Source organism: Rhodothermales bacterium (genome assembly GCA_040221055.1).
Taxonomy (GTDB): domain Bacteria; phylum Bacteroidota; class Rhodothermia; order Rhodothermales; family UBA10348; genus 1-14-0-65-60-17.
In genome coordinates this window covers 57,672-234,618 of record JAVJVN010000011.1, presented here as the reverse complement: position 1 = coordinate 234,618, position 176,947 = coordinate 57,672, and the positions used below count along the sequence as shown (strand labels likewise).

General features: G+C 62.7%; 143 protein-coding genes and 3 tRNA genes (1 of these 146 running past the window's edge). 60 read left to right on the top strand and 86 right to left on the bottom strand.

Annotated features, from left to right (window positions below; genetic code table 11):
• From RIE53_05665 to pyk, 7 genes are all read right to left on the bottom strand, one after another.
• The coding region (locus RIE53_05665) for a GTP-binding protein (protein ID MEQ9104165.1) at positions 1-141 on the bottom strand (141 nt) is incomplete at its 3' end.
• Positions 142-167: 26 nt separating this feature from the next.
• A complete protein-coding gene (gene fusA / locus RIE53_05660; protein MEQ9104164.1) occupies positions 168-2,270 on the bottom strand; it encodes an elongation factor G in 2,103 nt (700 codons plus the stop codon).
• 6 nt (positions 2,271-2,276) lie between these two features.
• Positions 2,277-2,744 carry a 30S ribosomal protein S7 gene (rpsG, locus tag RIE53_05655; protein MEQ9104163.1) on the bottom strand — a complete coding sequence of 156 codons (468 nt, stop codon included), beginning with the start codon at positions 2,742-2,744 and terminating at the stop codon, positions 2,277-2,279.
• A 39-nt stretch (positions 2,745-2,783) separates the two neighbouring features.
• The gene (gene rpsL / locus RIE53_05650; GenBank protein ID MEQ9104162.1) at positions 2,784-3,158 is read right to left on the bottom strand and encodes a 30S ribosomal protein S12; all 375 of its coding nucleotides are present in this window, start codon (positions 3,156-3,158) and stop codon (positions 2,784-2,786) included.
• A 208-nt stretch (positions 3,159-3,366) separates the two neighbouring features.
• Positions 3,367-5,409, bottom strand: coding sequence for an ATP-dependent zinc metalloprotease FtsH (ftsH, locus tag RIE53_05645; GenBank protein MEQ9104161.1), 2,043 nt, complete (start codon positions 5,407-5,409; stop codon positions 3,367-3,369).
• A gap of 108 nt (positions 5,410-5,517) precedes the next feature.
• Positions 5,518-8,577 (bottom strand): tetratricopeptide repeat protein, encoded by a 3,060-nt coding sequence (locus RIE53_05640; protein MEQ9104160.1) that lies wholly within the window; start codon positions 8,575-8,577, stop codon positions 5,518-5,520.
• A 35-nt stretch (positions 8,578-8,612) separates the two neighbouring features.
• Complete coding sequence (gene pyk / locus RIE53_05635; GenBank protein MEQ9104159.1) at positions 8,613-10,025, bottom strand: pyruvate kinase; 1,413 nt, start codon at positions 10,023-10,025, stop codon at positions 8,613-8,615.
• A 62-nt stretch (positions 10,026-10,087) separates the two neighbouring features.
• Between pyk and RIE53_05630 the strand changes: the two genes are divergently transcribed.
• Complete coding sequence (locus tag RIE53_05630) at positions 10,088-10,483, top strand: hypothetical protein (protein ID MEQ9104158.1); 396 nt, start codon at positions 10,088-10,090, stop codon at positions 10,481-10,483.
• Here the strand turns inward: RIE53_05630 and RIE53_05625 are convergent.
• The 5 genes from RIE53_05625 to RIE53_05605 all read right to left on the bottom strand — a co-directional run bounded on the left by RIE53_05625 (position 10,453) and on the right by RIE53_05605 (position 18,901).
• Entirely contained in the window at positions 10,453-12,453 is a 2,001-nt protein-coding gene (locus RIE53_05625; protein ID MEQ9104157.1) for a tetratricopeptide repeat protein, read from the bottom strand. The genes RIE53_05630 and RIE53_05625 overlap by 31 nt on opposite strands.
• A 37-nt stretch (positions 12,454-12,490) precedes the next feature.
• The gene (locus RIE53_05620) at positions 12,491-14,869 is read right to left on the bottom strand and encodes a choice-of-anchor B family protein (GenBank protein MEQ9104156.1); all 2,379 of its coding nucleotides are present in this window, start codon (positions 14,867-14,869) and stop codon (positions 12,491-12,493) included.
• 96 nt (positions 14,870-14,965) lie between these two features.
• Positions 14,966-16,204, bottom strand: a complete 1,239-nt coding sequence (locus tag RIE53_05615) for a cysteate synthase (protein MEQ9104155.1) — start codon at positions 16,202-16,204, stop codon at positions 14,966-14,968.
• A gap of 198 nt (positions 16,205-16,402) precedes the next feature.
• Positions 16,403-18,154, bottom strand: coding sequence for a hypothetical protein (locus tag RIE53_05610; GenBank protein ID MEQ9104154.1), 1,752 nt, complete (start codon positions 18,152-18,154; stop codon positions 16,403-16,405).
• 63 nt (positions 18,155-18,217) lie between these two features.
• Entirely contained in the window at positions 18,218-18,901 is a 684-nt protein-coding gene (locus RIE53_05605; GenBank protein ID MEQ9104153.1) for a hypothetical protein, read from the bottom strand.
• A 259-nt stretch (positions 18,902-19,160) separates the two neighbouring features.
• On the opposite strand from RIE53_05605, the gene RIE53_05600 reads away from it, so the two are divergent.
• The 6 genes from RIE53_05600 (at position 19,161) to RIE53_05575 (ending at position 27,233) form a co-directional block, all read left to right on the top strand.
• The gene (locus tag RIE53_05600; GenBank protein MEQ9104152.1) at positions 19,161-19,898 is read left to right on the top strand and encodes an SDR family NAD(P)-dependent oxidoreductase; all 738 of its coding nucleotides are present in this window, start codon (positions 19,161-19,163) and stop codon (positions 19,896-19,898) included.
• A gap of 42 nt (positions 19,899-19,940) precedes the next feature.
• Entirely contained in the window at positions 19,941-20,360 is a 420-nt protein-coding gene (locus RIE53_05595) for a hypothetical protein (protein ID MEQ9104151.1), read from the top strand.
• Between the two features lie 101 nt (positions 20,361-20,461).
• A complete protein-coding gene (locus RIE53_05590) occupies positions 20,462-21,736 on the top strand; it encodes a TolC family protein (protein MEQ9104150.1) in 1,275 nt (424 codons plus the stop codon).
• A complete protein-coding gene (locus RIE53_05585) occupies positions 21,733-22,857 on the top strand; it encodes an efflux RND transporter periplasmic adaptor subunit (protein ID MEQ9104149.1) in 1,125 nt (374 codons plus the stop codon). The genes RIE53_05590 and RIE53_05585 overlap by 4 nt, the downstream gene beginning before the upstream one ends.
• Before the next feature lie 8 nt (positions 22,858-22,865).
• Positions 22,866-25,970, top strand: coding sequence for a CusA/CzcA family heavy metal efflux RND transporter (locus RIE53_05580; GenBank protein ID MEQ9104148.1), 3,105 nt, complete (start codon positions 22,866-22,868; stop codon positions 25,968-25,970).
• A 33-nt stretch (positions 25,971-26,003) separates the two neighbouring features.
• Positions 26,004-27,233, top strand: coding sequence for an MFS transporter (locus RIE53_05575; GenBank protein ID MEQ9104147.1), 1,230 nt, complete (start codon positions 26,004-26,006; stop codon positions 27,231-27,233).
• 80 nt (positions 27,234-27,313) lie between these two features.
• On the opposite strand, the gene RIE53_05570 is transcribed toward RIE53_05575, so the two are convergent.
• From RIE53_05570 to RIE53_05555, 4 genes are all read right to left on the bottom strand, one after another.
• On the bottom strand, positions 27,314-27,790 hold the full coding sequence (locus RIE53_05570) for a DUF4399 domain-containing protein (protein MEQ9104146.1): 477 nt from the start codon (positions 27,788-27,790) through the stop codon (positions 27,314-27,316).
• Positions 27,791-27,874: 84 nt separating this feature from the next.
• A complete protein-coding gene (locus tag RIE53_05565) occupies positions 27,875-28,210 on the bottom strand; it encodes a DinB family protein (GenBank protein MEQ9104145.1) in 336 nt (111 codons plus the stop codon).
• Positions 28,207-29,661 carry a HAMP domain-containing sensor histidine kinase gene (locus RIE53_05560; protein MEQ9104144.1) on the bottom strand — a complete coding sequence of 485 codons (1,455 nt, stop codon included), beginning with the start codon at positions 29,659-29,661 and terminating at the stop codon, positions 28,207-28,209. The genes RIE53_05565 and RIE53_05560 overlap by 4 nt, the downstream gene beginning before the upstream one ends.
• A complete protein-coding gene (locus RIE53_05555) occupies positions 29,658-30,335 on the bottom strand; it encodes a response regulator transcription factor (GenBank protein ID MEQ9104143.1) in 678 nt (225 codons plus the stop codon). Before RIE53_05555 ends, RIE53_05560 begins: the two co-directional genes overlap by 4 nt.
• 141 nt (positions 30,336-30,476) lie before the next feature.
• On the opposite strand from RIE53_05555, the gene RIE53_05550 reads away from it, so the two are divergent.
• From RIE53_05550 to RIE53_05530, 5 genes are all read left to right on the top strand, one after another.
• Complete coding sequence (locus tag RIE53_05550) at positions 30,477-31,664, top strand: efflux RND transporter periplasmic adaptor subunit (GenBank protein ID MEQ9104142.1); 1,188 nt, start codon at positions 30,477-30,479, stop codon at positions 31,662-31,664.
• A gap of 11 nt (positions 31,665-31,675) precedes the next feature.
• Positions 31,676-34,747 (top strand): CusA/CzcA family heavy metal efflux RND transporter, encoded by a 3,072-nt coding sequence (locus tag RIE53_05545; GenBank protein ID MEQ9104141.1) that lies wholly within the window; start codon positions 31,676-31,678, stop codon positions 34,745-34,747.
• Positions 34,744-36,018, top strand: a complete 1,275-nt coding sequence (locus RIE53_05540; GenBank protein ID MEQ9104140.1) for a TolC family protein — start codon at positions 34,744-34,746, stop codon at positions 36,016-36,018. Before RIE53_05545 ends, RIE53_05540 begins: the two co-directional genes overlap by 4 nt.
• A 95-nt stretch (positions 36,019-36,113) precedes the next feature.
• Positions 36,114-36,187, top strand: a tRNA-Arg gene (locus RIE53_05535).
• Positions 36,188-36,470: 283 nt separating this feature from the next.
• On the top strand, positions 36,471-36,962 hold the full coding sequence (locus RIE53_05530; protein ID MEQ9104139.1) for a hypothetical protein: 492 nt from the start codon (positions 36,471-36,473) through the stop codon (positions 36,960-36,962).
• A 7-nt stretch (positions 36,963-36,969) separates the two neighbouring features.
• Here RIE53_05530 and RIE53_05525 read toward each other — a convergent pair whose 3' ends face one another.
• Complete coding sequence (locus tag RIE53_05525) at positions 36,970-39,414, bottom strand: prolyl oligopeptidase family serine peptidase (GenBank protein ID MEQ9104138.1); 2,445 nt, start codon at positions 39,412-39,414, stop codon at positions 36,970-36,972.
• A gap of 110 nt (positions 39,415-39,524) precedes the next feature.
• On the opposite strand from RIE53_05525, the gene RIE53_05520 reads away from it, so the two are divergent.
• Genes RIE53_05520 through RIE53_05510 form a run of 3 tightly spaced genes read left to right on the top strand, consistent with a single transcriptional unit; the run spans position 39,525 to position 40,911 of the window.
• On the top strand, positions 39,525-39,785 hold the full coding sequence (locus tag RIE53_05520; protein ID MEQ9104137.1) for a hypothetical protein: 261 nt from the start codon (positions 39,525-39,527) through the stop codon (positions 39,783-39,785).
• Positions 39,786-39,796: 11 nt separating this feature from the next.
• Positions 39,797-40,276, top strand: a complete 480-nt coding sequence (locus RIE53_05515) for an FKBP-type peptidyl-prolyl cis-trans isomerase (GenBank protein ID MEQ9104136.1) — start codon at positions 39,797-39,799, stop codon at positions 40,274-40,276.
• Entirely contained in the window at positions 40,273-40,911 is a 639-nt protein-coding gene (locus tag RIE53_05510) for a methyltransferase domain-containing protein (GenBank protein MEQ9104135.1), read from the top strand. The genes RIE53_05515 and RIE53_05510 overlap by 4 nt, the downstream gene beginning before the upstream one ends.
• Here the strand turns inward: RIE53_05510 and RIE53_05505 are convergent.
• The 5 genes from RIE53_05505 to RIE53_05485 form a co-directional block, all read right to left on the bottom strand.
• Entirely contained in the window at positions 40,860-41,075 is a 216-nt protein-coding gene (locus RIE53_05505) for a DUF2892 domain-containing protein (GenBank protein ID MEQ9104134.1), read from the bottom strand. The two genes, RIE53_05510 and RIE53_05505, sit on opposite strands and share 52 nt — an antisense overlap.
• 107 nt (positions 41,076-41,182) lie before the next feature.
• The gene (locus tag RIE53_05500) at positions 41,183-41,536 is read right to left on the bottom strand and encodes a response regulator (protein MEQ9104133.1); all 354 of its coding nucleotides are present in this window, start codon (positions 41,534-41,536) and stop codon (positions 41,183-41,185) included.
• 104 nt (positions 41,537-41,640) lie between these two features.
• Complete coding sequence (locus tag RIE53_05495) at positions 41,641-43,014, bottom strand: T9SS type A sorting domain-containing protein (protein ID MEQ9104132.1); 1,374 nt, start codon at positions 43,012-43,014, stop codon at positions 41,641-41,643.
• 256 nt (positions 43,015-43,270) lie between these two features.
• Positions 43,271-44,830 (bottom strand): PKD domain-containing protein, encoded by a 1,560-nt coding sequence (locus RIE53_05490; protein ID MEQ9104131.1) that lies wholly within the window; start codon positions 44,828-44,830, stop codon positions 43,271-43,273.
• A 143-nt stretch (positions 44,831-44,973) separates the two neighbouring features.
• Positions 44,974-48,930, bottom strand: a complete 3,957-nt coding sequence (locus tag RIE53_05485) for a response regulator (GenBank protein MEQ9104130.1) — start codon at positions 48,928-48,930, stop codon at positions 44,974-44,976.
• A gap of 131 nt (positions 48,931-49,061) precedes the next feature.
• On the opposite strand from RIE53_05485, the gene RIE53_05480 reads away from it, so the two are divergent.
• The 6 genes from RIE53_05480 to RIE53_05455 all read left to right on the top strand — a co-directional run bounded on the left by RIE53_05480 (position 49,062) and on the right by RIE53_05455 (position 54,993).
• Entirely contained in the window at positions 49,062-50,390 is a 1,329-nt protein-coding gene (locus RIE53_05480) for an amidohydrolase family protein (protein MEQ9104129.1), read from the top strand.
• A gap of 31 nt (positions 50,391-50,421) precedes the next feature.
• On the top strand, positions 50,422-51,111 hold the full coding sequence (locus tag RIE53_05475; protein MEQ9104128.1) for a hypothetical protein: 690 nt from the start codon (positions 50,422-50,424) through the stop codon (positions 51,109-51,111).
• Positions 51,108-51,536, top strand: coding sequence for a CBS domain-containing protein (locus RIE53_05470; protein MEQ9104127.1), 429 nt, complete (start codon positions 51,108-51,110; stop codon positions 51,534-51,536). Before RIE53_05475 ends, RIE53_05470 begins: the two co-directional genes overlap by 4 nt.
• Before the next feature lie 5 nt (positions 51,537-51,541).
• Positions 51,542-52,012 (top strand): hypothetical protein, encoded by a 471-nt coding sequence (locus RIE53_05465; GenBank protein MEQ9104126.1) that lies wholly within the window; start codon positions 51,542-51,544, stop codon positions 52,010-52,012.
• A gap of 81 nt (positions 52,013-52,093) precedes the next feature.
• Positions 52,094-52,420, top strand: a complete 327-nt coding sequence (locus tag RIE53_05460; protein ID MEQ9104125.1) for a PadR family transcriptional regulator — start codon at positions 52,094-52,096, stop codon at positions 52,418-52,420.
• A complete protein-coding gene (locus tag RIE53_05455; protein MEQ9104124.1) occupies positions 52,417-54,993 on the top strand; it encodes an ABC transporter permease in 2,577 nt (858 codons plus the stop codon). The genes RIE53_05460 and RIE53_05455 overlap by 4 nt, the downstream gene beginning before the upstream one ends.
• Here the strand turns inward: RIE53_05455 and RIE53_05450 are convergent, their stop codons facing one another.
• The 10 genes from RIE53_05450 to RIE53_05405 form a co-directional block, all read right to left on the bottom strand.
• Entirely contained in the window at positions 54,994-56,109 is a 1,116-nt protein-coding gene (locus tag RIE53_05450; GenBank protein ID MEQ9104123.1) for a hypothetical protein, read from the bottom strand.
• A gap of 1 nt (position 56,110) precedes the next feature.
• Positions 56,111-56,806, bottom strand: coding sequence for an ABC transporter ATP-binding protein (locus tag RIE53_05445; GenBank protein ID MEQ9104122.1), 696 nt, complete (start codon positions 56,804-56,806; stop codon positions 56,111-56,113).
• Positions 56,799-58,007, bottom strand: a complete 1,209-nt coding sequence (locus tag RIE53_05440; GenBank protein MEQ9104121.1) for an FtsX-like permease family protein — start codon at positions 58,005-58,007, stop codon at positions 56,799-56,801. The genes RIE53_05445 and RIE53_05440 overlap by 8 nt, the downstream gene beginning before the upstream one ends.
• Entirely contained in the window at positions 58,004-59,170 is a 1,167-nt protein-coding gene (locus tag RIE53_05435; protein MEQ9104120.1) for an FtsX-like permease family protein, read from the bottom strand. Before RIE53_05435 ends, RIE53_05440 begins: the two co-directional genes overlap by 4 nt.
• 61 nt (positions 59,171-59,231) lie before the next feature.
• The gene (locus RIE53_05430; protein MEQ9104119.1) at positions 59,232-60,002 is read right to left on the bottom strand and encodes an outer membrane lipoprotein-sorting protein; all 771 of its coding nucleotides are present in this window, start codon (positions 60,000-60,002) and stop codon (positions 59,232-59,234) included.
• Positions 59,989-62,739, bottom strand: coding sequence for an HAD-IC family P-type ATPase (locus RIE53_05425; protein ID MEQ9104118.1), 2,751 nt, complete (start codon positions 62,737-62,739; stop codon positions 59,989-59,991). The genes RIE53_05430 and RIE53_05425 overlap by 14 nt, the downstream gene beginning before the upstream one ends.
• Positions 62,740-62,786: 47 nt before the next feature.
• Positions 62,787-64,970, bottom strand: a complete 2,184-nt coding sequence (locus tag RIE53_05420) for a DUF5916 domain-containing protein (protein ID MEQ9104117.1) — start codon at positions 64,968-64,970, stop codon at positions 62,787-62,789.
• Positions 64,971-65,033: 63 nt separating this feature from the next.
• Positions 65,034-67,775 carry a protein kinase gene (locus RIE53_05415; GenBank protein ID MEQ9104116.1) on the bottom strand — a complete coding sequence of 914 codons (2,742 nt, stop codon included), beginning with the start codon at positions 67,773-67,775 and terminating at the stop codon, positions 65,034-65,036.
• A gap of 75 nt (positions 67,776-67,850) precedes the next feature.
• Entirely contained in the window at positions 67,851-68,528 is a 678-nt protein-coding gene (gene ric / locus RIE53_05410) for an iron-sulfur cluster repair di-iron protein (GenBank protein ID MEQ9104115.1), read from the bottom strand.
• 86 nt (positions 68,529-68,614) lie between these two features.
• The gene (locus RIE53_05405; GenBank protein MEQ9104114.1) at positions 68,615-69,466 is read right to left on the bottom strand and encodes a hypothetical protein; all 852 of its coding nucleotides are present in this window, start codon (positions 69,464-69,466) and stop codon (positions 68,615-68,617) included.
• A gap of 228 nt (positions 69,467-69,694) precedes the next feature.
• Between RIE53_05405 and RIE53_05400 the strand changes: the two genes are divergently transcribed.
• The 4 genes from RIE53_05400 (at position 69,695) to RIE53_05385 (ending at position 72,947) form a co-directional block, all read left to right on the top strand.
• Entirely contained in the window at positions 69,695-70,060 is a 366-nt protein-coding gene (locus tag RIE53_05400) for a hypothetical protein (protein MEQ9104113.1), read from the top strand.
• A complete protein-coding gene (locus RIE53_05395; protein ID MEQ9104112.1) occupies positions 70,057-70,953 on the top strand; it encodes a hypothetical protein in 897 nt (298 codons plus the stop codon). Before RIE53_05400 ends, RIE53_05395 begins: the two co-directional genes overlap by 4 nt.
• On the top strand, positions 70,953-72,128 hold the full coding sequence (locus RIE53_05390) for a glycosyltransferase family 4 protein (GenBank protein MEQ9104111.1): 1,176 nt from the start codon (positions 70,953-70,955) through the stop codon (positions 72,126-72,128). Before RIE53_05395 ends, RIE53_05390 begins: the two co-directional genes overlap by 1 nt.
• A 90-nt stretch (positions 72,129-72,218) precedes the next feature.
• Positions 72,219-72,947: a M15 family metallopeptidase gene (locus tag RIE53_05385; protein MEQ9104110.1), complete on the top strand. Its 729-nt coding sequence runs from the start codon at positions 72,219-72,221 to the stop codon at positions 72,945-72,947.
• A 3-nt stretch (positions 72,948-72,950) separates the two neighbouring features.
• Here RIE53_05385 and RIE53_05380 read toward each other — a convergent pair whose 3' ends face one another.
• The 10 genes from RIE53_05380 to thiO are packed head-to-tail and all read right to left on the bottom strand — an operon-like array spanning position 72,951 to position 84,417.
• The gene (locus RIE53_05380; protein MEQ9104109.1) at positions 72,951-73,742 is read right to left on the bottom strand and encodes an SDR family oxidoreductase; all 792 of its coding nucleotides are present in this window, start codon (positions 73,740-73,742) and stop codon (positions 72,951-72,953) included.
• Positions 73,727-77,233, bottom strand: a complete 3,507-nt coding sequence (locus tag RIE53_05375) for an AAA family ATPase (protein ID MEQ9104108.1) — start codon at positions 77,231-77,233, stop codon at positions 73,727-73,729. Before RIE53_05375 ends, RIE53_05380 begins: the two co-directional genes overlap by 16 nt.
• On the bottom strand, positions 77,230-78,447 hold the full coding sequence (locus RIE53_05370; GenBank protein ID MEQ9104107.1) for a DNA repair exonuclease: 1,218 nt from the start codon (positions 78,445-78,447) through the stop codon (positions 77,230-77,232). Before RIE53_05370 ends, RIE53_05375 begins: the two co-directional genes overlap by 4 nt.
• A complete protein-coding gene (locus tag RIE53_05365) occupies positions 78,444-79,349 on the bottom strand; it encodes an aminotransferase class IV (GenBank protein MEQ9104106.1) in 906 nt (301 codons plus the stop codon). The genes RIE53_05370 and RIE53_05365 overlap by 4 nt, the downstream gene beginning before the upstream one ends.
• A complete protein-coding gene (locus tag RIE53_05360) occupies positions 79,324-80,676 on the bottom strand; it encodes an APC family permease (protein MEQ9104105.1) in 1,353 nt (450 codons plus the stop codon). Before RIE53_05360 ends, RIE53_05365 begins: the two co-directional genes overlap by 26 nt.
• The gene (gene thiD / locus RIE53_05355) at positions 80,673-81,503 is read right to left on the bottom strand and encodes a bifunctional hydroxymethylpyrimidine kinase/phosphomethylpyrimidine kinase (GenBank protein MEQ9104104.1); all 831 of its coding nucleotides are present in this window, start codon (positions 81,501-81,503) and stop codon (positions 80,673-80,675) included. The genes RIE53_05360 and thiD overlap by 4 nt, the downstream gene beginning before the upstream one ends.
• 31 nt (positions 81,504-81,534) lie before the next feature.
• Positions 81,535-82,152: a thiamine phosphate synthase gene (locus RIE53_05350; GenBank protein MEQ9104103.1), complete on the bottom strand. Its 618-nt coding sequence runs from the start codon at positions 82,150-82,152 to the stop codon at positions 81,535-81,537.
• A gap of 12 nt (positions 82,153-82,164) precedes the next feature.
• Entirely contained in the window at positions 82,165-82,971 is an 807-nt protein-coding gene (locus RIE53_05345) for a thiazole synthase (GenBank protein ID MEQ9104102.1), read from the bottom strand.
• A gap of 5 nt (positions 82,972-82,976) precedes the next feature.
• Positions 82,977-83,183 carry a sulfur carrier protein ThiS gene (gene thiS, locus RIE53_05340; protein ID MEQ9104101.1) on the bottom strand — a complete coding sequence of 69 codons (207 nt, stop codon included), beginning with the start codon at positions 83,181-83,183 and terminating at the stop codon, positions 82,977-82,979.
• A 10-nt stretch (positions 83,184-83,193) separates the two neighbouring features.
• On the bottom strand, positions 83,194-84,417 hold the full coding sequence (gene thiO, locus RIE53_05335) for a glycine oxidase ThiO (GenBank protein ID MEQ9104100.1): 1,224 nt from the start codon (positions 84,415-84,417) through the stop codon (positions 83,194-83,196).
• Here thiO and RIE53_05330 point away from each other — a divergent pair.
• The 7 genes from RIE53_05330 to RIE53_05300 are packed head-to-tail and all read left to right on the top strand — an operon-like array spanning position 84,416 to position 92,904.
• Positions 84,416-85,564, top strand: a complete 1,149-nt coding sequence (locus RIE53_05330) for an FAD-binding oxidoreductase (GenBank protein ID MEQ9104099.1) — start codon at positions 84,416-84,418, stop codon at positions 85,562-85,564. The two genes, thiO and RIE53_05330, sit on opposite strands and share 2 nt — an antisense overlap.
• Positions 85,565-85,610: 46 nt before the next feature.
• Positions 85,611-86,681 carry a class I fructose-bisphosphate aldolase gene (locus RIE53_05325; protein ID MEQ9104098.1) on the top strand — a complete coding sequence of 357 codons (1,071 nt, stop codon included), beginning with the start codon at positions 85,611-85,613 and terminating at the stop codon, positions 86,679-86,681.
• Positions 86,659-88,479 (top strand): AAA family ATPase, encoded by a 1,821-nt coding sequence (locus tag RIE53_05320; GenBank protein MEQ9104097.1) that lies wholly within the window; start codon positions 86,659-86,661, stop codon positions 88,477-88,479. Before RIE53_05325 ends, RIE53_05320 begins: the two co-directional genes overlap by 23 nt.
• 15 nt (positions 88,480-88,494) lie before the next feature.
• Positions 88,495-88,773: a EutN/CcmL family microcompartment protein gene (locus RIE53_05315; protein MEQ9104096.1), complete on the top strand. Its 279-nt coding sequence runs from the start codon at positions 88,495-88,497 to the stop codon at positions 88,771-88,773.
• 50 nt (positions 88,774-88,823) lie between these two features.
• A complete protein-coding gene (locus RIE53_05310; GenBank protein MEQ9104095.1) occupies positions 88,824-90,179 on the top strand; it encodes an amidohydrolase family protein in 1,356 nt (451 codons plus the stop codon).
• Positions 90,180-90,190: 11 nt separating this feature from the next.
• Complete coding sequence (locus RIE53_05305) at positions 90,191-91,573, top strand: amidohydrolase family protein (GenBank protein ID MEQ9104094.1); 1,383 nt, start codon at positions 90,191-90,193, stop codon at positions 91,571-91,573.
• Positions 91,570-92,904: an amidohydrolase family protein gene (locus RIE53_05300; protein MEQ9104093.1), complete on the top strand. Its 1,335-nt coding sequence runs from the start codon at positions 91,570-91,572 to the stop codon at positions 92,902-92,904. Before RIE53_05305 ends, RIE53_05300 begins: the two co-directional genes overlap by 4 nt.
• 11 nt (positions 92,905-92,915) lie before the next feature.
• Here RIE53_05300 and mazG read toward each other — a convergent pair whose 3' ends face one another.
• Positions 92,916-93,725 (bottom strand): nucleoside triphosphate pyrophosphohydrolase, encoded by an 810-nt coding sequence (mazG, locus tag RIE53_05295; GenBank protein MEQ9104092.1) that lies wholly within the window; start codon positions 93,723-93,725, stop codon positions 92,916-92,918.
• A gap of 265 nt (positions 93,726-93,990) precedes the next feature.
• On the opposite strand from mazG, the gene RIE53_05290 reads away from it, so the two are divergent.
• The 6 genes from RIE53_05290 (at position 93,991) to RIE53_05265 (ending at position 100,866) form a co-directional block, all read left to right on the top strand.
• Positions 93,991-94,497 carry a single-stranded DNA-binding protein gene (locus RIE53_05290; protein ID MEQ9104091.1) on the top strand — a complete coding sequence of 169 codons (507 nt, stop codon included), beginning with the start codon at positions 93,991-93,993 and terminating at the stop codon, positions 94,495-94,497.
• 128 nt (positions 94,498-94,625) lie between these two features.
• A complete protein-coding gene (locus tag RIE53_05285; protein ID MEQ9104090.1) occupies positions 94,626-95,993 on the top strand; it encodes a sodium-dependent transporter in 1,368 nt (455 codons plus the stop codon).
• Positions 95,994-96,070: 77 nt separating this feature from the next.
• Positions 96,071-97,372 (top strand): hemolysin family protein, encoded by a 1,302-nt coding sequence (locus RIE53_05280; GenBank protein MEQ9104089.1) that lies wholly within the window; start codon positions 96,071-96,073, stop codon positions 97,370-97,372.
• 7 nt (positions 97,373-97,379) lie between these two features.
• The gene (gene purF / locus RIE53_05275; protein ID MEQ9104088.1) at positions 97,380-98,882 is read left to right on the top strand and encodes an amidophosphoribosyltransferase; all 1,503 of its coding nucleotides are present in this window, start codon (positions 97,380-97,382) and stop codon (positions 98,880-98,882) included.
• Between the two features lie 349 nt (positions 98,883-99,231).
• Positions 99,232-100,428 carry a glycosyltransferase gene (locus tag RIE53_05270; protein ID MEQ9104087.1) on the top strand — a complete coding sequence of 399 codons (1,197 nt, stop codon included), beginning with the start codon at positions 99,232-99,234 and terminating at the stop codon, positions 100,426-100,428.
• A 60-nt stretch (positions 100,429-100,488) separates the two neighbouring features.
• A complete protein-coding gene (locus RIE53_05265) occupies positions 100,489-100,866 on the top strand; it encodes a co-chaperone GroES family protein (GenBank protein ID MEQ9104086.1) in 378 nt (125 codons plus the stop codon).
• Here RIE53_05265 and holB read toward each other — a convergent pair.
• On the bottom strand, positions 100,856-102,013 hold the full coding sequence (gene holB, locus RIE53_05260; protein ID MEQ9104085.1) for a DNA polymerase III subunit delta': 1,158 nt from the start codon (positions 102,011-102,013) through the stop codon (positions 100,856-100,858). The two genes, RIE53_05265 and holB, sit on opposite strands and share 11 nt — an antisense overlap.
• A 131-nt stretch (positions 102,014-102,144) precedes the next feature.
• Here holB and RIE53_05255 point away from each other — a divergent pair.
• Positions 102,145-102,218, top strand: a tRNA-Met gene (locus RIE53_05255).
• Between the two features lie 81 nt (positions 102,219-102,299).
• On the opposite strand, the gene mamK is transcribed toward RIE53_05255, so the two are convergent.
• From mamK to RIE53_05240, 3 genes are read right to left on the bottom strand one after another with little or no spacing between them, the layout of a single operon-like run.
• Positions 102,300-103,331 carry a MamK family actin-like protein gene (mamK, locus tag RIE53_05250; GenBank protein ID MEQ9104084.1) on the bottom strand — a complete coding sequence of 344 codons (1,032 nt, stop codon included), beginning with the start codon at positions 103,329-103,331 and terminating at the stop codon, positions 102,300-102,302.
• A gap of 13 nt (positions 103,332-103,344) precedes the next feature.
• Positions 103,345-104,388, bottom strand: coding sequence for an N-acetylmuramoyl-L-alanine amidase (locus tag RIE53_05245; protein MEQ9104083.1), 1,044 nt, complete (start codon positions 104,386-104,388; stop codon positions 103,345-103,347).
• 31 nt (positions 104,389-104,419) lie between these two features.
• On the bottom strand, positions 104,420-106,537 hold the full coding sequence (locus tag RIE53_05240) for an elongation factor G (GenBank protein MEQ9104082.1): 2,118 nt from the start codon (positions 106,535-106,537) through the stop codon (positions 104,420-104,422).
• A gap of 109 nt (positions 106,538-106,646) precedes the next feature.
• Between RIE53_05240 and tsaB the strand changes: the two genes are divergently transcribed.
• The 3 genes from tsaB (at position 106,647) to RIE53_05225 (ending at position 109,873) form a co-directional block, all read left to right on the top strand.
• Positions 106,647-107,312: a tRNA (adenosine(37)-N6)-threonylcarbamoyltransferase complex dimerization subunit type 1 TsaB gene (tsaB, locus tag RIE53_05235; GenBank protein MEQ9104081.1), complete on the top strand. Its 666-nt coding sequence runs from the start codon at positions 106,647-106,649 to the stop codon at positions 107,310-107,312.
• Positions 107,313-107,336: 24 nt separating this feature from the next.
• Positions 107,337-108,179 carry an acetyl-CoA carboxylase, carboxyltransferase subunit beta gene (gene accD / locus RIE53_05230; GenBank protein MEQ9104080.1) on the top strand — a complete coding sequence of 281 codons (843 nt, stop codon included), beginning with the start codon at positions 107,337-107,339 and terminating at the stop codon, positions 108,177-108,179.
• A 266-nt stretch (positions 108,180-108,445) separates the two neighbouring features.
• Positions 108,446-109,873, top strand: coding sequence for a SpoIID/LytB domain-containing protein (locus RIE53_05225; GenBank protein ID MEQ9104079.1), 1,428 nt, complete (start codon positions 108,446-108,448; stop codon positions 109,871-109,873).
• An 18-nt stretch (positions 109,874-109,891) separates the two neighbouring features.
• On the opposite strand, the gene RIE53_05220 is transcribed toward RIE53_05225, so the two are convergent.
• Genes RIE53_05220 through RIE53_05200 form a run of 5 tightly spaced genes read right to left on the bottom strand, consistent with a single transcriptional unit; the run spans position 109,892 to position 117,144 of the window.
• The gene (locus RIE53_05220; protein MEQ9104078.1) at positions 109,892-110,752 is read right to left on the bottom strand and encodes a GNAT family N-acetyltransferase; all 861 of its coding nucleotides are present in this window, start codon (positions 110,750-110,752) and stop codon (positions 109,892-109,894) included.
• A 32-nt stretch (positions 110,753-110,784) separates the two neighbouring features.
• The gene (locus tag RIE53_05215) at positions 110,785-112,077 is read right to left on the bottom strand and encodes an MFS transporter (GenBank protein MEQ9104077.1); all 1,293 of its coding nucleotides are present in this window, start codon (positions 112,075-112,077) and stop codon (positions 110,785-110,787) included.
• Complete coding sequence (locus tag RIE53_05210) at positions 112,074-115,121, bottom strand: hypothetical protein (GenBank protein MEQ9104076.1); 3,048 nt, start codon at positions 115,119-115,121, stop codon at positions 112,074-112,076. Before RIE53_05210 ends, RIE53_05215 begins: the two co-directional genes overlap by 4 nt.
• A 41-nt stretch (positions 115,122-115,162) precedes the next feature.
• A complete protein-coding gene (locus RIE53_05205) occupies positions 115,163-116,653 on the bottom strand; it encodes a family 10 glycosylhydrolase (GenBank protein ID MEQ9104075.1) in 1,491 nt (496 codons plus the stop codon).
• The gene (locus RIE53_05200) at positions 116,650-117,144 is read right to left on the bottom strand and encodes a GNAT family N-acetyltransferase (GenBank protein ID MEQ9104074.1); all 495 of its coding nucleotides are present in this window, start codon (positions 117,142-117,144) and stop codon (positions 116,650-116,652) included. The genes RIE53_05205 and RIE53_05200 overlap by 4 nt, the downstream gene beginning before the upstream one ends.
• Positions 117,145-117,213: 69 nt before the next feature.
• Here RIE53_05200 and RIE53_05195 point away from each other — a divergent pair, with 69 nt between their 5' ends.
• Positions 117,214-117,996, top strand: coding sequence for a phosphatase PAP2 family protein (locus tag RIE53_05195; GenBank protein ID MEQ9104073.1), 783 nt, complete (start codon positions 117,214-117,216; stop codon positions 117,994-117,996).
• Positions 117,997-118,060: 64 nt separating this feature from the next.
• On the opposite strand, the gene RIE53_05190 is transcribed toward RIE53_05195, so the two are convergent.
• A complete protein-coding gene (locus tag RIE53_05190) occupies positions 118,061-119,056 on the bottom strand; it encodes an L-threonylcarbamoyladenylate synthase (GenBank protein ID MEQ9104072.1) in 996 nt (331 codons plus the stop codon).
• A complete protein-coding gene (locus tag RIE53_05185) occupies positions 119,047-120,486 on the bottom strand; it encodes a polysaccharide deacetylase family protein (GenBank protein MEQ9104071.1) in 1,440 nt (479 codons plus the stop codon). Before RIE53_05185 ends, RIE53_05190 begins: the two co-directional genes overlap by 10 nt.
• Before the next feature lie 127 nt (positions 120,487-120,613).
• Here RIE53_05185 and RIE53_05180 point away from each other — a divergent pair, with 127 nt between their 5' ends.
• From RIE53_05180 to RIE53_05145, 8 genes are read left to right on the top strand one after another with little or no spacing between them, the layout of a single operon-like run.
• Positions 120,614-121,840: an HD domain-containing protein gene (locus tag RIE53_05180; protein ID MEQ9104070.1), complete on the top strand. Its 1,227-nt coding sequence runs from the start codon at positions 120,614-120,616 to the stop codon at positions 121,838-121,840.
• 16 nt (positions 121,841-121,856) lie between these two features.
• Positions 121,857-123,341: an aldehyde dehydrogenase gene (locus tag RIE53_05175; GenBank protein MEQ9104069.1), complete on the top strand. Its 1,485-nt coding sequence runs from the start codon at positions 121,857-121,859 to the stop codon at positions 123,339-123,341.
• Entirely contained in the window at positions 123,334-123,759 is a 426-nt protein-coding gene (locus tag RIE53_05170; GenBank protein ID MEQ9104068.1) for a Rid family hydrolase, read from the top strand. The genes RIE53_05175 and RIE53_05170 overlap by 8 nt, the downstream gene beginning before the upstream one ends.
• 5 nt (positions 123,760-123,764) lie before the next feature.
• Positions 123,765-124,271 carry a 3-hydroxyanthranilate 3,4-dioxygenase gene (locus RIE53_05165; protein ID MEQ9104067.1) on the top strand — a complete coding sequence of 169 codons (507 nt, stop codon included), beginning with the start codon at positions 123,765-123,767 and terminating at the stop codon, positions 124,269-124,271.
• A gap of 26 nt (positions 124,272-124,297) precedes the next feature.
• The gene (locus RIE53_05160; protein MEQ9104066.1) at positions 124,298-125,338 is read left to right on the top strand and encodes an amidohydrolase family protein; all 1,041 of its coding nucleotides are present in this window, start codon (positions 124,298-124,300) and stop codon (positions 125,336-125,338) included.
• Positions 125,335-126,198, top strand: a complete 864-nt coding sequence (locus tag RIE53_05155) for a cyclase family protein (GenBank protein MEQ9104065.1) — start codon at positions 125,335-125,337, stop codon at positions 126,196-126,198. The genes RIE53_05160 and RIE53_05155 overlap by 4 nt, the downstream gene beginning before the upstream one ends.
• Positions 126,199-127,434, top strand: a complete 1,236-nt coding sequence (kynU, locus tag RIE53_05150) for a kynureninase (protein ID MEQ9104064.1) — start codon at positions 126,199-126,201, stop codon at positions 127,432-127,434.
• Between the two features lie 28 nt (positions 127,435-127,462).
• Positions 127,463-128,833 carry an NAD(P)/FAD-dependent oxidoreductase gene (locus RIE53_05145; protein ID MEQ9104063.1) on the top strand — a complete coding sequence of 457 codons (1,371 nt, stop codon included), beginning with the start codon at positions 127,463-127,465 and terminating at the stop codon, positions 128,831-128,833.
• A 62-nt stretch (positions 128,834-128,895) separates the two neighbouring features.
• Here the strand turns inward: RIE53_05145 and RIE53_05140 are convergent, their stop codons facing one another.
• The 10 genes from RIE53_05140 to RIE53_05095 all read right to left on the bottom strand — a co-directional run bounded on the left by RIE53_05140 (position 128,896) and on the right by RIE53_05095 (position 138,202).
• Positions 128,896-129,834: a hypothetical protein gene (locus tag RIE53_05140; GenBank protein ID MEQ9104062.1), complete on the bottom strand. Its 939-nt coding sequence runs from the start codon at positions 129,832-129,834 to the stop codon at positions 128,896-128,898.
• A gap of 347 nt (positions 129,835-130,181) precedes the next feature.
• Positions 130,182-131,264, bottom strand: coding sequence for a tryptophan 2,3-dioxygenase family protein (locus tag RIE53_05135; GenBank protein ID MEQ9104061.1), 1,083 nt, complete (start codon positions 131,262-131,264; stop codon positions 130,182-130,184).
• An 8-nt stretch (positions 131,265-131,272) separates the two neighbouring features.
• Positions 131,273-131,842, bottom strand: coding sequence for a hypoxanthine phosphoribosyltransferase (gene hpt / locus RIE53_05130; protein MEQ9104060.1), 570 nt, complete (start codon positions 131,840-131,842; stop codon positions 131,273-131,275).
• On the bottom strand, positions 131,839-133,197 hold the full coding sequence (tilS, locus tag RIE53_05125) for a tRNA lysidine(34) synthetase TilS (protein MEQ9104059.1): 1,359 nt from the start codon (positions 133,195-133,197) through the stop codon (positions 131,839-131,841). Before tilS ends, hpt begins: the two co-directional genes overlap by 4 nt.
• Complete coding sequence (gene mutL, locus RIE53_05120) at positions 133,194-135,080, bottom strand: DNA mismatch repair endonuclease MutL (GenBank protein MEQ9104058.1); 1,887 nt, start codon at positions 135,078-135,080, stop codon at positions 133,194-133,196. Before mutL ends, tilS begins: the two co-directional genes overlap by 4 nt.
• A gap of 4 nt (positions 135,081-135,084) precedes the next feature.
• The gene (locus tag RIE53_05115; GenBank protein ID MEQ9104057.1) at positions 135,085-135,288 is read right to left on the bottom strand and encodes a hypothetical protein; all 204 of its coding nucleotides are present in this window, start codon (positions 135,286-135,288) and stop codon (positions 135,085-135,087) included.
• Between the two features lie 68 nt (positions 135,289-135,356).
• A complete protein-coding gene (locus tag RIE53_05110; GenBank protein MEQ9104056.1) occupies positions 135,357-136,154 on the bottom strand; it encodes a phosphatidate cytidylyltransferase in 798 nt (265 codons plus the stop codon).
• Entirely contained in the window at positions 136,151-136,450 is a 300-nt protein-coding gene (locus RIE53_05105) for a DUF2007 domain-containing protein (GenBank protein ID MEQ9104055.1), read from the bottom strand. The genes RIE53_05110 and RIE53_05105 overlap by 4 nt, the downstream gene beginning before the upstream one ends.
• Entirely contained in the window at positions 136,425-137,357 is a 933-nt protein-coding gene (locus RIE53_05100; GenBank protein ID MEQ9104054.1) for a CPBP family intramembrane glutamic endopeptidase, read from the bottom strand. The genes RIE53_05105 and RIE53_05100 overlap by 26 nt, the downstream gene beginning before the upstream one ends.
• 53 nt (positions 137,358-137,410) lie before the next feature.
• On the bottom strand, positions 137,411-138,202 hold the full coding sequence (locus tag RIE53_05095) for a sigma-70 family RNA polymerase sigma factor (protein MEQ9104053.1): 792 nt from the start codon (positions 138,200-138,202) through the stop codon (positions 137,411-137,413).
• Positions 138,203-138,290: 88 nt separating this feature from the next.
• Between RIE53_05095 and RIE53_05090 the strand changes: the two genes are divergently transcribed.
• A tRNA-Arg gene (locus tag RIE53_05090) sits at positions 138,291-138,364 on the top strand.
• Positions 138,365-138,640: 276 nt separating this feature from the next.
• Here the strand turns inward: RIE53_05090 and RIE53_05085 are convergent.
• From RIE53_05085 to RIE53_05040, 10 genes are all read right to left on the bottom strand, one after another.
• Positions 138,641-139,936 carry a dicarboxylate/amino acid:cation symporter gene (locus RIE53_05085; protein ID MEQ9104052.1) on the bottom strand — a complete coding sequence of 432 codons (1,296 nt, stop codon included), beginning with the start codon at positions 139,934-139,936 and terminating at the stop codon, positions 138,641-138,643.
• A gap of 104 nt (positions 139,937-140,040) precedes the next feature.
• Complete coding sequence (locus tag RIE53_05080) at positions 140,041-141,003, bottom strand: hypothetical protein (GenBank protein MEQ9104051.1); 963 nt, start codon at positions 141,001-141,003, stop codon at positions 140,041-140,043.
• A complete protein-coding gene (locus RIE53_05075) occupies positions 141,000-141,665 on the bottom strand; it encodes a TlpA disulfide reductase family protein (protein ID MEQ9104050.1) in 666 nt (221 codons plus the stop codon). Before RIE53_05075 ends, RIE53_05080 begins: the two co-directional genes overlap by 4 nt.
• Positions 141,666-141,673: 8 nt before the next feature.
• Positions 141,674-144,985, bottom strand: coding sequence for a hypothetical protein (locus RIE53_05070; protein ID MEQ9104049.1), 3,312 nt, complete (start codon positions 144,983-144,985; stop codon positions 141,674-141,676).
• Complete coding sequence (locus RIE53_05065) at positions 144,982-148,041, bottom strand: T9SS type A sorting domain-containing protein (protein MEQ9104048.1); 3,060 nt, start codon at positions 148,039-148,041, stop codon at positions 144,982-144,984. The genes RIE53_05070 and RIE53_05065 overlap by 4 nt, the downstream gene beginning before the upstream one ends.
• Entirely contained in the window at positions 148,022-149,170 is a 1,149-nt protein-coding gene (porV, locus tag RIE53_05060; protein MEQ9104047.1) for a type IX secretion system outer membrane channel protein PorV, read from the bottom strand. Before porV ends, RIE53_05065 begins: the two co-directional genes overlap by 20 nt.
• Positions 149,171-149,229: 59 nt before the next feature.
• Positions 149,230-153,213: a type IX secretion system sortase PorU gene (gene porU, locus RIE53_05055; GenBank protein MEQ9104046.1), complete on the bottom strand. Its 3,984-nt coding sequence runs from the start codon at positions 153,211-153,213 to the stop codon at positions 149,230-149,232.
• Positions 153,214-153,220: 7 nt separating this feature from the next.
• Positions 153,221-153,493 (bottom strand): hypothetical protein, encoded by a 273-nt coding sequence (locus tag RIE53_05050; GenBank protein ID MEQ9104045.1) that lies wholly within the window; start codon positions 153,491-153,493, stop codon positions 153,221-153,223.
• Positions 153,494-153,509: 16 nt separating this feature from the next.
• On the bottom strand, positions 153,510-154,952 hold the full coding sequence (locus RIE53_05045) for a PDC sensor domain-containing protein (GenBank protein ID MEQ9104044.1): 1,443 nt from the start codon (positions 154,950-154,952) through the stop codon (positions 153,510-153,512).
• A 45-nt stretch (positions 154,953-154,997) separates the two neighbouring features.
• On the bottom strand, positions 154,998-155,627 hold the full coding sequence (locus tag RIE53_05040; GenBank protein ID MEQ9104043.1) for an LON peptidase substrate-binding domain-containing protein: 630 nt from the start codon (positions 155,625-155,627) through the stop codon (positions 154,998-155,000).
• Positions 155,628-155,728: 101 nt separating this feature from the next.
• Between RIE53_05040 and RIE53_05035 the strand changes: the two genes are divergently transcribed.
• Complete coding sequence (locus RIE53_05035) at positions 155,729-157,045, top strand: hypothetical protein (GenBank protein MEQ9104042.1); 1,317 nt, start codon at positions 155,729-155,731, stop codon at positions 157,043-157,045.
• Between the two features lie 17 nt (positions 157,046-157,062).
• On the opposite strand, the gene nadA is transcribed toward RIE53_05035, so the two are convergent.
• The 4 genes from nadA to rho form a co-directional block, all read right to left on the bottom strand.
• Positions 157,063-158,046: a quinolinate synthase NadA gene (gene nadA / locus RIE53_05030; protein ID MEQ9104041.1), complete on the bottom strand. Its 984-nt coding sequence runs from the start codon at positions 158,044-158,046 to the stop codon at positions 157,063-157,065.
• Entirely contained in the window at positions 158,043-159,482 is a 1,440-nt protein-coding gene (locus tag RIE53_05025) for a glycine--tRNA ligase (protein ID MEQ9104040.1), read from the bottom strand. Before RIE53_05025 ends, nadA begins: the two co-directional genes overlap by 4 nt.
• Positions 159,483-159,560: 78 nt before the next feature.
• Positions 159,561-160,271: a DNA repair protein RadC gene (gene radC, locus RIE53_05020; GenBank protein MEQ9104039.1), complete on the bottom strand. Its 711-nt coding sequence runs from the start codon at positions 160,269-160,271 to the stop codon at positions 159,561-159,563.
• Between the two features lie 65 nt (positions 160,272-160,336).
• Positions 160,337-161,614, bottom strand: coding sequence for a transcription termination factor Rho (rho, locus tag RIE53_05015; protein MEQ9104038.1), 1,278 nt, complete (start codon positions 161,612-161,614; stop codon positions 160,337-160,339).
• Between rho and RIE53_05010 the strand changes: the two genes are divergently transcribed.
• Genes RIE53_05010 through RIE53_04995 form a run of 4 tightly spaced genes read left to right on the top strand, consistent with a single transcriptional unit; the run spans position 161,594 to position 165,712 of the window.
• A complete protein-coding gene (locus RIE53_05010) occupies positions 161,594-162,379 on the top strand; it encodes an alpha/beta hydrolase (GenBank protein MEQ9104037.1) in 786 nt (261 codons plus the stop codon). The two genes, rho and RIE53_05010, sit on opposite strands and share 21 nt — an antisense overlap.
• Positions 162,376-164,028, top strand: a complete 1,653-nt coding sequence (murF, locus tag RIE53_05005; protein ID MEQ9104036.1) for a UDP-N-acetylmuramoyl-tripeptide--D-alanyl-D-alanine ligase — start codon at positions 162,376-162,378, stop codon at positions 164,026-164,028. Before RIE53_05010 ends, murF begins: the two co-directional genes overlap by 4 nt.
• Positions 164,029-164,060: 32 nt before the next feature.
• Positions 164,061-164,639 (top strand): ribonuclease HII, encoded by a 579-nt coding sequence (locus tag RIE53_05000; protein MEQ9104035.1) that lies wholly within the window; start codon positions 164,061-164,063, stop codon positions 164,637-164,639.
• The gene (locus tag RIE53_04995) at positions 164,636-165,712 is read left to right on the top strand and encodes a glycosyltransferase family 2 protein (GenBank protein MEQ9104034.1); all 1,077 of its coding nucleotides are present in this window, start codon (positions 164,636-164,638) and stop codon (positions 165,710-165,712) included. The genes RIE53_05000 and RIE53_04995 overlap by 4 nt, the downstream gene beginning before the upstream one ends.
• On the opposite strand, the gene RIE53_04990 is transcribed toward RIE53_04995, so the two are convergent.
• The 7 genes from RIE53_04990 to RIE53_04960 all read right to left on the bottom strand — a co-directional run bounded on the left by RIE53_04990 (position 165,679) and on the right by RIE53_04960 (position 171,211).
• Positions 165,679-166,575 (bottom strand): EamA family transporter, encoded by an 897-nt coding sequence (locus tag RIE53_04990; GenBank protein MEQ9104033.1) that lies wholly within the window; start codon positions 166,573-166,575, stop codon positions 165,679-165,681. The two genes, RIE53_04995 and RIE53_04990, sit on opposite strands and share 34 nt — an antisense overlap.
• The gene (locus RIE53_04985) at positions 166,575-167,000 is read right to left on the bottom strand and encodes a DUF4293 family protein (protein MEQ9104032.1); all 426 of its coding nucleotides are present in this window, start codon (positions 166,998-167,000) and stop codon (positions 166,575-166,577) included. Before RIE53_04985 ends, RIE53_04990 begins: the two co-directional genes overlap by 1 nt.
• Positions 167,001-167,342: 342 nt before the next feature.
• A complete protein-coding gene (locus tag RIE53_04980; protein ID MEQ9104031.1) occupies positions 167,343-167,795 on the bottom strand; it encodes a biopolymer transporter ExbD in 453 nt (150 codons plus the stop codon).
• Between the two features lie 6 nt (positions 167,796-167,801).
• Positions 167,802-168,362: a biopolymer transporter ExbD gene (locus tag RIE53_04975; protein ID MEQ9104030.1), complete on the bottom strand. Its 561-nt coding sequence runs from the start codon at positions 168,360-168,362 to the stop codon at positions 167,802-167,804.
• Positions 168,363-168,372: 10 nt separating this feature from the next.
• Complete coding sequence (locus tag RIE53_04970) at positions 168,373-168,645, bottom strand: hypothetical protein (protein MEQ9104029.1); 273 nt, start codon at positions 168,643-168,645, stop codon at positions 168,373-168,375.
• A gap of 21 nt (positions 168,646-168,666) precedes the next feature.
• Positions 168,667-169,362, bottom strand: coding sequence for a MotA/TolQ/ExbB proton channel family protein (locus RIE53_04965; protein ID MEQ9104028.1), 696 nt, complete (start codon positions 169,360-169,362; stop codon positions 168,667-168,669).
• Positions 169,363-169,534: 172 nt separating this feature from the next.
• Positions 169,535-171,211, bottom strand: a complete 1,677-nt coding sequence (locus RIE53_04960) for a S41 family peptidase (protein MEQ9104027.1) — start codon at positions 171,209-171,211, stop codon at positions 169,535-169,537.
• A 75-nt stretch (positions 171,212-171,286) separates the two neighbouring features.
• Between RIE53_04960 and RIE53_04955 the strand changes: the two genes are divergently transcribed.
• From RIE53_04955 to RIE53_04945, 3 genes are read left to right on the top strand one after another with little or no spacing between them, the layout of a single operon-like run.
• A complete protein-coding gene (locus RIE53_04955) occupies positions 171,287-172,951 on the top strand; it encodes a helix-hairpin-helix domain-containing protein (GenBank protein ID MEQ9104026.1) in 1,665 nt (554 codons plus the stop codon).
• A gap of 16 nt (positions 172,952-172,967) precedes the next feature.
• On the top strand, positions 172,968-174,680 hold the full coding sequence (locus RIE53_04950) for a penicillin acylase family protein (protein ID MEQ9104025.1): 1,713 nt from the start codon (positions 172,968-172,970) through the stop codon (positions 174,678-174,680).
• Positions 174,677-175,618 carry a BadF/BadG/BcrA/BcrD ATPase family protein gene (locus RIE53_04945; GenBank protein MEQ9104024.1) on the top strand — a complete coding sequence of 314 codons (942 nt, stop codon included), beginning with the start codon at positions 174,677-174,679 and terminating at the stop codon, positions 175,616-175,618. Before RIE53_04950 ends, RIE53_04945 begins: the two co-directional genes overlap by 4 nt.
• A 25-nt stretch (positions 175,619-175,643) precedes the next feature.
• On the opposite strand, the gene pckA is transcribed toward RIE53_04945, so the two are convergent.
• Positions 175,644-176,947 carry the 3' portion of a phosphoenolpyruvate carboxykinase (ATP) gene (pckA, locus tag RIE53_04940; protein ID MEQ9104023.1) on the bottom strand. Its footprint extends 274 nt past the window's final position, so 1,304 of the gene's 1,578 nt are visible here — the last part of the coding sequence; the start codon falls outside the window, past its right edge; its stop codon occupies positions 175,644-175,646.

Sequence of the window (176,947 nt, the reverse complement as noted above, 5' to 3'; positions counted from 1 at the left end):
TGAACGAAGGGTGTTCCCTTCAACACGCTTCGCAAGCACCGTCGTGATTGCTGCCGTCAGCGTCGTCTTGCCATGGTCGACGTGACCGATCGTGCCCACGTTCACGTGGGGCTTGTTCCGCTTGAATTGTTCTTTTGCCATGACTGTTGTTCGTCTGGTATTGCTTGTTAATCGACGGAGACTGCGCCAGAGGCGGCAGCAATGACTTCTTCCGCAACGCTCTTCGGTACTTCCGCGTAGTGATCGAACTGCATCGTATAGATGGCACGACCCTGCGTGAGCGAACGCATGTCGGTGGAATAACCGAACATGCTGGAAAGAGGCACGAAGGACTTGATGACGTGCACGTCGTTGCGCTGGCCCATGCTCTCAATCCGCCCACGGCGGCTGTTGAGGTCTCCAATGACGTCACCCATGTACTCTTCAGGTGTTACCACCTCAACAGACATGATGGGCTCCATCAACTTCGGATCGGCCTTGCGGGACATTTCGCGGAAGGCCATGCGACCGGCGATTTCAAAGGACAGCTGATCGGAGTCCACGTTGTGGAACTTGCCATCATACAGCCGCGCGCGGATGCCTTCCACCGGATAGCCGGCGAGCGGCCCCTGGCTCATGGCTTCGCGAATGCCCTTCTCCACGGAAGGAATGAATTCACGCGGGATGGATCCACCCTTGATGTCGTCAACGAAATCGAGGCCAACCTTGCCCTCTTCGGCCGGACCCAGCTCGAGCCAGACTTCAGCGAACTGACCGCGGCCACCTGACTGCTTCTTGTGCGTGTAGCGGCTGTCGACGGTCTTGAGAATGGCTTCCCGGTACGACACCTGCGGCTTGCCGACGTTCGCTTCCACCTTGAACTCGCGCTTCAGACGGTCCACAATGATTTCCAGGTGCAACTCGCCCATACCGGCAATGATGGTCTGCCCGGTTTCGTGATCGACCGACACCTTGAACGTGGGATCTTCTTCAGCAAGCTTCTGGAGGCCCGCACCGAGCTTGTCGCTGTCCGCCTTGGACTTGGGCTCGATGGCAATACGGATGACCGGCTCCGGAAACTCCATCTTCTCGAGGATGACCTCGTGGTCGGCATCGCAAAGCGTGTCGCCCGTACGGACGTTCTTGAGACCCACGGCGGCACCGATATCCCCCGCGCTGACCATTTCAACGTCTTCACGGTGATTCGAGTGCATGAACAGCAACCGACCCACACGCTCCTTGGTACGGCTCGTGGCATTCAGCACGGCTGATCCCTTCGCAAGCGTACCGGAATAGACCCGGAAGAACGTCAGCTTTCCAACGTACGGATCGGTCATGATCTTGAATGCGATGGCGCTGAACGGACCCTTCGGATCCGGCTCACGCGTAACCGATGCATTCGTGATCGGGTCGATGCCGGAGATCGGCGGAATATCCAACGGGCTGGGGAGGTAATCGATGATACCATCCAGAAGACGCTGCACGCCCTTGTTCTTGAAGGCTGACCCGCAGAATACCGGAGTAATGTCCATGCTGAGGGCGGCCTTGCGGACAACAGCCTTGAGCTCTTCGACGGTGATTTCCTCACCTTCGAGGTACTTCATGAGCAGCTCGTCGTTGTGCTCCGCAACGGCTTCCAGAAGGTTGATGCGCCAGTGACGGGCATCCTTCTTCAGGTCGTCCGGGATTTCAATGTCGTCAAACGTGGCGCCCTGCGTCTCGTCGTGCCAGATGATGGCCCGGTTCCGGATGAGGTCGATGACTCCGCGGAACATCTCACCTTCACCGATCGGCACCTGTACCGGCACCGGGTTGGCCTTCAGGCGATCCCGCATGGCGTTGATGGCGGCCTCGAAGTCTGCACCCGTACGATCCATCTTGTTCACGAACGCAATGCGCGGTACGTGATACTTGTCTGCCTGACGCCAGACGGTTTCGGACTGGGGCTCTACGCCACCGACGGCACAGAAAAGGGCGACAGCTCCGTCAAGAACACGGAGGGAACGCTCTACTTCCACCGTGAAGTCAACGTGACCCGGTGTGTCGATGATGTTGATGCGATGGCCATCCCATTCGGCCGTGGTTGCCGCGGACGTAATCGTGATGCCGCGCTCTTTTTCCTGTTCCATCCAGTCCATGGTAGCGCCGCCGTCATGGACTTCACCCATGCGGTGCAGCTTGCCCGTGTAGAACAGGATGCGCTCGGTCGTCGTCGTCTTGCCGGCGTCAATATGGGCCATGATGCCGATATTGCGCGTCCGGGACAGCACGTTTTTGTTTGGAGTACTCATGTCAGACTAGAATCGGAAATGGGCAAAGGCCTTGTTGGACTCGGCCATGCGGTGCGTATCGTCCTTCTTCTTGATGGCGCCACCCTCACCCTTGGCCGCGGCCATGAGTTCGGCTGCCAATCGGTTGGCCATGCTCTTGTCGTTGCGCCCACGGGCATACTGGATGAGCCAGCGGAACGCCAGGGCAACGCGGCGGTCCGGACGGACTTCAACCGGCACCTGGTACGTAGCACCACCGACACGGCGGCTACGGACTTCCACCAGCGGAGCCACATTGTTTACCGCCTTGTGGAACACTTCCACACCGGATTCCTTCGTGCGCTCTTCGACAACGTCGAAAGCCTGGTATACCAGGCCACGGGCTACGTTCTTCTTGCCGGATTCCATGACGGCGTTCACGAACTGGGAGACGAGAACATCTCCGAATACAGGGTCGGCAACGGGCTGCCGGCGTTCTGCTTTTTTTCTACGCATAATCTCGCTTTGGAAAAAACGGGTTGATCAGCGGGGCAATCAGCCGCGCGGACGCTTGGTTCCGTACTTGGAACGGCTCTGACGGCGATCGTCGACACCGGAAGTGTCCAGCGCGCCGCGAACAATGTGGTACTTCACACCGGGAAGGTCCTTCACACGACCACCGCGGACCAGCACGATCGAGTGCTCCTGCAGGTTGTGTCCTTCTCCAGGGATGTATGCAATCACCTCGACACCATTCGTGAGGCGAACCTTGGCCACTTTCCGAAGCGCTGAGTTCGGCTTCTTCGGTGTGGTCGTGTACACACGGGTACACACACCGCGACGCTGCGGGCACTGGGAAAGAGCCGGCGACTTTGTGTTCTTTACCTTGTCGTGTCGACCTTTTCTGACCAACTGCTGAATAGTAGGCACGTCTGCTGACCGGTTATCTGTTGTAAACGCGAGTAGGTGTTTCTGGAGGCAATTCGTAATTGCTCCAGTCTCTCAATATACGAACAGCCGTCAGCTGGCAACCACTACTTCCGTGAAGAAAGCTTGAGATGATACCCTTCGGACGAAAAACAGCCCCGGAATCGCTTCTGGACTCGACCTGAAGAAGTAGGTGATCTATATCAATAGATCAGTTTTCTTCAGGCGATACGACAACGCCGGGCGTCTCACCGGCGGTCGCGACCGGTGTTTCACTGCCTTCGTACTGTACATACTCCCCGTGCGGGCGGGTACCCAGGATTTCGACGAGGTCTTTCGGGCCAAGGACTTCCTTGACCAACAGGGCCTGGGCCATCTCCTCCAGCTTGCTGGCATGGGTTTCCAGCAGTCCGCGCGCCGTGGCACGCACCGAGTCGATGATGCTCTTCACCTCCTCGTCAATCACCCGGGCCGTCTCATCCGAATACGGCTTGGAGAAGACCGGAGAATCCTGCCCCTCCCTGCCCTGATTGAACGATACGTATCCAATGCGCTCCGACATGCCGTAGTCGACCACCATGGCATAGCTCATTTTTGTAATGCGCTCCAGGTCGTTCTGTGCACCGGTGGATATCTGACCGAAAATGATTTCCTCCGCTACGCGTCCTCCCATGGCCATGACCATCCGGTCCATGAGGGCTTCCTTCGTATACAGGTAGCGCTCTTCCGGCAAGTACTGGGCGTATCCCAGGGCGGCGAGTCCACGCGGCACGATGGATACCTTGACCACCGGATCGGTGTACTTCAGGAACCACCCGGTAATGGCGTGACCCGCCTCGTGGTAAGCCACGATCTTCCGCTCTTCCGGGGAGATGATCTTGTTCTTCTTTTCCAGGCCGGCAATCACACGATCAATGGCTTTCTCGAAATCAACCATCTTGATTTCGTCCTTGCCGGTACGGGCAGCCAGAAGGGCCGCTTCATTGCAGACGTTGGCAATCTCGGCGCCCGCGAACCCGGGTGTCTGTCCGGCCAGGACCACCATGTCGACGCCTTCACCCAGAATGAGGTCACGGGTGTGGACCTTGAAGATCTCCGCGCGCTCCTTGCGGTCGGGTTTGTCCACCAGGATCTGTCGGTCAAAACGACCCGGTCGCAGCAGGGCGGTATCGAGGACGTCCGGACGGTTCGTGGCCGCCATGATGATTACGCCGGAATCGGTATTGAAACCGTCCATCTCGACCAGCAACTGATTCAGGGTGTTCTCCCGCTCATCGTTTGCCCCCATCATCATGCCTTTGCCGCGCGAACGCCCGATGGCATCGATCTCATCGATGAAAATGATGCACGGGGCTTTCTCCTTGGCCTGACGGAATAGATCCCGTACGCGGGCGGCACCGACCCCGACGAACATTTCGACGAAATCAGAGCCTGAAAGCGAGAAAAAGGGCGTTCCGGCCTCACCCGCCACGGCTTTGGCCAGCAAGGTCTTGCCTGTGCCGGGAGGACCGACCAGAAGGACGCCCTTCGGCAGCTTTCCGCCCAGACGCGTGAACTTCTTGGGGTTCTTCAGGAACTCGACGACTTCCTCCACTTCCTCCTTGGCCTCTTCCAGGCCGGCAACGTCCTTGAAGGTCAGCTTCTGGTCGCCCATGGCATCGAACAGCACGGCCTTGTTCTTGCCGATGTTCAGGACCTGGGATCCGGGGTTCATGCGCCGGATCATGAACACCCAGAGGGCAATGATGATGAGGAGCGGAAATATCCACGTCAGGACGCCACCGAACCAGTTGTCATCCTGCCTCGCATCGAATCCCACCTCGCTGCCGCCGGCCTCCCGCGCCTCCGCGTTGTGGTCCAGCAGGAACTGCACGAGCTCGTGATCGGCCGGTTTGGTCGAGAAGAATCGGTTCTCGGCGTCAACATCGGGTGTTGAGAACAGGTTCTGCTGGGGCGGTTTGACCTCGACGAGCCCCTGTCTGACCGCATCGTCGGTGTACAGACCCTCAATACGGGTATTGTTGACCAGGACGATCTCGTTCACATAACCCTTCTCGACCTGGTCCAGGAAGCGGGAGTACTCCACCTCGTTGGGTTCCATGCCTCCGACGAAGAGGAAAATGTGGACCATGATGGCCATGAAGGCCGCCAGGTAAATCCACAGCATGAACCGCGGCCGTTGATCGGGCATGCGCGGTCCTTTCCCGGGCGTCGGGCGGTCGAGTTTCAATTTGTTGCGTTCGTTGTCAGACATTCCGGGAGTCAGGGGTTGACCGGGATGCCTACGAGACCGTACGCACCTCAGGTTTCAATCACCAGATATAGGGTGCGAGGGTACATCCGCTGGATCGCTTGGTTCCATTCACGGAACGTCCACAATCTGCAGGATTCCAACGTCATCATCGAGGGTCGATCCATAGATGCCGTGGAAGGCAATCGCCGATTCCCGGTCCCGGAACGGGCCCGCCACCACCAGGAATTCAGGGTCTTCCGGTTCTCTGTCCTCAAGGGTCAGGACCAGTTCGGAGTCCTCCATCAATTGTCGCTCCACCGTAGTGCGCATGAACGCGGCGCTGTCCACATCCGACAGCCGTGGGCCGATCCGGACAAAGAACCCGGTGGGAGCCGGCGCCCCGTTCCCGGCAGCCGTCCAGACCAGGTAGCGACCGCCCGTTTCCAGGGGGAGGGCCGCACCGGGAAGGCGGTTCGACGTATCGAGGCGCTCCGGATTTTCCAGGCTGTCGGCCGCGACGACTTCCTCGGGTACGGCAAGAGTGTCCGGACGACCCGTGACCGTGGAGTCGGGCGCCGGCTTTGGAGGCGGGGCCAATTCGCCGCGCAGCGCGGCCAGGGCCAGCGAATCTGCGGCGGTCAACCCCTTCCGTTCCGGACGCTCTGCCTGGGGCGGGCGAACATATTCAGCCAGGACCTTGGAGCGACGATCCGCCGCGGTATACAGATCCGTACCCTGGAAACGATCCTTGACCCACGCATACAGATCGGAGAGATGAACCGAACGGACAACCACGGAATCCGGGCGCACAGCGGTTGAGTCGGGCAGGATCAACGAAGAATCCGCCGGAAGCGAATCGACCATCACCGAATCGACCAACGCCGAATCGACCATCACCGAATCGACCATCACCGAATCGACCAACGCCGGGTCAACCCGTACCGAATCCACCACAGAAACGGAGTCCACCTCGAACCAGGCCGGCCACAACCGTTCCAACGTCCCGCGGTCCACCACCGCCGGCACCGGACCGACCACACGGGCCGAGTCGGCGTCGGCCCACTCCAGGTGCATGCGGGCCACGGTCAACATGGCCCGCCCCGCCACGTCGAACTCCGGCCAGTCCGCGGCCAGACGCAGGAAAGAGCCCATGACCAGCGAATCGGGGTCCTGCCCCCATCGATCAAAAACGTCGGAATAAGCCATCAATGCCAGACCCGACGAGTCTGCGGAGATCACCTCTTCTTCCAATCCCAATCGGCCCCGGACACGGGATGAGAAGTCGGATTCCGGATACTCCTCCAGGATCTGTCGGTACAGGGCGGTGGCCGCATTGTCGTCACCGAGCGCACGCTGCACTTCAGCAAGCGCGTACAAGGCACGTTGGGCAACCGGTAATCCGGCATCCTCTTCAATGACGCGCCGGTACCAGACCGCTGCCGAATCCGGCATGTTCATGTTCAGGAAGAGGGTATTTCCCAACTCGTACCGTGCGAGCGCACGCTCCCGACGCATGGCAGACTTGCTGGTGGAATCCCTTGGAACGCTGGATGTGTCAATTTCGGGCAAGGTCTCCGATTCGCCTTCCGCGTCTCCCCCTTCGTCCGCAATCGCTTCATCGTCCACCTGATCCCGGATCCCGGACACGGCTTCCTCGCGCCGCCAGTTCGGCACCAGCGGGCGGTCTCCCCACTTCATCCGGAACGTGGCCCGCCCTTCCTGTACGCGGATGGGGTCCTCATGGAACAGAAAGCCCGCCGTATTGGACGTCGTGCCATCGTTCACGCCGGGGATGACCTTGCCGGGGGGAAGCCCCTGATTGGCGAAAGGATCGTTTGCAGCACCCGCCAGCTGCTGGAACTGCCGCTCCCGCTGACGCTCGTTCAGGAGTCGTTGTTGTTCGGCCAACTCGACCGCGCGTTCCTGGCGTAGCTCCAGGATGCGGGCTTCGAATGCTTCCTGTGGCAAGGAGCCGAGTGCAAGCAGGGAGTCCATGCGCTGGATGTCCAGATATACCGTCGCGTAGTCCTTGAACGCATTCCGGAGACCGGCCATGTCGCGAATGGCCTCGGGAGCCGTATCCACGTCCGACTGGCGTGTCGTCCGACCCGACGCAGCCGACCGGCCTGTACCTCCTGTCGTGCCCGTGCCGGTGGCAGCCGAATCGAAGTGCGCGGCCGCCATTACAAAATTTCCGTCCACATCCCGGTACATCTCTGCCAACGCGAAATGGATGCGCGAGCGCACGCCGGACAGGTTCGTCCCCGGCGCCGATCCGTAGAGCACGCCGTCATAGACGGCGAATGCCTCGTCATCCCGACCCGCATACTGCAGGATCCGTCCACGCAAATACCTGATTTCCGGAACGTAGGAAGCGTTCTTGTCATCGCGCTCCATCCGGCGCACCGCTTCCAGCGCCCTGCCCTCATCGAGATACCGCCCTTGGACCCGGGCCGCCGAGTAGTCTGCGGCATACTGCAGTTCATAGGGAGGACGGAAATCCCCGACCCGCCGGAAGGCCCGGTACGCGTCCTCGGGGCGATCCAACCGTTCAAGGACCTGACCGTGCAGGAATTGTGCGCGGGCGCCGACCTCCTTGTCCTTGACGCGCTCCAATCCGGTGGCCAGGGCCGCTTCGGCGTCCTCCCACTGCCCCTGCTTAACATACAGTTCGCCCATGGCCAGATGGTACATGCTCTGCCAATCCCTGTCGGCATCCTCCAGGAGGGCCGCAGTCAGGAGGGCCTGCGCCTCATCATAGGAGCCGGAGGTGATCATGGTCCGGGCCAACCAGAAGGTGGCTTCAGGCCGAAGTCGGGTATCGAGGGAAATCACTTCCTGGAACTTCTGGAGCGCACCGACAAAATTCTCCTGGTAGAAATAGGATTGCCCGATCAACAAAAGCGCATCGTCCACCCATTTGGAATCTGGATGCTCCCGGAGCAGGTCGGCACTCTTGGCGATGGCGCTTTCGAAATCCCGGCTTCCCGTAGCGCCGGATGGACGCTCGAACAGGGGTTGGTACCGGGTCCGGTCCACTTCCGTGCGGCGCGTATTGAGGGATGCCCGACCGGACTCGAACACGCGCTCGGCGTTGTAGAACCCGTTGTAATAGGCCGTGAAGTTGTCGTACCGGTTGGACACGACCGATCCCGTTCCGCATCCGGAAGCCACCAGGCCGACCAGCATGACGCCCCCGAGTGCAGAAAGAAAAGACCGTTGCGTCATAATGTGCTAACGTGAACCATGTTCGTGCGTCCCTTGGCCGGCAGCGGCATGCCTGCCGTCATGACCACCTGATCACCATCCCCGGCCAACCCCTGGGAGCGGAGCATGTCGTGGACCAGTGTCAACCCCCGATCGGTGTCGTATTGGAAAGGAATGAAAAAAGCCTTTGTTCCCCAGGAGAGCGCCAATTGCCCCAGGATGCGCCGGTCGTCCGTGAAGGCGTAAACCGGTACGTGGGGACGATGGCGGGCGATGGCGCGGGCCGTCGTGCCCGATGCCGTGAGGCACGCAATGGCCTTTGCCCCGGTCTTGGCCGCCAGCCAGTAGGCGGTCCGGGATACGGCCTCGGTTACGTCCACGTTGTCGCCGGTCGGATCGAGGGGGTGCAGTTCCAGGAACGTCCGCTCCGCCTCCCGGATGACATTGTGCATGACCTCGACCGCCTTGACCGGCCACTCGCCCATGGCGGTCTCGCCCGACAGCATGACGGCGTCCGATCCGTCCAGCACGGCGTTGGCGACGTCCGATACTTCCGCCCGCGTCGGTCGCGGATGGTCGATCATGCTCTCCAACATCTGGGTCGCTGTAATCACGGGCTTGGCCGCCGCAAGGCACTTCCGGATGATGGATTTCTGGGCGCCCGGCACCTTCGATAGCCGCATTTCGATCCCCAGATCGCCGCGGGCCACCATGATGCCGTCTGCCACGGACAGGATCTCATCTATACAGACCACGGCTTCCGGTTTCTCGATCTTGGCGATGACGAACACATTGCTGCCCTTTTCCTTGATCCGATCCACCAGTTGCCGGACATCCGATGCCTCACGGACAAAGGAAAGCGCCATGATATCCACTTCCATCTCCAGGCCGAATTCGAGATCGGCCAGATCCTTTTCCGTAAGGGCCGGTGTCGACGTACGGATATTGGGAAGATTGACTCCCTTGCGGGAACTCAGCGGACCGCCTACAATGACCTCCGCCACGATATCCCGGCCTTCCTTGGCCGTCACCCGCAGTTCCAGGCTTCCATCATCAATCAGGATTTCCCCGCCCACTTCCAGGTCGTCTGCCAGGGTCGGGTACGACACATGCAGGACGTCGGGCGTACTCTCCTCGAGTTCATCGGGGGTCAGGCGGATGGTTGCCCCTGCTTCCAATTCGATTCTGCCATCACGGACGAGGCCGACCCGCAATTTCGGGCCCTGCAGATCCTGCAGGATGGCCACGGGCTTCCCCTCCGCAGCCGATGCCGCACGCACCCGCTCAATCAGCATGCGGTGGTAATCGTGGGTCCCGTGGGAAAAGTTCAGACGGGCCACGTCCATCCCGGCCCGGATGAGTTTCCGGATCATGTCCTCGGAATCCGTGGCGGGTCCGAGTGTGCAGACAATCTTGGTTCTACGTTCCATGGAGGATGCGGGTGGTGGGTGTGGGTTGGATCCAGAAGATCGGAATAACGTTCGGGACTGCCATGTTCCGCTGGTTACGAAATAGAAAGGCGGCAAGTGTACCCTATACACCGCCCGAGCCTCCCGATACCCGCTCGTTGGCCCAAGCGATTCTGCAGGCCGATTCCGAGGCGGCAGGCCCTGACGGCTTTCCTGAGCCCGGAAAGTCCATCCACGTATTCGTGTACGATGAACTGACGCTGCGCGTGGATCGGGATATCCTCCGGATGATGCGCATTACGGCTTTCCTGGACGAAGAGCGGCGGTACAGTTTCTCCGTCCGATGCCCCATGAGTGACCTGGCCCACGCACTCGACGACATGTTCGCCTTCCTCGCATCGGACCGGCACGTCCGGCACCTGCCCGATTCCCAGCGGCTGAAAGGGCACTACTTCACGGCATCCCAGAATCCGATATAATCCGGATTCGAAGGGTTCAAACGCAGGAGCCGCTGCACGTACGGACGGGACTCGGCCACACGACCGGTGTTGTAGAGCAGCGATGCGAGGTTGGCGAGGGCCTCCTCCAGGTCCGGGTCGATGGAAATGGCACGACGGAAATCGGCCTCGGCGGCAGCGAAATCTCCGAGCACCAGGTAGGCGAAACCGCGATTGTTGAATCCGGTCTCGAACCGGTCCTGCGCCGACAGCAGGCGGTCATAGAGCGCCACGGCCTCGGCGGCCCGGCCGACCTGCGTCCAGGCCACGGCCAATTTGTCCGAGAACCGAAGGTGATCCCGGCCATGGGAGACGGCCCGCTCGAACCAGGTGACGGCTTCGTCCATCCGGCCGGTGTGTTGGTAGGCCTCACCAATACGATAGGCCGTCCACGCGTCCTCGGGCGGGCGGAATCCGGTACCGGCCGTGTACCGCACGATGGCGGCATAGTCCTCCTGCAAGTGCCACAGACGGATCCAGGACGCCGTGAGGTCATCCTCCGGGTTGAGAGCCCGGGCCTTCTGCAGTCGCACGGCTGCGGAGTCCAACATGCCGGGCCGGTCCGTGAACTGTTCGTAGTAGGTCAGGAAACCGTCCGCGACGTTGCGGTGCGAAGGCTGGTCCTGGATCAGGCTGGCCAGCCGGATGAAGGCCTGCTGCCTGGCGGACTCCTCTTCCGACAAGGCCTGCCCCCGTCGCGTTCCCGGTTCCTGTACCCTGATGAAATGGTCGGTGACCTTCACGAAGGGAATATCGGACGTGCCGGAGGGCGGCATGTGGCACGAGGAACACGTGGCCGTATTGGCACCGCTGAGGACCGACGGCTCCGTGCATCCGGTGGTGACCGCCGTCGGGCCGGCGTGGCAGGACTGACATACGGTATCGTAGTGCCGCTTCGGCATTTCCTCGATGGGCACATGCGGATCGTGGCACGTCAGGCAGGTCATGGGTTCCATGCCGGATGATGCGCCTGAATCGCCACCTTCCGCCCATGAAGCCTGGAAACACGCGCTCATGGCCAACCGGTCCGGATGCGACGCCATGATGAAGGTGGATACCGAGTCGGGCTGACGGGGCCAGTAGACGTTTTCGTGCGCCGCCAGGACCTGTCCGGGCCGCCAGTCCAAGGGGGACTCCCCTTCTTCGAACACGGCCACGCCCTGCATGTGGCATCGGGAGCATAGATCGAGTTGGCGTTCTGGAGAGAGCTTCGCCGGATTCACGATGGAATTGTCCATCTCCACGGCCGTATTCACCATGATACCGGCGCGTTTCTCCTCCACGTGAATGGACCCGGGACCGTGGCAGTTCTCGCATCCTATGCCGGACGGTACAGACACGAACCGGTTCTCGGAACCCTCCACGAACGACGGAGGCGCATTGTGGCAGGCCATGCACTCGTCCGTGATCACCCGGCTGAACCGGTAGTTGTTGCCTCCCTGGAATTTGGGGGCCAGTCCCCATTTCCTGTCCTGTGTATACCACGTGACGGGAATCTGGTACAGGTAGCCGCCCCGCTCGTAGATGTGCGAGTTGGTATGGTGCCCCGATCCGGCAATGAAATCGATCTGTTCAACACGCAGGTGCGTCGTATCGGTACCGCTCAGGCGGAATTCCCGCACGAACAGGTCTTCACCCCGGGCAAACGGCTGGAAATAAAGGTCGGCGTATTCGTCGCGCAGGACGGGCGTGTTGTCCCAGTCGGCATCCGAAAGCGCACGTGTGGCGTGCTTCCAGGAGCGGCCCATCTGGGAGCGTACGAACGTGTCAAACTGGGCCTGGTGACAGGTTCCACAGGTTTCGCGACCCACATACTCGGCCGTCTCCACCCAATTCCGGAACGCCGGTTCACCGGTTGCGGACGGGTCGGACGCAGCGCCCCCTGGCCCGTCACCGGCAGGCGTGCAGGCGGACAGCACCAGCACCAGCGTCAGTGCAAGTCCCACAAACATGGATTTCCGCCCGTTGACAGGCTCAGATCGTTGCACCCTAAAGGTCCACCTCCCGCTTCTTCAGCATGAACAATCCTTCCCTGCCGGACGTGACGACGATAGTACCACTTTCAAAGTAGGGGTAGTTGCTCCAGGAGCCGCCGCCCGTGGCATCGTTGGGAACGGTGTCAAAAAAGGCGATCTCGACCGGGGCTTCCGGGTCGGACACGTCGAAAATGCGCAGGCCGGACTGGTAGTTCGACTGGTACATCAGGTTGCCGCGCACATACAGGTTGTGGTCCGTGTTCTTCTCCGTTGAGATATGCTCTCCGACCAGGATGGGGTCGTCCAGGTCCTGGAGGTCGAAGATCAGCGTCCGGGTCCCTTCCACCAGTCCCTGGGGTTCGTCGCCCTCATCGTTGATGAAGAAGAAGCGCTGATCCTCCGTGAGCCAGCCCTGGTGGGTGTAGGCGATGGACGGATACGTCGCGACCGAGATCACGGCCGGAGCGGACTTGTCCGATACGTCCGCAATGGAAAGGGCGGTTTCGTTGGACCCGAGGCAGATTTCCTTGCCGGCGTGGTCGGCATCGGGGCCTCGGTAGACCACACACTGCGCGTCGTGCGTCGTGCCCGTACCGCTGCGGCCCGTGCCCTCATGGGCAAAACAACCCGCAAATGTCGGGTTCTTCGGGTCATTGATGTCAATCATGTGCAGTCCGCCACCGCACGTCTCACCACCCATCCGGTTGCCGACGGCGTACGCGAACCCGGTTTCTTCATTGATGACAATGTTGTGTGAGCTGGCAATGCCGTCGTACAGCACGTCCGGCTCGAATTCCACCGGCGGATTCGGGACATTGCGCAGCCGGGCCAGATCGAAGACCTGCATGCCGTGCTCCCCGGCGCCGTCCGCCACGACGTACACGTGGTCCTTGTACACCTTCATGTCGCGCCATACGGAGGGTGGTGCGCCGTCGGTCCGGTCCATGTTGCCGAGGTAGATCGGGTTGTAGGGGTCCGTAACGTCCACGAAAGCCATACCATCGGTGCGACCGACCAGGGCGTATTCCCGACCCGTTTCGGGATCGGTCCAGCCCCAGATGTCATTCGTGCGCGTCCCGCGCGCACCGCCGATGTCGGCCACGGTCAGGAAGGACATCATGTCCACGCCCTCACACCCCCAAACGTCCACGGCCCCGTCCTCACATGCGCTCATGCCCGAGCCGGTAATGGACGCGTAGCCTCCTTCCATTTCCGGCCAGACGACCGCCGACTGCGCCCAGGCACCGTCATCGGAGGACTCGTAGATCACGGCAGCACCTTCCCCGTTGTCGTAGAGGGGGGCGCCGACGACGGCCACGTTGCCGGCCACGGCCAGCTGGACACCCAACAGATTACGCTCCTGCAACTGGGCCGGCAACGTGCCCCCGTGCACCCAGTCCTGCATGTGATTCGACGTGCGGAACACGTGCACGGCGCCCGCTGCGCGGGCGGTCGTCGGCGCCCCCACGTAGAACGCGTGGCCTGCATAGGCAATCGATGCGCCGAAGCCCTCGTTCCCGGACGCTACCGGTGGGGCCAATCGGCGGACAAAATCGTATCGGGACCGGTCGGCATCCCAGGAGAACACGCCCACGGCGCCCGTCCTGCCCTCATATCCCGGGGCACCCACCAGTGCGTATCCGTGATGTACAAGCACCGCCGAGCCGACCGCCGCCTGCTCGCCGGCCGCCGGCATGTCCAGGGTTCCGGCCGCGTGCCAGGCACCGTCCGCGAACGAGAACGCAAAGGCCTGTCCGGCGCCGCTGTCGGTGGCCGGAGCGCCGACCAGCGCCCGCATGCCCTCGACGGAAACCGCGCTACCGAATGCGGCTGCTTCCTGGCCGAGATCATCGGGACGGGGCTCGCCCATCCGCTCGGCGCGGAGTTCGCCGACCGATACCCAGTTACCGTCGTCGGTCCGGTGGAATCCGTGGGCCGCGTTGTCGGCGCCCACAACAATCATGTGATCATGCACGGCGACCGCCTTGCCGAAGCCACCCGCGGGTGCAACCAGTCGCTGTTGCTGAGCCCAGGCACCCGACGCATCCTTCGTGAAAACATAGACGGCACCTTCGTCCGGAGCGCCGACCACCAGGGTCTCGCCATCGGAGGCCACGGCCTGACCGAATCCATCCTCGGAACCGTCGGCCGTTCCTGCGTGCAGGCGCGCGGACTCGGTCCATGCCCCCTCATCGGATTTCGAATAGACCACCACCACGCCGGGCACAGCGGTCGTTCCGGAGTGGGAGGCCACCACCTGGTCGCCGGCGAGCGCCACGACGCCGCCGAACTGTTGGGCCGCTACCGGTTGGACGAGCAGGAAAAGGAGCGCGAGACCCGGAAGGATCCCGGTAGCGGTCAGGAAACGGCAAAAAGCGGGGCGAAAAGACATGGCAGGCGGGTTCTGGTGGAGGATTGAATGTGCCGTCCCAATCTATTGCCATACGCGCATCGCTGCAACCCTGCCCTGGAACTCCCCTGCCGGGCATCACCGAACGATTTCCCGCCCCAGCAGGACGGCCTCATCCTTGGAAACGATGCCGACGGGCGGTATGACCTCTGTCGGCACCTCGTCCCGGTAGCGCCGCTGTCCCCCGCCCGATACGTTCAGCAGGATCACCTCGTCCCGCCCGACGCGCCCGGTCGTAATGGCCTGTTGGAGCGAGGCCAGGGCAACGGCTGCCGGTGACATCACATCAATACCCTCCGTCGCCTCGAACAACTGCGACGCCACGGCGGCCTCCTCGTAGGACACCGCCCACGTGTCCCCCTGCGACTCGGTCAGCATATCGAACAACCCGCCTGTCACCGCATAGGCCGGGGCCCGGTTTACCAGGTAGTCCGAAAACACGCGCGGATGGATGGTGTCCGGAATGCGTTCCAGGGTCCGATTTCCGGCCTTCCATGCGTCGTGGATGGGGCTGAAGGTATCGTTCTGCGAGAGATGGATCTGAGGCACCGGACCATCCGCGAATCCGGCTTCAATGGCGCGCAGGGCCATCTCGTGGACCCCGATCGGCCCCGGTCCGCCGCCCACGCCCTGGAAATAGTGCGTCGGCAATTGTCCGATGGCTTCCGTGGCCGTCAGGATGAGCGATCCGATGCCGTCCCGACGGGCCACGTTGTGCACGCCGCCCTCCCGGCGCCATCCGCCTACTTCCAGGATGCGGCTCGTGACCTCGATGGCGTCGTTGTAATCCCCGTCCTTGATTCCGATGATGGATACGGAGTCCACGGGGTGCCCCTTCGGAACCCACAGCCGGCCCAGATGCTTTTCGGCGACGACGAGCAGGATGGGATACGCGTCCAGTCCACCGAAGTGGGCAAAGGCCCGGGCCGTGTTGCCGGCCGATGCGCAGATGAGTCCGGGAACGTCGTGGTCCCGCAATCGCTGGAGCGTCGTCACCGCCTCCATGTCCTTGAACGTGGTGGTCGGGCAGTCCGCCGCACGCTCCGGCCAGAAGCCATGGAACGATATCCACAGGTTGGCGAGCCCGAGCGCATCGGCCAACCCCTGGCTCCGGTAGCAGATGGACCCCGCCGTCTGGCTACCCCGCATCGACACGGGCAACCAATCCACCCACCGCCACAGCCCGGGCTCGTCCCGGGGCGTCAGCGATGACGTATCGTATTCCGTGCGCAGAAGCGCCGTGTCATGATACCGGACGGTATAGGCGTCCTCAATCCGGTCCTCGGTTCCAAGGCAATGCAGTTGGTATTTGGGCATGGGGCGTGCCGTTTCGGGTCGGGACCCGTCCGGTCCCGACAGTGCATGGGTGAACGAACGGAAGATACGGCACGCCGCCAAGCCCGGTCAGCCCACTTTTCCCGATTTTCCGACCGGACACGTCAATCCGAGTGGCCCAAAAAAAAGGGGGCGGGCCTCACGGCCCGCCCCCCTTCGTGGCAGTCTGTGCTCAGGGCCTCAGCGGGACTTGCAGGTCAATCCCACGTCGTCCGGATCCAATGCAATATTGAAGTTCGAACCGGAGCCCGGCGTGGTGGCCGTGGCGTCGGCCGAGTTGTCACCGAGCACGCCCTTGAAGCGGTACGTCGTGTTCGGCAGCAGGCTGAGCGATCCGGCAATACTGACCGCTGCATCGGTAGCCGTCTTGGAGGTGATGGACGCCTTGTTGATGACGTTCCAGGACGCCCCTGAACCCGCGACCCGGTACATGGCCGTCACCGCGTCCAGACTCTCGTCTGTCACCCGGACATCGAACTTCTGGCTGGTCGGGTTGGCGCACTGGAGGGAAGCCACCACGGCGTAGGTCCGAAGGGTCGATACCGACGGCAATGCCATCTGGGACGAGCCGGAGAGCGGGCTCGGCGAAACCGAATGCGTAACCACATCACCCGTGGCCAACCGGGCGGTCAGCGTGAACGTCCCGCCTTCCAGGAAGAGCTTCGTTCCGGCGTCACCCAACCACGAGGCGAGTGACCGGGTCGTAGTACCTGAGGGAACAGTGGTCGCATTGGTCTGCGTGCCCCCTGCGTACGTCAAGGCCAGATCCACGCTCGTGCCCGACGTGGCCGGATTCTGGATGGTCAGCATGTGTCCCATGCTGCCGGACAGCACGGCACCCGCACCGAACGACAGACGGTAGATGATGCCCTCTGTGGGGTTGCCGATTCCGGATGGATCGATGTTGGCATTGGTACCGCCCATGCACAGTTCGACCGATGCCTCGGCACCGGCTACGGTAACCGGCAGGTTCTGGCCCAGGAGCGCGGTTGTCCCGTCTGCGGGCGTAAAGGCATAGACATCAATCAGGAGACCGGGATTCAGCGCCAACAGCGCCAGGATTTCCGCCTGGGTTGTTGAAATCACGAGACCCGTGCCACCGCCGTCTTCACAGGCCGTGGCCTGCTTGCCGAACGTCTTGCCGGGTGCCCGGTCGAACGTGACGGCCACGTTGCCGGCACCGTCCGCCATCTTGAAGTAGGTCGCACCCAGGATGAGCGGCTGGGCGCCATCCGTATTGGTTCGGGCGGCAGACGGCAACGACTGCAATCCACGGGCCGAGTCGAATGCGCGAAGGGCCGTTGTAATGTCATTTCCCAGCGCAACGCCTGCCTTCGTCAACGGGCGCGTCCCGGCCTGGACGGTCATGGCAACGGTAGCTGTCGTCTGAGCCTGGGGGGCAGCGGTCGTTTGCACGGTGGTAGTTTGCGCTACGGTACCCGTGGACGTGGTCTGCACGGCCGAACTCTGCGTGGAGCTCGTTCCCTGCACGACCGCCGTCGGGTTGTCGCGCGTCAAAGAAATGCGGACTTCCGCGTCACCGGGCTCCGTGATGCTCACGGTCTTGGACGTGGTGAAGTATCCGGGTGCGGACGCCGTCACCGTGAACTCGACCGGGTTCGCGGCCGAGGGCACTACGCTGTTCTGGATGCCGAACGTGACAACACCGCTTTCGGCATCGATTTCGGATACAGGATCGGAATAGGCGTCGATCAACACCGAGGCATCATCCCCGGTGAAGGTGAGCGTGGCGGCAACAAGGTCATCGTTCGAATTGTCAGTGACAATTCCGTTGACCACGGTATTGATGGGCTCGAGGCCGATGACGAGGTCAAAGTCATCGAAGGCGTCTTCGGCAGCCTGGAAATCGCAGCCGGACCACAGCAGCAGTGCGGCAAACAGCAGGGTCCAGGAACGGATGGTGGTTTTCATCTCAGTACGGAAATTTGATTGGGGCATGGAACAGGATGGAGTGGCTCGGGGCACGAGAATGCCCTACAGCCGGAATCCGATTCCCAGGGAGAAGACGGGGTACAGGACGAAGCTTTCAATGCCTTCGTTCAGGCGGGCCTCATTCTCCGTGGCGGTCGGAGCGAGCAATCCGGTGGCGGACAGTTCCAGTTCAGGCTTCCCCGCGTAGATGACACCGAGATCCATCATGAAGGTCACGCGGGACTGCCCACGCGCCATGTTGCCGAAGCCAATGCCGGCATAGGGCTGGAATGCACTCGGATAGGATACCTTGGCTCCGAACGTCCCCACCTTCTCTGCGGAGAACTCCTTGTCCAGGCAGTTGCCCTGGGCATCTTCATCCCCGAAGCAATAGGGTGAAAGCGAACGGCCATCTGCCGAACCCTCAAACAGGTTCATGTTGAGGCCGGCCGACAGACGGAAGCTGTTCTCGAACGGGTGGAAATCGGCCATGAAAGAGATCGCACCGATGGTGGCATCTCCCGTGAGCGCCAGGTCGATATCCTCATCGTCCAGCGTTTCGTCGAAGGTGGTGGAGAAGTACGCGGCACCGCCCCGGACATTGAACTTGGGAGATACGGAGTACGAAACGTCCACTCCCGGGCCCAATGTCCCTACACGGAGCGCGACACCCAGGTCCTGGGCTCCGGTGGGTTGGATGAGCAGCAAAAACGCAGCTGCAAGCGTGATAAGGGATGTTTTACGCATGATCGGAAGTGGATTGGATGATTGCTGGCAAGATACCTGATACCCCAAGAGGCTGCAACATGAAAGTCGTATCGGCAATTGCCCTACAAAAATATATCCGTGACCGGGTACGTGGACTGCGCCCTTTGAGCCTGCCCTACACGGAAGATGGGGACTTCCCCGACAGTCCCTGGACCCGCCGGAATGTATCCTGCCATTGCCACGGGTCCACAGAATCGCAACGTGGAATCGGAAAGCAGAAACCCAAACGGAGACCACCATGTCAGCCCTCGTAACCGGAGCCTCCTCAGGAATCGGACTCAGCATTGCACAGCACTTCGCACAGGAAGACATCCGGGTCACGCTCGCCGATGTCCACGACGAAGCCGGTGAACAGGCGGCCGAAGCCATCCGCCAGGCTGGAGGTGAGGCCGTTTACGTCCACGCCGACGTCTCGAATCCCGAGGATTGCAAGAACATGATCGATGTCGCCATGCGGCACTTCGGAACCTTGGATTACCTGGTCAACAACGCTGGCATCGGGGGCACATTGGCACCTACGGCCGACTATCCGCTTGAGGAATGGGACCGCGTGCTCGCCGTGAACCTGAACGGCGTGTTCTACGGGATGAAGTACGGCATACCGGCTCTCCGGAAGAATGGCGGCGGATCCATCGTGAACGTTGCTTCCATCCTTGGACATGTGGGGTTTGCCGGTGCTCCGGCGTACGTGGCCGCCAAGCACGGCGTCGTGGGACTCACGAAAGCCGCTGCCCTGGACCACGCGGCCGACAACATCCGCGTCAACGCCATTGGTCCCGCGTTCATCAGCACGCCCATGATCCACGCGATGGAGGAAGACGAAGCCACCCGGGCCGCACTCATCGGAATGCATCCCATCGGTCGACTGGGACGACCCTCCGAAGTCGCCGAGTTGACGCTGTTCCTTTGCTCGCCCAAGGCATCCTTCATCACCGGATCCTACTTCCCGGTCGACGGCGGTTATCTGGCCAGGTAAGCATCCGGGAAACTATCGGGCGGAGGGGCGTTTGTGTCCACCATGAACGCGACGTGGCTATACGGAAAACCATCGGCATTGCACCGGCTTGCGGCCTGTGCATTCGCGCTGATGATGGTACTGCCGTTGGCCATTCCGGTCCTGGGTCACCACGCCACCATTCCGGTGACCGATCACGGCGAACACAACACTTCCCGCGACGCCCACCAGGACATGCCGCCCCGTGACGCCCCCTGTCCTCCCCTGGAGACCGGACTCGAAGCCTGTTGTATTGTGGATGGTTTGCCACCTGCACCGGCATCCACGACCGCGGTTCCGCGCGTCGATCGGGCCCCGTCACTGGTCGTCATCTCTCCGATGATGGCCCGTTCCTTGACCCCGCCCCCCCATTCCGACCCCCGATGCACTCCGCATCCGTGGCCGGTACCCACACGGATTGTCTTCTCCACGTTCCTGAACTGATCGCCGACGGATCTGCACCCGGTCGGGTCCACCCGGCCAGGCACCCTTCTGCCCTGTCCCCGTCGATCACGGCGCATTGATGCGCCCCATCAGAAACGTCCATGATTGTTCTTCCGCGCGGCCTCGCTCTTGCGCTGATCACATTGACCGTCGCCCTTGGGCTCATGCCCGGGACCTCCCGCGCCCAAACACCCCATTCGACCCAGATATCAACGCCGGACGCGCTCATTGAACAGGCGCTGGCCAACCACCCCGATCTGGCTGCGGCCGGTCTGTCCGCCGACGCCGCACGTGCCCTCGCCCCCCGGGCCCGTGCCCTGCCCGAGCCCCGCCTGGACATGGCCTGGTTCGCATCCCCCATCCTGACCGCGCGGGGTGCCCAGCGGACCCGCGTATCGCTCATGCAGGATGTGCCCTGGCCCGGCATCCGGAGTCTTCGCGCGCAATCCGTACACCTGGACGCCGACCGGATGGACCTCGAGACGCTGCTGAAAGCCCTCGACATCATTCGGGATGTGCAGGTCTCTTGGGACGACGCGTGGCGGGCGCAAACCCTCATCCGGCACGCCCGCGAATTCCAGCGCGCCCTGGCGACCTTCGAGCAGGCGGCCATCGTCCGGTACGAGGTCGGATCGGAGGCCATGGCCCCGCTCCTGGGAATCCAGCTTGAATCCCAGGCCCTGGACATCCAGATCGAACGGCTCCATGAAGAAGAAATCGATGCGCGTCGGCGGCTGGCCCGGCTGGCAGACCGTCCGTCGCTCATGCTGCCCGACTCCCTTGCGCCGCGTCCGACCGATGCGCCACGAACGGACCTCATCCCTTCCCGCCATCCGGCCGTACTCGCCCTGGAAACGCAGGCCGAGGAACGTCGGCTGCAGGTCGATTTATCCCGCCTCGGCGCGCGCCCCGACTTCATGGTCGGATTCGACTGGGTTGCCGTCTCGGAGGACCCGGTCATGGCCCGCGGAGACGGCCGGGACGCCTTTGCTGTCCGCGCCGGCATAAGCATCCCGCTGTGGGGCGCGGCGCGCCGCGCCCCACAGGAGCGCGCGCAGCTGGCGCTCGCCGAAGTAGACGAGCGCATCCGCGCGCTCGAAACGGCCCTCGTGACCGACGTCCGGTCCCTCGCCGAGCGACTGGACGCCCAGGAGCGGCAAATCCGGTTGCTGGAAGACACCCTGTTGCCCCGCGCCGTCCTGGCCCGCGACACCGCACAGAGCGCCTACATCGCCGGACGCATCTCCCTCCTCCAGGCCCTGGAATCCGAACGGATGCTGTATCGCCTGCAGGTCCAGTTGGTGGATGCCCGTGCCCGTTTCACCCAGACGCGTGCGCACTACGATCGCGCCGTCGCCGCCCATTCCGGATCATGATCATGAACATTGCCTCCATCCTGAAATCCCCCTTGTCACTCGTCGTGTGGGCGGCCCTGCTGTTGTCCGCCTGCGGTCAGGAGCCGGCCGGCACGGCCCAGGACGAAGTGGATCACTCCGCACACGCCGGCATGGACATGGATTCGGGTGTGGTCATCCTCGACGCACGGACCATCCAACAGACCGGTGTGCGGACGGCCATCGTCGAAGTCGCGCCCCTCACGCGACGCATCCGCACAACGGGGCACTTCGTTATGGACGAACAAGCCGAGCGGACCATTTCCCCGAAAGTCTCGGGATTCGTTGAACACCTGGAGGCCGACTTCGACGGCAAGAAGGTCCTGGCAGGAGATCACCTGTTCGACCTGTACAGCCCGGAAGTCCTGGCCACCCAGGAAGATCTGCTGACGGCCATCAAAGTGGACGAGCGTCTGGCCGAGGCGGCCCGCCAGCGTCTGCGCCTCTGGGACATTCCGGAAAGCGTTATCGCCCGGGTCGAGTCCTCCGGCGTACCCATGCGTGCCGTGCCATTCTACGCTCCGTCGGACGGCGAAATCATGCGCAAGAAGGTGACCGAGGGCGCATTTGTGCGCGCGGGCGACCGCCTCATGGATATCGTGGACATCTCCCGGACCTGGCTGATTGTGGATGTGCACGAGCAGGACCTGCCCTGGGTCGGGATCGGCACGAAGGCGCACGTGGAACTCCCCTACGATCCGGGTACCCACCTGATGGGCGAAATCAACTACGTCTACCACATGTTGAACGAACCCCTGCGCGCGGCACGCGCGCGGATCGTGCTCTCGGGCGGGCATCATGCGCCGTTCAAACCCGGCATGTTCGCTACGGTCACCCTGGAAGGCCAGCCGACACCGGCCGGCCCCCTGGTGCCCAGCGAAGCCATCGTGCGTGACGGGCAACATGAAATGGTCATCCTGGCCGAGGGCGACGGACGTTTCCGTCCGGTGGCCGTTCGGACGGGCGAGGCATCGGATGGGCTCACACGGGTCCTTGAAGGGCTCTCGGGCGGCGAGTCGGTGGTCGTCAGCGCTCAATTCCTGATCGATTCGGAAACCCGACTGGGCAGCGCCATGCAGGCGATGGCCGGTCACGACATGTAGGCCTGCCAATGCTGACGTATCTCCTGGAAAAATCGATTGAAAACCGGACCCTGGTCGTCCTCGTGGCGCTCATGGTCAGCGCCCTGGGCATCTGGGCCACGCTGAACACGCCTGTCGACGCCATCCCCGACCTGTCTGACGTACAGGTCATCATCAAGACCGACTACCTCGGGCAGGATCCCCGCATTGTGGAGGACCAGGTCACGTATCCGCTGGCCTCGGCCATGCTGTCCGTGCCGTTCGCGCACACGGTGCGGGGCTATTCCATGTTCGGCAGCAGCTACGTGTACATCATCTTCGAGGATGGCACGGACCTGTACTGGGCCCGGAGCCGCGTCCTGGAGTATCTGAGCCAGGTCTCGGGGACACTCCCCGACGGCGTACGGCCCACCATCGGGCCCGATGCGACCGGGGTCGGATGGGTCTTCCAGTACAGCCTGCGGGATACCACCGGCACCCACGACCTGTCGGACCTCCGGGCCGTCCAGGACTTCTTCCTGTCGTACGAGTTGCAGGCGGTGGAGGGCGTCGCCGAGGTGGCGGCCATCGGTGGATTCCGAAAACAGTACCAGGTCGTGCTGGACCCCCAGCGCCTGGCGGCGTACGGCATTTCCACGGAGCACGTGGCCATGCGGCTCATGGACAGCAACCGGGACGTCGGCGGACGCATTGTCGAGCTCGGCGAGCGGGAGTTCATGGTGCGGGGTCGGGGCTATATCCGTGGTCTGGATGATATCCGGAGCATTCCGCTGGTCTCCAGCCGGGGAGGCCGGGTGACCATCGGCGACGTGGCTCTGGTCCGGGAAGGTCCGGAGCTCCGGCGCGGAATAGCCGAGAGCAATGGCGAGGGCGAGGTAGTCGGCGGGATCGTCATCATGCGCTACGGGGGGAATGCCCTGGACGTCATCGAGCGGGTGAAAACCCGACTGGCGGAAATCACGCCGGGGTTGCCCGCAGGTGTTACCGTCCAGGTCGAATATGACCGCTCCCGGCTCATCCGGGAGGCCGTGCATACCCTCCAACTCAAACTCTGGCAGGAACTGGCCGTCGTGGCGCTCATCGTGCTGCTGTTCCTGCTGCACGTGCGGAGCGCGTTCGTGGCCGTCGTGACGGTACCCGTGGGCATCCTGATGGCGCTGTTGGCCATGCGGCTCATGGGCATGAACGCCAACATCATGAGCCTCGGCGGTATTGCCATCGCCATCGGAGTCATGGTCGATGCCGCGCTCGTCATGGTCGAGAATGCGCACAAACACCTTGAAAAACCAGGCGCTGAACGCCTGAAGGCCATCCGTGACGCGGCGGTGGAGGTCGGGCCCAGCCTGTTCTTCTCGCTCATCGTCATCACCGTTTCCTTCATGCCGGTCTTCACACTCGAGCAGGTGGAGGGTCGTCTTTTCGGGCCGCTGGCGTGGACCAAGACGTTCGCCATGGCGTCGGCCGCCCTGTTGGCCGTCACGCTCGTCCCGGCACTCATGGCGTTCCTCATCCGGGGGCGCATCCGGACTGAAACCGACAATCCGGTGTCGCGGGTGCTGTTGGCTGCCTTCCGGCCGGTGGTTCGCGTGGCCATCCGCTTTCCCAAGTCCGTCCTGATGGTGGCCGGCCTCCTCCTGGCGCTGACCATCGTGCCGTATTCGCGTCTCGGATCGGAATTCATGCCGGCACTCAATGAAGGCGACCTGCTGTACATGCCCTCCACGCTGCCGGGTGTCACGCCGCAGAAGGCGAAGGAATTGCTTCAGGAGACGGATCGCATCATCAAGAGTTTTCCCGAGGTAGCCTCCGTATTCGGGAAGGCCGGTCGGGCCGGAACGGCCACGGATCCGGCTCCCCTGTCCATGTTCGAGACCACCATCATCCTGAAACCTCGCGACCAATGGCGGCCCGGCGTGACCCAGGACAGCCTCGTTCAGGCGCTGGATGCCGCCATCCGGATTCCCGGTCTCACGAACATGTGGACCATGCCCATCAAGACCCGGACGGACATGTTGGCCACCGGCATCAAGACGCCCATCGGCATCAAGATCGCCGGAGCGGACCTGCGGGAACTGGAGCGGCTGGGTGGTGAGGTCGAAGAGCTCCTGCGACCGCTGGCCGGCGCCCGCAGCGTGGTGGCCGACCGCACCATGGGTGGCACCTACCTGGATATCGACGTCGACCGGTTCGAAGCGGGTCGATACGGGCTGACCACCGGCCAGGTCCTGAATACCGTATCCATGGCCGTGGGCGGAATGAACATCACCAGTACCGTGGAAGGCCTGGAGCGGCATCCGGTCAACATCCGATACGCACAGTCCCTCCGGGAGGACCCGGAATCCCTGGGTCGGGTGCTGGTCCCCACGCCTTCCGGCGCCCAGGTGCCGCTGGGCCAGCTCGCCACCATCTCCCTGACCGACGGGCCCGCCATGATCAAGAGCGAGAATGCCCGCCCGAACGCGTGGGTACTGGTGGATCTCGAGCCGGGCCAGGATGTCGGAAGTTTCGTGGCCCGTGCGCGCGACGTAATAGCCCGGGACCTGGACCTTCCGGCGGGCTACTCCCTGGCGTGGAGCGGACAGTTCGAATACATGGAGCGCGCCAATGACCGATTGAAGGTGATTGTCCCGCTGACGCTGCTCATCATTTTCCTGCTGCTCTTCATCCACCTGAAGCGATTGTCCCACGTGGCCATGATCATGCTGACGTTGCCCTTCGCGGTCGTGGGCGGGGTCTGGCTGCTCGCCTTGCTCCAGTATGACCTGAGCATTGCCGTGGCGGTCGGATTCATTGCCGTGGCCGGTCTGGCCGTGGAGACCGGGGTGGTCATGCTCGTGTACATCCGTGAAGCCGTCGAGCGGCATCGGACGGACGGGCTCCTGACCACCCGCGCCGAGGTCCGCGCGGCCGTCGAAGAAGGCTCCGTGCTGCGCATCCGCCCGCTCCTCATGACCGTCATCACCACCTTGTTGGCCCTGTTGCCCATCATGTTCGGGACGGGGACGGGTGCCGAAGTCATGCAGCGGATTGCCGCGCCCATGGTGGGCGGCCTCGTTAGCGCGACCATCCTCACGCTCATGGTGCTGCCGGCCATGTATGTGCTTGTCCAGCGTACCGACCGACCGAGCCAGTAAGTACCTTGGGGTGCATATCCACGCCTGGACCTCATGAAACTCGGACTCAGGGAAAACGCCGGTCAGTTCACACTTTTGGTGGTCGTGAACGCGTTCGTGGGCGCCATGGTGGGCCTGGAACGGGCCGTGCTGCCGCTGCTGGCCGAAGACGAATTCGGGCTGGCCTCGCGCACGGCGGTGCTCAGTTTCATTGCGAGTTTCGGCCTTGCGAAGGCACTTGCCAACCTCATGGCCGGTCGCTGGAGCGACCGGTTCGGCCGTAAACGGGTGCTCGTCTGGGGCTGGCTCATCGGGCTGCCCGTCCCACTCCTCATCATGTGGGCTCCGACCTGGACGTGGATCGTGTTCGCCAACGTGCTCCTGGGGATGAACCAGGGCCTCGCGTGGTCGGCCACGGTCATCATGAAAATCGACCTGGTCGGCCCGAAGCAACGCGGACTCGCCATGGGCCTGAACGAGGCCGCCGGATACGTCGCCGTTTCCGCCGCCGCCTTCGCGTCCGGATATATCGCCTCCACGTGGGGCCTCCGCCCCGAACCGTTCTTCCTGGGCCTGGTGATTGCCGTCTTCGGCCTCCTGCTCTCCCTGTTTTTCGTTCGCGATACGTTGGCTCACGCCCAACTCGAAGCCCGAGCGGCTGAGCACGCAGCCCCGTCGCCTGAAGATGCGTCGTTCTCGCGCATCCTGCTCCTGACGAGTTGGAAGAACCGGACGCTGTTCGGCGTCAGCCAGGCCGGTATGGTGAACAACCTGAACGATGGCCTGGCGTGGGGACTGTTTCCGCTTTACTACGCGTCGTTGGGGCTTTCCGTCGCGCAGATCGGCTTCCTGGCCGCGCTCTACCCGGCCGTATGGGGCTTCGGGCAGCTCCTGACCGGTGCATGGAGCGACCGCGTGGGACGGCGCCCCTTGATCGTGGGCGGCATGCTGCTTCAGGCTCTCGGGATTTTCATCCTGGCGGCCGGTACGGATATCCGCGTGCTCGCGGCGTCCATGGTCCTGTTGGGCGCGGGAACGGCCGCCGTGTATCCGACCCTGTTGGCAACCATCGGGGACGTCGCCCATCCGACGTGGCGGGCCACGTCCGTGGGCGTGTACCGGCTCTGGCGCGATGGTGGTTACGTGGTCGGCGCCCTGCTGGCAGGCGTCCTCGCCGACCTGTTCAGCCTGATGACCGCCATGATGGCCATTGCCGCGCTCACCGCCCTTTCAGGCGTCGTGGCGCGGATTTCCATGACCGAAACGCGCAAAATCGGGGTCTGAGAACCCATCCGATTGAAATGTAACCTCACAGGTTACATTTTGGAACTGTTCACGCTGCGCCCAGAGCCTAAGGCCGCAGGCTACTGAACGGTAATGGTCACCCGCTCCGACACGACCGGCGGATCGTGCGGCGTGTGCGCGAAATCGCCCAGGATGAGTTGCAGCGTGTGTTCTCCCGGCGGCAAATCCAGGACGGTTTCTGTCTGGCCGGCTCCGAAGTGGATATGATTCGCGTCGGCAGGCAGTGGGGCGCTCAAGTCCGGCATGTCGGCGACATCGACCATGAGGTGGTGATGTCCGGTGTTGGGGACCTGGACACCGGCCGGCGCCACCCCCATGCCTTTCAACCCGAACCGGACCGTTACCGGACCGGAAACGACGGTACCGTCTTCCGGACTGATGATGTAGCTCATGGCGCCCTCGGCGGACGGCGTGGGACCGGGTGCCGGGGCAGGTGCCGCGGCTTGGTCGGAGGCAGGTGCGGCCGGCTCTTCAGCGGGCGTGCAGGCGGCGAGACCGGCAATCAGGACGATCGCCGACAACGAATGACGGAGCATGGGGGTAGTGGTGGATGTGCGAGGTTTCCGATGAAGGAGCGCTAACGCATGAAATCGGGTAGGGTGCCCTGGCCAAGCTCCCCATTATCGGGTCGGATGCGTGGCCGCCGCGGCACCCCGGACGAATGCGATGTAGTCGGCCGGTGCAGGATCCCCGCCCGCCTGCCGGATGAGCAGATTGATGCGTCCCCGGTGATACATGCCGTGCATGAATACATGCAGCAGGACATCCGCAACGGGGGTGGAAAAGGAGGCGCCGGCCGAATTGGTATACGTACAGTCGGACGACAGGTGTTCGTCGTTCAATCCATCGCAATACCGACGGTAGGATTCGGCGAGACGAAGGATCTCGGTTTCCAGGTCGGCGTCGGTCTGATGCCGGACCAGGTTCCGGATGCGATTCTTGAGGTTCAAGGTCATGATGTGTGCACGGGTTCGACAGACGGACTGAGGGGCAGTCGTACCCGGACGGTCGTTCCGGAATGCCCATCCGAGTCGATATCCATGGTACCCCGGTGCCAGCGGACGAGTTCGCTGGCCACGGCCAATCCCAGGCCGCTGCCTTCTATACCGGCCGCATGGACCGTCCGGGCGCGGAAGAAGCGGTCCGTGGCGTGGGCCACCACATCGGGGGACATGCCCATGCCGGTATCGGAGACGGTCAGGACAGCCCACTCCCCTTCCCGGGTCAGATTCGCGGTTACCCGGCCATCCCGGGTGAATTTCACGGCATTGTCGACGAGGTTCGTTACGACGTGCTGGAGCAGATCGTCCTGTCCATCAACATGCACGGCGTCCTCCGGCACGCTCAGACGGAAATCCAGCCCTTTGGCCACCGCACGGGGTTTGAGCGCGGCCGCCATGTCCTTCACCACGCGCGTGATATCCACGGGATCGCGATCCACGTCCACCGCTCCGCTGTCCAGGCGCGCCAACGACAGCAGCCCGGCCACCATGGATACCAGGTGTCCGACCTTCCGTCGTACCAATCCGAGGGTATCCCGGTAGGCTTCCGGCGAACGCTCCTGGCGCAACGCCACATCCACATGCCCCTGGATGACGGTGAGCGGTGTCCGCAATTCATGTGCGGCGCTGGACGTGAATCGCCGCGTATCCTCGAAAGCGGTTTCCAGTCGGTCCAGCAAAGCGTTCAGCGTGCCCGCCAAGCGGGTTGTTTCAAGATCGGCCTCCGGGGGAACCGGAATGCGTTTTTCCAGATGCGCCGGAGACAGTGTGTCGGCCGCACGTGTAATGGACTCCAGCGGTCGAAGGACCCGGCCAGCCACCCACCAGACCAGGAACGACAACAACATCAACGTCATGACAAGCCCGGCCAGCAGGGTAGCAGCCAGGCGACCGTACAATACCCGCAGGCCCGGGTCCTCGCGCGACAATTGGATACTGCCAATGCGTTCGCCGGCCGCATTCAGTACGGGCACCACCGCATAGTACAGGGTCATCTCCCCGATCCGGAAGGTCCGCAGCGGTTCGAACCACCCGTCCTGACCGGTCGCCCCGGCCATCAAATGCGCCGGAAATTCCCCTGGTGGGAACGGACTGATGTTTTCCGATTGGCGCACCAATCGGCCACCGGCATCGAATACCTGAAGGTAGAACGGGTCGACATGGCGACCGCTGTACAGGTGATGGGGTTCATTCCAGTTGTACCGGTCCGCCGCCAGGGTCCCCTCCGCAGACACGATGGACTCCTGGACTTCCTGGATTTCCTGCTGGAGCGCCAGGCGGGCCACGCTGTTCAACCAGCCATATGCCCCCAACCAGATGCCGACGACCAGCAGGAAGAGCGCCAGGGCCAGGAAGGCGGACGTCGTCCAGACCAACCGTTTCCGGAATGTCGGCGGTCGCGTCATGTCGATGCCACGTATCGGTATCCGACACCCCGGATGGTTTCAATATGGGCCGGGCAATCCACCTCGCTGAGCTTGCTCCGGACGTAGGCCACATACACGTCAATGAGGTTCGTGCCCCGGTCGAAATCGTGCCCCCATACGTCGCGATGGATCTCGTCACGGCTCAGGGCCCGTCCCCTGTTCTCCATGAAATAGGACAGCAATGCAAACTCCTTGACCGTCAATTCCACTGGGCGACCGTGACACGTGCATTGGTGGGCATCGGCTTCCAGGACCAATGGACCATCGGTCAGCCGTTGGTCATGGGCGTGGTTTCCAACGCGGCGCATGAGCGCTTCAATCCGGGCCACGAGTTCCTCGAATGCGAACGGCTTGGGGACATAGTCGTCCGCACCGGCCCGCAAACCCCGGACCCGGTCCTCCACCGCATCCAGTGCCGTCAGCATGATGATGGGCAGCTTCACCCGGGTTTCCCGGATACGCCGACACGCTTCCACGCCGTCCATTCCCGGCAACCGGATGTCCAGCAACAGGATATCGGCATGATTGGATGAGAGCCATTCCAATGCCTGTTCCCCGTCGGGAAGCCAGGTCACGTCGAATCCTTCCTCTGACAGACCCTGCCGCACGAATGCAGCAATGTCGGCTTCGTCTTCCACCAGCAGCAGTTTCATGGCTCCATCATACGGGTCGTCCGGGACATTCGGGGTCCGGGCCCCACCGTTCTCATGGATCTCTAACCAAGCACTAATGAACGGTTAATGATGCGGGCGCGGCCTCAAGCGAATTTACCGTCGCATCATCCAACAGATCCCATGAAACGCCTTCTTCCCCTTCTGCTGCTTTCGCTGAGTGTCACGGCATGCCGGGACACGCCGGTCGAACGCCTGCTTCCCGATCCCGACGGCTCCGTGGCCACACCGCCCTCCCTCCAGGAAAATCCGGGGGTGGCCACCGAGCGGCGCCTGGTTACACTCACGCCTCAACAGGCCCAGGAGCTGCAAACGGAGACCAGCGTCGTGTCCGCGGCCGTCATCCATTATGATCTTTCCATCCCGGGCGAGGTCCAGGCCGCGCCCGAACAGATGGCGCAGGTGTCCGCGCCCATAGGCGGACGCGTCGCTGCCCTGTACGCGCATGAGGGAGAATCGGTACGTCCCGGCCAGGTCCTGCTTGAACTCGAAAGTCTCGAGTTTGCCAATCTCGTGGCGGACTACCTCCAGGCCCAGGCCGACGAAACCTATGCCCAGCGGCAGGTTGAGCGGCTCACGACCCTCGTGGAGAAGAAAATCAGTCCGGAGCAAGCGCTGGACAAGGCCCGTGCCGACCTGGACCGTGCCCGTGCCGCCACCCGGGCGTCGAGCGCCCGACTGCTCACCCTGGGAATCGGATCCGACGACATCCCGAACCTGGGCGACCGGCCGCTCCTGCCCCTCCGCTCCCCGCTTTCGGGTCGGGTGGACCGCCATCTGATTGACCTCGGCCAGTCCGTCACATCCTACCAGGAATTGATGACGATCGTGGATCCGACGCGTGTCCTTATCAAGGGTTTTGCATCGCCGGATGATGCTGCATCGCTGCGGCCGGGCGATCCGGTGGTGGTCGTTCCGGAACGAGGCGGGAGCGGACAGCGCCTGGACGCGACCATCGGCACGGTCAATCCCGTTGTCGATGCCGAGAGCAAAGCCCTCGTCCTGAATATCCTGGTGGACCTGACCGGGCCGTGGCCGTTGCCCGGACAGACGGTCCGGCTCCAGGTCCGTACGCAATCCACCATGCCTGTGATTTCCATTCCGACCTCGGCGGTGGTCTACAACGGCGCCGACGCCATTGTCTATGTGCGCGTGGACGACCTCACCTGGGAACGGCGGTCCATCCGGGTGGAGCGCACCGGCCAGGCTGAAGTCATCGTCGCCGGAGGGTTGATGCCGGGCGATGTCATCGCTACCAGCCAGGTCTTCAGCCTGAAGGCCCTGGATCGCTACACCGAATACGCGGAATAACGGCCACCACCATGCTCGAACGCATCATCGATTTCAGCCTGCGACAGAAGTTCGTCGCGCTCTCCCTCGTGGCCCTCATGGCCGCTGGAGGCATTTTCGCACTTCGCACCATACCCATCAATTCCCTTCCGGATGTCACGCCGGAACAGGTCCTCGTCATCACGAAGGCCGGGCGCTATTCCCCGTTCGACGTTGAGCGGCTGGTCTCTTTTCCCATAGAGACGGCCATGAACGGGCTGCCCGGAGTCCAGGAAGTCCGGTCCATCAGTCAGTTCGGGCTGTCCGCCGTCACGGTCCTGTTCGATGAGGGCTCAGATATCTACTTCGCCCGGCAGATGGTGAGCCAACGCTTGCAGGATGTTCGGGATCAACTGCCCGACGGGGTGTCTGCGCCGCAACTGGGACCCATCTCGACAGCACTCGGAGAAATCTATCAGTACACGGTATCCGGCGAAGGCCGAACGTTGACGGAACTGCGGGAAATCCAGGACTGGCTCGTTGCACCGCAGCTCAAGACCGTACGCGGCGTCACGGAAATCAACTCTTTCGGAGGATTCGTCAAGCAATTCGATGTCACCATCCAGCCCGACCGCCTGCGCGCAGCGGGAATTGCCCTCGGCGACGTGATTGCCGCGATTGACAAGAACAACAGTGTATCCGGTGGCAACTACCTGGAGCACAACCGGGAGCAGTACATCATCCGTGGATACGGACTCATCCGCGAAGCGAGCGATATCGGCAGCATCATCGTCGCCACCCGGGGTGACCGTCCGGTCTTCCTCCGTGACGTCGCCGAAGTGACCGAGGGCCGGCAAATCCGCCAGGGAGCCGTAACCAAAAACGGCGGCGGTGAGGTCGTGACAGGGATCGTGATGATGCTTCGCGGCGGAAACGGCAGGGAGGTCATCCAGGCCATCGAGGAGAAACTGGTCCAGGTGAACGAGGGGCTTCCGGAAGGCGTCACCGTCGAGAAGTTCTATGACCAGAGTGACCTCATTGACCGTACCACGTCCACGCTGAAGGTGAACTTGATTGAAGGCGGATTCCTGGTGATCGTGGTCTTGTTGCTGCTCCTGGGAGAGATCAGCGGAGCACTGATTGTGGCATCGGTCATCCCCCTCTCCATGTTGTTTGCCTTCATCGGCATGCGTGAATTCGGCCTTGCAGCCAACCTCATGAGCCTGGGCGCCATCGACTTCGGCATGGTGGTGGATGGCTCGGTCGTGATGATCGAGAACATGGTCCACAAGCTGGAATCGGACAAGGAGAATCGGCCGAAGGCCGAAGTGTTGCGGGAAGCGGCCCACGAGGTGGCCCGCCCCATCTTCTTTGGTGTGCTCATCATCCTCATGGTGTATGTGCCGATTGCCACGTTCTCCGGAATGGAAGGCATCCTGTTCCGACCGATGGCTATCACGGTGGCAACGGCGGTGTTCGGATCGCTTCTGCTGGCCCTGGTCTATGTCCCGGCCGTCGCGGCCATCGTTTTCCGGAAGGGTGTCCGCATCCGCAAGAATTACCTCATGGACTGGCTGCGCCCGCGCTACCAGGCCTTCCTGGAACGGAACGTGGACCGGAAAGGACCGACCTTCGCGCTGGCAACCATGGTGTTCGTCGCATCGTTGGCCCTCGTTCCCTTCCTCGGAACGGAGTTCCTGCCGGAACTCGACGAGGGCTCCATCCTGGTGGAACAGATCCGCATGCCGTCGGTGACGCTCGCCGAATCGGTGGAAAATGCCGACTGGTTCGCACGTCAGGTCATGGCGAATGTCCCGGAAGTCAAGGATGTCGTGCCGAAAACCGGACGATCGGATCTGGCCAACGACTGGATGGGCGTGCATCAGACCGACGTCTGGGTGCTGCTTCACCCGGAGGATGAGTGGCGCGACGGGATGACGAAGGATGGCATTGCCCGTGCCATGGAGCCGTTCCTCCAGACCGAGCCCGGCCTGGCGTACAACTTCACACAACCCATTGCCATGCGGGTCGATGAATTGACATCAGGCGTGAAGAGCGACATCGCCGTGAAACTGTACGGAGAGGATCTCGATTCGTTGAACGCGGCGGCGTCCGCCATTGCCCGCGTCCTGCCGGGCCTCCCGGGCACGGACAACATTTTCGTCGAGAAGTCGATTGGTCAACCGTACCTGAACGTGGACATCGACCGGGAGGCCATTGCGGCCTACGGATTGAACGTGAATGACGTTCAGCAGGTCATAGAAGCCGGAATCGGGGGACAGCCGGCCGGGCAGTTGTTCGAGGGGCAGCGCCGGTTCGACATCGTGACCCGGTATCCGGAGGAAATCCGGGCCACGTTCCGAGACCTCATGAACGTCCCCATCCAACTGACGGGCGGCGGCACCATTCCGCTCTCGCGCGTGGCCACCATCCAGGCCGAGGAAGGACCACGCGAAATCGCGCGTGAGAACGGTTGGCGCCGGGTCATCGTCGGCATCAACATCGCCGACATCGACATCGGCAGCTACGTGACCCAGATCCAGGAGGTCATCCGGACGGACGTTCGGATTCCGGAGGGCATCTTCCTGGAATACGGCGGTGCGTTCGAGAACCAGCAGCGGGCCATGCGGCATCTGTACTTCGTCGTACCGCTTGCCCTTTTCATCATCCTGGTCCTCCTCTACTTGATGTTCGGACAGATCCGGCACGCCATCATGATCCTGGCCACCCTTCCCTTTGCCATGTCGGGCGGGATCTTCCTGCTGTTCGCACGCGGCATGTACCTCTCGGTATCGGCCTCCGTCGGTTTCGTGGCCCTGTTCGGTGTGGCCGTCCTCAACGGGGTCGTTATGCTGGCCCATCTCAACGAACTCCGGGCGCGCCCGGGATATACCGTGCGACGGGCCACCATCGAAGGCGCCGCAAACCGGCTGCGTCCGGTCCTCATGACCGCCCTGGTGGCGAGCCTCGGATTCATCCCGATGGCCTTCAACACGGGCCCCGGATCGGAAGTACAACGACCGCTGGCAACGGTCGTGATCGGCGGCCTGCTCACGGCCACCCTGCTGACCCTCCGGGTGCTCCCCACGATCTACAACTGGCTCGAAAAAGACGCGTCGTCATGATCAAGAAACCCGTTTGCCACCCACGTCTTCTGGCCCTCGTGCTGCTGCCCTTGATGGTGGCGCTCAGCCCCGTCCTGCCATCCGTCGCACAGGACGGTACCCTTTCGGTGGATGAGGCCATTTCCCTGGCCCGGACGCACCACCCCGCGCTTCAGGCGCTGCGCGAGCAGATGGCCGGTGCGTCCGCCCGGACGCGCCAGACCTTCGGCGTGTCTGCGCCCCGGATATCCTGGTTCCGGGAGGGACTGGATCAGGACCCGGTAACCCCGCTGTCGGAACAGCGATGGACCGTTTCCCAGCAGCTGGACTTCCCGCTGGCGTCCTGGTACCGGTATCGTCGGGCAGATACCGAGCGGACCGCCATGGATGCCGCATTCAACGTAGAAGAACAGCGCGTCACGGCATCCATAAAAATCGCCTACACAACCTTGCTCCACGCCCAGGAAATGGTGCATCTGCGTGAAGAGGAAGTGGCCCTCTCCACCACCCTGCGGGACGCCGTCGTGACCCGCGTGGAAGCCGGTGAGGCGTCGCCGCTCGAAAGCATGAAGGCGGACATCCAGTTGTCGGACGCCCGTGCAAAGCTGTTCGATGCGGAACGGGCGTTCCAGGAGGCCCGATACGGCGTATTCCGCTCCATCGGGCTGGACGAAGAGGACCAGCAGTACACCATTTCCTTCCCCGATACGCTGCTTTACGTGGATCCGGGCATCGGCCAGGACGATGTCCTCGGACGCCTGTATTCCATGCCGGAACTGGAAATGGCCGATCAACTGGCCGATGCCGCGGCGTTTGGTGTACGTGCGAAACAGGCCGCAGCCTTGCCATCCCTGCAATTCGACATTTATGCCCAGGACTTGGGCGGCGGGTACGACCATCACGGCTTCCAGATTGGCATTTCCCTCCCGCTGTTCGGCGCTCCGTCGCAGAAGGCCCGGGTGCAGGAAGCGGAGGCCTTCGAGCGGGAAACCGATTGGAACCGGACGGCCGTCATCCTGGACTTGAAGCGGGAGGCGGAAGTCGCATGGCACGGGTACGAAACCAGCCGCGCCATGGTGGCGGAATACCAGGACGTCGTACAAAGCCGGTCCCGGGAGCTGCTGGCCCGGACGCAGGAAGGGTATGCCCTCGGCCAGATCGATCTGGTGACGCTGTTGGACACCCAGCGCATGGTCCTTGGCAGTGAGGAACGATTCTACAGTGCGCTGCGGGCCTACTACGAGCACCTCATCCGGCTGGAGCGTTTTACCGGATACAGTCTCGTTTTCTGAACCCTGCGCCGCCTCTATTCAAACTTCACTTGCCGTGGAAGCGTGCGTCGTCCTATATTCTGGGCCGCTCGGAATTTTTTCCGCGCGCACCATATGTGCCCGTAGCTCAGCTGGATAGAGCGTCTGACTACGGATCAGAAGGTCGGGAGTTCGAATCTTCCCGGGCACGCATATCGAAAGGTCCGTGGGCATCCGCCCGCGGACCTTTTGATTTTTCGTACGGTGGGGTTCGAACTCCCGACCAAGGGAGTTCAAACGAGCAGGCTGGGCGCTGACATGGCCTCGGCGTTCCATGCGACTAACGAAGTCCGCGCAGCGGACGAGTAAATCTTCCCGGGCACGCCATACAGAACATTGCCGGTTGCAGGTCATATCCCCTCCGTCCTCCGCATCCGCTTCCACTCCATCATCCTGGACCCGCAATGAACACGAGATCACTCTTTTTCCAAACCGTGCTGGCAGCCCTGGTGCTGATCTGCATCGCTGTTGCCGGTGTGGGCACCTCGAGCGCGCAGAGCATGGACATCGAGCCCAAACAGCAGGTCATCTCGGCCAACCCATTCGGTCTGCTCCTCAACGTGTTCAATGCCGAATATGAGCGAGTCATCGGAGAGTCGACCACCGCCGGCGTGGGCGGCTCTTCCTACTTCGGCAGCACCGATCCGTATGTCAACTCAGACGTGTTCCTGCGCCTCTATCCGCAGGGCAATCCGCTGGATGGCTGGGCCTTCGGGGTCAAGGCTGGCCTGACGCACGTCGGGGATGAAGGCACGTTCTTCGGGGCCGGATTCGATGTGAACCACAGCTGGATCATGGGCAAGAACGAAAACTTCTACGCAGGCATCGGTTTCGGACTGAAGCGCATTTACGCATCCAAGGACGCCGATTTTGACCTGCGGTTCGTGCCGACGTTCCGCATCATCAACGTCGGGATGGTCTTTTAGGCCGCCATCACCCCGTCGGCTTCTTCATCTCCACGCCGCGGTCCGGAGCGTTCTTCACGTGCGTATCGAGCCACGTGTGGGTTTCCCACAGCACGTGGAGCAGCGATTCGCGGGCCCGGTAGCCATGGCTTTCGTGGGGGAGCATGACCAGTCGGGCTGTGCTCCCGTTGCCCTTCAGCGCGTGGTAGAAGCGCTCGCTCTGGATGGGGAACGTGCCGGAATTGTTGTCGGCGACGCCGTGGATGAGCAGGATCGGTTCGTTGACCTTGTCGGCGTTCATGAAAGGTGACATCTCGAAGTAGATTTCGGGAGCCTCCCAGAACGTCCGCGGCTCCGCCTGGAATCCGAACGGCGTGAGGGATCGGTTGTAAGCGCCACTGCGCGCAATACCCGCCCGGAACAGATCGGAGTGGGCCAGCAGGTTGGCCGTCATGAACGCGCCGTAGGAATGACCCGCGATGGCTACCCGCTCCGGATCCACCACACCGCGACGGACGCCCTCGTCAATGACCGCCTGTGCGTTCATGACCAGTTGCTCCACGAATGTATCGTTGGGCTCCGCATCCCCTTCGCCAATGATGGGCATGGAGGCATTGTCGATGACGGCGTATCCCTGGGTGACGTACGGAACGGCGCCCGAATACGACACGCGCTTGAATGTGTAGGGGGAGCCCGACATCTGGCCTGCCGCTGCAGCGCTCTTGAACTCCCGCGGATACGCCCAGACGAGCGCAGGCAACGGGCCATCCCGGTCCTTGTCATATCCGGCGGGCAAATAGAGCGTGGCCGACAGGGGCACACCGTCCCCCCGATCGTACGAAATGGACTCTTTGGAGATGGCGTCCATCTCCGGATACGGGTGCGGGAAGTTCGTCACAGCACGGGGTTCTCCTCCGGCCACGGACCGGACGAAATAGTTCGGCGGTTCGGCGTTCGATTCCCTGAGTGTCAGGAACGTGCCCTCAGCGGCGTCCAGCCACGCCACAGGACGCTCGTAGTACGGAGCCTCGGAACGGAATAGTTCTTCCGTCTCCCCTGTCCGCATGTCATAGCGGCGCAGGAACGGACGGTCTCCATCCGGCGACGAACCCTGACCCGTCAGATAAATGACGTTCCCGTCGGCTTCCGTGAGCAGCAGCCGACGACCGCGCGCATCCACATCGGTCATGGGCGAACCGGGGTTGGCATACCGGTCCTCGTAGGAATAGTCGAACACAACGGCCGGATCGCCGCCTGTCCCGTCCGTCGAAACCCGGTAGGTCCGGAATTCCCGCGTGGACGTCCATCGCTCACTCACCAGAACGTATCCTTCGTCGCTCCAGGTCATTCCGGCGTAGCGCAAGGGTAAGCGCACCAAGGTCGTCGCATCGCCTTCAAAAGGCTCCGGCAACACCATCACGGCATCCCGCAGATCGACCTCCACGTTGCCATCACCGCCATCCAGGGCCTCCACCCATGCCAGCATGGCGGGCGCATCCTGCCGCCAGCCAATGGATCGCACACCGGTCGTCGTGGAACCGAACCCCGTCGGTACCTCCTCCATGAGCGGTTGGTCCTCGATCACACGCACGGGAAGGCCTTCGGCCGTGTAGACTTCAATCCGATTCGGAAAACGGGACCACGGCACGAGATAGGAGAATGGACGATGCACGGTCTCGGTCAGCACGAATCGGCCGTCGGGTGACGGATCCATGGAGGTGATCATTCCCGATGCGCCGAAATCCTGAACCGTTCCGTCGAGCGATACGCGCAGCAGATCCGATGCCATGAGCCACGCGAAGAGATCCTCGTCGTACGGTGTTTCGAGCAGGTCCTGGTAGGTCCGCGCCGGCGCTTCCTTGCCGATGTTTTCCTGGATGACCGGGGTTGCCGGGACGGCAGGACGGGTCGGCATGGCGCCGCGGTCAGCGGCCGTAGCGCGGACGAGCAGGGTCCGGCTGTCCGGCATCCATGTGAATGCGCGCCCTCCAACGCCGTTCAGCGGCCGGTCCAAGGCCTGCCGGGCGCGTCCGTTGCCCAATTCGAGCACGTACAATTCAATCCGGTCGCTGAAGGTCACCGGAAAAGCGTAATGCGTGCCATCAGGTGACCACGCACCATAGCCAATCCACCCCTCAGCGGGAATGCCCATGACGGGACGCTCCGCGCCCCCATCAACGCTGGCAATCGCCATGGCCGTCGCGTACGAACTCCGGCTCGGCCCGTTGTTGGCCGGATTGATCCGTGTGCCCGCCAGACGCAGCTCCGGCTCGGCGAGTTGGGCGATGGTCGGAACGTCCTGCGGCGTCATCAGCAGCATGGTCCGGGCATCCGGGCCGATGGACACATTCGGCGTGAGTGGCGCGTCGACGAGCGCTTTCAGGGCCGGGGCGGGTTCCATGTACCCGTCCTGGGCCCATGCGGACGAAGCAGCGAACAGAAAAAGAGCGAGCAGCAGGGTTCGGCGGCGCATGACGATCTCGTTTGGTGACGACGTAAAGTCTACTGACTCCGCATGGGTGAAGCAACAGAAAGCGTCCTTTCGCATTCAACGAAGTATGAACAGACTGAATGAGGCACCCTATGAGTGACAAGAAACTTTACCAGCAGAGAATGCGCGCGCAGCTCGACGAGCTCAAAGCGGACCTGGACAAACTGAAGGCGCGTGCTTCGGGCGCGAGCGCCGATGCTGAGATCAGGTTCAAGAAGAAAATCGACGAAATCGAGGACCGGCTCGAAGAGCTGGCTGACGCCGGCGAAGACAAATGGGAAGCACTGACGGACCGGATCGAAGCCTCGTGGGATTCGCTGGTACAGTCCATCAAGGAGCGTAAAAAAGACTGATTTCCCGAACAATGAAAACCTGTCCCCTGCTTGCCATTGCCCTGCTGATGTTATCCGGCTGCGGTTCAGAGTCGGCCGAATCGGTCGATCCGGACACGGAAGTGTCTGCACCGGCCATTGAGGCTCCAGCCGCCGACACCACCGATTCCGGTCTCGCCATTACGATCGTAACGGAAGGATCGGGTGACACGATTTCGCCAGGCCCTGTGGCCGTCGTGCACTACACCGGCTGGTTGTATGATGAATCCGCGCCGGAAAACAAAGGGCAGAAGTTCGACAGCTCACGCGACAGGGGTGATCCCCTGCGTTTTCCGCTGGGTGTCGGACGTGTCATCCAGGGCTGGGATGAAGGCATAGCCGGCATGAGGGTCGGTGAGCGGCGTCTGCTCGTTATTCCTCCGGAACTCGGATACGGCGACCGTGGCGCCGGAGGCGTTATTCCGCCGGGAGCCACGCTGTTGTTCGACGTGGAACTCGTCGGTATTGAATGAGCGACCAGGATCACTGGAATGCGGTTTTCCGCGGTACGCCTGACGAGGATCTGGGCTGGTTTGAGCCCGATGTATCCCCGTCCATGGCGTACATCGACGAAATGGCCTTGGCGGAAGATGCCCTCATCCTGCTGCCCGGCGCAGGCACAACCAGCCTGATCGATGCGCTCCTGGAGCGTGGGCACCACTTGATGGTCAATGACATCAGCAGCGAGGCGTTGGACCGCCTGCGGGACCGCATCGGAACCCGGACCGGTGTTTCCTGGCTGTGTCAGGATATCTCAACGCCATTGCCCCCCGTTCTGCCGTCCGTGGACGCCTGGGTCGACCGTGCGGTCCTGCATTTCCTGCTGGACGAACGGGCGCTGGACGGCTATTTCGCCAATCTCCGTCGCATGGTGCGCCCCGGAGGATTTGCCTTTTTCGCGGAATTCGCCGAGCACGGAGTGACTCGTTGCGCCGGACGTGACGTCCTTCGCTACACGGAAGGCGGCCTGCTCGACCGGCTCGGACGCGACTTCCGTCTTGTCCGGCACGAACACCGGAACTACACCAGCCCGACAGGCGGGCATCGGCCGTACCTCTACGCGTTGTTTGAACGCGTCTTGCAGGTCGACAGGCCGAACGGCGCGTAGAGCGGACAGAAGCTCACAACGCTGGTCAGCACGAACACGGCTGCGGCAATGCCGGCGACAATCGCCCACGTACCCGAGAGCGTACCGGCGTAAATGAGGTAAGCAACGACCAGCGCAACAATGACCCGGATGGTCCGGTCCGCGGTTCCCATGTTCTTCTTCATGATGGTATTCCTTCTGGTGTGATGGCACTCGCTCGAGATCAGGCAACCATAGCCTGTGCCCGCGCACAGAATACGGGGGCGCGGGCAATCTCGCACGCAGGCACCGTTCATTTTTCCGTGAGGCCCTCCAGCGCGAGAAGCAAGGACCTCGACGTGAATGGCTTTGGAAGATAGGCCGTCCTGAGCGGCAGTTGACCCGGGAAGACCATTGCCAACGAAAACCCGGTCATGAGCAAAATCGGTATGTTCGCCCATTCCGGTCGGGATCGGATGACGTGGAAGAATGTGGCACCGTCCGTGTCCGGCAATCCGATGTCAAGCAGGATGACATCGGGCACATGCTCCTCGAGGCAATCGAGAGCCACGCTGCACGTCCCCGCTTCCCGGGTCTCGTAATACGGCGCCAGGCGCCGCACGATGTATGCCCGCAGTTCCGGGTCGTCATCGATAACCAAAGCCACGGGAAGGTTCATTCAGGGTCTGTGTTCACGCCGCCGGAATATGCGTGGGGCCCGTCCGGACATGTCCGGACGGGCCCCAATGCCTTTCAGTTGAGGAGTTGCGCCTACTTCAGCAGCAGCATGGTCTTGGTGATGGTGCCTGCGGGCGACGTGAGCTGATACAGATACGCCCCGCTCGGCAGAGACCCGGCATCGAAGCTCGCCTGGTGCATACCGGCCGACATCGGACCATCCACCAGCATTCGCACCCGACGACCCATGAGGTCATAGACCGCGAGTGTGACGTGGGCCGCTTCCGGCAGACCGAATTGGATGCTGGTCTGCGGATTGAACGGGTTCGGGTAGTTGCCCGTCAGCACGAATTCCGTCGGAAGCGCGCCGCTGGCAGCCTCCTGATTCGCATCCAGGCGCTGGCTCAGCGGCGCGGATGGCACGCCTCCCTTGCCCAACGTGCTGGCCACGTGCGCTGCCCAGTTTGCCATCACGCTGTTCGAGCAGCCCTTCTTGAGGTGTCCCTGGCCATGACCAGCAGCCTCCACGATGTCGGAGCAGGAACAGCCTCCCGTCTCAGCAACGGAGTAGGAACCACCCGACGACGTGCCCTTGCGGGTCAATCCCTGGATGAAGTCGGTCGAGCCTTCCCGGAGTGCCCACTGGTTGGGGTTGAGCTCCATCGTATCAAATACCGAGGCCGCACACAGGTCTTCGTCGTCCGGAACGCCATCACCGTCCGTGTCAAAGACATCCGGCGTGTTCGGATCCGTTCCGGCGGCCACTTCGTCACCGTCGCTGATGCCGTCCCCGTCCGAATCAGGGTTGGTCGGGTCGGTGCTGTACAGCACTTCCTGCGGATCGGTCAAACCGTCGTTGTCCGTGTCGGCAAACACGGTCCCGGAATTCGTCTCCAGACGGTACATGCCACCCGCCAAACCACCTCCGTCGTAGATGATGAACTCAAGCGTCTGCGTACCGGACAGCGTCACCGGATAGACCAAGGTGTCATAGCTCCAGTATGCACCCTGATAACCGACCAACTGACCATCCAGATAGACCCAGGAACAGTTGTCGGCCAACAATTGAAGGACAAATTCGCCTTCACCGGAGACTTCCGTCGCATATTTGGTCCAACTGTGGCCTGACGGACCGCGCGATGTGAGGTTGCTCCAAGCGTTGATCCACTGGGCGGTGAAGCCGTTTGCAATGGCCCCACCCTGCCACGGATGAACGTTCGTTCCGAAGGCAAACGCTTTGTGCGGGTTGGTCCATGCTGCATTCAGGCCGACGCCCGGCTCAACCGTACAGACCGTCGACGGCCACGCCGGATCGGCGAACGCCGGAAAGATCGGGTCCCACGTGTCGACGAGCGCATCGCTCTGGAATACCTGGTTCGCCAATTGCCGGGCCCCGGCGTCTGCGGGAAACAGCAGTCCGATGGAGACTGCGCAGAGAAAGAGAAGTTGAAGCGTACGTTGCTGCATGACGTTGAGTGGAGTGACGAGTGCGTGTGGCGATACCTCCCCAGAGTACCCCCCACGAGCCGTATCCCGTTATCGAAATCCGGTCAACCTCTTTCGATATCTGTTCAATCTGCCGTATTCAACCGTGCTCTCGATGTAACAGCCCCATCGAATGGCAGCTCTTGCACAAAAGAGATTGCCCCGGCAGACTGATGTCTGCCGGGGCAATTCCCATCGACCCCGGAATCAAGGTCGAACATCTTGACGATTCAACAGCCTATTTGAATACGTCTGCGTAGTCGCATCCTGCGATATCAAACCCGTCCAGGGTCATTCCGGAGACACAGCCTTCGGTATCGCCCTTGGCGAGGCCGGAACCCTGCGTGCTGAAGTGCAGCACGAGGTCCATGAAGCCATCGCCATTCACGTCCTCCGAGTGACCTTCGCCGTGTGCTTCAGGCGTCTGCCCCGGGCCGAAGACCAGGCTCGAAACATCAACGGTGCTGACGTCAAAGCCTGCTGAACCCAGAATGGCTGTAGGGATGACCCCTTTGTTTTTGGAATTGATCCGATTGCTCGTGTCGTCCGGCTTGATATCAAACCAGAGTGCAGCAGGGGTCACCACAACGGCAACGTCGTCCGAGTCGGCAAACTCACCGTCGCTTACCGTGAGAGTGAACGCGTAGGTGCCGGTGTTCAGAGCGCCGAGATCAAGAGTTGCCTCTGTGGAGACTTCCTGATTGTTGCTGTCAACCCATGAGTAGGTCAGTTCGTCTCCATCTGGATCGGAAGAACCTGAACCGTCAAGAACGGCAACCTGGCCAGCTGAAAGTGCCTGATCAGCACCAGCGTCTGCTGTTGGAGCTTCGTTGGTCGGGAACTGGACGTCGCCACCCACGCCTTTGAAGCCAAACATGAACGTTGCCGGTGATCCGGTATCGGCGTTGCCGTTGCTCTGACCCAAAGAATATACTTCAGCCTTTACAGCGCCCAGCGCAGCAAGAGCGTCCACTTCTGAACCAGCCGCTCCATAAAACGTCTTGAACGAAAAGGTTTCACCTGCACCCAGCGCGCCGAAACCGAAGTCGAAGAATGCCCCGTGATCGGTCGGGCCGTTGTCAACGAAGTCCCCATAAACGGATGAGTAGCGAGGGACGAGGGGATTTGAAGAGTTGAAACCATTGTCGCCGGCCAGAAGCACGGAGCTCGCGCCAGCCGTTCCCTGAACCGTTACGATTTCACTGAATGGCGTTGGATCGATGTCCCAGTCCATCACGCGTGAATACCGAAGATCACTGACGGCGGCTCCAGAGATGTTCTCGATGGAAACCGATACTTCGTAGAAGTTCGGAGTCGCAGCTGAAGGAGCGTATGCATGCGTTACGCGAAACACACCGCCAACGTTCACAACCGATGTTGCGGTCACGCCGTCGGCAACGAAGCTCTCTACGGCAACATTGTTGTAACCGAATGCATCATTCGCATCTCCGCTGACACCTGAAACGGCATCTGCGACGCCCCATCCTTCACAGGTACAGCCCTGGAAAGTGGATTCGTATTCGCCGCCGTTCGGAGAAATGTACTGGAGTCCGACACCCCAGTTACCTGCATACGAGGTCGGGTAGGTCTGGACGTTGAGGTTACCCTCACGGTTTACCCCCAGTCGCAGTGTGCCATTGGAGATGATTGAACCGTCCGACTTGCCGAGCCGCTCCTGGATTTCAGGGGCATTGGCGTTCAATGGGTGGGTGCCTTCAGTCTGAGAGACTACGGCCTGCTCGTTCGATGCGTCCTCGGTGCCTTGCAGCGCCGTGGAGTCGCAACCAGCAAAAATCATGGCTGCCAACAGACAACCTGATAGTACGTTTTTCATTTGTGAGCCCGGTGAGGGGTAGTGCTTGTGCTTGTTTAAGGACCTCCCAAGACTACCCCCCGCGTGCCCTTTCCCGTTATCGGAATCCGGTCAACGTTTGTCGCCAGCTACTCAAAACGTCCCATTTTGGCATCTTCGTCGGCATTTCCGCGGTGTTGTGACGGCGTATGCCCAAACTGCTCTCGGAAGGCCTGTGTAAAGTGCGATACGCTTTTGAAGCCCACGGAGTAGGCGACTTCGCCAATATTGCCGGCTTGCTCAGCTATGAGCGATGCGGCCTTGTCCAGCCGGCGCTGCCGCAGGAGGGCAGCCGGCGACATCCCCGTCAGCTTCGTGGTCATCCTGTACAGCGTCGCGCGGCTCACGTCTATTCCGGCGGCTATCACATCGACCGAAAAGTCTTCATCGTGCAGTCCGTGATCAATACTGCGCATGAGGGTGTCGTGCTGCATGGCGTCTTCCACATCGGCAAACGTTGTTGCCGGTGCGGGGACGCTCCCGTCACGCTCTGCCAACACGGCCCGGAGCCGCTGTTGCCCGCGAAGCAGCCGGTCCACGGTGGCCTCCAATTCCCGATCATTGAAGGGCTTCGAGAGGAACGCATCCGCACCTCCCTCCTGCCCTGAAATACGATCTTCAACGGAGCTCAAGGCCGTCAGTAGAATGACCGGGATGAACGCCAACTCATCGTCATGCTTCATGGCGCTACACAGTTCGTACCCGTCCATGCCGGGCATCATGACATCGCTGATGACCAAATCAGGAATCACGCTGCGCGCTTTGGCAAGCCCATCCAACCCGTCGGAGGCCATGGCGACACGGAAGCGAGGGCGAAGCCGGCGGGCAATGAGCTGCCGGAGTTCGGCATTGTCCTCCACGATCAGCACGCACGGGCGGTCTTCAGCGGTATCCTCGGCAAGCACGGTATCCGGAATCGTGCGGTCCTCCTCGAACGACTCCAACAGTGCCGTCAGCGATCCGACATGGATGGTGCCCGGAATGGCATCACCATCGACCCGTTCCAGCCGGACGGTGATCGTCAACGTGCCGTGCACGTCTGCTTCAGCATGGACGGTGCCGCCGTGCAGTTCCACCAGGTCCTTCACGATGGACAGACCGATGCCGGTACCCACCCCGCCGCCATCCCGTGCCGTTCGCGACCGGAAGAATCGTTCGAACAAGCGCGGGACATCTTCGGCCGTCACTCCTGCGTTCGAGTTCGCGACTGTAATCCGGATGTAACCGGGCGGGGACAACACCACGGCCATTCGGACCACACCGCCCGGGGGCGTGTATTTGACGGCATTCGCCAGAAGGTTGAAGAAGACCTTCTCCATGTGCTCCGGGTCGACCATGGAAGCGACGGGCGCGTCAGCCACGTCCACAAGAAGACTCAGCCGCTTCTTGTCGGCGGCAGACTGGAACACGGTCTTCATTTCCTGAACGAACGCCCCCATGTCAATCACGGTTGGGGACAGAGTAAGTTGACCGGATTCCAGGCGAGCGATGTCGAGCAACTGGTTCGTCAGATGTGTCAGGCGTCCGACATTCCTGAGGGCCATGGAAATGTCCTCGCGCGCATCGGCCGCCAACTCAGGACCCGAACGTTCCATGAGGTCTTCCAGTGGACCCATGATGAGTGTCAGTGGGGTCCGGTACTCGTGCGAGATGGATGTGAAGAAGCGTGATCGCGAGTCATTCATCTGCTTCAGGTCATCTGCCCGCTGTTCGGCGAACGATGCACGCAATTTGGCTTCGGAAATCGACGCCCTCACCCGCTCACGGCGTTCAATGCGGGTTCGTCTGAACCGGTCCACGGTCGCCGTCAGTCCGAAAAACAGCACCAGGTACAGGACGTATGCCGCGCTGGTTCGCCACCACGGAGGCAGGATCCTGAACGTGAACGAAGCCTGACTGCCGAGCACACCGGACGGGTCCCGACCCTGGACCAGGAATTGATACGTCCCTTCCCGAAGCCGGAGAATGTCACGATCAGAGCGCGTGGACCAGGTTGACCAATCGACATCGTATCCATCCAGGAAGGTCCGGTATTCCGCACCCGATACGTCATTGAATCGTGCTGTGGCAAACGACATCCGTAGCGAATTCCGATCGTATGCCAGGACGGGTGTGGATGTCACGGCCAAGGCACTGTCACCCGGGATGACTATCACGCCGCGCAGCAGCGTGTCGAAACCGGAATCGAACGTGCGCTGCGCATGCTCGTCGTAGCGATACAGGGACTCAGCACCGCCGGCCCATGAGATGCCGGTCGATTCCGGATACAGGGCATAGGTGTCGAACATCGTAACACTCCGGAAGGGGTATTCGGCACGACCGAACTTCCCGTCATCCCCGGCACGGAATCGGGCTATTCCTCTGTCGGACACCATCCAGACGTCGCGGTTTCCCGCCTGTACCAACCGTGACACCACACCCACGTCGAACGTTGAATCGGGCACGACGTGACCGGATTCCTGCACGCTGTACAGCCCATCCCGTGTCGCGATCAGGATACCGTCATCGACGCGGAAGACCCTGAGACGGCCGTCCGGCAAGCCCGATTCCGGCCCCAGGGTTTCCACCTCGGGTTCTTCGTAGGCCGGGTACCGGATGCGCTGGACTCCCGACAAGCGCGTGGCCAACCAGACATGGCCATTCACGTCCTCTTCCAGGTGGCGCACGAATCCGTTCGTTCCGGCCAGGCTCCCGTCGTCAGACCACCGTCCATTCCGTAAGCGCAATCGCCCCATGCCGTCGGCTTCCCCGACCCACACCACGTCCGGATGGGTCCGCGAACGGGTCAACACGATGGCCGCGCGGCTCGGTCTGACCAGGGTTGCCGCGCCATCGGGTCCGTCCAACGCATAGACACCGGCTTCGCAGGCTGCCAGGAGGGCTTCGGGGACGGACAGGAGACCATAGCACTCCGTCGTGACGCCACCCAGCTGCCGGAAGGAGGCCGCACGCCCGGGTGTACGAACGGGGTCCAGGACCATCAAACCGGTACGCGTTGACACGTACAGGCGTCCACTGTGCCGCACGATCGATTCGGCCCCCTGGAGGGCCACATCGTTGAAGCGGGTGATCGATGTCGGAAATTCCAGTCGCGAAATACCGTTCTGATGGGCCAGCCACAGCCCTTGCTGCCGGTCCACGAGCAAGCGTTCCACCAGCTCATTCTGGAGGCCCGAGCTGTCATCGATATGGCGCAAAAGACGACCGTCACGATCAATGACCACCAGTCCACGATTGGATCCGAAACCGATCGTGGAATCGGGAAGCAGGATGGCATGGGACGTTTCGGTTCCAGCCAGCAGGGCATCGGCCTCCGTGGACCAGGGTCGAAACTCCGATCCATACTGTCTATGCAATCCCTCTTGGGAGCCGACAATCAGCCCCCTTCCGCCATCAGCCATGAGCGCGAAGATGACCTGTTCCTTGAAACGTTCCCCGCCCGGAATTGGAACGAGCATGTCGTCTTCCTTGACCAGCAGACCACGCGCGATATCGTGCACATACAGTTTGCCTGCGACAGAGAAGACCCTTCCGAACGCGGTCCCCTGTTTCCATCGGGAAAAGCCTTCTTCCCGGCGCCACGTGTGAATGGCGGTTGCATCGGTGAAGTACACCGTGGAATCGTGCCGTACACCGCTTCGAATTTCTCCGTCCACAAAGCGAATGGAGACCATGTCCTCCTGCCCGATTTCGCCCAGTACAGCAATGAATCCATCTCCGGCAGCCAGCACAGGCCCCCCCGGGAAGGGAACCACCGCCCAAACGGTCCGGTCGTCCGGAGAGCGGGACAGGCGCCACCGTGCGCCGTCATACTCAAGGACGCCGGAGCGGTTGGCGAAATACATGACGCCATCCTCATCCTGCGCCAATCCGAAATTCTGGTTCGGTGCGCCGTACGTTCGTGGACTGAAGTACTGAATGGCGGGCTGTCCCACTTCTGTGACCTTGGCCTGTGCCATCAGCAGCTCAGGATGCAGCGACTGAATCAGCAGGAGGACAGCAATGGTGGCGCCAGGGTATCCGACGTCAAGAATCGACTTGATCACGTGTGCTTGCTTGCAGGATGACCCCGAGTGGCGCGCGGCGGGAAGGGTCCGATGAATGGTTGAATGTACGGTATGTAGCATATCTCCATGTCCTTTGTGTACAATGGGATATCCACAAACCCACCGGATTCATGAAAATCACCCCCGCTTTCCGTTTCCTGAGTGCTGCAGCCCTCATATTCATGATCGCAGCACCTCCGTCCCTGGCACAGACGCACGTCATCCGAGCCGGCCATCTGATCGATGTGGAAAATGGGCGGATCCTGGACAACCAGGAAATCCTGGTGGTCGATGGCAAGATCACACAGGTCGGACCCTCGGTCCAGGCACCGTCCGATGCATTGGTCGTGGATCTGTCTGACCAGTACGTCATGCCAGGGCTGATCGATGCGCATACGCATCTGGCGCTGCAGGAAATGGACGGATCCGACATCGATGACCATGGCTCCTACTATTACGCATCCCTCATCGAGGACACGTCCATGCGTGTGGCACAGGGCACCATGCTGGCGCGATCCATGCTGGAGGCCGGCTTCGTCTGGGTCCGGGATACCGGCAACAACGGACTCTACGGTGATGTAACGCTGCGCCGTGCCATTGAAGGCGGCTGGATTCCCGGCCCGAACATGGTAACGGCCGGTCGCATGATTGCCCCTTTCGGCGGACAGTTCCAGATGAACCCTGAGAAACCGGCATTGGGTGAGCCGGAATACTTCTATGCCGATTCGAAGGAGGAAATCATCCGCGCGGTCCGGGAAAATGTGCATTACGGCGCCACGTTCGTGAAACTCATCATCGACAACCAACCCTACTATTATTCGGTCGAGGACGTCAAGACAGCCGTTGACGAAGCACATGCCATGGGCGTCGGCGTCATGGCCCATGCGACATCCGATGAAGGCATCCGGAATGCGGTTCTCGGCGGTGTGGACTCCATCGAACACGGATTCAGTCCGAGCGACGAAACCCTGCAATTGATGAAGGACCGCGGCACATACCTGGTCGGGACGGACTTTCCGGCATCACGGGTGGGCGATCGACGCTACCAATCGAACATCGACCGCAACAAGCGTGCGTATGCCCTGGGTGTGCCGATGGCCTTCGGATCTGACGTGGTTTACTATGAGGAAGGCCGTACCCGCGGCGAACAGACCATCAGCTTCCTGTTCAGCTACGTGGATGCGGAACTGCCGAATGCCCACATCCTGCGCATGGCCACCATGCATGCGGCAGATCTGCTCGGTGCCAACTCGGGTCGTATTGCGGCCGGTCGGAATGCCGACGTCATTGCCATGCCCGCCAACCCGCTGGACGACATTGCCGCCCTCTATGACGTCCGGTTCGTGATGAAAGACGGTCACGTGTACAAACAAAACGGGCAATTCCGTTGGGATATCCCGACGAAATTGAACAACCCCCGGCGCAAACAGCCACGAGGCAACATGCTGCGCCAGAACTGAGAGAGGCATCCACCGGGTGCGCCACGAAAGCATGCAAATAGTCCAATCCTGGAAATCCCGGGTCGCCGAAGCGACCCTCAATCGCCGCGCCGCGACATCGGACATGAAAGGGCCGATCGTGGCAACGGTCGGCGCAACTGCGGTGTGGCTTGGGCTTTCCGTCGTACTGGTCCCCGGCGGCGAAGTCGCCGAGTTCAACTTTTCGGATGAACGCGGTTCGGTGACCGTGCTTTCCGCACTCTACCTGGCAGCGGCCTCGTCGTTTTCGCTTGTGGCGTGGATGCTGTCCGGTGCGGGCGAACCGCGAGCGGCGCGCCTTTTCTGGTTCTGCGCCGCGGCGGGTCTGGGCCTTCTGGCCATCGATGAATTGCTGCAGATCCACGAACGACTGGGCGGCATGATGGGCGATGCAGCGCCGGATTCCGGTCCGTTCCGCAATTGGAACGATGCGTTGGTCCTGCTCTACGGATGCGCCGCGTTGCTGGTAGGCGCATGGTTCCTGCCCGTCCTGCTCCGGTATCCGAACATGCTCGCGCTGCTCGTTGCGGGTTTCGTGATGTTCCTCGCGCATACCGTCATCGACTCGATTTCTGATCCACCTACTACCCTCTCCCACATCCTGGAAGAATCGGCCAAGCTGTACACGGGCGCTTTTCTGGCGTTGGCCATGCTCTCCGGACTTCTGCACATCGTTCCCAATCAACGGAGGAGAACACCATGACAAGCATCAAGCATATCCTGCACAGGAAAGGTCGCGATGTCTGGTCGGTACGGCCGGATGCATCGGTATATACCGCCATTGAGGTCATGGCACATAGAGGGGTGGGCGCGTTGGTTGTGCTGGACGATGTGCAGCTCGTAGGCATCATTTCCGAGCGGGATTACGCGCGGAAGGTCATCCTTCAGGGCAAGGCATCGAAGGAGACGCGGGTGGCCGATGTCATGACGGAACGGGTGATTACCGCACCCGAATCGGTGTCCGTGGACGAAGCGATGTCCCTCATGACCGACCGGCGCATCCGGCACTTGCCGGTGGTCGAAAACGGTCGGGTCGTGGGAATGGTCTCGATGGGTGACCTGGTCAAATGCAAGCTCAAGGACCAGGAGAACCTCATCGAACAACTGGAAAACTACATTACCCGCTGAGCTGAATGACAGGACGTGCATTTGCCGTCTGGAGCCTTGTGGGATTCGCATTGATCGTACTGCGCGGGCTGTGGAGGCTCGTTCCCATGGCGCTGGAGGCTCCATTCGATGAATTCACGGCCGTGCATTGGGCAGCCACGGTTGTCAGCCTGGTCGCGTTCGGATTCGGCGAGGGCGTCCTGGCCATCCAGCGCGGATTCCTTCCCCGACTCCGCTCGCGCGCGGAGCATCTGCTGGTTTCCCCACCATTGCTGTACGGCCTGCTGGCCCCGTTGTACGGCATGGGACTCATCGGCGCAGATTGGAGGACATTGGCCCGCGCGTGGGGCATGCTGGTCGCCATCGTACTCATGATCCTCGGCATGCGCTTCGTACCATCGCCCTGGCGGGAAATCGTCATCCTGGGCGTGGTGGTCGCACTGGCCTGGGCCATACTCGTGACGCTCCGGGAAGCATGGAAGCTGGCCCGGGCGTGAATCGGATTACTTTCACTTTTGTGTAACCCAACGCGATCCCGGTCGTAGGCTGGCCTTTCATCAGTGAATCCGGTGCCGCTTGTGTCCGATTTTTCGTTGGGATCCTTTGAAGAGCAGGTCCTGCTCATGGTGGCCGTCCTGCACGGCGAAGCCTACGGCGTGGCCATCCGGGACGAGCTCACGTCCCGGACCGGCCGGACGGTACACATAAGCGCCGTCCATTCCAGCCTGAATCGGCTCGAAAAGAAAGGCTTCCTCCGGTCCGCCATGGGCGAGCCCACCGCCGAGCGCGGTGGTCGTCGCAAGCGTCTCTTCACGCTCACCGGCAGTGGGAAGCAGGCCTTGATGGATGCGCGTGCGTTCCGCGAAACCGCCTGGAACCAGATTCCGGAGATGATATGGTCATGATTCGTCTCTTGCGGATGCTCTGCCGACCGGAGGTCCTGGAAGACATTGAGGGCGATGTCCTCGAAATCCACGCCGACCGGCTCCGTCGACACGGCCGTCTGATCGCGACCATGGGGCTCTGGTACGACTGCCTGCGCTTTGTCCGCCCCTATACCATCCGAGATTCCGTCCACGTGCCATCAGGACCCATCATGCTCAAGAATTACGTGTCCGTATCGTTCCGTCACGCCCGGCGGTATCCCGGTTTTTCCATCATCAATGTCGCGGGATTGGCCGTCGGAATGGCGGTTGCCATTCTGACCGTTTTGTTCGTCAGTCACGAGCAGTCGTTTGACCGTTTCCACGATAAAGCCGACCGGATCGCCCGCATCCACATGACCTGGATATTCGGCGATACGCAGATGGAGGTGGCCATGACCACCACGGCCCCGGGTCCGGTGGCCAAGGCAGAATTGTCCGAAGTGGAGGACGCCGTACGTTTTTACAGGATCCGGGAGGCCTTCTGGCAAACCGACCATCCGGAGGCCGAGGCCCTGAAGGAATCGGGTATGGTCTACGCCGACTCGGGTCTGTTCAATGTGTTTTCGTTCCCGCTGGTGTCCGGGGATCCGACGTCGGCGCTGGTTGAACCGAATTCCCTGGTGCTTACCGAATCCAGCGCGCGAAAGTACTTCGGCACGACCGACGTGGTAGGCAATACGCTCATCCTGAATAGTGAAAACGTGTTCTCGGTTACGGGTGTCATGCGGGATGTCCCGTCTGCATCGCATATCCAGTTCACCATGGCCGCATCGTTTTCGACCCTCGCGGCTTCCCGGGACGTGTCGTTTGACAGCTCGCAGTACCACACGTACGCCCTGCTTGCACCCGGTGCAACCTTCTCACAACTCCAATCCGGCCTTGACCGTCTGCTGACCGAGCGCTTCGGAGACAATCCGTCCAAACCATTGCTGCACGTGACCCCGATTACGGACGTTTACCTGCACAGCAACGTATCGGCCGATTGGTCTCCGCAGGGAGACATCCGCCATGTCCGGATGTTCAGTGCCATTGCCATCCTCATTCTGTTGATCGCATGCATCAACTACATGAATCTGGCAACGGCCCGGAGCGTGAACCGGGCACGGGAAGTGGGCATGCGGAAAGTCCTTGGAGCGGAAGGGCGACAGATATTCAGCCAGTTCGTCGGCGAGGCCCTCATGCTGACGGCCGTCGGCATGCTGCTGGCATTCGGCTTGGTGCTGCTCGCCTTGCCCGCGTACAATGCCTTCACCGGTCAGGCGCAGACCGTGGCCGCGTTGATCCGGCCTGTGTATCTGCTGTCGGCGTGGCTGGGCGTCAGTCTGCTGGCTGGTGCGTGGCCGGCGTTCGGTCTATCCAATCTGCTGCCTGCCCGAGTGCTGAAAGGGACCCATGCCAACAGCAAAGGAGGTGTGCTGCTGCGTCGCGGCTTGGTCGTGGTCCAATTCGCGGTGACCGTCGTCTTGATTGCAGGGACCATTACCATCCATCGGCAATTGGATTTCATGCGGGACAAGGAGTTGGGCTATGACGAGCAACAGCTGGTGGTCATTCCGATCGACAATACCGCACGGGATCGCCTGGATGTCCTTCAGGAGGCCATGCGTTCCTCGAATTCCATCGTATCGGTCGCCGCGGTGTCGTCCCCCCCGTCGGGTGGCGCGGGTGTCTGGACGTTCAACGCCGGACCGGATCCAAGGCCGGACGAACGGCACCTCATCGGGGTGCTTCAGATTGATGAATCATGGGTGGAACTGATGGGGATCCGCCTGCTGGCCGGGCGTGGACCGACCGCCGAAGAAACGCAACGCGAAGGCACCACCCCCCGGGCGGTCGTGCTGAATGAACAAGCCGCAGCCTTGTTCGGGTGGACGCCCGACGAGGCCGTGGGTCAGGAAGTGTACACGCCTTCCAGGCAAGCCAGCGCGACAGTCGTCGGCGTGGCAGAGGACTTTCATTTTGCCCCCCTCCATGAACCCATCGAGCCGGTCATCATGCATGCCGGTGGGTACATGGGGCACATCCTGGTGAGGACAGCGGCCGGTTCGGTACCGAATGCCATTGACCACCTTCGTGACGTCTGGGGTCGAATTATCCCGGAGCGTCCCCTGGATTTCGTATTCCAGGATGAGCGACTGAACGCCCAATACCGGACGGAAGAGCGGATGGCCAACCTGTTCTCCATCTTCTCCGGGCTCGCCATCTTCATTGCGTGCCTGGGCCTGTTGGGACTCGCGGCGTTCACGGTGGTCCAGCGCACCCGGGAAATCGGTATCCGGAAGGTACTGGGTGCCGACCCGGCCGGTCTGGCGGCGCTCCTTTCCCGGGAGTTCGTGTTGCTGGTCACGATCGCGTTTCTCCTGGCGACCCCGTTGGCCTGGATGCTGTTCGATGACTGGCTTTCCGGATTCGCCTACCGCACCGAACTGACGTGGTGGACGTTCGGGCTGAGTGGTCTCCTGGCGGTATTGGTTGCCATCTCGACCGTGGCGTGGCAGGCGCTGCGGGCCGCCAACATGAACCCGGTGGAGAGCCTCCGGACACAGGCCTGATTACCACCAGAATTGCAGGCCGCCGAACCAGACGCCGTGGCCGGCCCCGAATTCGGTCTGTCCCCCGCCGTGCAGCACATATGTGCTGAGAGTCAGGTCCAGGTTGTCACGCACGCTGGCGGCAACGGATGGCCCAATGAGCCCACTTCCGTCCTCCAGGTTCTGGATGGCATACATCGAGACGGACACCAACGGGTGGACACTTTTGCTGGCAATGACCGCCGTGTAGTACCGGTCCTGCATGTATGCGGCATCCCCTCCACCGTTGTAATGGCCCTCAACGATGATGTAAACCCCGTTGCGGAAGGTGTAGTCCGCATTCAAGGTGGCCCGTAGTCGGGCGGCGTCGTCGACTGCGGCCTCGGCACGCACGCCCGCGTTCCGGACGTATCCGGCCACATCCACGCCGCCGACCCATCGCCGGTCGAAGACGCCGCCCGACACCGCCACATCATATTCACCGATGTGTCCCCGGTAGCGCGCGGCGTATCGGCCCCGCTCCAGGTCCCGCACCGGGGCCAGCACCACGTCCAGCCCGGTTACCACGCCCAGGGGCACCGCTACGCGCACCGCATCCACCGCAGCCCGCTCGTCCCGCTCGATGGCCGTCGGTGGCTGGGGATTGAACAAGTCGGTGGGATTCCAGACCATGCCGCTGCCCCATGCAATGCGTTGCCGCCCTACGGATACACGCGCACGCTCCCCTTCCCGCGTCAGGGTCGCGCGGAACACGGAAAGCCGCCCTTCGGCCTGGTCCGAGAATCGGCGCGACGTGGTCAAGTCGACGAGCGGTTGGACGCGAGTGGCGGCGGCCAGTTGATCGGCAAACGCGGCATCGGGGGTCTCCAGGAAGGAGCCCGCCCGGAACTCGGCATCGAACCAGGCCTCGGCCTGCCATGTGGCGGGCGCGGTCGCCAGTTGCACGCGGGCCCGCGTCAGGGAGAGGTGCCAGGGGTCGTCGGTGATGACCGACCGCGAAGCCAGTACCCACTCCTTCACGGATCCCGTGGCCGTCAACTCACCAGGAAGACCTTGCGCATTCAATTCTGGGGGATAAGCGGCCGCGGCGAGCACCAGTAGCACGGCCAGAAGGAATGGACATAGCCGGCAGCGCATGTCAATCCCGGTGTTCATCACGCGCAATCTGACCGTCCTTCAGCAGGATGAGTCTGCGAGCGCGCTCAATGACCATGGGGTCATGGGTGGAAAAGAGGAAGGTGATCCCCGTCTGCTCATTCATCTGCTTCATGAGGTCCAGCAGGCGGGCCCCCGTTTCCGAATCCAGGTTGGCCGTGGGCTCGTCGGCCAGCACAATCTTGGGCTGGCCGACGAGCGCCCGTGCGACGGCAATGCGTTGTTGCTGCCCACCGCTGAGTTCGGAGGGGCGTCGCCGCATCATGTCGGGTTCAATGCCGAGCGCAGCAAGCTGCTCATGGACCAATCTCCGGCGCTCCACGTCGGGAACGCCTCTCATGAGCAGGGTGAATTCTGCATTTTCCTCGGCGGTCAGCACCGGCAGCAGGTTATAGGACTGGAACACGAAGCCCAGGTTGTGCAACCGGAAATTGGCCAGATCATGCCGGGACATGGCCGTAATTTCCTTGTCGCCGATATGGACCGTTCCCCGCGTTGGCTTGTCCAGGCCACTCAGGATGTTGAGCAGCGTGGTTTTTCCCGATCCGGAGGGACCGGCCAGCGCCGTGAACTCACCCGGTGCGATGTCGATGTCCACGCCGCGAAGGGCATGCACCGGCATGCTGTCCTTGTCTTCATAGACCTTGTCCAGGTCCCGTCCGATGATGTGATCAGTCATGATGAAGCGCCTCCACGGCATGGAATCGGCTGGCCCGCCAGGCCGGATACTGAACCGACAGCAGAACCATGACAAAGATGATGACGAATCCGGGCACCAGGTGGAACGGATCCAGGACCGGATGGATAACCGGGCTTATGCCGTAAGCGGTGAGCCCGGAACTGAACGCTCCGAGGTCCAACCCGTTGACGAACCAGTAGCCCAGGCCCACGACCGACAGCACGACGCCACCGGCCATACCCAGCAAGGAAATGAACAAAGCTTCCATGACCAGCATGCGACGGATGACGGCCGGGCGGGTGCCGGTAGCCAACATGACGCCGAATTCTTTTACGCGCTCGAAAATCACCATCAGGAAGGCATTCACGAGGATGAATCCAACGGCGGTGAACAGGATGACGGCCATAAGCCAGGCCGACCAATTGTAGGCGGCTTCGGCCATCTCCAGCATGGGATTGCGGTCCTGCCACGTCAGGACATCCAGGTCCGGCCAGGCCGCCCGGAGTTCCTCCGCCCGCTCGTTGACCGCTCCCAGGTCCTCCAGGACGATGGTGACGGTCGATACACCCGCCGACAACCCCAGCAGGTGACGCGCGGCCGGAAGGGTCACGAACACCTGCATGCGATCGAACGGCCGCATGCTGCTCCGGTACAGTCCGGATATGCGGTACGCAGCCGCGCCCACCTCGTTCGAGGTGTTGTTCGCCATGAGGACCACCTTCTCCCCGAGTCGCACACCCAACCGGTCGGCCAACTCGGCGCCGATCACGATATCCGTTGAATCGGAGAGCCAGGACCCTTCGAAGACCAATTCCGGAATAGTGGTCACCCGGGATTCCCGCACGACGTCAACCCCGTTGATCTGCACGGCCGCCGACTGTTCGGGCGCATTCACCATTCCCATGGAAATGATCTGGGATGCGAAGCGTGTACCAGACTCGGTCAAGACCACCTCGTCCAGGACCGAGTCCGGGACCACCGCCTGCAACGTCGGGTTTTCTTCGTAGTCGGCCGCGCTCATCCGGATGTGTCCCCCCTGCAGATCAACCGCAGAACGGATCATTTCCTGACCGAAACCATCCGTGAAGGCCGTGGATCCGACAAACGTGAACACCGCCAGGGCCACGGCGCCCATCAGGACGAACGAGCGTCCCGGCTGACGCCACACGCTGCGCCAGGCTATGCGGGCTTCCAGTTTCATGTCTCCCTCCGCAGCGCGGCCGTAATGTCGAGCCGGAACACCCGGACCACGGGATAGATGGTCGTCAACAGGGCAATGACCAGGATGGACACGAACGGCTCCAGGAAGACGGCGGGACGCGTTGAAAAAAGCAGCGATTCCACCGAGAAGCCGAACTCTTCGTACATCTCCACCAGTTCCGCCGTCAGGGGAATGGGATTGCCGTGCAGGTACCACAGCAGGGCCCCGGACAGCAGGGCACTCAGCGCGACGGCCATGCCCAGTTTCAGGAGCAGTTCCACCAGAACCACGCGGGCGAGTGAGCCGGGTTGCATCCCGATGGCCTGCAGGATGCCGAATTCCCGCATCCGCTCCATGACACTCATTGTGGTTGTATTGAACAGCTCGAATCCGACCAGCAGGAGCATGAAGAACAGAAAGATGATCCCTCCCATGTTGTCCAGGAAGATCATCTGTCTCAATTCCGGCATGAGGGTATTCCAATCCAGCACGGCGAACCGATCAGCTGGCAAACGGGCCTGCAGTTCGGCCGCCTTCGCCGGTGCGTCCCGGAAGTCCGCTCCGCTGACCACGATCTGGGTCACCCCTTCCCCCGTGGAGAACAGGAATTGGGCGTCGGAGAGCGTGATAACCATGATGGAGCGGTCCATTTCCGCGGCCCCGGTGCGGATGAGGCCGCGCACACGGTATACATCGGCCCCCATCTGTCCCCGGTAGCCCTGCGTGATGACCACGACGGTATCGCCCGTCGCCACGTCCAGATTCCGGGCCAGCAGATGGCCGAGGACGGCTTCATTGGTCGACGCATCCTCCAGCAAGGTACCGGCCACGACCCGATTCATGAAGGTCGACACGCGCAATTCCTTCGAGGGCTCGATGCCCAGGATCATGGCCCCCGCGCTCGCCGAATCGCCGCTGACCAAACCGAATCCGGTCAGCCGTCGCGTCGTGGTCTCCACCCAGTCGTCACCGGCCACCGCCTCGCGCCAACCCGGATCATCCAGCAGGTACGCGAAGGTCTGTTCTTCCTGGTAACCCGGTGCCTGGATTTGCAGATGCCCGGTCAGCGTCTGAACCGCCTGCGATTCCATGGCATCGTACGAGCCGTATTGCAGGGAACGCATGACGGTAATGAGCAGCACGCTGAAAATGACGGCGGACATGGTTATCAGCGACCGTCGCCGATTCCGCCACACATTCCGCCAGGCCAGTTTCAGGTACACGTCAACTTCCTCGCCTCAGGTTCTGTTGGGAAAAGACGGACTCGGGGATCGGCACGTCGTACGTGATGTCGTCGACCTGCAGGATGGTCCGTCTGCCGGGACGCGTTTCCTCGATGAGCACCATCCGGAGGGGCACCGTCCGCCCTCCTGCCGGGCGGATATCCTCGAAGAGCATGGTCCGGATCTGCTCACCACGCTCGTTGAAGTAGACGGCCTTCAGCGGAACGTAATCCTCCTTGCGGATCCACTGTTCAATCCGGTCCCAAGCCACGGCCGTGGTGGGCTTCGGCACCAATTCCAAGCGCCAGGCCGCACCGTCCTCAAGGGTTTCCTCACCCAGCAGGCGATGCTCGTAGTCGTCCACCACGCTGGACTCCTTGACCAGGTCGTCGTTCGTGAAGTCCGACCCCATCCAGGATTGCAGCATCATGGACGGCGGAATCTTGATGACCCGGTTCACGCGCGGAATGAAATTCCACATTTCCCGATCCCGTTTCAGGAAGGCAATGCCCTTGTCTCGGGCCGGTTCAAGGACACGGATGAAGGACAGGTCGGTGCCTTTCGACCAGAACTCGAACGTGGTGGAGCGCTCCCAGTCCGGGCGGACGATGGTCATGGTGTACGTACCCTGCTGGGTCTCCCCACGGGTCAGGGCGTCTGCGCGCTCCAGGATGGTACGGGCATCCGGCTGGGCGGAGACCGGCGCTCCGGCCAGCAGGAGGATCAGGACGATAGCGGAAAGGGCGCCAATGCGCTGTTCAATTCGTGGCATGCCTGTACCTCCAGATCAATTTGTGGAGTTCCATTACCAAGATAATCCCCATGGCCACGACGAACAGGGCCGCAAACTGCTCCAAAGACACGGGCTCTGTCCCGAGGGCCCGCTGCAACAGTGGAACGTGCATGGCGAGCATATGGATGCTGAAGGCCAGCAGGACACCGAACATCAGAACCGGACTCTTCAGGGGTGAAAGGCGGAAAATGGACCGGGTCTCGGAGCGGACGTTGCCGATGTGGAGATTCTGGAACAGGACGACCAGCAGCAGAAGACCATTCCGGCTGGCCTCGACCGTCCACTCCGCCACGTCCAGCATCCACCAGAAGGCCACCAGCCCCGCCACCGACATGAACAGGGCGGCCAGCACGGACCGCTCCACCATGAGTCGGTTGAAGATGCGCTCTCCGGGAGGCCGTGGCCGGCGCGCCAGGACGTCGCCTTCCGCCGGCTCGAACGCCAGTGCAACGTCCTGGATGCCGTTCGTGACCAGGTTCAGCCACAGGATCTGGACCGGAAGCAGGGGAAGGATGAACAATCCGTCCGGGGTCATGGGCCATCCGGCCACGATTACCGCCCCCAGCATGAGCACCTCCGCGAGCCCTGTGGAGAGGGCCAGGTAGATTACCTTCCTGACGTTGTCGAACGCCACGCGACCTTCTTCTATACCACCGACGATCGTCGCAAAATTGTCATCCGTGATCACGAGTTCGGCGGCATCCCGGGCCACGTCGGTCCCCGAAGCCCCCATGGCGACGCCGATGTTGGCCTGTCGCAGCGCGGGGGCATCGTTCACACCGTCGCCGGTTACGGCCACATAATGCCCGGCCGTCTGGGCCGCCTCCACCAGTTCGAGTTTCTGCCGCGGAGCAATGCGTGCAAAGACCCGGGCGCGGCGCATCATGTCCATCCGCTCTTCTGGACTGGCCGCGGTCACGTCCGGACCGGAAACCACCTCATCTTCCGAGACCGCGAGTCCGAGTTCCCGGGCAATGGCCAGAGCGGTAACCGGGTGGTCGCCAGTAATCATACAGACTTCGATCCCCGACGCCCGGCAGGCAGCCACGGCCTCGGCAGCGCCGGCCCGGAGCGGGTCGATCATCCCCGTGAATCCAAGAAGCGTGAGATGGTTCGGGGCGTCCACGCCGCCCGTTCCTTCGAGCGGCCGGATTCCGTCACGAGGCGCGGTCCCGCTTGCCACGGCCAGCACCCGCAGGCCGTCGGTGGCCATCGATTCCGCGATCTCTCGTGCGTGGGTCCGCTCTGCGTCGGTCAGGTCGCACATGCCCATTACGCGCTCGGGGGCTCCTTTCACGAACACGTGGACGCTGTTTCCGGATGATACGCCCTGCGCTGCAACTGCCCCGTCATGGAACGTGGCGGCATATTGTGCTTCCGGCTCGAACGGGATACTGGCAACCTGGGGATGCGCCTCGAGCAAGGCCTCCCGTTGTACACCGTGTTTCCAGGCGGCGGACAGCAGAGCGACCTCGGTGGGATCGCCGCGCCACGTCCACGCATCGTTTTCCGGCCGCAATTCGGCCTCGTTGCACAAGGTAACGGCCTCAAGGAGTGGGTCGAGCCCGTCGTCCCTATCCGTTCCGTCTGCAGCCACGAAGGCACCCTCCCCGGCATACCCCTCTCCGGACACGTCCCAGGTCCGGCCGTCGGCCAGCACCACTCGGCGTACTGTGAGTTCATTGCACGTCAGGGTACCGGTCTTGTCGCTGGCAATCAGGGTACAGCTGCCCAGGCCCTCCACGGCCGCCAACTGGCGCACGATGACGCCGCGCCGCGCCATCCGGGTCGTGGCAATGGCCAACGCCACGGTCATGGCCACGGGAAGCCCCTCAGGAATGGCCGAAACGGCCAGGGCGACCGCGAACAGGAACATGTCTTCGGGACTGTAGCCCCGGAGCAGGATCCCGCCGACGGCTACGACCACGGAGGCCAGCAGGACGGCAACGGCAATGACCCGGGTGAAGCGCTCCATACGGTCCAGCAGGGGCGCGCGCCCGCCACCAACCCGCAGCACGTCGGTGGCGATTTCTCCGATGGCGGTGTGGCTGCCGGTCGAAACGACCACACCGCGGGCGCGCCCCCGAACCACGGTCGAACCGGCGAACACCATATTGACCCGGTCGCCGACGGGCGTATCTGCGCCACCGGTCCACACGGGATTCTTCGTCACTGCTACCGACTCACCCGTCAACAGGGACTCGTCCACTTCCACCCCATTCACTTCCAACAGGCGGATGTCTGCCGGCACCCGATTGCCGGACTCCAACGACACGATATCACCCGGAACCAGGTCCTCTGCATCCAACTGGATCCGGTGTCCGTCCCGTTCCACCCAGGTCTGGATGTGGAGCAATTTCTGGAGTGCCTGGCTGCTCTGCTCCGCCTTCCACTCCTGGAAACCGCCAATCAGGGCATTCATGGTCACGACGAACCCGATGAACACCGCATCGACCGCATGATCAATGACCAGGGACACCGCCGCGGCGACCAGCAGGATGTAGATGAGCGGGCTCTTGAACTGCCGGAGTCCGATCATCCACCACGCGGGCGGTTCGTGCTCCGGAAGACGGTTGGGGCCGTACTGCCCCAAGCGCCGTGCGGCTTCTTCCCCGCTCAGGCCACGGTCCGTCGCCCCGAGGTGCGCGAGCAACCCGGCCAGGTCAAGCGAATGCCAGGCCTGCCGCGTTTCCAACGTGCCTGGTTCTGCTTTCATGACCCGCTGACTCCGGTGTTCTCACATCGTGGACACCGGAACGTACGTTACAACTGGATTACGTACGTGAGTTTCGCTACGCCAACCCGGTTATTCAACGTGGCTGCACGAACGTCGAATTGATCCTCGGCGTCCAGGAAGTTGTAGTTGGTGTTGAATACCAGGAACAGGTCGGCGCCCGGGGAATGGATCCAGTCAATCCGGATGTTGGCCTGCAGGTTGCCGGAGAAATTGTCGTACTGGACGAGCGCCTTCGCGAACAGTTTCCGGCTCCAGGCCGCGTTGATGTTCATGGAGAACGTCGTGGCATCGAATGACCCGTTCTGGATGGGCAGCTCGAATACGCTGTGCGAGATCCCCGTCTCCATGTTGAGGTACTTGCCCGTTCGGAGGCCCACGGTGAACTGGTACCGGTCCCGGGTCCCCCCGAAAAAGTCCGAATACCCGTACGAACCATTGGCGGAGAGAAATTTGCTGTTGTCGGTGCGGAAACCAACGCTGACGGAATTGGAGACGTACTCCCCGGCCGTGATCTCTGCATTTGGCCGGATGAAGAACGACCCGTCCAGGCGTTCGTAGTTCCGTCCGAATCCCACGTTCACCCGGTCGTTGGCCCGCAGGCGGACGCTGCCGTTCAGGTTCACATCCGACGATTGTTTGCGGTTGTCCTGACCGTCCACGAGATCGGCGGACGAGGACACGGAATAGGAACGGATGAACCGGCCATTGACCTGGGGCTCGTATCCCGCCGAAACGGAATACCGTTTCATGTCCTGCCGGCGGACGAAGCCGAGGGCCGGGCTGAAGTGCCGACCGATATTGGTATAGGCAGCGCCGACGCGCCAGTCGGCCTGGCGAAGGGTCGCGGCAATGGCACCTGCCGCATCGGACCGGGCCGGATCGGTGTCGCGGACGTCGGTGTACCATGCGGAGACCTCGCTGTTGCCCATGAACCGCTTGCGCGCATCCACACCGAATGCACGATTGCTCCGGTCGCCCTGGTCCAGGTTGGTCAGGATGGCGCCGACCGTTGTCCGCCCGAAAACATCGGCACGGATGCGGGCAACGGAGTTGTTCGCCGCATCCAGGATGTCATTCGAGCGCGTCTGGATGTTCATCAGTCCAATGGACAGGTTGTCGAACTGCCCCACCACACGGGCCCCTGCCAGGATATCGTTCGAAATCCCTATCCGACGCGAAAAGAACGTTTCGGTATCCCGGGCAATCCCGAACTGGAACAGTCCCGCCCGCTCAAGGAAGAACTCCCGCTTCTCCGGGAAGAACAGGTTGAACCGGGTCAGGTCCAGCTGCACGTTGTCCGATTCGACCTGGGCGAAATCCGTGTTCAGCGTGACGTCCAGCGTCACGTTCGGATTGACGGCCCATTTGACGTCCAGGCCCGCGTCCTGCTGCGTATCGGTCACGTAGGCGTTCGTCACGGGATCCACGCGCGTTTCCTGCGCGCCCCCGATGATATAGGGCTTGATGAGCACGTTCCGGCCCCGCTCCACGTTGCGTATCCCCTTCAGGGACGCATATTGGGAGACCTGGAAAATCCCGGCCGAATAGCGCCTGGGTATGAACGGCCACATGGATCGCTCCCCGGTCCGGTTCAGGAAACGCATGAGGGCCACACCCATGGTGAGTTCGTCCGCATTCTCGAACCGGATGGTCTTGAACGGGATGGCCAACTCCACATGCCAACCGTCCTCGGCAATCCGCCCCTCGCTCTCGTAAATCCCGTCCCACTGCCAATCGCTGTGCGACATGCTCTCATCCGTGATGATGGCATCGTCCTGGGTACCCAGGACATTGGTCTCGAACAGATACGCGTTACGGTTGTCGTCGTAGGTGTCAATGAGCAGCCAGAACATGTCGTCGTTGCCGTTCGGCCCACCCCGTTCCAGATTCCGGGCCCGGATGAGATCCGGCTCCGAATCATAGAAACTCAGCCCGAAATACAGGTTGTTCTCGTCGTAGGCAATCCGCATGGCCGACGGATGCGCCGGCGGCTGACCTTCGTCCGGATCGAGCTGTACGAAGGAATCCACCACGTGGGCCGTAGCCCAAACGGCATCGTCAAGGACCCCGTCAATCCGAGGCGGTGTGTCGGTATAGACGGCTGTAATCTCGTTCTGCGCCCCTATCCGCACATCGGAGTCGCGCGTCGACTGGGCGAACAGCGGCGTGGACAACATCATCGAGCAAACAACAGCAAGGACGAGGCGCATGGACAGACCGGTATGGTGACGGGTTCCGACGTCCCTACGGACCTGCCGGGCAGGAGATTCACGTCATTGACGTTCGAGTGTCGATGTCCAGTTCTGCAGCCAGACCAGGGTGGCCGGTGCGCTGTCGATGTTGCGCCAACGTACGGTACGGGCCGCCACGACAATGGATGATCCGTCCCGCGACACATCGAATCCTGCCGCGTTCCCGGTGCTCAACAAGACTTCAGCCGCTCCCAGCACATTGAACGTCGGCTGTGTACGAACCGGATATCGAACGATCATGCCGTCCTGGAACAAGAAAAGCCATTTGCCGTCGGCCGACCACCTTGGCATCTGGTTCGTGGTGCCCGGAAGACGGAACGATTGGATCCCGTCCATGGAACGAATGAATACACTGGTTGAAATGGCCCGGAGCGGTGACTGGAACGCCACGAATCGACCGTCCGGCGAGACATCTGGATAGCCGATTTCCGGCAGTCCGGATTCAATGTTCGTATTCGTTCCGTCCGCCAGATCGTAGCGATCCAGTCGGGCATTCGATGTCAAGAAACCTCTTGCAAGTACCAATTCCCGGCCATCCGGTGTCGCGATCGGGAAGGCCGCATCCTCTTCCAGGGGACGCGGGGGGGTCGAACGGTCCGTCGGCATGCGATGAATGGTGATCAGGGAGTCTTCCCCTTGGCCCGAGAACCCCATCATGTACAACGTCTGGCCATCCGGTGAGAACGACCCGTAGCCGAACAGGCCGTTGAAGGTGTATTGTATGGGCGGGTCGCCATGGACGGTCGTGGCATGGACGTCCGACCGGTCACCCGTGGCTACCCCGTAGAGGATGGACTGCTCATCCGGAGAGAACACCGGATAGAACGCGCCGCCCTCGTCCACGGTATCCAGGAAGTCAGACAGCCGCGTGATATTCCCCGATTCGACGTTGGCCAGCCACAGTACCCGCCGGCCAGCCGTACCGGAGGTGCTTTCATGTTCAATGAACAACAAATCCCCGCTGGCCGATACCGTGTACATGGACCATTCAACCGTGAGGCCATCCAGGTACACGTCCTGTGGCTGACCCGTGAACCGGCCCGTTCGGACGTCGACGGGTCGAACGACCGATGCACCGGCATCCCCACCGATCTGATAGAGCAACCACCCCCCGGCTACGAACGTGGGATTCAGGGCATTTTCCTCGATGATGTCCAGCTCCCCGGTGTCCAGATCGATCGTGAAAATTTTCGCCGATCCCGAAAATCCTCCTCCCTCGGCTCGCTGCAATTGGTGACCGAAGGCCCGCGAACTTCCCGGGATCACCGAGTATGCCACATTGCCGAAGCCATCCGGCAGTTTGGGATCTGGCACCTCAATGCGGACCGGTGGCGAGCCGTCCAGGAACCCCCGGTACAGGTCTCCCCCGCCGGGTTTGTCGTCGGTCATCACGAACTCGGTCGGAGATGTCCAGAATGCAATGCGCCCGAAATCCGTGACCCGTCGAGGCAGGCCTGCCGGAATGACCACCACCATCACTCCGTTGTTGAAGCCGTCCGTGAAGGCCAAGTGGACACCGTCAGGCGAGAAGGTCAATTGGCGGTCCCCGGATGCGGCAGATCCCTCGACGTACCGCAGGGTGCCCGTCGCCATATTGCGCAAGTATATGCCGACCTTGTCCCCGGACGATCCCTTGAACGCCAGCCACTCACCCGATGGCGACAACTCGGGAAAGCTCAGGTTTCCGACAGATCCCAGGGGTACGGAAACATTGGCGGGCCGCCGAACGGGGGCTGCCGGCCACATCAGCCACGCGACGACGGCGACCAGCACGATCCCGAAAACCAACCCGCCCAGCGCCGGGCGCCATCCGGATGCGGCTGACGACCGATTCCCCGACATGGGTGCAGCTGAAAGTGCGGGTCGGGAAGCCGAGTGAAGGCTTGCGTGCGCGGTCGAAACGTGACCCGATCCGACGTGCACGTGCTTCAGATCCACCATCAAATCCGCGCCCGACTGATAACGGTCCGCCGCATCCTTGGCCAGCAATTTCAGCGTAATCCGCTCCAGTTCCATGGGAACGCCGGTGCGAAGCGCCGTCAGGGGCTCCGGATGCTCGTTCAATATGCCGTACACTACCGCCTGTTCGTACTCGCCGCCAAACGGGAGTCGGCCGGTCACCATCTCGTACAGGACCGTCCCCAGGGAATACATGTCGCTCCGGCCGTCGACCTCTTCGCCTCGTGCCTGCTCCGGGCTCATGTAGGCCACGGTCCCCAACGTGGACCCCATCCGGGTCAGCTTGGTCGATGCCGATGTCTGGGCAAGCCCGAAGTCCAACACCTTGGCCTTTCCATCGGCCGTGAGCATGATGTTCGCGCTCTTGATATCCCGGTGGACAATGCCCTTGGCGTGAGCTGCCGTGAGCGCATCGGCCATTTCCGAAGCCAGTCGTATAGCATCGGCAAGTTTCAGGGGACCCGACCGGATCCGCTCCTGGAGCGTATCGCCCGGAATGAACTCCATAGCGATGAACGGGCGCGGCCCATCGCTGGCGTTGACCTCCGAACCGTCTGCGGCCACGGGCACGGCTTCGTCTATCTGGTAGATGGCCGCGATGTGGGGATGATTCAACGCGGCGGCCGCCTTCGCTTCCCGGTAAAACCGGGCTCTATCCTCGTCACTGGCCAGCGCCGCTGCCGGAAGGACCTTCAGGGCGACGGTCCGGTCCAGCTTCGTATCCGTGGCACGGTACACAATACCCATCCCGCCCCGACCGAGCTCGTCTTCAATGCGATACTGCGCGAGGGAGGTGCCTTTCATGGTTCAACCGGAGTGGGAGCGTGCGATATTGCACCGCAATCTACGCCGATCGCCAATAATCCACCCGGCCCCGGGCTACCCCATCAGCTTCGGAAACAGGATGTTGTTTTCCAGATGCACGTGGGCGTGCAGATCCTCCTCGAACTCCTTGAGCCCGGCGTACGCTGCACGGAATGTATTGCACGCTCCTTCGGGAGGCGTGTAGTCGCCGGACAACGCACGGATGCGGGCCATGGCCTCCCCGGCCTCGGTATGTTCCTGCTCGAGTTCGCCCAACCGCCCGCTCACATCGGCCCGGCCGATTTCCGGGAAAATGGCCTCCTCGTCCGCCATGTGGGCTTCCAGCTCATCCGCCAGCGTGCTGAAGATGTCCCGGATTTCCTGCAGTTCGGTGTAGTGGTGACCGTGGACGGCGGCCACCCGCGCCGTGAACTTGCGCAGTACGGGTACCCGCTCCCGGACGTAGGCATGGTGCTGGTTCACGATATAGTCGGCCAGGAACGATGCGGACCAGGTCGCCGCCCGAGCCGGAACGCCGGGAGCGCCGGTCTCCGATACGTTTTCAATGGCCTTCCGGAGCGTCTCGACGTCCACCTTCTTTGCGGCACAGGCCTCGGCGATGGACTTCCCTCCTCCACAGCAGAAGTCAATCCCGAACTGCTTGAACGTAATGCCGCGCCGGTAGTCCTCGGTGACTACCTCGCCAACGGTACGCAATTCGAAAGGCTTCGGGGAGACGCTGAGATCGATCATGGCTGGATGCTCGTTTGGGATTAAAGACTATTTTGTCCTTTGTTTCATCCGGGTCAACCCGGGTACGTTCATCCGGATCCGTGCAATTAGCGTGAATCCCTTTTGGTCAACGTGATCCAGCCGAAGAGGACCGCATTCAGCAATTTGTCCAACCCGGCGGACACGACCAGCATTCCGGCCAATGGCGCCTGGGGTACACTCATGGAGCCGGACAAGCCCAGACCAATACTCGTGAATATCAGCATCTGGTTGGGCAGGAACGGGATCCGTGTCAGGATGATGCTCACGGCCGCATAGGTGAACCATACCGACAGACCGATGTCGGGCATGACCACCGCCCACATCCCGATCTGGAGGACCTGCCCGAGCAGCAGGCGACCGATCTGGATCCCGAAAATCGTAGCCGCCGGCTTCAGCCTCATGCTGAAGAGGAACCGGCGGAACTTGACCCAGACCGGGATGAGAACGATCAATCCCGCCAATCCGACCAGGATCCATGTCAGGCTCTGTTTACCCAGCAATCGCTCCAGGGACAACTCCCCCACCGAGAGGAAGACCGCCAGGAGTACGATGGACACCAGCGTGGAGGACACCGAGGAAATAATGTTGTTGTCCCGGATGGTCTCGGCAATCTCCCGCTTCGACAGCCCGATCTGTTTCCGGGCCCAGTCGAAGAAATACACCTCCCCGGCATAGCCGATGACGTCACGATTGTACACCCGCTTTTTGATGAACGCCGGGAATGCGCGGACGACATCGAACCGCCACGTCACACGGTAAATGACACTCTCGGCAACCGGAAGCGAGAAATAGAGTAACAGGAACAGGATATAGAAGAGTGGATGAATCGGCAGATGCGCCAGCATCTCCCCCCAACCTATGGACGTAAGTTGCCACGCCAGCAGCCCGAGGATGGAGATCAGTAACAGAATCCGCACGAAACGGACCAAGGTCTGACCCGTGCGTGTTTTCCGGAATTCCCTCCACCGGTCCATCAACCGATGGGCGGTTTCGCGATTGGACTTGGGATGGGCGCCGGAATCAGACAATTCAACACTATGCCGTATTTGGAAAGAGCCAGGAAATGGCTTTTGGGCACCTTTGTGGTGTATGCCCTCTTGGTCGCCACGAATTTAGGGGAATTCTGGCCGTTTTCCATCTACCCCATGTTCTCCCAGGCCGGAAATACCTGGACCCGCTCCGTGGTCCGGGATGTGAGTGACGAGGACCTCCGCATGATTTCATGGGAGCCCACCACGTTCAATGCCCTGGAGGGCGAGCCCTTCGGTGTGGAGTCGCAAGGCATCAATCAGAACGATGTGGCCAATTTCGTCTCCAAGTCGGCGGTCTGGACCGATCGTCGTGTGGGCGCATTGCGTTCCTTGTTCGTGGAATCCATCCATGACCGCTCGCTGCTCGTGTACCGCGTGTCGGGCTCGCTCGGTGACGACGGGCACATTGAAACGGCCTGGCAACCCTGGATCCTGATGACGCCCGATTCGACCCTGCTGAATCCGGAGGTGGCACCATGATGGAGCGACTCATGCATACGCTGTTCCAACCGGAGCGCCGTGAAACCGCGGGTGAAATCCTGTTTTTCCGGCTGTTCGAGGCCATCATGGTGGGCTGGGCCCTGTGGTTCGGCTGGGAGTGGGGGCTTTACATTCCGAACATCCAGGATGTCGTTCTGCCACTTGGATTGGCCCGCGTCGTGGACATCTCCTTCATGTTCGACAATGGGTTGTCCATTGCGAATGCCATTCTCATGTCCGGTGCGGCCATTGCCGGATACGCACGCATGAGCCGCTACGGCTATGCGCTGCTCATTGCCCTCTTCCATCTGCAGTACGTGTCCCGGTACAGCCTGGGCGAGATCTCATATGGCTCGAACGTCGTCGGGCTCACCGTCCTGGCACTGGGCGTGGCGTTCGTGGCGTTCCGTCAGGAAAAGGAGGCACGCCGGTTCGCCCTCGGGATCATCCTGTTCTTCCTCGGCTTCGGGTATACTACGGCGGCGTTCAGCAAGTTGATCGCGTCCGGACCCTTCTGGATTGACGGCGCACACCTCTGGATGTGGATCCAGGAACGGGCCGTGGATGTGCTTGGCAAATCCGGCGAGTATGACCTGAACTGGGCCCAGCAACTCATCCTGGACAACCGATGGCTGGGGACGCTCATCCTGGGCTTCGGTCTCTTGGCGGAGCTCTTCGGCGTCATGCTCATATCGCCCCGGTGGCGCCCCTACATCATGACGGTGCTGATTGTCATGCATGTGGGTATACTGGTGACCATGCGCATCAATTTCCCGGCCAACAACATGATCCTGATCCTGCTGGCGTATCGCTGGTCGGACGGTATTGACTGGCTCCTGCGATCCGTGCGCCTGGATCAACGCGCCATTGTCCGCCGGCTGACCTCGTCCTGATGCACGTTCTGCTGGTCACCCAGGATTTTCCCCCGGACGTGGGTGGCACGCAGACGTGGTCGGCGGAAATCGCCCGGGGACTCGTGCGCGAGGGACACGCCGTTACCGTCGTCTGTCCGGCGCTTTCCGGGGATGCGAGCGTGGATGCGTCGTTCCGTGATGCCGGAGTCCGGGTTGTTCGGGTGGCCGCGACGTACGATGCGTTCCCGCTGCGTGCGCGCCGCCAGCTCCGGTCCCTTTTGGCCACGGCCAGTCCGACGCACGCTCCTCCGGATGTCGCCCTTGCCGTGGCATGGCCCGCTGCACTCGCGCTTCGTCTGGCGGGTGCCGGTTCGTCGCGCCGGGTTCCGGTCGCCCTGGCCGTCCATGGCCGGGAATTGTTGCTGGAGCCGTTGGGCTTTCCCGGTGGGCGCTTGTTGTATGATCGGCTTCGGAGATCGGCGGTCCGCAGTGCCGATCGGTTCGTGCCCGTCAGTCACTACTCTGCTTCCCTGTTGGAACCGTACGGCGTCCCGGACTCTTCCGTTCATGTGGTCAACAACGGAACAGATCCCGAGGTGTTTTCGCCGGCCCGGGAGGCCGATCAGCAGGCTCTGCGGGACGAACTGGGCATCGGAAACCGCCCCATGATCCTGTCCGTGTGTCGTCTGGTAGGCCGGAAAGGCGTGGATACCGTCATCCGGGCCTTGCCCCGGGTGCTGGAAGCCGTGCCGGACGCGGTCTACGTTGTTGCCGGTGATGGCCCGGATGCCAACGCCCTGGAGGCCCTGGCGCGCGGGGAGGGCGTCGAGGCGCAGGTGGTGTTCGCCGGCCGGCTGCCGTGGAATCGCCTTCGTGCGTGTTATTCCGCAGCCCAGGTATTTGCCCTCCCCGCGCGCCAGGCCGATCCCGATGTGGAAGGCTTCGGTATCGTTTTCCTGGAGGCCAACGCCTGCGAAACGCCGGTCATCGGTGCGCTGACCGGCGGCATACCCGACGCCATCGCCGAAGGAGAAAGCGGCGTGCTGGTCCCGCCGGACGACCCGGTTGCGCTGGCCGACGGGCTCATCCGACTGCTCTCGGACCCCGAATACGCGAACCGGATGGGCCGGCAGGGCCGGCAGCGTGTCGTGGACGGATTCACGTGGTCCCATGCCGCCGGACGGATAGCCCGTATATTGGAAGGGATGGGCTGAGTGGCCTGTTACCGCCCATGTTCGTCCATTCCGATACCAATAACGCCACCCCGGGCTGCCTTCCCTGCCTGGATCCCGGGTCCCCCGCCCATGAAATATCTCCCGAAGCGCCTCCTGTTCATTCCTTTCTTGCTGCTCTGCTTGCTCTCCGCCTGCGCGGGTGAGGGTGAGGCACCAGCCTCCAGCTCTGAATCCACTGAATCAGCCTCGGACAACCCGTTAGTCGCCCTCTCCACGGTTGCACCCGGCGTCATCCACGACCTGCGTTACCTGACGAACGAGAATTTCCTGGGCCGACCCGTCGCGGGGTACGTCGACCCGGTCTGCCTGCTGACGCCGGAGGCCGCGGCTGGACTGGCCCGAGCCCAGGCACTGGCCGAGGCCCGCGGCCTCACCCTGCAGGTGTTCGACTGCTATCGTCCCCAGACGGCCGTGAACGACTTCATGGCCTGGGCGGCCGACCCGGCCGATACCCTCATGCGGGCCGCCTACTACCCGCGTGTGCCCAAGGACAGCCTGTTTGCCCAGGGATACATTGCTGAACGGTCCGGACATTCCCGCGGCAGCACGGTTGACCTGGCCCTGGCCCGCGACGGTGTGCTGCTGGATTTCGGGACGCCGTACGACTATTTCGATGTGGTGTCCCACACGGCGGACGCGTCCATCACCGCCCAGGCCCGTGCCAATCGGGACCTGCTGGTCGACATCATGGGCGAGGCCGGATTCACCAACTATGCCGCCGAGTGGTGGCACTACACCCTGAACGCCGAGCCGCATACCGGCACGTACTTCGACCTGCCCGTCATTGCGCCCATGTAAGGTCTACCAGACCGTGCGGCTCTTTCCGCCGTCCACCATGAGGGTGGCGCCGGTGATGTAGGAGGCCGCATTGGACAGCAGGAATGCGCCCGCGTCACCGAACTCGCGGGGCGTACCATACCGGCCCATGGGGATGGCCGCCTGGCGAGAGCGGGCATATTCTTCAACCGGAATGCCGAGGGACTCGGCCTTGTAGGCATCGTTGGACTGGATCCGGTCCGTATCCACCATGCCCGGGACGAGATTGTTGATGCGGATGCCCTCCGCCGCCAGATCGGCCGACAGGCTTTTGACCAGGCTCACGACGCCCGACCGGAACACATTGGACAGCAACAGGATGTCGATGGGCTCCTTGATGGAGGACGAGGTGACGGTCACTATGCTCCCGCTTCCCTGCTCCCGCATGACCGGGAGCACGGCGCGGATCATGCGCACCGCGCTCATGAGCGTGAGTTCGAATCCAGCCTGCCAGTCGGCGTCGTCAAAATCATCGAACTTGCCGGGCTTGGGACCTCCTGCGTTCACCACCAGGCCGTCTATCCGACCGAACCGTTCCCGCGTGGCCTGCGCCCAGGCCTGGATGGACGCGCCAACGGTGGCATCCATCACGTACCCCTCCGCTTGCACGCCATGGGTCCTGGACACCTCGGCGGCCGCTGCGGTGATGTCGGCGGCCGTCCGGCTGGCCATGGAGACGCGAGCACCGGATGCGGCCACCGATTCCGCAATACCGCGTCCGAGCCCCTTGCTGGAGGCGGCAACCATGATGACGTGGTCCTTCAGTCCGTAGTCCATAGCAGGTGTACAATCCGATCGATGGTTTCAGGGGGGACCTCCTGATGCCGGGCAAGCAGTTGGATACGCGCTGCGTCGGCACCCAGGGGGGCTGCCGGGTCAAGATAGTCGTGATCCAGGAGCCAGTCCCGGAGTTCCGTGATTTTCGCCTTGTGGAATCGGCTTACCTCCCCTGCCTCCAGTCCTGCCAGCACGCGGGACGCCTCACCACCCACGCGTCGGGCAAGGTCCGTTGCGGATTCCATATGGGTCGCCGATACGGCCCCACTCGCTTCCAGCACACTCCGGTCCACCGGACGTCCGCGTCCCCTACGCCACAAATCAACCGCATCCTTCAGCACGGCAATCCGGGCACGGACACCCGCCCGGAAAGCATGGGCCTCGGCAGCGTTGTCCGCATCCAGGCTCGCCATCGGTGAATGGGTCCCGTCCAGCGTTTCCCATGCGTGAACGGTGTCCACGCGGGCACGGAGCAAGGCGTACAGTTGCTGCGTGTCTTCCACCACGTGCCCGATATGCTCCTGGCCCGGGGCGCGGGTCAGTGGCTCCAGTCCGGGCACGCCCAATACACGGAGATAGTCGGCGTGGGAGTGATGGCCGGGCGCAGGCAGATCACGCTCCACGGGTTCGCGCGGCGCAGGCAGCGGAGACCGCCGGGCTGCCTCCAGGTTGCGGACATCCGCCAGATCAATCCGTGTCCAGTCCCCATCCGAAAACCCGCCGTGCTGTGAAATGCGTTCCGTCCACTTGGAGAGTTCGTCTGACTGGGCGGTGAAGTAGAAGATCTGCCGCCCGTCTACGGCCAATTGCAGCAGCGTGTCAATGATGGTCCGGGCGCGGTCGTCGTCGCTCGTGCCCAACGCTTCGTCCACGAGCAGGGGCAGCGCCAGGGGTTCCTCGTGCTCCAGGAATGCCACGCGGACGGCCATCAAAACCTGCACCCGTTCTCCCACCGAAAGGTGACCCATGGAGCGGGCTACCCCCGAATCGGATTTGGCTACCATCCGCGGGGTTTCGGAGGTCAAATCCACTTCCAGGCGCAGTGCTCCGGACGTGAAGCGGGCCAACAGGTCCTGTGCCCGGCTGAACACGGCCGGTATTGAACGCTTCATGGCTTCTGTCCGGACGTGCTCCGCCACCACCTGACCGGCCAGCTGTTGCCGGGCCTCATGACGCAGGGCCTGGAGCTGGCCCTGCACGGCATCCCGCTCTTCCAGCGCGCGTGTCAGTTCGTAACCTTGTCGGGCATGTTCGATGTTCGTTCGGATCGTGGTGCGTTTCTCGCGCAGCCCCTCGGCGCCGGCAACCAACTCCTCCAGCCCGGATTCGCGTGCTTTCAGGTCGGCCAGCGTCAGGGACTCGAGGGCTTCCCCTTCTGTGTCGGCCGTGCCGGTCGCGATGGCTTCGGCAAAACGCGCACGGGCATCCGCAAGCAGCCCTTCCCGCTTCATATGCTCCGTGGCCACGCTTCCGTACGCCTCGAACTGTTCCAGCAGTCTGTCCAGTTGCCAGGCCGTATCGCCATCGAGCCCTACCCGGGACAGCAGGTCCGATTCTTCCTCACGCCACTTGGCCAGGGCCGGCCGCACCCGAACCTCCAACGCCTCCCGGGCATCCTCCAGGTCCTTCTTCCGGGAATTCCACTCGGCCGTACGCTTGGCCAAGCTGTTGACCGCGGCGACCGCATGGTCGGAATCGACCAGCGGACCATCCAGGAACCGACCCATACTTCCGTTCAGTCGCTCCAGGAGTGCATTCCGTTCCTTTGTGACGGCGGCAAGCGTCCCTTCTGAGCGGGCCAACTCCTCCCTGGCCTTGTCCACGATGACCATGCGCTGCGCCAGCGTGCCCAGCCAGGCGGCATCTTCCATGTGATCCTTGACGCGAAGTCCGGAGTCCGCCTCCAGCTGATTTGTGCGCCCGGACAGGCGTGAACGCTCGTGCTCCAACTGCCGTGCCTGATCGTCCAACGCATCCAGCCGCGAGTGTGCTGCACGGGCAATGTCCTGTCCGGCCTTTGCCTCGCCGAGCCGGTTATACAGGGCCAGCACGGACTCCTCGGTCCACTGCGGCGCATCCAGTGAAACGCCTTCCCGGCGCCACTCGGTCTCCACATACGCCCGGCTGGCTGTCGGGTCCGTCCCTGCCCGATTCCACAGGTACAACGCGACCGGAATCAGCACTCCCAATCCGAACAAGGGCGAAACGAGCCAGGCCAGAACAAGGCAAGCGATGGTCAACAGGATCAACGCGACCATCAGGGGCATGGACCATCCGGTGTCCGGTGCCGATCGCAACCAGCGGGCCAGGATGCGCTGCGCCAGGTCCAGTGCGGCGGGATCCGGATCCATCAGCCTGCCTGCACCGGAATTCCGGTCCGAGTCCAACAACCGTTCGATCATGGACCGCTGGGCGTCAAGGCCCAGCACCCGGACGTGATGGGATGCCCACTCCTTCCACAGTTCATTCCAAGCGTGGGCATGCTCCCGCTCCAGCACTCCTCCCTCAGGATGGGAACCGACCTCACTGATGACAGACCAGGCTTTGTCCAGCACGGTACGGGAATCTGATACCGCTCCGGCGGCCTCGCTCCGGCGCCGTTCCAGGTCCTCGAGCCGTCGGGCCCCCGAAATCCAGGACTCCAGGTCGGCGTCCGACGGCGGCTGTTCATCGAAGCCCGATTGCTTGATGGCGTTGTGCGCACGAGCACGGGCCTGGTCGAGCTTGGCTTCCTCCACCTCAAGTCGTCCGATTTCTTCCCGGATCCGGGCCAGGTCCCGGGATTCAGACCCACGCAGTGTCCGAACCGCATCGGGATACTCCGCCATGCGCCGCTCCAGGACATCCAATTCCTCCTGGTGGGTCTTCACCACACGTGCCAGCCGGACCGCCTGCAGTTCCGACTCCGCCGCCTCCGTCTTCCGGATGGCTGCATCCAGATCGGCCAATCGGTCCTCATCTGCAGCCAGTTCCCGTTGCCGCCCCAAAGCCTCTCGAACCGCCTTTTCTGCCGCGTTCAGCGCTCTTTCCAGTTTCAGTGGGCGCGTTGGACCCGTAGACCACCTGAGCCGCGCTTCCGCGCCGGCAAGGTCAACGCCTCCCATGGCATCGCGGACCAGTCGTTGGACGAATTCCGATTCCGAATCTGTTTCTGCCACCACCATATCGTGCAGGGCCAACAGGTAGCGCCCGCGGCGCTCGGCAGGTCCCACGTCTGGCATGACCGACGCCCTGGTCGGGTAACCGCCTTCGATATCCACGGTGACCGAAGCCCCGTCATGCTCCCATTCGGCGTGAAGGAACGCACTTTCGAGGTCCCGGGCCGATGGCCAGAGGGTCTGGCGGATGGCCAGCGCAAGGGTGCTCTTTCCCGAACCATTGGGGCCGGATATCAGGTTCAAGCGGGGCGCCAGGTCCCGGACGGTGAACGATTCCCCACTCGAAATACCCCGAGCCCGGAGCACCTCGATCTGCTTCAATCGGATGCTCATCGCAGGACCTCCGACAGCAGCACGGCAGCGGCCTCGCGAACATAATCTTCCAGTTCCTGCTCCGACAGCCCGGACATCCCGGCATCCCCGGAGTTCGCCAACCGGCGCCGGAGCGCGTCCAGTACGTGGTCGGGGATGGCCTCGGTCGTCAACGCCAGGAGCTCGCCCTGGACCGTTTGCGTTCCCGACCAAGCATCGGTTTCGAGCGCCGGAAGCACCCGGTCTGTCCACCGGTCCATCCGCACCTGGACGCCCTTTTCAGTGTATCCGTCCGGCGTCTCGACGAGCGATTCCATCCGCTCCCTGATGGCCTTATGGAATTCGGAGCGACCGGTCAGCACCGGGCGCACGGACACGATGTCGGGGCTGCTCCCGCAGCGTTCCCGGATATCCGCCACGAAGCGTCCCAGGACGCGGCGCAGATCCTGCTCGGGATCGGTCCAGTCCGACACGTCAACGTCAATCTGATCGTACCAGACCGACGAGCCCAGTACCTGCCGGGGCCGCCCCAGGCGACCATCGACCACGTCCACCATCCAGGGCCCATGAAGTCCCCTCTCCCCGGGATCCATGGCCTGGGGCGAGCCTGGATACAACACCCAGGGCACGTCGCCCGACAGGGACGGAACGTGGATGTGCCCCAGCAGCCACGCATCCACGGAAGCCCGCGACAGGGTATCCAGCGACAACGGAGCGTACATCGAACCGGTCACTCCCAGATCCCCGTGGATCATACCAAGAACCGGCTGGTCACCGGGGCGCGAAAACGGGTACGCGGCTACCGGATCTTCCCGCACGTACTGTGACGGAAACGACCATCCGTCGACCGCAAGTGCCGGCTTACCGTCGGCATCCTCAATCGTGGTGCGCTCCCACCGGCCGCCTTCCCCGAGCAGCCGGAATACGGTCCCGGGCAGATTCCGGGCCAACCTCGGAAACACCTCGTGGTCGTGGTTGCCCGACACGGCCAGGGTCAACACGCCCGCCTTGCCGAGCCGTTCAATCCCCTCCTCAAGCGGCCCCACGGACTCCCAGTACCTGTTTTCCCCGTCCACGATGTCGCCACTCAGACACACCACACGAACGCCCTCGCGAATGGCCAGGTCGACCATGCGCTCCCATGCGGCGACGGTCCTGTGCACGGACGCACCGTCCTCGCCGGTACGCGTGGAGGCGCGACCCAGATGAATATCCCCGGTAAGCAGCAGTTTCATGGTGACAGGATAGGGTACCCGGTGTGCAGTACGGCTTCATGGTACAGGGCGGACAACCGGGCCGTGACCGGTCCCGGCTCACCTGTCCCGATGACCCGCCCGTCCAGACGCGTTACGGCGGCCAGTTCCCCCATGGTCCCGGAACAGAACATTTCGTCGGCCCGGTACGCGTCCGTCGTAGACACCCGTTCCACCCGGGTCATAACCCCGTGCTCGGCACACAGCTCCAGGACGGTCTGCCGGGTGATGCCTTCCGGACACGCATCCGTCCGCGACGTCCACACCACGCCGTCCCGGACCAGGAATACGTGCGTCCCGTTCGCTTCGGCAATGAAGCCCTCCTTGTCCAGCATGAGCGCCGAATCGGCCCCGGCCACATTCGCCTCGATCTTGGCCAGGATGGACGGCAGCAGATTGTTGTGGTGGATCTTGGGGTCCAGGCAGTCAGGCGGGAACCGCCGTACGGACGATGTGATCATGGACAGCCCGCCCTTGTCGTAGACCGGCGCCTTCCATTCGGCAAGCACGATCACCGTCGGGCCGGACGTGTTCAACCGGGGATCCATGCCGGACGTGGTTTTCGTACCGCGCGACACTGTCAGCCGGATGTGGACGCCATCGTCCATGCCGTTGGCCTCCAACGTGCGTCGAAGCGCTTCGATCAGGGCCGACTTCGATGGAATCTCCTGGAACGCCAACGCCTTGGCAGACCCCACCAGCCGGTCCAGGTGCTCCTCCAGCCGGAAAATCCGGCCTTTGTACAGCCGCAGTCCCTCCCAAACACCGTCACCCCCCTGGACCAGGCTGTCGAATGGACTGATACCGGCCTCATCCCTGTGCAGGAGACGGCCGTTGATGTTCACGATGAGATCCCGGTTACGGGGATCGGTCTTCTGGAGCATGGTTGCGCGAAAGCCAAAAATAGGATACCGGAATACCGGTCAGGACCATCATCAGATCCACGAACGACTCCCGCCATTGGAAGACCGCCCGGAAAACCAACAGTCCGACCACGCCCACAAGATAGCACGCGGGCAGCACCGGCCAGAAGGGCACCCGGAAGATCTTCCCGTTCTCCTCCTCGTCGTCCTCGCCCACGTGCTCGCGCCTGAATTTGAACAGGGCCAAGGTCGTCATGGTGTAGAAGATCAGGATGGCAAATACCATTCCGGCCGCGATCGTCTCGAATTCACTGCGGGCCACGAGAATGACCCCACCCCACACGGCATGGGCCACCACGGCCCGGGAGGGCGTCCGGAAGCGGGGATGGATGTAATCAAAGGAGCGGAAAAGCAGACGGTCACGCGCCATGGCGTAGTACACCCGACTCGACGACAACATGGTTCCGTTGATGGAGGATACGGCCGATACGATGGCCAGGATGGCGATGGCCGATGCGCCGAGCGGCCCCAGCATCTCCTGCGCCACGGCCGCCGCCGGAATGGTGGTGGCCCGGAGCGCCTCCATGCCGAGGACGTAGTGGTAAATGCTGATTGTGGTGACGTAAACGCCGATCACGATGCCCAGACCTATCATCATGGACCGCGGAATGATCTGACGCGGATTGGTCATTTCTCCGGCCACGTACCCGACGCGATCGAACCCCGTGTGCGTAAACACGATCAGCATGAGCGCGGGAATGAGGCGGGACAGGAACCCCCCGTCGCCGAGCGGCGCGGCAACGGAGTGCAATTGGCTCTCGCTGCCGCCCAGCAGGACCGCGAACAGCAGCGCAAACAGCACCAGTCCACCCACCTTCATGACCGTCGTGGCCCGCTGGAACAGGGCCGACCATCGGACATCCATGTAATTGAAGACGCCCAGCAGGGCAATGATGCCCAGGGCGACCATCGTATGCCGCGATCCCGGCAACGGCACGAAGAACGCGATGTAATCCGCGGCTACGATGGCGAGGCCCGCGGCGGGGCTCGTCCGGATGATGAACAACTGGGCCCAGCCGAACAGGAATCCGGCCCGGCGACCATACGCGTGCCGGATATAGGCATATTCGCCACCCGTAGTGGGCATACGGGAGCCCAGTTCGGCGTAAATCAGGCCACCGGTGAACACGAACAGCGAGACCACCAACCAGGTGGCGACAACGCCCGTGTACGATCCGAAATACCCGGCAATCAGGTACGGGGTCGAGTAGATTCCCGATCCGATGGTGATGCCGATGAGGAGGGCAACCCCGTCAAAGGTGGTGAGCGCCTTGCGGAGTTCGGTCATCCGTATGGAAAGGTGGCGTTCTCCCGGAAAAAGTAGAAGTGGTCCACCGGTCCGTGGCCGGAGCCCATGGCGAGGCCATGACGGATGGCTTTCGTCACGTAGAGTTTTGCGCGGGCCACGGCCACATCCAGGGCCAGACCGCGGGCCAGACCGGCGGCGATGGCCGATGCGTACGTGCAACCCGTACCGTGTGTGTGCTTGGTGTCCACCCGGGCTTCCCTGAACAGATGCAGGTTCGTTCCGTCGTACAGCACGTCAACCGCCTCGGTCTCGTGCTCCAGATGACCGCCCTTGACCAGCACCGCCTTGGCGCCCATTTCGTGGATGATACGGGCTGCCCGGCGGGCATCGGCAATGGAACGGATGGGACCCAGTCCCGTGAGCCGGGACGCTTCCAGGGCGTTCGGGGTGACCAGCGTGGCCAGGGGAAACAACTCGTTCCGAAGGGCTTCCACGGCGTCCTCCCGCAACAGGTTGTACCCGCTCTTGGAGACCATGACCGGGTCCAGCACGAAGGATTTCACGTTCCAGTGCCTGAGACGCTCGGCGACCGTCGATATGATTTCCGACGAACTCAGCATTCCGGCCTTCACGGTCCGGACCGCCAGGTCGCTCATGACCGCATCGATCTGGTCGGCAATCACGGACACCGGCAGTTCGAAAACGCTCGATACCGACGTGGTATTCTGCGCCGTGATGGCCGTGACGACACTGGCGGCAAACGCGCCATTGGCCTGCATGGCCTTGATGTCCGCCTGGATGCCGGCACCTCCCCCGGAGTCACTTCCGGCTATCGTAAGCGCTATGGGCGGAACAGCATGGACCATGGATTTCAACGTGGAAAGTGTGGAGGATGGATCAGCGGGGGACAACGCGAAGATACTCTGAAACCGCCTCGCGAATGTTCATGGCGCCCATGATTCCGAAATGCGTGGCCACGCCGTGGGCACCGGCCGTCAGGCACCCGGTCACGTGTTCCGGCATGATGCCGCCCATGGCCATCACCGGGATGTCCGGCACCGACGAACAGACCGTTCGGAGCAGTTCCAGACCCCACCCTTTCTTGCCGGGATGGGTCGGTGATTCGTACACCGGACTGAAAATGACATACTTGGCTCCGTCCCGCGACGCATCGACGGCCTCGAAGCGGGAGTGCACGGAGGCGCCGACCAGTGCATCGTACCCCAGGATGTTCACTCCTTCCGAAACCGAAACGCCATGGAATCCGGTGTGCAGGGGCAATCCCATGGATTCGCACACGGCAATCCGGGAATTGATGGAAATCAGGAGTCGCGGGTTTATCCGCTGCAATTCGGCCACCAAACGACCCGCAGCATGTTCGAACACGTCGGTCCGGGCACTGTGGTCCCGGAGCTGGATCCAGGGCACACCGAATTCCGCGGCGCTGCGGACCTTGGCGTACACGTCATCGCGCGTAAACCCGTCCGCGATGAGCATCAATCGAGGCAGGTCCATGGGGCATCCTCGTCAGGCGGTTTCTATGCGCCCCTCCGGACTGGAAGAGGCTTTCGCATAATAACGCTTGGGCACCCGTCCCGCCAGCCACGCCAGACGCCCCGCTTCCACAGCATGCCGCATGGCTGCCGCCATCCGTACGGGATGCTTCGCCTGCGAAATGGCCGTGTTCAGCAGTATGCCGTCATAACCCAGTTCCATGGCCAGCGCCGCATCGCTTGCCGTCCCGATACCGGCGTCCACGAGCAACGGGATATCGGGCAGCAATTCCCGGATGAGGGACAGGTTGTAGGGGTTCACAAGTCCCATTCCGCTGCCGATGGGCGAGGCCAACGGCATGACCGCGGCGCATCCCATGTCTGCGAGTTTGCGGCACGTCACGGGATCGTCGTTGGCATACGCCATCACGGTGAATCCGGAATCGATCAGTTCGCGGGCTGCCTTCAGCAATTGTTCCGTATCGGGCATGAGCGTTTCGTCGTCGCCGATGACCTCCAATTTGATGAGGTCCGTTTCCAGTGCTTCCCGGGCCAACTCGGCCACCAGGACCGCTTCGCGGGCCGTATAACAGCCGGCCGTATTGGGCAGCAGGTCCACCGGCAACGAGGCCAGCAGGTCCATGAAGTCCTCCCCGCCCCGGTCATTCAGGTTCACGCGACGCACGGCCACGGTTATGAGCTGGGTCCCCGAGGCCTCGATGGCTTCCATCATGACCGAGGGATTCGGGTAGCCACTCGTCCCGACCAGAAGGCGCGACGTCAGGGAGAGCGGTCCAATGCGCAGGATTTCGCTGGCGTCGGAAAGCAAATGGTCTTGCATGGTGTTCAGCCTCCCTGCCGTGCAGTGACGATTTCCACCCGGTCCCCGTCGGAAAGCCGGATGTCGGTCCATTTGGAACGTGGGGCGACCCGGTCATTGACCGCCACCGCAATCCCCTTGGCCGTGTCCATGCCCTCGCGCTCAAGGAACGCCGCCAAAGCCACGTCGTCCTCCGAAAGGGTTCGCCATTCTCCGTTCACTGAAAGTTTCATGCTGCTGGATTCAGGATGCTGAGTGCGTGAAGCGCGTGGGGTCGAACGGCGCCAGGAGTGCGGGAAGCGTACCGCCGGTGAGGGCATTCGCCGCCGCGTGCGCCGTGGCCGCCGACAGCATGATACCATGCCGATAGTGTCCGGTTGCCACGAACAGACCCGGCGTGGTCGACCAGCCGATCATGGGTTGATGATCCCGGCTTGCGGGACGCAGACCCACGTCAATACCCAGGACCGGCAGATCCATGATACCCGGGACGAGTTCCCATGCGCCATCCAGGATGGACCACATTCCGCCAGCCGTCACGTCCAGGTCGAAACCCATCTCCTCATTGGTGGCCCCGACTATCAGCCGACCGTCGGATCGGGGCACCAGGTAGGCCCGCTTGCCACGCACGACGTGTTTGAGCGAGAAGGGTGCCTGCATGTGCAGTTCCAGGATCTGCCCTTTTACCGGCCGTACGGGCGGCCTGGCGACATCGGGCAGGCCGGGAATGTCGCGCGACCAGGGTCCCGCGGCCAGCACGATCTGCTCGGCCGACATGGATTCGAGCTGCTCTTCCTTGTCTTCGGCGCCATCCTTGCCTCGCGTCCCGAACCAGACTTCCGGTGGCCCGCTGCCGAACCGGACCTCCCGGACCGGCGCGTTTTCGCGGACCGTCCCCCCGCGCGCCCGGATGGCCGCCTCGAGCGCTTGCAGAACGGCACGGTTGTCCACCGCATGATCCTCCTTCGCGAACATGGCCGCAGCAATGTTCGGCGACAGGAACGGTTCGATATCCAGGGCCTCGTCGCGCGTCAACCAGGAAACGTCGAAATCGTGTTCCCGCTGGAATTCGTACGCACGGCGCATGCCCGCTGCGGCATCCCGGTCCCTGGCCGCCACGATCGTTCCGTGGGCGCGGTAGTCCACCGGCAGGCCGCTGTCCTGCTCCAGTTCGCGGGCAAACACGGGCCAGCGACGGACCGAGTCCGCGCAGAACGCATACAGATCGAATTCCTCGAATCCCAACTCGGCGACCGCGGCCAGCATGCCCGCCGCCGCCCGCGAGGCGTGCAATCCGACGTGATCGCGCTCCAGTACGACGACCGATTGCCCCCGCCGGACGAGTTCCCAGGCAATGGACAGGCCAATGATGCCGCCGCCGATGATTATGGTCTGCGTCTTTTGCATGCGTACCGTAACGTAAGGATGTCCATTGACGTTGTCCCGCTCCTCCACCCGTGTGGCCATGAATTGTTCGTTCGATACGCTCGTCGTCGGTGCCGGACTGGCCGGTGCCTGCGCGGCGGCCGAGTTGGCCCGCCACGAGCGGGTCCTGCTGGTCGATGCGTCGCACCCGGCCGCAGGCGCCTCCGGCGTCGGGGCAGGTCTCGCCAGTCCGCTCATGGGCCTCCGGTCGCGCCCCCCGTGGCGCGTGCGGGAGGCGCTTCCGGCCCTGGATCGCCTCATTGATGCCGCCGACTTCCGGCCCCACGTCCGATCCGGCCTGCTGCGCTCGGCCATGACACCCCAGCAAGCCGAGGACTGCCGGAAGTCTGCCGAGGAGTTCCCGGATATGGCCCGGTGGCATGCGGAGCCCTTGACCGGAGAAACGACCGATCCAACCGACACGAAGGGATGGTCCTTCGTACGCGCCCCTTTCGGGCTCCTGGACATCTACGGCGGAATGACCCTGTCCATCCCGGAGTTCGTGGACGCCGTCGTCCGGCTGGCCGTCCGGCGAGGGGCGGTCACCCGGTTCCCGGCCCGGCTCCGCCGGTGGCACGCGTCGGCCGGGGCCGACGCGTGCGTGACCGCCCACTTCGCCGACGGCGCGCCGGTGGTGGCCCGCCGCATGCTGCTCGCGTTGGGCGGCGGAATGCTGCCCCCGTGGTGTGGGGAACTCATGCGCGGGCAGTTGCCGCGTCTGCACCTGCACGCCGTGAAGGGACAATCGGTCCGTGTCGCACGCCCCGCCGGGCTCCCGCCCGCCACGGACGCCGCGGCAATGCTCCCCTCACTGTCCGGCGCCGGCTACATCGTGGACGAAGGCGACACCTTCTTCGTCGGCAGTACCTATGAACACACCTTTTCCCACATGGAGCCCGACGTGGACATGGGCGACGCCCTCCTGGACCGGGCCATCACCATGATGCCGTCGCTGGCCGGGTCGCCGGTCGTGGAGCGCCTGGCAGGCTGTCGCGCCACAGTCCCGGGCATCCGGCTCCCCATGGTGGGTCCATTGCCCGGCACACCCGGAGTCCACGTCTTCACGGGGCTCGGATCGAAGGGTTTGATCCTCGCCCCGCTGCTCGCGGAAGAAATTCCTCATTATTTTCGCCATCCGGAAGCGATTCCGGAAGAAATCCGGGTTGCCGTCCGGCCCCGAAACCGCTAACATGCAGGTTCCGATCGCAGGCTTCCATCAATTCTGAATTCCCGTCATGACCACTACCGACATTGCCGACATCCTGGGCGCCGAGGCGTCGTACCTGCTGGACCACAAGAGCACGACCATCGCCAAGGAGCACCTCCATCTGCCCGGGCCCGACTTCGTCGAGCGCGTATGGATGGGCTCGGACCGCAATCCCCAGGTGCTCCGCTCCATGCAGCAACTCTTCGGAACCGGTCGGCTGGGCGGCACGGGGTACATCTCCATCCTTCCCGTGGATCAGGGGATCGAGCATTCCGCGGGCGCATCGTTTGCCAAGAACCCCATTTACTTCGATCCCGAGAATATCGTGAAGCTGGCCATCGAGGGAGGGTGCAACGGCGTCGCATCCACCTATGGCGCACTGGGCAGCATTGCGCGCAAGTACGCGCATCGCATCCCCTTCATCATGAAGTTCAACCACAATGAACTGGTCACCTATCCGAATACGTACGACCAGATCCTGTTCGCCCGGATAGAAGAAGCCTGGAACATGGGATGCGTCGGCGTGGGTGCCACCATCTATTTCGGTTCGGAAGAGTCCAACCGGCAGTTGGAGGAAGTCACCGAGGCGTTCGCCATTGCCCACGAACTGGGCATGATGACCATCCTTTGGTGCTACATGCGCAACAGCGAATTCACGGTGGACGGTGTGAACCACGAGACCAGTGCCGACCTGACCGGCCAGGCGAACCATCTCGGGGCCACCATCGAAGCCGATATCCTCAAGCAGAAGCAGCCCGAGCAGAACGGCGGATACCGCGCCTTGAACAGCGGCAACTCCAGCTACGGCAAATTGGATGAGCGCATTTACAGCGAGCTCTCGAGCGACCACCCCATCGACCTCACGCGCTACCAGGTGGCGAACGGGTACATGGGGCGGGCAGGACTCATCAACTCCGGCGGTGCCAGCGGATCGAACGATCTGCAACAAGCGGTCAAAACGGCCGTCATCAACAAGCGCGCCGGTGGTATGGGTCTGATTTCAGGACGCAAGGCCTTCCAGCGCCCCATGAAGGAAGGAGTCGACATCCTGAACGCCATCCAAGACATCTATCTGAATGACGAAATCACCATCGCCTGACACCCCGGACGAAACCCCACCGGCCGAGCTCGAAGTCGAGTCGCCCTCGTTGCCCTCCCTCCTGGAGCAGTACACGGCCCATTACCCGGCCTGGGCCCAGGAATTCGCGCGGAAGTATTTCACGAAGACGCTCACGCAGTTCATCCTGTACGGAGCGGTCCGCGACCTCGTGCCCTCGCAGGACGAGGACGGCAACACGACGTATGTCTCGCTGACGGACTTCCTCATCCAGGACCTGTTCGCCTCGCGGGACATCGTCCTCTTCTACGACCGGTCCAGCGGCATCCACTTCGCTGACAAGGCCAGCCAGAAGGATTTCAACCAGGCCCTGTCCGGATACGACACGATTTTCGGGACGGATTTCGCCCAGAAGCTGCCCAAGGATCCCGTCCGCGTGCTATCGGTGCTGCAGAACTATTTCCGGACCCGTCTCGCCGACGGAAAACGGATTGCCTGCGTCATCGATTATGCGGAGACCGTGGTTCCGATGGCCGAGGCCGCCACGTATTCCGCGGAAGACCGCAACGCCCTCGTTTTCCTGCAGAAATGGTCGCACGATCCGCTCTTCATGAGCAGCGACTTCACGGTCACGCTCGTCGCCCAGAACCTGTCTGAGCTCAACCAGCAACTGGTGCAGAGCCCATATACGGCTGAAATCCGGATTCCCATTCCGGGTGAAACGGAACGGAGGCAGTTCGTGGACTGGTACCTGAAGGGCCGCGAGGAACTGTACGCGCAGTTTTCGGCCGTCGACGCGCGCGGATTGGCCGCCAATACGGCCGGCCTCGGGTTCATCCAGCTCCGGACCATTCTGGCCGATGTCCTGGAGAACCGCACGAAGCTCACCTTCGATGTCCTCTCGGACATGAAGAAGGAGTTCATTGAGGCGGAAGCCTACGGCATGCTGGAGTTCGTGGAGACCGACCTCACGCTCGACCACGTCGCCGGTCACAACGAAGCCAAGACCCACCTGCGGCAGGCCGCCAAGGCCATCAAGGCCGGCCGGCCCGACGTCATGCCCATGGGTTACCTGGTGAGTGGACCGGTCGGAACCGGGAAAACCTTCACCATCCTGTGCTTCTCGGGCGAAATCGGGATCCCGATGGTGAAGCTGAAGAACTTCCGGAGCCAGTGGCAGGGGCAGACCGAATCGAACCTGGAAAAAATCCTGACGTTGCTCGAGGCCATGACCCCCGTCGCCGTCATGATCGACGAAGCAGATGCCGCCCTGGGCAACCGGGACGCCGAGGGCGATTCCGGCGTCTCGAAACGCGTCTTCGGACAGATTGCCCAGTTCATGAGCGATCCGTCGCACCGCGGCAAGATCATTTTCTTCCTGCTCACCGCGCGGCCGGACTACATGCCGGTCGACCTCAAGCGGCAGGGTCGCGCCGAAGAACACATTGCCCTCTTCTACCCTTCCACGCGGGCGGAACGCGAGGAATTGCTGACCGTCATGATGAAGCGGACGGGTGTCTCCCTGCCCATGTCCGACATCCCGGACGCCCTGCTGAACGGTGAACGGACGTTTTCCGGGGCCGATATGGAAGCGCTTCTTACGCGGGCAAAATTCCGCGCGGCCGCCGATGGCCGCACCAAAGGCAATGTCACCACGCGCATACTGAAGGAAGTGGTGGACGACTTCATGCCACCCACCTATCCGCTCGAGGTGGAACTTCAGACGCTCGTGGCGGTCATGGAGTGCACCAGCAAAGCTCTCCTCCCGGAAATCTACCGGACCATGGATCGTGAGTCCATCGTGCGCCGGGTGGACGAATTGCAACACCTCGTAAAGTAACCGGAGCTCCCCCAGATGCAGCTGTGCCGCGTCACCGGAACCATCGTATCGACCCGCAAGCACGAGGCCTTCCGCCTGGGAACGCTTCTCATTGTCCATCCCATCGATACCCTCGGGGACCTGGACGGCGAACTGGACATGCTGGCCATTGACCCCGGCTACGGTGCAGGCGTGGACGATGTGGTCCTGGTAGCCAAGGAGGGGTCGGTCGTCCGCCAACTCATGAAGGGCGGCGATATCCCGGCCAACGTGATCATCCTGGGCATCATTGACGGATGGTCGGCCGAAGCCTGATTCAACAAACACCAAGAGCGATGACCCCCATATTCCGAGCGACCGCCGCCATGACCAGGGCCTTGGTCACGGTTGCAGTCCTGTTGCTTTCCGCATGGCCCGCCCTGGCGCAATCGAACAGCCCGGACATCCCGGAAATCACCGGCACGTATGCCATCCAGAACGTCCGGATTGTCCAGGCCCCGGGTCGCGTCATCGAGCGCGGCACCGTGGTCGTCAAGGACGGTGTCATCACCGCCGTCGGCGCCCGCGTGGAAGCCCCCTGGGACGCCCGGATCGTGGACGGAGACTCATTGACGGTCGTCGCCGGCTTTATTGATGCCCTCTCCCACGTCGGCATACCGGAGCCGCCCCGCGAAAACAATCTGCCTGCGGTCGAGGACCGCGGCAACCCGCCGAATGACCGTGCGGGAATCCAGCCTGAACGGGACGTCCGTGATTTCCTGGACCCGTCCCACAAATCGATGGATGCGCATCGCATGCTCGGTTTCACCGCCGCGAACGTCGTCCCGCATGGCGGCATGCTGCCCGGAACCGCTGCCGTGGTGTTGCTCGACGCCCAGGGGATGCGTTATGGAAGCCCGATGGCCCTGTTCATGGAATTCGAGGGCGCCCGTGGCGTGTATCCGGGAACCCCCATGGCCATCATGGCCAAGATGCGTCAACTGTACCGGGAATCGGACCGTCGGATGCGTGTCGGCGACCTGTATGCCCAGGACCCCACGGGACTGTCCCGCCCACCCCAGGACCCGGTCCACGATGCGTTCTTTCCGGTTGTTGCCGGTGAGCGCCCCCTCCTCATCCACACCGACGACGCGCTGGAAATCCACCGTGCCCTGGATCTCCAGGAGGCCCTGGGATTCCGGCTGATGCTGTCCGGTCTGTCGCAGGGCTTCGATGTCCTCGACAAGTTGACGGCGTCGCGTGCGCCCCTGGCCGTCACCCTGGACCTGCCGGACAAGCCGGACTGGATGGAAAAGGTGACGGATGATTCGCTGGCCTACATCCTGGAGAATTACGATCCCGACACGCGGACGGCCACGTACCGGGATACGGAAGCGGAGCGGCGCAACCTGGAAGCCCGTCAATTGCAGTCCCGGCAGGACTACCTGGGCATGCCGGCCCTGTTCGCCGAGCACGGCTTGCCCTTTGCCTTTGCGTCCTACGGCGTCGAAGCAAAGGACGTCATGGCCAATCTCCGCGCCTATCTGGACGCGGGGTTGTCCGTGGACGACGCGTTGGCGGCCCTGACTGTCAACGCCGCTGCATATGTCGGCATGGAGTCCGTCATGGGAACCGTGGATGTCGGCAAGATGGCCAACCTCGTCCTGGTCAAGGGCGATCTCTTTTCGAAAGACATGAAGGTACAGACTGTTTTCGTCGACGGTCGGCCGTACACCAATTGATGTCAAACGCCATGATTATGCAGAATCCCATGAACGATTGGACCCGGGCCTTTTTACAGGTTGCGTTCCTGGCGGCCCTCCTGGCAGGTACGCCAGCCATGGCCCAGGACGTGCTCCTTCGGGGCGGCACCGTCCTTACCGTCACGAACGGAACGCTCGAGAACGCGGACGTACTCATTGAGAGCGGCAAGATCACCGGCGTCGGCTCCGGCCTCCGGGCGCCCCGCGGCGTCGAGGTCGTGGACGCCTCCGGCAAGTTCATCATGCCGGGCATCATTGACGCCCACGCCCACATTGCCCTCTCCAGCATCAACGAAGGATCGTCCCCCGTCACGGCGGAGGTCCGGATGGAGGACGTCACGAATCCGTATCATCTGGGCATCTACCGGGCATTGGCGGGCGGCGTGACCACGTCGCACATCATGCACGGATCGGCCAACGTGATCGGTGGACAGAACGAGACCATCAAGCACCGCTGGGGCTTCAGCGATCCGGATGCCATCCGCTTCGATGGCGCACCACGCACCATCAAGTTCGCACTCGGCGAGAACCCCACGCGGGTCCACGGCCGGCGGGGCAGCGGCGGAACGGGTGCCATCGTGCCCGCTACCCGCATGGGGGTCGAGCAGGTGTTGCGTGACGCCTTTGAAGAAGGCAAACGCTACATGGAAGCGTGGGATGCCTTCAACGCGAGTACCGATCCGCGGGCCATTCCGCCCGTGTACAACGAACGCTCCGGGATCATGGCAGACATCCTGCGCGGGGATATCCTGGTCCATTGCCATTCCTACCGGGCCGACGAAATCCTCATGCTGCTGCGTGTGCTCGAAGACTACGGTGTGGAACGGATTACCTTCCAGCACGCCAATGAGGCCTTCAAGGTCGCTCCCGAGCTGGCAGCCTACGGTGCCATGGCCTCGGTTTTCGCAGACTGGTGGTCCTACAAATTCGAGGTCTACTACTCGACGGCCTGGAATGCCGCCATCCTGACCCGCAACGGCGTCCGGACGTCCATCAACTCCGACTCCGGTGAGCTCAACCGCCACCTGTACCACGAGGCCGCCAAGACGCAGCGGTACGGCGATCTCACGGACGATGAGGCCCTGGCCCTGATCACCATCAACCCCGCCATCCAGTTGGGCATCCAGGACCGCGTCGGCTCGATTGAAGTCGGCAAGGACGGCGACGTGGCCGTGTTCAGTGCACATCCGCTCAGCATCTACGCGATCGCCGAGCAGACGTACGTGGACGGGGTCCGCTATTTCGACCGGACGAACGATCCGGACGACATGCGGCTTGAAATCTCCCCATCTGCCCGTTTGGACACGTTCATGGAGCAGGAAGGCCACGTCCATGAAGAGGAAGTCGCACACATCCAGGACGTCGAAAAATGAATATCCTCACACTGACCCTCCTCGCCCTCGTGATGTTCGTCCAACAGGATGCGCGGCCACAGCAGGGCACTTACGCCATCACGAACGCCCGCATTGAGACGGTGGCCAACGGGACCATCGAACGCGGTACGGTCGTCATCCAGGGTGACCGCATTACGGCAGTCGGAGAAAACGTATCCATCCCGGAAGGGGCCACGGTCATCGACGCCAGTGGTATGCATGTGTACCCGGGCATGATCGATTCCGGTACGCAACTCGGTCTGGTGGAAGTCGGCTCGGTCGACGAAACCAATGACACCAACGAAGTGGGTGACATAACCCCACACATGGATGCGCTCACGGCTGTCAACCCGAACTCGGTGGCCATACCCGTTACGCGCACCAACGGGGTGACCACGGTCATTACCGAACCCTCCGGTGGACTTTTCCCCGGAACGGCCGCTGCCATCAACCTGGTCGGCTATACGCCTGAACAGATGGACGCGGGTGGCGCCCGGCTCATGGTGCTCGAGTTCCCGCGCAAGCGGTCGCGGTTCTTCGGATTCGGCGGTGGCGGTGGCGGCGATCAGGATCCTGAAAAGGCATGGAAGGATGCCATGGCCAAACTGAACGAGATCTGGGATCGCGCCGAGGATTACGATCGCATTTCCAGCGCGTGGGAGGCGGAGCCTGCGGGCAAGGACCGTCCTGTATATTCGCCTGAAATGGCCGCCCTCCGGCCCGTGGTCCAGGGAGACATCCCGCTCATGATCAAGGCCGATGCCGAAGCCGACATCAGCGCGGCGCTGGATTGGATCGCCGAGCGCGAACTCCCGAATGTCATCCTGTCCGGCGTGGCCGAGGGCTGGCGCGTGGCGGAGCGGATAGCCGAAGCCGGCATCCCGGCGTTCGTCGGTCCGGTATTGGCGACGCCGTCACGGGGTTCGGATCGCTACGACCGGGCATATGCCAATGCCGCTTTGCTCCACGACGCCGGTGTAATGGTGGCGCTCCGGTCCGGTGAAGTGGAAAACGTCCGCAACTTGCCCTTCAATGCAGGCTTTGCCGCCGCATACGGCATGGGTCGCGAGGCAGCGCTGGAGGCCGTGACCTTGGCCCCGGCCACCATGCTGGGCATTGCCGATGACTACGGCTCGATCGAAGTCGGCAAGAAGGCGAACCTGTTCGTTTCGACCGGCGATCCCTTCGAGCTCCAGTCCGAGATCGTGGGACTCTTCATTGACGGATTCAATGTGCCCATCGACAGCCGTCACATCCAGCTCTACGAGGAATTCCTGAACCGGGACCAGGGCCGCCGCCTGCCGGTGGACGTCGCGCCGGCGGACAACTGACCGTCCCCGGCCTATTCCTCGCCCTTGATGGCGTCCCAGTGGGCGTCCATCTCTTCCAGCGAGGCGTCCACCACGGAAATGCCCTGGGCGTCCAGACGGCGTTCCACCTCACGGAATCGACGGATGAACTTGTCGTTCGTGCGTGAAAGGGCGTTTTCCGGATTCAATCCGGCCTGACGGGCGTGGTTCACGATGGCGAACAGCAGATCGCCCAGTTCTTCCTCCTTCCGCTCGAAGGTATCGTTGGACTCGACCACCTCCCGGAACTCGGCGAGTTCTTCCGTGACCTTGTCCCAGGCATCGTCGCGCTTCGGAAAATCGAAGCCCACGCCGGCCGCCTTTTCCTGCATCCTGAAGGCCCGGAGGAGCGTCGGAAGATGCCGAGGAACCCCGTCCAGGGCGGATTTCTTCTCACCCTCCCGGATCTTGATGGATTCCCAGTTGGTGAGGACGTCGTCCACGCTGCCCACCGTGGTATCCCCGAATACGTGGGGATGGCGGCGCACCAGTTTTTCCGTTTCCGATTCAATAACCTCCTTCACCGTGAACGCGCCAGTCTCGGCAGCGATCACGGCATGGAATACCACGTGCAGCAACAGGTCGCCGAGTTCCTTCCGGAGACCGGTCCAGTCCTGGTCATCAATGGCCTCCACCGTCTCATAGGCCTCTTCAATGAGGAGATGCTTGATGCTCTCGTGCGTCTGCTCCCGGTCCCATGGACAGTCGCGCCGCAATTGGCGCACAATGGCCACGAAATCGTTCCAGGCCTCCAGCCCGTCGGCCGATTCTTGAAAAGTTTTTTCGTAGATCTTGTCGGCCATGCGTAGGTTCGTAAGCCTGTTAGTTCGGTGTCGGAAGTTACGTCTGGCGTCTCTTTGGCTCTATGAATACAAAGCAAAGGGATTTCAGCCCGTCGGGCACCCTTTACATCTCCTGGCGGATTCAGGACAGGTCGGACCGCGCCATCTGGTTTTCCAAACCGGGTTTGTGGTCCGATGGACACATATCGCCACTGTCCTCACGGGCGGTGGTTCGAATCGCCAGGGGTAACCAATGAAGAAACACACAGTTCAGGAGGTGTAATAAATGGCACGTGGAGTAAACAAAGTCATCCTGGTCGGCAATCTGGGGCAGGACCCGGAGTTGCGCTACACAGGAACCGGTACGGCGGTCTGCAACCTGCGACTCGCCACGAACGAGTCCTACAAGGATGCATCGGGCGAGTGGATTGAGCGCACCGAATGGCACAGCATTGTGGCCTGGGGTCGACTCGGCGAAATCTGCAATGAATACCTGCACAAGGGATCCCAGGTGTATTTCGAAGGATCCCTGCAGACCCGATCGTATGACGACCGGGACGGAAACACCAAGTACGTGACCGAGATCAAGGCACGGGAAATGATGATCCTGAGTGGTCGTGGCGATGGCGACGGCGGTTCAGGCGGCGGATCGTCGCCCGCACGCGCCTCCCGTCCCGCATCCGCATCCAGCGCGTCCCCGGGAACCTCCGCCAAGCCAAAGGGCACATCCACGGCCGCCGATTCCGGTGCGGACGACTACACGTTCGAACCGGACGACGACCTGCCTTTCTGAGATCGTGGTGACAACCCCCTGCGGGGCGGGGCCTTTCGGCCCCGCCCCGCTTGCATTTTTTCGATCCATGGGGGTTATTGCATCCGCCTTCACCCCTTCCTCACACACCAACCAACAGGCACACGTACATGGCTTCCCCATCGCGCGGACAGTGGAGCGGCAAACTCGGATTCATCCTGGCTGCGGCCGGTTCTGCCATCGGTCTCGGCAACATCTGGCGTTTCCCGTACACGGCCGGTGAAAACGGTGGTGGTGCCTTCGTGCTCATCTACCTCGTTTTCGTCTTCGCCATCGGCGTTCCCGTCGTACTGGCTGAACTGTCCATCGGTCGCAAGACGGAAAGGAATCCGGTCGGTGCATTCAAGGCACTTGTCCCCGGTTCGCTCTGGCCGTGGCTCGGGGGTTTGGGCATCCTGACGGGTTTCGCCATCCTGTCGTTCTATTCCGTACTGGCGGGCTGGACGCTGTCGTACCTCTGGGGCGCCGTCAGTGGAGCCATCGGTGGAGTGACCACGGCCGAAGAAAGCGGAGCCGTGTTCAATGCCCTGATCGGCAACCCCGGTCTCATGATCGGGCTGACATTCACCTTCCTCGTGCTGACAGCCATTGTGGTCCGGGGCGGCATTTCGGGCGGCATCGAGAAGGCCACCAAGATCCTCATGCCCATCCTCCTTCTCATGCTCATCGTCATGGCTGTGCGCTCCATGACATTGCCGGGCGGGGACGAAGGATTGGCCTACCTGTTCACTTTCGATTTTTCGAAGGTCACCGTGCCCGTGGTCGTGGCTGCACTCGGTCAGGCCCTTTTCAGCCTCTCCCTGGGCATGGGGGCCATGATCACCTATGGCTCCTACTTCCCTGAAAAGGAGAACCTGCCTCAAGCCGGTATCATTGTCGCCATTTTTGACACGTCCATCGCGCTTCTGGCCGGCCTCATCATTTTCCCGGCCCTGTTCTCGGCAGGTGTTGACCCGAATGGCGGCCCCGGTCTTGTATTCGTGGTGCTTCCCACGGTATTCAGCCAGTTGCCCGCCGGTCAACTCTTCGCCATCGGATTCTATGCCCTGTTGGCAATTGCTGCGCTCACGTCCACGATTTCGCTTCTCGAAGTCGTGGTCTCCTACTTCGTTGACGAAAAAGGTTGGTCGAGGAACAAGGCCGCTCTCCTGTTGACGGCCGGATGCTTCGCGTTCGCAATCCCGAGCGCCCTTTCCCAGGGTGCATCCGACTTCTTCACCACAACCGGCGGTCTGGGAATCTCCTTCCTGGATCTGCAGAACATCATATGGGGCAACTACTCATTGTCCATCGGCGCGCTGCTCATCTGTGTGTTCGCAGGTTGGAAGTGGGGAATCCCCGCGACCCTTGCGTCGTTGGAGTCGAGCGGCCACCGTCTGCCGATGTCGAATATTTTCGGCATCCTCATCAAATTCGTCTGCCCGCTGGCTGTAGCGGTCATCCTGCTCTACGTCATCATCACACAGCAGTACTTCTAGGCTAGCTCCCCGTCTTGGACCCCGATCACCCTCCGTCTCCTGCATTTTTCCCGTTCCTGTTCGTACTGCAACAGGACATGATGTCTGCGGAAACACTCCTGGCAGGAGCACTGGTAATGGTGCTCCTGCTGGTGCTTTCGGCCCTCTTCTCCGGCTCGGAAGTCGCGCTGTTCACTTTGGACAGTACCCAACGGGAAGCCTTGGCCAACAGTGATGACCCGGCCGCAAAACGGGTCGGAAAGCTGCTCGAGACGCCGCGGTCCATCCTGATCACCATCCTGGTGTTGAATACGTTCGTGAATGTGGGTGCGGCCATATTGGCGGCCATCCTCACCCACAGTGTGGCCGTTGCGAACGACTGGAGTCCCGTCCTCACGGTCATCCTGGAGGTCCTCGTGCTCACGTTCGTGTTGTTGGTCGTATCGGAAATCACACCCAAGCTCATCGCGAACCGTCGACCCGTACAGTTTGCCAAGCGGATGTCTGGCGTGCTTCTCGTTCTGCACCGGTTGCTCTACCCGCTGTCCACCCTCCTGTCCAGAACCACCCAGAGCCTGCAGAAACAATTCCGACACACGTCAGCGCGCGTATCGGCCCAGGATCTCAAAACCATGGCGGAAATCGGAGAAGCCCACGGCCACATTGAACTCGAGGAGCGGGAACTCATCCACTCCATCGTCGAGTTCGGTGACACCAGTGTCCGGGAAATCATGGTCAGCCGGCTGGATATCGTGGCCCTGCACGCCGGTGCGACGCTGGAGGAAGCCATCAAGCTCATCCGCCAGAACGGACGTTCCCGACTGCCGCTGTACGTGGAGCATCTGGACAACATCATGGGTATGGTCTACGCCAAGGATGTACTTCGCCACATCACGGAAAAGCCGGATTCCGACCATGTGGACTGGACCCGAATGGCCCGGCCGGCCATTTTCGTACCCATGTACAAGAAGCTGGACGACCTGCTCAGCGACTTCCAGGCGCGCAAGACCCATATTGCCATCGTGGTGGACGAATATGGCGGTACCGCCGGATTGGTGACGCTGGAAGACGTGTTGGAAGAGATCGTGGGCGATATCCGGGATGAACACGACGAGTCGGAGCCGGCCATGTACGAGCAGCTCACCGACCGCGAATTCCTGTTCGATGCGCGCATTGACCTGGACGAACTCAACGACGTCACCGATCTGGACATCGATACGGAAGAGTATGATTTCGAGACGCTGGGCGGACTGATTTTTCATCTGGCGGGGGAAATCCCCGATGCCGGGGATGCGTTCGACCATGACGGAATGCGACTGGTGGTGGAGGAAGTGGACAACAACCGCGTCGTCTCCGTACGGGTCACCCTCCCTGAAACCGAGCCCCCGCCGGGGCATTGAAGCGACCATGCGCCAACACAAAGAGTCCTGTGGCATCGTCGGCATGTTCCATGCCGAAAACGCTGCCCACAAAATCTACCTCGGTCTCCACGCACTCCAACACCGCGGCCAGGAATCAGCCGGCATAGTGACGAGTGTTTTCGACGAGGCGCGGGGCAAGAAAATCATGCCGTCCCACAAGGGACCCGGACTGGTCCTCGATGTATTCAAGGATCAGAGCGTCTTTGAAACGCTGCTGCTGGGTTCGTCCGGCATAGGCCACAACCGGTACTCCACCTCGGGCGCGGCCGACAACATGGCCAATATCCAACCCTTCAAGGTGCATTACCGCGACGGGAATCTGGCCTTGGCCCACAACGGCAATATTTCCAACGCCCGGGAAATCCGGAACAGCTTCATTGAGCGCGGCACGCTGTTTTCCAGCACGTCGGACAGTGAACTGGTCATGCACCTCATTGCCCAGAGTACCCGGCGCAAACAGGTCGACAAGATCATCGATGCCGTATCCCAGTTGGAGGGTGCGTTTTCGCTGGTCATCCTGACCGATACGTCGCTGATCGCCGTTCGCGACCCGAACGGATTCCGGCCCCTGGCGCTCGGATTGATGGAACAACCCGATTCCTCCCTCGGAACCGGCTGGTGCATTGCCTCCGAAACCTGCGCCTTCGATCTCATCGGAGCCACCTATGTGCGGGACGTGGAGCCCGGCGAGGTTCTGGTCATTGACGATGAAGGATGCCGAACCGGATCGTTCCAGTCCTTCCAGTTGGCTCGCAATCATGGCGTCAGCCAGTGCGTCTTCGAGTACGTCTACTTCTCGCGCCCCGATTCCAAGATCTTCGGGGAAATGGTGGACAAAGTGCGCCGCAAGATGGGCAAGGAACTGGCGCACGATGCTCCGCTGCCTGATGTCCCTGAGGACGAAGCCCGCCCCATCGTCATTTCGGTACCGGACTCGTCCAATACCGCGACGCTCGGATACGTCAGCGAGTGCAAGAACCTCGGTCAGCGCGCGAAATACGAAATCGGTCTCATCCGGAACCACTATGTGGGTCGGACCTTCATCGCACCGGGTCAGAAGGCCCGGGAGCAGCGGGTCCGGAGCAAGTTCAATACCGTGGAAGGGGTCATCAAGGACCGTGTTGTGGTTATGGTGGACGACTCCATCGTGCGGGGCACAACGGCCCGGCAGTTGGTCCGGATGGTGCGCGCCGCGGGAGCACGGGAAGTCCATTTCCGCGTGGCGTCCCCGCCCGTCGTAGCACCGTGTTACTACGGCATGGATTTTCCCACGAAGGAGGAATTGCTCGCCAACCGGTTCGAGGGCGATCTGGATGCCATGGCCGAGTGGTTGGAAGTCGATTCGCTGGCGTTCCTGTCCGTGGAAGGCATGATGCGCGCCGTTGCTGCGAGCAATGAAAGGGAGCACGGCTACTGCAATGCGTGTTTCTCGAAGAACTACCCTGTTCCGGTCGAATCGAAGGCGCTGAAGGACGAAAACGAGTGGTGATGCACCCGTTTTGGTGAAGTTTTTGTGAATTGAGTATATGTGTGCGCAAATTTTGGGCTCAGCGTTTCCAACCGGGAGCACGCGTTGTACCTTCCCGCTCGATGTCCGTAACTACCGAACACTACAGCCACGCCCACATGCGTAACCCTGTCGATCGTGCAATCAGAACGATGACTCTTGGAGCGGGCGTCGTAGGTCTGATTGTTCTCACGGTCTTTCAACTCCTGTAGCCCCCGGGCTGCATCCGCTCCGAAACGGATTTCGAGAAGCCTGCTCAGCCGATCGTAGTCCACCCGAAACGAGCACAGTCGCCCAGCGACTGTGCTTTTTTCTTGTCGTAACTTCAGGCATGCGCATCCTTGTCATCGTCAACGTGTTCCGACCCGACCTGGGTGGAGGTGTCCTGTTTTCCGATCTTTGCGATGGCCTGGCTGAACGCGGCCATGAGGTCACGGTCAAGTGCGCCTACTCGTACTACCCCGAATGGACGGACAAGTCGGGACGCAACGGGTGGTCCATCGAGGACGCTACGGAAGGCCGGCTGCGCGTGGAGCGCCATGGTATCTTCATTCCCCGGAATCCGAACAGCCTCCCCCAGCGATTGGTGTACGAGGCGTCTTTCTTCCTCTCGCTGGCTCGCCGCTTGCCGGAGCATGGTGCATTCGATCTGGTCCTCGTTTTCTGTCCGCTGGTGGGCGCCGTGGCCTACGGCGTCCTGGCCGCCCGTCGTTCACGTGCTCCGCTATGGCTGAACGTGCAGGACCTGTCGGCGCAGGCGGCAGCCGCCGGAGGGCTCGCCGGTGCTGCATCCGGCGTACTGACGTGGATCCAGAATGCCCTTTTCCGGCGTGCACCAGTCTGGAGTACGATTTCAGAGCCCATGGTGCGTGCGCTTTCCGGAATCCCGGGTGCACCGGCGGATGTCCACCTCCTCCCCAACTGGCTGCACGGCTCGCTCGCGGAGCACGTTCGGTTGTTGGCCCACAAACGCACGGCGTGCCACAATCCGGTACGCCTTTTGTACTCCGGAAACACGGGTTCCAAACAGGACCTGCTGTCGTTCTGTGCCTACCTCCATGCGGTGGACTGGCCCTTCGAATTCCGCATCCACACGGACGGAGCCCGTGCCGGAGAACTCCGGGATCACATTGCCTCATGGGCCGACCCGCGTTTCATCCTGGCCCCCTTGACGGACGAAGCCCAACTGGCACAGTGGCTTGCGTGGTGCGACCTTTACGTCATCACGGAGCGGGCCGGGGCTGGGAGTTCGTTCATACCGTCGAAGCTCATACCGGCCCTGTCCTCCGGTGCTCCCATCCTGGCAGTGTGCGACCGCGGGGGCCCGCTCGGAGACGAAATCACCCGCCACGGTACCGGACTCCTCCGTACGTGGACGGAACTGGAACAACACGGCCTCTCCCCGGCCGACTTCACCGAGCTTTCCACGTGGAGCACGAACGCACTGACGCGCAGTGCATTCTACAGCCGGGAGGAGGGCATTGACCGAATGGATGCCTTCGCGCGCAGGACGACTGGTCTGACCTGACGCTCCTTCAAATCAATCCGATGCCCCACATCAACCCGACGCCCATCAATGGCCAACAGGATGCGTGAACTGATCATGGTCGGAGACCGTGTCCTGGTGTCTCCGGACCAGGGCGAACGCAAGACCTCGTCCGGACTCGTCCTGCCCGCATCGGTCGCCGAGAAAGAGCGCGTCCAGGGTGGAACGGTGATCAGCGTCGGACCGGGCTACGTCACGCCGAATCCGGAATTCTCAGAGGGTGAGCCGTGGTCGCGAGGCGGCGAGGCCGTACGCTACCTGCCGCTGCAGGCCCAGAAAGGCGACACCGCGTGGTTCCTCCGCAAGGAAGCCATCGAAATCGAGTTTGAAGGCGATGCCTTCCTGATTGTCCCCCACGGTGCCATCCTCGCCCTCGTGCGCCCGTCGGCCGACGACATCCTCGGCTCGCTCAAGCCGTAAGCGACAGCGGCACCAACGCCTCCCGGTCGCCCCGCATGGCCTTTCCGAGGGACATGGACAGGACCGACAACAAGAGACGTGCATTCGTGTTGCGCTCCACGAGCATCATGGACCGCTCCACGCTCTCGATCATGGTTTCAAGGCGGGCATCCGGCAGGCCTTCCAGGAACTTCCGGAGCACGTCCCGTCGATCCACATTCACGATGGGGGCGTCCGGTCCGGCGGCAGAGAGCAGCAACAGGTCGCGGAGCATGCCGAGCAGCACCTGCAACACGAATTTGAGGGGTTCACGGCCCATATTCGCCATGGCATCCACCTTCTGCAAAAGGACATGCCCGTTTCCGACATACGATTGCCGCAGGAAATCCAGCACCTCTTCCCGGCTGCCCCGCAGATCGTCTGACTGGGCCATGGAGCGGGCCAGGCTGTAGGATCCATCGGCCATGCGCGCGAGGACACCGGCCAGATCTGCATCGGCCAGTCCTTCCGTCACCAAACCGGCGGCAATGTCATCGGCATGGAGTCGATCGAAACGGACCTGCTGGCATCGGCTCATGATGGTCGGAAGCATGTGGTCGAGCCGACTCGTCAGGAGCATGAACACGGTTTGCGGTCCGGGTTCTTCCAGCATCTTCAGGAAGGCATTCGCCGCCTCGGTGCGCATGAGATCGGCATCCAACAGGATGGCAATCCGGTACACGCCCTCGGCCGGGCGATAGCCCATCGGACGCCGGATGTCCTCCTGGACCCGATCCACCAGATAGGCCACCTGTTTGTTCGTCCCACCTCCCGATCCGTCGAGCGACGGCCGCCGCTGGAAATCCACGATTTCGTACGGAGACTCCGCCAGAAGCGCCACGCGAGCATTCAAATCGTCCATTGTGGCGTCGTTCGTGTGCGGCATGAGCACGTGGACGTCCGGGTGGATGAGCCGTGCGACCTTGTCACAGGCCAGGCACTCCCCACACGCTTGCCCGTCCTGACGCTGCGTGCACTGGAGCATCTGAGCAAACGCTATGGCCGCCGCCCGCTTTCCCGATCCGTCCGGACCGTGGAACAACCAGGCGTGGGCCACCCGCTCGCTGTCCACCGCGCGCTTCAGCGCGTCGCGCACACGCGCCTGATTGATGAGTCGATTCCAGAACATGGCGGTGTGACGAGTGCGGGCAGACTTGGATCCCGACAAGGCCACGCCATGTGAAGAAGCGTTCAGGAAGAACCCGCAATGGGATCGGGCGTTGACCTCTGCTGGCCGGAGCCGTAATTTCGGGCCCGAACGGCGAGGTAGCTCAGCTGGTTAGAGCGTCGGATTCATAACCCGGAGGTCGAGAGTTCAAGTCTCTCTCTCGCCACACGAAAAAAGGCCCCTTCCACTCCGTGCGGAAGGGGCCTTTTTCATTCGGTAATCACCCGGCGAACCGGGCCGTCCGGAATCACATATCCTCCCAGTACTCGTCCGGCATGTCCTGAGCGAGTGCGAGGGCGCCTTCCGCGCCCGAATAGAGCGGATCGTCCACAATGTTCACCGCGAACGAGCCGTAATCCTTGAGCGCATCGGTCAGCGCGAGGTCGAGGCCACGGATCTGGCTGCCACCGCCGGCCAGGAAGATGTTCTGCTTGACTTCGTCCTGGAAGTCCGGCTCGTATCGGGAAATCAAATCCATGACGGCTTCCGCCATGGCCGGGACCAGGCTTTCGCACACGCGCTGCATCTCATTCGTGATGTCGAGCGACGTGGAGACCCCGTCCACCGGGACCTTCAGCTTGACGCGGTTCTTGCCGCTGCCCACGAAGCCACCGGATTCCTTGGCGGCGCGGACGAGTGTTTCAGAGAAGCGGGCCGTGGGATGCCGCTCCTTCAGCAGCTCCATGAGATTGCGGTCAATCCAGTCGCCAGCCATGGTGAGCGTACGCTGGTCCTCCTCACCCGGCATGGTGCCATGCATGATGCAGAAGTCCATGGTACCGGCGCCGATATCTATGATCAGCGCGTTGTTCAGGACGCCGAGCCCGTACGCCACGGCAAACGGCTCGGAGACGACCATCAGGCGGTCGGCATATTCCTTTACCGCATCCCGGATGGCCATCTTGTTCACGCGGAGCGCTTCGGCGGGGACGCCGACGGCGGCAAAAATCTCGGTCGACGAACCGGGGTTCACTTTCTGGATGAGATGATGGACCAACTCGCGAACCGCTTCCTCGTCGCGGACGGTGCCATCCCGGATGACGCCCTGCTCCAACGGCCGCGACAGATTCAGTGACAACCGGTGCTCGACAGCTTCCTCACCGAACAGGATGGACTTGCCGAGCATTTTGCGCGCCACGAAGTCCTTGGGCCAACCGACGTAGCTCTGTTCCCAGTCGCGTTTGCCATTGCTGGCCACGATGGCGCTACGGGAGGTCCCCAGGTCAATGCCAATGTACAGCGTATCCTTTTTTGCAGTAGTCGTCTTTTTCGCAGCCATGATGTGTTTTTGTCTACTCTGACGGGGTATCGGACGTCAGGGTTTGCAGGTAATTGACTATGCCCTCCTCCAGGAAGAGGGCCAACAGCTCCCGGTACTCCGCCGTAGCCAGGCGGGATTCCTCGGCGTCATTACTAAGTACGCCAATTTCCGCAAGAATGCCAGGGGCTTCCGTTCCTACAAGCACTACGAAAGGACCTGATTTGATCCCCCAATTCTGAACGGCTCCAATCCGCTCCCGGGTATTCCGGATGATGCTGCGCTGCACGGCCAGCGCCAGGGTGCGCGATTCTTCCCCTTTCACACGCTCTCCCACGTTTGACATCAGTCGGTTGAACTCCGCCACCGAATAATCCGAATTCTGGTTCTCCCGCTCTGCCAGACGCAATACTGTATTGTCGGAGTGGGACCCGAAGTAATAGGTCTCAATGGCATTCACCGAGTCCGACGGAAACCAGTTCACGTGCAACGAAATGAACAGGTCGGCGCCCACCTCATTCGAAAACTCCACCCGCTGGCGGAGCGAAAGCGTGGAATCCGCCGTCCGCGTCAGCAACACGTCATAGTGTCCCGACTGCTCCAACCGGCGCTCCAGACGTCGGGCCACGTCGAGCACGATCTCCTTCTCGAGCAGTCCCGACGCACCGGCGGTTCCCCCGTCCCGCCCTCCATGCCCGGGGTCAAGGACAATGGTCCGCACCCCCAGATCGAACAGGGCGGCCATCGGGACTCCTGCACCGTCCAGGCTGCCCACGGGCGGCCCGACGGGCGCAACCGACTCCAGGTCCACCAATCCCGAATCGCGTTGGACCGGCATTTCCAGGCGCGCATCCGAACGACCGCCGCCCACCGTCGCGCCATCCGCCAACCGCCGTCGCTCCGAGGAATCATCGGCCGTCAGACTGATGATGGCCACGACCAGCACGACGACCAGAATGCCGAATCCGCCCACACCCACGGCGACGCGACGACCGTATGGGGCCCTCCCGCCCAGACGATCTTCGTTTATGCGTTTGTTCTCTTCGTAGACACGACGAAGAATTTCCTTGCGGGACATGGCGGACGTGGAGCAGTGTCCGGCTCCAAACTCAATCGTCCTCGATTTGTGCCTCAGCCGCCACGGATTCCTGGACGTGACGCGGCATGGCCTCATACGAATCGAACTTCGATCGATGCAGGCCGCGCCCCTGGGTCATGGACCTCAGCGATGTGGAATAGCGGTACAATTCCGCCTCGGGCACCTTGGCCACGACCTTCTGGAACGGCCCTTCGGTCTCGATTCCCTGGATGCGGGCGCGCCGCGTGTTCATGTCGCCCATGACGTCACCCGTATAGGAATCCGGTATGAGGACCTCCACGTCGTGGATGGGCTCCATCAGTACCGGATTGGCCTGGCGGAACGCATCGCGGAAGCAGGCGCGAGCCGCAGTCTTGAACGCGGCATCATTCGAATCCACCGCATGCATTCCCCCATCGTACACCACCACGCGGACATCCCCGACCGGATAACCGGCCACGGGCCCGCGCTGACAGGCCTCCATGATCCCCTTCTGGATGGCTCCGAAGAAGCGGCGCATGTCGATCACACCGCCCACAATGCCGTCCACGAAATGCACCTTGGACCCCCAAGAGGTTTCTTCGGTGTGCTCGCCGCGCATTTTGATGTCATCCGGTGGGACAAAATCACCGTTCAGCGGCTCGACCAGGATGGCAATGTCGGCGAACTGTCCTGCACCACCCGTCTGTTTCTTGTGGCGGTACTTGGCGCGCGCCTGGTTCTGGACGGTTTCCCGGTAGGCCACCTTCGGTTTCGTGTATTCCACGTCCACGCCGAACCGGTTCTTCAGCCGGAATTTGGCGATATCGAGGTGCACGTCCCCTTGTCCCAGGATAACGAGCTGGCCCAGCAGCTGATCGTGGACAATGTGCAACGACGGGTCTTCCTCGTGCAGCTGATGCAGTCCCGCAGCCAGTTTGTCTTCCTCTCCTTCCTTTGCGGGTACGACGGCGGCCGAGAACCGCGGGGCCGGGAACTCAATCTTTTCCATGACCGCCTTGCTGCCCTTGGCATGGAGGGTATTGTTCGTATGGGTGTTCTTCAATTTGACGAGCGCACCCAGGTCGCCCGCGTACATCCGTTCCACACTGTCGCGCTCGTGACCGTTGATGGAATAGAGTTGTCCCAGGCGTTCCGTGACGCCCGTATCGGCGTTGACCAGATCCATGCCCGTCTGCAGCGTGCCTGAATACACGCGGAAGAACGAGAAGTCACCGACGTGCGACTCCGACATGGTCCGGTAAATGAGGGCCACCGGTTCGGCGCTGGAGTCCGGCGCAATCGTGCCGCCATCGGCCAGGCGGGCCGGCGGCATCTGGTTCGGCGTCGGACACACGTTGCCCACGAATTCCATGAGCCGGGCCGTTCCGATGTTGGCCGTGGCACTGGTCAGGAAGATGGGAAACAACTGATGCCGGATCATGGCTTCCCGAAGTCCGGCCCGCATCTGGTCCTCCGAGAGTTCGCCCTGCTCGAAATACAGCTCCATCAGGCTCTCGTCGTTCTCGGCGATGTTCTCCACGAGTTCGTTGTGCAGTTGGTCCGCCTCTTCCGAGAATTCCGCATCGATGGGGCCCACGGTCATCTTGCCGTGATCATCGAACGAAACCTGCTTCATGAGGAGCACGTCGATCACGGCGCGTTTCCCGGCACCCACCGGCAGTTGGACGACCGTCGCGCCCCGCCCGAACCGATCCTTGATCTGGGACACCACATCCCGGAAATCCGTATCGGGCCGGTCGAGTTGGTTGATGACGAACATGGACGGCGTACCCTGGTCGACGGCCGCCTGCCACGCCAACTCAGTACCCACCTGCACCCCTTCTGCCGCGTTGATGACGAAAAGCGCAGAATCCACCACGTGCAAGGACGCAGACACCTCTCCCATGAAGTCCGGGTAGCCCGGCGTGTCGATCACATTGATCTTCTTGCCCAGGTACTCCACGTGCATGAGCGATGCAAACACGGACATGCCGCGCTCCTTTTCACTCGAGTGGTAGTCGGAAACCGTCGTTCCGTCTTCAATGGTACCCATGCGTTTCAACGCCCCGGCGGCGTAGAGCATGGATTCGGCAAGCATGGTTTTACCGCTGCCCTGGTGTCCTACCAGGGCAACATTCCGGATATGGTCGGCATCGTAAACTTTCATGGTGTCCTGACGGTCTTGTATTCGGAATTCCAAAATACGCGCACCCGATTATTTGTCAACCCGAACCGGTTGCCCTGTCAGGTGTAAGGGAATCCCCTATCCGGACGAAATGATGTGGATGGCGATCGATACATCAGGTGAGCGATGCAGCGTGGCCCTCGAGACCGAGGCCGGCTTGCTCCTGCGACAAACCGATGCGCCGCGCCAACATGCGCGCAGCGTGGCTCCGTTCATGCACGAATTGCTGAAGGAGGCGGGTGGGAACGGCCCGGACGGCGCAGCGAACGCTCGTGCAGCCCTCACCGGCGTGGTGGTCGTGGCCGGACCCGGATCCTACACCGGGCTCCGGATTGGCATTTCGTCGGCCAAAGGCCTGTGCTTTGCCCTGGGCATTCCCCTGCATGCGCTCTCTACACTGGACTACCTGGTGGGCTCGGCGGGGGTTGCTCCGAACACATCCGTTTTCGCCATTGAGCGGGCACGGCGCGGGGAGCTCCACGTCGGGGGGGCGGGACTCCCCGATCAGGTCATGGAAGACGCGGCGTTCCGCGATCTCCTGCACGGTGCCGACGCCATCCTCGTGGTCCGTGACCCCCGGCTGGCCGACGAACTCATTGACGCGAATTTCGTGGCACCGGAACGCATCCGCATCGTTCACCCGGACGCGCGCAATGCCATCCATATCGTACGTTCCGCTCCCCATTCGTACCTTGTACACGATATGGCTCCGTTCGAACCGTTCTATCTGAAGGATTTCGTAGCTCGCAGCGCCTGAGCATCACCCATTCCCCACAACGCCATGTCCTGGTTCATCCGCAAATCGGCCGGCATCAAGACCGAGACCAGCAAACAGAATGAAGTCCCAGACGGACAATGGGTCAAGTGCGCTGGATGCGACCAGACGGTCAATCGTCGCGAACTGGCCCGCAACCTGCTGGTCTGCCCGAAATGCGACTATCATTTCAAGATGCCCAGCATGGGATACTTCGAATTGCTCTTCGACGACAAACAGTTCGAACTGCATGATGAAGACATCCTCCCGGCCGATCCGCTCGGGTTCACCGACCGCAAGGTCTACGCCGACCGGCTCAAGGACACCCAGAAGAAATCCGGACTGAACGATGCCGCGCGTGCCGCCGTCGGCAAGGTCGGCGGCCACGCCCTGTCGGTGGCGGCCATGGATTTCGGGTTCATCGGTGGCTCCATGGGATCCGTGGTGGGCGAAATCATTGCCCGCGCCATCCGCCGCGGCTATGAGAACGAAATGCCCGTCATGGTCATCGCGCAGAGTGGCGGTGCCCGAATGATGGAAGGCGCCCTGTCGCTCATGCAGATGGCCAAGACCTCGGCGCATCTGGCGAAGCTTGACGAAGCGGGGTTACCCTTCATCGTGTTGCTCACCAATCCGACCACGGGCGGCGTCACGGCATCGTTCGCCATGCTCGGCGACATCCACATCGCCGAACCGGGGGCGCTCATTGGATTTGCCGGGCCGCGCGTCATCCGCGAAACCATGGGCCAGGACCTGCCCTCCGACTTCCAGACCTCCGAATTCGTGCAGGAGCACGGCTTCGTGGACCTCATCATCGACCGCCGCAACCTGCGCGACGAATTGGCCCACCTGCTGGACCTGATGCTATAAAAGAGCGGGACCTCCGGTGCACCCACTTCACCGGAGGTCCCTCGTAGCTACCGATCTCACAATCACCCTTCGTTGGAGAGGTAACAGTAGCTCACCCGACGATATGGTAGGACAAGTACCCAGCCATTGCCAGTGGATTCGCCCGAACCGTCCATCCCACAGCCTGAGCGGATGAAGCCGGGCCCTGATCGGCAGCATACCCGATAGCTTAAATCGCGTGTCGCGATTGTCGATACGAGGGAGAGTAACCTTTCGACTCCCCCTCGATGACTCCAGCTTCCATACTGAAATCCGTGTTCTTCGCGTTGCTCCTGGCGACGACCCTCCCGCTGGAGGCTGCTTCGTTACGAGGCGACGAGGTTCGCGTCGTTCTCGGTCCGCATCGTTCCCCGACTGTGGAGGCCGCTCCTGGCGCGCGGATCTATCTGGACGATGCACGCGATGCGTGGCTCGAGTTGGAGACAGCCACGCAGGTGGATATCACACCGCGCGGCAAGCAAATCCGCGTGACCATCGGCCGGACAACCCGGGATGCGTCGCACATCGCGATTGAATCGCCGGACGGACATGCCTCCCGCTACGGAACAACCCGGTATCGGGGCACCCTTGAATTCACGACAGACCGGGCTGGAAAGCGGCAGGTCGTCAACCGTGTGCCCCTGGAAGAGTATGTGGCCGCGGTTGTGGCCTCCGAATACGGCCTGAACGACAAGGAGGGCGCCCGCGCCATGGCTATCGTCGCCCGTACCTATGCACTGGCCGTCATGGATTCAGGCGGTGTCCTCCGGGACGATGAGCGCTCACAGGTCTACCGGGGAGAGCAGCAGTTGACGGCCGCGGCCATCGATGCGGCGCGTTCCACGGCCGGAATGATCCTCACCCATGGGGGAAAACCCATTGAAGCCGTCTATTCGTCCTCCAACGGGGGCCATACGGCGGCCAATGCCAATGTCTGGGATTCAGAACCCCTTCCCTATCTGGTGGGGAGAAAAGATTCGTTCGATGCTGTTTCGCCGCATGCGTCCTGGACGTTCGATATCGACAAACAGGCGCTCCACCGACTCTTTTCCGTCAAATACGGAATGGATGTGGATCGGGTGGATGTCGCGGATACGTCCGACGATGGTCGGGTCCGGCGTGTCGTCTTGTCGGCGCGCTCAGGCGGGGACCGCGTCATTACGGGGACCGCATTCCGCGCGATCATTGCCGATTTTTACGGCGCATCGTCCGCGCGCAGTACCCGTTTCCGTCTGTCCGAGCAGAACGGTGCGTATCGCCTTGAAGGCGGCGGCTTCGGCCATGGTGTGGGGCTCAGTCAATTCGGCGCCCACGGCCGCGCCCTCGCCGGGCACTCATTCCAGGAAATCCTGGACTTCTACTATCCTTCGACGCGTCTGGAGCGTCTCGATTCGGCTGCGGATCCTGCTGCCCTGCTCGAGATGCCCGTCCTGGCCCGTCTTACCGAGCCATCCGAGGCGCCTTCAAATGAGGGATCGGGCGTAACTCCGATTCCTCAAGAAAAAAGTTCAACTTTTTCTTCGGGCACTTCGGAGCGGGCTGCTTCGCGTGTAATAGATGCCCATGCAGCCTGGGGACGCGGTTCGGCCAAAGCCGGCCTGACGGATGAGCGTGCAGAAGTCAACGATTCTCCTGCGCCCGCCGACACCTCCTCCTCCCGGCGCCGCGGCTGGTAAGCCGGCAAAACGGCTGAGTCAGAGCGCCTTCTCCATCCGCATGAACACGCGGGACACCTGGGCGCCGGCAGCGTCGTGGTAGAAGCCGACGGGACCGACCCACGGAATGGTGGCCTTCGGATGCCCTTGCTGCCGGATGTCCTCCAGGCAGCGCAGCAGCAGCGCACGGCCCAAGCCGTGTCCCTCCCACTCGGGAACGGTTCCCATGGGCCCGAACCACCCCGTACCGTGGTTGTTGGCATCGTACGCGGCAAATGCCACCAGTTCGGCCGCTGTGTCCGGTTGGGCCACATGCAGGCTCAAGGGGCTATTCGACAGGGTCCGCTCAATCTCTCCCCGCCATGCCGGCCAGTGCTCGTCAATCAGATGAAGCACGCGGTCCCGGTCGTCGGGCGATGCGCGCCAGACATGGAAGGACGCGCCCGAGGCGCTCGTCATGGAGCCCGCCTCCAGGCTGGACATGGGATGGTCGGGCAATGCCACCTCCAGATTCATGGTCATGCCGATCTTGACGTAGCCGCGGCGGCGAAAAAACGCGCCCGCGGCCTCGTACCGCACGTCCAGACCCGGGGTCAGATAATTGGGCGGGCTCTCGCCCAGCCGGACAACTGAAGCGCCGCCCGTGCGCATGGCATCTTCCAACGCGTCCACAAGCGCGGTCCCGATGCCCTGGCGCCACCAGGGCCGGGCGACGGCATACATCTTGATGACACCCCGCTGACCCCTGACCACGGCCACGCCGAATCCGGCCAACCCATCGTCCCGGATGTCCACGAACGGGGCACCCCCTGCAAGATCAGGATCCGCCCACACGTTCTCGTGGAATAGCTCCGGGCTGAGCGCATCGAATCGGGAAGAGGCATTCCAACAGGCCAGCATGGCTGCCGAGTCGGCGGGAGTGGCCGGGCGTATCATTTTTTCGACCTTCCGAATGCCGGATCCAGCGGGACGAGGCCCGAAACGATGAAGCCCGGAATGGTGGCCAACAGCACGTAGACGAAGAACATCTCGTACCCGAGCCACTCCTGGATGGCGCCGGAAACCATGCCCGGGAGCATCATGCCGAGCGCCATGAAGCCCGTGCAGATGGCAAAATGGGCTGTTTTGTGGGGTCCGTCGGACACGTAAATCATATACAGCATGTACGCCGTGAAGCCGAATCCGTAACCGAATTGCTCGACGGCCACCGCCGCGTTCACCACCCAGAGGGAGTCCGGCAGCGTCCAGGCGAGGAAAATGTAGACGGCATTCGGCACGTTGATGGCCACGACCATCCACCAGAGCCAGTATTTCAGGCCCTGCTTGGCCGCCAGGAAGCCCCCCAGAATCCCCCCGGCGGTCAGCGCCAGGATGCCGACGGTGCCATAGGCAAACCCGACTTCCGCCGTGGAAAGGGCCATGCCACCCACTTCCGGTGCATCGAGGAGGAATACCGACGCCATTTTGACGAGTTGCGCCTCGGCGAAGCGGTACAGCAAAAGGAACGCCAGGATGAGGCCGATCTTCGGCTTGCGGAAAAAGGAGGCAAAGGTCGCCACGAAATCGGCCAGCACGGACTGCACGGAATCGTGGACGGCGCCCACATCCGACGCCGGACGTGGCAACACCCACCGGTGGAACAGCATGAGCAGCAGGAACACCCCCGCGATGATCCCGAACGTGAGCCCCCAGGCGTGGGCCACGTCGTCCTGCCGGACTTCAAGCCACCCCGCGAGCATGACCAGTAAGCCCTGTCCCGTGATCATGGCCAGACGGTAGAACGTCGAGCGGATACCCACGAACCACGCCTGGTTGGAATCGTCCAGGGCCAGCATGTAGAATCCGTCGGCCGCGATATCATGCGTGGCGCTGCTGAAGGCCACCAGCCAGAAGAACGCCAGCGACCACTGGAAGAACGAATCCATTTCAATGGTGAATGCCACGCCCGCCAAGGCCGCCCCGATCACGAGCTGCATGGTCACGATCCACCAGCGTTTGGTTTTCAGGATGTCCACGATCGGGCTCCAGAGCGGTTTGATGACCCAGGGCAGGTAGAGCCAGCTCGTGTAGAGCGCGATGTCCGTATTGGAGATCTCCAGGCGCTTGTACATCACGACCGACACCGTCATGACCAGCACGTACGGAATGCCTTCGGCGTAATACAGCGAGGGCAGCCAACTCCAGGCGCGCCGGCGGTCCCGGGCAGTGGTTTCAGGTGTGGTCATCGGATGGTGTAGTCAATCAACAGGTTCATGAACCGGAGGCGTTCGGCGGCCCCCTGGATGGTTTCGAACGGAAAACCGAGGACCACGACTCCGCCGGGTCCAGCCCGCCCGACCGCCGCGCTCATGTTGTTGTCCGTATAGCGAAGGAGCGTTTCCGCGGAGCCGGCGGGTTCAAGGGCGTCCGGGGATTCCACGCGGTACACCGGTGCCGTCACGTCGGTATTGAACATGAGCGTCGGCAGTTCGCCGGGGAAGGCCGACGGAACGAAGGTCAGGCGACCGGTCTGGACCGCGTGGTCCGTTCGCCACGTGAAGCCGAGCACCTCCGCGGCAAAGGCGCGGGAGAGGCTGTCGGCCCGTGGACCCGCCGTATCGGTCGCCACGTGCGCACCGGAGACAAGCACGCTGCCCCCCGTCGCCACATACCGGGCCAGGGCTGTCCGGAACGCCTCGGGCAGGGCCGGGAAGTCGGGCCCGCGCTCTTCGCCCAGGATGACATCCATGAAATCATAGGCGGAGGTGCTGAATCCGGCGCCCATGCCCGAGCCGGTACCCACCCCCGCCATCAATACCTCATCGCTCACCGTCGACACCGAGAAGCCGGCATCGAGCAGGGCGCGGCCGTGTACCGACGGGTAGTTGAACGTATTTCCGATGGTCGGCGTCGTTTCGTACGTGGCGTAGCTTGCACCGTGCCCAGGGGAGTCGTCGTCCAGCCACGGGGACGCATCGTCAAAATCATATTGATGCCCGATCCAGGCCACGTCGGTGCCCTCGGCCACCCCCTCATCGCGGAAATGGGCAAAACCCCTGAAATTGCCGATGTCCACCGTGTCCGGCGCGGCGAGCCGGTCGAATCCGGCCACGATCAGGGCGTTTCCGTCGGGAATGCGCGCATGCGGCAAGGCCGGGTATCCGGCCGAGACTTCCTCCGACCACAGGCTCTCCCCACCCTCGTTAACGGCCGATACGCGGAAACTGTACAACACGCCGCGTGCTGCCTGGCCTATCCGGAACGTTGGTTGGTCAACCGGGATGCCATTCCCGAAGGCCCCCTCGTCTTCCCGCATGTACACGACCCAGGACGACGGTGTCGCCGTGGGTTCGAGCGGATCCTCCCGGGACTGCCAAGAGAGCGTGATCGTCCGGTCCCTGGTTTCCACGGCAAGATGATCCGGCGGCAGGGGCGAAATCACCGGCTCGAAACCGTATTGCCCGGCCAGGAAGCGGACCATGCTCTTGTGGATGGCCCGGGCGACGTGGAACCGGAACGTCGGGTCGAGCGCCAGCTGCATGTCGGCGAAATTCTGGTGCGACAGCAGCTCCAGCAGCACCCCGGGCACGTTCGGACGCACGGCCTCGCTGTAATCCCGGTCCCAGATGGCCCGCCGGTTCCAGTCCGGCCGGTAGAGCGCCCGGATGTCGGACGTGAGCTGCGTCTGCATGAGGTCGCCCAGATCGCGGTTGGCGAAGCGGGACACGCCGTCCGGGTAGGTCCGGTCCCCTTCCGCGCCCGTCGAGCTGTAAATCATGAGCGTGCCGATGGTCGTGGAATCGCCCGTTACTCCGGCATCCGTATGGAAGGCCAGCGAAAGGTCCACGGGCACGCCCAGTCCCCCCTCCATCCGGTTCTTGTTGGGTCCCCACGGACGGCCCCGCAGGTAGTTCACCCACTCGGCCCGGCCACGGTAGTCGTCCACGTAGTCATTCGTGGTATCCGTCACGTTGTATACAAGCGATGCGGGCATGCCGGCATACTGCATCCAGTAGCGCGCGCCCTCCACGAAGCGGGGGCGTCCGCTGGTCGATCCGCCGCGCGAAATCGAACCCATGCCGCCTCCGAACCGGACCGCATCGGCCGACACGTACGTGCCCGGAGCGGAGCCCTCGTTCGACAGGCGGACCGCACCGCCGTCAGGTGACACGCCCTTTTCGAAGAAGAAATGTCCCAGGTACACCCATGTGCCCCCCGACATCCGCTGATCGACGCGGAAGCGGGAAATGCCGCCTGCGTGGTGCACCCGGTATTCGGCGTCCGGTGCCGCCGCGTCCATGCGCGCCCAGGACACGTACACGGCGTATTGACCGTCCTCAGGGATGTCCGGCACCCAGGCGATTTCCGCCGGGGTCTGCGCCGTGGGATCCTGGTCCGGTGAAAGGGCCTCGTGGGCTATTACCGGGGCGAACCGATAGGTGCCCAGTTCGAACGGGTTCTCCTGGTCCACATAGGCCTCACGCCATGCGAAACCGTTGCCCACGCCGGTCTTCCACGACGCGCCCTGCGGTCCGACTTCCAGATAGCGGGTGCTGTCACCCGTGGAACTGTCATTGTCCACAAGCACTTCCCGGTGCTGGAAATCCCGCTCCCGTGGAATGTGCACGTTGGCTCCGGCCCGCTCCAGCATGGGCGCCAGGTACGGCACCACGAAAGACAGCGGCAACACGTCTTCGACCGTCTGGAACAGGCGGGCGCGCTGCCATTCCCACCGGTCCAACCGTCCCTCCCAGTACCACCCGTGGCTCGGCCACACGGCAATGTGCCGGCCGTGCAGCGCGCCCGCCCGCCACGGGGCGTCGAGGGGCGTCACCAGCGGGCGGGGCTCCGGAGCGATCGTCGGTCGCTTGGACGGATCGGGGTCGGCGGCGAGGATGTTCGGGATGAGGGTTTCGGCCGACGTGCCGAGCGCCCGGAATTCAATGTCCCACACTGTTTTGTCGGCATTTCGATCGCCACCTCGCAGTCCGTCAGGAAGATGCGTCCGCAACCCCGCCTCCAGATGCGCGAGCGTCTCCTCGCGGAACGGAATCTGGGCAAACGCCGGATTCATGTACAGGGTGAGCTGCCGGGCGGCCATGTCCACTCCCACGGAATCCAACCGCGATCCGGGATCGCACACCGCGGTCCGGCATGTGTCCAGGAAATCCTCGGTCGACACACGCACGGCATCCGATACCCGCTCCGGGGTGTCCAATGCCATCCGGGACGACGTACAGGCACTCAGACCGACAGCGGTCACAATCAGGAAAATCAGACGGAATCGCATGGCGGTGGGCAAGCGGGGTTCAGCGAAAACACAGGGGATCATCAAAACGTCAGGGTCGCCGGGGAAGATACGTGCCCGAGGCGGGATACGGCCCGGACGGCCACGCCGCGGACGCCTTCGGCTGGCGGGCGGAGCGACTGCTGCCAGCCGGGGACCCGCTCAAAATGCCAGTTCCGTCCGTCCCACCAGTGGACGGCCCACACGAACACCGGCTCGCGTCCTGCTGGGCGCACGGCCACGTAGCCCCGCTCGGCGGTCAACGCCGGCGCAGCCGGCGCTTGACCGCCGAGCCACGGTGAAGCCGGCACAATAGCCGCTTCGTCATAGGCGGCGGCAACGGCTTCGCCCATGCCGTGGGCGGCCGGCATGAGCGCTCGCATGGAAAAATGGACGTTCCCGGCCGCGCCCTCCGTACGCTGTGTGTGTTCAATCTGACGGACAATTTCGGCGGGCTCCCACCAGGCCGTCCCCTCCAGGATGACCCGGCTCGTGTACAGCCCCGGCCACATATGCCGGTCATGGTGGTTCTCGGCCACCCACCAGTCGAGCAGCGCCGCATAGGACTGCCCCTCGCTGTCCATGGACCAGTACAATTGGGGCGTCCAGTAGTCAATCCAGCCCTCATTCAGCCATTTCCTGGCATCGGCATACAGGCCGGCGTACTGGTCAAAACCCCGCACGGTGGGCGGATGCCCCGGCCGCCAGATCCCGAACGGACTGATGCCGACCTTCACCCACGGCTTGCGCGCCTTCACGCCCTCGTACAGGTTCTGGATGAACACATCCACGTTGCGTCGCCGCCAGTCGTCGCGCGCGAGCCCATCCGTACTGTCGGCCCGCCAGTTCGCCTCGTCCGGAAACTCCACATGGGCCCCGTCCTCATCGGAGACCGGGTACGGATAGAAATAATCGTCCAGATGCACACCGTCCACGTCGTAGCGCTCCACGACATCCATGATCACGGCCATGCTCTGGGCGGTCGCTTCGTCCGATCCCGGCTCGAACCACATCAAATCGCCATACGTCACGACCGAACCCGGCAGGCGCTTGCTGGCGTGCAGCGCGGAAATCGAGTCGGTAGCCGTGGGATGCAACACCCGATACGGATTGAACCACGCGTGCAGCTCCAAACCGCGGCGGTGGGCTTCCTCGACCGCGAAGGCCAGCGGATCGTAGAACGGTTCCGGCGCGCGGCCCTGTACGCCTGTCAGGTAATACGACCACGGTTCGAGGGGCGATGCATAGAACGCATCGGCCGTCGGCCGGACCTGGAGCACAATGGCATTCAGCCCGATTTCCACCGCGCGGTCCATCATGGTGCGCAGTTCCTGCTGTTGCTGAAGCGTCGACAGGTCCGGCGAACTGGGCCAGTCGATGTTGGCCACGGTGGCCAACCACGCGGCCCGGAACTCGGCGGTGGGGGCCGGCACCGAGCGCGGCATGCCCCCGCCCGGCGCCCACGATGGCGCGGTCGATGCGCATCCTCCCAAAAACCCCACAAAAAGGACGGTAAACAGCAGATTCCGGATCATTCGTTTGGATGGGTCGAAGGGTTTGCAGCGGCAGCGCGAACAGTCAGGCTGTAGTGGTCGAATTCGGTGTCGAGCTCCCAGCCCAGGTCCTCATAGACGGATTTGGCCGCCGCATTATCCTTTTCCGTCGCCAGGTCCAGCCCCAGCGCCCCGGTTTCCCGGGCATACTCGGCCGCCCGGCGGAGGAGCGCCCGACCCACGCCCCGGCGACGGGCATGCGGTGCCACGTACAGATCGTTCAGGAGCCAGGTCCGGCCCATCCGCACCGACGAGAAAATGGGGTACAATTGCGTGAAACCGAGCGGCGAGGAGTTTTCGGCCAAAAAGACCACCGAATCCGCATTTCGCAGGCGTTCCTCCATGAATCGACGGGCCCCGTCTTCATCCGACGGCTTTCGGTAGAACACCCGATAGCCGTCAAACAGTTGCGTCATTGCATCCAGATCACTCAATGTTGCGCGTTTCAGGACGATCCCTTCATCGGCCGTCATATCCATATCCTCCCCGTGCCGTGCCGGGTACCTGTTCGTAATTTCCTGAAGATACAACCCGCTCCCTCCATGCCCACGCCCACATTGCTGATCGTGCTCTTCGCCCTGTCATCCGCCTTCGTGCGGACGGCTGGTGCGCAGGGAGCTGACGATCCGCTCCGGTTCGGTCGCTGGCTGGTCCAGGACGTCCGGGGGGCCGTTCCAGCCGTTGTCCGTACATCGCCCGTCCGGCTGGGCGCGGTTGCCGGGGTTATCATCACCACCTCCATCTGGGATTCGCGCCTGTCGAGGGAAGCTCGGGTCTTCGACGACTCCGAACCCCTGAAGGCCGTTGAGGAATTCGGCGATGCCGATGCCATGCGGCCCCTGGCCCTGGTCATTTTCGTCGGATCGCTCTTCCAGGACAATCCCCGCGTGCAGGATGCGGCATTCACGAGCCTGGAAGCCCTCGCCCTGGCCAACGTGGCCACCAACGCGTTGAAGCTCGGATTCGGCCGCGCCCGTCCCTGGCAGACCGGAGCCGCGAATGTGTTCGATCCGTTCTCCGGCAACACCTCCTTCCCGAGCGGCCACGCCACGACCGTTTTCGCCGGCCTCATGCCCTGGGTCTACTACTTCCCCGGGCCCAGCACCTACGTGCTGGCCGGCCTCGGACTCTCGACCGCCTTTTCCCGCGTCGCCCTGCGCCACCACTGGCCCTCGGACGTGATCGGCGGCGCCTTCATGGGCAGCGCCGTCTCGTACTGGCTGTACCGCCAGCACACCCGGGATGCTGCAGACGGCACTTTTGGCAGCACCCGCGTCACTCCTGTCCTGGGCGCCCGCACGGTGGGTCTTATGGTGACGTTCTGAGCCGGCTGCACCACCCGCGAACGGCCTTCGCTCTGTAATATATTAGTTGTATACAGCTGATATATCAGTGTGATGCGCGTTCGAGTCGGTCCAGCAGGGCGGAATGGATGGCGGATTCGGGTACTGTGGGGAAAGTGTTGGATGCGGTCGGGCCGGACGTGGGTTCGCGCAGGTCTTCGCAGACGATGTCGCGGATGCCTTCTTTTTCGCAGGTGCGGAAGTAGGCGAAGAGGCGGCGGGCGTAGTCCTCTACGGTGGGGACGACTTCGACGCGGCGGAGGAATTCGGCGGTGTCGGGACTCGGGGGGTGGAGCCCGAGCCAGGCCGCGCCCGGGGGCAGCGGGGCATCGGCGCGGGCCAGGAGGACCCGGCCTTCGGGGCGGTAATGCGGGTGGCGGACGCCCGGGCTGCGGCCGGTCTCGAGCTCGCCGCTTGCGGCGAGCCGCGTGGCGGGCTCGATCGACCGCAAGTCGGCAAGGCCTATGCTGCCTCGGCGCAGGACGACCGGCTCGGCGGTGGTGCAGTCCACGACCGTCGATTCGAGCCCGACCCGCGCTCCACCCCCCTTCAGCACCGCGTCAATCCGGCCGTCCAGGTCGTCCATGACCGCCTCCCACGTCGTGGGGCTCGGCCGGCCGCTGCGGTTGGCGCTCGGCGCAGCCACGGGAATTCCGGCGGCCCGGAGCATGGCGAGCGCGGCCGGATGGTCGGGCATGCGCAGCGCGACCGTGTCCAGCCCGGCCGCCACCCCATCCGCCAATACCTCCGACCGCCGCAACACAATGGACAACGGGCCCGGCCAGAAGGCCTCCATGAAGCGGGCGGCCGGCGGCGGCACATCCACGACGAGCGGCGCCACATCGTCCACGCTCGCGACATGGACAATGAGCGGATTGTCCGCCGGCCGCCCCTTCGCCCTGAAAATCCCGGCGATCGCGTTCGCGTCGAGCGCGCTGGCGCCCAATCCGTACACCGTTTCCGTGGGAAAGGCCACCAAGCGGCCTGCCCGCAACAGCGCGGCGGCCTCCTCGGCGCTATCCAGGAGCCGCGTCACTCCCATGCCGACATGACGCCCGACACGGAGGAGAGCATGGCCTTGTGCGCCCGCGCATCGTCCAGCGTCCAGAGGAAATGGTCGCCCCAGCCCGGGCAATCCGCCTCGTCCCAGAGCGTGTTGTGCCAGAGGCCCACGAACACCCCGCCGAACCGCTCCGCTGCGCGCAAGAGGGGCCGTGTCGCATCGATGGCTCCTTCCGTGGAGTGCCCTTGACGGTTGAACAGCGCCGATTCCATGCAGGTCAAAGGGACTTCCCAGAGCGGCAGCTCCTCACGGGACACGGGATCGAACAGCGGAAACGGGAGGCACGTCCCGGCCCGGAAGCCGCCCTGCGAAGACAGGCCGAGGGTGGAATCGAACACGAATTCGGCCCGCGCAGCCAGACGCGCGGTCGTCGCGTGCCGCCAGCGTAAATAGTGCATGCGGACGGACGCCAGACGGCGGCCCGTGGTCGCCTCCAACGTCAGCCGCTCGGCGTCCAGGTGCGCGGCGTGATTCCAGGCGTGGTACGACGGATGCAGCCCGACCTCGAATCCGGCAACGCGCAGAGCGTGGAGCTGCTCGGCCACGAACGGATCGTCCAGATCGTACTGCACATCCCGGGAGCCCCGTGCGGCCGCCTTGAAGAAATACGTGCCCTTGCCCCCACGCGCCTCTGTTTCCTCTCGCATCCGGATGAGGGCATCGCGATAGGGATCGCCGGCCTCGAAAAGGCCTTTTACGGCATTCACCACGCGACCTGCGCGTTTTCCAACGGGCTCATTGGCCTGCCCCATCACGCCCCGCTGCACGATTTCCCGCCAGAAGATGCCGGGCCGCCATTTCCGGGTGTAGTCCACGTCGTGGGTCGGGCATACGGCCCACGTGTGCTCGCCGAACGAGCGGCGCACCACGTCCACCCCATTCTCCAGGAGCGCCGAGGCCACCACCAGGCGCCAATACTCCACAATGGGACGGTCCGCAACGCCGAGCTCCACGGGCAAGGTCAACGCATCGGGCATGCGGCCGTGTTCGTCGCGTGCCACGGTCCGAGCCTCATGGAACCCGCCCAGGAGGTATGCGATGGCAGCAATGGGGTCAAAGGACAGATCCCCGTCACTGCCTGCATCGAACAGGACCGGGACTGAATCCCCATCAATCACGACCCGCCGAACCCCTGCACACCCTCCAAACCGATCTCCGCCGGCGAAAAGCGCCTGCGTCGCATCGACCGGCACCACGCGTACCCATCCGTCCGGCGCGGCGTCCGGGTCGGTGCCGTAATACAGGCCCACCTCCTCGCTGCACGCATCCACCATCTTCACCTGCAACCGGAAGGGCAACAGGCACATGCGCAGGCCGTACTCCGCCACGGGCCGGAACGCATCCGGGACATCCACCCGACAGGCGAGCTCCGGTCCCCGGGCGACGGGCGAAAAGGCGGATGGCGACACGGCAGTCAATACGTTGGTGGAATTCCTGCGGCTATTCGTTCAGATATTTGCGACCTTACGATACAACATGCCACCCACATCATTGATCGGCAAATTCAAACTTTTCTCGGATCCCGTACACGGTTTCGTGTCCGTTCCGAAGGCTCTGGTGCTGGACCTCGTGCAGACACCGGAAGTGCAACGGCTCAGGCGCATCCGGCAGCTCGGCGTGGGGCACATGGTCTTCCCGGGGGCCGAGCATTCCCGCTTCGGGCACGCGCTGGGCGCCATGGCGCTCATGCACGACTGCCTGGCCTCCCTCCAGGAGAAGGGCACGGCGCTCTCCGCGGAGGAAGTCCGCGCCGCCATGTGCGTGGCGCTCCTGCACGACGTGGGTCACGGGCCGTTCTCCCACACGCTGGAGCACGAACTGATTGCCGATTTCGAGCACGAACAGATGTCGCGAGCGCTGATCGTGCGTCTGAACGCGCGCTTCGGAGGCGCACTGGACGGAGCGCTGGCCATTTTTGACGATACGCATGCACGGCCGTGGCTCCACACCCTGATTTCGAGCCAGCTGGACATGGATCGCCTGGATTACCTGCGAAGGGACTCCTACTACACTGGCGTGGTCGAGGGCCGCGTGGGTGTGGGCCGCATCATCCGTACGATGCGCGTGGTCGAAGACGAGGGGCAGGAGCGGATAGTCGTGGAGGCCAAGGCCCGGTATGCCGTCGAGAACTTCCTGATTTCGCGCCGCCTGATGTACTGGCAGGTGTACCTGCACAAGACGGTGCTGGCGGGTGATCACCTGCTCAGGAGCGTCATCCGGCGGGCGCGCCACCTGCTGGAGGCCCGTTCGGGCGCCGATGTCCACTCCCACGCCTCCCGCGCATTCCTGTTTTTCCTGGAAAACCGCCTGTCGGCCGCCGATGTCGCGTCGAACGAGGTGCAGGACCAGTACGTGGCGCTCGATGACACGGACATCATCCACACGCTCAAGACGTGGAGCCATTCGACGGACGCCATCCTGGCCGACCTCTGCACGCGTTTCCTGAACCGCAATTTCTTCCGGGTCACGTTCCGGGATGAGGATGCGATGCCCGAGGATCCGACGATGCTCCGGCAACGCGTAGCGCGGTACCTCGAGAAGGAGGGCTTGCTCCAGGAGCCTGGCGACGTGGACTACTACCTGTTTTTCTCCGAAACCCGGCACGAGGCCTACGACAGCCACGACGAATCGATTGGCGTGCTGCAACGGGACGGCCGCGTCGTGGAATTGTCCCGTGCCGTGGGCAGCGGAGCCCTGACGGGGCTCGCCGGATCGCAATCCCGCCCCTATTCCTGCTGGCCGAAGGAGGCGTTCAATGAGTGATACTTCGTCACCAAAAATGGACATCCCACGCGATTTGGGTCATTGGATCGGGTTTGGTGGCGCGGGAGGCAGGCCAGCCCAGTCCGGTGATGCCCGGCCGGGGCGAACAGCCTGGCTCGATGTTGTCGAACCCGCCACGGGCGCGACATTCGCCCGCGTGGCCGCCGGAACGGCCGCCGATGTCGACTGCGCTGTCCGCGCCGCGCAGCGGGCATTCCCCGCGTGGAGCGCCCTCCCCGCCGCCGAGCGCGGCGCGTGGATGGAGCGCCTGGCGCAGGCCGTGGAAGACCGGATGGATGCGTTCGTCGCAGCCGAGTCCAGGGATACGGGCAAACCCGTCCACGTGGCCCGCGCCGTTGACATCCCGCGCGCCATCCTGAACCTCCGCTACTTCGCCGGACTCATCCGCTTCCGCACGGAGACCCAGTCTCGGCCGCGTCCGGGCGTCACGCACACCACCGTGCACGCGCCCCTCGGCGTCGTGGGCTGCATCTCGCCGTGGAATCTGCCGCTCTACCTGTTCACCTGGAAGATTGCGCCCGCCCTGGCGGCCGGGAACTGTGTCGTGGGCAAACCGAGCGAAGTCACGCCCCTGACGGCGTGGATGCTCGGGCAGGCTGCCGCCGACATCGGTTTTCCGGAGGGCGTCCTGAATATCGTGCAGGGCACGGGCCCCGAGGCCGGCGCAGCACTGGTCGAGCACCCGGATATCAAGGCCATCTCGTTTACCGGAAGCACGACGGTCGGGCGGGACATTGCGGTGCGGGCCGCCTCGCGGCTCGTCAAGACCAGCCTGGAGCTCGGGGGCAAGAACCCCACCATCGTCTTCGCCGATGCCGATCTGGACACCGCCGCCCGCGAGGCGGCCCGCGCCGCGTTTGCCAACCAGGGGCAGATTTGCGTGTGCGGCTCGCGCATTCTGGTGGAAGCCTCCGTGTACGATGCGTTCCGCGAGCGCCTTATGGCCCATGTGGGCGCCCTCCGCGTGGGCGATCCGCTGGAGGCCACCTCGGACCTCGGCGCCCTGGTGTCGCAGGCCCACTTCGACAAAGTATGCGCGTGGCTGGAGATCGCCCGCGCGGAGGGCGCCCGCATCCTGACCGGCGGCGGACCCACCAACCCCGGCGGCCGATGCGCCAGCGGCTGGTTCATCGCCCCCACCCTCCTGGAGGGTCTCTCTCCCGAATGCCGCACGAATCAGGAGGAAATCTTCGGTCCGGTAGCCACGCTGCAACCGTTCGAAAACGAAGCCGATGCCCTGCGCCAGGCCAACGGCACGCACTACGGGCTCGCTTCGTCCGTCTGGACGGCCTCGCTCGCCCGCGCCCACCGCGTCGGAAATGCCCTCGAGAGCGGTCTTGTCTGGATAAACTGCTGGATGGAACGAGATCTGGGCATGCCCTTCGGCGGCGTAAAACAATCCGGCCTGGGCCGCGAGGGCGGTCACCACGCCCTGGACTTCTTCAGCGAAATCAAAACCATTACCGTCAACCATGAGTGACATCATCCACAGCAAACGCGCGCCCACGCCGGTCGGAGCGTATCCGCATGCCCGCCGCGTGGGCAACCTGCTGTACTTGTCGGGCGTCGGCCCCCGCCAGGCCGGATCCAAATCCATCCCGGGCGTGGACCTGGGAAAAGATGGACGCATCCTGTCCTACGACATCGCCGTCCAGACCCGGAGCGTGTTCTCGAATGTGAAGGCCATCCTGGAGGACGCGGGACTCGGCATGGAGCATCTCGTGGACATCACGGTTTTCCTGACCGACATGGCGGCCGACTTCAAGACGTTCAACAGCGTGTATGCATCCTATTTCACGGATGCCGATCATGTACCCTGTCGGACCACGGTCGAGGTCGGTGCCCTGCCGACACCGATCGCGGTCGAATTCAAGTGCATTGCCCACATTCCCGAGTGACGCCCATGATGCCACCCATTGATTTCCAGAAATGGATTGACGACAACCGCCACCTGCTCAAACCGCCGGTCGGCAACAAATGTGTCTACGAACAGGCCGGGAACTTCATCGTGATGGTTGTCGGTGGCCCGAACCGCCGCAAGGACTACCACTACAATGAGAGCGAGGAGCTGTTCTACCAACTCGAAGGCGATATCACGGTCAAAATCATCGAGGACGACACGCCCCGCGATATCCCCATCAAGGCCGGCGAGATGTTCCTGCTGCCGGCCCGCGTGCCCCACTCCCCGCAGCGCACCGAAGGCAGCATTGGCCTCGTCATCGAGAAAGTCCGCAAGGGCGACGAGACCGATGGCCTCATGTGGTTCTGCGAACACTGTGGCAACAAACTCTACGACGAGTACTTCAAACTGACGGACATCGTGAAGCAGTTGCCGCCCATCATGGAGAAATTCTTCTCGTCCGAGGCGCTGCGCACGTGCAGTGAATGCGGAACCGTCATGCAGAAGTGAGCGACCAGTCCGAGAACCATCGAGAAGTGAACGACTCCTACGATATCCATACCCATATCCTGCCGAAAACGTGGCCCAACCTGCGCGAACGGTACGGGTACGGGGGGTTCATTGAACTCGACCACCACAAGCCGTGCTGCGCGCGGATGGTCAAGGACGGCCAGTTCTTCCGGGAAATCGACCACAATTGCTGGAATCCGGAGGTCCGCATTGAAGAAGCCGCCCGGCACGGCGTAGGGGTCCAGGTGCTCTCCACGGTCCCGGTCATGTTCTCGTACTGGGCCAAGGCGGACGACGCCCACGATCTGGCCCGCCTGCTGAATGACCACATCGCCGGCGTCGTGCGCGATCATCCGGGCCATTTCGAGGGTCTCGGCACGCTGCCCATGCAGGACCCGGAGCTGGCGGCCCGTGAAGCGGAACGATGCATGCGGGATCTGGGAATGCGCGGCTTCCAGATCGGTACGCACATCAACAAGCTGTATCTGTCGGATGCGCGTTTCGATGCGCTCTGGGGCACCCTGGAGCGGTTGGATGCGTGTCTGTTCGTGCATCCGTGGGACATGATGGCCATGGATGAGATGCAGCAATACTGGCTGCCCTGGCTGGTGGGCATGCCCGCCGAAACCAGCCGCGCCATTGCGACCTTCATTTTCGGCGGGATCTTCCGCCGGTTTCCCCGGCTCCGGGTGGCGTTCGCCCACGGTGGCGGCGCCTTTCCGTTCACGCTGGGCCGATTCGAACACGCCCATGCCGTGCGGCCGGATCTGTGCGCGGTGGACAACGACGTGCCGCCCTCGGCCTATGTCGGCCACTACTATCTCGATTCGCTCGTCCACGATCCGGCCGCCCTCCGCTTCCTGGTGGACCAGGTCGGCGCCGACCGGATTGCACTGGGCACGGATTACCCCTTCCCGCTCGGCGAACTCGCACCCGGCACGCTCATCCACGAAACCGAGGGTTTTTCGGCGGACCAGCGCACGCGCATGCTGCGTGGAACGGCCCGCGAATGGCTGGGGCTGAAGCCGGCCGCCGTTCCGGGGAAAGCCCCTCGTCCCGACGCATGAACACACCCTCGAAGCCCGAAAGCGTGCTTTCCGTCACGGATCGCGGCGTGGATCTGTCCATCCCCCTCCGGTTCGATGGCCCGCAGCCCAATCTGTACGGCGTTCCGGCCGCGTCGCGCTCGGTGCTCGTGACCGATGGGTTCACCGGTTCGGTGGCCGAAGGCGGGTCGTGCAACGTCGACGCCCTCCGCCTGATTCCCCATTGCAACGGCACCCATACCGAATGCGTCGGCCACATCACCCGCGAACGGATTACCCTGACGGAATGCTGGCAGCCGCGCCTGCTGAGGGCGGTGTTGATTTCTGTTCGGGCCAGCGCCGACGCGTCCGTCTCAGCTGCCATGGTGGCGGAAGCGGCCAAGCCGTGGCTCGGCGGTGACTCCAAACTCGACGATCAGGGGCTCGGCGGTGACGCCATCCCGGAAGCCCTGATTGTCCGGGCGCTCCCCAAGGGCGCCGACCCCTTCACGACCTACGGCGTCTCTGAACAGAAACCTGGCAACCACTCGACACCCGGAGCCATCTTGCCTCCTGGAACGACCTCACCGTCCGGCCCTCCGCCGTATTTCCTGCCGGAGGCCACCGCCTGGATGCGCGCCAACGGCGTGCGCCACCTGCTGACCGACCTGCCGAGCCTGGATCCGTTGGATTCGGCGGAGCTCCTGGCCCACCGGGCCTTCTGGGGCATGGCACCGGGCCAGTCCGGCCAGCCCGATCCGCGCACGCAGACGGTCACCGAGTTCATCCACGTTCCCGGGAATCTTCCGGACGGACCCGGCATTCTGGAATTGCACGTGGCGCCCTTCGACCTGGATGCCGCACCCAGTCGCCCGGTTTTCCACCCTTCCCGCACCCCATAAATGACGCTGACGCTCGAAGATGCCCTGGCCCGTGACGCCGCCGACCCCCTGGCCCCGTTCCGACAGCGGTTCCACCTGCCTAAAGGCTCGGACGGACAGCCGCTCATCTATCTGACCGGTAATTCCCTGGGGCTGCAGCCCGTTGAGACCCGCGCCGAAGTCCTGTCGGTCCTGGACGACTGGGCAGCGCTCGGCGTGGAGGGCCACTTCAAGGCCCGGGACCGATGGGTGGACTACCATCGACCGATCGCCGACCGGATGGCCCCGTTCGTGGGCGCCCGCCCGCACGAAGTCACCGTCATGAACTCGCTGACGGTGAACCTGCATCTGCTGATGGCCGCGTTCTATCGGCCTACCGCGGAACGCTTCAAGATCGTCATCGAGGAACATGCCTTCCCGTCGGATCGATACGCCGTCCGCTCGCATCTGGCGTGGCGCGGCCTGGATCCGGACGTCGCCCTCATCATCTCGGACACCACGCCCGAGGCTGTCGCGACGCATCTCGTGGCGGGAGACGTGGCCCTCGTGCTCCTGGGCGGTGTGAACTACGCATCCGGGCAATGGCTCGATATGGAGCGCATCACCCGGATGGCACACGATGCCGGCGCCGTCATGGGATGGGACCTGGCCCATGCGGCCGGCAACGTCCCTTTGGAACTGCACGCCTGGAACGTGGATTTTGCCGCCTGGTGCAGCTACAAGTACCTGAATGCAGGGCCGGGCGGGCCCTCCGGCGTCTTCGTGCACGAACGGAACGCAGCGCAAACCGGGCTTACCGGATGGTGGGGACACGATCTGGACGATCGGTTCACCATGCCCGACGCCTTCCGGGCCGCCCGCGGCGCGGATCGGTTCCAACTCTCCAATCCCGGAATCCTCGGCCTGGCCGGTCTGAAGGCGTCGCTGACGGCATTCGAGGAGGCCGGAATGGCCGTCCTCCGTGCCAAGAGCACCGAACTGACGGCATTCCTGGAAGCCCTTGTCACAGAACGCCTTCCGGATGACATCCGGATCCTCACACCCCGTGACCCCGACCGCCGCGGCGCCCAGCTGTCGCTCCGGGTCAACGGCGGACGCGGCCGCCGCGTTTTCGAGCATCTGGCGGCCAACGGCGTGGTCTGCGACTGGCGCGAGCCGGATATCATCCGCGCCGCGCCCGTGCCCCTGTACAATTCGTTCCGGGACGCGTACGTTTTCGTGGAGCGCCTGACCGCCGCCATCAACTCCCTGCTTTGATCATGCTCCTCAACTTCCTGCTTTGATCATGCCACTCGACCGCTCCCAAACCGTATTGATTTCGGGCGCCGGCCTGGCCGGATCACTCCTGGCGCTCGCCCTTGCGCAGCGGGGGTTCCGGGTGGAGGTCTTCGAAAAGCGACCGGACCTGCGCCTGTCCAGCGGATCGGCCGGGCGGAGCATCAACCTGGCGCTGTCGGCGCGAGGCATGCATGCGCTGGAAGGAGTCGGCCTCCTCGACCGGATCCTGAAGGGCACCATTCCCATGCGCGGCCGCATCCTGCACGCCCGAAATGGCGCCCTGGAGGTCCTCCCGTACGGCCAGAACAAGGAGGAAGTCATCCGCTCGGTGTCACGACGCGGCCTGAACGAAATGCTGCTCAACGCCCTGGACACCGAGCCCAACGCTACGGTCCATTTCGGTCACGGTGTCACGGACTACGAACCGTCCACAGGCACGGTGTCCGTGGAAGGGCCTGACGGCCGCACTGAATCGCGTGTGGCCCCGGTCCTGTTTGCTGCGGACGGTGCGGGTTCCCCCGTCCGACAAGCCCTTGAGCGGCAGGCCGGCATCGTCGTCACGCAGGACATGCTCTCGCACGGTTACAAGGAACTGGAAATCCCGCCCCTGTCGGACGGTACGTTTCGCATTGATCCGCACGCCCTGCATATCTGGCCCCGTGGCACCGGCATGTTGATCGCCCTCCCGAACCAGGACGGGACCTTCACCTGCACCCTCTTCCTGCCGCACGACGAAGATCCGGGCTTCAATCAGCTCAACTCCCCGTACCTCGTCATGCGGTATTTCGAGGACCAGTTCGCTGATGCCCTGCCCCATCTGCCCGGACTGCGCCACGACTTCATGAACAACCCGACGGGGCAATTGGGGACCATCCGCTGTGACCGCTGGCACGTCGGCGGGCGCGTCCTGCTGCTGGGTGATGCGGCCCATGCCATTGTCCCGTTCTTCGGTCAGGGCATGAACTGCGCCTTCGAAGACGTGTCGGAACTCATGGCGTTGGTGGACGAAGATGCGCCCGGCTGGCAGGACGTGTTCGACCGGTTCACAGCTGCGCGGATTCCCAATGCCAACGCCATCGCGGACATGGCCCTGGAAAACTATATCGAAATGCGGGACTCCGTCGCCGACCCCGCCTTCCAACTGCGCCGGGCCGTCGCGCTCGAACTGGAGCGCCGCCATCCGGACCGGTTCATTCCCCGGTACTCCCTCGTATCCTTCCACCGGATTCCCTACATCGATGCCCGCGCCGCCGGCGAGATCCAATCCGGCATCCTCCACACCTTGTGCGATGCAATAACGGATATTGATGAAGTGGACTGGGCGCTCGCCGACCGCCTGATCGACGAGCGTTTGGCCCCGTTCGACGAGCTGGCCTGAAACTTCCGGCCCTACTCGGGCACGCCAGCCCCAGCGTGCTCGTCCGCCCTTGGGCGATTGTCTCAGCCTGTCTCCAACTGTACGGCGAAATCATCAAGCGTCGCGGCGGAAATGGCTCGCCGATGCAAACTTTTGCAAGCTTCCACTTCAGTGATTTGGTCGATTCGAGTCCGCAATTCCGGCGACACCGCGCCGAATCGCACCTCCAAGGCTTCCAGAATGCTCTCCTGAGCAGCCTCCAGACGGCCCTTCTTGATGCTTATCCGCTCCAGACTGGTGACATATGCCATGGATCTTCCCTCCTCAGAAGTGCTGAATGTGTGCCAGAAGTGTTCGTCCAGTTCGCCGGGCAGCGGAAACAGGGCGTCGAAGAACTGGATCAACCCGACTTGCTCCATCTCTGACTTTGTACTTAGCCGTTTCGAGAGTTCAAGTTTCCATTCGAACATCAAATCGTGGTCTCCTTCAGATTCACGCGCCTTCAAATAGGCGAAAACCACTATTGCAAAGCGGTTTGGACTGGCCAACAACTCCTCGTCCCGCCCCCGGAAGTCCATCAACTTTGCGACCGGAAAGTCCAGCCGAGCGCGGCAGCCTCCGAACCGGAGTTCGTACTCCGATGGACGCCAGTTCAGATCTGTATCTGCCAGAACGGCGAGACTGACTACCGGTGTGAGGTGCTTGCTGAATATCCGGGTATAATACTCGAACATCCTCCGCGCGAAACCATCGTGCGTCTGCGCCTGGATTTCGACGTGGACCAACACGAGCATGTCTTTTCCATCCCGCCCGTACACGCTCATGAGCTTGTCGACGAACAGAGTTCCTTTATTTCCGCTCCTACCCGAACGCGAACCACCGCCCAAGCGCGCCAACTCCTTGTCCAATGACTTGAATCCAAGGCTCCACTCCACGGACGCGTGCAGCTCCGGGAACAGCATCCGGGTGAAGTCCGGAAAATATTGGTCAAGTATCTCCTTCCAAGGGCTGTCCGTCTGCACGGTATTCGGGCGTCAGGTGGTCCACGCGTCTCTCTCACGTACGACAAAGACCCGACCCTACCGTGTTCATAACCAACGACCGCCGACCAAGGAGGGAAATACCCGTGGCCCTCGACTACAGACAGGCTGGTCCGATCGAATCAAAAAATGCCCTTTGTGCTGCGCCGTGCGGCAGGGTTCAATAACAGGCGCAGCCTATCGAATACATAGGATCAGCCTGTTTCTGGAGGTACCCCGCGGAAAACCACACAAACACCCTTTCCCCGTTCGATAGGATCAGCCTGACTCTCGCACGGTCAGGCAGGATCATCCTGTCCCAACCAGGATCAGCCTATCCCCTCACCTGCCTACCCGGTCCACTGGAAGCCCAACTGGCGCGCCACCTCGTCTGGCAAAGCCGGAAGCGCCGAGCGCGGAATGAAGAACGTGGACAGGTTGATGAGGTCAGTGTAGACCCGATTCCGGTCAGCCGCCTCGCGCAGGTACTTGTGCCCGGACGATCCGCCGGTGCCGATTTTCGTACCGATCATGCGCATGGCCATGAGGGCGTGCCGGTAGCGCCACGCGGTGAAGCCTTCGTCGATGTCGGCCAGGATCTGCAACAGCCGGAACGGCCCGTGGAGGATGGGTTCCGCCCGGTACAGATGGATGAGCAGCGCCGCTTTCAAGCCGGCGTGTGACAGCCTACGGTCCCCGGCCTGACGCTGCGCCTCGTACAGATCCGCATCGAAGAGCGCCCGGAAATGCTCGCGGGTCTTTTCCTGTCCCTTCAGCTGCGCGGCGATTTCCTCGGCCGTAAGGGTCACGTTTTCCCGGATGGCCCGCTCGTCGGCTTCCAGCATGCCCGATACGGCCTCCCGGTAGGCTTTCCAGAAATCGAACATGCCGGTATCCACGAACGGCGTCCGCTCCAACCAGGCCTGAACGAGATCAAAAATGGAGGGCTCCTGCTCCACCTGCTCCACGCGACCGGCATCCGCATCGTTCAACCGGGACGTGTATTTGGCATTCGAGAACCGGACGCGATCCTCGGGACGCATCCCCAGGCGATTCTCGATCATGCGCCACTGGGCGCTCTGGAAGCCGGAAGCCGGCATGAGCGCATCCCTGAATTCCAGGAAATCAAGCGGCGTCATGGTTTCCAGCACGTCTATCTGTTGCATGAGCAGGCGCTGGATTTCAGCCACGCGCTCCAGGTGATGCACGGCGGCCGCGATGTCCCGCTCGTCCACGCGCCCCCCGGACAGGCATCGGGTCACGGCATCCAGTTCCCACAGGATCTGCTTGAACCAGAGCTCATACGCCTGATGCACGATGATGAACAGCATTTCATCGTGCGCGGCCGGACCGGCCTTGGCGCTCTCAAGCTCCTGCGCACCCAGCAGTTGATCGAGCTTCAGATAATCCCCGTAATACAGGTTGCCGGCCATGGAAACGCCTATTTGTCCAGAATGAAAATGTCGGGCAGGTTGCGCCCCACCTGGCCGTAGTCCAGGCCGTAGCCCAGCACGAACAGGTTGTCGATGTCGAAACCCACGTAGTCAATCCGGACGTCCACCCGCGTGGCCTCGGACTTGTGGAGGAGTGTCGCCACACGCATGCTGGCGGGGTTATGGGCCTTCAGCGTCTCCAGGATATAGGCCATGGACGTACCGGTGTCCACGATATCCTCAACGATGATGACGTGCCGATTGCTGATGTCGGCATCGATATCCTTGAGCGAACGCACGATCCCGCTGGAAATCTTGGCCTCGCCGTACGAGGACAGTTTCAGGAAGTCCACCTCGCAATCGATGGACACCGCCCGCATGAGGTCCGCCAGGAAAATGTACGCCCCGTTCAGCACGCCGATGAAAATGGGACGCTTGTCCTTGTAGTCACGGGCAATATCGGCGCCAAGTTGGGCCACGCGGGTCGCAATCCGCTCCCGGTCGATGTAAATGCGAAACGGCTCTCCACGTACGGAAATCCGGTCTTCGGAGTGAAGTTCAAGCGATGGAGGCGTCATGGGCAGGCTGGCGAAGGTGGCTCGGGTGTGGGCGGTGTACGCAGGCCGGGCGAGGACCGGACCTCATCCAATTTAGGGAATGCGGGAGCGCGTTCCCATTCCACGCGGATGGCCGCGGTCGCGTCGGCCGAGAGCCGCATGCGTTCGTCCATGCGCAAGCCCGGAATCCAGACGATACCCACATCATCGGTCAGGACCGACACGCCCGACTTTTCTGACGGCGGAACGCCTGCATCGGTCAGGAATCGCTTCACCTTGCGCGAACCGGGCGCTCCGAATGGATGGAACCGGTCGCCGGGCCGCCACGACCGCAGTCGGAGCGGGCCCTGGATGGCATCGGCGTTCAGCCAGGCCACATGGGGCGGCGTCCGGGGGTCATCGGGCGGCGCGGATGCGGGATGGATGCGCAGCCCGGAATCAGCCATCCTGACCCGAGCAGCGTCCTCTTCTTGATCAAGGAACGTCAGATGCTCCCGGTCCCGCACGATGCGCAGGGCGCCGAATTCGGCGGTGACTCCCGGCTGCGCCGCCAACAGGGATGTGACGGCCGAGACCATCGATGCGCGGCGAGGGCCCCACCCGTCCATCAGGCGCAACAGGAACCAGGCCCGCATGTCCTCCGGGAGCGCGCGGAGCGGCTCGAGGGGAATCCGGAGGCCTGCTGTCCCGGGCACCGGAACTCCGGCGGGCCGGGCACTACGCTCCAGGAGTGGCACCAATTCCCGAGGGAGCGCTGCCTGCCAGGCGTCCACTTGCGCCTGCGCGGCGCGAGCGGTCTCCAGGAGCTCGGCGGCAGCGCGTGGCGGGGCCGTTCGCAAGTGTTCGCGGACGCGGGTGCGGGCGTAGGCCGGGTTGGCATTGCCGGGGTCTTCCCGCCAGACGATGTCGTGACGCCGGGCGTAGGCCAGGATGTCCGCACGGGTCCAGGCCAACAGGGGCCGATGCAGTACGATGCCGGGCGCCAAGGGACGCGACGGCGCCATGCCGGACAGTCCATCGGGTCCGGCGGAGCGGGCCTGCTGCAGGGCCACGGTTTCTGCCTGGTCGTCAGCGTGGTGCGCCACGGCAACGTCGGCCTGGGCGCGCGACCGCGCGGTGCGCACGAAGTGCGCATACCGCTCGTCGCGCGCCCAGGCCTGGATGGAGCCTGTCGCCGGGGGATGGTCCAACCGGAGCACATGAATGGGAACGTCGCGGTCCCTGCACCAGGCGCGGACCAGTTGCTCGTCCGCATCGGCTCCCGCGCGCAGGCCGTGGTTCACATGCGCGACTTCCACGCGCCGCCCACTGGCGTGCAGCAGGTGCACCAGGACCATGGAATCCACACCACCACTTACGCCGACCAGCATGCTCATGGCCGTTCGAACCGGTCGCGGAGTTCGTCCACCGACAACTTTACGATGGTCGGGCGGCCGGTGGGCGAGGTGAACGGATCGTCGCACTGGAAGAGCTGGTCGATCAGCGCGCGCATTTCTTTCTCATTCAAGGGCACGCCGGCCTTCACGGCGCTCTTGCGGGCAATGGCCCGGGCCAGGCGCTCGCGCCGGTCGTCCAGGTTGTCCTGCGCCACGAAGGCATCCAGGACGTCGCCCAGAATGGACTTTTCGTCCCCGGCGCGGATATCGGCCGGAACGCCGCGGACCAGGATGCTGCGACCGCCGAACGGCTCGATTTCGAAGCCCAGGCGCTGCAGATCGGGCATGAGTTCCTCGAGCAGGGCCAGGTCCGACGGCGAGAGCGTGAGCGTCTGCGGAAACAGCAGCTGCTGCGACATGCCCATGCCCTCGACCAGCGTATTCCGGGACTGCTCGTACAGGACGCGCTCGTGGGCCGCCTGTTGGTCAATGATGACCAACCCCGACCGGATTTGCGTCAGGATGTAGGCCCCGTGCAGCTGCCACAGGAGTTGGGCGGGACTGCGGGTGTCGCGCTCGGCGCTGCGGTCGGCGGACCCTGCCAATCCCCCTTCATCCGATGCGAGGAACGTGGGCGCCATGCTCCGGGCGGACGAGGCGGACGGCCTGGCGTAGGAGGAACGGGAGGCGCCGGTCGGGCTTCCACCCGCATCCCGGACGCCATGCCCGGGATGCTCCCGGTCCACCCAATCGCGGGCGCCAGGCGTGCCACCATGACGCTGATTGAATCCAAGGTCAATGTCCAGCCGCGGTGTTCCTTCGGACAATTCCGGCGTGAAGTTGGCCGAGTTGATGGCCCGGCGGACGACGGCACGGAGCATGCCGTAGACGCCCCGCTCATCATCGAACTTGACCTCGGCCTTCGTGGGATGCACGTTCACGTCCACGTGCCGGGGATCAATGTCCAGGAAGAGCACGAAAAACGGATACGTGTCCTCCGGAAGCAGGTATTCATACGCCGAGAGCACGGCGTGCTCCAGGTATCTGTGCTTGACATAGCGCCCGTTCACGAACAGGTATTGCTGGCCCCTCGACTTCCGGAACGCATCGGGCGAACCGAGGACACCCCGCACCGTCAGATAGCTGGTGGATTCCTCCACCTCCATGAGCGCATCGCCATCCCGGACCGCGGAAAGCTCCCGGGCCCGGTTCTGCAGGGCTTCGAAAAAGGGGACATCGGGTTGCGCGTTCACCGAAAGCAGTTCGTGTCCGTCGTGCGTGAGCGTGAATCCCACAGCCGGCCATGAAAGTGCCATCACACTGACCACGTCCACGCAGTGCTTCAGTTCGGTCTGGGGACGCTTCAGGAAATTCCGGCGGGCCGGGACATTGTAGAACAATGTGCGCACGGAAATGGACGTGCCCGGCTGCGCGGCGGCCGGTTCAATGCGGGGCTCGTCCCCCCCGTCCATCCGCACCAGCGTCCCGACGTCATCCGACCGGCGGCGGGTCCTGAGTTCGATCTGAGACACGGAGGCAATGGACGCGAGGGCCTCGCCCCGGAATCCGAGCGTACCGATGGTCTCCAGGTCCTCCACCGAGCGGATCTTGCTCGTGGCATGGCGAAGAAAGCAGGTGGATGCATCGGCCGGGCTCATGCCCGTCCCATTGTCGATGATCTGGACCAGACCGCTGCCCGCCTCCTTCAATACGATCTCAATCTGCGTGCTGCCGGCATCAATGGCATTCTCCACCAACTCCTTGACGACCGACGCCGGTCGCTGGACCACTTCGCCAGCCGCAATCTTGTTGGCCAGGGTAGGCGGCATGACGGCAATCACGCCGTCGCGCATGACGCCTTCGTCCGACGCGGTGGAAGACATGGGTTCAGCCGAGCTTGGTGTAGACATAAATGGCGAATCCGAGCAGCACGGCAAAATAGATCAATCCCGCCGGACTCTTTCGGCGGCGGGCCTTGGACTCTATGCGCATCCGGCGCTTGAGTCGCTGCTCCTTCTCCGGGTTGTAGAAGCGGGGCTCGTAGGAGTACCTGCGATGGCGCGAGCCCTTTCCGGGTGCAAAAAGTCCCATATCGGCGTTGAATACGGCAGTTTGACGTAACAGAAGTCGTGTACGGAAAGGCCCATCGGCCGTTCCGGCTACACCAGCAGACCCGTCACGTGCACGAGCCAAGCGGCATACAGCGGCATGGCCACGATGATGGAGTCGAACCGGTCCAGCATGCCGCCATGTCCCGGCAACAGCGTACCTGAATCCTTGACCCCGGCGCTGCGCTTGAGGGCACTTTCCAGCAGATCACCGGCCTGTCCAAAGACGCCGGCGATCAATGCCAGGCCCATCGCATCCACAGGCGTCAGTCCCGGGAGCCAGAAGTGGCGCACCAGAAAGGCCACCAGGAGCGCCCCGAGCACGCCGCCCACCGCGCCTTCCCATGTCTTGTTGGGGGATATGGTCGGGGCAAGTTTGTGACGCCCGAGCGAACGGCCGGTATAATAGGCGGCCGTATCGCAGGCCCATATCATGCCGAACAGCAGCAATACAAGCGCGAACGAACCCCCGGCCCGGATATCCAGGATGAAGGAGAGCAGGAACACCGGATAGACGAGACTGACCAGCGTTCCGGCCATCCGCTCAAGCGGACGACCCTCCACGCCCTTTCGGAGCAACCAGGCCACATACAGCATGCCCACGCCGGTCACGGCCAGCCCCCAATCCGGAAACCAGGAGCGGGACAGGACCCCGACGGCCGCCAACAGTGCCCAGAAACGGTCCACAGGCCACTCACGATGCTCCAGGAGCGTCAGGAACTCCCACTGGGCACCGAGGGCGATGACTGCCACGACGACCCACAGGGCCTCTTCGCCTGCATACAGCGCACCCAGAACGAGCGGAATGCCAACGATGGCTGTCAGGATCCGCTTGAGGTTGTTGCTCACGCAGGGTCCTCCCCGAGGATGGGGTCGGCGGCCATGGCCGCCGCCTCCAGGTCGGCGTCCGATATCCGCGAGGATCGGAGCAGCTCTTCCGCCGCGGCCCGGTGCTCGGGTTGCACGATGACGTGAATGTCCGACATGGCCCCCACGTTCAGGCTGTAGGCGTGATCGCGGCGCGAATGGATGACGGCCGTAATACCCGCATCCACAAGCCGGTCCTTGACCAGGGACGCTTCATAATCCGTTCCCGTGGCGAACACGGAAATCCACCCGTCAACGGTCTTCGGTTTTTTCGGCATAGGGTTCCTCTCCGTGGGTAGGTATGCGGTTCATGGCCAGGATGACCACGACCAGCACAACCAGGGACACGAAGAAGATAGACATGGGCATCTCGAAAGTTTCCAGATCCGCTTCCAATTGTCCCGTGGCGGACATTTTACCCAGAATGGCCGCAAATGAGTTGTTGGCAAGATGCACCAGGATGGCGGGGATCAGACTTCCGGAACGCCACGTGATCCACGCCAGGAAAATGCCGAGTACGGACAGGGGCAATGCCTGCGTAAGCCGGAGGTGGTACAATCCGAAAACGATGCCGGAGAAGGCAATACCCCAGAAGATGCCAAGACTGCGTTCGGCCTGCCGCTGGACGTATCCACGGAAAAGGACTTCCTCGCAGATGGCGGGCGTCAATGCGAGCATGGAAATGGAGAACGCCAGCGGGAAATCACGCATGAGGATGCGTTCAATGAGATCCATCTGTTGCTTCTCGAATGCCCGGATGCTGTCGGGCCAGGGCAACAGGTCGCTCCAGGAACCGAGGACCTGCACGACCGGAATGATGGCCAGCAGGCCTAGCAGCGACAACACCAGGAATCGGGCATCCGTGCCACGGAGCCGGAGGAATGCCGGCCAGGTCGAGCTGTGGAGACGGGCAAACCAGATCCCCGGAAGGAGCAGACCGAATACTTGCCCCACGGTATTTCCGACAATCAAGTCGCCGGCATATTGTTCGAGCACGGCAGGAAGATCCGTCAGGAGGGCATCCAGGCCCACCCCACGCACGAACACGAGCATGAATATGGCCGTGATGGTGCTTATACCCTGGAACAGCACGAACGCCAGGACCAACCCGAGCAGGGCGGCCAGAAGCGGGTGGAAACGGGCGCGTTCCAAGCGGCCGTCATACAGCAGATGGGAATCGGTCACGGCGCGACAGGTTGGATGGACGAGCGGCGCATACGCGCAAGTCGGCCGCGCGTTCAGGCGTCCACGGTCATGCTCTTCCGCAATCGGTTGATGATGGTCCGGATGCGTGTGTAAACGTACTTGTGGTTGTCGAAGTGCATGATCTTCGCAATCTGCTCGGCACGCATGCCGTGCTCGAAGCGCAACAGGACCAGCAGCTGATCGTCCGGATCCAGCTCGCCGATGGCACTGTTCAGCAAATCCACGCGCTCCTCTTCCTCATCTTCCACGTGGTCGGGACTGTCGGCCCGCGAGGGGGGCGCAATGCCGATGTCGTTCAGGTCTTCCAGGGAGAGCGTCGGCCGGTTGGCGCGGAGGGCCGCCAGCAGATGCCAGCGCTTGTTCGTGGACAACATGGAGTCGATCTTGGCCAGCGCCCGGCTGACCTCGACGCTCGAACACTGTACACCCATATTTCCGGACACCAGTTCAGGGATTTCCGATTGGGGAATGTGGTCCTGGTAGTAGCACTTGAAAATGTACTTTTCCGTGTTGTCCAATTTTGAGACGACCGAATTGGGCATGGACGTCGCCCGGTTCTTCCGGAAACGGTCCCGGCACGCATTGGCCACCACGACACTCAGCCACGGCGTCAACTCGCTGTTTATCCGGAATTGGCGCAGCGCTTTGTAGTCGTCGTGTTGGAGCCGTTCACAGATGGCCGTGTACGTTTCCATCATCTCATCCGGATCGGTGAGGAAACGCCGGATCATCCTCAGGATCACAGGGGTGTAGTGATCAAGCAGATCGGCATAGCCGGAAGCCGGATCCGATTTGAATTGCTTGATGAGGGCGGTATCGGTCATACCATGTCTCGGGTGAATCGGTTTTGCACAAACTTGGTCGGGCACGAATTGCCGTCGCTGTCGTTCATGTGCTATATTTCCGCCCGATGCGCTTGTAGCTCAGTTGGATAGAGCGTTGGATTCCGGTTCCAAAGGTCGGAGGTTCGAATCCTCTCAAGCGCACACGCCCCGAATAGTTTCTGCAAACTGTTCGGGGCTTTTTTTTCTCTTTGGTAACGGCAGGCTCCTGGCGTGAGGGAGAGTCGGCGGGACCCCGAAGGATCCCGCCCGACTGACACCAGGAGGTACAGTTACTGCGGAGAGGCATCAACACAGCAATGAACTGTATGGTGCTCTTTCGAAGATGATGCCAAAAACGCCGAAAGCCCCGAAAATCGTTGCAATGCAACGTTTTCGAGGCTCCGGTCTCATAAAATCCCAAATTGGGACCCAGAAGGATCAGGCTGGGATGGGTTCCAGTTGGTTCTCGCTTGCCGCCACCACCGTGGCTACGGCTGCGTCACCCGTCACGTTGGTCACCGTGCGCAGCATGTCCAGGATCCGGTCCACACCCAGGATGAGGGCAATCCCGGCGCTGGGCACGCCCACCGCCTCCAGGATAATGACCAGCATGACGATCCCCGCACTGGGCACCGCCGCCGTGCCGATGGACGCCAGGACGGCCGTCAACACGATGGTGAGTTGCGCCGCGAGACTGAGGTCCATGCCCAGGGTCTGGGCAATGAACACGGCGGCGACCGCCTGATACAGCCCGGTTCCGTCCATGTTGATGGTGGCCCCGAGCGGCAACACGAAGGACGAGATCTCTTCACTTACGCCGAGCTCCTTCTCGCACCGCTCCATGGTCACCGGCAGCGTCGCGCCGCTGGAGGAGGTGGAAAAGGCAACCAGCTGGGCAGGCCCCATGGCCCGGTAGAATTGTTTGAGCGTACGGGGCGTCAAGAACTTGATCATCCCGGTGTAGGTGATGAGCATGTGGAGGAACAGGCCCAGGATGACCGCGATCATGTAGTAGCCGAGCGCCCCCAGCAACTCCAGGATCTCGGAGAGGTCATCCCCGGCAATACTGGCAATGGTGTCTGCCATGAGGGCGAAAACCCCCACTGGCGCCGATATCATGATGATTTCCACCAGCTTGATGACGAGATCATTCAGACTGTCGAAGAACTCGATCATGGGCCTCGCCTTGTTCGCCGGGATCATGAGCAGACCGATCCCTGCAAACAGCGCGAAAAACACCACCTGGAGCATGTTCCGGTTGTCCCCGGCGGCACCGAGGATGTTCTCCGGTACGATGTCAACCAGCGCCTGCAGTGGTCCGCGCTCCTTGGCCTGGTCCGCCAGCAGCGTGCGGGCACTCGCGTCACCGCCATAGGTGGCCTCAAGGCGCTCCCGCATATCAGGCGGTACCGTCTTGCCCGGCTGCATGACGTTCACGATCGTGAGACCGATGACCAACGCGATCACGGTGGTCAACATGTAGATGCCGATCGTTTTCCCGCCTATCCGACTCAGTTTGCTGAGATCCGACAGCGAGGCCACTCCTGTTATGAGCGACGCCAGGATGAGCGGCACCGCAATCAACTTCAACAGGTTGAGGAAGATGGTGCCGAAGGGTGCGATCCAGTCGGACGTGAAGGCATTCCACCCCATGACCGCCGACAGAACGCCAAAAAGCAGGCCCAGAACGAGGCCAATGATGATCTGCCAGTGAAGCTTCTTGTACCAGGGCATGAGGCGACGGGGTTTGGTTTTGAGGTCGCCCCAAGATTGCACCCCCGCGCCAGCAAATCAAGACCGATGCGAGAGTCGGCCCCGGACGCCTGTTCCACGCAGGATCAGAACCGGAACGCCACCGTGGTTACCGGCTCCATCCGTCCGCCCGGGCCATAGGTCATGCCCATCCGCGTGTCCAGCCGGTCGTTGTGGAGCTTCGCACTGATGGCCGCGTCAATGCCGGCCGCCAGATGGTTCAGGATGAAGATGAAGGACATACGACTCGCCGACCGGAGCAGATCCTGTGCCTGCCCGTGGTCGTCGGCGTAGGCGTAGAACTTGGCCGATACGTTCGGCTTGGTCCCGCCGGGCCCCGTCATGACCGGGTCAATGGCCTGCGTGAAGCCGTCCTCCAGGTTGCCCCACTCCGGATAATCGTCCCAACCCGGTGCGAACTGGAAGTACTTGCCGATCAATTCGTAGTACTGCTGGGACGCGAACGTAGGGAGTTGATGGGACAGCGCGGCACCCGTCTCTGCATGGAACAGGTTCCGCTCCACGGTGCGGATTTCGGAAACCATCTGGGCCACCGCAGCCTCGTCGGCAGAGGTCCACGCGTCGGGACGCGTGAAATCCACCTGGCCGGGTACGTGTACACGCGGCACATCTATACCCGCATTGAATTCCAGGTTCAGATAATCCGTATAGTCGTTCAGATACATGCCATAGCGACCTGGCGACCAATCCCGGTGGGCGAAGTCACGGAAATCGTCCTCCATCCGGAGACCGCGCGTCCGCATGATGGAGTACGCCGTAATGGCCGCCGCTTCCACGGAAAGACCGATAGCCGCTTTGACCCAGTCCCGATTGTAAGCCTGACCGGCTCCCGGCAAGACGGCCGACATCACGAAGGCCAGCGGCACGCTGCGCTCCGTCCGGTCCGTCCGCATCCCCAACCGGTCCGACTGCCCCCCCAGGAAATCCGCCCGGAAGGATGCCTGCGTGACCTGTGCATTGGCGGTCGGGGCGACCCATGCCGAAGCCCCCACGCCGAGCACCGCGATTACCCAGAGAAGACGAATCACAGATACGGTTGGATGGCGGTTTCAAAAAAGTCGTAGGGGCGGTTGCCCAGGATGTACCGCCGCACGGTCCCCTCCCGGTCCACGACAAACGACGTTGGACGGATATCGAATGCGCCGCGGAACGGCACAGGCAAGTCCATGCCGAAATCCACGTAAACCGATTCCGTATCCAGGGGCAGTTGGGCTTCGAAGGCTTTCAGGATCCCGGGGTCCTCATCCGAAATGGAGAGCACCACGAATCCGTCCTCCCCGTATTTCTTCTGCAGTCGGTTCAACGCCGGAATTTCTTCCAGGCACGGAGCACACCAGGTGGCCCAGAAATTGAGCAGGACCACCTTGCCCCGGTACGCATCCAGGTCGGCTGTGGCCCCTGAATCCAGCCCCGTGAAGCTGAAATTCCCGGCCGGTGCCTCGATGATCATGTCCTGGAACGTGGACGGCGTAGCCGTGGCCTGGCCTTCAGCCGCATTGGACCCGGTCTGCCGGGATACGGCAATCAGCGCCGCGGCAGCGACTATGAGCAGGACCGACAGCACCGTACCGGTCCATTCCATCAGGTCCCGGGGCCTGCGTGCGGGGTTGTCCTTGAACAGGACGTACAGGAAGCCTGCCCCGACGGCAATCATCCCCATCCCCATCCAGAGTACGATTGTACTGTCCATTGTCTTCCCTACAACTGATCGAATCCAAAAAGAACGCCTACATGCCATTGCATGGATTTCCCGTAGCGGACCGAACTCTGTCCGTCCGGCGTCACAAACCCGTCGTCCAATTGGAAATCGAACGCATCCAGGCCATAGGTTCCGCTGACGAAAACGGCCGTCGGAAGCAGGTAGAACGAACCGAGACCGAATCGGATCTCCGCTCCGACATCTTTTCGGACGTTTTCCATGCCAGGCCACGAACCGCTCCACGCCGTGGCGGCATCGGCATACACCCGCGCATAGATCTTGTCCACATGCAGCCACAGGACCTGGCGGCTCACGCGCGGCGCGAGCGGGAAGGTGTAGCCCAACTGAAGCCAGAGGGATTCATTGCCGCCCAGGGCATAGAAGGGATAGCCGCGCGCACCGGTAAGCCCGCCCACATAATCGTCATAGAAATCATCCACCGGGCCGCCCAGGATGGTGCTGCCCCGGAAGCGGATGCCCACGCCATGCGCGCCCACCGCCGGCCCACCCGGCAACCGGAAGCCTCCACGGGCGTCCACCGTCAGGCGATGGATGACATCGTCCGTATAGACCGGGCGCAGGAAACCGTCCTCGAGGTCGAACCGGTCCAACAGGCTGCCGGCTTCCCGCTGCAGCGTGATTTCCGATCGCATGCCGTGCGGGACCACATCCATGTCCCGGTAGGCCTTGAATGCCTCATGATAGCTGGTCAGGTGCAGCGATTTCCCGATGAAATACCGGGACGAATTCTCGGGAATGGACTGCAGCAACTCCTGGCTGAAGAACCGTTCCGTGGTCACCCTGTAGGGGCTGTAGCGGTATCCGGCCTCCAACAACAACGCCCGGTTCACCTTGCTGCGGGCCAGGAAACCCAGCTCCCACAGGTTGTACGACAAATCCGCGAGGGACGTGGCCGGATAGCAGGCCGTGCAGGGGAATTCTTCCACCGAAAGGCCGTTTTCCACGTTCCGACGCACGTTGAAGAGTTCCACGGAAAACTGCGGCGACCACCGGTACGGCACCAGCGAAATCCCCTTGCCGAAGTCGAACTGCAGGAACACGTCCCGCTCCACTTTCAGGAGATTCGAGGGCGCCCAGAAATCCGAGAACGAATTGGCGGGCGTCGAGCCCGGCGATACGAGCACGCCCCCGAAAAAGCTCATGCCGCCCAGTACTTCCCGCGTGCCGGTATAGAATCCGACCTTCGTATTTCGCCACAGCGTCTCCAGGCGGGTCCGGTCCGGCAATACCACGTCGGTCCGCGTGCGGCGCCGGGAGATGTACTGGTCCAGGCGGAGCACGGGAAGAAAGCTGAATGATGTGAACACCGGCGAGTAGTCGGAAAACCCGGTATCCGTGGCCCGGATATGGCTGTCGTCCGTGGTCGGACGCAAGTCGGCCACGCGTGCCTTCATGAATACGTCGGGGGCGGTATAGGCCGGGGGGGCGGCGTCCAGTCCGGCTTCACGGTCCTCCGGCTCCTCCAGCAGGGCAATCTTGTATCCGTCGGCTTCGTACGCCGAGAACACCACTCGTCCATCGGGCGCGACGTCCGGCATGAAGGCGCCTCCGAAGGCGTTGGTCAACGCCACATCGGCGCTCCCGCCCCTCGAATCCCCGGTCGTGCGGTAGAGATTGAAGATGCCCGATCTATCCGAAACGTAGACGAGTCGACCCTGGGTGTCGAAGGTCGGCGAGCGCTCATCTTCCGGTCCGTCGCGCATGACCTCCATACGACCGTCCTGCGCATGCACGCGGTACAGGTCCCGGCCATGCAGGCGCCCGTAGGCGAACCAGAGCCACTCCCCGTCCGGATGCCATGCGGGATCGGTCACCTGGGAGCCGTCCTCGAATGTCGTAAGCGGGCGTATTTCGCCGGTCGCCAGGGTCAGGACCTTCAGATTCGTCGTCCCGTCGAAGTGCGAAACGAACGCCAGTTCCTTTCCGTCCGGCGAATAGACCGGAGAATCTGCCCGCTCGTGGGTGGTCAGCGGTTCGGATTCCTCGGTCACGAAATCATAGCGGAACAGGTCGCTGTACAGGTACCCCTTGGCCGTATCCTTCGCACGGGAATAGACCAGACCGGACCCGTCCGGCGTCCATGCAATCGGTCCCGACGCCCGCTGGACAATCCGGTGCCCGAAGGCACACGTCCAGACCGCCGCGCCCTCCACGTGCAATCCGCCCAGCAGCCGCGCCGCACCGACGGGGTTCCCCGCCGCATCCAGGTCACGAACGTACACGCCGGTCCGGCTGAAGTCCTCCCCCTTGTTCGAGAGATAGGCCACGCGCTGTCCGTCCGGACTCACCACGGGATGGAAGTTGTTGAACCCGTCGGGCTCCACGATGGACCACGCCGGCTCACCTGTCCGTTGCTCGAGTTCCTGGTAGTGGGGTCGGATGGACGCCATCCAATCGTCGTACAGCGTCTGACCATCCACGCCGAATGCATCCCGCGCCGCCTCCTTGAATGTGAAGGTGGTCGTATTCGCGAGCGCCTGGCTGATTTCGCGGACCGCATCCTCCCCGAACCGACCCACCAGGTACTGCGTGAAGGCGAACCCGTGATTGTAGACCGACTCCCGCATGAGGCTCGTGTGCGAATAGAATCCGCCCATTTCGGCGAGTGTCAGTTCCGTCCCGGCGGCCACCTGCGTCCGGAGCAGCATGTCGCGGTGACTGTCCCACCGGTCGTCGCCCCACGCTTCGCGCTGGAACTGGGCCGTTCCCTCGGCCAGCCAGGCCGGATTGTTCAGGATGGGTACGGGATACGTCGCCAGGACATTCGGAAAACCGTACAGCACGTCGGGACGACGGACATCCTCATAATCCAGGACCTGCAGGTACAGGAAGGGGATGCGCCGCGTTGTCTTCATGGTTTTCTGCACCTGGATCATGTGCAGGAATTCGTGCGCAATCACATTCCGGAGCCAATTGTGGTCACCCCGGTACGGCGTATCCAGCGCAGGAGCCCATATTTCAATGACGTTGTCAAAGAAGTAGGCGGCTCCGTTCGAGTAGTCCTCGTAGTCCTTCAGCACAATAGACACCTTCGTGTCGGGCCGATACTCGTACAGATCGGTCAACGGACCGTACACGTCTTCGGCGACCTGGGCCACCACCCGGGCCGTCCGCGACCCCGTTCCTTCTGCATCCGAGTGGAAATGCACCAGGAAATGCTCCGTTTCAATGGTTTTCCAATCCAGATCCGGCCGGGTATAGTCGTAGAACGACGGCGACACCTGTGCGGCTACCGGCAGGACACCCAAAGCGCCCAGGAGCAGAACGAACCATGCTGTGCGCTTCGTCATCGGATGATGGCCAGTTTGTACATATGCGTATCGGTGCGGCCGGCGGCTCCGGTCGCTTCCACGCGGACCATGTAGATGCCGCTGCCCACGCTCGGCGTCCAGACCACCTCGGCCACACCGCCGGCCGGCAGTGTGCCCAGATCCATGGTTTCAACAATCCGGCCCGCCAGATCCACCACCTGCATGCGCACGTCGGCCTGCTCGGTCACACCGGCCCTCAGTCGCGTCACGCCGTCCTGGACGGGGTTGGGCCAATTGTAGACGTCATCCGGGACCAACAGACGGGACGACGGGGATGTGGGGGCGGGCGGGGCGTCCGCCTCCACGAATCGACGGTTGCCGTGGTACCGGACGTCGGTACCGGCACCGCGCTGGTTGCCGGCCTCGTCGGTCAGTCGGGCGCCCGCGAGCGCGGGCGCCCTCCAGGCGGACACCCGCCCGCCCCCCGAGACGGCATACAATGCATCGTCCAGCAACACCGGCGCAGCCGGCGCGACGAGACCGGCCGACAGCGGGAATCCCGCCGGAACCGAACCCGCGCCGTCCCAGGTCCAGGCCATGAGCGAACCATCCATGAGTCGCATCATGAATCCGCCGCGCACATCATTCAATGCGTTCCATACCGACAGCCCACCGGCAAACGCAGCAGGCAACGCGACCGGGAAGCCATCCATCACTGCGCCGGTCCGGGAAAACACCCAGACCCATTCGGTACAGGCCACCACGGTCTCCAACCAGCCGTCCCCGTCCAGATCCACCAGGTGCCCCGCGTCCGCCGCACAGGGCACGGCCAGGGCATCCACGCGGCCTTCCGCCCCCAACCGCATCGCCGAGCCATCCACGACCACCGCCGTCGGACCGTCCGCATCCTGTCCGAAGACCACCTGCGCACTGCCCGATACCGGCCGGGGCAGCACCCAGGCGTCGACGCCGTCCACCTGCACACGATCCGCCAATAATTCCATCCGCTGGCCGTCGGGCGCGACCCCGATGGCCAGCATGCGGCCGGATACCGGCTCAAGGTCATGGGTCCCGTCCCTGAAAGCCAGGCGACCATACAATCCGTCGGCCAAGAGGACACCGGCCATCCACGAACCATTCGGACCACCTACGATGTCCGTGGTCACCTCCAGGATGGGTGCGGTCGCGCCACCGCCGAGCGACACAGGCTCCGCGGCCGTGCCGTCCCAGCGGACAAATTGTCCGTCACGGATGGCCACCGCGCCCGCCGACGTGATCACCGGTTGTCCGAGCACATCCCGGCTGGCTCCGGTTTCTGAAACCAGCCGGTAGACACCCGCCTGCAACTTCGCGGCTCCCAACCATCCCACCGTGCCGGCGCGACCGATACGGACGAAATACGCATCCGGCGGCAGGCTCCCTGTCCCCGCGTCGAGCGCGACGCTCTGGTCCGGAAGCGACGCCAACGTCGTGGCCACACCAACCACACGAACCGTCATGTCCGGCCCGGGCACCGAAAAGTCCTCAATGGACAGCCGCGCTTCCCCTCCGGCATTCGATCGCGCGTCGGGATACGTGCCTGCTCCGAACCGATTCTCATACAGCCGGATATCCTGGCCACGCGTGGTCCGGACCGAAACGGGATTGCCCTCGAAAAAGAAGTCGAAGGGCGTCCCCAGGCCGAAATTGGGGCCAAAAAAACCACCACCGCCGGAAAAACCGATGTCCTGGGCCCCATCCGCCTCTTCCAGGTCCACACTCCGGGCGTCCGGATCGGCATTCACGCGGTTCGCCTGCAGGGTCTGTCGCAGCCGGTTCTCGTCCACGTGCCAAACCAGCGCCCCGCCCAACAACGCATTTCCGTTTTCATCAATCCCACCGGGCAGGGCAAAGTCAAAATCATCCACATCCATGACGACGCCACCCGGAAAACCGGAAATCGTGACGTCGTTGAAATCCTCTGCGCCATTCGCGAACACCACCTCCTTCACGCCCTCATGGGTCCAGACGGTCATCCGGACCCCGTCGCCGTCCGGATCGCGATGCCGGTTTTCCACCAGGAAGTACTCGGCATCGGAAATCGGCACACGAAGCATGTCGTTGCGCAACGCATCCCCCGAGTGGCGCAGGCCATAGGTCTGCCCTTCCGCGGTCAGAGGCGCCGCCTCCAGTGTCGTATCCCATCCCAGGAACCGCTTCGTGAAGGCCGACGGCTCGGGAGGGAAAAGTCCGCGAAACGCAAAGATCCCGAGCGCATCCATGACCCCGAACGGCCCGATCGCCGAATCCCCCGTCTCCGTATTGAACAGGTCCGGCGCACCCAGGAAATTCAGGAAGCTCGCCGCCATGAGTCCATTGATGGACAATTCAATCAGGAACGGCTCATCGGCCAGGAAATCGAATCCAAGCCGGGTCTCCGTGCGCGGCAGCAGGATCGTGTTCTCGACCGTCATGCCCGAGACCGACGGCGGCGTCACCCCCAGCCGGTCAAACGACGCGCGGTTGAAGAAAATGGACGGCAGGTCTTCCGGCGTCTTGTCGAGCGTCGTGCCCACGAGCTCGATGTCCCGACCCACCCCCGCGTGGAAAATCAGGAACGCGGTGCGATCCGGATCCAATCCGGCCGGCAACGCGACTCCGGACGCCTCGGCCAACGCCCAGGCCTCCACCGGCAGCCTCGCCAGTTTCTCGAGTTCCTCGTCCGAATTGCTGTCGAATCCGGTGGGGCTGTACGCACCCATTTTGCCGGATACGCGAACGATGTCCGGGAGGAGATGCGTCCGCACCTCCGCCTTCCCGTCCGAGACGCGCCGGACATAATTCTCCAGGAACGTCAGATGCGCCGCGAAATACCCGGCGTCATGCGGCAATGGGTCGACTTTCGGGGGCGCGGCCTCACCGAACAGATTCCCGCCGAACGTACCGTCCCCCGTCGTGAAACGCGTGGTGTCGGCCTGGAACTCAACCCGGAGGGCTACGACGTCATAGACCTCCTGGGCGGAAGCCAGGAGCGGGACGAATGCCAGGACGAGGAATGCGGGGAGCCCGCTCAGGAGAACGAAGCTTCGAGACGCCCTATTTGGCAAAATTGACAAGGAGGGAGAACCGCATGGTGTTGGACAACGGGGAATCTTCTTCGAGCGCATAAATATACGAGAAGTCGACTCCAATCACGTTGACGCGGACACCGGCGCCGAGCGTCAGGAACTGGCGGTTTCCATTGTCCGGGTTCTCGTAGAAGTAACCGGACCGAAGCGCGAACTGGTTGTTGTACCAGTACTCGAGGCCGGTTCCGATGGTCATCTGGTCGAGCACCGAAAGCGTCTTGAACTCGGCGTCATCCTCGGAAAGCGGATTCGTCTGGACGCTTACCGACGACCAGGACGAGAAAATGGCCTTGTAGAACGGATCGGCCTCGCGGTCTTCTCCTTCACCGGAATAGCTGATGAGGTCCTTGTTGAAATCCGTAACCAGCGTGAGCGAGTTGAACTCGTCGAAATCCATCCGGAAGGCATAGCCAATGCGGAGATTGGTCGGGATGGGATCGGCCTGGGCGTTGTCCGAGTACTGGATTTTCGGGCCCATGTTAGCCAGGTTGGCGCCCAACGAAAGGGTACCCTTCATTTCCCCGCCCATGGAGAACGGACGACTGCGGTACAGGGCGGCCAGGTCGAACGCCGTGGAAATACCGGCCTTGGTCTGCTGTGCGCCCACCGTCTGTCCGGGGGCCAGGTTGGAATAGATGAAGCGAAGGCTCGATCCAACGCCGAACCGCTCGTTCAGCTTCACGCCGTACGACAGACCCGTGGCCAGGTCGTAGGAACGGAACGTGCCCGTCGGGTTGTTCTGCTCGTCACGACCATCGTTCTCACCGAGGAACAGGTAGGTCAAATGTGCACCGAACGTACCCCAGCCGGGGACGCGGTGTTTGGCCACGAGATACTCGTAGAACAGGCCCGCGTTGAATTCCGGGAGCCAGTTGGAGTGCGTGATGGAGGCTTCGGTGCCTTCCTGGAAGGCCAGACCGGCCGGATTCCAGAATATGGCACTGGCGTTGTCGGCCAGGGCGACACCGGCGTTGCCCATTCCCGCGGCCCGGCTGTCCGGCTCGATTTTGAGGAAAACGACCGCCGACGTACCGGCCTGCCCGAATGAAGCCTGCGGAAGCAGGAAGACCAAGGAAGTGACCAGAAGAAGGACTCCTTTCCGAATGATACCCGACATGATGGATTTGCTCTTTGCGTTGAGGAAAACGGTTTCTGTAGCGCTTTGTCTATAGGGATCTATCGGATAATGGCCAGTTTCTCAATGTGTTCGCTCACCTGTCGGGTTCCGTCCGCTTTCCGTGTTTCCACGCGGATGTGGTACAGGTAGACGCCCGTTGCCGGTCGGTCGAAGTCGGCATCCCGTCCATCCCAATGGATCTGGACAGGACCGCTTCCCAGTACACCCCCTGGCAACGCCTCTTCCGAAGGTATGGTCCGGATGAGACGACCGTTGAGCGTGAAAATTCGTACGTCCACACTCGCCGGAGTCCCGGTCGGCTGATTATGTTCAAACACGAACCGGGTTTCCCGGTTCATGGGGTTGGGGTAGTTATACACATCAACTACGCTCAATACCTCATCGTTTGCGATCGAGAACGACATTTCTTCCGTTCTCGAATTGTTGAGCACATCCCAGGCCCGGACCTGCAGCGTGTGCGGGCCGGGATCCAGGTCTTCCAGGGGCCACTGCACCTCGCCGCGCTGGAACGAATTGCGATCTGCCTGGAAGGCCGAGGCAATATCCACGGCGCCGGATTGGTCCGCATCTACCACAAGTAACATTTCATGTCCCACGCCGGTGCCCACGGTGTTCACTCCGCTTTCGTCGTAAAGCCGGACAATGAGTGTGGGGTCGGGAGCCACCGATCCGCCATCCACGAACGTCGTGTCGTTCAGGAACAGCCGGATTTCAGGCCCCTCGACGTCGTTCGGCGGATTCGCCGCCGTGCCGCCCACCACGAATTGCTGGGAATAGCCCAGGGCGTCCTCAAGGGCGTCGGAAGCATAGGCGGAAATACGCCCCGGCTCGTTGGAATAGGAAATATCCTTGGGCACCACGAACTCGGCACTGAACGCGCCGGCCACCGCCTCCACCTCCCCGCGCCAGATCAGGTCTTCCCGGGTCGTATAGTAGGGAGTCGGCATGAATCGCCGACGGATGATGGGCACCTCTCGTTCGGCATCGAACACCGTCAGTGCCACCGTGCCGTTGAAATCCGTGCGAACGGATCCGTCGGGGCGGCGGACATGCCCCTCAATGAGGGTCCGGTCCAACGCCTTCATCTGTCCCGTCCCGGATGTCAGATCCACGCCGTTCAGGCGTTCCACCGCCACGTCGTTCCGGGGAATGCCGAGACGGATGGTCGGATCACCCAGCAGCCCGAATTTGCGGCTGTTGCCTTCCAGGCCCACCCCCGTGTTCTTCGTCTCGCGCAGGATGTCCCCCAGACGCCGGGGCTCACCATCGTCATCCATGGAGAACATCTCGATGTTGAATGCCCGGTTCAGCCCCGCATTCAGCGTGGTCTGACTGCCCGACGTGTAAGCCAGGCGCACGATGGTAAAGACCGCGACGGCTCCCCCGTTCGGGTTGGCCAGCAGGACTTCTGCACCACTCTGCGTGTCCTCCAGGTCCCACCATCCGAAGGAGCAGGTGGCCGTGATGAATATGGACATGTGGTCCCCGTTCGCCAGCGATCCGGCATCCTCCTTCGTGAAAACGGATTCCTGGGCCAGCCCGTTCGGGCCGCCATGTCCCGAGTAATTGAACACGAGCGTGCCCCGGTCCAACGCACCCAGCACCTCCTGACGCGCGCCCGGAATCCGGAATCCATTCTGGAACACCCGTTCGAAGCTCTCCGCGTAGATCTTCTCCACATTGATGCGTGGGAACAGGGATTCCTCGAGCAGCCGGGCCACCTGGTCGATGTTGGCCATGTGCAGATCGTCGTCGTTCTGCTGACCGGAAAGGCCGGTGGGTCCGTCGTCCGCCATGACGGTGTACATGGACCGCCAGGAGCCCAGGGACGCCTGCGCGTCGTAGGCCAGGATCTTGTCCACGGCCGTCTGGGCCTCCGCCTCCGTCTGCACGGGCAACCGACCGATTCCGATATCCACCCGCTCGAATGTCGTGCCCGTCAGACCGGTATAGCGCCAGACGCCTTCGTTGTCATCCAACAGGCCGAAATAGTCGTCCGACGTGTAGGATGCATCGGTATTCAGCGTTTCCTCTGTCTCGTAAGGCAGGATGTGATTCGACAGCGCGCCCTGGAATCCGGACAGACCCCGGTAGTCGAAATGCCCGTCGCCGAACAGCAGCACATACTTCAGCCGGTCCGCGTCGGTCGATGCCTGGTCGTACACGAACTTGAACAGGTCCCGCACGGCGCGCACATCGGTCACGCCCCCGGAAAACTCGTTGTAGATGGCGGTGGGTGTAACCACGGCCACGCGCATGCCCTCTGCCCGCCGGTGATCCGCCAGCCGGTTCGCGGCGTCCAGGAAGGCTTCGGGCGCCACCACAATGAAATGGGGCAGTCCGATGGTGGCCCGCAGGTTCTGGTTTTCGACGTCGCGGAACAGGGACGCCGTCAGGGTCTGCGCCGCACTCGGCAGGAAGGCCACGAACTCCCGTGGTCCTGTCTCCAACTGCGCGGCCGACAACTGCAGGCGCCATGCCGAACCGGCCGATGACACCTCGTGGAAGACCGAAGCCCTTCCCCCGGTCACGTCAAGAACCAGCGGGCGCGAGGCAAAACCGCCCAGCACGAACTCGACCGGCCCGTTCGCATCCGGGGGCGTCGTGAACGCCAGTACGCCGTTCCGGGCCGTGAGTGTGCGTGAATACGTCACGCGGACCCAATCGAGGGCCGCCTGTGGATCGTTCACCTGCTCCAGCAACCGCATGGTCAGATTGAGTGGCTCGCCCGCCACCATGGATTTGCTGAACATCAGCTCCGCCGGAATCGCGGACGGGAATTCCGCTCCGTTCAGGGTCGGTGCCGGGGCCGTCCGTTGCGCAAGGATCTGTCCATCGGACTCGAACGCCACGGTGGCACGCGGGTTGGAGGCAATGGCCACCCGGGCGTGGAAATCCACGGGGCCGGCCTCCAACCCCGGCAGCTCAACACCGGACAGGAACGTCCTGCTGCCGCCCGAACGAAGCGTATTCGACATCCAGTCGTGCCCCGATCCGTGCTCGCGCGACCAATTGAACTCCTCCACGTCCAGGACATACCGCTCCGGAACCGAATTCAGGACAGCTACCCCTGTCAAATCGGGAAAGGCGACGGTTTCGGCCAGCGGACCGGCCGACACATCCACCTTCAGGAAATACACATTCTCGTTCGAGAACGGATGCACATAATGTTCGAAGCCGTTTGCCCCCCAGGTCCACCCTCGCGGACCTTTGGCCCAGAAAACGACCCGGTCACCCGCATCGAAGCGGCCATCCCCGGCACCCGTCCGGAGGGCCGCCTGTTCCAGGACATCCTGGGGCCTTGGCGCTGAATTCAGGGCCGGCAGGGGTGCCCCCCCGTTGCCCAGTATCCGTACCGCCGCCGGATCGATGGTGTCCGGATTCAAACCGAGGGCCGCAATCAGGGCCCGGTCCACGGCGAACACGCCCGGTTCGGTCACGGGCAGGCGGAACAACGTACCATCGGACAAGACACTCTGCGGAATGCCGCGGTCCATACCGCGATTCCCACCCGCTTTGCCCAGGATGCCATCCACCGGCTCCGGCCGGTCGACGTCCACAACCAGGCGACGCATCCGAAGCAGCACCCCGGTCGACGCATCCATGTGCACCATCCGCGCAAACACATGCACCACCGGGCGGGTCCGGTTGTATCCCGGATCGCCCATCCAGACTTCAGCATTTTCCGCATCTTCCGCATCCCCCGGATTCCGGACCGTGACCGTCTCGAAATCGCGCTGGACAATACGTACCGAAGGCCGCTCCAGCCCGCTCAACGCCACTTCCGCGGATACCACCTCCATCCCGGCCGAAAACGACTCCACTTCAATGGGTGACCACGCCACGAACCCCACGGAATCCACGGCCGACTGCAGGGACGTTGGCCAATCCACGTCGAACGCAATCCGGACCGTCGTTCCATCATCCGAGAGTACCCGGGTATCCAGGACCTGCGCATGCAGGGACGGAACCGTCATCCACAGACCGACGGCGAGGACAAGGGCACGACCGAGATGTGACAATGCAGGACTATTCAACAGCCTTTTCCAGATCGGCCAGCAGTTTCCGGACCACCATGAGGCGATCGAGGGACGCGATCACGCCGTCCACCGCATCTTCCATGTCCTGGAGCGGATCCTTGAAGTCGGACTCCACCTGCAGGGCCACGGCCAATTCCTGAAGCAGCTGCGCATTCCCGGACAGGACGGAAAGCGGACTGTTCACATCATGATGGATGCGGGACAGCAGCGCTCGGGCCTGTGCGAGGGCCTGCTTGAGTTCGGATGCAGTGGTCGTGGACATGATATCGGTGAAAACTTCAGTTGAACGTGTGTTCCCTTTCGGCAACCGCCCACAACAATCCGGCATCGGTGCCCCGCCAGGAAATCTCGCGGGCGTGCCAGTCCACCTCACCGACAGAGGCCATGTTCAGACGCTGCGCACGCGTGTCGGGCCGCTCCTGCATCCATGCATCGAACGCGTTGCGGCTGGCGTCGTCCGCCAGTACATCCCGTCGGAAGGCCCGCAGATCGGCCGCGTCCATTCCGGGTGTCGTGTACAGGCAGTCCCCGTCCTCATTGAACACGACGGCCTGCAGGCCCGCCCCCTGAATGAGCGCGTCCCAATCCTCCCGTTCCGGATGGCTCCCGGCGCTCGGATGATTCCCGGCGCCTGGTTCAACTCCTTCTGCATCCGGTCGAGCTTCGACAAGCACCAGGCACGCCGGTTCACCGGCCCACAGGACCGGCTGCACCGTCAGGAGTCGACCATCCTGCAGCAGGACGCGTTCCGCCCCGGCCTTGGAAGGCCCCACCCGGTCCAGCCACGTACGGATTTCGGTCACGGGCATGTGTGTGGACAGGTCGGACAGGATCCTTGCAGGGCCACCGCCGTCCGGCACCCGGCTGTTCCGGGCCAGAACCGTCCCGTCCCGACGGACCACCATGGCGTGTACCGGAAGGGCGTCCAGAAGGCCCTGGGTCGCCGCTTCGGAGCGGTCTGCCCGACGCGCATGCGACAGGGCGGTGCGCAACAAGTCGGTGCTGCAGGCGGCGTGGCCCCCCAGCATCGGCTCGGTCCTCGCCTGAAGCATGTCCAGCGTGGCGGTCGACGGCGTCTCTCCACGCAACACGGACATCATGCCCGAATCCAGGGCATCGAGGGGTCCGTGAAGCCGTACAATGACGCCATACCACATGGCCAGCGCAATCAGGATCCACATAGTGAGACTCACGCCGAGAATGGCGAGCCCTGCTCTGATGGCCTGGGATGCGACGGGCGGCTCCGGACCCACGGCAACCGCCCAGCGGCCCAACGATGCGTCGCGGATGGCCACAACGGCCACCATGGATGCGCCATACGGCATGGACGTGACCAAGGAGCCGGTCTGCATGTCCTTCACGGCCCTCCACCAATAGGGATCAAGTGGAGCCCCGACATCCCGCGGCATGGACGACGCCACGACCTTGCCGGTCGCATCCACCACCCAAATCCGCTCCAGACCGCTGCGCCGAACAAGCGCAGAAAGGCCGTTTCCACTGCCCTGGACGGCAGAGTGGCTGTCAAAGACCGTTTGCACGGTGGCCTCGAGGCCGGCCCATGCCGACGTTTCAATGCGCTCGCGCGCCCAGAAGAAGGCCAGCACGACGGCCAGCACCACGACGAGTCCGCCGGGCAGCAGCATCCGCAACAACAATTTACGCGTGGGAAGTCCGGTCTGGACAGCGTGGGTCACGTTCACGGCAAAGTCGGGTCGAGTCAAGGGATCAGGTACCCATCCACCTGCAAATTACATGCCGCAACCCCGCTATTCGGGAGGGAAATCCGGAAAATGACCATTGGAACTGATTTTCCGGCGAAGGGACTCGGCCCGCTCCACAGCCGGAATGAACTCCAGCAGGTGCCCGACCATGTATCGGATCCGTTCCACCTCGCTTCGCATTTCCAACAGCAGCTGGCGCTGCTCGGTGGACAGGCCTGAATTCCGACCGACGAAATAGGAAACCCGGGGGCGATTCTCGTACGAACTCGGCGAAGGCGTACGCCCGGCCAACTCCAGCAACTTGATGTGCTGGGCAATGAGACGCTCCCGCTCTTCCAGGTCCGGCGTCTCCACAATGTCGGCCTGCACATCCACATCCGCGGTGTGGTATCGGGCCACGTGGAAGATTTCCCCGATCAGGAAACGTTCATCCCCGACCACCATGATGTCACTCGCACCATCGTCATGTGTGCGGAGGACGTCCTGGATCCGGGCCGTGCATCCGATTTTTTCCATTTTCCCCTCGTGCATGCGTACCATTCCGAACGGCGCCGACTCGCGGAGGCAATCCGAGAGCAGGTCCCGGTAACGGGGTTCGAAGATGTGGATGGGAATGGCTTCCTCAGGAAACAGGACCAGATCGAGTGGAAAGAGGGGAAGAGCCGTGAACGCCATATCTTGGGGTCAACCAGTCTTGGGGGTGTGAACGCCTTGAACAGAAACGATGGTCAATCTGTGCGCGTCTCTTACCCCTGTCTCCTTCCCGAGTGCCCACCATGCGAATCCTGATCCTGATCCTGCTGGCCTTGACCCCGGCATGGCCGGCCGGGGCCCAGCAGCTTTTCGGTTCGCGCGACGACCCGGCCGAATACAATGGGCTGGCCTGGTGGGAAACGTCGGCCATTGTGGACCTTTCGGCGGGCTTCTCCCTCATTGGTCCCCAGTGGCGTTCCTTCGGGCGCGCCACCGTCAACGCAAAGCGGTCTGAATTGGGCCTCAAGATTGACGCCGGTGCCCGTGCCGGTGTATACGGTGCCTACAGCGACGATTTCGATGATTGGCGCGATGCCCTCCGCGTCCTGGATTATGCCCGCTACACGCCGCGCAACTCCAGGACCTACGTACGTCTCGGGCCACTGGACCGGGCGCGCCTGGGAACCGGCCACCTCATGAACTTCTTTTCGTCCGATACGGCGTGGGATGAGCGGTCTCCGGGGGTTGAGGCCACGGTCGGCAACAGCGTCATGCAGCTCGAGGCCGTCACCGAGGATGCGACCGCATTCAAACTGACCGGTGCCCGGCTTTCCATTCGACCGTTTGCGGCGCTGGACCGTTCCGCGCTGGGTACTTTCTGGCTGTCCGGCACCGGGGTCATGGACCGTTCCACGGTTGGACCGGAGGGCTCGGAGCTCCGCGCCTGGGCGGTAGATGCCCGTATGACCGCCTTCACGTCCGGCAACTTCGTATTCCAACCCTTTGCCAGTTTCGCGCGACTGGAGCACGCGGGTCAGGGCTTGCTGGTGGGCGCGGACCTCATGAACGACAACTTCATTGACCTGGCCCGGCTGCACATCCGCATTGCCCTCCACTACAACAGTACCGGATTCCTGCCGGGCGTCTTCGGCAGTTTCTACACGGTCAACAGCTATCGATCGGACATCCTGGCCTCGGGCGGCTCCGATGCCATCCTGGCCGGATTGCCCCTGGACCGGGTCTTCCGGGACAATTCCGTCTGGACGGAATTCCGCATCCACTTCTTCGAACGATTCGAGCTCTGGTACCAATTCCTGCGCCACCACGGGGTGCAATCCCTGAGCGAGTACCACCTCCGGCTCTACATGCATACCGAGCCATTCGTTCTGGCGGTCGGCCAGGACCGGGCCGGTCTGGAAGGATTTCTCAGCCTTTTCGGCAGCGACGACAACCAGAACGTACTCCGATTCCAGATGGAATACCGGGTTTCGGGGCCGGTCTGGATCCGGGCGGATGCCCGTTACACCTATTCCCGTGCATTCACCACGCCGGAAGGCCGTGCCCGCTATGTGGCCCAACGACGGTTTGAACCCGTCCTGGGACTGCGCTTCGAATTCTGAGTCGACCTTCCGCGGCGTCAGGCAATCGCGGCGCTCATTTCGAGCATGCGCTCAATGGGCTTCAGCGCACGCACGCGGATGTCTTCGTCCATCGTGATCTCCGGGGCCTCATGCTTCAGGCAGAGATACAATTTCTCGATGGTGTTCAGCCGCATGTGGGGGCACTGGCTGCAATTGCATCCGCTGTCGGGTGGCGCCGGAATGAACGTCTTTCCGGGCGAATCCTTCTGCATCTGATGCAGGATGCCCTCCTCGGTGGCCACGATGAAGGTCGTCTGGTCCGATTCACGGGCAAAGGCCCGGATCTGACTGGTCGATCCGATGAAGTCGGCCTGACGGAGCACCGGCTCGTCGCACTCCGGATGCGCCAGGACGGGCGCGCCGGGGTACCGCATCTTGAGGCGTACCAGCTTCTGCTCGGAGAACGTCTGATGCACAATGCACACCCCGTCCCAGAGCACCATGTTGCGCCCGGTCTGCCGGTTCAGGTACGCGCCGAGATTCCGGTCGGGAGCAAATATGATGGGCTCGTCCTCCGGGAGTTGCCGAACAATGTGTTCGGCGTTGGAGGAGGTACAGATGATATCCGTCTGCGCCTTGGTGGCGGCCGTGCAGTTGATGTACGAAATCACGGTGTGGCCGGGATGCTGCCGCTTGAAGGCCTCGAATTCGTCGGCCGGGCAGGAATCGGCGAGTGAGCACCCGGCATTCAGGTCGGGCAGCAACACCTTCTTCGACGGATTCAGGATCTTGGCCGTCTCCGCCATGAAATGCACGCCGGCAAACACAATGATGTCCGCGTCCGTCTCTGCCGCCTTCCGCGCCAATCCGAGGGAGTCGCCTACGTAATCGGCCAGATCCTGGATGGCGGGCTCCTGGTAGTAGTGAGCCAACAGGATGGCGTTCTTCTCCCGCTTCAGGCGGGGAATTTCGGTCGTCAGATCCAACGTTGGATCCACGTCCTCATCCACGTATCCTATGTCGTCAAGCAACGGAATCATGCCGTCGGTTGCCAGTTGGCCATCTTCTCCATGATGTAGGCGGTCAGTCGCTCGGCTGGAATCCGGTCCTGTTGCATGGAATCGCGGTCCCGGATGGTTACCGTGCCGTCTTCCAGCGAATCGCCATCGACCGTAATGCAGAACGGCGTACCGATCTCATCCATCCGGCGGTACCGGCGGCCGATGGCGCCCTTCTCGTCATAGAAGGTTGCAAAATTCTCCTGCAGGTCGGCTTCAATCCGGTGGGCCATTTCCGGCATGCCATCCTTCTTGACCAGCGGAAAGATGCCGGCCTTGACCGGTGCAATCCGGGGATGGAATTTCAACACGTTCCGGACTTCCCCGTCCACGTCTTCCTCGCGATAGGCATCGCACAGCGTCATCAGGATGGTACGGTCCAATCCGGCGGATGTCTCGACCACATACGGGATGTAGCGCTCCTGCGTCTGCGGATCGAAGTATTCCAGCTTCTTGCCGGAATGCTCCTGGTGACCGGCCAGGTCGAAGTCCGTGCGGCTGTGGATGCCTTCCACTTCCTGCCAACCGATGGGATACTGGTACTGGATATCGAAGGCGGCATCGGCATAGTGGGCCAGCTTTTCATGCTCGTGCCAACGCAGCTTGCCGGCACGGATGCCGTTGTCCACGTGCCACTGCATGCGCTTCTCACGCCACTCCTCGAACGCGGCCATCTGGTCGCCTGGCTTCACGAAGTACTGCATTTCCATCTGCTCGAACTCGCGCATGCGGAAAATGAACTGCCGGGCCACGATTTCATTCCGGAACGCCTTCCCGATCTGGGCGATGCCGAAGGGGACCTGGTGACGGCCCGTCTCCCGCACGTTGTGGAAGTTCACGAAGATGCCCTGGGCCGTCTCGGGACGCAGGTAGATCTTGTTGTCCGCCTCCTGGATGGGTCCCAGGTGGGTGGCAAACATGAGGTTGAATTGCCGCACTTCGGTCCAGTCCGCCACGCCCGAGTCAGGCGACTTGATTTCTTCCCCGATGATGATGTCGTACAGCGCCCGCGGCATGTCCTCCGCATTCAATGCCTGGACGAGCTGTTCGTACACCCGGTCGGCGTCGCCGTCCTTGCCTTTCTTGCGGAGCCGATCGATGTGGCCCTCAATGAGCTGATCGGCACGGTAGCGCATTTTCGACGTCTTGTCGTCGATCATCGGATCGTTGAAGGCGTCCACATGCCCCGATGCCTTCCAGACGGTGGGATGCATGAGGATGGCCGCGTCCAGACCACTCACGTTTTCGTGCCGGTACACCATGGCGTTCCACCAGCGCTGGGTGATGTTGCGCTTCAGCTCGACGCCCAGCGGGCCATAATCGTAGGTGGCTGCAAGACCGCCATAGATTTCGGAAGACTGGAACACGAATCCGCGTCGCTTCGCGAGGGAGACAATTTTGTCGAACAGATCACTCATGGAAAAAGCAGGTGTAGCGGGGCATTCTGTAGCCGATCAAGTTACCCAACAGGCGTGTGGCATCAAACCAGGCGAATGTCAACCTTCAATCAATCCGCGCTCGGCAAGCGACGTATAGGTATCTCCTGCCACAATCAGATGATCCCGCAACGGGATGCCGATTACTTTTCCGGCCGATGCCAACTGCCGGGTGATCGCACAGTCCTCGCGGCTCGGCTCCGGGTTTCCGGACGGGTGGTTATGCAGGCAAATGACCGCGGCGGCATGATCCAGGATGGCCCTGCGGAAGACCAGCCGGGGCTCCACGACGCTGGCCGCCAGCCCCCCTTCGCTGGCCGTGAAGCTGCCCATGCACCGGTGTGCCGTATTGAGGAGCACCACGATGAAGATCTCCCGATGCAGATCGCGGAGCTTCGGCCCGAACTGCCGGAATACGTCCTGGGGACTGCGCAGAGCGGGACGTTCCGCTTTGCTTTCGTGGCGAACGCGGCGACCCAGCTCAAACGCGGCATTCAACTGGGCAGCACGGGCCGGACCAATGCCCTCCGTCCCCTGGAATTCCCGCGCTTCCCGACTCGCAACGGCCCGCAACGATCCGTACCGCTGCAATACGTGGCGTCCCAGCATGAGCGCCGACATGGGCCCGTTCCTGCGCTTCGTGCCGCTGCCCAGCACCAGGGCCAGCAGCTCGGCATCCGAGAGCGCTCCCGCACCGTGCAGATAGAGCCGCTCCCGCGGACGCTCGTCCTTGGGCCACGCCCGGATACCTTCCACCCGTTTCGCTTCCATCCGGAATCCCTCCTCCGTGGGTTTCCCGGATGGACCCGCCGGATGGCCGCGCATAACCTGCCGGCTCAGTCGTCCGAGTGCGCCATGGGGATGAGTTCGTCCAGGAGCTGCTCGTTGCTCGGCGACTGCTGCATGTGCCGGAGCAGCGCCTGCATGGCGTCGATCGGCCCGCGGCTGTTCAGCACGCGCATGAGGCGCCGGTGCTGGTCAATGTGCTCGCCGATCAGGATCTCCTCGTTCCGCGTACCGCTCTTTCGCAGGTTGATGGCCGGATAAATGCGTTTGTTGGCCATTTCGCGGTCCAGCACGATTTCCGCGTTGCCCGTGCCCTTGAATTCCTCGAAGATCACTTCGTCCATGCGACTGCCCGTATCCACGAGCGCCGTCGCAATCAGGGTCAGTGAACCGCCCCCTTCAATATTCCGGGCTGCGCCGAACAATTTCCGCGGAATGATCATGGCCCGCGCATCCAATCCACCCGAAAGCGTGCGACCACTCCCCTCGGCATAGATATTGAAGTTGCGGCCCAGGCGGGTCAGCGAATCGAGCAGGATGACCACATCGCGGCCGAGCTCGACGTAGCGTTTCGCATACTCAAGGGCGAGTTGCGACACCCGGACGTGGTTGTCTTCTTCCCGGTCGTTCGACGAGGCGAACAGTGTGGCCGCGGTGGACCGCCGGAAATCGGTAACCTCTTCAGGGCGTTCATCCACCAGGAGCGCCACCAATACGACTTCCGGATGATTCTGCGTAAGGGCCGCCGCAATCTCCTTCAGGATGTGGGTCTTGCCGGTTCGCGGTGGCGCGACGATCAGCGCGCGCTGGCCCTTCCCGATGGGGACGACCAGGTCCACCACCCGCTGCGTATAGTTGTTCGGAGAGGTCACCAGATTGAACTTCTCGTCCGGGAAAATGGTGTCCCCCTTCTCGAACTTGCGGGCGCGCATCCATTCGTCGACGGGAACGCCCATGACCTTGTCGACCTGATGCACTTGCATGTCGCCCTTGCGGCCGGGGCGGAGGGTGCCTTCCAGGAAGACCCCGTCACGCAATTTGTATCGTTTGATGACCGCAGGCGAACAGAACGGGTCGTCCTTGCCTTTGGGGACTTCCGCTTCGAAGGTCCGGATGAACCCGAACTTTTTGTCTCCAATGAGTTCCAGAAGACCGGAAAACGGTTGTGGGGCTGAATTGCGAGCCATTACCTGATTGGGATTGATTATCTTCTCGACCAACTGACAGCGCCTCTGGCGCGAGACGCATTGCCACAAGGGACGTTGCCTCAAGATGGAGACAGAATGGAATTTACGGCTCCTTTTGCCGTGACGCCCGACCGGGTGCATGTCGACATCCAAGAGGCTGAGAACGGTCCTGTCGTCCTCATGTTGCACGGGTGGGGAAGTTCTTCCGCACTCATGCGTCCGCTGGTGGACCGATTGGCCGGATCTGCTCGCATCGTATCCGTCGATTTTCCCGGTCACGGACAGTCTCCCCCTCCCCACACCGCCTGGGACATCCCGGCCCACGCCGCGCTGGTCCGGCGATTGGTGGAGGACTCCCGCCGCCCGGTCATCCTCGTCGGACACTCCAATGGTGGCCGCGTAGCTCTGCATCTTCTGTCGGAGCCGGATCCCCCGGAAGCCGTCACGGCCCTCGTTCTTATTGCACCCAGCGGCATCCGACGCAAGCGCACGGCCTCCACCCGGTTCAAGGCTGGATTGGCCCGCGTGCTGAAAGCGCCGTTCCAGGTCCTCCCCGGGTCCCTTCGCGCGCTCGGCGTGGACTGGCTTCGGCACTCGCTCCTCTGGAAGGCCCTCTCCTCTTCGGACTACCAGGCCCTCGATGGCGTCATGCGCGAGACGTTCGTGAAATGCGTGAACCACTATGTGGAAGACCGGTTGGACCGCATTGGTGTCCCGGTGCTCATCTTCCGCGGCGACGGTGACGATGCCATCACCGCCGAGCAGGTAGACCGCCTCGTCTCCGGCCTGCCCGACGCCGGCCTGTACACCGTTCCCGGTGCCGGCCATTACGCCCATCTGGACGCCCCGGATGTGGTCACCGAGGGCATCCGTTCCTTCTTCCCGGCCGGCCGCACAAACCCGTGATCACACCCATCCATACCCTCCTCCTGATCGTTTTCGGCGCGTGGGCCGTGGGCATGGCCGTGTGGCGCACGGGGCGGCGCCTGCGCTTCTTCCTGCACATGCTGCAGCTCGAGGGATACAAGCCGGGGGCCTACGCGGCATCCGTCAGCCACCACGCGCCCGACACGTTCGCCCGCCCCTCCCACGCCGTCGGGGGCATCCTGCTCGTCGCATCCGTCATCTGGCCCGAACCGCTGGTCCTCCTGCCGCTCTGGGGGCTGGCCTTCGCCTCCTCGCGACGCTACCGGAGGGATCGACCCAAGAAGCCGTTCGCCCCCACCGCCCGCATGAAGCGGCTCATGGTCGGCGCGGCCGTCATTGACCTCGCGTTCGCTGCAGGCGCCGCCGTTCTCGCACCCGGCGGCCCCCTGTCCGCCGGGCTCCTGGCCTTGTTCACAGCCGACCTCCTGGCGCCAGCAGCCGTTTACCTTGCCGCCGTCGTCCTCGCCCCCGTCGAACGGGCCGTCCACCGCTCGTTCATCCGCCAGGCCAAGGCCCATCTGGCCGGGCGCCCGGATCTGCGCATGGTCGCCATCACCGGGTCGTACGGAAAGACCTCCGTCAAATTCGCCATCCGGGACATCCTCGCCCAGCGGTATCCGGTCCTGGCCACACCCGGGTCCTTCAACACCCCCATGGGCATCTGCCGGGTCGTGAACACCATGCTGGCCGACGACCACCGCTGGCTCGTCCTGGAAATGGGCATCCGCCACAAGGGTGACATCGCCGAACTCTGCGATATCGCCCGTCCGCATATTGCCGTCATCACGTCCATCGGCGTGGCCCACCTGGAGACCATGGGCTCCATCGACGCCATTGCCGAGGAAAAAGGCAGCCTGCTGCGCTACGTACAACCCGGCGGCCGGGCCGTCCTGAACCTGGATGACCCCCGCGTCGCCGCGCTCGCCGGACCCGCCAACGCCCACCTCGCCCCACTCACGGTGTCGGCGCGCGGCAACCCGGACGCCGATCTCCGCGCCGAGGACGTCGCCTATACGGCCGAAGGCGTTACGTTCACCGTCCACTCGAAACCCGGAAACACGGCCGACCCTGACCCGAAGCCCGAAACGGTCGCCTTTACGTCCCGGTTGCTCGGCGAACACAACATCCTGAACATCCTGCTCGCCCTCGGCGTCGGTCAGTTGGCCGGCCTTTCCCTGCGGCAGATGCGCCATGCGGTCGCCCGCATGCAGCCGGTGCCCCACCGACTCGAATTGCGCCACGAAAACGGACAGCACGTGCTGGACGATGCGTTCAACAGCAACCCCGTCGGCGCCCGCAGCGCTGTCGATGTGCTCAGCCGGTTCACAAGCGGAAAGCGTGTGGTCATCACGCCGGGCATGGTGGAGCTCGGCGGTCGGGAGGCCGACGAGAACCGGGAATGGGGCACGTACATGGCGGACAAGGTGGACGCCGTGGTCCTGGTCGGCCCCGAACGCACCCGCCCGATTGCCGAAGGACTCCGCGCCGGCGGCTTCCCGGACGCACACATCCATCCCGTGCGCACCCTGTTCGATGCCCGCGACTGGCTCGCGCGCCACACCGGCCCCGGCGACACCATCCTCTATGAGAACGACCTCCCGGATCAGTACACGGAGGCGGCGCCGTGAATCAGCTTCTTGTCCCGGAGTTCGACGTCGACCTGGAAGCCTGGCTCCGCGAGCGCGGCCACACCCACATTGCCGGCACGGATGAAGCCGGCCGGGGCTGCCTGGCCGGACCGGTCGTAGCCGCGGCCGTCATCCTCCCCGAACATCACCCGCTGGACGGCCTCGCCGACTCCAAGACGCTCTCGGCCGCCCGCCGGGAGGACCTTGCGCCGCGCATCCGGGAGCACGCCCTGGCCTGGGCCGTGGCCGACTGCACGCCGGAAGAAATCGACGAGCGCAATATCCTCTGGGCATCCATGGAGGCCATGCGCCGGGCCCTCGAACGCCTGCGCATCCCCCCCGATTACGTCCTGATTGACGGCAATACCATGATCCCGTCGTGCCGGTGGCCGGCGCGTCCGGTCATCAAGGGCGATGCGCGCTGCGCCTCCATATCGGCCGCCTCCATCCTGGCCAAGACCCATCGCGATGCACTCATGAAGGACCTCCACAGCTCGTGGCCCGCGTACGGTTGGGACGCGAACGTCGGCTATCCTACGGCCGCGCACTACGATGCGCTCCGCCGCCACGGACCGACCCCCCTTCATCGCCAGTCCTTCCGCCTGTCATGACGCACCCCCGCGTAACCGTATTCATCGTTTCATGGAACGCCCGGCCCCTGCTCGAGCAATGCCTGCCGAGCGTCCTGGCCACCGATTGGCCGGCCCTGGACGTCGTGCTGGCGGACAACGCATCCACCGACGATTCCGTGGAATGGGTGCGCGAGCGTTACCCTGCCCCGGACTTTCCGCATCTCCATATCATTCGTCACCCGGAGAATTGGGCATTCGCCCGCGGAAACAACGAAGCCGTTCGTCAAGCAGGTACTATATCTTTTTCAAGTGACTACTATATCTTCTTGAACAACGACGTGGAAGTCCCGCCGGGATGGCTGCGGCCACTCGTGGAGCGCATGGAGGCCGAACCCGGGCTCGGCGCCCTGCAACCCAAGCTTCTCCAGCACGGCGACCGGTCCATGTTCGAGTATGCCGGCGCGGCGGGCGGCTTCCTGGATCGCTGGGGCTATCCCTTTACACGGGGTCGCATGCTGTTTGAGATGGAGCGCGACGCGGGTCAGTATGACCACGCCCGCACCGCATTCTGGGCGACCGGTGCCGCACTTATGGTTCGCCCCGCTGCCTGGGACGCCACGGGCGGATTCGATGAGACGTTCGTCATGCACATGGAGGAAATCGACCTGTGCTGGCGGATGCAGCGCGAAGGCTGGACCGTCGGCGTGGAGCCCTCCAGCGAAGTCTACCACATCGGTGGGGCATCGCTGCCCAAGGAGAGCCCGCAGAAGACGTTCCTGAACTTCCGGAACAACCTGCTGATGCTCTACAAGAACCTGCCCCCCGGACCCCGGCCGTTGCTACCCGGGCCCTTCCAGTACATCCTCTTCGTGCGCACGCTGCTCGATACATTGGCCGTGGGGCGCGCCGCGCTCTCCGGGCGCGGCGCCGAAGCCTGGGCCATCGTGCGGGCCTACGCGGCGGCCCACCGGATGAAAGGGCCCTACCGCGCGGCGCGCCCCACACGGGAAACCGCCGTTCCCCTGCCCTACCGCCGTTCCATCCTGTGGGACCGCTTCGTTCGGGGACGCCGCACCTTTCAGGAGCTCCCCGACGACGCCTTCGGCGTATAGAGCACGAACGCAACGGACACCAGGATCACCGTCATCGCCGCCACGCCCGGCAGGGTGGGCACTTCGCTGAACAGGCCCAGAGCCAACGCAGAAGCACCAATGGGTTCGGCAAGGCTCGCCACACCCAGCGTGGCCGCCGGGAAGTACTTGATCGCATAGTTGAACGCGCCGTGCCCCAGGAGTTGTGGAATGAGTGCCATCAGCACGCACAGGCCGTAGATGTACCACGGCCAGCCGAACAGCGGTGCACCGCGCAGGAGCGCGACGGCCACCGTCGTGAGCGCCGTCACGGCGTAGAGCGGGGCCACATAGGCCAGCCAGCTCCGGTGCTGCCGGACCACACGCCCAATGATCAAGTAAACGGCGACCAGCGCCGCCGCGGACAAGGCGAGGGTATTTCCGAGAAAAGGACGAGCGGCCGCCACCGCGGCTTCCCCCTGGGTCATTTGAAGCACAACGGTCGCCGAAATGGCCACCGCGATCCCGATGACTTCACGGCGAGTCAACCGTTCACGCAGAAGCACCCATCCAATGAGCCCCATGAAGATCGGGCTCAGCGAAACCAGGACCGATGCGCTCGAAACCGTCGTGTAGTACAGCGACGAAATGAACGCCACAAAGTGAAGACCCAGGAATACTCCGGCGGTCCCGATCAACGTCCATTCCCGCCGCGTGAACGACGCGATCTCCGCGCGGGACCGCAACAATGCAGGCACCGCCAGGAGCGCAGCGGCCGTCACGGTCCGCCATACGGCCACTACGTCACCCGGCGCCTCGGCCGCGTAGCGGACCAGAATGGGGCTGACGGATATGGCCAGCAGGCCAACCAGGAGCACCACATACGCGTGGCGGGGAATCCCCATCAGCGCAGACGATCCATGGATTTCACGAGACGGATATCGGCATCGATCTTCCGGCGCGCCATATACAGCAAGGTGTAGGTTGCCAGCGGGAGTACGACCACAATCCATTCACCCACGGAAGAACCATACGCATTGGCATCGGGCAGCGTGCCGGCCAGGAATTGGCCGGCGAAGAGTGCACCGACGGCCAACAGGACCAGTGCTTGTACGGCCAGAACGAACGTCCTTTGTCGCTGCCGGTCCTTGTACAAAAAGATCGAGAGGAACGCGCCGACGGCGACCAGTCCCAACAGACCCATACTGGTCGGGATGAACCAGGTCTGCGTGGAGGCAGCGGGTCCCGTCCAGACTTCCTCAATCAGAAAAGCGCCACCCGTGGTCAGCGATGCAATGAACAGATAAACCGTCTGTATACGTTGGATCATAGGTGCCTTCGAAAATGAGGGAAAACGGACTAACCCCCAAGAAAACAGAAAGAGCCGCACCAAAGGCGCGGCTCTTTCGATTTCCAAACCAATTCACGTTGGCGGGCTGAGGCAGATGAGATTAATCCGAGTGTAAAATTTCCCAGATCAAGGCGGGCTGAGGCAGATGAGAATTTTCGTCTGTCAAGGCCTAAGCCAACCGACGAACTTCGCTGCCTCCGTAATCCGAGTGTAAAATTTCCCAGATCAAGGCGGGCTAGACGAGGCGAGTGAGGCGTATGAACATACGCTGCAACGAGCCGAGTCGACGCCCAACACAGAGCTGGGGAATTTGACGCCGGATTACAGGGCGACCTGGCGCTTGGTTGAATAATTAATCCTCAACGTCCCCGCCTCACGCAACTCCTGCTGCACATCGAGCACCGTTCCCATCTCGGAGGTCTCGTCAACGCGCAAGGACACGATCAGCTTGGGCTGCTCGATGATCTTGCGGTACATGACGGTCCGGATGGCCGCGATGTCTTCGATGAGCGCGTCGTCAATCTGGACCGCCGTTTCGCCGAGACGGTTGCCGTCCAGCTTCATCGGGCCAATCCAGATGTACGACACAAGGCGCTTCTGCTCGATCTTCGAAATGGCTTCAGCCTGGGGCAGGAGCGTCCGAACCTGGACCGTCTGTTCCCGGAGCACGGTGCTGACCATGAAGAAGATCAGCAACATGAAGATGATGTCCGGGAGCGACGCGGTAGGGATGTCCTGCTTGGGCTGCGTCTTTTTCTTGAAATGTGTACTCATGGGGTGTCAGGCCTCATCCGGCTCGGCGATGGAAATCTGCGCCTTGATCTTTTCACGGATGGCATTTTCAACATCCGTCTGCTCGATGGCATCCACGTAGGCCTGGTAGTTTTCGTATCCCAGCTTGCGGGCTTCAGAGTCCCACATCTCGAAATACGCCATCCAGACCTCATCCAGCACGTTCACGTACGCATTGTAGGGCGTACCCCGTGCCGTCTTGATGGAAACGAGCGCCCGACCAGCCGTTTCGGCATAGTTCGGATCGACCCCTTCGTTGAGCACGTGTGTCTTGACCTCATCCCGGATGAGCTGCACGGCAGAGGGAGCATCCTCCACCAGTACGAGCCCTTCCTCATTGACGAGGATCTTGAGCACATTCCGTTCCTTGATCGGCGGCGGTTCGACATCCTCCTCCAGCTTGGGAGGGAGCACCATACCGATGCCCGTATCGACGTCAATCGTCGTGGTCACAAGGAAAAAGATCAGCAGCAGAAAGGCGATGTCGGCCATCGATGAGGTCGGGATTTCCGCCTCGGTCCGTCCTTTCTTCTTGAGTAATCCAGCCATCCTCTTGCCTCTATGAAAACAGGCCGCGAAGCCCGGATGCGAGCAGCGCGAGCGATGTCAGAACAATCGAGAGCAGGCATGCCATGACGGCGGCCTCCGCCCAGGAATCCATCACAAAGCCGAGCACGCCCAGCAAAAGGATGGGAATCATGGTGAGGACAATCGTGGTCGGGTTGACCTTTCCCTGTACGAGGGAGCGGATGCCGAACACGCCGATGGCGAGCAGACTGAGCCCGGTCACCGCAATGACAAGCCAGACTGCGACAGGTACAATACCTTCCATGGTGTCAGGGGTTTAGGGTGATCAGTTGCCGGCCGGACGGCCTGCCTGCAGCAGCACGAGCGAATCGATGAGTTCGATGGAGGCTTCCTCCATGTCGATCACAATACGGTCAATCTTCGACGTGATGTAGTTGTAGAAGAACTGCAGGATGATGGCGGTGATCAGACCGAACACCGTCGTCAGAAGGGCGACCTTGATACCACCGGCCACGAGGCTCGGCGAAATGTCACCGGCAGACTCAATGGCATCGAAGGCCTCGACCATACCCACAACCGTCCCGAGGAAGCCGAACATCGGCGCCAGGGAGATGAACAGCGACAGCCAGACCAGACCCCGCTCCAGGAAGCTCATTTCAATGGAGCCGTAGCTGACGACGGCCTTCTCGACGGCTTCAATCCCTTCGTCGTGACGAAGCAGACCAGCCTGGAATACCGATGCCACGGGACCGCGCGTTCCCGCACAGACTTCTTCCGCAGCCGAAATGCCACCCTCTTCGAGGGCACCTTTCACTTTGACGATGAATTTGCGGGTGTTGATGTCCGCGCGGTTGAGCGTGATGATGCGCTCAAAGGCAATGGCCAGGCCGATGATCAGCGAAATGAGCACGGGCCACATGAAGTCGCCGCCCTCGTTGAATCGCTGGACAAGAACGTTGACAAGGCCTTCGCCGGCTGCAGCTTCCTGCGGCAGCATCAGAAGCAGACTGAAAAGCTTCATGAACACATCCCTCCTCGTAGGAACAGGTTTATAAACAACACAATCGTGTAGTGGTGGAGTAACTTCCCGACGACCTCCCGGAACGGGGCGGCACGCCGTAAATGACAGGCTTCATAATATCCATAAATGAACCGATTGTCAATTCAAGGACCCCGTCAAAGATTCAAAGTTGCTACCGGGCCGAAGAGTAGGACGTAGCCAACTCCTCCGCCGGCGGCCAGAGTCGCTGCGATTCCACGATCAGGTGGTCCACATCGGACCAGACCTCGAACCAGGCCGACCGGTCCCACAGGCGGGTAGCCAGTCGTCCCTTCAACAGGGCATCCAGCATCTCGCGGTTTTCCGCGACCGCGGAAGCCTCGAAGGACTGGACCTGGTCGTCAGCCAGACCCTCGGCGGCAACCCGTTCTCCCACAACGACTCCGCGCGTGGCGGAGTAGTCCAGGAATTCATCCAGGAGCGTCTCGGGAACGGTATATCCGTCAACAAAACCATCCGGCGTATCGCCCCAGCGCTCCCGCATGCCGGCCCCGTTCAGTTCAATCCAGTGGCGCACGAAATCATTCTCCAGACTGCGGACCAGGACCGCCTGCATGAGCGGTGAAAGGCTGTCGGCCTGGATGGTGTAATCCGGGATGACGCCCCCTCCCGCCAGCACGATCCGGCCGGATGCCGTACGGAACTTCAGGGAGTCCGGAGCCAGCTCAATGAGCTCGCGCGTATCGTGGACCACGTCCTCGTGCCGGATGTCCCGTTTGCTCGTGTAATAATCCTCACGATCCCCGTTTTCGTAGGGCGTCTGGATGAGCCGTCCCGAGGGCGTATAGTACCGGGCCGTGGTCAGACGGACCGCGCTGCCGTCGCGCAGCCGGTACTGGTTCTGTACAAGGCCCTTTCCGAACGTCCGCCGCCCGACGATCAGGCCGCGATCATGATCCTGCAAGGCGCCGGCCACGATCTCACTGGCCGAGGCCGATCCGCCGTCCACCAGCACCATGACCGGTTGCGTCTCCCACATGCCACCCGAGGTGGCCGTATAAGTGATGTTTGAACCATTGGCACGCCCCTTCTGCGACACGATGACCTGTCCTTCCTTCAGGAACTCATCGGACATCTTGACGGCCATTTCCATGTAGCCACCCGTATTGCCACGTAAATCCAGCACCAGACGCTGCATGCCGGTATCCTTCAAATCCTTGAGCGCCAGGGCGAACTCCTCGTAGGTGGTCCGTGCGAACCGGTTTATCCGGATGTACCCCGTCTCACTGTCCAGCATGTATGCGCTGTCCATGGTGTAGATGGGAATCTTGTCCCGCACGATGGTGAACGGGATGAGCCCGGGAGCCCCGTTGCGCTGGACCTGGATGGTGACTTCCGTGCCACCCGGCCCTTTCAGATGTTTCTGCACGTCCAGTGTGGTGAATCCGATGGTGGACTTGCCGTCCACGAACAGGATCTTGTCCCCGGATTGGAGCCCGCTGTCCTCGCTTGGCCCACCCGGCAGCACGTTCAGCACGGCCAACGTATCCTGACCTTCCTCACCCGGAAGCAGTTCGAACGAAATGCCGATTCCTTCGTATCCGGCGTTGAACTGCTCGGTCTCCTGCTTCAGGGCCTCGGCGTCGAAATAGACGCTGTGCGGATCGAGCTCCTTGAGCATGGCCACGACGGCCGCACTCGCGAGCGCATCGTTGTCCACTTCCTCCACATACTGCTGGTTGACCAGGAACAGCGTATCCTCCAATTTCTGCAGGGCGTCCCGGGTGTCGACCTCGAGCACACGTGCCGTCAAATCGGCACCGAGCAACAGAATGGCCGTCGTGAGCAGACCGATGGTAAGTTTGCGCATGAGTATCTCCTTCATCCGAATATTGACCACAGGTTACGGACCGCAAGCCGTGATTGATCCCATCCCCGAACGACTGTGACCAACAAAGAAATCGCCCGTCCACTGAAGGAAACCGCCGCCCTGGTCGAGCTTACCGGAGGCAATCCCTTCCGGGCCCGGGCCTTCGCGAACGCGGCCCGCACCATCGAGCGGATGGACGAACAGATTGCCACCCTCAGTGACCTGACCGGTATTGCCGGGATCGGGGCCGGACTGGCCGCCCAGATCGGCGAGATCCTGGAGCGGGGCACCTTCGAAGTGCGGGATGACCTGCTCGGGTCCATCCCTCCCGGCCTGCTCGACATCCTTTCAGTGAAAGGCCTCGGCGCCAAGAAGGCCCGCGCGCTCTGGCAACAACTCGGCGTACAGACCCTGGAGGACCTGGAACAGGCCGCGGCAACGGGTCGGATTGCGGAATTGGAGGGATTCGGCGCGAAGAGCCAGCAGTCCATCGTGGACAACGTGGCATTGCTTCGCTCCTACCAGGGGCGCCGCCGCCTGGCCGATGCGTCCGCGCTGGTGGCCCGCGTGGCCGCCCACCTCGGGGATCGGCGCGTGCAGGTGACCGGCGAACTCCGCCGCAACCTGAATGACGTCGGTCGGCTGGACCTGCTGCTGGAAGGCGACCTGCCGGATGCGGGAGACTGGCTCAGGGATCCTGTCCCGACCACGTGTCACGGGTTTGCTGCCCTGGACGGAACCCTCTCCGACGGCATGGCCGTCCGCTTGGTGGCCGCGCCCGGGGCCGATCTGGCCCGCGCGCTGGCGCTCACGACGGGACCGGACTCGTTTTCGGAGGTCCTCGTGGGGGCATTGGGGGGCGAGACTGCTGGAATCGGGAGTGACACAGACACCGAAGAAGCCGTCTTCGAAGCTGCCGGCCTGACGTGGATCCATCCGGCGTTGCGTGACCTGCCGGGAGCGGTGGAACGCACCGCCGAGCTGGCCCGGCTGCACCTCATTACGCTCGACGACATGCAGGGCAGCCTCCACAACCACTCCACCTACAGCGACGGGGCCCATTCCCTCCGCGAAATGGCCCTGGCCTGCCGGTCGCGCGGCTGGTCCTACCTGGGCATCTGCGACCACTCCCAATCACTCAAGGTGGCCAACGGCATGACGCCCGCCACGGTGAGCCGCCAGCAAAAGGAAATCCGCGCGCTGAACCAGGCCTTCGCAACGGACGGCGGACCGGCGTTCCGGATATTCTCGGGGGTGGAAAGCGACATCCTGCTGGACGGCAGCCTGGATTACCCGGACGACATCCTGGCCACATTCGATTTCATTGTCGCCAGCGTGCACACGTCGTTCAACATGACCCGCGAGCAGGCCACCGAACGCCTGGTAACCGCCATCCGGAATCCGCATACGCGCATTCTGGGGCACCCCACTGGGCGGCTCATCCTGCGCCGCGAGGGCTACGACATCGACCATGAAACCGTACTCCAGGCGTGTGCCGAGCACGACGTGGCCGTCGAACTGAATGCCAACCCCTACCGCCTGGATCTCGACTGGACGTGGATTGAGCGTGCCCGGGAGCTCGGCGTTCGGGTCGCCATCAACCCCGATGCGCATTCCGTGGACCAGCTGGACCTCACCGAGTGGGGCGTCCGGGCGGCCCGGAAGGGCGGCCTCCAACTGGACGAGTGCCTGAACACCCTGTCGGCAGACGCCTTCGAAGCCTGGGCCCACCGCGCATGACAAACCCACCTGGCGCATGATGTCCCGGATCCTGATCGGCAGCCTGCTGGTCCTCGCGCTCCTTGCCGGGGGGGTCTCGCTCGTATGGCACCTGGCCTACGGCGTCCAGGATGGACCGGACCCGTCCGAGGTCGTGGACCTGCGCTCAACCCATCTGTACGAAGACCTGGGCCGAGCGCACGCCACCCACCGGACGTGGATCAGCCTGCTCCTGCGGCAGGCCGCCCTCGGTCGACTCGGTACCTGGTTCGGTCCGTCGGCCACCGCCGAGGACATACGCGTCGTGGAGCTCGGTTTTGCCGTATCGGCCCGCGCCGCGTTCCAGGCGCTTCCGGAAGCCGAGCAGGACCGTTTTGCAGCCTACGCCCGCGGCATGAATGCGGGCCTCGCCGCGGCCGACGCCTCCCTGGCCGCCCCGCTCGTCATCCTCGACGCTGAGCCGGCGCGGTGGGAGGCCTGGCACGCTCTGGCCGTCGAGCGGCTGGTCCTGTGGCTGTACGCCTCCCACCCGGAAGGCACGGCCGACTACCTTCTCCAGCAGCGCCTGGCCTGGTCAGGGGGCCTCTGGAACCACGTCTGGATGAGTGAAGACGGTGCGGCCGGAGCCCGCCTGTTGACCGGTACATCGGCCGTTCCCGTGTTCCAGGAAGCCTACATCCGGCGCCCCGACGGCGCTTGGCTCGGCAGCCTGTTGACCATTCCCGGCACCATCATGGCGCCCATGGGTGCACGTCCGGAGCTGGCTTGGGCCTTCACGCTGCGGAGCGGCATTGAGCGACTGCCCGCCGGGACGGGCGTGACCGTGGAACACGACCGGGTCACCATCGGCCTGGATGAGGTGCTGGTGGAACGCCGACGTCGACCGGACGATGCTATACGTATGCCCGGCCCGAACGCCGATCTCCGATGGGCCGGCCTCGGCGCCGCCACCGATGCGTCGCAGTGGATGGCCCTGCTGGACGGCCGGGCGGGCGGGCCGTGGATGCTCCACACGGGTGACGGGTTGGTCCGGGAAGCCGGGCAGCCGGTACGGATCTCGGGGCGCCCGGAGACCGTCGTTCAGGCCAGCGGACGCACGCTCGTGTCGAACGCGCCCCCGGAATCCTCGGCCGAGCGCGCCTTCGTCGAGTCCACTGACCCCACCTCCACCCATAGCCCCTTCGCGCAGGATCGGGTCCAGGCCTTCCTGGCAACCATTCCGGATTCCGTTTCGCTCGGTGCCGCCAGCACGCAGGCGCTCACCTATCTGCGGAACTGGAATGTCACGTTCGATGCCACGGAAATCGGCGCCACCCTGTTCGATGCGCTGGAGATCCAACCCGACAGCACACCCTCGCAACCGCTCACCCGCTTGAACCAGGCCATGGACCGGCTCACGCTCCGGATGGGGCCGGATCCCAGCCGCTGGCGGTGGGCCGATGCGCATCCGCAGCGACTGGCGTTTCCGGGATGGACCCCGGCACCATCGGACCCGGATCCCGAGCCTGAGCCACGAACGGTGCGGATTTTCCGGGACCGATACGCACCGGTTACCGTACATGGAGGTGGGCATCCCACGTCCCTCGTCTGGCATGCCACGCCGGGCGCCCCGGCCACATCGGCCTGGGAGGGCGCGGTCGGTGCCCGGGGCGCCCTCGCATTCCGTCGTCCCGATATCCGGTTCGATGCCTTCCTGGGTCGCTCCATGCGCCTGGATCATCCCATAGACGCCATCACGGCGGTGCCATGACCCCACCTCCAACCCCGGCTTCCGGAACGTCTGCTCGCTACCTGATCGGCGTGGATATCGGTGGCACGAAAACCGATGTGCTCGTCCGGAGCGGGCCCAATGCGGCCAGCATCCGGACCGAGGGCGGCAACCTCCGACTGGATCCCGCGGATGTCTGGGCAGACCGCCTGGAATCCTGCCTCAAAGACGTGCTCACGGCTGGACATCCCATCTGGATGTGCATCGGCGCCGCCGGTGGCGGCAGTCGCACGGCCGCCGAGGCCCTGGAACAGGCCCTGCTCGCCCGCATGGAGCAATTGGAAGCCGTCCAGGTCGTATCGGATACACGGATTGCCTGGCAGGGGGCGTTCGGCGGTGAATCAGGCATCATCGTGATTGCCGGTACCGGATCAGGCTGCTACACGGTGGACGAAACCGGCTCGGAATACCGCACCGGCGGCTGGGGACCCGTCATCGGCGACCCGGGAAGCGGACGCTCCATCGGTCTGGCTGCCCTGCGCCATACCCTGGTTTCCGCCGAGGCCGGCTCCTTCTCCATGACGGCCGATCGCACGGCACAGGCCCTGCTGGACGGCGCGCGCGTATTCGGTCCGGATGCGGTGTCCACAGGCGTCCTGCTGGACGCGTTCTATTCCTCGTCTTCTCCCAATACCGCCCGCCTGGCCCCGGTGGTGCTGGGCGCCTATGCCGACGGCTGTCCACACGCCCGCGACCTCCTGCTGGACGAGGCCGGCCAACTGGCCAGGCAAGGCGCCCGCTTGGTGGCCCACCATGCTCCCGCCAAACGACACATCGCGCTCGTGGGCGGCCTGGTCAATGACGACGGTTACAAAACCATCCTGGAGTCGGCACTCGAGACGGAGTTGCCCGACTACACGCTGGTCCCGCCGGCGCATCCGCCCGTCCAGGGCGCCCTCGAACTGGCCGCCGCCGGATGACACGCGGAATTTATCGCCGTCAGAGTCAGATGATCGGGCCGGCGGCCTTGACCGCCTCCGAAACCCCATCCTCATACTTCCGGAAGTTATCGCGGAAGAGGCCGGCCAGCTTCCTGGCCGTGACGTCATAGGCATCGCCGTCCGACCAGGCCGAGCGCGGAATGAGCACGTCGGTGTCGACGTTGGCAATCTGCGCGGGAATACGCATGCCAAAGACCGGATCGGGCACGGTGGGCGCGTGCTGCAACGTGCCGTCGTGGATGGCATCGATGATGGCACGGGTGTTCTTCAGGCTCATGCGCGTCCCGGTACCATAGGCGCCGCCGGACAGGCCGGTGTTTATCAGCCAGGCATTCGCCCCGAACTTCTTCATTTTGGCAGCCAACATCTCGGCATAGGCATTCGGGTGCAGGACCAGAAAGGCGGCGCCAAAACACGCCGAGAAGGTGGCCTGCGGCTCATCCACCCCCATTTCGGTACCGGCAACCTTGGCGGTGTAGCCCGAAATGAAGTGATACATGGCCTGCTCGGGCGTCAACCGCGCCACCGGGGGCAGCACGCCGAACGCGTCGTACGTCAGGAAGATGATGTTGTCGGGGTGGCCGCCCACACATGGAATCTTGGCATTGGCAATGTGCTCAATCGGATACGACGCCCGCGTATTCTGCGTGATGCTCACATCCGTATAATCGACTGTATGCGTTTTCTCGTCGTAGACCACGTTCTCGAGCACCGTGCCGAACCGGATGGCGCCGAAGATTTCCGGCTCCTTTTCGGCCGAGAGGTCGATGGCCTTTGCATAGCATCCGCCCTCGATGTTGAAGACGCCTTCGTCCGACCAGCAATGCTCATCGTCCCCGATCAGGGCGCGGTGCGGATCGGCCGACAGCGTCGTCTTGCCCGTTCCGGACAGCCCGAAGAACAGCGAAACGCTTCCGTCCTTCCCTTCGTTCGCGCTGCAGTGCATGGAGAGCACGCCCTTCTTCGGCATGATGTAGTTCATCACACTGAAAATGCCCTTCTTCATTTCGCCGGCGTACTCCGTGCCCAGGATGACGAACTCACCCGTGCGGAAATTCAGGTCCACACTCGTCTTCGACGTCATGTGGGACGTGTTCTTGTTGGCCGGGAATTTGCCCGCGTTGTAGACGATGTATTCCGGATCGCCGAAATCCGCCAGTTCCTCGGGGGTCGGGCGGATGAGCATGTTGTGCATGAACAGCGCGTGGTACGGCCGCGTGCACACAATCCGGACTTTGATCCGATGGCGCGGATCCCAGCCGGCAAACCCGTCCACGATGTACAGGCGCGGCAACGTGTTCAGGTAAT

What these genes read in the sequence shown, in the direction of transcription:
- fusA (MEQ9104164.1), bottom strand. Translation starts at nt 2,270, where the DNA reads ATGAGTACTCCAAACAAAAACGTGCTGTCCCGGACGCGCAATATCGGC.
- rpsG (MEQ9104163.1), bottom strand. Translation starts at nt 2,744, where the DNA reads ATGCGTAGAAAAAAAGCAGAACGCCGGCAGCCCGTTGCCGACCCTGTA.
- ftsH (MEQ9104161.1), bottom strand. Translation starts at nt 5,409, where the DNA reads ATGTCTGACAACGAACGCAACAAATTGAAACTCGACCGCCCGACGCCC.
- RIE53_05640 (MEQ9104160.1), bottom strand. Translation starts at nt 8,577, where the DNA reads ATGCTGGTCGGCCTGGTGGCTTCCGGATGCGGAACGGGATCGGTCGTG.
- pyk (MEQ9104159.1), bottom strand. Translation starts at nt 10,025, where the DNA reads ATGGAACGTAGAACCAAGATTGTCTGCACACTCGGACCCGCCACGGAT.
- RIE53_05630 (MEQ9104158.1), top strand. Translation starts at nt 10,088, where the DNA reads ATGTTCCGCTGGTTACGAAATAGAAAGGCGGCAAGTGTACCCTATACA.
- RIE53_05625 (MEQ9104157.1), bottom strand. Translation starts at nt 12,453, where the DNA reads ATGTTTGTGGGACTTGCACTGACGCTGGTGCTGGTGCTGTCCGCCTGC.
- RIE53_05620 (MEQ9104156.1), bottom strand. Translation starts at nt 14,869, where the DNA reads ATGTCTTTTCGCCCCGCTTTTTGCCGTTTCCTGACCGCTACCGGGATC.
- RIE53_05615 (MEQ9104155.1), bottom strand. Translation starts at nt 16,204, where the DNA reads ATGCCCAAATACCAACTGCATTGCCTTGGAACCGAGGACCGGATTGAG.
- RIE53_05610 (MEQ9104154.1), bottom strand. Translation starts at nt 18,154, where the DNA reads ATGAAAACCACCATCCGTTCCTGGACCCTGCTGTTTGCCGCACTGCTG.
- RIE53_05605 (MEQ9104153.1), bottom strand. Translation starts at nt 18,901, where the DNA reads ATGCGTAAAACATCCCTTATCACGCTTGCAGCTGCGTTTTTGCTGCTC.
- RIE53_05600 (MEQ9104152.1), top strand. Translation starts at nt 19,161, where the DNA reads ATGTCAGCCCTCGTAACCGGAGCCTCCTCAGGAATCGGACTCAGCATT.
- RIE53_05595 (MEQ9104151.1), top strand. Translation starts at nt 19,941, where the DNA reads ATGAACGCGACGTGGCTATACGGAAAACCATCGGCATTGCACCGGCTT.
- RIE53_05590 (MEQ9104150.1), top strand. Translation starts at nt 20,462, where the DNA reads ATGATTGTTCTTCCGCGCGGCCTCGCTCTTGCGCTGATCACATTGACC.
- RIE53_05585 (MEQ9104149.1), top strand. Translation starts at nt 21,733, where the DNA reads ATGATCATGAACATTGCCTCCATCCTGAAATCCCCCTTGTCACTCGTC.
- RIE53_05580 (MEQ9104148.1), top strand. Translation starts at nt 22,866, where the DNA reads ATGCTGACGTATCTCCTGGAAAAATCGATTGAAAACCGGACCCTGGTC.
- RIE53_05575 (MEQ9104147.1), top strand. Translation starts at nt 26,004, where the DNA reads ATGAAACTCGGACTCAGGGAAAACGCCGGTCAGTTCACACTTTTGGTG.
- RIE53_05570 (MEQ9104146.1), bottom strand. Translation starts at nt 27,790, where the DNA reads ATGCTCCGTCATTCGTTGTCGGCGATCGTCCTGATTGCCGGTCTCGCC.
- RIE53_05565 (MEQ9104145.1), bottom strand. Translation starts at nt 28,210, where the DNA reads ATGACCTTGAACCTCAAGAATCGCATCCGGAACCTGGTCCGGCATCAG.
- RIE53_05560 (MEQ9104144.1), bottom strand. Translation starts at nt 29,661, where the DNA reads ATGACGCGACCGCCGACATTCCGGAAACGGTTGGTCTGGACGACGTCC.
- RIE53_05555 (MEQ9104143.1), bottom strand. Translation starts at nt 30,335, where the DNA reads ATGAAACTGCTGCTGGTGGAAGACGAAGCCGACATTGCTGCATTCGTG.
- RIE53_05550 (MEQ9104142.1), top strand. Translation starts at nt 30,477, where the DNA reads ATGAAACGCCTTCTTCCCCTTCTGCTGCTTTCGCTGAGTGTCACGGCA.
- RIE53_05545 (MEQ9104141.1), top strand. Translation starts at nt 31,676, where the DNA reads ATGCTCGAACGCATCATCGATTTCAGCCTGCGACAGAAGTTCGTCGCG.
- RIE53_05540 (MEQ9104140.1), top strand. Translation starts at nt 34,744, where the DNA reads ATGATCAAGAAACCCGTTTGCCACCCACGTCTTCTGGCCCTCGTGCTG.
- RIE53_05525 (MEQ9104138.1), bottom strand. Translation starts at nt 39,414, where the DNA reads ATGCGCCGCCGAACCCTGCTGCTCGCTCTTTTTCTGTTCGCTGCTTCG.
- RIE53_05520 (MEQ9104137.1), top strand. Translation starts at nt 39,525, where the DNA reads ATGAGTGACAAGAAACTTTACCAGCAGAGAATGCGCGCGCAGCTCGAC.
- RIE53_05515 (MEQ9104136.1), top strand. Translation starts at nt 39,797, where the DNA reads ATGAAAACCTGTCCCCTGCTTGCCATTGCCCTGCTGATGTTATCCGGC.
- RIE53_05510 (MEQ9104135.1), top strand. Translation starts at nt 40,273, where the DNA reads ATGAGCGACCAGGATCACTGGAATGCGGTTTTCCGCGGTACGCCTGAC.
- RIE53_05505 (MEQ9104134.1), bottom strand. Translation starts at nt 41,075, where the DNA reads ATGAAGAAGAACATGGGAACCGCGGACCGGACCATCCGGGTCATTGTT.
- RIE53_05495 (MEQ9104132.1), bottom strand. Translation starts at nt 43,014, where the DNA reads ATGCAGCAACGTACGCTTCAACTTCTCTTTCTCTGCGCAGTCTCCATC.
- RIE53_05490 (MEQ9104131.1), bottom strand. Translation starts at nt 44,830, where the DNA reads ATGATTTTTGCTGGTTGCGACTCCACGGCGCTGCAAGGCACCGAGGAC.
- RIE53_05480 (MEQ9104129.1), top strand. Translation starts at nt 49,062, where the DNA reads ATGAAAATCACCCCCGCTTTCCGTTTCCTGAGTGCTGCAGCCCTCATA.
- RIE53_05475 (MEQ9104128.1), top strand. Translation starts at nt 50,422, where the DNA reads ATGCAAATAGTCCAATCCTGGAAATCCCGGGTCGCCGAAGCGACCCTC.
- RIE53_05470 (MEQ9104127.1), top strand. Translation starts at nt 51,108, where the DNA reads ATGACAAGCATCAAGCATATCCTGCACAGGAAAGGTCGCGATGTCTGG.
- RIE53_05465 (MEQ9104126.1), top strand. Translation starts at nt 51,542, where the DNA reads ATGACAGGACGTGCATTTGCCGTCTGGAGCCTTGTGGGATTCGCATTG.
- RIE53_05455 (MEQ9104124.1), top strand. Translation starts at nt 52,417, where the DNA reads ATGATTCGTCTCTTGCGGATGCTCTGCCGACCGGAGGTCCTGGAAGAC.
- RIE53_05450 (MEQ9104123.1), bottom strand. Translation starts at nt 56,109, where the DNA reads ATGCGCTGCCGGCTATGTCCATTCCTTCTGGCCGTGCTACTGGTGCTC.
- RIE53_05445 (MEQ9104122.1), bottom strand. Translation starts at nt 56,806, where the DNA reads ATGACTGATCACATCATCGGACGGGACCTGGACAAGGTCTATGAAGAC.
- RIE53_05440 (MEQ9104121.1), bottom strand. Translation starts at nt 58,007, where the DNA reads ATGAAACTGGAAGCCCGCATAGCCTGGCGCAGCGTGTGGCGTCAGCCG.
- RIE53_05435 (MEQ9104120.1), bottom strand. Translation starts at nt 59,170, where the DNA reads ATGTCCGCCGTCATTTTCAGCGTGCTGCTCATTACCGTCATGCGTTCC.
- RIE53_05430 (MEQ9104119.1), bottom strand. Translation starts at nt 60,002, where the DNA reads ATGCCACGAATTGAACAGCGCATTGGCGCCCTTTCCGCTATCGTCCTG.
- RIE53_05425 (MEQ9104118.1), bottom strand. Translation starts at nt 62,739, where the DNA reads ATGAAAGCAGAACCAGGCACGTTGGAAACGCGGCAGGCCTGGCATTCG.
- RIE53_05420 (MEQ9104117.1), bottom strand. Translation starts at nt 64,970, where the DNA reads ATGCGCCTCGTCCTTGCTGTTGTTTGCTCGATGATGTTGTCCACGCCG.
- RIE53_05415 (MEQ9104116.1), bottom strand. Translation starts at nt 67,775, where the DNA reads ATGAAAGGCACCTCCCTCGCGCAGTATCGCATTGAAGACGAGCTCGGT.
- ric (MEQ9104115.1), bottom strand. Translation starts at nt 68,528, where the DNA reads ATGATCGATCTCAGCGTCTCCCCGAAGCCTTTCGAATTGCGTACCGTT.
- RIE53_05400 (MEQ9104113.1), top strand. Translation starts at nt 69,695, where the DNA reads ATGTTCTCCCAGGCCGGAAATACCTGGACCCGCTCCGTGGTCCGGGAT.
- RIE53_05395 (MEQ9104112.1), top strand. Translation starts at nt 70,057, where the DNA reads ATGATGGAGCGACTCATGCATACGCTGTTCCAACCGGAGCGCCGTGAA.
- RIE53_05390 (MEQ9104111.1), top strand. Translation starts at nt 70,953, where the DNA reads ATGCACGTTCTGCTGGTCACCCAGGATTTTCCCCCGGACGTGGGTGGC.
- RIE53_05385 (MEQ9104110.1), top strand. Translation starts at nt 72,219, where the DNA reads ATGAAATATCTCCCGAAGCGCCTCCTGTTCATTCCTTTCTTGCTGCTC.
- RIE53_05380 (MEQ9104109.1), bottom strand. Translation starts at nt 73,742, where the DNA reads ATGGACTACGGACTGAAGGACCACGTCATCATGGTTGCCGCCTCCAGC.
- RIE53_05375 (MEQ9104108.1), bottom strand. Translation starts at nt 77,233, where the DNA reads ATGAGCATCCGATTGAAGCAGATCGAGGTGCTCCGGGCTCGGGGTATT.
- RIE53_05370 (MEQ9104107.1), bottom strand. Translation starts at nt 78,447, where the DNA reads ATGAAACTGCTGCTTACCGGGGATATTCATCTGGGTCGCGCCTCCACG.
- RIE53_05365 (MEQ9104106.1), bottom strand. Translation starts at nt 79,349, where the DNA reads ATGCTCCAGAAGACCGATCCCCGTAACCGGGATCTCATCGTGAACATC.
- RIE53_05360 (MEQ9104105.1), bottom strand. Translation starts at nt 80,676, where the DNA reads ATGACCGAACTCCGCAAGGCGCTCACCACCTTTGACGGGGTTGCCCTC.
- thiD (MEQ9104104.1), bottom strand. Translation starts at nt 81,503, where the DNA reads ATGGTCCATGCTGTTCCGCCCATAGCGCTTACGATAGCCGGAAGTGAC.
- RIE53_05350 (MEQ9104103.1), bottom strand. Translation starts at nt 82,152, where the DNA reads ATGGACCTGCCTCGATTGATGCTCATCGCGGACGGGTTTACGCGCGAT.
- RIE53_05345 (MEQ9104102.1), bottom strand. Translation starts at nt 82,971, where the DNA reads ATGCAAGACCATTTGCTTTCCGACGCCAGCGAAATCCTGCGCATTGGA.
- thiS (MEQ9104101.1), bottom strand. Translation starts at nt 83,183, where the DNA reads ATGAAACTTTCAGTGAACGGAGAATGGCGAACCCTTTCGGAGGACGAC.
- RIE53_05330 (MEQ9104099.1), top strand. Translation starts at nt 84,416, where the DNA reads ATGAATTGTTCGTTCGATACGCTCGTCGTCGGTGCCGGACTGGCCGGT.
- thiO (MEQ9104100.1), bottom strand. Translation starts at nt 84,417, where the DNA reads ATGGCCACACGGGTGGAGGAGCGGGACAACGTCAATGGACATCCTTAC.
- RIE53_05325 (MEQ9104098.1), top strand. Translation starts at nt 85,611, where the DNA reads ATGACCACTACCGACATTGCCGACATCCTGGGCGCCGAGGCGTCGTAC.
- RIE53_05320 (MEQ9104097.1), top strand. Translation starts at nt 86,659, where the DNA reads ATGACGAAATCACCATCGCCTGACACCCCGGACGAAACCCCACCGGCC.
- RIE53_05315 (MEQ9104096.1), top strand. Translation starts at nt 88,495, where the DNA reads ATGCAGCTGTGCCGCGTCACCGGAACCATCGTATCGACCCGCAAGCAC.
- RIE53_05310 (MEQ9104095.1), top strand. Translation starts at nt 88,824, where the DNA reads ATGACCAGGGCCTTGGTCACGGTTGCAGTCCTGTTGCTTTCCGCATGG.
- RIE53_05305 (MEQ9104094.1), top strand. Translation starts at nt 90,191, where the DNA reads ATGATTATGCAGAATCCCATGAACGATTGGACCCGGGCCTTTTTACAG.
- RIE53_05300 (MEQ9104093.1), top strand. Translation starts at nt 91,570, where the DNA reads ATGAATATCCTCACACTGACCCTCCTCGCCCTCGTGATGTTCGTCCAA.
- mazG (MEQ9104092.1), bottom strand. Translation starts at nt 93,725, where the DNA reads ATGGCCGACAAGATCTACGAAAAAACTTTTCAAGAATCGGCCGACGGG.
- RIE53_05290 (MEQ9104091.1), top strand. Translation starts at nt 93,991, where the DNA reads ATGGCACGTGGAGTAAACAAAGTCATCCTGGTCGGCAATCTGGGGCAG.
- RIE53_05285 (MEQ9104090.1), top strand. Translation starts at nt 94,626, where the DNA reads ATGGCTTCCCCATCGCGCGGACAGTGGAGCGGCAAACTCGGATTCATC.
- RIE53_05280 (MEQ9104089.1), top strand. Translation starts at nt 96,071, where the DNA reads ATGATGTCTGCGGAAACACTCCTGGCAGGAGCACTGGTAATGGTGCTC.
- purF (MEQ9104088.1), top strand. Translation starts at nt 97,380, where the DNA reads ATGCGCCAACACAAAGAGTCCTGTGGCATCGTCGGCATGTTCCATGCC.
- RIE53_05270 (MEQ9104087.1), top strand. Translation starts at nt 99,232, where the DNA reads ATGCGCATCCTTGTCATCGTCAACGTGTTCCGACCCGACCTGGGTGGA.
- RIE53_05265 (MEQ9104086.1), top strand. Translation starts at nt 100,489, where the DNA reads ATGCGTGAACTGATCATGGTCGGAGACCGTGTCCTGGTGTCTCCGGAC.
- holB (MEQ9104085.1), bottom strand. Translation starts at nt 102,013, where the DNA reads ATGTTCTGGAATCGACTCATCAATCAGGCGCGTGTGCGCGACGCGCTG.
- mamK (MEQ9104084.1), bottom strand. Translation starts at nt 103,331, where the DNA reads ATGGCTGCGAAAAAGACGACTACTGCAAAAAAGGATACGCTGTACATT.
- RIE53_05245 (MEQ9104083.1), bottom strand. Translation starts at nt 104,388, where the DNA reads ATGTCCCGCAAGGAAATTCTTCGTCGTGTCTACGAAGAGAACAAACGC.
- RIE53_05240 (MEQ9104082.1), bottom strand. Translation starts at nt 106,537, where the DNA reads ATGAAAGTTTACGATGCCGACCATATCCGGAATGTTGCCCTGGTAGGA.
- tsaB (MEQ9104081.1), top strand. Translation starts at nt 106,647, where the DNA reads ATGATGTGGATGGCGATCGATACATCAGGTGAGCGATGCAGCGTGGCC.
- accD (MEQ9104080.1), top strand. Translation starts at nt 107,337, where the DNA reads ATGTCCTGGTTCATCCGCAAATCGGCCGGCATCAAGACCGAGACCAGC.
- RIE53_05225 (MEQ9104079.1), top strand. Translation starts at nt 108,446, where the DNA reads ATGACTCCAGCTTCCATACTGAAATCCGTGTTCTTCGCGTTGCTCCTG.
- RIE53_05220 (MEQ9104078.1), bottom strand. Translation starts at nt 110,752, where the DNA reads ATGCTGGCCTGTTGGAATGCCTCTTCCCGATTCGATGCGCTCAGCCCG.
- RIE53_05215 (MEQ9104077.1), bottom strand. Translation starts at nt 112,077, where the DNA reads ATGACCACACCTGAAACCACTGCCCGGGACCGCCGGCGCGCCTGGAGT.
- RIE53_05210 (MEQ9104076.1), bottom strand. Translation starts at nt 115,121, where the DNA reads ATGCGATTCCGTCTGATTTTCCTGATTGTGACCGCTGTCGGTCTGAGT.
- RIE53_05205 (MEQ9104075.1), bottom strand. Translation starts at nt 116,653, where the DNA reads ATGATCCGGAATCTGCTGTTTACCGTCCTTTTTGTGGGGTTTTTGGGA.
- RIE53_05200 (MEQ9104074.1), bottom strand. Translation starts at nt 117,144, where the DNA reads ATGACGGCCGATGAAGGGATCGTCCTGAAACGCGCAACATTGAGTGAT.
- RIE53_05195 (MEQ9104073.1), top strand. Translation starts at nt 117,214, where the DNA reads ATGCCCACGCCCACATTGCTGATCGTGCTCTTCGCCCTGTCATCCGCC.
- RIE53_05190 (MEQ9104072.1), bottom strand. Translation starts at nt 119,056, where the DNA reads ATGGGAGTGACGCGGCTCCTGGATAGCGCCGAGGAGGCCGCCGCGCTG.
- RIE53_05175 (MEQ9104069.1), top strand. Translation starts at nt 121,857, where the DNA reads ATGGACATCCCACGCGATTTGGGTCATTGGATCGGGTTTGGTGGCGCG.
- RIE53_05170 (MEQ9104068.1), top strand. Translation starts at nt 123,334, where the DNA reads ATGAGTGACATCATCCACAGCAAACGCGCGCCCACGCCGGTCGGAGCG.
- RIE53_05165 (MEQ9104067.1), top strand. Translation starts at nt 123,765, where the DNA reads ATGATGCCACCCATTGATTTCCAGAAATGGATTGACGACAACCGCCAC.
- RIE53_05155 (MEQ9104065.1), top strand. Translation starts at nt 125,335, where the DNA reads ATGAACACACCCTCGAAGCCCGAAAGCGTGCTTTCCGTCACGGATCGC.
- kynU (MEQ9104064.1), top strand. Translation starts at nt 126,199, where the DNA reads ATGACGCTGACGCTCGAAGATGCCCTGGCCCGTGACGCCGCCGACCCC.
- RIE53_05145 (MEQ9104063.1), top strand. Translation starts at nt 127,463, where the DNA reads ATGCCACTCGACCGCTCCCAAACCGTATTGATTTCGGGCGCCGGCCTG.
- RIE53_05135 (MEQ9104061.1), bottom strand. Translation starts at nt 131,264, where the DNA reads ATGGCCGGCAACCTGTATTACGGGGATTATCTGAAGCTCGATCAACTG.
- hpt (MEQ9104060.1), bottom strand. Translation starts at nt 131,842, where the DNA reads ATGACGCCTCCATCGCTTGAACTTCACTCCGAAGACCGGATTTCCGTA.
- tilS (MEQ9104059.1), bottom strand. Translation starts at nt 133,197, where the DNA reads ATGAGCATGCTGGTCGGCGTAAGTGGTGGTGTGGATTCCATGGTCCTG.
- mutL (MEQ9104058.1), bottom strand. Translation starts at nt 135,080, where the DNA reads ATGTCTTCCACCGCGTCGGACGAAGGCGTCATGCGCGACGGCGTGATT.
- RIE53_05115 (MEQ9104057.1), bottom strand. Translation starts at nt 135,288, where the DNA reads ATGGGACTTTTTGCACCCGGAAAGGGCTCGCGCCATCGCAGGTACTCC.
- RIE53_05105 (MEQ9104055.1), bottom strand. Translation starts at nt 136,450, where the DNA reads ATGCCGAAAAAACCGAAGACCGTTGACGGGTGGATTTCCGTGTTCGCC.
- RIE53_05095 (MEQ9104053.1), bottom strand. Translation starts at nt 138,202, where the DNA reads ATGACCGATACCGCCCTCATCAAGCAATTCAAATCGGATCCGGCTTCC.
- RIE53_05085 (MEQ9104052.1), bottom strand. Translation starts at nt 139,936, where the DNA reads ATGCCCTGGTACAAGAAGCTTCACTGGCAGATCATCATTGGCCTCGTT.
- RIE53_05075 (MEQ9104050.1), bottom strand. Translation starts at nt 141,665, where the DNA reads ATGGACAGTACAATCGTACTCTGGATGGGGATGGGGATGATTGCCGTC.
- RIE53_05070 (MEQ9104049.1), bottom strand. Translation starts at nt 144,985, where the DNA reads ATGACGAAGCGCACAGCATGGTTCGTTCTGCTCCTGGGCGCTTTGGGT.
- porV (MEQ9104047.1), bottom strand. Translation starts at nt 149,170, where the DNA reads ATGTCGGGTATCATTCGGAAAGGAGTCCTTCTTCTGGTCACTTCCTTG.
- RIE53_05050 (MEQ9104045.1), bottom strand. Translation starts at nt 153,493, where the DNA reads ATGTCCACGACCACTGCATCCGAACTCAAGCAGGCCCTCGCACAGGCC.
- RIE53_05040 (MEQ9104043.1), bottom strand. Translation starts at nt 155,627, where the DNA reads ATGGCGTTCACGGCTCTTCCCCTCTTTCCACTCGATCTGGTCCTGTTT.
- RIE53_05035 (MEQ9104042.1), top strand. Translation starts at nt 155,729, where the DNA reads ATGCGAATCCTGATCCTGATCCTGCTGGCCTTGACCCCGGCATGGCCG.
- nadA (MEQ9104041.1), bottom strand. Translation starts at nt 158,046, where the DNA reads ATGATTCCGTTGCTTGACGACATAGGATACGTGGATGAGGACGTGGAT.
- RIE53_05025 (MEQ9104040.1), bottom strand. Translation starts at nt 159,482, where the DNA reads ATGAGTGATCTGTTCGACAAAATTGTCTCCCTCGCGAAGCGACGCGGA.
- radC (MEQ9104039.1), bottom strand. Translation starts at nt 160,271, where the DNA reads ATGGAAGCGAAACGGGTGGAAGGTATCCGGGCGTGGCCCAAGGACGAG.
- rho (MEQ9104038.1), bottom strand. Translation starts at nt 161,614, where the DNA reads ATGCACCCGGTCGGGCGTCACGGCAAAAGGAGCCGTAAATTCCATTCT.
- RIE53_04995 (MEQ9104034.1), top strand. Translation starts at nt 164,636, where the DNA reads ATGACGCACCCCCGCGTAACCGTATTCATCGTTTCATGGAACGCCCGG.
- RIE53_04990 (MEQ9104033.1), bottom strand. Translation starts at nt 166,575, where the DNA reads ATGGGGATTCCCCGCCACGCGTATGTGGTGCTCCTGGTTGGCCTGCTG.
- RIE53_04985 (MEQ9104032.1), bottom strand. Translation starts at nt 167,000, where the DNA reads ATGATCCAACGTATACAGACGGTTTATCTGTTCATTGCATCGCTGACC.
- RIE53_04980 (MEQ9104031.1), bottom strand. Translation starts at nt 167,795, where the DNA reads ATGAGTACACATTTCAAGAAAAAGACGCAGCCCAAGCAGGACATCCCT.
- RIE53_04975 (MEQ9104030.1), bottom strand. Translation starts at nt 168,362, where the DNA reads ATGGCTGGATTACTCAAGAAGAAAGGACGGACCGAGGCGGAAATCCCG.
- RIE53_04970 (MEQ9104029.1), bottom strand. Translation starts at nt 168,645, where the DNA reads ATGGAAGGTATTGTACCTGTCGCAGTCTGGCTTGTCATTGCGGTGACC.
- RIE53_04965 (MEQ9104028.1), bottom strand. Translation starts at nt 169,362, where the DNA reads ATGAAGCTTTTCAGTCTGCTTCTGATGCTGCCGCAGGAAGCTGCAGCC.
- RIE53_04960 (MEQ9104027.1), bottom strand. Translation starts at nt 171,211, where the DNA reads ATGCGCAAACTTACCATCGGTCTGCTCACGACGGCCATTCTGTTGCTC.
- RIE53_04950 (MEQ9104025.1), top strand. Translation starts at nt 172,968, where the DNA reads ATGATGTCCCGGATCCTGATCGGCAGCCTGCTGGTCCTCGCGCTCCTT.
- RIE53_04945 (MEQ9104024.1), top strand. Translation starts at nt 174,677, where the DNA reads ATGACCCCACCTCCAACCCCGGCTTCCGGAACGTCTGCTCGCTACCTG.